The 229505-nt window shown below is 71.3% G+C and carries 193 protein-coding genes, 1 tRNA gene, 1 other RNA gene and 4 pseudogenes (1 of these 199 running past the window's edge); 94 read left to right on the top strand and 105 right to left on the bottom strand.

Features of this window, described 5'->3' with window-relative positions; translation table 11 throughout:
• Positions 1-47 precede the first annotated feature (47 nt).
• Together ACQPZZ_RS09235 and ACQPZZ_RS09230 are read right to left on the bottom strand one after the other, a co-directional pair.
• Positions 48-632, bottom strand: a complete 585-nt coding sequence (locus ACQPZZ_RS09235) for a hypothetical protein (RefSeq protein ID WP_432930739.1) — start codon at positions 630-632, stop codon at positions 48-50.
• 9 nt (positions 633-641) lie between these two features.
• Entirely contained in the window at positions 642-3137 is a 2496-nt protein-coding gene (locus ACQPZZ_RS09230; RefSeq protein WP_432930737.1) for an ATP-dependent Clp protease ATP-binding subunit, read from the bottom strand.
• Between the two features lie 108 nt (positions 3138-3245).
• Between ACQPZZ_RS09230 and ACQPZZ_RS09225 the strand changes: the two genes are divergently transcribed.
• Together ACQPZZ_RS09225 and pdhA are read left to right on the top strand one after the other, a co-directional pair.
• Positions 3246-3857, top strand: a complete 612-nt coding sequence (locus ACQPZZ_RS09225; RefSeq protein ID WP_432930735.1) for a TetR/AcrR family transcriptional regulator — start codon at positions 3246-3248, stop codon at positions 3855-3857.
• Positions 3858-4044: 187 nt separating this feature from the next.
• Positions 4045-5130, top strand: coding sequence for a pyruvate dehydrogenase (acetyl-transferring) E1 component subunit alpha (gene pdhA, locus ACQPZZ_RS09220; protein ID WP_363648113.1), 1086 nt, complete (start codon positions 4045-4047; stop codon positions 5128-5130).
• Positions 5131-5141: 11 nt separating this feature from the next.
• On the opposite strand, the gene ACQPZZ_RS09215 is transcribed toward pdhA, so the two are convergent.
• On the bottom strand, positions 5142-5906 hold the full coding sequence (locus ACQPZZ_RS09215; protein WP_432930734.1) for a YqjF family protein: 765 nt from the start codon (positions 5904-5906) through the stop codon (positions 5142-5144).
• Positions 5907-6101: 195 nt separating this feature from the next.
• Here ACQPZZ_RS09215 and ACQPZZ_RS09210 point away from each other — a divergent pair, with 195 nt between their 5' ends.
• The 4 genes from ACQPZZ_RS09210 (at position 6102) to ACQPZZ_RS09195 (ending at position 16422) form a co-directional block, all read left to right on the top strand.
• Positions 6102-7931 carry an HSP90 family protein gene (locus ACQPZZ_RS09210; protein WP_432930732.1) on the top strand — a complete coding sequence of 610 codons (1830 nt, stop codon included), beginning with the start codon at positions 6102-6104 and terminating at the stop codon, positions 7929-7931.
• Positions 7928-10639 (top strand): hypothetical protein, encoded by a 2712-nt coding sequence (locus ACQPZZ_RS09205; RefSeq protein WP_432930730.1) that lies wholly within the window; start codon positions 7928-7930, stop codon positions 10637-10639. Before ACQPZZ_RS09210 ends, ACQPZZ_RS09205 begins: the two co-directional genes overlap by 4 nt.
• 218 nt (positions 10640-10857) lie before the next feature.
• Positions 10858-15597, top strand: coding sequence for a ThuA domain-containing protein (locus ACQPZZ_RS09200; RefSeq protein WP_432930728.1), 4740 nt, complete (start codon positions 10858-10860; stop codon positions 15595-15597).
• A gap of 189 nt (positions 15598-15786) precedes the next feature.
• Positions 15787-16422: a hypothetical protein gene (locus ACQPZZ_RS09195; protein ID WP_432930727.1), complete on the top strand. Its 636-nt coding sequence runs from the start codon at positions 15787-15789 to the stop codon at positions 16420-16422.
• Positions 16423-16659: 237 nt separating this feature from the next.
• Here ACQPZZ_RS09195 and ACQPZZ_RS09190 read toward each other — a convergent pair whose 3' ends face one another.
• Positions 16660-17784 carry a Gfo/Idh/MocA family protein gene (locus tag ACQPZZ_RS09190; RefSeq protein WP_432930725.1) on the bottom strand — a complete coding sequence of 375 codons (1125 nt, stop codon included), beginning with the start codon at positions 17782-17784 and terminating at the stop codon, positions 16660-16662.
• 2 nt (positions 17785-17786) lie between these two features.
• Complete coding sequence (locus tag ACQPZZ_RS09185; protein ID WP_432930723.1) at positions 17787-18821, bottom strand: aldo/keto reductase; 1035 nt, start codon at positions 18819-18821, stop codon at positions 17787-17789.
• Positions 18822-18917: 96 nt separating this feature from the next.
• On the opposite strand from ACQPZZ_RS09185, the gene ACQPZZ_RS09180 reads away from it, so the two are divergent.
• The 3 genes from ACQPZZ_RS09180 to ACQPZZ_RS09170 all read left to right on the top strand — a co-directional run bounded on the left by ACQPZZ_RS09180 (position 18918) and on the right by ACQPZZ_RS09170 (position 24871).
• A complete protein-coding gene (locus ACQPZZ_RS09180; protein ID WP_432930722.1) occupies positions 18918-19373 on the top strand; it encodes a MarR family winged helix-turn-helix transcriptional regulator in 456 nt (151 codons plus the stop codon).
• 234 nt (positions 19374-19607) lie between these two features.
• Positions 19608-21377, top strand: a complete 1770-nt coding sequence (locus ACQPZZ_RS09175; protein WP_432930720.1) for a discoidin domain-containing protein — start codon at positions 19608-19610, stop codon at positions 21375-21377.
• Between the two features lie 17 nt (positions 21378-21394).
• Positions 21395-24871, top strand: a complete 3477-nt coding sequence (locus ACQPZZ_RS09170) for a discoidin domain-containing protein (protein WP_432930718.1) — start codon at positions 21395-21397, stop codon at positions 24869-24871.
• A gap of 161 nt (positions 24872-25032) precedes the next feature.
• Here the strand turns inward: ACQPZZ_RS09170 and ACQPZZ_RS09165 are convergent, their stop codons facing one another.
• The 6 genes from ACQPZZ_RS09165 to ACQPZZ_RS09140 all read right to left on the bottom strand — a co-directional run bounded on the left by ACQPZZ_RS09165 (position 25033) and on the right by ACQPZZ_RS09140 (position 29150).
• A complete protein-coding gene (locus tag ACQPZZ_RS09165) occupies positions 25033-25464 on the bottom strand; it encodes an SDR family oxidoreductase (RefSeq protein WP_432930716.1) in 432 nt (143 codons plus the stop codon).
• Positions 25452-25826 (bottom strand): VOC family protein, encoded by a 375-nt coding sequence (locus ACQPZZ_RS09160; RefSeq protein ID WP_432930714.1) that lies wholly within the window; start codon positions 25824-25826, stop codon positions 25452-25454. Before ACQPZZ_RS09160 ends, ACQPZZ_RS09165 begins: the two co-directional genes overlap by 13 nt.
• Positions 25827-26182: 356 nt before the next feature.
• Positions 26183-26419, bottom strand: a complete 237-nt coding sequence (locus ACQPZZ_RS09155) for a LysR substrate-binding domain-containing protein (RefSeq protein ID WP_432930712.1) — start codon at positions 26417-26419, stop codon at positions 26183-26185.
• 74 nt (positions 26420-26493) lie between these two features.
• A complete protein-coding gene (locus tag ACQPZZ_RS09150; RefSeq protein ID WP_432930710.1) occupies positions 26494-27456 on the bottom strand; it encodes an MBL fold metallo-hydrolase in 963 nt (320 codons plus the stop codon).
• Between the two features lie 138 nt (positions 27457-27594).
• The gene (locus ACQPZZ_RS09145; RefSeq protein WP_432930708.1) at positions 27595-28086 is read right to left on the bottom strand and encodes a hypothetical protein; all 492 of its coding nucleotides are present in this window, start codon (positions 28084-28086) and stop codon (positions 27595-27597) included.
• A 62-nt stretch (positions 28087-28148) separates the two neighbouring features.
• Positions 28149-29150 (bottom strand): zinc-dependent alcohol dehydrogenase family protein, encoded by a 1002-nt coding sequence (locus ACQPZZ_RS09140; protein ID WP_432930706.1) that lies wholly within the window; start codon positions 29148-29150, stop codon positions 28149-28151.
• Positions 29151-29240: 90 nt separating this feature from the next.
• On the opposite strand from ACQPZZ_RS09140, the gene ACQPZZ_RS09135 reads away from it, so the two are divergent.
• Positions 29241-29558 (top strand): ArsR/SmtB family transcription factor, encoded by a 318-nt coding sequence (locus ACQPZZ_RS09135; RefSeq protein WP_432930704.1) that lies wholly within the window; start codon positions 29241-29243, stop codon positions 29556-29558.
• Positions 29559-29598: 40 nt separating this feature from the next.
• On the opposite strand, the gene ACQPZZ_RS09130 is transcribed toward ACQPZZ_RS09135, so the two are convergent.
• Positions 29599-30504, bottom strand: a complete 906-nt coding sequence (locus ACQPZZ_RS09130; protein WP_432930702.1) for an MFS transporter — start codon at positions 30502-30504, stop codon at positions 29599-29601.
• A pseudogene (locus tag ACQPZZ_RS09125) lies at positions 30431-30784 on the bottom strand (MFS transporter); the annotation flags it as partial. The gene ACQPZZ_RS09130 and the pseudogene ACQPZZ_RS09125, both read right to left, overlap by 74 nt.
• Positions 30785-31715: 931 nt before the next feature.
• Between ACQPZZ_RS09125 and ACQPZZ_RS09120 the strand changes: the two are divergent.
• Genes ACQPZZ_RS09120 through ACQPZZ_RS09110 form a run of 3 tightly spaced genes read left to right on the top strand, consistent with a single transcriptional unit; the run spans position 31716 to position 35301 of the window.
• A complete protein-coding gene (locus ACQPZZ_RS09120; protein ID WP_432930700.1) occupies positions 31716-32318 on the top strand; it encodes a DUF4956 domain-containing protein in 603 nt (200 codons plus the stop codon).
• Positions 32315-33145: a polyphosphate polymerase domain-containing protein gene (locus ACQPZZ_RS09115; RefSeq protein ID WP_432930698.1), complete on the top strand. Its 831-nt coding sequence runs from the start codon at positions 32315-32317 to the stop codon at positions 33143-33145. Before ACQPZZ_RS09120 ends, ACQPZZ_RS09115 begins: the two co-directional genes overlap by 4 nt.
• Positions 33136-35301 carry a CotH kinase family protein gene (locus ACQPZZ_RS09110; protein WP_432930696.1) on the top strand — a complete coding sequence of 722 codons (2166 nt, stop codon included), beginning with the start codon at positions 33136-33138 and terminating at the stop codon, positions 35299-35301. Before ACQPZZ_RS09115 ends, ACQPZZ_RS09110 begins: the two co-directional genes overlap by 10 nt.
• Positions 35302-35420: 119 nt before the next feature.
• Here ACQPZZ_RS09110 and ACQPZZ_RS09105 read toward each other — a convergent pair whose 3' ends face one another.
• The 6 genes from ACQPZZ_RS09105 to ACQPZZ_RS09080 all read right to left on the bottom strand — a co-directional run bounded on the left by ACQPZZ_RS09105 (position 35421) and on the right by ACQPZZ_RS09080 (position 39365).
• Positions 35421-36737 carry a hypothetical protein gene (locus ACQPZZ_RS09105; RefSeq protein WP_432930694.1) on the bottom strand — a complete coding sequence of 439 codons (1317 nt, stop codon included), beginning with the start codon at positions 36735-36737 and terminating at the stop codon, positions 35421-35423.
• A 20-nt stretch (positions 36738-36757) separates the two neighbouring features.
• The gene (locus ACQPZZ_RS09100) at positions 36758-36952 is read right to left on the bottom strand and encodes a hypothetical protein (RefSeq protein WP_432930692.1); all 195 of its coding nucleotides are present in this window, start codon (positions 36950-36952) and stop codon (positions 36758-36760) included.
• A gap of 22 nt (positions 36953-36974) precedes the next feature.
• Entirely contained in the window at positions 36975-37421 is a 447-nt protein-coding gene (locus ACQPZZ_RS09095; protein WP_432930690.1) for a hypothetical protein, read from the bottom strand.
• A gap of 83 nt (positions 37422-37504) precedes the next feature.
• Positions 37505-37894 carry a PQQ-binding-like beta-propeller repeat protein gene (locus ACQPZZ_RS09090; protein WP_432930688.1) on the bottom strand — a complete coding sequence of 130 codons (390 nt, stop codon included), beginning with the start codon at positions 37892-37894 and terminating at the stop codon, positions 37505-37507.
• Entirely contained in the window at positions 37831-38652 is an 822-nt protein-coding gene (locus tag ACQPZZ_RS09085) for a hypothetical protein (RefSeq protein ID WP_432930686.1), read from the bottom strand. The genes ACQPZZ_RS09090 and ACQPZZ_RS09085 overlap by 64 nt, the downstream gene beginning before the upstream one ends.
• A 347-nt stretch (positions 38653-38999) precedes the next feature.
• Complete coding sequence (locus ACQPZZ_RS09080) at positions 39000-39365, bottom strand: hypothetical protein (RefSeq protein ID WP_432930684.1); 366 nt, start codon at positions 39363-39365, stop codon at positions 39000-39002.
• 207 nt (positions 39366-39572) lie between these two features.
• On the opposite strand from ACQPZZ_RS09080, the gene sigJ reads away from it, so the two are divergent.
• The 6 genes from sigJ (at position 39573) to ACQPZZ_RS09050 (ending at position 50710) form a co-directional block, all read left to right on the top strand.
• Positions 39573-40535, top strand: coding sequence for an RNA polymerase sigma factor SigJ (gene sigJ, locus ACQPZZ_RS09075; RefSeq protein ID WP_432930682.1), 963 nt, complete (start codon positions 39573-39575; stop codon positions 40533-40535).
• A gap of 201 nt (positions 40536-40736) precedes the next feature.
• Positions 40737-44237, top strand: a complete 3501-nt coding sequence (locus ACQPZZ_RS09070; RefSeq protein WP_432930680.1) for a WGR and DUF4132 domain-containing protein — start codon at positions 40737-40739, stop codon at positions 44235-44237.
• Complete coding sequence (locus ACQPZZ_RS09065) at positions 44234-45310, top strand: ATP-binding protein (RefSeq protein ID WP_432930678.1); 1077 nt, start codon at positions 44234-44236, stop codon at positions 45308-45310. Before ACQPZZ_RS09070 ends, ACQPZZ_RS09065 begins: the two co-directional genes overlap by 4 nt.
• Before the next feature lie 2 nt (positions 45311-45312).
• The gene (locus ACQPZZ_RS09060; RefSeq protein ID WP_432930676.1) at positions 45313-47556 is read left to right on the top strand and encodes a DUF5682 family protein; all 2244 of its coding nucleotides are present in this window, start codon (positions 45313-45315) and stop codon (positions 47554-47556) included.
• Positions 47553-48686, top strand: a complete 1134-nt coding sequence (locus tag ACQPZZ_RS09055) for a VWA domain-containing protein (protein ID WP_432930674.1) — start codon at positions 47553-47555, stop codon at positions 48684-48686. Before ACQPZZ_RS09060 ends, ACQPZZ_RS09055 begins: the two co-directional genes overlap by 4 nt.
• Positions 48683-50710, top strand: a complete 2028-nt coding sequence (locus ACQPZZ_RS09050; protein ID WP_432930672.1) for a hypothetical protein — start codon at positions 48683-48685, stop codon at positions 50708-50710. The genes ACQPZZ_RS09055 and ACQPZZ_RS09050 overlap by 4 nt, the downstream gene beginning before the upstream one ends.
• Before the next feature lie 38 nt (positions 50711-50748).
• Here ACQPZZ_RS09050 and ACQPZZ_RS09045 read toward each other — a convergent pair whose 3' ends face one another.
• The 3 genes from ACQPZZ_RS09045 to ACQPZZ_RS09035 all read right to left on the bottom strand — a co-directional run bounded on the left by ACQPZZ_RS09045 (position 50749) and on the right by ACQPZZ_RS09035 (position 54126).
• Positions 50749-51087 (bottom strand): Imm51 family immunity protein, encoded by a 339-nt coding sequence (locus tag ACQPZZ_RS09045; RefSeq protein ID WP_432930670.1) that lies wholly within the window; start codon positions 51085-51087, stop codon positions 50749-50751.
• Positions 51088-51398: 311 nt separating this feature from the next.
• Positions 51399-51812, bottom strand: coding sequence for an RNA-binding S4 domain-containing protein (locus ACQPZZ_RS09040; protein WP_432930668.1), 414 nt, complete (start codon positions 51810-51812; stop codon positions 51399-51401).
• 85 nt (positions 51813-51897) lie between these two features.
• Complete coding sequence (locus ACQPZZ_RS09035; RefSeq protein ID WP_432930666.1) at positions 51898-54126, bottom strand: hypothetical protein; 2229 nt, start codon at positions 54124-54126, stop codon at positions 51898-51900.
• A 637-nt stretch (positions 54127-54763) separates the two neighbouring features.
• Here ACQPZZ_RS09035 and ACQPZZ_RS09030 point away from each other — a divergent pair.
• The 4 genes from ACQPZZ_RS09030 (at position 54764) to ACQPZZ_RS09015 (ending at position 59248) form a co-directional block, all read left to right on the top strand.
• Positions 54764-56191, top strand: a complete 1428-nt coding sequence (locus ACQPZZ_RS09030; protein ID WP_432930664.1) for a hypothetical protein — start codon at positions 54764-54766, stop codon at positions 56189-56191.
• 284 nt (positions 56192-56475) lie between these two features.
• Complete coding sequence (locus ACQPZZ_RS09025) at positions 56476-57393, top strand: copper resistance protein CopC (protein WP_432930662.1); 918 nt, start codon at positions 56476-56478, stop codon at positions 57391-57393.
• 28 nt (positions 57394-57421) lie between these two features.
• The gene (locus ACQPZZ_RS09020) at positions 57422-57922 is read left to right on the top strand and encodes a hypothetical protein (protein ID WP_432930660.1); all 501 of its coding nucleotides are present in this window, start codon (positions 57422-57424) and stop codon (positions 57920-57922) included.
• 9 nt (positions 57923-57931) lie between these two features.
• Positions 57932-59248, top strand: coding sequence for a hypothetical protein (locus ACQPZZ_RS09015; protein WP_363646273.1), 1317 nt, complete (start codon positions 57932-57934; stop codon positions 59246-59248).
• Positions 59249-59345: 97 nt separating this feature from the next.
• On the opposite strand, the gene ACQPZZ_RS09010 is transcribed toward ACQPZZ_RS09015, so the two are convergent.
• The 3 genes from ACQPZZ_RS09010 to ACQPZZ_RS09000 all read right to left on the bottom strand — a co-directional run bounded on the left by ACQPZZ_RS09010 (position 59346) and on the right by ACQPZZ_RS09000 (position 61662).
• The gene (locus ACQPZZ_RS09010; protein ID WP_432930657.1) at positions 59346-60137 is read right to left on the bottom strand and encodes an ArsR/SmtB family transcription factor; all 792 of its coding nucleotides are present in this window, start codon (positions 60135-60137) and stop codon (positions 59346-59348) included.
• Positions 60138-60262: 125 nt separating this feature from the next.
• Positions 60263-60826, bottom strand: coding sequence for a dihydrofolate reductase family protein (locus ACQPZZ_RS09005; protein ID WP_432930655.1), 564 nt, complete (start codon positions 60824-60826; stop codon positions 60263-60265).
• A gap of 95 nt (positions 60827-60921) precedes the next feature.
• The gene (locus ACQPZZ_RS09000; protein ID WP_432930653.1) at positions 60922-61662 is read right to left on the bottom strand and encodes a VOC family protein; all 741 of its coding nucleotides are present in this window, start codon (positions 61660-61662) and stop codon (positions 60922-60924) included.
• Positions 61663-62595: 933 nt separating this feature from the next.
• Here ACQPZZ_RS09000 and ACQPZZ_RS08995 point away from each other — a divergent pair.
• Entirely contained in the window at positions 62596-65292 is a 2697-nt protein-coding gene (locus ACQPZZ_RS08995) for an RICIN domain-containing protein (RefSeq protein WP_432930652.1), read from the top strand.
• A 571-nt stretch (positions 65293-65863) separates the two neighbouring features.
• On the opposite strand, the gene ACQPZZ_RS08990 is transcribed toward ACQPZZ_RS08995, so the two are convergent.
• The 10 genes from ACQPZZ_RS08990 to ACQPZZ_RS08945 form a co-directional block, all read right to left on the bottom strand.
• The gene (locus ACQPZZ_RS08990) at positions 65864-66436 is read right to left on the bottom strand and encodes a hypothetical protein (protein WP_432930650.1); all 573 of its coding nucleotides are present in this window, start codon (positions 66434-66436) and stop codon (positions 65864-65866) included.
• Positions 66436-67110: a hypothetical protein gene (locus ACQPZZ_RS08985; RefSeq protein WP_432930648.1), complete on the bottom strand. Its 675-nt coding sequence runs from the start codon at positions 67108-67110 to the stop codon at positions 66436-66438. Before ACQPZZ_RS08985 ends, ACQPZZ_RS08990 begins: the two co-directional genes overlap by 1 nt.
• A 157-nt stretch (positions 67111-67267) precedes the next feature.
• The gene (locus ACQPZZ_RS08980; protein WP_432930646.1) at positions 67268-68047 is read right to left on the bottom strand and encodes a GntR family transcriptional regulator; all 780 of its coding nucleotides are present in this window, start codon (positions 68045-68047) and stop codon (positions 67268-67270) included.
• Between the two features lie 80 nt (positions 68048-68127).
• Complete coding sequence (deoC, locus tag ACQPZZ_RS08975; RefSeq protein ID WP_432930644.1) at positions 68128-68835, bottom strand: deoxyribose-phosphate aldolase; 708 nt, start codon at positions 68833-68835, stop codon at positions 68128-68130.
• 42 nt (positions 68836-68877) lie between these two features.
• The gene (gene rbsD, locus ACQPZZ_RS08970; protein WP_357051079.1) at positions 68878-69333 is read right to left on the bottom strand and encodes a D-ribose pyranase; all 456 of its coding nucleotides are present in this window, start codon (positions 69331-69333) and stop codon (positions 68878-68880) included.
• Positions 69330-70874, bottom strand: a complete 1545-nt coding sequence (locus ACQPZZ_RS08965) for a sugar ABC transporter ATP-binding protein (RefSeq protein ID WP_432930641.1) — start codon at positions 70872-70874, stop codon at positions 69330-69332. The genes rbsD and ACQPZZ_RS08965 overlap by 4 nt, the downstream gene beginning before the upstream one ends.
• 4 nt (positions 70875-70878) lie before the next feature.
• A complete protein-coding gene (locus ACQPZZ_RS08960) occupies positions 70879-71898 on the bottom strand; it encodes a substrate-binding domain-containing protein (RefSeq protein ID WP_363646264.1) in 1020 nt (339 codons plus the stop codon).
• Between the two features lie 59 nt (positions 71899-71957).
• Entirely contained in the window at positions 71958-72980 is a 1023-nt protein-coding gene (locus tag ACQPZZ_RS08955; RefSeq protein ID WP_357051070.1) for an ABC transporter permease, read from the bottom strand.
• A 14-nt stretch (positions 72981-72994) separates the two neighbouring features.
• Complete coding sequence (locus tag ACQPZZ_RS08950; RefSeq protein ID WP_363646263.1) at positions 72995-73906, bottom strand: ribokinase; 912 nt, start codon at positions 73904-73906, stop codon at positions 72995-72997.
• Positions 73907-74895: 989 nt separating this feature from the next.
• Positions 74896-74970: transfer RNA gene (locus ACQPZZ_RS08945), tRNA-Arg, on the bottom strand.
• A gap of 149 nt (positions 74971-75119) precedes the next feature.
• On the opposite strand from ACQPZZ_RS08945, the gene ACQPZZ_RS08940 reads away from it, so the two are divergent.
• Together ACQPZZ_RS08940 and ACQPZZ_RS08935 are read left to right on the top strand one after the other, a co-directional pair.
• Positions 75120-75488, top strand: coding sequence for a response regulator transcription factor (locus ACQPZZ_RS08940; RefSeq protein ID WP_432934316.1), 369 nt, complete (start codon positions 75120-75122; stop codon positions 75486-75488).
• Positions 75489-75561: 73 nt separating this feature from the next.
• On the top strand, positions 75562-76182 hold the full coding sequence (locus ACQPZZ_RS08935) for a LysE family translocator (protein ID WP_432930638.1): 621 nt from the start codon (positions 75562-75564) through the stop codon (positions 76180-76182).
• On the opposite strand, the gene ACQPZZ_RS08930 is transcribed toward ACQPZZ_RS08935, so the two are convergent.
• A complete protein-coding gene (locus tag ACQPZZ_RS08930; RefSeq protein ID WP_432930636.1) occupies positions 76183-76890 on the bottom strand; it encodes an alpha/beta fold hydrolase in 708 nt (235 codons plus the stop codon).
• Between the two features lie 81 nt (positions 76891-76971).
• On the opposite strand from ACQPZZ_RS08930, the gene ACQPZZ_RS08925 reads away from it, so the two are divergent.
• Together ACQPZZ_RS08925 and ACQPZZ_RS08920 are read left to right on the top strand one after the other, a co-directional pair.
• Positions 76972-77565: a TetR/AcrR family transcriptional regulator gene (locus ACQPZZ_RS08925; protein WP_432930634.1), complete on the top strand. Its 594-nt coding sequence runs from the start codon at positions 76972-76974 to the stop codon at positions 77563-77565.
• A gap of 312 nt (positions 77566-77877) precedes the next feature.
• Complete coding sequence (locus ACQPZZ_RS08920) at positions 77878-78456, top strand: DUF5666 domain-containing protein (RefSeq protein WP_432930632.1); 579 nt, start codon at positions 77878-77880, stop codon at positions 78454-78456.
• Between the two features lie 64 nt (positions 78457-78520).
• Here the strand turns inward: ACQPZZ_RS08920 and ACQPZZ_RS08915 are convergent, their stop codons facing one another.
• From ACQPZZ_RS08915 to ACQPZZ_RS08900, 4 genes are all read right to left on the bottom strand, one after another.
• Positions 78521-79909 (bottom strand): glycoside hydrolase family 16 protein, encoded by a 1389-nt coding sequence (locus ACQPZZ_RS08915; RefSeq protein WP_432930630.1) that lies wholly within the window; start codon positions 79907-79909, stop codon positions 78521-78523.
• Positions 79910-80231: 322 nt separating this feature from the next.
• Positions 80232-81608, bottom strand: coding sequence for a DHA2 family efflux MFS transporter permease subunit (locus ACQPZZ_RS08910; protein ID WP_432930628.1), 1377 nt, complete (start codon positions 81606-81608; stop codon positions 80232-80234).
• Entirely contained in the window at positions 81605-82135 is a 531-nt protein-coding gene (locus ACQPZZ_RS08905) for a PadR family transcriptional regulator (protein WP_432930626.1), read from the bottom strand. Before ACQPZZ_RS08905 ends, ACQPZZ_RS08910 begins: the two co-directional genes overlap by 4 nt.
• Before the next feature lie 51 nt (positions 82136-82186).
• A complete protein-coding gene (locus ACQPZZ_RS08900; protein WP_432930624.1) occupies positions 82187-82693 on the bottom strand; it encodes a DUF1772 domain-containing protein in 507 nt (168 codons plus the stop codon).
• A gap of 82 nt (positions 82694-82775) precedes the next feature.
• Here ACQPZZ_RS08900 and ACQPZZ_RS08895 point away from each other — a divergent pair, with 82 nt between their 5' ends.
• The 3 genes from ACQPZZ_RS08895 (at position 82776) to ACQPZZ_RS08885 (ending at position 86510) form a co-directional block, all read left to right on the top strand.
• On the top strand, positions 82776-83723 hold the full coding sequence (locus ACQPZZ_RS08895) for a cupin domain-containing protein (protein WP_432930622.1): 948 nt from the start codon (positions 82776-82778) through the stop codon (positions 83721-83723).
• Between the two features lie 340 nt (positions 83724-84063).
• Positions 84064-85455, top strand: coding sequence for a GH1 family beta-glucosidase (locus ACQPZZ_RS08890; protein ID WP_432930620.1), 1392 nt, complete (start codon positions 84064-84066; stop codon positions 85453-85455).
• A 59-nt stretch (positions 85456-85514) separates the two neighbouring features.
• Positions 85515-86510: a LacI family DNA-binding transcriptional regulator gene (locus ACQPZZ_RS08885; protein ID WP_363646234.1), complete on the top strand. Its 996-nt coding sequence runs from the start codon at positions 85515-85517 to the stop codon at positions 86508-86510.
• A 13-nt stretch (positions 86511-86523) separates the two neighbouring features.
• Here ACQPZZ_RS08885 and ACQPZZ_RS08880 read toward each other — a convergent pair whose 3' ends face one another.
• Positions 86524-86862, bottom strand: a complete 339-nt coding sequence (locus tag ACQPZZ_RS08880; protein ID WP_363646233.1) for a rhodanese-like domain-containing protein — start codon at positions 86860-86862, stop codon at positions 86524-86526.
• A 96-nt stretch (positions 86863-86958) separates the two neighbouring features.
• Between ACQPZZ_RS08880 and ACQPZZ_RS08875 the strand changes: the two genes are divergently transcribed.
• Positions 86959-87537: a TetR/AcrR family transcriptional regulator gene (locus tag ACQPZZ_RS08875; RefSeq protein ID WP_432930617.1), complete on the top strand. Its 579-nt coding sequence runs from the start codon at positions 86959-86961 to the stop codon at positions 87535-87537.
• Between the two features lie 19 nt (positions 87538-87556).
• Here the strand turns inward: ACQPZZ_RS08875 and ACQPZZ_RS08870 are convergent, their stop codons facing one another.
• The 3 genes from ACQPZZ_RS08870 to ACQPZZ_RS08860 are packed head-to-tail and all read right to left on the bottom strand — an operon-like array spanning position 87557 to position 92060.
• Positions 87557-88648 carry an alkene reductase gene (locus ACQPZZ_RS08870; protein ID WP_432930615.1) on the bottom strand — a complete coding sequence of 364 codons (1092 nt, stop codon included), beginning with the start codon at positions 88646-88648 and terminating at the stop codon, positions 87557-87559.
• Positions 88649-88666: 18 nt separating this feature from the next.
• Positions 88667-90796 carry a tetratricopeptide repeat protein gene (locus ACQPZZ_RS08865; protein WP_363646230.1) on the bottom strand — a complete coding sequence of 710 codons (2130 nt, stop codon included), beginning with the start codon at positions 90794-90796 and terminating at the stop codon, positions 88667-88669.
• Between the two features lie 10 nt (positions 90797-90806).
• Positions 90807-92060: a hypothetical protein gene (locus tag ACQPZZ_RS08860; RefSeq protein ID WP_432930613.1), complete on the bottom strand. Its 1254-nt coding sequence runs from the start codon at positions 92058-92060 to the stop codon at positions 90807-90809.
• Positions 92061-92745: 685 nt separating this feature from the next.
• Between ACQPZZ_RS08860 and ACQPZZ_RS08855 the strand changes: the two genes are divergently transcribed.
• Positions 92746-95067 carry a BTAD domain-containing putative transcriptional regulator gene (locus tag ACQPZZ_RS08855; RefSeq protein ID WP_432930611.1) on the top strand — a complete coding sequence of 774 codons (2322 nt, stop codon included), beginning with the start codon at positions 92746-92748 and terminating at the stop codon, positions 95065-95067.
• Between the two features lie 302 nt (positions 95068-95369).
• Here the strand turns inward: ACQPZZ_RS08855 and ACQPZZ_RS08850 are convergent, their stop codons facing one another.
• The 3 genes and pseudogenes from ACQPZZ_RS08850 to ACQPZZ_RS08840 form a co-directional block, all read right to left on the bottom strand.
• Positions 95370-96566 (bottom strand): hypothetical protein, encoded by a 1197-nt coding sequence (locus ACQPZZ_RS08850; RefSeq protein ID WP_432930609.1) that lies wholly within the window; start codon positions 96564-96566, stop codon positions 95370-95372.
• A 2-nt stretch (positions 96567-96568) separates the two neighbouring features.
• Positions 96569-96955, bottom strand: a complete 387-nt coding sequence (locus ACQPZZ_RS08845; RefSeq protein ID WP_363646226.1) for a Rid family detoxifying hydrolase — start codon at positions 96953-96955, stop codon at positions 96569-96571.
• A gap of 13 nt (positions 96956-96968) precedes the next feature.
• A pseudogene (locus tag ACQPZZ_RS08840) lies at positions 96969-98037 on the bottom strand (alanine racemase).
• A 545-nt stretch (positions 98038-98582) separates the two neighbouring features.
• On the opposite strand from ACQPZZ_RS08840, the gene ACQPZZ_RS08835 reads away from it, so the two are divergent.
• Positions 98583-99449: an alpha/beta fold hydrolase gene (locus ACQPZZ_RS08835; RefSeq protein ID WP_432930607.1), complete on the top strand. Its 867-nt coding sequence runs from the start codon at positions 98583-98585 to the stop codon at positions 99447-99449.
• 128 nt (positions 99450-99577) lie between these two features.
• On the opposite strand, the gene ACQPZZ_RS08830 is transcribed toward ACQPZZ_RS08835, so the two are convergent.
• The gene (locus ACQPZZ_RS08830) at positions 99578-101104 is read right to left on the bottom strand and encodes a nitrilase-related carbon-nitrogen hydrolase (RefSeq protein WP_432930605.1); all 1527 of its coding nucleotides are present in this window, start codon (positions 101102-101104) and stop codon (positions 99578-99580) included.
• Positions 101105-101333: 229 nt separating this feature from the next.
• Between ACQPZZ_RS08830 and ACQPZZ_RS08825 the strand changes: the two genes are divergently transcribed.
• Together ACQPZZ_RS08825 and ACQPZZ_RS08820 are read left to right on the top strand one after the other, a co-directional pair.
• Positions 101334-102467, top strand: coding sequence for a sensor histidine kinase (locus ACQPZZ_RS08825; protein ID WP_432930602.1), 1134 nt, complete (start codon positions 101334-101336; stop codon positions 102465-102467).
• 4 nt (positions 102468-102471) lie between these two features.
• Positions 102472-103152, top strand: coding sequence for a response regulator (locus tag ACQPZZ_RS08820; RefSeq protein WP_432930600.1), 681 nt, complete (start codon positions 102472-102474; stop codon positions 103150-103152).
• 69 nt (positions 103153-103221) lie between these two features.
• Here the strand turns inward: ACQPZZ_RS08820 and ACQPZZ_RS08815 are convergent, their stop codons facing one another.
• Positions 103222-103734 carry a hypothetical protein gene (locus ACQPZZ_RS08815; protein ID WP_432930598.1) on the bottom strand — a complete coding sequence of 171 codons (513 nt, stop codon included), beginning with the start codon at positions 103732-103734 and terminating at the stop codon, positions 103222-103224.
• 56 nt (positions 103735-103790) lie between these two features.
• Here ACQPZZ_RS08815 and ACQPZZ_RS08810 point away from each other — a divergent pair, with 56 nt between their 5' ends.
• Positions 103791-104018, top strand: coding sequence for a hypothetical protein (locus ACQPZZ_RS08810; RefSeq protein ID WP_432930596.1), 228 nt, complete (start codon positions 103791-103793; stop codon positions 104016-104018).
• A gap of 11 nt (positions 104019-104029) precedes the next feature.
• Here the strand turns inward: ACQPZZ_RS08810 and ACQPZZ_RS08805 are convergent.
• The 6 genes and pseudogenes from ACQPZZ_RS08805 to ACQPZZ_RS08780 form a co-directional block, all read right to left on the bottom strand.
• Positions 104030-104125, bottom strand: a pseudogene (locus tag ACQPZZ_RS08805) (sigma factor); the annotation flags it as partial.
• A 317-nt stretch (positions 104126-104442) separates the two neighbouring features.
• Entirely contained in the window at positions 104443-104583 is a 141-nt protein-coding gene (locus tag ACQPZZ_RS08800; protein WP_432930594.1) for a hypothetical protein, read from the bottom strand.
• Entirely contained in the window at positions 104576-105037 is a 462-nt protein-coding gene (locus ACQPZZ_RS08795; RefSeq protein ID WP_432930592.1) for a zinc-binding dehydrogenase, read from the bottom strand. The genes ACQPZZ_RS08800 and ACQPZZ_RS08795 overlap by 8 nt, the downstream gene beginning before the upstream one ends.
• 175 nt (positions 105038-105212) lie before the next feature.
• Entirely contained in the window at positions 105213-106769 is a 1557-nt protein-coding gene (locus ACQPZZ_RS08790) for an N-acyl-D-amino-acid deacylase family protein (protein ID WP_432930590.1), read from the bottom strand.
• A 12-nt stretch (positions 106770-106781) separates the two neighbouring features.
• The gene (locus tag ACQPZZ_RS08785) at positions 106782-110549 is read right to left on the bottom strand and encodes a DUF4153 domain-containing protein (RefSeq protein ID WP_432930588.1); all 3768 of its coding nucleotides are present in this window, start codon (positions 110547-110549) and stop codon (positions 106782-106784) included.
• Between the two features lie 28 nt (positions 110550-110577).
• Positions 110578-111267 carry a response regulator transcription factor gene (locus ACQPZZ_RS08780; RefSeq protein ID WP_363646217.1) on the bottom strand — a complete coding sequence of 230 codons (690 nt, stop codon included), beginning with the start codon at positions 111265-111267 and terminating at the stop codon, positions 110578-110580.
• Positions 111268-111363: 96 nt separating this feature from the next.
• Here ACQPZZ_RS08780 and ACQPZZ_RS08775 point away from each other — a divergent pair, with 96 nt between their 5' ends.
• The 3 genes from ACQPZZ_RS08775 to ACQPZZ_RS08765 all read left to right on the top strand — a co-directional run bounded on the left by ACQPZZ_RS08775 (position 111364) and on the right by ACQPZZ_RS08765 (position 113461).
• Positions 111364-112248 (top strand): arylamine N-acetyltransferase family protein, encoded by an 885-nt coding sequence (locus tag ACQPZZ_RS08775; protein WP_432930585.1) that lies wholly within the window; start codon positions 111364-111366, stop codon positions 112246-112248.
• 109 nt (positions 112249-112357) lie between these two features.
• Entirely contained in the window at positions 112358-112951 is a 594-nt protein-coding gene (locus tag ACQPZZ_RS08770) for a hemerythrin domain-containing protein (RefSeq protein ID WP_432930583.1), read from the top strand.
• 315 nt (positions 112952-113266) lie between these two features.
• Positions 113267-113461 (top strand): hypothetical protein, encoded by a 195-nt coding sequence (locus ACQPZZ_RS08765; RefSeq protein WP_363646214.1) that lies wholly within the window; start codon positions 113267-113269, stop codon positions 113459-113461.
• Between the two features lie 82 nt (positions 113462-113543).
• Here the strand turns inward: ACQPZZ_RS08765 and ACQPZZ_RS08760 are convergent, their stop codons facing one another.
• Both ACQPZZ_RS08760 and ACQPZZ_RS08755 read right to left on the bottom strand, forming a co-directional pair.
• Complete coding sequence (locus tag ACQPZZ_RS08760) at positions 113544-113864, bottom strand: DUF3817 domain-containing protein (RefSeq protein ID WP_363646213.1); 321 nt, start codon at positions 113862-113864, stop codon at positions 113544-113546.
• Positions 113865-113932: 68 nt separating this feature from the next.
• Positions 113933-114733, bottom strand: a complete 801-nt coding sequence (locus ACQPZZ_RS08755; RefSeq protein ID WP_432930581.1) for an SURF1 family protein — start codon at positions 114731-114733, stop codon at positions 113933-113935.
• 156 nt (positions 114734-114889) lie between these two features.
• On the opposite strand from ACQPZZ_RS08755, the gene ACQPZZ_RS08750 reads away from it, so the two are divergent.
• The 4 genes from ACQPZZ_RS08750 (at position 114890) to ACQPZZ_RS08735 (ending at position 118370) form a co-directional block, all read left to right on the top strand.
• Complete coding sequence (locus ACQPZZ_RS08750) at positions 114890-115063, top strand: hypothetical protein (RefSeq protein WP_432930579.1); 174 nt, start codon at positions 114890-114892, stop codon at positions 115061-115063.
• A 175-nt stretch (positions 115064-115238) separates the two neighbouring features.
• Positions 115239-115790, top strand: a complete 552-nt coding sequence (locus ACQPZZ_RS08745; RefSeq protein ID WP_363646210.1) for an RNA polymerase sigma factor — start codon at positions 115239-115241, stop codon at positions 115788-115790.
• Positions 115787-116695: a hypothetical protein gene (locus ACQPZZ_RS08740; RefSeq protein WP_432930577.1), complete on the top strand. Its 909-nt coding sequence runs from the start codon at positions 115787-115789 to the stop codon at positions 116693-116695. Before ACQPZZ_RS08745 ends, ACQPZZ_RS08740 begins: the two co-directional genes overlap by 4 nt.
• A 217-nt stretch (positions 116696-116912) precedes the next feature.
• Positions 116913-118370, top strand: coding sequence for a flavin-containing monooxygenase (locus ACQPZZ_RS08735; RefSeq protein WP_432930576.1), 1458 nt, complete (start codon positions 116913-116915; stop codon positions 118368-118370).
• A 1-nt stretch (position 118371) separates the two neighbouring features.
• Here the strand turns inward: ACQPZZ_RS08735 and ACQPZZ_RS08730 are convergent, their stop codons facing one another.
• Positions 118372-120303, bottom strand: coding sequence for a gamma-glutamyltransferase (locus ACQPZZ_RS08730; RefSeq protein ID WP_432930574.1), 1932 nt, complete (start codon positions 120301-120303; stop codon positions 118372-118374).
• Positions 120304-120536: 233 nt separating this feature from the next.
• Here ACQPZZ_RS08730 and ACQPZZ_RS08725 point away from each other — a divergent pair, with 233 nt between their 5' ends.
• From ACQPZZ_RS08725 to ACQPZZ_RS08710, 4 genes are read left to right on the top strand one after another with little or no spacing between them, the layout of a single operon-like run.
• Positions 120537-121652 (top strand): histidine kinase, encoded by a 1116-nt coding sequence (locus tag ACQPZZ_RS08725; protein WP_432930572.1) that lies wholly within the window; start codon positions 120537-120539, stop codon positions 121650-121652.
• Positions 121649-122311, top strand: coding sequence for a response regulator transcription factor (locus ACQPZZ_RS08720; RefSeq protein ID WP_432930570.1), 663 nt, complete (start codon positions 121649-121651; stop codon positions 122309-122311). Before ACQPZZ_RS08725 ends, ACQPZZ_RS08720 begins: the two co-directional genes overlap by 4 nt.
• Before the next feature lie 43 nt (positions 122312-122354).
• The gene (locus ACQPZZ_RS08715) at positions 122355-122489 is read left to right on the top strand and encodes a hypothetical protein (protein WP_432930569.1); all 135 of its coding nucleotides are present in this window, start codon (positions 122355-122357) and stop codon (positions 122487-122489) included.
• Positions 122489-124930 (top strand): DUF4132 domain-containing protein, encoded by a 2442-nt coding sequence (locus ACQPZZ_RS08710; protein WP_432930567.1) that lies wholly within the window; start codon positions 122489-122491, stop codon positions 124928-124930. The genes ACQPZZ_RS08715 and ACQPZZ_RS08710 overlap by 1 nt, the downstream gene beginning before the upstream one ends.
• Here ACQPZZ_RS08710 and ACQPZZ_RS08705 read toward each other — a convergent pair.
• The 4 genes from ACQPZZ_RS08705 to ACQPZZ_RS08690 form a co-directional block, all read right to left on the bottom strand.
• Positions 124927-125745 (bottom strand): MerR family transcriptional regulator, encoded by an 819-nt coding sequence (locus ACQPZZ_RS08705; RefSeq protein ID WP_432930565.1) that lies wholly within the window; start codon positions 125743-125745, stop codon positions 124927-124929. The genes ACQPZZ_RS08710 and ACQPZZ_RS08705 overlap by 4 nt on opposite strands.
• Positions 125746-125766: 21 nt before the next feature.
• On the bottom strand, positions 125767-127056 hold the full coding sequence (locus tag ACQPZZ_RS08700; protein ID WP_432930564.1) for an anhydro-N-acetylmuramic acid kinase: 1290 nt from the start codon (positions 127054-127056) through the stop codon (positions 125767-125769).
• Positions 127057-127137: 81 nt separating this feature from the next.
• Positions 127138-127359: a hypothetical protein gene (locus ACQPZZ_RS08695; protein ID WP_432930562.1), complete on the bottom strand. Its 222-nt coding sequence runs from the start codon at positions 127357-127359 to the stop codon at positions 127138-127140.
• Positions 127360-127622: 263 nt separating this feature from the next.
• Entirely contained in the window at positions 127623-129188 is a 1566-nt protein-coding gene (locus tag ACQPZZ_RS08690) for a glycoside hydrolase family 10 protein (protein WP_432930561.1), read from the bottom strand.
• A 243-nt stretch (positions 129189-129431) separates the two neighbouring features.
• Here ACQPZZ_RS08690 and ACQPZZ_RS08685 point away from each other — a divergent pair, with 243 nt between their 5' ends.
• Positions 129432-130331 (top strand): MurR/RpiR family transcriptional regulator, encoded by a 900-nt coding sequence (locus tag ACQPZZ_RS08685; RefSeq protein WP_432930559.1) that lies wholly within the window; start codon positions 129432-129434, stop codon positions 130329-130331.
• A 27-nt stretch (positions 130332-130358) separates the two neighbouring features.
• On the opposite strand, the gene murQ is transcribed toward ACQPZZ_RS08685, so the two are convergent.
• The 6 genes from murQ to ACQPZZ_RS08655 all read right to left on the bottom strand — a co-directional run bounded on the left by murQ (position 130359) and on the right by ACQPZZ_RS08655 (position 137278).
• Positions 130359-131303, bottom strand: coding sequence for an N-acetylmuramic acid 6-phosphate etherase (gene murQ, locus ACQPZZ_RS08680; protein WP_432930557.1), 945 nt, complete (start codon positions 131301-131303; stop codon positions 130359-130361).
• A 90-nt stretch (positions 131304-131393) separates the two neighbouring features.
• Positions 131394-132410, bottom strand: a complete 1017-nt coding sequence (locus ACQPZZ_RS08675; RefSeq protein WP_432930555.1) for an ABC transporter ATP-binding protein — start codon at positions 132408-132410, stop codon at positions 131394-131396.
• Entirely contained in the window at positions 132407-133447 is a 1041-nt protein-coding gene (locus ACQPZZ_RS08670; protein ID WP_432930553.1) for an ABC transporter ATP-binding protein, read from the bottom strand. The genes ACQPZZ_RS08675 and ACQPZZ_RS08670 overlap by 4 nt, the downstream gene beginning before the upstream one ends.
• 2 nt (positions 133448-133449) lie before the next feature.
• On the bottom strand, positions 133450-134358 hold the full coding sequence (locus tag ACQPZZ_RS08665) for an ABC transporter permease (RefSeq protein ID WP_432930551.1): 909 nt from the start codon (positions 134356-134358) through the stop codon (positions 133450-133452).
• A 94-nt stretch (positions 134359-134452) separates the two neighbouring features.
• Positions 134453-135460: an ABC transporter permease gene (locus ACQPZZ_RS08660; RefSeq protein WP_432930549.1), complete on the bottom strand. Its 1008-nt coding sequence runs from the start codon at positions 135458-135460 to the stop codon at positions 134453-134455.
• Between the two features lie 3 nt (positions 135461-135463).
• Entirely contained in the window at positions 135464-137278 is a 1815-nt protein-coding gene (locus ACQPZZ_RS08655) for an ABC transporter substrate-binding protein (RefSeq protein WP_432930547.1), read from the bottom strand.
• 256 nt (positions 137279-137534) lie between these two features.
• Here ACQPZZ_RS08655 and ACQPZZ_RS08650 point away from each other — a divergent pair, with 256 nt between their 5' ends.
• The 3 genes from ACQPZZ_RS08650 to ACQPZZ_RS08640 are packed head-to-tail and all read left to right on the top strand — an operon-like array spanning position 137535 to position 140385.
• Positions 137535-137735, top strand: a complete 201-nt coding sequence (locus ACQPZZ_RS08650; protein ID WP_432930545.1) for a hypothetical protein — start codon at positions 137535-137537, stop codon at positions 137733-137735.
• Between the two features lie 2 nt (positions 137736-137737).
• Positions 137738-138850 (top strand): urease accessory protein UreH domain-containing protein, encoded by a 1113-nt coding sequence (locus tag ACQPZZ_RS08645; RefSeq protein ID WP_432930543.1) that lies wholly within the window; start codon positions 137738-137740, stop codon positions 138848-138850.
• A gap of 59 nt (positions 138851-138909) precedes the next feature.
• Entirely contained in the window at positions 138910-140385 is a 1476-nt protein-coding gene (locus ACQPZZ_RS08640; RefSeq protein WP_432930541.1) for a tetratricopeptide repeat protein, read from the top strand.
• Between the two features lie 33 nt (positions 140386-140418).
• Here the strand turns inward: ACQPZZ_RS08640 and ald are convergent, their stop codons facing one another.
• Both ald and ACQPZZ_RS08630 read right to left on the bottom strand, forming a co-directional pair.
• On the bottom strand, positions 140419-141534 hold the full coding sequence (gene ald, locus ACQPZZ_RS08635) for an alanine dehydrogenase (RefSeq protein WP_363646188.1): 1116 nt from the start codon (positions 141532-141534) through the stop codon (positions 140419-140421).
• 67 nt (positions 141535-141601) lie between these two features.
• A complete protein-coding gene (locus ACQPZZ_RS08630; protein WP_432930539.1) occupies positions 141602-142984 on the bottom strand; it encodes an aspartate aminotransferase family protein in 1383 nt (460 codons plus the stop codon).
• 243 nt (positions 142985-143227) lie between these two features.
• On the opposite strand from ACQPZZ_RS08630, the gene ACQPZZ_RS08625 reads away from it, so the two are divergent.
• Positions 143228-144580, top strand: coding sequence for a M20/M25/M40 family metallo-hydrolase (locus ACQPZZ_RS08625; protein WP_432930538.1), 1353 nt, complete (start codon positions 143228-143230; stop codon positions 144578-144580).
• A gap of 113 nt (positions 144581-144693) precedes the next feature.
• On the opposite strand, the gene ACQPZZ_RS08620 is transcribed toward ACQPZZ_RS08625, so the two are convergent.
• Positions 144694-145971 (bottom strand): pectate lyase, encoded by a 1278-nt coding sequence (locus tag ACQPZZ_RS08620; RefSeq protein WP_432930536.1) that lies wholly within the window; start codon positions 145969-145971, stop codon positions 144694-144696.
• 398 nt (positions 145972-146369) lie between these two features.
• Here ACQPZZ_RS08620 and ACQPZZ_RS08615 point away from each other — a divergent pair, with 398 nt between their 5' ends.
• Genes ACQPZZ_RS08615 through ACQPZZ_RS08605 form a run of 3 tightly spaced genes read left to right on the top strand, consistent with a single transcriptional unit; the run spans position 146370 to position 150168 of the window.
• The gene (locus tag ACQPZZ_RS08615) at positions 146370-147140 is read left to right on the top strand and encodes an ABC transporter ATP-binding protein (RefSeq protein ID WP_432930535.1); all 771 of its coding nucleotides are present in this window, start codon (positions 146370-146372) and stop codon (positions 147138-147140) included.
• Positions 147137-149485: a YhgE/Pip family protein gene (locus ACQPZZ_RS08610; protein ID WP_432930533.1), complete on the top strand. Its 2349-nt coding sequence runs from the start codon at positions 147137-147139 to the stop codon at positions 149483-149485. Before ACQPZZ_RS08615 ends, ACQPZZ_RS08610 begins: the two co-directional genes overlap by 4 nt.
• On the top strand, positions 149482-150168 hold the full coding sequence (locus ACQPZZ_RS08605; RefSeq protein WP_432930531.1) for a TetR/AcrR family transcriptional regulator: 687 nt from the start codon (positions 149482-149484) through the stop codon (positions 150166-150168). Before ACQPZZ_RS08610 ends, ACQPZZ_RS08605 begins: the two co-directional genes overlap by 4 nt.
• Positions 150169-150179: 11 nt before the next feature.
• Here ACQPZZ_RS08605 and ACQPZZ_RS08600 read toward each other — a convergent pair whose 3' ends face one another.
• On the bottom strand, positions 150180-151025 hold the full coding sequence (locus ACQPZZ_RS08600; RefSeq protein WP_432930529.1) for a hypothetical protein: 846 nt from the start codon (positions 151023-151025) through the stop codon (positions 150180-150182).
• A gap of 217 nt (positions 151026-151242) precedes the next feature.
• Between ACQPZZ_RS08600 and ACQPZZ_RS08595 the strand changes: the two genes are divergently transcribed.
• Together ACQPZZ_RS08595 and ACQPZZ_RS08590 are read left to right on the top strand one after the other, a co-directional pair.
• Positions 151243-153081 carry an extracellular solute-binding protein gene (locus tag ACQPZZ_RS08595; protein WP_432930527.1) on the top strand — a complete coding sequence of 613 codons (1839 nt, stop codon included), beginning with the start codon at positions 151243-151245 and terminating at the stop codon, positions 153079-153081.
• Between the two features lie 31 nt (positions 153082-153112).
• Positions 153113-153865 (top strand): hypothetical protein, encoded by a 753-nt coding sequence (locus ACQPZZ_RS08590; protein ID WP_432930525.1) that lies wholly within the window; start codon positions 153113-153115, stop codon positions 153863-153865.
• 8 nt (positions 153866-153873) lie between these two features.
• On the opposite strand, the gene ACQPZZ_RS08585 is transcribed toward ACQPZZ_RS08590, so the two are convergent.
• From ACQPZZ_RS08585 to ACQPZZ_RS08570, 4 genes are read right to left on the bottom strand one after another with little or no spacing between them, the layout of a single operon-like run.
• Positions 153874-154251, bottom strand: a complete 378-nt coding sequence (locus ACQPZZ_RS08585; RefSeq protein WP_432930523.1) for a hypothetical protein — start codon at positions 154249-154251, stop codon at positions 153874-153876.
• Positions 154245-154739, bottom strand: coding sequence for an acyl-CoA thioesterase (locus ACQPZZ_RS08580; RefSeq protein ID WP_432930522.1), 495 nt, complete (start codon positions 154737-154739; stop codon positions 154245-154247). Before ACQPZZ_RS08580 ends, ACQPZZ_RS08585 begins: the two co-directional genes overlap by 7 nt.
• 1 nt (position 154740) lies before the next feature.
• Positions 154741-155373 carry a TetR/AcrR family transcriptional regulator gene (locus ACQPZZ_RS08575; protein ID WP_432930520.1) on the bottom strand — a complete coding sequence of 211 codons (633 nt, stop codon included), beginning with the start codon at positions 155371-155373 and terminating at the stop codon, positions 154741-154743.
• A 33-nt stretch (positions 155374-155406) separates the two neighbouring features.
• The gene (locus ACQPZZ_RS08570; protein ID WP_432930518.1) at positions 155407-156354 is read right to left on the bottom strand and encodes a threonine ammonia-lyase; all 948 of its coding nucleotides are present in this window, start codon (positions 156352-156354) and stop codon (positions 155407-155409) included.
• Between the two features lie 76 nt (positions 156355-156430).
• Here ACQPZZ_RS08570 and ACQPZZ_RS08565 point away from each other — a divergent pair, with 76 nt between their 5' ends.
• Positions 156431-157309 carry a LysR family transcriptional regulator gene (locus tag ACQPZZ_RS08565; RefSeq protein ID WP_432930516.1) on the top strand — a complete coding sequence of 293 codons (879 nt, stop codon included), beginning with the start codon at positions 156431-156433 and terminating at the stop codon, positions 157307-157309.
• Between the two features lie 41 nt (positions 157310-157350).
• Positions 157351-158637 carry a serine hydrolase domain-containing protein gene (locus tag ACQPZZ_RS08560; RefSeq protein ID WP_432930514.1) on the top strand — a complete coding sequence of 429 codons (1287 nt, stop codon included), beginning with the start codon at positions 157351-157353 and terminating at the stop codon, positions 158635-158637.
• A gap of 39 nt (positions 158638-158676) precedes the next feature.
• On the opposite strand, the gene ACQPZZ_RS08555 is transcribed toward ACQPZZ_RS08560, so the two are convergent.
• Both ACQPZZ_RS08555 and ACQPZZ_RS08550 read right to left on the bottom strand, forming a co-directional pair.
• Positions 158677-159501: a cellulose binding domain-containing protein gene (locus ACQPZZ_RS08555; protein WP_432930512.1), complete on the bottom strand. Its 825-nt coding sequence runs from the start codon at positions 159499-159501 to the stop codon at positions 158677-158679.
• A 998-nt stretch (positions 159502-160499) separates the two neighbouring features.
• The gene (locus tag ACQPZZ_RS08550; protein ID WP_363645906.1) at positions 160500-160775 is read right to left on the bottom strand and encodes a helix-turn-helix transcriptional regulator; all 276 of its coding nucleotides are present in this window, start codon (positions 160773-160775) and stop codon (positions 160500-160502) included.
• A 54-nt stretch (positions 160776-160829) separates the two neighbouring features.
• On the opposite strand from ACQPZZ_RS08550, the gene map reads away from it, so the two are divergent.
• From map to ACQPZZ_RS08530, 4 genes are all read left to right on the top strand, one after another.
• On the top strand, positions 160830-161597 hold the full coding sequence (map, locus tag ACQPZZ_RS08545) for a type I methionyl aminopeptidase (RefSeq protein ID WP_432930510.1): 768 nt from the start codon (positions 160830-160832) through the stop codon (positions 161595-161597).
• A gap of 95 nt (positions 161598-161692) precedes the next feature.
• Positions 161693-162328: a LysE family translocator gene (locus ACQPZZ_RS08540; RefSeq protein ID WP_363645909.1), complete on the top strand. Its 636-nt coding sequence runs from the start codon at positions 161693-161695 to the stop codon at positions 162326-162328.
• 198 nt (positions 162329-162526) lie between these two features.
• Entirely contained in the window at positions 162527-163210 is a 684-nt protein-coding gene (locus tag ACQPZZ_RS08535) for a VC0807 family protein (protein ID WP_432930509.1), read from the top strand.
• A complete protein-coding gene (locus tag ACQPZZ_RS08530) occupies positions 163207-164193 on the top strand; it encodes a hypothetical protein (protein ID WP_432930507.1) in 987 nt (328 codons plus the stop codon). The genes ACQPZZ_RS08535 and ACQPZZ_RS08530 overlap by 4 nt, the downstream gene beginning before the upstream one ends.
• Here ACQPZZ_RS08530 and ACQPZZ_RS08525 read toward each other — a convergent pair.
• The 5 genes from ACQPZZ_RS08525 to ACQPZZ_RS08505 are packed head-to-tail and all read right to left on the bottom strand — an operon-like array spanning position 164181 to position 170542.
• On the bottom strand, positions 164181-165773 hold the full coding sequence (locus tag ACQPZZ_RS08525; protein ID WP_432930506.1) for an acyl-CoA synthetase: 1593 nt from the start codon (positions 165771-165773) through the stop codon (positions 164181-164183). The genes ACQPZZ_RS08530 and ACQPZZ_RS08525 overlap by 13 nt on opposite strands.
• A gap of 18 nt (positions 165774-165791) precedes the next feature.
• On the bottom strand, positions 165792-166940 hold the full coding sequence (locus ACQPZZ_RS08520) for a thiolase domain-containing protein (RefSeq protein WP_432930504.1): 1149 nt from the start codon (positions 166938-166940) through the stop codon (positions 165792-165794).
• 8 nt (positions 166941-166948) lie between these two features.
• The gene (locus ACQPZZ_RS08515; protein ID WP_432930502.1) at positions 166949-168004 is read right to left on the bottom strand and encodes a lipid-transfer protein; all 1056 of its coding nucleotides are present in this window, start codon (positions 168002-168004) and stop codon (positions 166949-166951) included.
• Positions 168004-168930, bottom strand: a complete 927-nt coding sequence (locus tag ACQPZZ_RS08510; protein WP_432930500.1) for a Zn-ribbon domain-containing OB-fold protein — start codon at positions 168928-168930, stop codon at positions 168004-168006. The genes ACQPZZ_RS08515 and ACQPZZ_RS08510 overlap by 1 nt, the downstream gene beginning before the upstream one ends.
• Before the next feature lie 25 nt (positions 168931-168955).
• Positions 168956-170542 carry an acyl-CoA synthetase gene (locus ACQPZZ_RS08505; protein ID WP_432930498.1) on the bottom strand — a complete coding sequence of 529 codons (1587 nt, stop codon included), beginning with the start codon at positions 170540-170542 and terminating at the stop codon, positions 168956-168958.
• 215 nt (positions 170543-170757) lie between these two features.
• Between ACQPZZ_RS08505 and ACQPZZ_RS08500 the strand changes: the two genes are divergently transcribed.
• From ACQPZZ_RS08500 to ACQPZZ_RS08490, 3 genes are all read left to right on the top strand, one after another.
• Complete coding sequence (locus ACQPZZ_RS08500; RefSeq protein WP_432930496.1) at positions 170758-171573, top strand: crotonase/enoyl-CoA hydratase family protein; 816 nt, start codon at positions 170758-170760, stop codon at positions 171571-171573.
• Positions 171574-171656: 83 nt separating this feature from the next.
• Positions 171657-173081: a serine hydrolase domain-containing protein gene (locus ACQPZZ_RS08495; protein ID WP_432930494.1), complete on the top strand. Its 1425-nt coding sequence runs from the start codon at positions 171657-171659 to the stop codon at positions 173079-173081.
• Between the two features lie 24 nt (positions 173082-173105).
• Complete coding sequence (locus tag ACQPZZ_RS08490) at positions 173106-173825, top strand: MerR family transcriptional regulator (protein ID WP_432930492.1); 720 nt, start codon at positions 173106-173108, stop codon at positions 173823-173825.
• Positions 173826-173871: 46 nt separating this feature from the next.
• Here the strand turns inward: ACQPZZ_RS08490 and ACQPZZ_RS08485 are convergent, their stop codons facing one another.
• The 4 genes from ACQPZZ_RS08485 to ACQPZZ_RS08470 form a co-directional block, all read right to left on the bottom strand.
• Positions 173872-175065 carry a damage-control phosphatase ARMT1 family protein gene (locus ACQPZZ_RS08485; protein WP_432930490.1) on the bottom strand — a complete coding sequence of 398 codons (1194 nt, stop codon included), beginning with the start codon at positions 175063-175065 and terminating at the stop codon, positions 173872-173874.
• Positions 175066-175153: 88 nt separating this feature from the next.
• Complete coding sequence (locus tag ACQPZZ_RS08480; protein WP_432930488.1) at positions 175154-175609, bottom strand: VOC family protein; 456 nt, start codon at positions 175607-175609, stop codon at positions 175154-175156.
• 91 nt (positions 175610-175700) lie between these two features.
• Positions 175701-176585, bottom strand: coding sequence for a LysR family transcriptional regulator (locus ACQPZZ_RS08475; protein ID WP_432930486.1), 885 nt, complete (start codon positions 176583-176585; stop codon positions 175701-175703).
• Between the two features lie 69 nt (positions 176586-176654).
• Positions 176655-177770: an NAD(P)H-dependent flavin oxidoreductase gene (locus ACQPZZ_RS08470; RefSeq protein ID WP_432930484.1), complete on the bottom strand. Its 1116-nt coding sequence runs from the start codon at positions 177768-177770 to the stop codon at positions 176655-176657.
• A gap of 257 nt (positions 177771-178027) precedes the next feature.
• Here ACQPZZ_RS08470 and ACQPZZ_RS08465 point away from each other — a divergent pair, with 257 nt between their 5' ends.
• The gene (locus tag ACQPZZ_RS08465; protein ID WP_432930482.1) at positions 178028-178990 is read left to right on the top strand and encodes a LysR family transcriptional regulator; all 963 of its coding nucleotides are present in this window, start codon (positions 178028-178030) and stop codon (positions 178988-178990) included.
• 248 nt (positions 178991-179238) lie between these two features.
• The gene (locus ACQPZZ_RS08460) at positions 179239-180393 is read left to right on the top strand and encodes a S1 family peptidase (RefSeq protein WP_432930480.1); all 1155 of its coding nucleotides are present in this window, start codon (positions 179239-179241) and stop codon (positions 180391-180393) included.
• Between the two features lie 106 nt (positions 180394-180499).
• Here the strand turns inward: ACQPZZ_RS08460 and ACQPZZ_RS08455 are convergent, their stop codons facing one another.
• A complete protein-coding gene (locus ACQPZZ_RS08455) occupies positions 180500-182707 on the bottom strand; it encodes an acyl-CoA dehydrogenase (RefSeq protein ID WP_432930478.1) in 2208 nt (735 codons plus the stop codon).
• Between the two features lie 246 nt (positions 182708-182953).
• On the opposite strand from ACQPZZ_RS08455, the gene ACQPZZ_RS08450 reads away from it, so the two are divergent.
• Positions 182954-184045, top strand: coding sequence for a S1C family serine protease (locus ACQPZZ_RS08450; protein WP_432930476.1), 1092 nt, complete (start codon positions 182954-182956; stop codon positions 184043-184045).
• Between the two features lie 78 nt (positions 184046-184123).
• Entirely contained in the window at positions 184124-185164 is a 1041-nt protein-coding gene (locus tag ACQPZZ_RS08445; protein WP_363645927.1) for an adenosine deaminase, read from the top strand.
• Here ACQPZZ_RS08445 and ACQPZZ_RS08440 read toward each other — a convergent pair.
• Positions 185137-185691: a GntR family transcriptional regulator gene (locus ACQPZZ_RS08440; protein ID WP_432930474.1), complete on the bottom strand. Its 555-nt coding sequence runs from the start codon at positions 185689-185691 to the stop codon at positions 185137-185139. The two genes, ACQPZZ_RS08445 and ACQPZZ_RS08440, sit on opposite strands and share 28 nt — an antisense overlap.
• A 147-nt stretch (positions 185692-185838) precedes the next feature.
• On the opposite strand from ACQPZZ_RS08440, the gene ACQPZZ_RS08435 reads away from it, so the two are divergent.
• Both ACQPZZ_RS08435 and ACQPZZ_RS08430 read left to right on the top strand, forming a co-directional pair.
• A complete protein-coding gene (locus ACQPZZ_RS08435) occupies positions 185839-187149 on the top strand; it encodes a sensor histidine kinase (RefSeq protein ID WP_432930470.1) in 1311 nt (436 codons plus the stop codon).
• Positions 187146-187820, top strand: a complete 675-nt coding sequence (locus tag ACQPZZ_RS08430; protein WP_432930468.1) for a response regulator — start codon at positions 187146-187148, stop codon at positions 187818-187820. Before ACQPZZ_RS08435 ends, ACQPZZ_RS08430 begins: the two co-directional genes overlap by 4 nt.
• Positions 187821-187940: 120 nt before the next feature.
• On the opposite strand, the gene ssrA is transcribed toward ACQPZZ_RS08430, so the two are convergent.
• The 5 genes from ssrA to ftsE all read right to left on the bottom strand — a co-directional run bounded on the left by ssrA (position 187941) and on the right by ftsE (position 192690).
• Positions 187941-188326: a transfer-messenger RNA gene (gene ssrA / locus ACQPZZ_RS08425) on the bottom strand.
• A 315-nt stretch (positions 188327-188641) separates the two neighbouring features.
• Positions 188642-190543: a penicillin-binding transpeptidase domain-containing protein gene (locus ACQPZZ_RS08420; protein WP_432930466.1), complete on the bottom strand. Its 1902-nt coding sequence runs from the start codon at positions 190541-190543 to the stop codon at positions 188642-188644.
• A gap of 3 nt (positions 190544-190546) precedes the next feature.
• Positions 190547-191029 carry an SsrA-binding protein SmpB gene (smpB, locus tag ACQPZZ_RS08415; protein ID WP_363645932.1) on the bottom strand — a complete coding sequence of 161 codons (483 nt, stop codon included), beginning with the start codon at positions 191027-191029 and terminating at the stop codon, positions 190547-190549.
• Positions 191030-191086: 57 nt separating this feature from the next.
• Positions 191087-191986 carry a permease-like cell division protein FtsX gene (ftsX, locus tag ACQPZZ_RS08410; RefSeq protein ID WP_363645933.1) on the bottom strand — a complete coding sequence of 300 codons (900 nt, stop codon included), beginning with the start codon at positions 191984-191986 and terminating at the stop codon, positions 191087-191089.
• A 14-nt stretch (positions 191987-192000) separates the two neighbouring features.
• A complete protein-coding gene (gene ftsE, locus ACQPZZ_RS08405; protein ID WP_079315626.1) occupies positions 192001-192690 on the bottom strand; it encodes a cell division ATP-binding protein FtsE in 690 nt (229 codons plus the stop codon).
• Between the two features lie 179 nt (positions 192691-192869).
• Here ftsE and ACQPZZ_RS08400 point away from each other — a divergent pair, with 179 nt between their 5' ends.
• A complete protein-coding gene (locus ACQPZZ_RS08400; RefSeq protein WP_363645934.1) occupies positions 192870-193058 on the top strand; it encodes a hypothetical protein in 189 nt (62 codons plus the stop codon).
• Between the two features lie 42 nt (positions 193059-193100).
• Here the strand turns inward: ACQPZZ_RS08400 and prfB are convergent, their stop codons facing one another.
• Positions 193101-194219, bottom strand: a complete 1119-nt coding sequence (prfB, locus tag ACQPZZ_RS08395; RefSeq protein ID WP_363645935.1) for a peptide chain release factor 2 — start codon at positions 194217-194219, stop codon at positions 193101-193103.
• Positions 194220-194302: 83 nt separating this feature from the next.
• Between prfB and ACQPZZ_RS08390 the strand changes: the two genes are divergently transcribed.
• Entirely contained in the window at positions 194303-195373 is a 1071-nt protein-coding gene (locus ACQPZZ_RS08390; protein ID WP_432930463.1) for a hypothetical protein, read from the top strand.
• A gap of 13 nt (positions 195374-195386) precedes the next feature.
• Here ACQPZZ_RS08390 and ACQPZZ_RS08385 read toward each other — a convergent pair whose 3' ends face one another.
• Together ACQPZZ_RS08385 and ACQPZZ_RS08380 are read right to left on the bottom strand one after the other, a co-directional pair.
• The gene (locus ACQPZZ_RS08385) at positions 195387-200345 is read right to left on the bottom strand and encodes an NAD-glutamate dehydrogenase (RefSeq protein WP_432930461.1); all 4959 of its coding nucleotides are present in this window, start codon (positions 200343-200345) and stop codon (positions 195387-195389) included.
• 26 nt (positions 200346-200371) lie between these two features.
• On the bottom strand, positions 200372-201193 hold the full coding sequence (locus ACQPZZ_RS08380; RefSeq protein WP_363645938.1) for a tryptophan 2,3-dioxygenase: 822 nt from the start codon (positions 201191-201193) through the stop codon (positions 200372-200374).
• 253 nt (positions 201194-201446) lie between these two features.
• Here ACQPZZ_RS08380 and ACQPZZ_RS08375 point away from each other — a divergent pair, with 253 nt between their 5' ends.
• The gene (locus ACQPZZ_RS08375) at positions 201447-202124 is read left to right on the top strand and encodes a type II toxin-antitoxin system prevent-host-death family antitoxin (RefSeq protein WP_432930458.1); all 678 of its coding nucleotides are present in this window, start codon (positions 201447-201449) and stop codon (positions 202122-202124) included.
• 150 nt (positions 202125-202274) lie between these two features.
• Here ACQPZZ_RS08375 and ACQPZZ_RS08370 read toward each other — a convergent pair whose 3' ends face one another.
• A complete protein-coding gene (locus tag ACQPZZ_RS08370; protein WP_363645941.1) occupies positions 202275-202820 on the bottom strand; it encodes a hypothetical protein in 546 nt (181 codons plus the stop codon).
• A 59-nt stretch (positions 202821-202879) separates the two neighbouring features.
• Here ACQPZZ_RS08370 and ACQPZZ_RS08365 point away from each other — a divergent pair, with 59 nt between their 5' ends.
• The 3 genes and pseudogenes from ACQPZZ_RS08365 to ACQPZZ_RS08355 all read left to right on the top strand — a co-directional run bounded on the left by ACQPZZ_RS08365 (position 202880) and on the right by ACQPZZ_RS08355 (position 206619).
• Complete coding sequence (locus ACQPZZ_RS08365) at positions 202880-205186, top strand: bifunctional polysaccharide deacetylase/glycosyltransferase family 2 protein (RefSeq protein ID WP_432930456.1); 2307 nt, start codon at positions 202880-202882, stop codon at positions 205184-205186.
• A gap of 24 nt (positions 205187-205210) precedes the next feature.
• Positions 205211-205957 (top strand): annotated as a pseudogene (locus tag ACQPZZ_RS08360) (PQQ-dependent sugar dehydrogenase); the annotation flags it as partial.
• Positions 205954-206619, top strand: a complete 666-nt coding sequence (locus ACQPZZ_RS08355; RefSeq protein ID WP_432930454.1) for an HAD family hydrolase — start codon at positions 205954-205956, stop codon at positions 206617-206619. The pseudogene ACQPZZ_RS08360 and the gene ACQPZZ_RS08355, both read left to right, overlap by 4 nt.
• On the opposite strand, the gene ACQPZZ_RS08350 is transcribed toward ACQPZZ_RS08355, so the two are convergent.
• Entirely contained in the window at positions 206605-207666 is a 1062-nt protein-coding gene (locus tag ACQPZZ_RS08350) for a pentapeptide repeat-containing protein (RefSeq protein ID WP_432930452.1), read from the bottom strand. The genes ACQPZZ_RS08355 and ACQPZZ_RS08350 overlap by 15 nt on opposite strands.
• Before the next feature lie 203 nt (positions 207667-207869).
• Here ACQPZZ_RS08350 and ACQPZZ_RS08345 point away from each other — a divergent pair, with 203 nt between their 5' ends.
• On the top strand, positions 207870-209336 hold the full coding sequence (locus ACQPZZ_RS08345; protein ID WP_432930450.1) for an FAD-binding oxidoreductase: 1467 nt from the start codon (positions 207870-207872) through the stop codon (positions 209334-209336).
• 72 nt (positions 209337-209408) lie between these two features.
• Here ACQPZZ_RS08345 and ACQPZZ_RS08340 read toward each other — a convergent pair whose 3' ends face one another.
• On the bottom strand, positions 209409-209981 hold the full coding sequence (locus ACQPZZ_RS08340; RefSeq protein WP_432930448.1) for a TetR/AcrR family transcriptional regulator: 573 nt from the start codon (positions 209979-209981) through the stop codon (positions 209409-209411).
• Between the two features lie 45 nt (positions 209982-210026).
• Between ACQPZZ_RS08340 and ACQPZZ_RS08335 the strand changes: the two genes are divergently transcribed.
• A complete protein-coding gene (locus tag ACQPZZ_RS08335) occupies positions 210027-211193 on the top strand; it encodes a serine hydrolase domain-containing protein (RefSeq protein WP_432930446.1) in 1167 nt (388 codons plus the stop codon).
• Between the two features lie 136 nt (positions 211194-211329).
• Here ACQPZZ_RS08335 and ACQPZZ_RS08330 read toward each other — a convergent pair whose 3' ends face one another.
• Positions 211330-211770, bottom strand: a complete 441-nt coding sequence (locus tag ACQPZZ_RS08330; protein ID WP_432930444.1) for a type II toxin-antitoxin system VapC family toxin — start codon at positions 211768-211770, stop codon at positions 211330-211332.
• A complete protein-coding gene (locus tag ACQPZZ_RS08325) occupies positions 211767-212006 on the bottom strand; it encodes a CopG family transcriptional regulator (RefSeq protein ID WP_432930442.1) in 240 nt (79 codons plus the stop codon). Before ACQPZZ_RS08325 ends, ACQPZZ_RS08330 begins: the two co-directional genes overlap by 4 nt.
• A 123-nt stretch (positions 212007-212129) precedes the next feature.
• Here ACQPZZ_RS08325 and ACQPZZ_RS08320 point away from each other — a divergent pair, with 123 nt between their 5' ends.
• The 5 genes from ACQPZZ_RS08320 (at position 212130) to ACQPZZ_RS08300 (ending at position 218697) form a co-directional block, all read left to right on the top strand.
• Positions 212130-212777, top strand: coding sequence for a hypothetical protein (locus tag ACQPZZ_RS08320; protein WP_432930440.1), 648 nt, complete (start codon positions 212130-212132; stop codon positions 212775-212777).
• 9 nt (positions 212778-212786) lie between these two features.
• A complete protein-coding gene (locus ACQPZZ_RS08315) occupies positions 212787-213416 on the top strand; it encodes an ABC transporter ATP-binding protein (RefSeq protein WP_432930438.1) in 630 nt (209 codons plus the stop codon).
• A 29-nt stretch (positions 213417-213445) separates the two neighbouring features.
• Entirely contained in the window at positions 213446-214189 is a 744-nt protein-coding gene (locus ACQPZZ_RS08310; protein WP_432930436.1) for an ABC transporter permease, read from the top strand.
• Positions 214190-214209: 20 nt separating this feature from the next.
• Complete coding sequence (locus tag ACQPZZ_RS08305) at positions 214210-216216, top strand: polyprenyl synthetase family protein (protein ID WP_432930434.1); 2007 nt, start codon at positions 214210-214212, stop codon at positions 216214-216216.
• Positions 216217-216294: 78 nt separating this feature from the next.
• A complete protein-coding gene (locus tag ACQPZZ_RS08300) occupies positions 216295-218697 on the top strand; it encodes a LuxR C-terminal-related transcriptional regulator (protein WP_432930432.1) in 2403 nt (800 codons plus the stop codon).
• Here the strand turns inward: ACQPZZ_RS08300 and ACQPZZ_RS08295 are convergent.
• Positions 218682-219419 (bottom strand): TetR/AcrR family transcriptional regulator, encoded by a 738-nt coding sequence (locus ACQPZZ_RS08295; protein WP_432930430.1) that lies wholly within the window; start codon positions 219417-219419, stop codon positions 218682-218684. The genes ACQPZZ_RS08300 and ACQPZZ_RS08295 overlap by 16 nt on opposite strands.
• Before the next feature lie 96 nt (positions 219420-219515).
• Here ACQPZZ_RS08295 and ACQPZZ_RS08290 point away from each other — a divergent pair, with 96 nt between their 5' ends.
• From ACQPZZ_RS08290 to ACQPZZ_RS08270, 5 genes are all read left to right on the top strand, one after another.
• A complete protein-coding gene (locus ACQPZZ_RS08290; RefSeq protein WP_432930428.1) occupies positions 219516-220355 on the top strand; it encodes an NAD(P)H-binding protein in 840 nt (279 codons plus the stop codon).
• Positions 220356-220416: 61 nt separating this feature from the next.
• A complete protein-coding gene (locus tag ACQPZZ_RS08285; protein ID WP_432930426.1) occupies positions 220417-221124 on the top strand; it encodes a GNAT family N-acetyltransferase in 708 nt (235 codons plus the stop codon).
• 133 nt (positions 221125-221257) lie between these two features.
• Positions 221258-221821 (top strand): hypothetical protein, encoded by a 564-nt coding sequence (locus ACQPZZ_RS08280; protein ID WP_432930424.1) that lies wholly within the window; start codon positions 221258-221260, stop codon positions 221819-221821.
• 150 nt (positions 221822-221971) lie between these two features.
• Positions 221972-222403: a hypothetical protein gene (locus ACQPZZ_RS08275; protein ID WP_363645956.1), complete on the top strand. Its 432-nt coding sequence runs from the start codon at positions 221972-221974 to the stop codon at positions 222401-222403.
• A 143-nt stretch (positions 222404-222546) separates the two neighbouring features.
• Positions 222547-224028 (top strand): hypothetical protein, encoded by a 1482-nt coding sequence (locus tag ACQPZZ_RS08270; RefSeq protein ID WP_432930422.1) that lies wholly within the window; start codon positions 222547-222549, stop codon positions 224026-224028.
• A 22-nt stretch (positions 224029-224050) separates the two neighbouring features.
• Here the strand turns inward: ACQPZZ_RS08270 and ACQPZZ_RS08265 are convergent, their stop codons facing one another.
• A complete protein-coding gene (locus ACQPZZ_RS08265) occupies positions 224051-224731 on the bottom strand; it encodes a TetR/AcrR family transcriptional regulator (protein ID WP_432930420.1) in 681 nt (226 codons plus the stop codon).
• Positions 224732-224828: 97 nt separating this feature from the next.
• On the opposite strand from ACQPZZ_RS08265, the gene ACQPZZ_RS08260 reads away from it, so the two are divergent.
• Positions 224829-225791 (top strand): NAD(P)-dependent alcohol dehydrogenase, encoded by a 963-nt coding sequence (locus ACQPZZ_RS08260; protein ID WP_432930418.1) that lies wholly within the window; start codon positions 224829-224831, stop codon positions 225789-225791.
• A 151-nt stretch (positions 225792-225942) separates the two neighbouring features.
• Here the strand turns inward: ACQPZZ_RS08260 and ACQPZZ_RS08255 are convergent, their stop codons facing one another.
• Positions 225943-226800 (bottom strand): helix-turn-helix transcriptional regulator, encoded by an 858-nt coding sequence (locus tag ACQPZZ_RS08255; protein WP_432930416.1) that lies wholly within the window; start codon positions 226798-226800, stop codon positions 225943-225945.
• Between the two features lie 86 nt (positions 226801-226886).
• Between ACQPZZ_RS08255 and ACQPZZ_RS08250 the strand changes: the two genes are divergently transcribed.
• Both ACQPZZ_RS08250 and ACQPZZ_RS08245 read left to right on the top strand, forming a co-directional pair.
• A complete protein-coding gene (locus ACQPZZ_RS08250; protein ID WP_432930414.1) occupies positions 226887-227669 on the top strand; it encodes an SDR family NAD(P)-dependent oxidoreductase in 783 nt (260 codons plus the stop codon).
• A gap of 97 nt (positions 227670-227766) precedes the next feature.
• On the top strand, positions 227767-229505 hold the 5' portion of the coding sequence (locus tag ACQPZZ_RS08245) for a glycoside hydrolase family 6 protein (RefSeq protein WP_432930411.1). 625 nt of this gene lie beyond the right edge of the window; 1739 of the gene's 2364 nt are visible here — the first part of the coding sequence; its start codon is at positions 227767-227769; its stop codon lies off the right edge, out of view.

Here is a 229505-nt window from a genome sequence, read left to right as displayed (position 1 = left end):
CCACCGCACAGCCTGCGGGATCACGGCGGGGGCGGGGGTGGGACGGGTTAGCGAGGGGGCTGTTCCAGGTGAGCGATCACGGGGGCGAGCAGGTCGTTCAGCTCCCGGACGAGGACCGTGAGGGCGCGATGCGCCGTCTCGGCGAGATCGTGCGCAGGCCCGTCCGGCGTCGCGGGCAGGTCTTCGAGCGGAACGGGGGCGTCCACGAGCAGGGTGGGCCGCAGATGGGGGACCTTCGCGAGGTCCTGCTCGGCGGGCTCGACGAACTGGCCGAAGATCTCCGGCCAGCCCCGCCAGCCGCGGTCGCGCCACCAGTCACGCGACACCGTCAGCGCGGCCGGCTGCGGGGAGACGATCGTGACGCGTGCCGTCAGCGACCCGTCCCAGGTGTTGCGCTCGCAGGAGGCCGACAGGATCCGGCGGTGCCAGCGCACGAACCCCGGCGAGGTCAGGGGTGGGGTGGCGATCCGCCAGGCCGCGCACGCGAACGCGACCGGGGCGATGTCCCCCCACACCCCCTCGAACTCGCCGATGTTCTCCCACACGCGCTCGGAGTAGTGGCTGACACCGCCGTAGCGGACGCGCTCCCGGTCGGATCGCCCGTCGATCCAGAACGCCTGCTGGCCGGCCATGGGCCGCGATCAGCCGTTCGACGCGGCAGTGGTCGGCGCGCCGACGGCGGCGGGCGCGGTTTCGCCGGTGAAGGTGAACGTCGCGGCGTCGCCTTCGCCCTCGATATCGATCTTGACGACCTGGCCGGGCCGCAGCTCGCCGTACAGGATCTTCTCCGACAGCGTGTCCTCCAGCTCCCGCTGGATCGTGCGCCGCAGCGGCCGGGCGCCCATCACCGGGTCGTACCCGCGGTCGGCCAGCAGCTGCTTGGCGGCCGGGGTCAGCTCCAGGCCCATGTCGCGGTCCTTCAGGCGCTCGGCCACCTGGGCGAGCATCAGGTCCACGATCTGGATGATCTCCTTGGGCGTCAGCTGGTGGAAGACCACGATGTCGTCGACGCGGTTGAGGAACTCCGGCCGGAAGTGCTGCTTGAGCTCCTCCTGCACCTTCACCTTCATCCGGTCGTAGGTGCTCTCCTCGTCGTTGGCCTTCGCGAAGCCCAGCCCCACGGCCTTGGAGATGTCGCGGGTGCCGAGGTTGGTCGTCATGATGATGACGGTGTTCTTGAAGTCCACCACGCGACCCTGGGCGTCGGTCAGGCGACCGTCCTCCAGGATCTGCAGCAGCGAGTTGAAGATGTCTCCGTGAGCCTTCTCGATCTCGTCGAACAGGACCACGGAGAACGGCTTGCGCCGCACCTTCTCGGTCAGCTGGCCGCCCTCTTCGTACCCGACGTAACCGGGCGGGGAGCCGAACAGCCGCGAAACGGTGTGCTTCTCCATGAACTCCGACATGTCCAGCATGATCAGCGCGTCTTCGTCCCCGAACAGGAACTCCGCCAGCGCCTTGGACAGCTCGGTCTTACCGACACCCGACGGACCGGCGAAGATGAACGACCCACCCGGACGGCGCGGGTCCTTCAACCCGGCGCGCGTGCGCCGGATGGCCCGCGACAGGCCCTTGATCGCGTCGTCCTGACCGATGATCCGCTTGTGCAGCTCGTCTTCCATCCGGAGCAGCCGCTGCGACTCCTCCTCGGTCAGCTTGAACACCGGGATGCCGGTGGCGATGGCCAGGACCTCGGCGATGAGCTCCTCGGTCACCTCGGCCACGACGTCCATGTCGCCGGCCTTCCACTCCTTCTCCCGCCGCTCCCGCTTGAGCTGCAGCTGCTTTTCCTGATCACGCAGCGCCGCGGCCTTCTCGAAGTCCTGCGCGTCGATCGCGGACTCCTTCTCCCGGCGCACGTTCGCGATCTTCTCGTCGTACTCGCGCAGGTCCGGCGGCGCCGTCATCCGGCGGATCCGCATCCGCGACCCCGCCTCGTCGATCAGGTCGATCGCCTTGTCCGGCAGGAACCGGTCGCTGATGTAGCGGTCGGCGAGGGTGGCGGCGGCGACGAGGGCCCCGTCGGTGATCGACACCCGGTGATGCGCCTCGTACCGGTCCCGCAGACCCTTGAGGATCTCGATCGTGTGCGACAGCGACGGCTCGGCCACCTGGATCGGCTGGAACCGCCGCTCCAGCGCCGCGTCCTTCTCCACGTGCTTGCGGTACTCGTCCAGGGTCGTCGCACCGATCGTCTGCAGCTCACCCCTCGCCAAAGGGGGCTTCAGAATGCTCGCGGCGTCGATCGCGCCCTCCGCGGCGCCCGCGCCCACCAGCGTGTGCAGCTCGTCGATGAACAAGATGATGTCGCCGCGCGTACGGATCTCCTTGACGACCTTCTTCAGGCGCTCTTCGAAGTCGCCCCGGTATCGCGAACCGGCCACCAGCGCACCCAGGTCCAGGGTGTACAGCTGCTTGTCCTTCAGCGTCTCGGGCACCTCACCCTTGACGATCTTCTGCGACAGGCCCTCCACCACGGCGGTCTTGCCCACACCGGGCTCACCCACCAGCACCGGGTTGTTCTTCGTCCGGCGGGACAACACCTGCATGACCCGCTCGATCTCCTTGTCCCGGCCGATCACCGGGTCGAGCTTGCCCTCCCGCGCGGCCTGGGTCAGATTGCGCCCGAACTGGTCCAGCACAGCCGAGGTCGACGGCGCCGACTCCTGCGGCCCGCCCGCCGCCGCCGGCTCCTTGCCCTGATACCCGTGCAGCAACTGGATGACCTGCTGACGCACCCTGTTCAGATCAGCGCCCAGCTTCACCAGCACCTGCGCCGCGACACCCTCACCCTCCCGGATCAACCCCAGAAGAATGTGCTCGGTGCCGATGTAGTTGTGCCCGAGCTGCAACGCCTCGCGCAGCGACAGCTCAAGAACCTTCTTGGCCCGCGGCGTGAAGGGGATGTGTCCCGACGGCGCCGACTGCCCCTGGCCGATGATCTCCTCGACCTGCTGGCGCACCCCCTCGAGACTGATCCCAAGACTCTCCAGAGCCTTGGCCGCCACACCCTCGCCCTCATGAATCAGACCAAGAAGAATGTGCTCAGTACCGATGTAGTTGTGGTTGAGCATCCGAGCCTCTTCCTGGGCCAGGACGACAACCCGCCGCGCACGGTCGGTGAACCTCTCGAACATCTCGTCGCTCCTCGCTGCGGCGTGACCTACAATCGGAGTCTCCACTTCGGTTACAGGCTATGAAGCGGCGAATCCGAATGTCAATCGAGGCGTGGGGAGAGCCGAGGGATGCCGAACGACCAGCGCGCACCCGAGCCGGACGTTTCCGCGGCACCGGCCAGGACGCTGCGCGCCGACGCCCAGCGCAACCGTACGCGCATCCTGGAGGCGGCCGAGGCCGTTTTCGCCGCCAAGGGTCCCTCCGCCTCCACTGAGGAAATCGCCCAGAAAGCCGGAGTGGGGATCGGGACCGTCTTCCGGCACTTCCCCACCAAGGAGTCCCTGCTCAAGGCAATCATGCACGCGGTCGCCGTCAGGCTGGCCGAGGAGACCCGCGCGCTCGCGACCGAGGGCGACCCCGCCACCGCCCTGTTCACCTTCTTCACCCGCACGATCGAGCAGGCCGCGGAGAAGAAGACCGTCGTCGACCTGCTCGCCCAGGCGGACATCCCGGTCACCGTCGCCAAGCCGGTCCTCGCCCTGCGTGAGGCCGTCGAGGTGCTCGTCGGCAAGGCCCAGCAGGCCGGGGCCGTGCGCTCCGACGTCCGGGTGCCGGAGGTCATGGCCCTGTTGATCGGCCTGTGCCAGGCGTCGCTGAACACCCCGTGGGAGCCCGATCTGCGGGCCCGTACGCTCGCGATCGTCTTCGCGGGCCTGAGCCCCGCCGCCGCGACCGGCTGACCCCCGCCTCCGGCGGCCGGGAAAAGCGGCAGAGAGAAAGCGGCCGGGAAAAGCGCAGCTCATCGGCGTGGCGGGCACGTCGCGTGAAATCGCGCGCCGTACAGCCGCAATGATTGGTCGGGCACGGCGCAGACGACCATGCGGTGGAGGCGCCGGCACCGATCACCGTTGTCAGAGAGGAGACGACGTGCGGCGCCAGGACGAGGCCGAAGATCTGGTCCAGCTGCTCACGCCCGAAGGCGAGCGTGTCGCGCACCCCGAGTACGACCTGGATCTGTCGAAGAGCCAGTATCGAGGGCTGTATCGCGACATGACGCTGGTGCGCCGGATCGACAGGGAGGCCTTCGCCCTCCAGCGCCTCGGCGAGCTGGGGATGTGGATCCCCTGCCTGGGCCAGGAGGCCGCCCAGATCGGCTCGGGCCGGGCGCTGGCGCCGGACGACCACGTGTTCCCCTCCTATCGGGAGCACGGCGTCGCCTGGTGCCGGGGCATCGCTCCCCTCACGCTCATGGGCATGCTGCGGGGCACGACGAACGGCGGCTGGGACCCTCGGGAGACCCGCTTCCACCTCTACACGATCGTCCTCGGCGCGCAGACGCTGCACGCCGTGGGGTACGCCATGGGGGTCCGCAAGGACGGCGACGACTCGGCCGTCGTGGCCTACTTCGGCGACGGCGCGGCGAGCGAGGGGGACGTCAGCGAGGCGTTCAACTTCGCGGCCGTGTTCGACGCGCCCGTGGTGTTCTTCTGCCAGAACAACCAGTGGGCCATCTCCCACCCCGTCGGACGGCAGAGCCGGGCGCCGATCTACCAGCGCGCGCGGGGCTTCGGCTTCCCGGGCGTACGGGTGGACGGCAACGACGTGCTGGCCTGCCTCGCGGTGACGAGGGCCGCGCTGCGGCACGTCCGCGAGGGGGGCGGGCCGTTCCTCATCGAGGCGCACACCTACCGGATGGGCCCGCACACCACCTCCGACGACCCGGGACGCTACCGGCCCGCGGAGGAGGTGGACGCGTGGCGGAAGAAGGACCCGATCGCGCGTATGCGGGCGTATCTGCTGCGGGAGGGCATGGCCGACGAGGCGTTCTTCACCGAGGTCGACGAGGAGGGCGAACGCATGGCCCTCGAACTGCGCGACGGGGTCATCTCCATGCAGGATCCACCGGTGGACGCGATGTTCGAGCACGTCTACGCCGACCGGCACGCACTGGTCGAGGAGGAGCGCGCCTGGTACGCCGCCTACCTCGACCGCTTCGAGGAGCCCGGCGCCTGACCACCGGCGCCTCACGCGATCGGAACCGGGCGCGGCATGCCGATCCGTACGGGCACACCGGGAGACGCGTGCACGAGCGGATGATGGTCGGGCGGATGGTGGTCGGGCGGATGGTGGTCGGGCGGATGGTGGTCGGGCGCGGGGAGCCCGGCCGCGTCGAGCAGTCCCTGCTCCAGTCCCGTGAGCCGGGCGTGGTGCAGGGGCCAGCGCGGGTGTTCCACCTGCGCCGTCGCGAGGCGGCCCGCGATCACCGTGAACAACCGGTACCGCTCGACGAGGAAGTCGGCGAGCCCGTCCCGCTCGGCCTCCGTCAGCGGCGCGCCGAGGTCGACGTCCGCGTCGCAGCGCACCCCGGAGGGCCCCGGCCACCGGCGCACACAGCGGTAGCGGCGCCGCGCCCCCTCACCGGTGACGGACATGTCCGACCAGTAGTACGGCAGCCGATACGTGGCCCGGGCACCCAGCACCGCGGGCAGCCTTCCGGCGTCCAGCGACAGGAACCACAGGCCGCGCCTCCCCCGGGCGTCCCGGGCGTACGTGCGCACGTTGGTCTCGGGAAAGCGCGACAGCCATGGCAACGGCGGCACGCCGGGCGCCCGCACGTCCCGCATCAGGAACGGCGTGAGCCCGACGTACGCGGACCCCTCATAGGTGTCGACGGTGAGCCCGTCCGGCAGGAACGCCTGCACGACCGCGGGCGGATATCTCCAGTGGATGAACGTGATGTCGGACCAGCGGTGGTACATCACCGGAAGCCCGACCCGTCCTGACGGCATGGAAACCATGTCCCGGCCTCTACCCGGAACGCCGCATGCCGGTCGCGTGATCGCGCAGAAACGGCGTGGCGCGCCGCGGAGAACGGGGACTCGGCCGCCCCGGAGCCCCCCGCCCCGGAGCCCCCCGCCCCGGAGCCGCCCGCCGCTGCCGCGAGCACCCCTTCCGTGTCGGTCCGCGACGCTACGATTTTCCGCATGTCGGACGACTTAACGGGGAACGCCCGATCCTTCCAGGTGGACCTGCGCGGGCTGGTCGATCTCCTGTCCCATCATCTGTACTCCAGCCCACGGGTTTACCTGCGCGAGCTGCTGCAGAACGCCGTGGACGCGGTCACCGCACGGCTGGCGGTGGACCCGGCGGCGCCGACGGACATACGGATCACGGTCGAGGACAGCGGCCTGCGGATCGACGACCCGGGGATCGGCCTGACCGAGGCGGACGTGCACCGCTTCCTCGCCACCATCGGGCGGTCGTCGAAGCGCGACGACCTCGAAGGCGCCCGCCAGGAGTTCCTCGGCCAGTTCGGCATCGGCCTGCTGGCCTGCTTCACCGTGGCCGAGCGGATCCAGGTGCTCACCCGGTCGGCCCGCGACCCCGGCGCTCCGGGCGTGGAGTGGTCGGCGACCTCCGACGGCACCTACTCGGTGCGGTCGCTCTCGCCGGACGAGCGCGCGGAGCCGGGCACGACGGTGCGCCTGCTGCCCCGGCCGGGGGCGCAGCGGTGGTTCGCCCCCGAGCTCGTGGCCGACCTGGCCCGCGATTTCGGCGCGCTGCTGCCGTACGAGGTGACGGTGGTGGGGGGCGGGCGGACCGTCCGCACCACCGACAGCCCTCCGGTGTGGGACCGCGCGTACCGGTCGGCGGCCGAGCGCCGGGCCGCGCTGCTCGCGTACGGCGAGCGGGTGCTCGGTCTCGCGGCGCTCGACGTGGTCGAGCTCGACGTCGAGCTGGCCGGGGTGCGGGGCGCCGCCTACATCCTGCCGAACGCGGCCAACCCGGCCGCCGGGGGCCGCCACCGGGTCTATCTGAAGGGCATGCTGCTCGGCGACGCGGTCTCCGGAGTGCTGCCCGACTGGGCCTTCTTCGCGCGCTGCGTGATCGACACCGACACGCTGCGCCCCACCGCGTCACGGGAAGGGCTGTACGAGGACGAGACGCTGTCCGCGGTCCGCGAGGCCCTGGGCGCCCGGCTGCGTGACTGGCTGACCGGACTGGCCGCGCAGGAGCCGGGCCGCCTGGCCGCGTTCCTGTCCGTGCACGCCCTCGGAGTCAAGTCGCTGGCCAGGCACGACGCCGAACTCTTCCAGATCATGCTGCCCCACCTGCGGTTCGAGACCACCGACGGCGAGGTGACGCTCGCCGAGTTCGCCAGGAAGCACCCGGCGGTGCGGGTCACGTCCTCGGTGGAGGAGTTCCGGCAGGTCGCCGGCATCGCGTCGGCCCAGGGCCTCGGGGTGGTCAACGGCGGCTACACCTACGACGGCGAGCTGGTCGCCGCGCTTCCCGGTGTCCTGCCCGGGGTGACGGTCGAGGAGCTGGACGCGGACGCGGTCACCGCTGCCCTCGACCCGGTGGACCCCCGCGAGGAGCTGGCGATGGCCGCGTTCCTGGCCGCGGCCCGCGCGGCGCTGGACCCGCTGGAGTGCGACGTGATCCTGCGCGCCTTCTATCCGGCGTCGGTGTCCGCCCTCCACCTCGACTCGCGGGCCGCCCGGAGCGAGCGCACCCGCGCGGAGACCGCCGCCGAGTCCGACGAGCTGTGGGCCGAGATCCTCGGCGCGCTCAAGTCGTCCGCGCCGCGCGCGCAGCTCGTGCTCAACCACCGCAGCCCGGTGGTGCGCAGGCTGGCGACGATCCCCGACAGGACGCTGCTCGTCACCGCCGTCGAGGCGTTGTACGCCCAGGCGTTGCTGATGACGCACCGGCCGCTGCGGCCGATGGACGCCTCGCTGCTGAACCGGGCCTTCGACCAGTTGCTCGGCTGGGCCGCGGCGAGCGTGACCGGTGAAGGAGAGGGGCAGTGAGCGATACCGCGGCGATCCGCGCGGACCTGCAGGAGTGCCGGGCCCTGCCAGAGGGCCGGCACAAGGCCGAGCGCCTGGAGGTGCTCGCCGCGCAGGCGCGCACCGCCGGCGACCGCGGGCTGGAGGGCGAGGTCCTGCTCGCCCTCATCGAGGCGTACCTCTACGCCGCCGAGGGCGACCGGATGCCGGTCGCCGCGGGACGGCTCCTGCGGCTCCTCGACGACTTCCCCGCGGAGCTGGGGCGGCTGACCTACTCCATCTACTGGCAGCTCAAGTGGATGACGCACAGCCTCGTCAACAACCCCGCCGTGCCGCTGGAGACGAGTCACCGCTGGCTCGACGAGCTCCAGAGCCGTTACCGGGAGCGTGGCTACAGCCCGCGCCCGGTGCTCGCGCTGCGCTCACTGCTGGCGCAGGAGACCGGCGACGTCGAAGCGGCCGCCGCCGCGATGGAGGCGTCCATCGCCGCGCCGGACGACGAGATGGCCGACTGCGAGGCCTGCGAGCACAACGGGTGGGGCGCGTGGCGTGAGGCCGCGGGCGACGACGAGGGCGCGCTGGAGTTCTGGGCGCCGCTGCTCGGCGGCCGGCTGACCTGCGCCGAGGAGCCCCACCGCGTGCTCGGACAGGCCCTGCTGCCGCTGCTGCGGACGGGCCGCGCCGACGACGCCCGAGGCGCCCACCTGAAGGGTTACCAGCTGGCCCGGCGCACGCTCTCCCTGCGGGAGACCGTGGGGCAGCACATCGAGTTCTGCGCGCTGACCGGCAACGAGGCGCGCGGCCTGGAGATCCTCACCGAGCACGTCGCCTGGCTCCCGCCGCAGGGCGAGGAGGTCTCGCGGCGGCTCGGCTTCATCTGCGGCGCCGCCGTGCTGCTGCGCCGCCTGGCCGCGCTCGGCTACGACGACCTGCCGGTGGGCGACCGTACGGCGGGAGCCGTGCTCTGCGACCTGGAACGGGAAATCGGCGACATCTGCGCCCGTTACGACGCCCGCAACGGCACCCGGGTCGTGAGCGAGCAAGTGGCGGCCCGGCTGAGCCGGGAACCCCTGCTCGACCGGCTGCCGCTGGGCTCTCCCGTACGGCTGCCGCGGCCGGCGGCGGCGGGGGCCACCGGCCCGGTCCCGCCCCGCCCCGCGCAGGCGTCGCCCGCGCAGGCCTCCCTCGACGAACTCGTCGCCGAGGCGCGGCGGCTGTCCGCACTGCGTCACCCGCACGCGGACGAGGCGTGGGAACGGGTCGCCGCGACCGGGTCCGAGCTGCCCGAGCCGGTGGCCGCGCAGGTCGAGTTCAGGAGGGCGGGGACGGCGATGGAGCAGGACCCCGGCGCCGCGCACCCGCGGCTCCTCGCCGTCGCGGAACGCTTCGAGCGGCTCGGCGACCGGGCCCACGCGCTGGAGGCGCGCGCCGCGGCGGCCGTCGCCCTGGCCTACGCGGGTGACCGGGCCGGCGGCGAGTCCCTCGCGGAGACCGTCACCGCCGAGGCCGCCGCCGCGTACGCCCGGGGGGCGCTCGACGCCGGGGAGTACCTGGCGGCCCGCAGGGCCGGGGCGTACGTCGCGGTGAGCACGCTCGCCGGCCCGGACCAGCCGGCCGAGACCGACATCCAGGCGGCGCGCGCCCGGGTGGAGGCGGAGTTGTCCACGGCGGAGGAGCTGGGCGGCACCGGCCGGGCCGGCGCCTACCACGACATCCTGGCCCGGATCTGCTTCCTGCTCGGCGACCTCGACGCCGCCCGCACGCACCTGACCGCCGCTGTGGACCGCTACCGCGACGCGGGCATGCCCTGGCACGCCGCGCGGCCCGCGGGCATGCTCGGCCGGATCGCCCTCGATCACGGGGATCCGAAGGGCGCCGAGGACCACGTGTCGACGGCCCTGGAGTGGGGCGGGGACCTGCTGCCCGCCGACGAGGCGGCGGAGCTGAGCTCCCTGCTCGTCGAGGCGCTCGGCCGGCAGCCCGGCCGGCAACTCGACGTGGTGGCGGCTGCACTCGCCGCGGCCGACCGCTGGGACGGCATCTCCGAGGCGGACGCGCTGCACAACATCTTCGCCGCCGCCGGCGCCTACCACGCTCTCGATCGGCACGGCGAGGCCATCGCACTGTTCGAGGAGGCGATGCCGCGCGTCGAGGTCCCGTACGAGGCGCGGGCCGTCGCGCGGACGCGGGCGCAGTACGGCCGGTCGCTGACCGAGCTGGGCCGGCACCTGGAGGCCGCCGAGCAGCTCGTCATGGCCGCGGGGCTCGTGCAGGACGACCCCGAGGCGAAGGAGCTGAACGCGGAGCTGGCCTGGTCCGCCGCCGAGGCGCTGCAGTTCGCCGGGCGGATGGACGAGGCGCTGCTCGCCTACCAGCGGGCGGCGCGGCTGTGGGGCGACCTGGATCAGATCGTCCCCCGCGTGCGGTGCCTGCGCTCGGCCGCGTGGCTGATGGTCTGGACGGATTCGGGGGACGGCGACGGGGACGACGCGACGGCCGAGGCGCCCGCTGTCACCGCGATGCGGGCCGTGCTCGCCGAGCTGGAGTCCCTGACGCTCGGCCTCCGCGAGGCCGAGTCGCCGGAGTCCCAGCCGTCGAAGTCCGAGCCGTCGGACGAGGTCGTCTCCGAGCTCGCCGAGACACGCCGGCAACTCCAGGCCATGCTCGACGGCGACCTCTATCCCGACCTCGACTTCGAGGAGGACGCCGACAGGGAAGACCGGCCGTGAGCCCGGACGGGAGCGGGACTGAACGCATTCCGCCGCGACACGCGCGAACTTTCGTCGGAACCTATTAAAAGTTAGCCACATTCGCCCCAACTATCTTCACAAATCACAAAAGGACGCTTACCTTCGGGACAATCGCCGCGACCCCGGCCGGTTGTGAAGCGGAACCATGCCCATCATCGTGCCGGGCCGTACCGCACCGAGGGAAAGGAAGCACCGCCATGCCCCCCAGGCGGCCAGCCGATCGCACCAGAAAACGGATCGCGCAGACGTGTGCCTTACTCCTGGCCTTCACGGGCCTGACCGTGCTCACCCCGGCCGCGCCCGCGCAGGCGGCGCCCATCGACGCCGCCGACTATCAGCGCGTGGAGCTCGCCAGGGGTGTCGCCGAGATGGGCGAGCCGATGACGATGACCGTGCTGCCCGACCTGTCGGTGCTGCACACCGCTCGTGAGGGCGTCCTGCGGCGCACCGACGCCCGCGGCGACACCACCGTGGTCGGCACGCTGAACGTCTACAGCCACGACGAGGAGGGGCTCCAGGGAGTCGCCGCCGACCCGGGCTTCGCGACCAACCGGTTCATCTACCTCTACTACGCGCCCCGGCTCAACACCCCCGACGGCGACGCCCCGGCGACCGCGTCCGACTTCTCGGCCTGGAAGGGCGTGAACCGGCTGTCCAGGTTCACCGTCAAGCCCGACTGGACGCTGGACAAGGACAGCGAGGTCAAGATCCTCGACGTGCCGGCCGACCGCGGCATCTGCTGCCACGTGGGCGGCGACATGGACTTCGACGCCGACGGCAACCTTTATCTCTCGACCGGCGACGACAGCAATCCCTTCGACTCGTCCGGCTACTCCCCGATCGACCAGCGGCCCGACCGCAACCCGGCGTACGACGCCCAGCGCAGCGCGGGCAACACCAACGACCTGCGGGGCAAGATCCTGCGCATCAAGGTCAAGCCGGACGGGACCTACGACATCCCCGAGGGCAACCTGTTCGCACCGGGCACTCCGAACACCCGGCCCGAGATCTACGCGATGGGCTTCCGCAACCCGTTCCGGCTGAGCGTCGACAAGGCCACCGGCGTCGTCTACGTGGGTGACTACGGCCCCGACGCCGGCACCGCCGACCCCAACCGGGGGCCGAGCGGCCAGGTCGAGTTCAACCGGGTCACCCGTGCCGGCAACTACGGCTGGCCCTACTGCACGGGCACCAACACGCCGGCCGAGACCTACAACGCGTTCACCTTCCCCTCCGGCCCCTCCGGAGCGAAGTACGACTGCGCCGGCGGCCCGGTCAACGCCTCCCCCCGCAACACCGGGCAGCGCACGCTGCCGCCCGCTCAGCCCGCGTGGATCAGGTACGGCGGCGACGCCGGCTCGCCCCCCGAGTTCGGCGACGGCTCCGAGTCCCCCATGGGTGGGCCGATCTACCACTACGACGCCGACCTGAAGTCCGCGGTCAAGTTCCCGCAGGACCTCGACGGCCACCTGTTCGCCGGTGAGTTCGGACGCAGGTGGATCAAGGCGATCGACGTGCAGGCAGACGGGACGCGCGGTGACATCGCGAACTTCCCGTGGACCGGCACCCAGGTGATGGACCTGGCCTTCGGCCCGGACGGCGCGTTGTACGTGCTCGACTACGGCACCGGCTACTTCAACGGCGACGCCAACTCGGCGTTGTACCGCTTCGAGTACATCAAGGGGCGCGACCGCTCCCCGATCGCCGTGGCCAAGGCCGACAAGACCTCGGGCAAGACGCCTCTCACAGTCACGTTCTCCTCGGCCGGCTCCGCCGACCCCGAGGGCGCCACGCTCACCTACGCCTGGGACTTCGGCGACGGCACCACCTCCACCGAGGCGAACCCGGTCAAGACCTACGACAAGGACGGCGAGTACACCGCGACGCTCACGGTGCGCGACCCCGCCGGCAACAGCGGCAGCGCGAGCGTGCGCATCACGGCGGGCAACACCGCTCCGACCGTGGTCATCGAGACCCCCACGGCGGGCAGCCTGTTCCAGTGGGGCGAGACGGTCCCCTTCACGATCAAGGTGACCGACCCGGAGGACGGCGACGTCGACTGCGCGAAGGTCAAGATGACCTACGTGCTCGGCCACGACAGCCACGGCCACCAGATCACCTCGAAGAACGGCTGCTCCGGCGAGCTCACCGTCCCCGTCGACGGCGAGCACGACGACGCGGCGAACATCTTCGCCGTGTTCGACGCGGAATACACCGACAAGGGCGGACTGACCACCCACGCGCAGCACATCCTGCAGCCCCGGCACCGCCAGGCCGAGCACTACACGGCCTCCCAGGGCATCAACCCGATCGGGAAGAGCAACGCGCACGGCGGCAGGACGGTCGGCGACATCAACGCCGGCGACTGGATCTCCTTCAAGCCCTACGAGCTGACCAAGGCCAAGGGGATCACCGCCCGCGTCTCCTCCGGCGGGAAGGGCGGCACCATGGAGGTGCGCGCGGGGTCGCCGACCGGCACCCTGCTGGGCAAGGTGAGCGTGCCCGTCACCGGAGGCTGGGAGACGTTCACCGACGTGTCCGCGCCGCTGTCGAACGCCCCGGCGGGCACAACCGAGCTCTACCTGGTCTTCAAGGGCAACGACGGCGCGTTGTTCGACCTGGACGACTTCACGCTGACGGCCGAGCCGCCCACGGGCAGGAGCCCGGGACCGATCGTCGGCCCCGCCGGCCTGTGCCTCGACGTCTCGAACGCCGATCCCGCCAACGGCACCAAGGTGCAGCTCTGGGAGTGCAACGGGACCGGGGCGCAGGTCTGGACGGTCAGCGGCAACACCCTCCGCTCGCTCGGCAAGTGCCTCGACGTGTCCAACGGCGGCACCGCCGACGGCACGCGGGTGCAGATCTGGGACTGCGTCGCCGGCGTCGGCGCGCAGGTCTGGACCGTCGGGACGGACGGCACCATCAAGAACCCGCAGTCGGGCAAGTGCCTCGACGCCTCGGACACCGGGCAGATGGTCATCAAGACCTGTGACGGCGGCAACGCCCAGAAGTGGACGCTGCCGGCCGGCGAAAGCGCCGAGGGCGAGGTCCTGGTCTTCTCCCGTACGGCCGGCTTCCGGCACGACTCGATCCCGGCGGGCATCCAGGCCGTCAAGGACCTGGGCTTCAAGGTCACCGCGACCGAGGACCCCGCCGTCTTCACCGCCCAGAACCTCGCGAAGTACAAGGCCGTGGTGTTCCTCAGCACCACGGGCGACGTGCTGAACGACGCCCAGCAGGCGGCCTTCGAGTCGTACGTCAAGGCGGGCGGCGGCTACGTGGGCATCCACGCGGCGGCCGACACCGAGTATGACTGGCCGTTCTACGGCGGCCTGGTCGGGGCGTGGTTCGCCTCCCACCCCGCCGTCCAGCAGGCGACGGTGAAGGTGGAGGACCGGGCCCACCCGGCGACCGCCCACCTCGGCTCGACGTGGACGCGCACCGACGAGTGGTACGACTACCGGACCAACGCCCGCAGCACCGCGCACGTGCTGGCCACACTCGACGAGAAGTCGTACTCGGGCGGGAAGATGGGCGACGACCACCCGATCGCCTGGTGCAAGGAGTATCAGGGCGGCCGGTCGTTCTACACGGGCGGCGGGCACACGGCGTCCTCGTTCTCCGAGCCGGAGTTCCGGCAGCACCTGCTCGGCGGCATCAGGTACGCCATGGGCGACCTGAAGGCCGACTGCCGTCCCGAGACCGGCTACACGACGCTCTACAACGGCAGCACCACCGGCTGGGAGCAGGCCGGGCCCGGCGGGTTCACCAACGCCGACGGCACCCTGACCTCGCACGGCGGCCTGGGGCTGTTCTGGTACAAGGCGAAGGAGTTCCACTCCTACTCGCTCAAGCTCGACTGGAAGATGCGCGGCGACGACAACGCGGGCGTCTTCGTCGGCTTCCCCGCCTCCGACGACCCCTGGTCGGCGGTCGACAACGGCTACGAGATCCAGATCGACGCCACGGACTCCCCGGACAAGACGACCGGGTCGGTCTACGGCTTCCAGTCGGCGGACCTCAAGGCCCGGGACGCCGCGCTCAACCCGCCGGGTCAGTGGAACACCTATGAGATCCGCGTGGAGGGCGAGCGCCTGCAGATCCTCCTGAACGGCGTGAAGATCAACGACTTCGTCAACACCGACCCGAAGCGGTCCCTCCAGCAGGGCTACGTGGGCATCCAGAACCACGGCGACGGCGACGAGGTGGCGTTCCGGAACATCCGTATCAAGGAGCTCGACCCGGCGCAGGGCGACGTCACCGTCCAAGCCGAGAGCTGGACCGAGGCGAACGGCGTCGACACCTACCCCCACGCCCCCGCGCACGGCGGCACCGTGCTCGGCTACGTCAACCCCGGCGACTGGGCGGCGTACGACGGCGTGGACCTCACCGGCGTCACCCGCTTCACGGCCCGGGTGGCCTCCCCCGACCCCAGCGGCGGCTTCGAGATCAGGACCGGTTCCCCGACCGGCCCCCTGCTCGGCAGCGTCACCGTTCCCAACACCGGCGGGTGGGAGTCGTACGCGGACGTCTCGACGCCGCTCACGAACGTCCCCTCCGGGAGCGTGAAGCTCTATCTGGTGTTCACCGGGGCGAACTTCGACGTGGACGACTTCACGCTCATCCGCGGCCCGAAGGACTCGCCGGAGGTCAAGCTGACCGTCACCGCCGCCTCCCGGTGCATCGGCACCTCGGCGTATCTGGCGGTCACGGCCGTCAACAACGGTGACGTTCCGGCGACCGTGGAGCTGAACACCCCGTTCGGCAAGAAGACGGTGGCCGACGTGGCTCCGGGCAAGCAGGCCTACCAGTCCTTCAACACCCGGACCGCCCAGATCGACGCCGGCAAGGTCACCGTGAAGGGGACCGCGACGATCGGCGGCAAGCAGGTGACGTCGTCCTACGACGCCGCCTACACCGCGGCCTCCTGCCGCTGAGCTGCTTACACCGCGGCCTCCTGCCGCTGAGCTGCTTACACGGCGGTCGGCTGCCGCTGAGCTGCTCACACGGCGGTCAGCTGCCGCTGACCTACACCGCGGCGACCACGGTCTCCACGACGTGGACACCGCGCTAGCACAACCGGGGCCGGCCGATGAGCCGGCCGGCCCCCCATAAATGGAGCGAACATGAGAATCAACAGGACCACCCAGCTGCTCGCCGCGGCCGTGCTCGGCCTCGCGCTCGCCGGTGCCGGCGTGGCCGGTCCCGCGCTGGCCGACGACAACCCCGGCAGCGGCATCGACGTGTCGGTGAAGATCGAGCCCATCACCACGCCCGGTCAGCTGTCGATGACGGTGGCCGACAACAACGGGGTGTCCCTGACGGAGAACGGTTCCGACGCCGCCGCCCGTCAGTTCACCGGCACCCTGCCGACGGTGACGGTGTCCGACACCCGCAACCCCGAGGACATCCCCGCCGGTGAGTTCTGGGCGGTCGTGGGCCAGTCGAGCCAGTTCGTCGCCTCCGACGACCCGGCCAAGACCATCGGCCCGCAGTACCTGGGATGGAAGCCGCGTCTGCTGAGCGACTCCTCCACCGGGGCGGTGTCGGCCGGTGAGCCGGTCTCCAGTGTCATCTCCGACGGCACCGGAGCCCCCGAGGTGGGTCTGCAGGGCCAGGAGCTGCTGGTGTCGACCGCCAACTCCTCCGACGAGATCGGCACCTCGAAGGTCAACGCCGACCTCGCCCTGCGCACCCCGGTCGACGTCGCCGCCGGCGAGTACCACTCGACCCTGACCCTCTCGCTGTTCAACCAGACCTGATCTGCCCGGTGCGAGCGAGCAGACAGGAGACACCTTCGTCGGCCAGAGGGCAGATCGACGGCGCTGACGCGCCGATCTGATTCACCCGGGGTGCCCCGTGACGCGAGTCGCGGGGCACCCGCTTCCGTTTCTGGCTCGCCTCGTCTCCGCGAAGCCGGAATGCTCCCCGCGGAGGTGGCGGCGTACTTCACCGCCGCCGGCGCCTCCCGCGTGCGCCGCCGAGCCCCGTACGTCCGGTCAGGCCGTCGTGATCGCGGACTCGATGCCACGGTGCCGGGCGGCGCCGTGCGCGAAATCGGGTACGCCCGGCGTGCCGCCCTCGCGCAGGTCGTCCAGGAACCGCTGGTAGGCGTGGGCGACCGCGTAGGCCGGCGCGTCGGCGTGGGGGTCCAGCCGCGGGACGCGAACGTATGACTCCGGCACCGTCAGGGGAGCGAGTCCGGTGGATGTCCCGCGGCCGCCTTCGATGGTGATCGGGCTGAGCTGGAGGTGGCCGATCGGGGCGGTGATGACGAGGTCGCCCTCGGTGCCGTTGATCTCCCAGCGGAAGTTGATGCCCCGGGAAACGCCTCCGCGGTAGTGGAAGGTGACCACCGCGCCGCCCGGCAACCGTCCCGAGGCCACCACCTGGTCAGCGGCGGTCATGGGCACGGGCAGTCCGCTTTCGGTGTCCACGGCGGACGTACGCCGCGACGCCAGGTCGATCCGCAGGTCCTCGGGCTCTCCCAGGACGGACGCGTATCCGTCGAGGGTGTGGGCGAAGGGGATGGTCAGCAGTGTCGCGCCGTTGGCGGCGTCGAGCACGTAGTGATCGCCGGGGCCGACGGTGGCGCCCCAGGCGCCGCCGGAGCCGACGACCGTCGTGGACAGCACCTCCCCCACGTAGCCGTCGGCCACGAGATCCCGCACGTAGGCGAGGGCCGGGTGCGACCGCGCCTGGAGTCCGACGACGGTCGGCAGCGCGCGGCCGCGTGCCTGCCGCGCCATGTCCTCGGCCTCCGCGAGCCCGTTGCCCAGCGGCCACTCGCACAGCACGCTCTTGCCTGCGCTCAGCGCCGTTCGCACCAGTTCCCGGTGATGCGGCACCTTCACCGCCACGACCACGAGGTCCACCTCGTCGCAGGCGGCCAGTTCCGCCGCGGTCCCGAAGGTGCGCGACACACCGTGCTTGTGGCCGGAGCGCTCCGCCGACTGTTTCGAACTCGCGGCGAGGGCCCTCAGCTCGTAACCCGGGACGGCACGCAGGGCCGGCAGGTGGGCGCGCTCGGCCCAGCCTCCGTTCGCCCCGAGTCCGATGATCCCCACTCCGATCGGCTTCCCGGACCGGACCGGCTCGGCGAGCGGCGACTGAGAGGTGTTCATGATCAGCGACCTGTTCTTTCTGTAGACGGTGCAGGAACGCGTTCGCTGTCCAGCAGGGCCATGAGAGGGGCGGCGTAGCGGGTGCCGGCCACCGCGCCGGCCGGGACGGCCTCGTCGATCGCGCGGAGGTCCGTGCCGGTCAGGGCGACGCCGGCCGCGGCCAGGGCCTCCTCGACGCGGCGCGGCCGGCGGGTGCCCAGGACGGCCACGATGGTGCCGCGCTCGCGGCTCTGGGCGATGACCCAGGCGGTGGCGAGTTGCGCGACGCTGACGCCGTGCACGTCGGCGAGCGGCCGCAACCGGTCGACGAGCGTGAGGTTCGCGGCGAGATTGCCGGGGTGGAAGCGGGGCAGCCAGTGGGCGCGCGGGTCGCCCTCGGCCGGTTGCCGGTAGGCGCCGGTGAGCAGGCCGTGTGCGAGGACCCCGTAGGCGGTGACGCCGATCCCCAGCTCGCGGCAGGTGTCCAGGATGCCGTTGGTCTCGGGGCCACGGCTGAACAGGGAGTATTCGATCTGCACATCGCAGATCGGATGCACGGCGTGGGCCCGGCGGATGGTCTCCGGCCCCACCTCGGAGAGCCCGATGTGGCGGACGTACCCGGCCTGGACCAGCTCGGAGATCGCGCCGATCGTGTCCTCGATCGGGGTGTCGGGGGCGAGGCGAGCGGGGCGGTAGATGTCCACGTGGTCGCTGCCGAGGCGGCGCAGCGAGTAGGCGAGCGCGTTCTTCACGTAAGCGGGCCGGCCCTCGATGCCGACGAAGGCTCCGTCGGGACCGCGCAGACCGCCGAACTTGACGCTGAGGAGCGCCTTGTCGCGATCACCGGCGCGCAGGGCGCGGCGGATGAGGTCCTCGTTGTGGCCCATGCCGTAGAAGTCGGCGGTGTCGAGGAGGGTGATGCCGGCGTCGAGGGCCGTACGGATCGTGGCGATGGCGTCGGCCTCATCGGCGGGGGCGGTGTGGTCGGACATGCCGGCGCAGCCCAGCGCGACAGGGGCGATCCGGGGGCCACCGGTTCCAAGTTGTCGGGTCTGCATGGTGCCTCCTGTGAAGCGTGAAGGGTGGACGGGGACGCCGCGGGTGCGGCCGTTTGTTAGCGTTGATATCTCAACACTAGGAAGAGGCACGTTGATATGTCAACACAAGGCGAAGAGGCCGCCGCGTCTAACGAGGCCGCGACAGGCGCCGCACCGGAGCCCGTCGATTTCTGGGTCGCCTTCAAGCGCGCCCACGAGATCGTCCGAGCCCTCGTGATCGCGGACACCGCCGAGGCGGCGAACCTGTCCGAGCCGGACCTGACGATCCTCGTCAACCTCATCAAGGCGGGAGGCGCCCTGCGCCAGAGCGAGCTCGCCGCCTCACTCGGCTGGGATCGCACGCGCATCTCCCACCAGCTCACCCGCATGAGCGAGCGCGGACTCGTCGCCCGTGAGCGCACCCGCGGTGTCATCGTCACCCTCACCGACACCGGGCGCGCGGCCATCACCGCCGCACACCCCGGCCTGGACGCCGCGGTACGCCGTCACTTCACCGACAAGCTCTCCGCGCAGGAGATCGAGACGCTGACCTCCGTGTTCAGCCGGCTTTGACGTGCCCCCGCGGCCCGGAGCCCTGAGCCGGGCCGCCGTCCGCCGAACGCGGCAGCCCCCCGCCGCCGAGGATCGCGCCCGGCCCCCGGCGACTCCCGGTCGTCGGCGACAGTGGACGCCGCATGTCAAGATCTTTTGCTTGCATACTAAATTCAAGTATTGACCTAAGTATCGAAGGCGATCATTCTCTGGTCAGGGCTCGTCCCGTTCACCCCCCGAAGAGAGATCGCCATCATGAGACAGCGTTCGAGGATCCATCCCACGCGCCGCGCCCTGACGGCCGTGCTCAGCGCACTGGTCCTGGTCGTGGCCTGCGTCGTCGCGGCGGCGGCCGTGTCCGCACCGGCCGCGGCCGCGCCCGCCCTGCTGTCGCAGGGCAGGACCGCGACGGCCTCGTCCACCGAGAACGCCGGCACCCCCGCCTCCGCGGCCGTGGACGGCAACGGCGCGACCCGCTGGTCCAGCGCGTTCGGCGACCCGCAGTGGCTCCAGGTCGACCTGGGCGCAACGGCGACGCTGAGCCAGGTCACCCTCGTCTGGGAGGCCGCCTACGCCACGGCATTCAAGATCCAGGTGTCCGGCGACGCCTCCACCTGGACCGACGTCTACTCCACCACCACCGGCACCGGCGGCACGCAGACTCTCGACGTCACCGGCTCGGGCCGCTACGTCCGCGTGTACGGCACCGCCCGCGCCACCGCGTACGGCTACTCGCTGTGGGAGTTCCAGGTCTACGGCACGACGTCCTCCGCCACCTGCGGCACGACCGACGCCGCACTGGGCAGGCCCGCCACCGCCTCGTCCACCGAGAACGCCGGCACCCCCGCCTCCGCGGCCGTGGACGGCAACGGCGCGACCCGCTGGTCCAGCGCGTTCGGCGACCCGCAGTGGCTCCAGGTCGACCTCGGCTCCACCAGGTCGATCTGCAGGGTCGTCCTGACCTGGGAGGCCGCCTACGCCACGGCCTTCAAGGTCCAGACGTCCGGCAACGCCTCCACCTGGACCGACCTCTACTCCACCACCGGCACCGGCGGCACGCAAACCCTCGACGTCACCGGCTCGGGCCGCTACGTCCGCGTGTACGGCACCGCCCGCGCCACCGCGTACGGCTACTCGCTGTGGAGCCTCACCGTGAACACCACGGGCGGCTCGACGGATCCGACGACCGGCCCGACGACCCCGCCCGACGCCTTCTGGGGCGACATCTCGAACATCCCCGCGGCCAGGAACGTCGTCATGGTCAAGATCCTCAACCGGACCAACGGCCAGTATCCCGACTCGCAGGTCTACTGGAGCTACAACGGCCAGGTCCACTCGATCGCCGAGCAGCCCTACTTCGACATGCCGGCCAACACGGCGGGCCGCATGTACTTCTACCTCGGCTCCCCCACCAGCCAGTACTACGACTTCATCGAGTTCACCGTCGGCCCGTCGGTGTTCAACGGCAACACGACCCGGGTGGACGCGTTCGGCCTGAAGCTCGCGATGCGCCTGCACGCCCGCGACGGCTACGACGTCGCCGTCGGCGAGGACTACGCCACCTTCGCCGAGTCCCGCGCGGCGACGTTCCAGCGGTTCATCGACGAGGTGCCTGCCGAGTTCAAGCCGCTGGCCCAGGTGCAGGCGCCGTACCGCATCCCGGCCCCGGGCAGCGCGTCGATCTTCCAGCCCGGTGGGGCGTACGCGAACTACTTCACCGGCTACGCCGCCCAGCAGGGCGTGACGGCGACGACCTCGCAGGTCACGGGGTGCGCCGGGCCGCTCGCCGAGGCCCCGAAGATGTGCGCGGCGCTGAACCGGCACGTCGCCGGGATGTCCGACGCCCAGCAGTCGGACGCGGCGAACTATTACAAGGCCGCCCCGGCGAACTACTACGCGAAGTTCTGGCACGATCACGCCATCGGCAAGCTCGCCTACGGCTTCCCCTACGACGACTACGCGGGCCACTCGTCGTTCATCTCGCACGGCGACCCGCAGTGGCTGCTGGTCGCGGTCGGCTGGTAGCGCGGACAGGAGACGCCATGAGACACACCCTTCCGCTCCGGCACGGGCTCGCTCTCGTCCTGGCGGTGGCGCTGGCGCTGCTCGCGAGCGTCGTCGCCGGGCCCGCGCACGCCGCGCCCGTACTGCTGTCGCAGGGCAAGACCGCGACGGCCTCGTCCACCGAGAACGCCGCCGCCCCCGCATCGGCGGCGGTGGACGGCGACACCGGCACCCGGTGGTCCAGCGCGTTCAGCGACCCGCAGTGGCTCCAGGTCGACCTCGGGACCACGGCGACGCTGAGCCAGGTCACCCTCACCTGGGAGGCCGCCTACGCCACGGCGTTCAAGATCCAGGTATCCGACAACGCCACCACCTGGACCGACGTCTACTCCACCACCACCGGCACCGGCGGCGTACAGACCCTCAACGTCACCGGCTCGGGCCGCTACGTCCGCCTGTACGGCACCGCCCGCGCCACCGCGTACGGCTACTCCCTGTGGGAGTTCCAGGTCTACGGCACCACCGGCACGTCCTCGGGCTGCACCGGCCCCAACAGCGCACTGAACCGGCCCGCGACCGCCTCGTCCACCGAGAACGCCGGGACGCCCGCGTCCGCGGCGGTGGACGGCGACCCCGGCACCCGCTGGTCCAGCGCCGCCGCCGACCCGCAGTGGCTCCAGGTCGACCTCGGCTCGGCCAAGACGATCTGCAAGGTGGTCCTGACCTGGGAGGCGGCCTACGCCACAACCTTCAAGGTCCAGGCGTCCGACAACGCCACCACCTGGACCGACCTCTACTCCACCACCACCGGCACCGGCGGCACGCAGACCCTCGCCGTGACCGGCTCAGGACGGTACGTCCGCGTGTACGGCACCGCCCGCGCCACCGGCTACGGCTACTCGCTGTGGGAGTTCGCCGTCCACACGAGCGGCGGCGGCACCACCGACCCACCGCCGACCGGCACGCCGATCTCGGCGTACAAGCAGGTGACGGCCTCGTCGTGGGAGGGCGGCAACGCCCCGGCGGCGGCGCTCGACGGGCGGACGACGACCCGCTGGTCGAGCCAGTACTCCGACGACCAGTGGCTGCGGGTGGACCTCGGTGGCACCGGGCACATCACGGGCGTCACGCTCAACTGGGAGTCCGCGTACGCCACCGGCTACCGGATCGAGGTGTCCGCCAACGGCACGTCATGGACGCCGATCCACACCACGACCACCGGCAGGGGCGGCGTCGAGAACCTGAACGTCACCGGCGACGGCCGCTACGTCCGCTTCGTCGGCACCGCCCGGGCGACGGGCTACGGCTACTCCCTGTGGGAGTTCCAGGTCTTCGGCACCGTGGACACGGCGGCCACGACCGCGCCCCTGCTGTCTCCGCCTGCCAAGGCCCCGGCGGTCACCGGCCAGTTCGCGCTGTCCGCCCCCGCCGACAAGGCCATGGTGACCGACACCCGGCGGCCCGCGTTCTCCTGGGCGGCCGTCTCCGGCGCGGTCCGTTACGAGGTCTGGCTGAACGTCAGCCGCACAGACTACGACTTCACCGCATCGGGCAACCTGATCGACCTCTACACCAAGGTCGCCGAGGTGACCGGCACGAGCTACACGCCTGCCTGGGACATCCCCGACCGGTGGACGTACAAGTGGTTCGTCGTCGCGGTGAGCGGGTCGGGTGCCAGGACGACGTCGAACATCCGCACCTTCAGCCTCTACCTGCCCGACATCGAGCAGGTCGCCGACGGCGTCCCGATCGTCAACGGCGCCCGCGACCTCAACAAGAACGGGACGATCGAGCCGTACGAGAACTGGCGGCTGCCCGTCGAGACCCGCGTCAACGACCTTCTCGGCAGGATGACCCCCGAGGAGAAGGCGTACCAGATGTTCTACAACGCCCAGACCTACCCGCTCTCGGGCTGGCACTTCGGCCCGGCGTTGCCGAACGACCTGCACGCCGTCCTGCTGGGCGCGTCCGGAACCCGGCTCGGCATCCCGCCCGTCTCGGCGGGCGACACCATCGCCGGATACCAGACCACCTACCCGCTGCAGAGCGCGCTCGCGGCGGGCAGGGACTACGCGCTCGACTACAGGCTCGGCGACATGCAGCGCCGCGAGGAGTTGGAGGTCGGGGCGCGCGGCGTGCTCGGCCCGCTCGCCGAGGTCGGCACCAAGGTCCTCTATCCCCGCATCCAGGAGGGCAACGGCGAGAACGCCGACGTCGCGGCCGCCCAGGTCCGCGCGCTGGTGGCCGGGCTCCAGGGCGGCCCCGAGCTCAACCCCTCGTCCGTCCTGGCAACCGTCAAGCACTGGCCGGGCGAGGGCGCGGGCGGCGAGGCCGGGATCACCTACGACGCGGTGACGATCAAATACCACATGATCCCGTTCAGGGCCGCGATGGAGGCCGGCGCCGTCAACATCATGCCGGGCTACGCCGGAAGCTCCTATCTCGACCCGGGCGGCTCGGGCGCGGGCGACAGCAAGCCGATCCTCGACTACCTGCGGAACAACCTCGGCTACACCGGTCTCATCACCACCGACTGGCTGCCGTCCTCCGTATGGGTCAAGGCCGCGAACGCCGGCTCCGACGTGATGGGCGGGGCCGACCCCGGAGCCACCGGGTTCACGATGGCGACCTTCCTGGCAAATGTCCCGATCGCGCGGATCAACGACGCGGTGACCCGGATCCTGCGCCTGAAGTTCACGCTCGGCGTGTTCGAGCATCCGTACGGCGACCCGGTGAACGGCCCCTACCGCTTCCACCAGCCGTCGTACGTCACGCTCGCCAACCAGGCCGCCCGGGAGTCCGTGACGCTGCTGAAGAACAACGGCGTGCTGCCGCTGAAGCTCAAGGCGGGCGACAACGTCGTGGTCGCCGGTCCGCGGGCCACCGACGGGTCGGCCTGCTGCATCTGGACGAGCTTCTTCCACCAGGAGTACGGCTCGCAGACGTTGCTGGACGCGGTCAAGTCGCGGGCGGCCACCGCGGGCGTCAACGTCTACCAGGACACCGGGCCTTCGCCCAAGCTCGCGATCGTGGCGGTCGGCGAGCCGACCTACACGCACGCCACCGCCTGGGTGAAGGAGCAACCCCAGTTGCCCGCAGACCAGCTCGCCGTCATCCAGAACTTCAAGAACCAGGGCATCCCGGTGGTCGTCGTGCTGACCCTCCCCCGGCCCATCGTCATCAGCGAGTGGAACGGCCTGGCCGACGCCATCGTGGTGACGTACCGGGGCGGTGAGGAGGTCGGCCCGGCGACGGCGAGCCTCCTGTTCGGCGACTACACACCGCGCGGCCGCCTGCCGTGGCAGCTTCCGCGCGGCCTCGACCAGATCCTCAGGCCGGGCGGCGGCGACGTGCTCGCCGACGCCGTCGAGGACTGGAACCTCCCCTACGACCTGGGCGCGACCGCCGCCCAGCGGTCGGAGATCCGGGCCCGCATCGACGCGGGCCAGACCGTCCCCACCACCTACGGCAACCCCCTCTATCCGTACGGCGCCGGCCTGCAGGGCTGGTCGTAGGACCGGGGACGCGGAACCCCCGGTCACTTGGGGGTTCCGCGCCGGCGCCGGAACAACGCCTCAGTTCACCTGTCCGATGGGGCGCATCTGCAGGTGGTTGATGTCCACGCCGTTCGGTTGGTCGAGCGTGAACAGGATGCAGTCGGCGACCTGCTCCGCCGTCATGACCGGGGCGCCGGGGCGGCCGCCGCGGTTGTCCCCAGAAGGGGGTGTCCACCATGCCGGGCGCCCACGGCCTGCACGACCAGGGCCGGGCCGAGGACGTTGGTGAGGACCATCGAGCGCATGTTCTCGGGTGAGTGGTCGGCGAGCGTGCCCGGCAACGAGAAACCGGCGTTGACGACGACGTTGTCCAGCCGTCCGAAGGTCTCCATGGTGAGGTCCACTGCCTGACGGACGTGCCCGGCGTCGGCCGTGTCACCGGCCACGGTCAGAAGCCGGTCGGCGCCGGCGCCGGCCGACCGGGCGAAGCCGGCGAGCCGCTCGGCCCTGCGGGCGGTGGCGGTGACCCGGTGGCCCCGCTTGAGCAGGCGCCGGGCGGTCTCGGCGCCGATGCCGGTCGACCCTCCGGTGATCAGAGTCACGGGTTCCATGGGTGAGCCTCCTCGTTGATCGCGGGCATCGGTTCGCCGCCGGGATTCCAGGCGTCGATGAACGCGGGCTGTTGGGCGAGCGCGACCACCTCCACGCGGCCACCGATGCTCGTCACACGGTGATAGGCGAAGGGGCGGCCGAAAGGGCATCCGGAGAACTCCTCGGGGAAGCCGGCGGCGGCGAGGCGCTCGCCGGCGGCCCGGACGTCGGAGGTCCACCAGCCCAGGTGGTGGAAGGCGGGCTCCGCGGTGTCGCCCCACGGTCCGCCCGGAGCGGCCTCGATGAGCTCGATGAACGGCGGGCCGCCGGCGGTGAAGACGATGCGGTAGTCCCACTCGCCGACCGCACCGGCTCGCTCCATCGCAGGGCCGCGGCGGCGGTCAGGTCCCGCATGGCCGTCTCCAGGTCGGGGACGGTGAAGCACACGTGATAAAAGCCGGTCATGTGCCACCACTCTCCTGTTCTGCGCGTTCCGCCCCGGCGGCGGGAACCGGCGGCTGATCAGCGCGACCGGCGTCCTCGGGTGAGAGTGGGAACGGCCACGGGTGTCGCCTCTTCCAAAAGCAGCGGTGCTGCGCCCCTGGGCGCCACGGCGCCGGAGCCGTGCTGAAACCCTCACATGCCCGACTCGCGAGGTTCAAATAAGCAGCCATAAGGAGGGGCATCAGAGTTTTTGGGCCCCACCGCTTTTATGACGGGCCCAGCCATTCCCGGGGGCTACCAGGTCCTGGACCGCTCGACGAGCAACCGGTGCAGTGACGCCAGCCGGGGATCGGTCAATGTGCCGGAGCGGACGGCGAGATAGAAGGTGTTGATCGGCGGGATCTCGGGCTCGAGAAGGAGCACCAGGGCCCCTGCGGCGACCTCCTCGGCGCACAGGTAGGTCGGTACGACGGACATCCCCGCCCCCGCGACCACAGCCGAGATCACGGCACGCAGATCGGGGACCACCACCGACGGAGAGTGCGGCGCCGGGGCCTCGATAGACAGGCAACTACTTTGCGAGCCTAAGTTTCCGTGCGCCCGCTTCAAACCGACGTGGGCAGCGGCCCACCGTGCCAGGTCACGGCGTCGGCCAAGGCGGCGAGGAGATCCACCTCGCCGCCTGCGGCCTCGGCGTAGGCGCGGTGCAGATTGAGCACCAGGCGCTCGGCGTCCGCCCATCCGGCGAACTCGCCCAGGTCGGCCGCCTGAGCGGCGGCCAGCGGGGTGAGCCCGTGCTCACGTCCCGCCCGGGCGACGTCGAGGACGAAGCGGTAGTACCGCTCGTGCGCGGCCAGGACCTCCGGCAGCTCGGAGGCGGTGGCGAGCGCCCCGTGTCCCGGCACGACGTGCTCGGGTTCGAAGGCCGCCAGCCAGTCCAGCGACCGCAACGCGCCCTCGATCGATCCCATCAGCACCAGCGGCGTGAGCCCGTTGAACAGCAGGTCTCCGGCGAACAGCACCCGTTCGCCGGGAAGCCACGCCACCACGTCCCCGGACGTGTGGGCGGCGTGGCCGGGGTGCCGCAACTCGACGCGGCGCGCCCCGAGATGGACGGTCAGCTCGGAGGTGAACACCACCGACGGCGGGCGGCGCGTCACGTGCCCCCAGTCGGGCACCGGCGTCCACGCCGGCGGGCAGCCGTCGATGATCGGATCGGCCAGCAACGCCTCTCTCATCGCCGCGTGCCCGAATACGACCGTGTCACCCGGGAGCAGGCTGTTGCCGTAGCAGTGGTCCCCGTGCTGGTGGGTGTTCACCGCCATCCGGACCGGGGCGCCGCCGGTCGCCTCGGCCACCGCGTCGAGAAACCGCCGGGTGCGCGCCTCGGTCGCGCAGGTGTCCACGATCAGGACGCCGCCCTCACCTGCCACGGCTCCGGCGTTGTTCACCCACCAGGTGCCGTCCGGCTGCACCCAGGCGAAGATCCCCGGCCCCACCTCGTGCAACCCTGCATCTTGCACCCCTGCCCCGTCGGCCCGCTCCACCACGCTCACGATTCCTCTCACCGGCGTCCCATCCAGGGGACCCTATCGACAGCGCCACCGCGCCCGCCCGGGTCCCGGGCATGCGTCAGGTGGGATGGACCGTGCAGGGACAAGGGCGGCTTTTTCGCGACAGGCCGCGCCACGCCGGACCGGCCCGCGTCAGCTCCGGCCGTACAGCGCCGGCAGGCCGATCAGGTGCACACCAGGCGAGGCAGCGCCCTGCGCGAGCGCCGCGTCGTTGAAGCCGGTGCCGCTGAAACAGACGACGCGGGTATCCGTGGTGTCGTACCGGCCGGACTTGGCGATCAAGTCGCGGATGTGCCGGAGACGTTCGATGTGGGCGACTCCCATCGTGTCGTTCCACTTGGCTTCGCCGATGGCCAGCAGTGGCGGCTTGCCGCCGTCGGCGATGCCGATCACGGCCACGTCCACCTCGTGACCGGTTCTCGCCTTGGGATCGTGGACGACTCCGTGACCGGCCCGGGCGGGCAGGCCGCCGAACAGGTCCGGATCGGCGTGATGGAGCGACCAGTCGCGGCAGATCTGCTCGAAGTGCGGACCTAGGACGTTGCTGACGAAGCGGCGGCGGCTGGCCTTCCATACCCGCGCGCCACTGCCCGGTCGCTCGAGCTGGTCCCAGACCGGCCGCATGATCGCGTGATAGAAGCGGATCAACGGCTCAGATGGCCTGGCCGGTTGCGCCGCCTCGGCGCTCAGTGGTCCACGGTGAGCACGATCTTGCCGATCTGGGTGCCGGACTCCATGTGCCGGTGGGCCCGCGCGACCTCCTCCAGCGGGAACAGGCGGTCCACCACCGGGCGGAAGGCTCCCGTACGCAGACCCGAGGCCACATAGGCGACGGCACGGCGCAACCGCTGCGGGTCCTTGGTGATCTCCAGCACCGTGTACGTACGCATGTTCAGCGCGGGCATGCCCAGGTCGAACCCCGGATAGGGCGTCGGCTGCCCGCTCTGCGCACCCCACAGCAACAACGTCCCACCGGGGGCGACGGCCCTGGCCAGTTCCGTCACGCCCGGCCCGGCGACGGCGTCGAAGACGTACGCGGCGCCACTGCCGCCGGTCAGCTCCAGCACTCGCCCCGCGACGTCCTCCTCGCCGGAGACGACGACCTCGGCCGCGCCCTCCTCGATCAGCCGCCGGCTCTTGGCACGGGTGCGGGTGACGGCGATCGGCGTGGCCCCGATGCGGTTGGCCGTGTGGATCGCGGCCAGGCCGACGCTGCTGGACGCCGCGGTGATCACCGCCACGTCACCCGCCCGCATCCCGTTCACCTCCGCCATGGCGCCGTAGGCCGTGAGGTAGGGCATCCACACCGCCGCACCGGTGACCGCGTCCACCCCGTCGGGACGGGACAGGAGCGCGGACGCCGGCACGATCGCCCGCTCGGCGTAGACGCCGTAGTCGTTCTGGGAGAAGAAGCCCGGCAGGACGCTGACCGCCTGGCCCTCCGCGAAACCGGCCACCTCCGGGCCGAGCGCCTCCACCACGCCGGCCGCCTCGGTGCCGAGCGTGGCGGGCAGACGCTTCACCGGCTCGATGTACCGGTCGCGCCGGAACAGGATCTCGGCCCTGTTGACGCCGATCGCCTCCACCCGGATCCGCACCTCGCCCGGCCCCGGTTCCCCCGGCTCCAGGTCGTCCAGCCGCAGCACCTCGGGCCCGCCGGTCTCGTGGAACCGCGCAGTTCTCGCCATGTCACCCTCCGCTCGTCCCGATCGCGGGTTCACTGTGCGACAGAAGTACGATTACTGTCAAACTTAGATGGCTGTCGTACTATGGGAGCCATGGGACGTACGCCGCCGCATCCAGAGGTGTCGCAGTTCGACCTCCAGCAGGTGCTGGAGGCCCTCGTCGACCCCGTACGCCGGAGCATCGTCGCGCAGCTCGACGCCTCCGGCGCGGACATCCCCTGCGGGGGTTTCGACATCCCGGTCAGCAAGTCCACCGCCACCCACCACTTCACCGTGCTGCGTGAGGCGGGCCTGATCCGGCAGTACTACGTCGGGACGTCGCGGATGAACTCGCTGCGCCGCGCCGAGATGGACGAGGCGTTCCCCGGCCTGCTCGACGCCCTCACCCGTCAGCCGGCCAGGAACGTCTGACGCTCGCGGCCCCGCCGTCGTACGCCTCCGGACGGCGCCCTCACGTGGCACGCGTCACCCGGGCGGCGGGCTTGGGCGGGGTCCCCGCCACCACGGCCGGCTTGTTGATCCGCAGGGATACGGCGAGCGCGGCGAGGGCGAGCACGCCGACGACCAGCGCGGCGTAGCCGACGCCGTGCGCGTCTCCCAGGGTGAATCCGGCGGCCCCCGCGACGCCACCGGTGCCGATGCCGATGTAGATCGTGCTCTGATGGAGGCCCAGGACGACGGGGGCGGCCCGCGGCGCCGCGGCGACGACTCTGAGCTGCTGCGGGACGTTGACCGTCCAGTGGAACAGGCCCCAGACCGCCGCGAGCGCCAGCGCCACGAGGAAGGTCGCCGACAGCAGCGCGGCCGCCGCGGCGGCCAGGACGAGCAGGGGCGCCGCGTACCCAATGGTCCTCGCGGGGCCCAGACGGTCGGCGAGGCGGCCGGTGAGGAGGTTGCCCGCGACCGCGCCGACGCCGAAGCTCAGCAACACGAAGGACGTCCTCGCGGCGTCGCCGCCGGTGGCCTCCCGCGTGATCTGGTCCACGTAGTTGTAGACGGTCCAGCTGGTGCTCAGGCACAACCAGGTCGCCATCAGGGTGGTCAGAACCGGAAGCCGGGTGAGCGGAGCGAGCCGCGCCCGCAGGGATGTGACCGCCTGTCCCGGCAGTCGCGGCAGGGCGGAGGCGACGCCTGCCGCCGCGACCACAGCGAGTGCGACGACGACCCACAGAGTCGGCCGCCATCCCGTGTGCGCGCCAAGCCAGGCCCCCAGGGGGAGGCCGGCCACGATCGCCGTGGTCAGGCCGCCGACGACGGTCGCGGTGGCCCGCCCGCTCCGTTCGGGGGGGAGCCGTCGCGCGGGCCACGGCGAGGGCGTTCGCGGTGTACATGGACGCTCCCGCCCCGGCGACGGCACGTCCGAGCATCGCCACCCAGTAGCCGGGCGCCACCGCGGTCAGGACGTTTCCGATGGCGAACACGGACAGGGCGGCCAGCAGGATGCGGCGCGGCGGCCGGTGACCGTACAGCGCGGCCAGGAGCGGACCGCACACGGCGTAGGAGAGGGCGAACGCGGTGATCAGCCACCCTGCGGTGGTACGGCTCACCGCCAGGTCGTCCGCCATCGGATCGAGGATCGGGGCGATGACGAAGGTGTCGACGCCCATCGCGAAATTGCCGAGTGCCAGGATGAGCAATCACCGAGCATTACGCCCCGCTCAGCGAGGGCAAGGAGCAGCGCGTCTTCGACTGATGCGTTCGGGACGACGGCGCATTCGGGTGAATCGCGCAAAACCGGCACCGAGTTTCGCACGTCACGGCAAGCCACGGGCCGGAAACCGCGACAGGCGAATTCCCGATGTCACCGCTCCCCCGCGCCCTCGGTCCGCTCACGCGCGGCGAGTGCACGTCCGCTTCTCCGGCACCGGAAGTGCGATGCGAACCCCGTTGTCCATCGCGTACGAACGAGGCGTGGGCAGCCTCATCTTCCGGAACACCGAGGAAGACTCCGCCGAGGCGCCGCATCGCACGGATATCAGCCTAATTAGATCAACAATGATGTTGACACCGCACGCCCGCACTACCGGCGGAAAGCCTCCGTCCGGGCGGCGCTTCTCTTGTTCTCCCGGCTTCGTTCTCATCGGACGCAGGAGAGGAAGGCACGCACGGGCAGGTGGTTCTTCGCCGTCAGCACCGCCGCGACGGCTCCACACCATAGGCGTTCCGCCGACACCGGCGGTCGTCCCGGCCTTGACTGCTCCCGGCAACACTTCGCTCCTGAGGTCACGTCTCACTCTGCCGAACGGCCGGAACTGAAAGTTTCACATTGGCCCGCCATAAGCGCATCACGTCACCCGTCGCTCCTCCACGTCGCCGGGCGACGGCCCCCGGGACCTGAGAATTCCCCGCAGCAGGGAAAACCGATCCCCTGACGCAGGGAGACTCCCGCCCAGAACATATCTGGACAACAGATGTTCATTGACGAGTCACCTGTCGTGCACCTATCGTTCGGCATGGACTTCCGAAACTTTCTTTCCAATTTTGAAAGTTTCGGACGCCTTTCCCGGAAATCCCATGAAGGACCAGGCGGCGTCCTGCCCCCGCAGCGACTCAGGAGGAACGACGGTGATGTCACAGATCGTTCTGTTCGCGATCGACATCTGCGCAGTGGTGTTGCTCGTCTTCGGGCTCTACTTCCCCCGACACCGCCGGCGCGATCTGGTCGTCTCCTATCTCGGGGTCAACATCGGCGTCCTCGCGGTGGCGAGCGCGCTGAGCACCAGCAACGTCGGCGCCGGGCTCGGGCTGGGAATGGCGTTGTTCGGCGTGCTGTCCATCATCCGTCTGCGCTCGACGGAGCTCGACCAGCACGAGGTCGCGTACTACTTCTCCGCGCTCGCCCTGGGCATCCTCGGCGCGCTGAACACCAGCTCGGTGTGGCTCAGCGCCGGTCTGATGGCACTCATCGTCGCGGTGATGTTCCTCGGCGACCACCGGCGGCTGTTCCGGCGGTACCGGCACCAGATCCTGGTGCTCGAATCCGCCTTCACCGACCATGTCGCGCTCGTCGCGCACCTGGAACAGCTCCTCGACGCCCGGGTGCACGCCGTCACCGTCCAGCGGCTCGACCTGGTCAACGAGACCACGCTGGTCGACGTCCGGTACGCGCTGACCGACCGTGCCCTCACCACCGAACCCGGCACGCCCGCCCACGCCGGAGCGCACCGATGACCACGACGCCCCTCGGCCCCACCCTGGCGCGGCTGGCTCCGGTCGGGCTCGCCGAGCTCGTCGACCGGGCCGCCTTGCAGACCAGAGTGGACCGCAAGTATCTCGTCCCGGTTGAGGCGCTGCCCCAGCTGCTTGGTCGGCTCATGCCGTACGCGCGGGTGCTGGACATCGACGGCGAGCGCACTTTCCGCTACAGGTCGGTGTATTTCGACACCCCGCAGCTGGTCAGCTTCCACTGCGCGGCCTACCGCAGGCGCCGGCGTTTCAAGGTGCGCACCCGCACCTACCTCGACTCCGCCCAATGCTGGCTGGAGGTCAAGATCAACGGCGCGCGGGGAAGCATCACCAAACACCGGCTGCCCTACGACCCGCGAAACTGCGGCACCGTGGACCCGGGGCGCGGCTTCGTCGACGAGGCACTCACCCTCGAGTCGATCGGCCCCGCCGCCGGCAGCTCCCTCGACCCGATCCTGGTGACCGAATACCACCGCGCCACCCTGCTGCTGCCGGACACCGCGAGCCGGGTCACCGTCGACACCGCACTCGCCTGGCGGCACGGCGACTCCATGCTGTGGCTGCCGGGACTGGCCGTGGTCGAGACCAAGTCCGCCTCGGCCCCGACGCCGGTCGACCGCATCCTGTGGCGGGCCGGGGTGAGGCCCGGCCGCATCTCGAAGTACGCAACCGGTCTGGCCGCTCTCCGTCCCGACCTGCCCGACGCGCCATGGCGGCGGACACTGCGCCGCCATTTCCGCAGCACCCAGTCGCCTGCCGGCCCCGCACCGGCCGTCTCCCACCGCCCCGAACAGGAGGCATCGTGCGTCTGACCCTCCGCAGCACCGGCGCCGCCGCGACCCGCCGCATCACGGGGGCCGCGGTCGCCGCCGTGCTCCTCGCGGGACTGCTCAACGCGTACCCCTCATCGGCGGGCGCCGAATCGGCGTCGACGCCCCCGTCGGCCGGCCGCGCCGCGAGCACTGCGACCACTGCGAGCACCACGACCACTGCCAGCACCACGGCCGCCGCCGCGGACGACCTGACCGGCGACATCGTCTTCTCCGTGCCGAGCGGCACCTTCCAGGGACAGGTGTCGGTGTCGCTGAGCACCGCGATCAGCGGCGCGCAGATCCGTTACACCACCGACGGAACACCGCCCACCGCGCAGTCGTCGCTCTACGCGGGCCAGCCGCTGCAGCTCACCCGCACCACCCAGCTGCGGGCACAGGCGTTCGTCGGCGGCGCCGCGTCCGGGAAGCGCGGAACGGCCGTGTACGTCGCCCGCGACACCTCCACGGCCCACGACCTGCCGGTGGTCGTGATCGACTCGTACGGCAAGGGCAAGCCCGGCCGGGAGTACCTCGACTCCGCCACCATGATCTTCGAGCCGGGCGGCGGTGCGACGACCTCGCTGGCCGCGGCTCCGGCTGTCGCCACCCGTGCCGGCATCCACCTGCGCGGACAGTCGTCGGCCTCGTTCGACAAGGCGCCGTACCGCCTCGAGTTCTGGGACAACGACAACGACGACGCCGACTACCCGGTGCTGGGAATGCCCGCCGACTCCGACTGGGTGCTGCGCGGGCCGTTCCCCGACAAGTCGCTGATCCGCGAGGCCCTCGTCTACGACCTCGGCAAGGAGATGGGGCTGCAGGCTCCCCGGTATCGGTTCGTGGAGCTGTACCTCAACACCGACACCGGCCCGGTGAGGGCCGACGACTACATGGGCGTCTACCTGCTCGCAGAGACGATCAAGAACTCGAAGAACCGCCTCGACCTCAAGAAGCTGCACGAGGACGACACGACCCTGCCGAAGATCACAGGCGGGTACATCTTCAAGTTCGAGTGGATGGCCGCCGAGGAACCGACGCTGCCGTGCAGCGGGTCGGCGAGCACCTGCTGGACCTACCTCGAAGTGGTCGACCCCTCACCGCTGCAGACCCAGCAGAAGGACTGGTTGCGGGGTTACATCCAGGAATTCCACAACGTGCTGCACTCACAGAACTTCGCCGACCCGAACACCGGCTATCGGGCGTACATCGACGTGAACTCCTTCATCGACCAGCTCATCGTCTACGAGCTGAGCCGGAACATGGACGCCAACTACCGCAGCGCCTACTTCTACAAGGACAGGGACACCAAGATCTTCGCCGGTCCGCTGTGGGACTACGACCTCACGTTCGGCGTGGGTGGATTCTTCCAGAACGACCAGACCGCGGGCTGGCAGTATCAGCAGACCCGGCAGCCGGTCGCCAACGACTGGTTCACCCAGCTCATGCGCGACCCGGCCTTCGTCGACCAGGTCGAGGCGCGCTGGCAGGCGCTGCGTCGCGGCGCGTTGTCCGACACCGCCCTGCGGAGCAGGATCGACGCTCTGGCCGGGCCGCTGGCCAACGCGGCGCAGCGCAACTTCCAGCGCTGGCCGAACCTCACGACGCGGACGATCGGCTTCTTCAACACGCCGACCGCGTCCACCTGGCAGGGCCAGGTGGACTACCTGCGGGACTGGATGCTGCGCCGCGCGGCGTGGCTGGACTCGACGGCGGGATGGGGCGGCCCGGTCACGTCGCCGAGCCCCTCCCCCAGCGCTTCGCCCAGCCCTTCGCCCAGCGTCAGCCCGAGCCCGCGGGTCAGCCCCAGTCCGAGTCCGTCGCCGTCCCCGTCCCCGTCCCCGTCCCCGTCCGGCGGGGCGACCGGCGCGTGCTCGGCGACGTTCCGGGTGGTGAACTCCTGGAACGGCGGCTTCCAGGGTGAGGTCACGGTGCGTGCGGGCAGCGCGGCGATCAACGGCTGGACCGTGAACTGGACCTGGTCCGGGGGGCAGACCATCACCCAGCTGTGGGGAGGCGTGCGTTCGGGTTCCGGCTCGAACGTGACGGTGCGCAACGAATCGTGGAACGGCTCACTCGCGGCCGGCACGACCACGACCTTCGGATTCCTCGGCAACGGCTCGGCCGCCGCCCCGGCGGCCACCTGCACCAGCCCGTGATCTGAACGACGCCGGCGGGGTCCCGTCCGATCACCGGACGGGACCGTGTCCGGTCGCACTCCGCCGTCCGGGGCCGGGCGCCGTTCGGGGGCCGGGTCCGGGTGACACGCTGAACCGGCTCACCCGCTCTCCTGGACGCGTTGGGACACCAGCGCGGACATCACCGTGAGCGGCAGTGACGGGTTGGCGGCGGCCGCCTCCACCACCTGCCAGTTGTCGTCCGCGAGCAACTCGACGACGACCTCGGGCGGCAGGGCCGGGTGGCCCGCGGCGACGGGCCTGGCCTCCGGATCCTGGAGGCACGCCGACAGCGCCCGCGCCGTCGCGTTGGGGTGGCATGCGACCTCGCGGAACACCTTTCGCACCGGCGGCCGGTGCCGCACCAGGTCCTCCAGCAGCGCCGGTGACGCGTCCGGATTCATCGCCACCCTGGCGAGGACCCGTACGCCGTGCCGGTCGACCATGGCCCGCAGCCGGGCTTCGGACAGGCCCGGGTGTGGCGCGATGGACTTGAGCACCCTGGCGTCGGCATCGGCGGCAAGCGCGTCACGGATCTCCGGCGGCAGGTCGCGCCGTTCGGCCACCAGCATGCGCGCGGCCGGATTCCGCGAAGCGGCGAGTTCTTCGATCTCGGCGGGTGAGGCGGTGGCGATCCGCGGCAGCAGGGTGGGGCCGACTCTGATGGTTTCGGCCAGGGTGGTGAGCACGTCCAGCGGCACACGCGGGTTGTGGGCGAGCCTGCGCTGCACGTCATGACCGGGGTCGGCGGCCAGCATGCGGATCAGCCGGTCGCCGATCGCGGGATTCTCCGCGAGAGTGCCGCGGATGCCGGGCTCCGGGCTGCCCGCGAGGCGTTCGTACACTTCCGGGGGCAGGTCGGTGCGCTCGGCCAGCGCCCATCGCAGCAGCGGCGAGGAATCGTCGGCGAAGCCGACCACGGCCCCGGCGGGCGTCGCCGGGTTTCTCAGCGCCTGCTGCTGCGTGTCGTGCACAGTTGACTCGTGAGTGCCGTCACACGAGGCACGAGGGTGCAGCTCGCAGTCGGGTTTTGAGCAGTACGGATCGTGGACGAACGGCGTCTCCTTCCGGTCGCAGACCAGGCACCGCCGCGCCGGGGGCATCCCTTCACCCGTGAGCAGCGCGGCCAGCACCGCCGGCGGGGTCGCCTCGTTGGCGGCCACCGCGCGGCGGACCTCGGCATGCGGGTGCTCCGCGAGCCGCGCCGCCATGTCCGAGGTCGTCCACAGGGCGAGCTCCACGACGACCCTGATCTCGGTGTCGGCGGCGAGGGTCTCCGCCACGTCGGGCGGGAGGCCGGGACAGGCCGCCAGTCGCTCCCGGCGGTCGGCGTCCGGATCCGCCGCGAACAGGCGCGCCCACTCCGGACGACCGGCCCCCTCGGTGAGCAGCGCGAAGGCGGCGCGCGGCTGCGCCACCGGATCGATGTCGGCGGCCGTCAGCAGCCCCGCTCCGCAAGCAGCGCGGCGACGTCTTCGACCCGCGAGACCAGCGCCGCCGCCTGCCCGCGGGTCAGGTCCGCACGCCCGGCCAGGTCCGCAGCGATGTCATCGTCCGCAGCCGTGATCAAGCGGTCCACCAGATCGGCCGGCAGGGCAGGATTGGCGGCGAGGCCGCACAGGACGTGATCCACAGGGGCATACTGCCCGACCAGATCACCGGGGTGTGTCTTCAAGGGTTTCAGCTCCCGCGTCGTCAGCTCCCGCGTCGTCCGCGCCTGTCCGCGGGGACGCGGCATCGGTTCCCGCCGGGCTACGCGGGACAGTCCGCTTCACCCCCGGCCTGAAGGCCGGAGCACTGCGGACGAATCCGGTAGCGGCGCTGCTCGAACATCCCGTCCACGACGCCACCGTGTTCATGGCGAGCATGTCCACCTTGCCGGTCGTGAACTCGCTGCGCTTTCCGCCTCGGTCGTCGAGAACGAGGAAGGTGCTCTTGTCGCCGTCCTCCTGTCGAACGACCAGCGGGTCGGCCGACAGCATCAGGCTCATCAGGCTGAGATCATCCATCTTGTAGTGCCATGCGGCCTTGCCGCTCTTCGGGTCGAGCACCTGCACGAAGTTGCCCGAGCCCTCGAAGCTGCAGCCGAGGAGCAGGGCCACCGGGTGGCCGCCGTGTTCACGTCCTTGATGTGGCAGCCCTGGGGAAACCGGGCCGTCCACTGCTTCGCGCCGTCCGACAGGCGCTAGCCGGACAGGACGTCGTTCGCGTACACCACGGCGACGTCGCCCGCATCCATGATCCGGGGCACCGTGAGCGAGTTGGCCAGCCGGGACTTCTCCGCCGGAATCTTGATCTTCCAGGTGATCTTTCCTGTCGCCGCGTCGACGCCGGCCAGGTGGTCGCACAGCTGGTCGCTGCCGTACGCCACGGCGCCCTTGCCGTCCGCCAGGCCGGCGGTGGCGCCGCAGAGCTGGTCGCCGGGCGAGGGGGCGCCCCAGGCACGTTTGCCCGAGGTCAGGTCGTAGGCGAGCACTCCGTCACGCTGCACCCGGATCACCGTCTTGTCGGTCAGCCAGCCCGCGAACGCGAGTCCCTGGCTGAAGTCCATGCTGTCGGCGTTGGCGAGCGGCACGGACCACTCCTTCGAGCCTCCGCCGGGTCCGGCGCCAGATCCGGCGCCGGAACTCCCGCCCGCGACGAACCAGGCGGTACCCGCCCCCACCGCCAGCAGCACGACCAGCCCGAGCGCGACGAACAGCGCAGTCCTGCCCTTGCCGCCGGACGCCTGGGGCTGTGGTGGAAGCCCCTGCGCGGGCTGCCCCGGAGCGGCATAACGTCCGGCCAGATGTCCCACGGGCCGGGGTAGTACATCGTCTTCGTCACCTCGCCACCCGTCGGCGGCGGCGCGCCCTCCACCTTGGTCACGACGAGGGGCGCCTTCGGCGACGCCTTCTCGATGGTCCAGCGGTACCACTCGGACACCGGACGCAGGTCGATCCCGGCAAACCGGTGGACGAACGCCACATCCTGGGTGAACGTCACGCCCCGCCCGAAACTGTCCTCAGCCCGGCCCTGTCGGCGCAACACCTGGTAGGACTGCTCGGCCAGCGGCATTCGCAGGTTGGCGAAGACCCGCGCCTGATCCCGCGTCAGAGCGGCGTTCTTCTTGTCGAAGATCGAGGTGAACGCCTTCGCATCGCCGGAGGTCAGCGCCGCGGTGTGCGCCTGGACCAGCTTGGCGATCTCGTCGTCCTTCACGACGACCGTGTTCGGGTCGGTGGCGGCGGCGTCCCTCGTGGTGTCGCCGCCGGTGCCGCCGCCCCGCAGGACCAGGCCCACCCCGGCGCCCACCGCGACGACGAGGACAAGGGACAGGATGCCGAGCGTCACCCACAGCCCGGTCCTGCGTGGAGGTACGGGCGGGGGTGGCGGAGGCGTATCAGCGGCCAAGAAGCGGCCACGGATCTTCACCGGGGAACACCTACGCATACTTCCGGCATGTCGTTTGACCAGGGATTTCGAGACTTACAAGCGAACGTGCGGGCCCTTCGCGGCCAATCCGCGAGGCCTACGGCCATTCGCGCGGGCCGGTTAATCCCTGACACATCGAGAATGGAACGATCCACCTGTCGGAGACGCGGAAGGCAGAGGAGAAGCGGCGCGAGGAGAGGGGTCGCCGTGGGCATGCCGGGTTCCCCTCCCGATCTCGGCCAGGGCGTGCGGCGACGCGTCGGCCGTCAAGAGGTGGTGGCCAGGTGAGCGCGAAAACCGGGCCGCATCCAGACGAACTGGACGACGCTCAAGCCGAACATCAGGACGCCCAAGGGCACGTGCAGGGCCTTCACGTGCGCGATGCCGAGCGCCACCTGCGCCAGCGTGAGCCCCAGGAACCCGGCCGCGTACAGGACGGGCCGGGGCGAGCCGCCGCCCGGCCGCCATGCCAGGGCGGCGACGGCCAGGTGCACCAGCGCCACGACGAACACCGTGTACGCCCCGGCACTGTGCAGTGCCCCACGGCCGGGTGCGGACAGCACCAGGCCCGCGGTGACCGCCTGCACGAAGACGGCCACGGTTTGCAGGCTGACCGCGGCACGTACCAACATGAGGGTGCCTTGCTTCGTCGTCGTGCGCATTGGCATGGCGAGGTCTTCCCTTCGCGATTTCAGCGGTGTCCGAGGCGTGCGCCCCGGTCTCTCAGTAGTCCGACGACACACCCGCCGGAAATGTGAGGCGACGAACCAGCCTCACAGTTCGGCGCGCTGTCTCGTCGATCTGGTGAGGGCAGTTGCGACCGAGGGAGCCGGCGACACATGACCACCCCATCCGAACCGGGGACCACCCCCACCGAGCCGGGAGACGCCCGGGTCGATCCGAGTCTGAGCGTGATCATTAGCGAGCGTCGTCAGCTGATCAATCTCGGCTACCGGCTCCTCGGCTCTCTGGCCGACGCCGAGGATGTCGTCCAGGAGACCTACGCCCGCTGGTATGCCATGTCCCGGCAGCAGCAGGAGGCCATCCACCACCCCGGGGCCTGGCTGACGAAGGTGGCCGGCCGGATCTGCCTGGACCTGCTCGGCTCGGCGCGGGCCCGGCGCGAAAGCTATGTGGGCGAGTGGATCCCCGAGCCGCTGCCCGAACCCACGGAGTGGATCACCGGAAGGCCGGGCGGCGCCACTCCCGACCCCGCCGACCGGGTCACGCTCGACGAGTCGGTCACCATGGCCTTCCTCGTCGTGCTCGAATCGATGACCCCGGCCGAGCGGGTCGCGTTCGTGCTGCACGACGTCTTCCGTTACTCCTTCGCCGAAGTCGCCGAGATCGTCGGCCGCACCCCGGCGGCCTGCCGCCAGCTGGCCTCCTCGGCCCGCCGCCGCATCCGCGCCTCACAGGTTCCCTCGGCTCCGGCGGCCCGGCAGGCCGGTCTCGTCAGGGACTTCAAGCAGGCATGGGAGACCAAGGACATCGGCACCCTCATCGGTCTCCTCGCCCCCGACGCCACGTTGATCGCCGACGGCGGGGGGCTGGTCAGCGCCGCGTTCCGTCCCATCGAGGGCGGCGAGCAGATCGCCCGTTACATGATCGCAATCGCCGACAGGGCCACCCTGACGATCCTGGAGCGTACGGTCAACGGCCAGCCCGGTCTGGTGGCTCAGCACGACGGCGTCACCGTGACGGTCGCGGCGTTCGACGTTCCCAGCGATCGCATCACGCGCATCTGGGCGGTACGCAACCCCGACAAGCTCTGGCCGTGGACGGCGAATCCGCCCCGCTAGGTCGTGTCCCGCGTCGTGATCGATACGCGGAGTGCGCCCGTGCGGCGCACGCTCCTTGATACGTGCCCGCGGTGAATGCCGAATTGTCAGTCTTGCGCGCAATACTCGCCGCTGGCGATCACGAGGATGAGGTACCCGAGACGGCGCGGTCACTTCGTCGTGTCGCTTGACGACGAGCAGGCACATCGCGGAGGTACCGGCATGAGCGCAGATCGGATGCTGACCTATGTCGGCGGCGGGTCGGCGAAGTTCTGGGAAGTGCGTCAGGACGGCACCGAGCTGCACATCCGCTATGGGCGGATGGGCGCGACCGGCCAGACGCAGGTCAAGTCGTTCGACTCCGCGGCCGCCGCCGCGGCGGCGGCCGACAAACTGGTGGCGGAGAAGTTACGCAAGGGCTACACGGAAGACGAAGCGGTCGCCGCCCCGGAGGCCACCCCGGACAACATCGGCGACGTCGATGATGAGGACCGGTTAACCATGCCGGCCGCGTGGCTGCGTGCTCTGCATCCGCGACGGGGTGGCGTGCGGGTCTCGGTGAAGAAGCTCGACGCGGCCGCGCCCAAGGAACTCGCCGCGCGGCTGGACGAGCGCCGGCAGCCGATCCTGGACATGCTGGCGAACGGTTCCGACCCGGAGATCGCTTCAGCGGGTGCGGCGTACCTGGCCGGGGAGGCCTCCGCCACACCGCTGGGCGCAGCGGCGGTCGCCGCGGTGGTGGCCGCGTGCCAGTCATGGGGTGAGAAGACGCTGCCTCTGTTCAACGAAGCCTGGCTGGTCGAACGCGGATTGGAGTTCGCGGCGGTGGCCGTGACCGAACTGTCCTCGCTGCAGTTCGATTTCTTCAAGCGCACCCCGCGGGTTCGGCGACTGGCCGACGGTGAATCCCCCAACCACTGGTTCGGCTGGTACCGGATAGAGCCCGCCACGCGGGTCCGCGCCGTTCTCGCCACAGCATCGGACGCCGAGTATGCCGAGGTCGTCGCGGCGCTGGCGGTGATCCGTGAAGGCGGGCTCCACCATCGGGTGGCGGCTTCCTATATGGCTCCCACCGAGGTCGAGTGGGTAACGGCCGACTGCGCCGAAATGGACCACGTGAATCCGCGTCTCGCCCTCACCCTGATCGCCGCGATCAGCACGCCGGAGCACGCGGCGCTCGTCGCGAGCCACCTGCCGGGCTATTCCGTGGTGAACTCCCTCGCACTGCACGCCACGGTCGTCGACGGCATGGGTGACGCGGCCGTGCCGATGTTCGCAGGATGGTTCGACAAGCTCCACGACGCGGAAAGCCGGCGACGGCTGCTGGACATGCTCGCCGAACTGCCCGGCGACGCGGCGATGCGAGCGCTCCTCGACCGGATCGAGCACAAGTACGCCCAGCCGGCGTTCCTGCGCGCGGCGGCCCGCTTCCCGCGACGGGCGATGCGGATGCTGGCCACCTCGCCTGGCAAGGTCGCCGACCTGCTGCTGCGCGCCCACATGTCGGCTCATCCCGACCTGGTGGCCGAGGTGCTCGCGACCGTCGACGACGTCGCCGCGGAGCGGATCACCACGATCGCGAGCGCCGCGACCGTCGTCACCGCTCCGGCCGCGTCCCTGCCCGAGGTGCTGGTCAGCCCGCCCTGGACCCGTCCGCGTACGGCCCGCAAGCGGGTTGTCGTGAACGACCTGGTGTGCGCCGACGAGCCGGCTGTGGTGTGGGGACCGGGCGAGCGGGACACGTGGCGCTCCGCCCGGCCAGGGGACGGTTCATGGGATCGGCCCTGGCACCAGAGCTGGGACGCGATCGCCGCCCAGATCGCCGATGGCCGGGGCACCCAATTGCACGACGAGGTCGCCCTGTTCGTCGCCGGGCCCGAGGAACTGGCCGGGCCACTGATCGAGAAGTGGCGCCCGGGTGACCAGTGGGGAGCCTCCGAATGGATGCCGAGGGTGGTCGCCAGGTTCGAGCTGGCGGCGCTGCCCGCGTTGCTGGACAGCGCCCGGCGCAGCCCCGTCGCGGTCGCTCCGGCGTTGCTCCCGTTCAGCGGTCCGCAGATCGCCGTGCTGATGGCCGAGTGGCTGGCCCGGCTGAAGTCGGTGCGTGCCACGGCGCTGGCGTGGCTGGCCCGCCACCCCGAGGCGGCCGCGCGGGCGCTGATCCCGCCGGCCCTGGGCAAGCCGGGGGTGGCCCGGCTACAGGCCGAACAGGCGCTGGCGGTGCTGGCCGCGGGCGGTGCCCGTGACGCCGTGGCGAAGGCCGCGGCGGAATACGGCCCCGCCGCCGAGGCCGCGGTCGCCGACCTGCTCGCGGCCGACCCGCTCGACGCGCTGCCCGCAAAGATGCCCGTGCTGCCCGAGTGGACGGAGGTCGCGATCGTGACACCCGTCCACCTGCGCGGCGACGCGGGTGCGCTGCCGGCCGAGGCGGTCCGCCATGTGATGACGATGCTGGCGATCTCCCGCCCCGGTGAGCCGTACGCCGGTCTCGCCCTGGTCAAGGAGGCCTGCGATGGCCGCAGCCTCGCGGACTTCGCCTGGGCGCTGTTCCAGCGCTGGCAGGCGGCCGGCTATCCGTCGAAGGAGAGCTGGGTGATGGACGCGCTGGGACTGCTCGGCGACGACGAGACCGTCCGGCGGCTGACGCCGCTGATCAAAGTCTGGCCCGGCGAGGGCGGACACGCGCGTGCGGTCGCGGGTCTGGACCTGCTCGCCGCCATCGGCTCCGAGGTCGCGTTGATGCACCTGCACGGCATCGCCGAGAAGGTCAAGTTCACCGGGCTCAGGAACCGGGCCAGGCAGAAGCTGGACGAGGTCGCCGCCCAGCTCGGCCTGACGCCGCAGGAGCTGGCCGACCGGCTGGTGCCGGACTTCGGACTGTCCGCGGACGGCAGCCTGACCCTCGACTACGGCCGCAGGCGGTTCGTCGTCGGCTTCGACGAGCAGCTCAAGCCGTACGTGGCCGACGCCGCGGGGAAGCGACTGAAGAACCTGCCCAAGCCGGGGGCGAACGACGATCCGGAGCTCGCGCCCGCCGCCTACCAGCGGTTCGCGGGGCTGAAGAAGGACGTGCGCGCCGTAGCGGGGGACACCATCCACCGGCTGGAGCAGGCCATGGTGAACCGGCGCCGCTGGAGCGGTGCGGACTTCGCGCGGCTGCTCGTCGGCCACCCGTTGCTCTGGCACATCGTGCGGCGGCTGGTGTGGGGGTTCTACGACGCTTCGGGCCGGCTCACGGGCACCCTGCGGGTGGCCGAGGACCGCAGTTTCGCCGACGTCGAGGACGACACGCTGACGTTGCCCGACGACGCCGTCGTCGGGGTGGTGCACCCGCTGGAGCTGGGTGAGGATCTGGCCGTCTGGGCCGAGGTGTTCGCCGACTACGAGATCCTGCAGCCGTTCCCGCAGCTGGGCCGGGAGACGTACGGCCCGGACGAGACGCTGCTCGCCGAGATCGAATCCGCCAAGATCCCCACCGTCAAGGTGATCGGCCTGGAACGGCGGGGCTGGCGGCGAGGCGCGCCGCAGGACGCCGGCATCCAGGGCTGGATCGAGCGGGACCTGCCCGACGGCCGGACCATGACGATCGGTCTCGACCCAGGCATCGCGATCGGCTACCTGGACTTCGCCGACGAGCAGACCCTGGTGGGGGTCACCCTCGACGGCCTCGATCCGATCACCGCGTCCGAGATCCTGCGCGACCTCCGGGAGATCACCCGATGAACGACCACGCCCAGCGGCCCCCGGCCGAGATCCGCTACGCCGACGAGCTGGCCCGGCTGCGGGACGACGACACCGACCCCCGCCCGCCGGGCTGGGCGCTGAGCCTGCGGGCCGCCCGGCGCTTCGTCCTGGGGGACGAGAGGCTGGGCATCAGCCGCAAGTTCGTTGGCGACCCCTCACTGATCGACCGATCCCTGGTGACGCTCGCGACCAACCGCGGGCTGATGCTGGTGGGTGAACCGGGCACGGCCAAGTCGCTGCTGTCCGAACTGCTCGCCGCGGCGGTGAGCGGAACCTCGACGCTCACCATCCAGGGCGGCGCGGCCACCACCGAAGACCAGATCAAATACTCGTGGAACTACGCGCTGCTGGTCGCCGAGGGCCCGTCCACCCGGTCGCTGGTGGCCGCTCCGCTGCTGCGCGGCATGGCCGAGGGCAAGGTGGTGCGCTTCGAGGAGATCACGCGGTGCCCGCTGGAGGTGCAGGACTGCCTGCTGTCGCCGCTGTCGGACCGTGTGCTCGCCGTGCCGGAGCTGACCGGTCCGGAGGCGATGGTGTTCGCCCAGGAGGGGTTCACCGTCATCGCCACCGCCAACACCCGCGACCGCGGCGTCAACGAGATGAGCGCCGCGCTCAAGCGCCGGTTCAACTTCGAGACGGTCTTCCCCATCGCCGACTTCGACACCGAGCTGCTGCTCGTGGAGGCGGAGGCCACGGCTCTCCTGAAGCGGTCGGGCGTCGGCGCGCCGCCACGGCGCGACGTGCTGGAGGTCCTGGTCACCGCGTTCCGTGAGCTGCGGGAGGGGCAGACGGCGCGCGGTGACGCCACCGACCGGCTGTCGGGGGTGATGAGCACCGCCGAGGCCGTCTCGGTCGCGCATGCCGTCGGGCTGCGCGGGTGGTTCCTGCGCGGAGAGCCCGGCGACGCCGCCGACCTGGTCTCCTGCCTGGCCGGCACGGCGGCCAAGGACAACCCGGAGGACCTGGCGAAACTCCGCAGATATCTGGAGCAGAGGCGGTCCGGAGACCAGTGGAAGGCCGTGTACGAGGCCCGTCACCTGCTGCCGGGCTGACGATGGCGGTCACGTTCCTCGGCGTGCGGCACCACAGCCCCGCCTGCGCCCGGCTCGTCGCCGACACCATTCACTCCGTACGGCCCGCGTACGTGCTGGTCGAGGGCCCGGCGGACATGAACCACAGGATGGACGAGCTCCTGCTGGGGCATGGGCTGCCGATCGCGGTCTACACCGGCTACCGGGATGCGCATCGGCGGCACGGGTCGTGGACGCCGCTGTGCGACTACTCCCCGGAGTGGGTCGCGCTGACCGCGGGCCGTGCCGTCGGCGCCGAGCTGCGTTTCATCGACCTGCCCGCCTGGCATCCGGCGCTGGCCGAGATGCGCAACCGGTACGCCGACGCGGAGGCCCGTTACAGCGAGGTGACCGGGCTGCTGTGCCGCACCTTCTCCGTGGACAACGTGGACGCGTTGTGGGACCACCTGTTCGAGATCGAGCCGGCCGACGGGCTGGCCGAGCGGCTGGCCGCCTATTTCGACCTGGTGCGCGGTGACACGCGGACCGACTCGGACGACATGGCCCGCGAGGCGTACATGGCGCAGTGGGTCCGGGCCGCCGTCGCCGACGCGGGCGACAGGCCGGTGGTCGTGGTCACGGGAGGCTTCCACCGCCCCGCGTTGATGCGACTGGCCAAGCAGGGCGACCGGACCTGGCCGGAGGTGCCGCGGCCGCCCGCGGACGCGGTGGTCGGCAGTTACCTGGTGCCGTACTCGTTCCGGCGGCTGGACGCCTTCGACGGCTACCAGTCGGGCATGCCGTCGCCGGGCTACTACCAGCACCTGTGGGAGTCCGGTCCCGCCGAGGCCGCCCGCAGGCTCACCGAGGCGGTGACGGCCCGGCTGCGCGCCCGGCGCCGGCCGGTGTCCACCGCGGACCTGATCGCCGCCCGGGCCACCGCCGACGGGCTCGCGCTGATGCGCGGTCACCCGCACCCGGCCCGGGTCGACGTGCTGGACGGCCTCGCCGGCGCGCTGGTCGGCGAGGCGATCGAGGCCCCGCTGCCCTGGGCGGCCCGCGGCCCGCTGCAGGCCGGCAGTCATCCCGTGATCGTGGAAATGATCGCGGCCCTCAGCGGTGACCGGGTGGGCCGTCTGCATGACTCGACTCCGTTGCCACCGCTGGTCCACGCCGTTCTCGCGGTGCTGGGCGGTCCGGGTGAGGAACGGCTCGACCTCGGCGAGGAGCCCGGCCGCGAGCGCAGCCGCCTGCTGCACCGGCTGCGGGTGCTGCGGATCCCCGGCGTGGAGCGCATCTCGGGACCCCGCCTGGCCGACGGTGCGGAGCTGGTCGAACGATGGACGCTGACCGAGTCGGGCGACCGGCTGCCCGCACTGATCGAGGCCGGTGGCTATGGCGCCGACCCGCAGGAGGCTGCGGCCGCCGCCCTCGCCGAACGGATCCCTGGCGCGAACCTGGACCAGCTGGCTGGCCTGCTGTTCGACGCGGCGCTGTGCGGCATCGGCGAACTGGCCGGACAGGTGCTGGACGACCTGGCGCGGGCCGTCGGCGCCGCGGCCGATCTCGGATCGCTGGGCCGCACCCTCACCGTCGCCCTGGCGATGTGGCGCCACGACGACCTGTTCCGCACCAGCGGCAGCACCACCGTGGCCACGGTCGTCCGGGCCGCCACCCGCCGGGCGCTGTGGCTGGCCGAAGGCGTGCGCGGCGGCCCCGCACCGGCCGACCTCCAGCGCGTCAACGCCGTGGCCGCCGTCCGCGACGCACTCAGGCACGCCGGACCGTCGCTCGAACTGGACACGGACGCGGCGCTGGGCGTCGCGGACCGAATCGCCGCCTCCCGGGACGCGCCACCCGACCTGCGTGGCGCGTCGCTGGGGCTGGGCTGGTCACTGCGTGGTAAGGCTGCGGCGGACCCCGCCCGGGCGGTGCGCGGCGCGTTCGTCCCCGCGTCGGCCGGAGACTGGCTGGCGGGGTTGTTCGCGCTCGCCCGCGAGGAGGTGCTGCACACCGACGGCATGCTGGAGCTGCTCGACGACCTGGTCGCGGAGATGACCGATCACGACTTCCTGGTGGCCCTGCCCGCGCTGCGTCAGGCGTTCGGCTTCTTCCCGCCGCGCGAACGGCACCTCATCGCCACTCGCCTGGTCGAACGGCGGGCCGGCGGCGCGTCCGCCTGGGACCTGATGCGGCTGGACGCGGCCCCTGAACTGGTTGCCGCCGGCAGGGCACTGGACGAGCGGGTCGAGGCGGCACTGCGCCGGGAAGGACTGATCGCATCATGACCGACCCCACACTCGAACGGTGGCGCCTGCTGCTCGGCGAGGCCGGCAGCGCCTGCCTCGGCGGGCAGGGCCTCGACGCGCAGGCCGCCGCCCGGGACGCGGCCATGGACTGGCTCTACGGCCGCGACGAGGACCTGCGACGGCGTGGCGTGCGGCAAAGCGGCGGGCGGCACGGCGGGACGGGCGAATCGACGCTGACCACCGTCGACTGGCTCGACGACATCACGCGGCTGTTTCCCAAGGAGACCGTCGAACGACTGCACCGTGACGCGGTCGAGCGCTACGAGATCCATGACGTGGTGACCGACCCGGCCGTGCTGCAGCGCATCGAACCCAATCCCGCGCTGCTCAGGGCGGTGCTGCGGACCAAGCACCTGATGAACCCACAGGTGTTGCGGCTGGCCAGGCGGATCGTGGAGCAGGTCGTCCGGCAGCTGACCGACAGGCTCGCCACCGAGGTGCGCAGCGCGTTCTCCGGCACGAAGGTGCGACGGCCCGGCCGGATGCGGCTGGCCCGCAACTTCGACATGGTCAGGACCCTGCGCGCCAACCTCGGCCGCTACCAGCCGGAAACCGGCAAGGTGGTGATCGAGACCCCGTTCTTCTTCTCCCGCACCCGCCGCCACCTGGAGCAGTGGCAGGTGATCCTGCTCGTCGACCAGTCCGGGTCGATGGTCGACTCGGTGATCCACTCGGCGGTCACCGCGGCCTGCCTGTGGGGACTGCCCGGCGTACGCACCCACCTGGTCGCCTTCGACACCGAAGTGGTGGACCTGACGGCCGACGTCGACGATCCGGTGGAGTTGCTGATGAAGGTCCAGCTCGGCGGCGGCACCGACATCGCCCGCGCGGCTGCGTACGGCGCGGGCCTGGTGGATCAGCCGCGCCGCGCGATCGTCGTGCTGATCTCCGATTTCTACGAGGGCGGTGATCCGCGCCGGTTGGTGCGGGTCGTGCGCGAGCTGGTGGCGCAGGGCAGCACGGTGCTGGGCCTGGCCGCGCTCGACGAGCAGGCCAATCCCGCCTACGACCGGGAGCTGGCGCAGCGCCTGGCCGACGCCGGAGCCCATGTGGGCGCGATGACACCCGGCGAGCTGGCGTTCTTCGTCGCGGAGCACGTGGGCCGATGAGGACGGATCTGCTCGGGCTCACGGCGGACTCCCTCGCCGCGCTCACCAATCGCGGTCTGGTCAAACGGGCCGGCAAGGAAGCCGCGCCGGAGCTTCGGACCGACGCCGACGGCACCGTGCACGGCAGCTTCTCCGACGGCCCGGCCACGACCCTGCCTCCAGGCGGCCTCGACCTGGCCCGCTGCACCTGCGGTGCCGTCGGCGCCTGCCGGCACGTCATCGGGGTGATCCTCGCCTACCAGCGCCTGTCCGCCGAGGCCGCCTCGATGCCCCCAGGGGCTGACACGACGCCCGTAGAGGCCGGCCCAGCGCCCGCCAAAGCTCACACAGCGCCCGCCGAAGCTCACACAGCGCCCGCCGAGGCCGCCGCGGAGCCCCCGCCCTGGTCGCCCGGTCAGCTGACCGACGAGGAGCTCACCGCCAAGCTCGGTGCCCGGCTGATGGCCGCCGCTCGCCGTACGGCGAAAGCCGGGTTCACCGCGCGGGTCCGCCGGGCGACCTCCGCCGATCCGGTGCCACAGGTCGAGCTGGCCACCGCGACCGTGCGCTTCCTGGTCCCCGGCGATCTCGGGTTCGTCCACACCGACACCGTCGCCGGTAGCCGCGATGACGTCATCGCCCTGGCGGTGTGGGCGTTCCGGGTCGCCGACGAGCTGCACCCCGGCGTCCCCGAGGTGCGGGTCGACGTCGGCGGTGAAGCCGGAGCGGGCACCGGATCCGGGCTGGAGCGTGCCCTTGGCCTGGCCGGCACGGTCCTGCGCGAGGGCGCCGCGCATCTCGGCCCGGGCCTCGACGCCACCATCGCCGACGTGCGACGCCACCTGGACGCCGCCGGGCTGCGCTGGCCGCTGCTGGCCGTCGGCGACGTCGCCGCACAGCTGGTTTCCTATCGCGACCGTAGCGCCCACTATCGTCCCGAACTGCTCGCGAGTCACGTCGCCGAACTCCACGCCCGCCACCGGGCGGTGACGCGGCCGGACGCCACCCTGCGCAGCAGCGTGCTCGGTACCGCCGAGGCCGCCGAGACCCCGTTGCGCCGGGCCCGGCTGGAGAGCCTCGGCTGCCGGATCCGCGGTCTCGGCGACCAGCGGACCGCCGAGGTCTATCTGGCCCACGGCGACAGTGCCATGGTGCTGGTCCTCCGCCGTCAGTGGGACGGCGACGACGACGGGGCGACGCTGGCGCGGCGGCGGATCGCCACGTCCACGCTGGCCGCTCTGGCCACCGGAAACCTGGTCACGGAATCCGCCGTCCGTAGCGCCAGCCGTACGGTGCGGCTGGCCACCGGGCGGATCTCCACGACGACGGTCAGCCCGTCACGGGGCGACTGGGACGAGCTGCCGCCGTCTCTGGTGGTGACGGACCTCGCCGCGCTCGGCCGTGAGCTCGAGGCCCTCCCCCTCCGGCCCATCCGTCCGCGGGTGGAAGCGGAACTGGTCCGGGTCGTCGCCGTCGCCCGGGTGGAGACCATCCGGTATGCGCCCGGCGACCAGCGCCTCGACGCTGTCATCGTCGACCGGACGGGTAACACCGCCACCGTCAGGGCCACGCACACCGGAGCCGCCCCCGGACGCCTCGACTCGCTGGCCGCCGTGCTCGCCGGAGAGAGGGGCGAGCTGCGTTTCGTCAGCGGCGTGGCCGGGCGGACCGCCGGCGGTGTCGTCATCGAACCGGTCGGCCTGGTGGCCGGCGACCGGGTCGTCGTTCCCGACCTACAGCCCGCCGGCGGGAGCGGCACCCTCACGGTCGCCGAAGACGACCGGCACGACCCCCTCACCGGGGCCCTGATCGACACCCGAGGCCTGCTCGCCGAAGTGGCTCATCATGGCCTGTCTCACCTGCCGCCGACCTACGACGACCGGCTCGCCGCCGCGGCGCGGCGGCTGACCGTGCTCGGACTGCACCGCGTCGCACAGGCCGTCACGGCCTTCGCGGCGGCGCGGGCCCGCGACTTCGACGAGGCGGTCGAGCGGGCCTGGGTCGACGCGTACCTGCGCCTGGAGGTCGCTCTGGACCTGACCTGACCGATGTGGGGACTCGTCCCGCCCGTCAGCGGGGCGAGTCAGTCGTCGAACTCGAAACCGTCCGCCTTTGCGGCCGCGACGAGCCGCCGCATGCGGTTCGCGTCCGTCGCGACGGACGCCAACCGGGTGCCCAGCTCCTCCAGCACGGCGCGGTCGCTTCCGTACGCGCAGAACATGTCGGCTTCGGGATCGCAGGAGAACCGCCCTTTCAGGGCGGGGACCTCGGTGCCGACGAGCACCTGCGCGACGCCTTCCCAGAAATATCCGTTCGGCTCGTGACCGAGCTCCTCGATCACACTGTCCACCTGCGTGGTCCCGGCGTCCAGCAACAGCGAGTACGTGCCCGGGACCGACTCGATCAACTTCAATGGATGCATCGGCGCATGTTGCCACCTTCGATGCCAGACCGCAAAGCACGCTCGTCGACCACGCCTCATCTGCCGCCGGGCGCAGCCCGAGTAAAGCTCCGAGCCCGTTCAGGACGGCGAATTCGGGTTCGACTGCGCTCGCCGACAGCGTGAGCAGGCGAAGGCAGCGGTGGTCTTGCCAGAGGTCAGGATCAGTAGACCGAGCCGCTCCCTCGACTCCGGCGAACGTGAGCGGACGTTGGTGGCGGCGGTGCGGAAACGGCTAGTCGCTGTCTTGAAGAGTGTGAGAGCCCTCTGGCGTGGTACCCGGGCATGCCCGTTCACTCCGGGCGTGCCCGGCGGTCCCGCCCCTCCGTCACCGGACGCCCGAGCAGCTTGTCGATGCTGCGGCGCTCGCGCTTGGTGGGACGTCCCGCGCCCCGAGCCCGAACGGCCACCGTCACGGCCTCCTCGCGCGGAGGAGGCGGAGGGCTCTTGTCGACGTAGCACTCGGCGGCCACGGGGGCGCCGACGCGCTTGGTGATGACGCGGGAGACGACCACGATGCGTTCGCGCCCCTCGTGCCGCAGACGGACCTCGTCACCGACCCGGACGACGTGCGCGGGCTTGACCCGCACTCCGTTGACCCGGACGTGACCGCCCCGGCAGGCGTCGGACGCGATCGAACGGGTCCTGGTCAGCCGTACCGACCAGATCCAGACGTCCACCCGCGTGCTCACCTGCTCACCCGACATCCCGACACTGTACTGAGAGCGGCGCGATTGCCGGCATTCGAGCCCCGCCCGGCCAAGGGCGGTGGACATCATGGGGACGGAGCGGCTACGGATTCGGAGGCTCCATATAGATGAGCGCGTGGTAATCCACAACGGTCGCGCCCGTCATCGGATCGGTGTGTGACGCCTCCGCCAGGTTGAAGGGGGCGGTGAGGTCTTTGCCCCGCCAGCCGATGTGCGCGACGCCGACGTACGGCCCGGTGATCGACACCGTGTAGTGCTTGTTGTCCTGGCCGGTCAGCTCGATGGTGCAGTTCACGTCGTACGTGACGTACTCCTGGCCCGCCGGGGGCGGCGGCAGGGTGACCTTGACCGTGGGGCCCGCCGGCGTCGGAACCGTGGTGCCGGTGGATGTGTCGACCAGCTTCCAGCTCACCGAGTTGATCGTGATGCCGGCGGTCTTCTCCACCACCATCAGGGTGAGGGTCCCCTTGACCGGGTCGACCAGATGCCAGGTCAGCGGTGCGTCGAAGTAGCCGTCGGCACGCACCACCGTGGAGGGACCCGGCTGGCCGGTGGGGAAGGTCCACAGGAAGGGGGTGTTGGTATCGCCGACGTAGTTGCCGCTGATCAGGACCCGTCCGCGCACCGGAAGTCCGTCGGCGTTCTTGGCGATCACCTTCACCGATTGGGTGCCGCCGGTGGTGACCGGGTTCGGGTCGGTGTCCAGCGTCATCTTGCCGAACGCCACGGGGACGGCCGGGCCGCTCGCGGTCGCGGTGCACAGCTGCTGGACGGCGTGCACGTAGTCGGGCCGCCCCGACGCGGACGCCTTGAGCTGTCCGGCCGGGACCCTGACCGTCGTCGACGTGGCCTCACGGGCGCCCCGCCACACGCCGTTGACATACACCGACACCAGTGCGCCGGGCACGACACCCTCGACCGGAACCTCCGTCCGCCACGCCTCCAGAGGCTGGCGCACGGCCGGCGCCCCCAGCGGGGGCATCTTGACCACCTTCCAGTCCGCCCTCTTCACGATGTCACCGCCGCAGCCGCTCTCGACGGCGCTGACCACCTCGTCTGTGACCAGGGGCCGATAGCAGCGCACCACCGTGGTGTCGGAAATCGCCGCCACCGGTGCGCTTATCGGCGTTTTGCCGACGGTGAGCCACACCAGGGCGTTCGGGGTGGTGCCCCGCACCTCCACCAGAGTGCCGCACTCGTACAGCGGTCCGATCGAGATGTCGCGGCTGATGACGGAGTAGTCGACTCCGACGGGCTGCGACGTGGAGGGCTGGCCCAGGCAGTTGGAGACCTCCACGTACACCTGCATGTCGGGGTCGGCGAGTACGGCAGGCGCCGAGGACAGCAGGGGAAACCAGTCGTCGCCGTCCTGGGAGGCCGTCCAGAGGCCGAGGTCGACAACCTTGTTGTGCTTGTCGACGGCCCTCGCGAAAACCTGCGCTCCTCGACGAAGCTTGGAGACGGTGATGACCGCGGTCTTCTCGCACACGCGCGCGTGGACCGTCGGCCTCTCATAGGGGGCGGCCTTGTCCGCCGAGATGGTGGTGGTGCGGCTCTCCGCCCCGCAGCCCGTGTAGAACCGCTGGTACATCCCGACCTTACTACCCTGCTTCAGGGACCCCACGGCACAGCGGATCGTGTCTCCCACATAGGGATAGTCCAGAATCGTGCTGTCGATGGTCATCCGCAAGGAGGCCCCGGGGACCACCCCCGACACGTCGACCTCCGTATCGCACTGCAGAGGGTTCCGCTGGAACTGCGGAGCGGGCAGTGGCGGGGAGACCGGCGAGGCCACCACCGGCGGGCTGACCGTCACGGGACCGCTGATCACCGCCTTCGTCACGGGGTCCACGTAGTGCTGCCACACCGTGAGGACCTGCCCCGGTTTGAACGCGCCGCTGCGGCTCTTGTTCAGCAGCACCGAGACCTGCGACCAGTCGGGCCAGTCGCAGAGCGCCTCCCCGACGGTTACTCCCAGATACCGGACGGTCACGGTCGCCCCGGCCACGGCGCCGGCCACCACAAGCCAGTCGATGCACTCATGCACCAAACTCGCGCAATGCACCGCCCCCAGCGATGCCGGCGGGTCCTGCACGGGTTCCGCCCGGGACGGCTCTCCGGTGACGTCGGTCGCCGTCTGCGTCGCGGTGAGCTGCTGGCCCGCCTTCAGACCGAGCCCGGCCGCGGGGATCAGCGTGACGCCGTCGTCGCTCGCGGGCACCGACGTGAGAAAGTGGTCGTCGGCGAACAGGGTGACGACGCTGCCGGCATGGGCGTTGTCCACTCGCACGGTCGGGCTGATGGTCGTCACCGGACCGATGATCTTCGGTGCCGCGGGAGGCGTTTCGGTATCCGCCTGCGCGGTGTCCGCCACGGCGCCGAAGGCAGCGCCCGCGGTCGCCGCCACGGCGAGGTTTCTCCCCAGGCGCAGAACTCCACGCCGGGTGACTTCCATTCCGGATCCCTGTCCGCATCCGCAACGGCGCGCGGTCGGCTCTTCGGTCATCGGCTCTCCAGGACGCTCGCAGTCGCCCCGAAGGATGAGGGATCTCCAATATCGGAGGAAGACCCAATTCACCCTGTCCCTGATCCGCCACTCCGGCTGGAAACGGAGGCGGCCCGCCAGAAGCGGTGGCCGTTGCCGATATCGGCAGGGCCGGGAGAGCGCGAAGACACCGGCGTCACGCGAAGTCGCGTAGGTTGGTGCGGATGCCCGCGAGCCGAATCCCGGTAAATTTCACAATCCCGCAGGCCGAATTCCCATCCCAGTGGCGGCGGCGACCAGCCCCCGCATGCGGGCGGCCCTCCGCCGCGACGGCCGCCGTCCGGCCTGCCACCATGACGTCTTCGCGGCATAAGCACGAATAGCACAAAAGCGGCCGTCGATATGTCACCTTCTGCAAGCGCCCGGCAATCGAAAACCGATCCCGGGGGATTACAACGGTGGCATGATCCCCGTCCCCACCCCCGCGTTGCTCAAGCGGATCGCGGCAAATGAGAACAACGTCTACGCCTCCTACAGTCGGCTGATCGATGCCGCCCTCGCGAAGCAGGCCACGCGTGGCGACTCCTACCAGCGGCTCGTCGTCCAGTGGAGCAAGCTCAACCTCGCCCTTCCCGGAGAGTCCGAGGAAAGCACGGCTCGACGCAGGGCGGCCGAGCTGCTGCAGTTCGTCACCGATCTCAACCAGCTCCTCACTCCCGCGGCCGCCCCGGCGCAGCAGCCGGCGGAGGATCTTCCACCGGTGGCGGGGAGCCCGTGGATCGACCGGCTGCTGAAACTGATCGAGGAGGAGGTGGTCCGCCCGATCGAGACCGGTTCGCCACGAGCGATGGCGAGTGTGCGGACCTGCTTCGGCGACGAGGCCACGGCAGCTGTGCCCCGGTTCCGGGAGATCCTGCGGCAGCTGCGTGCCATCCATGCCCGCTCGGACGGCAGGAGCAAGGGGATGCTGTACGACCCGGCACTGCCGCGCTCGATGGGGGCGCTCGGACGAGGCAGCGGCGCGGCCGCTCGCATCGACCTGTCCTCCGAGTTTCGCCCACACCTCATGTCCGACGTGAGGGCCGCCTCCACGCTGGTGCACGAGGGTTCGCACACGCTCGTCGTGGAAGCGACCGTCGACTTCGCCTACCGCGACGCCCACGCCCACTACCTGCTGCCGCCGAAGCTGGCCCTCCTCAACGCGGGCAACTACGAGCAGGTGGCCATCGACCTGATCGGCGGCATGCCGGGCCAGCTCGACGCCGGTGAGGTCAAGGCGCTACGGGACGGCGCCGGCGACTCGCTGGCGCAGGTGCACGCGCTGATGTGCTCGCGGGTGGTCCGCGCCTGGGTCCGCGTCTACGACCTGATCGGCCTGGCCGCGGACGGGCGGATCACCGCCGAGGAACTACGCGGGCTGCCGCCGATGCCTTCGGATTCCGCACCACTGCTCACCGCAGTGCTGAAAGAGCTCTTCGCCCAGCTCGAAACCCTGATGAGCGTGGTGAACACCTATCTCGTCCTCAGGCTCGGACCTCAGCCGCGAGGCGGGCTCAACCGTGCTCCGGAGCAGCGCACCATGGACGATCCCGGCGCGCACGAGCGGCCGGCGACGCCCGACGACACCCGGCCACTGACCTTCGAGTCGACGCGCACCACGACCACGGTCACCGTCGCCTTCGGCTGGGCCTCGAAGGGCACCCCGGACGCCATCGCCAGAAACATCCTCTTCGAGCTGGCCGACCACATCTGGCAGGGCAGGCACGCCGTCTTCAGCGGCTTCGAGGTGGCCCACGTCGTCCAGTCGATCCAGCTCACCGACCGCCCGGCGCTCCGCACGATGCTCGAGAACTACTACGCGAGCCTGCGCAGAAAGACCAAAATCGACTAGAGCGTGCGCCACAATGGTCGCGAGGCACCGGCTGCGGGTGTCGACGCCGGTGGCCTCGTCGACGTACCACGCGGCCAAGAGCGATCCGGCCCCGGTCCGGCAGGGCCCGCCCTGGACCGGCAGGGGGCATCGCTGCCACACTGGGCACAGGCTCTACTTTTGGTGTCAACGGTGCAAGTTCTGTTCTTCTGTGGCAAAAGTCGTTAACCTCGACGGAATTGGTCCTACGGGTCCACGCCGCATCTCCCCTCAGGGGCCGTATCGCATGGAGAGCAGAAGTGACGATGGCGCGCTGGTTGGGCCGGTTGCTTCTGCCGGTCGTCGTCGGCGTGGTGGTGATGGCCGCCCTGGCGGCGCCCGCGTCCGCCCATGGCCAGCTCGCGATGTCGACACCGGCGAAGGACAGCACGGTGCGCGAGCCGTTGGAGTCCCTCTCCCTCTACTTCACTGAGGCGCCCGCCCCGAACGCGTACTTCGCGGTCACCGCTCCCAGCGGCGCCCGGGTCGACCAGACCTGGACGCACGGTCAGCCGAAACGCCTCGACAAGCCGGTCCAGGAGTACAACCTCGTCGACGGCTTCTGGGAACCGAGCGTGTACAACACCGGATTTCCGGCGCAGATCCCCGTCGCCTACTGGCCGGAACGGGGCGAGTACGTCGTCAAGTATCTGTCGATCGCCTCCGACGGGGAGCCTGTGCGGGGAGAACTGCGGTTCACCTACAAGGGCAGGACCTCGGGGCCGCCCAAGGGCTGGCAGGCCCCGGACAACAAGCCCGACCCCATCCTGCTCGCCTCGGCCGAGCCGGGGAGCGACACCCAGACCCCGGCGTCCGACACCGGCGGCAGCCCGGCGGCGATGGGCCCGGCGGTGCCCCCGGCCGGCGCCAGCCCGGGCACGGAGACCGGCGCCGGCCCGGGCACGGTCACGCAGACCGGCGCTAGTCAGGCCGCGGCGTCCGGAACCGGCAGCTCTGCCGCCCGGACAGCGCAGCCGGCCGACTCCGGCACCGGACTGTCGGTATGGCTGGTGCCCGCGATCATCGTCGTGGGAGCGGGCGCCCTGGTGGTGCGGGCGGCGCGGCGACCCGCGCCCGCCACCCCGGCGGCCGGGCGGTCTTCCGGCCGTCCACAGGCCAGGAAACCCGCACGCGCCCCGGCGTCACGTACTCCGCAGCGTCCCAAATCCACCAAGCGACGCTGACTCGTCCCATCCCTCAGGAGAACCCCCGATGACGATCGCCCCTGCACGCCTGCGCCCGCTGCTCGCCGCGCTCCCACTCGGCGTTGCCCTGCTGATGGCCGCGTCGGCCTGTGGCGGGTCGGATGCCGCCACCCCCGCTCAGTCGGCCGCCCCGGCATCCACCGAATCGGCCGCCCCGGCTCCCGCCGAGTCGGCTGCCCAGGCTCCTGCCGAGTCGGCCCCCCCGGCCGCCGGCGAGTCGGCCGCCGCCGCCCCCGCCGACCCAGCCGTGAAGGAGATCACCGTCACCATCGCCGGCCGGAAGGTCACGCCTCCGCCGGGACGGATCGAGGTGACCAAGGGCCAGACGGTGCGCATCACGGTCACCAGCGACACCGCCGACGAGGCGCACCTGCACGGGTACGACAAGGCCGCGAGCCTGCAGCCCGGCACCCCCGCGAGCATCGAGTTCGTCGCCGACGAGACCGGCCTGTTCGAGATGGAAACCCACGAGTCTGGACTGCAGTTGTTCCAGCTCCTCGTGCGTTAGGCCGGTGGGATGCTGCTGGCTCACGGCGTCGGCGGCCGCCAGGACCTGCCGATCCCGTTCTCGGCCGCACTGACCGGCGCGGCCCTCGCGCTGCTGGTGTCGTTCGTGGCGCTCGGCGCACTGTGGAAGGAACCGCGGCTGAACGCCGCCCTCACCGGTGCCCGCTCGTTGCCCGGCGCCATCCGGACGGCGGTGACCGCGCCGGCATGGAGGTGGGTCTGGCGAATCGCCGGGCTCGTCGTCGCCGCGTACTTCTGCATCGGGTTGATCTTCGGTCCCGATCGGGCCGACAATCCCACGGCCGGGGCGTTCTACGTACTGTTCTGGGTCGGCCTGGTGCCGCTGTCGCTGCTGTTCGGACCGGTGTGGCGCGGCCTGAACCCGCTGCGGACACTGCACCTGCTGGCCTGCAAGGGGCTCGGACGCGACCCTGAGCTCGGCCTGCGGCCGCTGCCGCCGGGCGTCGGATACTGGCCCGCCTGCGCCGGGCTGTTCGCCTTCGTCTGGCTGGAACTCGTCGCCCCCGAACGGGCCACCCTGCCGGTCATCGGAGCCTGGCTCGCGGCCTACGCCGTGCTCATGCTCGCCGGAGCCGTCGTCTTCGGCTCCCGTTGGTTCGACCACGCGGATGCGTTCGAGGTCTACAGCGATCTCGTGGGCAGGCTCGCCCCGGCGGCCAGACGCGGCGACGGCGCCGTGGTCTGGCGCAACTCCCTCGACGGCATGGCCGGGCTACGACCGGCGCCGGGTCTGACGACACTGGTGGTCACGCTCCTGGGTTCCACCATGTACGACAGCCTGTCCAACGCCCCGGTCTGGGTGCGCTTCGTGCAGGAGAGCTCGGTGCCGGCCCCGGTCACGGGCACCGCCGGGCTGGTCGCCGTCATCGCTCTGGTGCTCGCGGCGTACCGGGCCGCGACCGCGCTCGCCGGCCGATGGGGCGCGGCCCAGCCCGGCACGACGGCGGGTGAGATCGCCCACTCGATCGTGCCGATAGCCGTCGGATACGTGGTGGCCCACTACTACACCCTGTTCCTGCTGGAAGGGCAGCGGACCATCGCCCTGCTGTCCGACCCGCTGGACACCGGCGCCGACTGGCTCGGCACCGCCGGGTGGACCATCCAGGCGTTCGGCACCACCCCGGCGGGGATCGCCACCCTCCAGGTCACGGTCATCGTCATCGGTCACGTGCTGGGCACGGTACTGGCGCACGACCGCGCGCTGGCCCTGTTCCCCCGCCGGACCGCCGTCCTCGGGCAGATTCCCCTGCTCGTGCTGATGGTGGTCTACACCGTCGTGGGGCTGCTTCTCCTCTTCGCCGCCTAGGTCGCGACGGCAACGCAGCGGGGCGCCGCCCGGGCCACGCGCCCAGGCGGGCCGGCCCGACGGCACCTCGCGACGACGTCGAGCCCGATCGGGGAGGTCACGCGTCGTCCGGCAGCGGTTCGCCGGTCTCCAGCAGCGTCTTCAGGCTCGCCACCACGTTCGGCCACCCGTGGCTGACCATCTCGGCCAGGCTCGATCCGGGCTCGAAGCCGTCGTGCACGACGGTGAGCTTCACGACCTGTGCGGCCTCCTCGATCGTGAAGGTGACCTTCGAGCGGGCCTCGCCGGACAGCCGGGCGAGCGTTTCCTCGTTCCAGCCGAAGCGCTTGGCGAGGTCCGGGGTGATGGCGTGCCAGGTGTAGGAGAGCCGGCTGTAGGGTTCGGCCTCCAGCACGACCTGCTCCGGGTCGCTGATCAGCACGCCGTGGTTGTCCCAGGTCATCGGTGAGCCGACGGACCAGTCCGTGATGAACTCCGTGGCCCAGTAACGGCGGGTGAAGGCGGGGTCGGTCAGCGCCTGCCAGAGCTTCTGCGGGGTGGTGCGGATGTAGGTGGTGTAGACGAAGGTCGGCGCGTCCATCGGGGTCTCCTCCAGGGCGAGTTTCAGGTCCGCCAGGGCTTGCACCCTGGCCCGGTCGTAGCGGCTGATCCACCGGTGGGCGACCTCGTGCACGGGCGCGGCGTTGAGATAGTGCAGCTTCTCCCGTCCCCGCCGCACGGTGGCGACGAGCCCGGCCTCCTCCAACACCGCGAGGTGCTTGCTGACGGACTGCCTGGTCATGTCGAGTCCGGCGCACAGCTCGCGCAGCGTCTGCCCGTTGCGGGCGTTGAGCGAGTCGAGCAGCGCGCGCCGGCTCGGATCGGCCAGCGCCTTGAACACCTCGTCCATGCCCGCCCTCCTACCCGGGTCGCCGTTGTCAATATGCAGCCTTTCGGTTGCCTTTAACTTAGGCAGCCAAATGGTTGCCTGTCAAGGTGCACGTGGAGTTACACCTGTCGCTGCGGCGAAGTCGACTAGCGCGCCACGCGGTAGTGGAGGTAGACGACTCTCGAGCCGAAGGTGCGGGTCTCGACGAGTTCGAGATCCACCCGACGCTCACGTTGGGGAAAGAACGGGATGCCACCGCCGACCAGCACCGGGTGGACCCGGGCCCGATACTCGTCGATCAGACCCAACGCGGCCGCCTCGGCGGCGAGAGTCGCGCCGCCGATCGCGATCTCGCCCTCTTCCGGCTCGGCGCGCAACCGCTCGATCTCCTCCGCCAGGCCGCCGGAGGCCAGGCGGGCATTGCCCTGCACCGCCGACAGAGTGGTCGAGAACACGATCTTCGGGAGCGGCTTCCAGATCGCGGCCCATTCGAGGAGTGATTCGTCGAGCGACGGATCCTGATCTGCGGTCTCCCAGTACAGCATCGTCTCGTACAGCCGCCGCCCCATCAGGTGGACGCCGACCTTTCGTATCTCGTCCGTGACGAAGCGAAAGACCTCCTCGTCGGGCGCCGACCAGTCGAAGTCGCCGTCCGGCCCGACGATGTAGCCGTCAAGTGAGACGCCCATCGAATAGGTCACGCTGCGCATCGAAAGCCCTCCTCGTCAACGGGCTCGCCAGTACGACCGCGGGACGCCGGACGGCGAGGGCGGAGGCGCGGTATGGAGCCGACGTAGGCCCCGCGTCAGGCAGGAGCGAGGACGCAGAACTCGTTGCCCTCCGGGTCGGCGAGGACGACCCACGGGACGTCGCCCTGGCCGACGTCGGCGAGCGTCGCACCGAGGGCCTGCAGCCGGGCGACCTCCGCTGCTTGATCCTCGCCACCGTACGGCACCAGGTCGAGATGGACCCGGTTCCACACGGTCTTCACGCCGGGTGTCGCGCGGAGGAACCTCAGATATGGCCCGGCACCCTTGGCCGAGCGCAGCACCGCGTGGTCGTCGGTCACCTCGTGCAGGGTCCAGTCCATCGCCTCGCCCCAGAACCTGGCCATGGCGTGCGGGTCCGCGCAGTCGACCGCCACCGCGGCGATCGGCCCGGTATCGCGGTAGATCTCCCGAGGCTCCAGCACGCAGAACACGTTGCCCTCCGGGTCGGCCAGAACCGTCCACGGAACGTCGCCCTGGCCGACGTCGGCGGGCGTCGCGCCGAGCTCCTTCAGGCGCGCGACCAACTCCGCCTGATGGGCCACAGAGGTGGTCGCGAGATCGAGGTGCACGCGGCACTTCACCGTTTCGGGATCCGGGACGGTGACGAGACAGAGGCAGGCGTCGTCGGAGTCGGCCCAGACGAAGCCCATGGGCCCGACGCCCGTCACAGTGGGCCCCTCGCTGAAAACACTCCAACCGAGCGCCTCCACCCAGAACCGGCCGAGCGCCGAGTTGTCCCGAGCCTTGAAATTCAGCAGACCGAGTCGCAGCGCCATGCCGCTCACCCTATGCCGCAGCAGATCAACCGCAACGAACCCGCGCACCCTCGGCTCAGCCGGCGGTAACGGCAGGGGTCAAAACTGCGGCTGAAAGTTTCAGCAGCAGCGCATGTGACTCACCACTGCCGAGATGAAGCGGTTTCCTGCCTGAACCTGCCCGGAGAGCGGCCGATCCAGCAGGGACCTGATGCTCTGTGGACACCGTACGGAGGTTTCACAGGGCCGCCGGCAACCGGCGCCGAGACGGAGACACCGGCCCCTGACCTGGCAGGAGCGGGCCACGAGCGGCCAACTCGCAGCACGCATGACCGGCGGGGCCCCACCGCGGCCCGCGGGGTCCGCCGGTCGCGGGAGATCACGCGGCGTCCCGGTGCCGGGAGGTACGCCTTCCCGCACTCAATCGACTGTCGCGAGACAGCCCTGTCGGTGCGATCTCGTCGCTAGACATCATTCGGCATACGTCATACGTTTCTCCTCGCAATGGTAGCGCCACGTCTTCCACAGACTCTTAGGGCGTGTTATGAGGCGACCTCGCGCCCCGGCAGCGTGACCCTCGTCAGCGCGGGGCTGGAGTGGACGGCAAGACTCCTACGGCACCGGCAGGCTCGTCCTTCGCCTGCTGGAGGGCCCGTGAGCCCGCCTGCGACGAATGCCCAGTGCGCAAGACCGGCCGCCACCCCTCATCCCGCGGTAAGGACATTCGGCCTTCCCGGCGACGAGCCTGCCGAGGCCCACGCTCCACGGCGATTGCCGCGCACGGCGTGAGGGCGGCCGGCCCCTCGGCCCGCAAAGGTGCAGAGCCCTCCGATCGATGTCGGCAACCGCACGACAAGGCGCCACGCCCGCCCAATGGCACACCTCGATGAGTTCTGCTGAGGCGGGGTGATTTCGCGGCGGAAATCTGCTCGGAACCAGCGAAAGGAACAGAGCGTGAAGTCAGCCCTGTCCACCACTGCGAAGGTGCTAGCAGCGCTTGCGGTGTTCGTCGCCGCAGTGTTGCTGCCCGCCTTCGCAGGTGGCATTCCGGCCTCGGCAGCGACCCAGGCGACCTACTACGTCGCCCCCGACGGCAACGACGCCAACCCTGGAACGATCACGTCACCGTTCAGGACCCTGCAGCGCGCGAGGGACGTCGTTCGCACGGTGAACGCCAACATGACAGGTGACATCTACGTTTATCTCCGCGGGGGCACCTACACGGTCGGCAGCACAATCGACTTCACTCCGGCCGACTCCGGCACGAACGGCTACCGGGTCATATACGCCGCGTACCAGAACGAGACGCCAATCCTCAGCGGAGGCGTTCAGGTAACCGGATGGACGCAGCACAGCGGTAACATCTGGAAAGCCCCGCTGAATCGCAGCAACAAGCTCCGTGCGCTCTATGTGAACGACAAGCGAGCGTTCATGGCGTCGAAGACAATTGGCTCCCAGGGGTGCTACGGCACCTACACCATCACGGCAGGACAGGCGTCCTGGGCGTGGGAATCGGGTTCGCAGTGCGCGGGAGCGAAGTACAGCGCGGGCGATTTTCCCGCCATCGCCGCCAATCAGGACGACATCGAAATAGAGACGTCGACGACCTGGACCACGGCCATCGTGGGTGTCCGGCAGGTCACCACTGAGGGCTCGAATCGCATAGCTCTGTTCCAGCAGCCGGGAGCGGCCATCGCCCAGGGCGCCTTCAACGGCAACGCCCAGGTCGGCGGCACCCACAAGGTCATGAACGCCTACGAGTTCCTGGACACGCCGGGTGAGTTCTTCTTCGACAAGACGAGCCGGACGTTGTACTACTACAAGGCGAACTCGGAAGACATGACGACCGCGGCGGTCTGGGCGCCGAACAACGTGTCCACCCTTATCAAGGTCGCCGGCACCTCCACGAGCAGCCGCGCCCGGAACATCACGTTCTCCGGCCTGACGGTCCAGCACTCCGACTGGAACCTGTTCAACGTGGCCGGCTCGGTGCTCAAGCAGGCCCAGCAGGGCAATCTCGGCGCCATCGCGTACGCCAAGCAGAACTTCCACGCCTACTACTACCGCAACGTCGACCTGGCGCCCGGCATGATCCAGATCGAGAACGCCGACGGGCTCGTCCTGCAGAACAACCGGATCCAGCACACCGGCGTCGACGGAATCACCCTGGCCAACGACGTGGTGAACACGAAGCTGATCGGGAACTACACCAACGACATCGCCGGATCCGCGATCTCCGTGGGCCATCCCCAGCATGTCTACATCGGCGACTACACCTCGACGAACCGCGAGAAGTATCCCGTCCAGGTCGAAGGCGCGCCCAAGAACATCGAGATCAAGAACAACTACATCTACGACAGCGCCGTGTTGTTCAACGGGCACAGCCCGATCTCGGCGTACTTCGCCGACACCCTGTCCATCCAGCACAACCGCATCGAGAAGACCCCGTGGTCCGGCGTCACGCTCGGCTGGGGGTGGTGGAACTTCGACGGGTCGTCAGGCTCCATCGCGCCCAACCGGCCGACCACCACGGCGAAGAACAACACCATCAGCTACAACCACTTCATCGACACGGTGCAGCGGCTGAGCGACACGGCGCCCGTCTACACGCTGGGCAACCAGCCGGGGACCACGATCACCAACAACTACATGCAGGGCGTCCCGTCCGGTCACAAGTACGGACTCCACCCGGACGAGGGCTCGGGGAACATGACGTTCCGCGACAACGTCCTGAGCGTGGACAAGAATGTCACGTGGCTCATCAACTCCGACGACTTCGGGCGTAAGCACGACCTGAGCATCACGCAGACGTACGGCCCGATCAACAAGGTCTCCAACAAGAACCTGCCGAACAGCACGGTCCAGGACATCCTCGTGTACTCCGACTACGTCTGGCCGTCGCAGGCCTACGGCATCGCCGTGAACTCCGGACTCGAGGACGCGTACCGGAACATCATCCCCCAGAGCAATCTCTCTCTGCCGGATTACGTCCTGCCCGCCAGCACGTTCGTCGCCGCCGGTACGACGTCGATTCCCATCCGGAGCACCGGCGATGCGAGCAAGACCGTGTGGCTGGCTCCCTCGGGCACGACGTCCTTCATCGCCGGCGCCACGATGACCAGGGCGGACGGAACCGCGACCTCCATCGCCGTTCCGACGACGAACGGTGAGTATCGGCTCTACGTCGTCGACGCCCAGGGGAACCGATCGGCCGAGTCGAAGTCGCTCGTCAGGCAAGGCAACGGCGGCGGGACCGGCCAGCCGAGCGGCTCGATCGTCGGTGGCCAGTCCGGCCGATGCGTGGACGTCACCGGCGCCTCGGCGACCAACGGCGCCCAGGCGCAGCTGTGGGACTGCAACGGGCAGACCAACCAGCGGTGGACGTACACGTCCGGCAAGCAACTGCAGGTGTTCGGCAACAAGTGCCTGGACGCTTACAACCGGGGCACCTCGAACGGCACTCAGGTGATCATCTGGGACTGCAACGGACAGAACAACCAGCAGTGGAACCTGAACTCGAACGGCACCATCACCGGTGTGCAGTCCGGGTTGTGCCTGGACGCGAACGGCGCCGGCACCGCCAACGGTACGAAGCTCATTCTGTGGTCGTGCAACGGCGGCACCAACCAGCAGTGGAGCCTGCGCAGCTGATGTGAGGTCCCACCGGGCCGCGGACGGTCATACGCGCACCGTCCGCGGCCCATCCCCGCCGACGGTCGGGATAGCGCGCCAAGGCGTTGCGGCCCTCGCTCGCCACGCATCCGGCACCGTCGCAAGACGGCAAGCCGCAACAGTCGTACGACACGAAAAAGGCCAGATCACACGATGTGTGATCTGGCCTTGGTCTGGTGCCCCCTGCGTGGCACCAACCAGATCTGCGCCGGCTCCACCAGAGGTTGTATCCGGACGAAGACTGACCATCGAAGCCCGCGTCAGTTTCCGAAGCTGACCGCATCCGTCACCCGTGGTGCGCGACACGGCGACGACCGCGACCCCCAGGCGTTCCTACTCCGCTGGGACGGCAGGGCTTTTCGTCCACAGCCGACCTCTCCGGACACGAAAGCCTCTGTCGTAATGACAACCGACCGGGGCGGCTGTAGCCGGAGGATCATCCACATAGGCCGTGTGGCCGGCGTCTGCCGCCAAGATCGCCGCGTTCATCCTTCGCGCCAGACCCGGCGGCAGGAGCTTGTCCAGGTCCGCAGCAGGGCTGAAGGAGTTCTCACATTGTGAGACCGAGGGCGATGAGCGGGTTACGGAAGTCGTCGCGGGTCCAGCGGGTGCCTTCGGCGATGTTGGTGTGGTTGAGCAGGCGTAACGCGCCGATCGCGTGGCTGCGCATGACGGCGAGGATGGACGGGGCTGAGGCGGTGCGGACACGGCAGCGGTCCTCGCCGAGCGTCACATCCCGGACGTAATGATCTCTGTTTTCGATCGACCATTCGCCTCTGACCAGTTCGGCCAGGCGTCGTGGGCCGGTCAGTTCCGCGGTCAGGTTGGTGACGCCCAGCACCGCGACCGCCGACAGCGGCTTCCAGCCCAGGTCGTAGACGTGGCGTTCGAGCAGGAAGACCTGCTTGACGTGCGGGAAGCGGGTTCCGGCCGGGGCGGACATGACCTGGATGGTACGGATCTCGGTGCGGCCGTAACCGCGGTCGTAGGTAACCCAGTCGATCGGCACCGGCGGGCCCCGAGGTGGGCCAGGACCTCCTGGGGTGCGCGGGCGATCCAGTGCCTGATCGCCCGCGTAGGAGACCGCGCCGGACACGATCGCCGCCTGGACCAGCGCCAGCATCACCACCAGCGGATGCCGGCGCCCGCGCCGATCACGAGAGTCGGGGATCTGCGCCCAGACCTGGCGAAGATCGGCCATGTCCACGATCTCCTCACCGCAGGATGAGCGCCCACGGTGTGCCGGAGCGCGGTCGTGGCCGAAAGATCGCCTTCGTCGTGGGACGCTGGCGCCGCGTTCGGTCGGACGGGGATCGCCACGGGCCCGATGAGCGCGAGAACGCGACAGAGGTGAGAAGAGACGGCGAACGCCAGCGAACGCAGGGCTCGCCAGAGCGCGCGTTCGCCCACCGACAGCCAGAAGGCGACCAACGCGCCCGCCGCCGCGTGCGCGGCGAACATCGCCAGGACAGACATCCCGTCGTGTGCGGGGATCGCGCCGTGCGCGACGGCCATCGGGCCCGTGTGCCCCGGCATCATGGCGTGCGCGCCGACGCTGGATGTTCCGTCCGCCGGGGTCGTCCAGGTGAACCACACGTGCAGGTAGAGCTGGACCGTCTCCACAGCCGCCAGAAGCCAGCGGGCCGACCACTCACGACCAGCCAGGCGGTAGCCGATCAACGTCACCAGGCCCAGGGCCATGCCGACCGACCATGCCGGCACCAGCCGTGGGGCCATCAGATCATGACCTGCTTGGGACAGGCCAACGCACACCAGGGCGAAAACCCCGGTGCGCATCAGCCGAAACCATCCAGGCGGGTGCCGCACGACCTCCACCCCTGCTCTACGCCGCGTAGAGCAGCAGTCTAAAGCGGACCGGCGCACTGCCTTCCTTGCCGAGGCCTGACCGGCGTCTGCCGCCGCAGCGGTCCCATGTGGCGGACCCGTACGTAGGTCAGCGACGGGAGAGCAGCGAGGTGACCCGCATTCGTTCGCTATGGATCCACACGTCGGAGTACTCGATCGGCCGACCGTCGTCGAGGTAGGTGATCTGCTCCAGGTACAGCAGCGGGAATTGCTCCGGCACCTCGAGCGCCGCCGCGATTCGTCCAGCGGCGGCAGTCGCGCCGAAGGTACGTCGCCCAGTACTGATCTTCAGCCCGTACTCGTTCTCTAACAGGCCGAACAGGGAACGGTCGGCCAGGTCGACCCGGTCCAGGCCGGGAGCCAGATCGATACGTACGTAGTTGACCAGCCAGGCCACCGGGCCGGAGGAGGTGGCGCGGAGCCGCTCCAAGCGGAGCACTGACTGGCCGGGACGCAGGTCGAGCAGGGCAGCCACCGGCGAGGGTGCGGCCATGATCTCGTGGGTGACCACCTGGGTGGTCATGGAGACCCCCTGCCGGGCGAAGTCCTCGGACAGGGTGGTCAGCTTCTGCGCGATCGAGGGCTCGATGGTGGTGGAGGTGACGAAGGTGCCACGCCCCCGGACCTGCACCAGTAGGCCGTCCCGGATCAGGGTCGACAGCGCTCGACGCAGGGTACCCCGGGAGATGCCAAGCTCGGCCGCCAGTTCCGGCTCGCTGCGTAGCCGATAGTGCGGCGGCCACTCGGCGGACAGGATCCGCGCCCGGATCTGCTCCGACACCTGCGCGTGCAGGGGCATCGGCGCGTCACGGTCGAGGTGCTCGGACGCACCGGACGGGCCCAACTGGTCGGACATGTCACCTTCCATGGGGGACTCCGCCGCCCCTCGACCCACGGCTGCCGATCACAGCCGCTGCCTGTCGCTCGGGTCGAGGGGCGGACGGATGATCAATAGCTCGTAGTCTGTCCGTCTGTCGTGTCCGTGACAATAGCCACCCCGGCGCTGGTGCCAAGCAGCACCGCCCCGGCCCGCAGCAGGGACACGGCCTGATCGAAGGACTTGATCGAGCCGGAGGCCTTGACCTTCACGCCCTCCGGCGCCCGGGCCACCAGATAAGCGATACTCTCCGGGTTCGCCACCTCGATTGCACCGCTGCTGGCGTTCTTCAGGATCGCCGCACCGGCCTCGATCGACAGTTCGACGGCCGTCTCCCGCTCGGCTGGGGTGAGCAGCGGCAACTCGAGCATCACCTTGATCGGCACGCCGGACGCCCGGACCACCCCGGCGATGTCGTCGCGGAACGCGTCGTATCGGCCGCTCTTGAGCCAGCCGATCTGTACGCCGATGTCGATCTGCGTGGCACCGGCCTGGACCAGGCTCTCAGCTTCGGCGGCCTTGCCAGCGCTGGTGGTCACTCCGACGGTGGGGAAATCCAGCGCGGAGGCGACCTCGACGCCGGTGCCGCGCAGTACCTCGGCGACTTCTGGGACCCAGGAGCCCGGCACCATCGCGGCATTGAAGCCGTATCGGACGGCTTCCTCGGCGTGGGCTACGATCCGGTCCCGGGTCACTCCGGTCTCAATCAGGGTGTGTTGGATGTAGGGGGCCAGCGCCGCAGGAGTGGCCGCGGCGTCGGTCTGAGTGGCAGTGCTCACGTTCTATCTCCAATTGGGTACGTCGTGGGGGCGATGACGCCGCTACATCCGGTCCTGGTAGTAGTCGGGCACGATGACGCCGGGCTCGTCGAACCATCGAGGGACGTCCACGCCGCAGATCAGCCCCACGTTGCCCCACGGGTTGAACGCCCCGGTTCGCACGATCACCTTGGCCTGGTGGGCCAGCTCGCCGAGCATCTCGGCGTGCTGCCGGGTGGTCAGCGGTACGCCGGGGAAGCGCTGCCCCAGCCAATCCGCGAGGGGCTTGTTGTGAGTGGTGACGTCCTCGGCGACCACGAGGCCCTCGACGATGATCTCGTCGGCGACGAGGTCCAGCACGGTGGTGAGCCTGGGCAGATCCTCGGTGATGGCCAGGTCGATGCGGTGGGCGGTGCGCGGGATGGGGAAGCCTGCGTCGACCACGAGCAGCAGATCGGTGTGGCCGAGGGTGGCCAGCGCCCCGGACAATTCGGCGTTGAGCACGCCCCTGCGTTTCATGCCTTCTCCTTCATAGTGTGAGCGCCGGTGGCCAGGGCCATCACCCTCTCCTCGGTGGCCTCCGCCGCAGGGATGACGCCGACCAGGGCGCCGGCGGCCATGACGGCAATTCGGTCGCTGACGGTCAGCAGTTCGGGCAGGTCCGACGAAGAGACGACGAGCGCTACGCCCTTGTCGGCCAAATTGCGGAACAGTCGGTAGATCTCCGCCTTGGCGCCGACGTCGACGCCCCGGGTGGGCTCGTCCAGCAGCATCAGCCGGGGCTCGATGGACAGCCATCGGGCCAGCAGCGCTTTCTGCTGGTTGCCGCCGGAGAGCTGCGTGATGCCCTGGGCGGTCGTCGAGGTCTTCACCCGCAGTTCCTGAGCCCGGGCGTCCGCGTCTCGACGCAGGGCCCGCCGCTGCAGCAGGCCGAACCGCTGCCGACGATTCAGGGCCAGGATGTTGACGTTGTCGGCGACGCTCATCGTCGGCAGGATCCCCTGCTGCCGGCGCTCACCCGGCAGGTATGCCACCCGGGCGGCGATGGCGTCGCGCGGTGACTTCGCGGTGAACGCCTTCCCGTCCAGTGAGAGCTCACCGCCGGTCACCGGATCGGCGCCGAAGATGCCGCGCAACAGCTCGATCCGGCCGCTGTCGGGCAGCCCGGCCAGGCCGACCACTTCGCCCGGGGCGACTTCCAGGTCGACATCTGTGAAACCGGTGCCGGAGACGCCCCGGACTCGTAGGCGGGGGGCGGCCGTGGCGACGGGTGCGGGGGTGTCATGCCGGCTGAAGTCGGCGGCGAGTTCCCGGCCCACCATCGCGGCGACGACCTGGTCGGGGGTGACTTCCGCAGTGGGCCAGTGCCCGACGTGCCGACCGTCGCGCAGGACATGGACGTGCTGGGAGAGGGCGAACACCTCGGGCATCCGATGCGAGACGTAGAGCATGGTCACCCCGTCGGTCTGCAGCGACCGAATCACCTCAAACAGTCGCTCCGACTCCGATGGGGAAAGGATCGAGGTCGGCTCGTCGAGGATCACCACTCGCGCCTCGCGGGCCAGGGACCGGGCGATGATCACTAACTGTTGGGAGGCGGCGTCCAGGTGGCGGATGCTGCGTCGGGGGTCGACCCCCAGACCGAGCCGGTCCAGCAACTCCGCTGCCCGCGCGTTCATCCGACCGCGGTCGGGGAAGGGGCGGGATCCCGGTTCGACGCCGAGCATGATGTTTTCGGCGACGGTCCGGTCCTGGGCGAGAGCCAGCTCCTGGGGCACCAAGGCGACCCGATGCCGACTGAGCAGGGTGGCCGGATCGTACCGGCGGACCGGCTCACCGTTTACTCGCACAGTGCCGGAAGTGGGGGTGTCCAGCCCGGCCAGGATCTTCATGAGTGTCGACTTGCCGGCGCCGTTCTCACCCATCACGGCGGTGAGGCTGCCGGCAGGGACGCTCAGGTTCACGTCCTGCAGCGCGCGGACGGCTCCGAAGTGCTTCGACAGACCTGTCACCTCGACGGCGGCCGCCGTCGAGGCGGCATTCGTGGCCGGGCTGGTCATCGGCTCAGCCCTCCACTGGCGCGGAGGCCACGTTGTCAGGGGTGACCACAAGTGCGCCCGTGTCCACGTCCTTGATCTCGGTGCCGTTCTTGAGGAAGTCGGCGAGAAGCTTGACCGCCTGATAGCCCTGCTCGGCCGGGCCCTGGCTGATGGTGAGGTCGACCACGCCGCTCTTGAGGTACTCCACCGTCTGCGGCTGAACGTCAAAACCGACGGCGTGAATCTTGCCCGCCTTACCGGACTGCTGAAGCCACTTGGCCCCGGCGGTGAAGCTGCAGCAGTCGAGGGAGACGAGCGCGATCGCATCGCTCTGTGCCGCCATCGTGGACTCGATGGTGTTGTAGGCCGCGCTGGGCTCGTTACCGGTGTTGATCGGACCGACGACTTGCAGGCCGGAGTCCTTCAGCCCTTCCTGGAAGCCAGAAAAGCGGTCGTTGGACCAGCCGGCACCGGAGTCGACGGAGACCACGACGACCTTGCCGGTCTTACCCTTGAGCACGCCGAGCAACTCCTTCGCGAGGGACTTGCCGGAGGACACGAGGTCTTGGCCGACGAAGCCCATCTGCTTGGACTCGGGGTTGTTGGTGTTGAACGAGATGATCGGGATGCCGGCGTCGTACGCCTGGGCGATGACGGGCTTGAGGGCGTCGTTGCTGGCCGAGGAGACGGCCAGGCCATCGATCTGCTTCTGGTTGATCAGAGTCTGCAGCTCGGCGACCTGGTCGGCGGGGTTGCCGCCGGACGGCCCGATCATCTGCGCGTCGACGCCGAACTCCTTGGCGCCACGCTCCATGCCCTCTCGGATCGGGACGGCGAAGGCCAGCGATGGGTCGTGGTAGCTCAGCTTGATCTTGAGTGGCTTGCCCTGCTTGACGTCTTCCTTGATGTAGTCGGCGAGCTTGAAGCCGCCGTTCTCGGCGGAGGCGGTGCTGGCCGGGGTGACCGCGCCGCAGGCGGCGTTCGCCAGCAGCGCCAGGCTGAGGGTCACGGCGACCGCGACCCGACGCCCGAGGGAGAACTTCATTTCGGGTGGCTCCTTACGGTGTGGGGGGACGGGTAGTCCGGGGCGCGTGCAGGTGAAGGTCACCGACGTCCGGAACGTCTGCGAAGCCAGGTGTCGGCGGCTACGGCGAGGATGATCACAGTGCCGGTAGCCACCGTCTGCCAGAAGGAGGAGATGCCGCGCAGGTTGAGGATGTTCTGCAGGACGCCGATGAACGCGACGCCGATGACGGTGCCAAGCATGGTGCCGGAGCCGCCGAACAGGGCCGCGCCGCCGATGATCACTGCGGAGATCGCGGTGAGCTCCATGCCGGAACCGGTGACCCCCTGCACGTAGGAGAGGAAGGACAGACCGAGCACGCCGGCCAGACCGGCGAGGGTGCCGGAGAGCATGAAAGCGGTGACCTTCACTCGGCCGGTGTTGATGCCGCACAACCGCGCGGCCTCGGCGCTGCCGCCGACGGCATAGGTGTTGAAGCCATAGCGGGACTTTGAGAGGACGATCGTGCCGAGGACGGCGACGACGGCGAAGATGACGAGCTGCATCGGCAGGACGCCGAAGAGCTTGCCCTGACCGAGCAGGTTGAACTCGGCGATGTCAGGGTCGTTGGCGGACAGGGAGATCGGCGACCCGCCGCTGAGCAGCAGCGTGACGCCCCGATAGACACTCAGCGTGCCGAGAGTGACGATGAAGGACGGGATTCTGAATCCCACGGTCATCAGGCCATTGATCAGGCCTGCGACCGTGCCGGCGGCGATCCCGGCAAGAGCGGCCAGCGGCCAGGCGACATCCGAAGTCATAAGGAGACCGCAGACGACGGCTCCGAGGCCGTAAATGGAGCCGACGGACAGATCGATCTCAGCGTTGATGATGACGAAGGTGACGCCGATCGCCATGATGCCGATCTGCGCGATCTGCTGGCCGACGGTGAGGAAGTTGCTGGTCCCTACGAAGCCCGGAGCGAGCAGAGTGCCCAGCAGGAAGAGCACGACCAGGGCGAGGAAGGTGCTGGACTCCCGGGCGTGCAGGAACCGCTGGAGGGGCGAGGGGTTGCTGGGGGCCGCGACCCCGGACTTCACCGGAGGCGCCGCCTGAGTGGTCATCTGGGCCATCTCTCTCATCTCTTCAACAGGGTCGCGACATCGTCCAGGCGGGGCAGGGCGGGTATGACCTCGGCGATGCCGACGCTGTGGGCGCCGGCCGCGGCGGCGAACCGAACCGCCTCGGTGAGGTCGTCGCCCCGGACTAGGGCGACCGCGAGCGCCCCGGTGAAGGCGTCGCCTGCACCGGTGGTGTCGACCACGCGGGGCACGGTGACCGGCGCGACCCGGGTGCGCTGCCCACCTGAGTCCACCAGTGCGCCCTGGGCGCCGAGGGTGAGCACAACTGTTCCGGCGTAACGGGTCCGGAGCAGGTCGACGAGCTCATCGCCGCTGGCTGTGCTGTCCGGGTCTCGACCGGTGAGCACCCGAGCTTCGCTGGCATTGGGGGTCAGCACATCGATCCACGCCCACGCCTCGTCGGGCAGGGCCACGGCCGGGGCGGGATTGAGCAGGGTGCGGACCCCGTGCTCGTGCGCGGTCCGCAGGGCCGCGAGCGCGACCGGCAGGGGAATCTCGAGGCTGACCATGGCGAGGTCTGCCGCAGCGATTCGGTCGGCGAACCCTTCGACGTCTGCCAGAGTCAGCTCGTCCAGTGCTCCGGGTGCGATTGCGATCCGGTTCTCCCCCTCGTCGTCGACGAGGATGATGCCGACCATGGTGGCGGCGCCGGCGGTGCGGACCCGACTCGCGTCGACCCCTTCCTCGGCCCATAGCCGGCGGGCGGCAGCGCCGAACTGGTCCGGCCCGACCGCGGTCAGGAAGCTGACCTCCGCACCGAGGCGGGCCGCAGCCACTGCCTGGTTAGAGCCCTTGCCTCCGTGCCCGGAGGTGAACTGGCCGCCCGAGAGGGTCTCCCCCGCGACGGGCATCCGGGGCACCTGCATGGTGAGCCCGGCACCGTAGCTGCCGACCACTGCAATCTTCATCCTGGCCTCTTGTTCATGGACAACCATGTACAAACTTGGCGGTGACGCTACCGACGGCGTGTCGTAGGTGTCAATAGTCAGGAGAGTTCCCCTGACACATCCCCTTGCCCAGGAAGGCGATCCGATCCTTGGCCCACGACCAGCGAGCGCTGATGAGAACGGGCGGGACTCCATAAGACTGGAGGCCCGCCCGTTCCTGTGCTGTTGGGCTGGTCAGCGGCTTGATCCGCTGGTCAAGGTCTGGTGCCCCCCGCGAGGGTGCCAACAGAAGGGAAACAAGAGGCACCCCTTCTAACCAGGCAATTCGCACTCGACCACGATTGAGGCGGTCCACCCCCTCCCGAAGCGACGAGTCCGTACCGTCCGAGTCGCAGCGGAGAGGTGAAGACAATGCCCGATATCGCCCAACTGCTGGATCCGGCGAACGTCGACGGGGCAGTGTGCTTCTCGTTGCGCAGATCGCCGCGGTAGGTCCGCTCGCATGTGCAAGCCATCTGGCTGGGCGCTTGTTCTATGTAGCGGCCTAAATGCGCTCAAGAGTTCCGCGAACGTCTCGAACCGCAGCTCGCCATCCTGGAGGCGCAACCATCGCGGCAGGACCACGCGGAAGAGTTACTCGACCGGCTCCCCCTCCTGACCGCCAACCTCGCCGAAGCTCCTGAGGAACTCCAGCGCGAGCTGTTCGAGGTCTTTCACCTGGAGGTCCGCTACGACGCCCGCGCGAACACCGCCCTCATCAGGGTCACGCTGGACAGCGACACGATCAGTGACATCGTCAGCCTGAGCGAGAGGGTAGTAAGCAACCCGTCACCCTCAGGCAGGCCTCAAGCATCCATGATCGAAACCGACACCAGCTCGCGCGATCACGTTCATGCCTGCCCGCCTATGGCCTCGACCTCCGATGGCAGCCAGACAAACGATCCCATAGGACGCAAAAACGGGCACCCTTCGCCCCGAAATGGGGTGGATGCCCGTAGCGCAGATCTGCTTGGTGCCCCCTGCAGGATTCGAACCTGCGCACCCGGCTCCGGAGGCCGGTGCTCTATCCCCTGAGCTAAGGGGGCTCAACCGCTGATAAGGCTACCAGCACTTGAAGGCCGCTCGTGACATCATTTCGGCCGCCGGAGAGTGCGGGCATGTGGATCAGCGAAAACCGCGCGGCCACCCCGTCTCATTGGCTAGCTTTGCCGCCGTGGGCGAGCTTCTGGGACGCGTGCTGGTCGTGGATGACGACGAGGTCATCCGGCAGCTCATTGCGGTCAACCTGACCCTTGAGGGGTTCGAGGTCGAGACCGCGTACGACGGGCAGGACTGCTTGGACCGCGTCCATGACGTGGATCCCGATGTGATCACGCTCGACGTGATGATGCCGCGCCTGGACGGCTGGGAGACGGCGACCCGGCTGCGGGAGGACCCGAGCACCCGGCACATCAAGGTCATGCTCATCACCGCCCGAGCCCAGGAGGACGATCGCAGGCGGGGGTACGACCTCGGTGTCGACGCCTATCTCACCAAGCCGTTCGACCCGGCCGAGCTGATCCAGATCGTACGGGACCTCGCCAAGGGCCCCGAGCCGCTCTGAGCGCATTGGTCCACGGACGCGGGCACCGATTGGCCCGGGTACGCGCGCCGGGACGCTTCTAGCCTCGGCAAGCGTGATCGACGCATCGACGTTCCTGGTGTACGCGGCCGCCTCGGCGGCGGTGGTGGCCGTGCCGGGCCCCAACAATCTCTACATCGCCGCCCGGGGTGTGGCCCAGGGCCGCCGTGCAGGGGTCGCCTCGGCCCTCGGTGTGGAGACAGGCACGCTGCTCCACATCGCCGCGGCGGCGGCCGGCCTCTCCTATCTGCTCGCGCGGTCCGCGGAGCTGTTCACGGCGGTGAAGTGGGCCGGCGTCGCCTACCTCGCCTATCTCGGCGTCCGCGCCCTCACCGGCCGGGGCTCCGGCGGTGACGAGCCGAGGCCACAGCCGCTGCGCCGGGTCTACCTCGAAGGCGTCGTGGTCAACGTGCTGAACCCCAAGACCGTGCTGTTCTTCCTGGCGTTCCTGCCGCAGTTCGTGGATCCCTTCGGCGACGTACCCGGGCAGGTCCTCCTTCTCGGGCTGGTCCTCGCCGTCATCGGGCTGGCCTCGGATCTCGCGTACGCGCTCACCGCCGGGTCGCTCGGCCGCCGCCTGCGCGCGAGCACGCTCAGGTACGCGTCGGGGATCGTCTACCTGGCGCTCGCCCTCGTCGCCGCGCTGAGCGGAACCGGGCGTGCGGCGCGGGGCTGATCAGCCCGGGCAGGGTGCGACGGTCCGGGCGGCGTCGTCGATGAAGCGGGCGAGCCAGGCGGGGTCGGCGAGCACGGTCAGATGACCCCGGCCCGGCAGATGCGTGAGGCTGCCGTCGGCGCAGGCCCGCAGGAACGCCTGCTCGTCGGCGCGCAAGTGATCTCGGGTGCCGTTCACCAGCCAGACCCGCCCGGGGTAGGCCGCCAGCGAGGCCAGGGGGTCCTCCGCCGTGACCGCCGCGACGACGGACGCCACGACCTCGCTGCTCAGGCCACCCTCGATCATGGCTTGCCCGGCGGCGCCGGGCAGCATGCGGCGCAGCACGAAGCGGCTCACCCGGTCGGCCAGGGCGGGATCGCGGGCGGCCAGTCGCCCGGCGAGCCGGTAGGCGCGCGCCCAGGGCACATCCGGCCGCGCCGTGCAGCCCATCGCGACCAGGCCGGCGACGAGGTCCGGGTGCCGCGCGGCGGCGGCGATGCCCACGTAGCCGCCCAGGGACAGCCCCACGACCAGCGCCCGGCCGCCCAGGTCCTCGATCGCCTCCGCGACGACGTCGCAGGCCGCCTCCGTGTCGTACGGCAGGCCGCGGCGGCGTCCGTGACCGGGCAGGTCGGGCGCGGCGGACGGAGCACTCAGCAGCGCCCGGACGGGGGACCACATCGTGCCGCTCACGCGGGTGCCGTGGACGAAGACCACCGGCATGCTCATGATGCACCTCCTCGAACACAACGCGACGTTGCGTTGTGTTTCTCAGTAAAACACAACGGTGCGTTGCAGTAGGCTCCCGGCATGGCCCCACGCAAGAAGGACGACATCCTGAACGCCGCGCTTCGCCTGCTGGCGGAGAAGGGCTACGAGGGCCTGACCATCGAGGGTGTGGCCGAACGGTCGGGGGTCAACAAGACGACGATCTACCGGTGGTGGCCGTCGAAGGCCGCCCTGCTCGGCACGGCGCTGGTCGAGGCGCGGGCGCTCGACTTCGACGTGCCCGACACCGGCAGCCTGCGCGGCGACCTCCACGCACTGGTGGGCGGCCTGGCCCGGCTGCTCACCACTCCCCCGGCGGCGGACATCGCCGTCGCTGCGCTCGGCGCCGCCGCCAACAACCCCGAGCTCGCGGAGGCGGCCAGGGACTTCTTCGCCGACCGGTTCACCCGCGAGCGTCCGATCTTCGAGCGGGCCCGGGAACGCGGCGAGATCGCCGATTCCGGCGACCCGATGCTGATCATGGATTTGCTCGCCGGTGCGGTCTGGCTGCGGGTGGTATTCCGGCAATTGCCTCTCGACGATGGCTTTACCGAGCGCGCGGTGAACGCCGTACTCGATGGGGTAGGGCGGCCAGAGGATCCGGAGGCAGGCCGACCGGCACGCACCGGCGGCTGACCGGGCGGATCCGCCGGACGGCCCGGCCAGGAGCGCACCGGCCAGGAGCGCAGGGCAGTGGTCCTTGGGCGGGCCCGCCGCGACGGGTTCGCGGGCACGCGCGCTCCACGCGCGGCCGCGTGCACCCGGCGCGCACCTTCCCGCGGACGTCTCATGACCTGCCACGGTCGCGTCCGCGCACGTCATTCGCGCAAATCCCAGCCGCGCCGGCCACGTCAGGCCACACCGTGTCATATCGCAGCGTGCAAGAGCGCCGTGTCATGTCGCACCGTGTCATGTCGTGCCCCAGCGCCGAGTGGAGGGAGCACACCGATGACCATGTCCAGCAAGCCGCCGAAACCGCACGGCAAGCGGCCCCGGCTCCTCCTCGGAGTCGCCGCGGCGCTCGCCCTCGCGACCGGCGCCGGCCTCGCCGCGGCCGGCGCTCCCGGCCAGGACCAGCCGCGGTACGCCCAGGCGGGACGGCTCCAGCCCGGCCCCGCGCAGTTCGGCATGACCGAGCTCGCCCTGCTCCAGCTCGGACAGGCTCAGCGGCCCGGCACGTCCAGCGACTACCAGACCTTCACCAGCCAGACCGGGGCGGTGGACTCGGTGCAGAGCGGCACCCTCACGGTGGACGGCCGCAGCTACACGGTCGACGAGTCGACCAGGATCGTCGCGGACTACAAGGGCCTGCAGGGGGTCCAGCAGGGTGACCAGGTCTGGGTCGTGGGCACGACCGGGGACAACCCGAAGGCGATCATCGTCGCGGACGCCAGCCGGCCGGCGCTGCCGGGACACGGCGGAGGCGGCGCGCCCCCGGCGCAGACCCCGCAGACTCCGCAGACTCCGTCCGCGCCCGCCACGCCCAGCGAAGGGGTCTCACCCGCGACCGTGCCGCCCACCGGGTGACGGCGGCCGCGATGCATGGGCGGGGACCGCCGCGGTCCCCGCCCATGCGGTCACGCCCCTGCGATCACGAGGTGGCGAACGTGAACCAGTTGAGGTTGACGAAGTCGGCCGGCTGGCCGCTGCTGAAGGTGATGTAGACGGTGTGGGTGCCGGTCGTCGGCGTGATGTTGGCCGGCACCGTCGTCCAGTTCTGCCAGCCGCCGGTGTTGCCGACGGCGAAGTCGCCGATCGGAGTCGCCGTCGGGCTGTCGAGCCTGACCTGGACGAGGCCGCTCACGCCGGCCGCCGCGCCGGAGGCGACCCTGGCTTTGAACTGCCGCGCCGCCGTCGAGCCGAAGTTGACGCCGTCGTAGCGCAGCCAGTCGCCGTTGGCGATGAAGCCGACGTCCTGCCCGCCGCCGGCGTCCTGGGTCGTCTCCGTCTGCGTGCCGCTCTGCGCCTGGTAGTTCTCCGCCTGGATGGTGGAGCGGGCGTCCACGCCTCCCGGCTGTTGTGGGCTCGGCGACGGGCTGCTGGCCGCGCCGCTCTGCCATACGGCCACGTAGTCGACCACCATCGGGCGCCCGGATACCGTCGCCGAACCAGGCGTGGAGGTGCCGGCGACGCCGTTGGGGAAGCCGCCCCCGATGGCGACGTTGAGCAGGAGGAAGTATCCGGCGTGGGAGGTCATGTTCGACCACGTCGTGGCGTCGAGCTGACCCTGGCTGACGCTGTGGAACTGCTGGCCGTCCACGTACCACCGGAGCTGGTTGGGGCTCACGCTGCGGTCCCATTCGAACCGGTAGGTGTGGAAGGCCGACTGGCAGGTGGAGCCGGGGCAGGCCCGGCTGTTGCTCAGGCCGTTGGTCTCGTTGCACGGCCCGTTGGGGTTCACGCCGCAGTGCAGCGTCCCCCAGACCGTGTTGAGCCCGTTCACGTTCTCCATGAAGTCGAGCTCGCCGATCGAGGGCCAGTTCTGGTAGTTGCCCCGGTAGGGCGCGCCGAGCGCCCAGAAGGCCGGCCAGTAGCCGAGGGCGGCGCTGCCGGTGACGTTCGGCATCTGGATGCGGCCCTCGATGCGGAGGATGCGGCCGTCGGCCGGCTTGAAGTCGGCGCGGCGGGTCTCGATTCGCGCGGACGTCCAGTTCTGCCCGCTGCCGATCGGCGTGATGCGCAGGTTGCCGCTGCCGTCCAGGCTCAGGTTGGACGTGCTGGACGTGTAGTTCTGGATCTCGCCGGTGCCCCAGTTGCCCGGGCCTCCGGGGTAGGCGTGGCCGGTGTCGATGATCCAGTTGGTGGACGAGGGAAGCGTTCCGGCCGTGCCGTCGAAGTCGTCCGACCAGACGAGCGACCAGCCGGAGGGCGTCGAGGGGACCGACGCGTCGGCGGGCCGTACGGCGAGGGCCATGACCGCGGCGGCCGCGGCGAGCAGCGCCAGCATCGAGCGCCGCCATGGGGAGTGGAGCACACGCATGAGTACCTCTCTCCTCGGTCCGGTCGTCGCGGCGGGGGGATCGGGGGGTGCGGGCGGCTCCTCACGGCGCACAGAGGTGGACGTCTGGGAGGCCGGACGGCGGTGTCCGGAGAGGGCCGTGAGGGCCCGCGCACCGCGACCGCGGACCACTTGAGCGACACTGTCCCCTTTGAATCTCACTCGCGTCAAGAGGGTCTGTGAAATCCGAGAGAGCGTTCTCAGGGGAAGACAGCCGGTGGAATGCGCGGTACGAGAGCGCTCTCCAAGGCGTTCCCGGAGCTGGGAGGATACGGCGCCACGACCGGCCTGACTCGCGGCCCGGTCACGGTGCGGTCGTCCGGCGGAGCCCGGTCGCGGCCATGGCGCCGAGCAGCGCCACCGCGGACAGGAGCACGACGGTCTCCCGGAAGCCCGTGAGCGGGGAGCCCGTCGCCGCGCCGCGGGCGGTGAAGAACGTGACGAGCAGCGCGATCCCGAACGATCCGGCGAGCCGCTGCGCCACACTGAACAACGTGTTGCCGTCAGGGACGCGCTCCGGCGCCAGGCCGCCCAGCAGCGAGACCACCAGCGGCTGACTGGTGAACCCGATGGCCAGGCCGCGCCCGCACAGGACGAGCGTCGTTAGCCACACGGGCGTGTCCGGCGTGAACAGCGCCATGAGGCCCGTCATCACCGCCAGGAGCACCATCCCGAGCACGACCGCGGACCGCACCGAGTAGCGTTCGGCCACCTTGCCGCCCAGCCAGGTGGACAGCCCCATCGCCAGGCCCTGCGGCAGGAGCGCGAGCCCGGTGACGAGGCCGGTGTGGTGCTGGATCGTCTGGAGATAGAGCGGCGCGAGGAACAGCACGGCGAACAGCACGACGCTCGACACCGCGCACACGGCGAGCGTCAGCGCCCGCGCCGGGTCCCGCACCAGGTCGAGCGCGAGGGCGGCCTGCGGCCGGCGGCGGGCCCACAGCACATAGGCCGCCAGAAGCGCCAGACCGGCCGGCCACCACGGGGTGGCCCAACCGCCGGCCGCCGCCCGTTCGACTCCGTAGGTCGCCAGACCCAGCCCGGCCGCCAGCAGGATCAGCCCCGGCAGGTCCGGCCGTACGGCACGATCGCCCCTGACGCCCAGGCCGGCCCGATGCGCCGCGAACGCGCCGGGCAGGGCGAGCAGCCCGATCGGCAGGTTGATCAGGAAGATCGAGCGCCAGCCGTACGCGCCGATCAGCAGGCCGCCCAGGGAGACGCCGAGCGCGGGCGCCGCGAAGAACGCGAGGCCCGCGGAGAGCGGCACCCTGCCGCCCGAGCCCGCCGCGGCTCCGCCCTGCCCGATGAGCAGGCCGATCGCCAGCGGGACGAGCGGCGCGCCGCCGAGGCCCTGCAGCACTCTGCAGCAGATCAGCGCGCCGGCGTCCGGGCTCAGCGCGCACGCGGCGGACGCGAGCGTGAACAGGGCCAGGCCGGCGATGTACGTCGGCACCAGCCCGAACCTCCTGGCGAGGAAGGACGTGACGGACAGGCCGACCGCCAGCGCGAGCAGGTAGCCGCTCACGGCCCACTGCACGACGTCCAGCGGGCGGTCCAGTTCGCGTACGAGGCCGGGCACCGCGAGGTTGACCACCGACGAGTCGACCATCGACAGGATCGGGCCCGCGACGAGCCCGGCGGACATGAGCCGGGTGGGCGTGGCCGCCTCGGCGCCCGTCATGTCGGGTCCTGCGGCGCGGACTCTGCGAGCGCCGCCTGCAGTTCGTCCAGCCAGGCCAGTTCGAGCCGGTGGCCCTCGAGGTTGAAGCGCAGGACGCGCAGGCCCCACGGCTCGTGTCCCGCGGCCGCGGCCAGTTCCTCCTGCGCCGCCAGGGAGTGCTCGACGCACTCCCGCCGCGCCTCGATGATCCTGCGCCGGTCGGACGCGGGCAGCAGGTCGAACAGGCCCACCCTGACCTGGAACTCCTCGTCCTTCGCGAGGAGCATCGGGTCGGCCGTGCGCAGAAGCGCCAGCAGACGCGCACGGCCCTTGTCCGTGATCCGGTAGACGGTCCTCGGCGGACGCCCCGGGGCGACCTCCTCCGCCACCTTCTCGATCTCGCCGCGCTGCTCGAATCGGCGCAGCGCGGGATAGAGCGTGTTGTTGTTGAGCAGCCCTCCCGTGGCGCGCTCGATGTACTTCTTCACCTCGTAGCCGTGCTTCGGCGCGTTCAGCAGTCCTCGGAGGATCACTATGTCGGAGTACACGCGGTTAACCTAACCTAGGTTATGTTAACAGTACAGAGAGGAAGCGCAGGGTCAGGCGCCCCGGCCCCAGCGGTAGACGCCGTAACCCGTCAGCAGCAGGCTCACCGCGCCGGACACGGCCCGCCACGTGTTCCAGGTCGTCCAGCGGGCCGAGTAGTCCGACCAGATCCGGGCGGCGGCCTCGGCCGGGTCGCCGTGGGCCGCGGCGGCCGCCAGGGCGTCGTTCATCGGCACGTTCACCGCGGCCGTGATCAGGATCACGCCGACCGCGTACACCCCGGCCGCCGCGAAGAACGGCCAGGCCGCGCCGGAGCGAGGGGTGGTCAGCAGCAGGGCGCCCGCACCGGCGGCGGCGACCGGGGCGAGGACGAACGCCGCCAGGAACACCGGGTTCTGGATTTTGGCGTTGACCGCGTTCATCGCGTCGACGGCCGAGGGAGCCGACGCGGCGTTCAGTCCCGGCATGACGCCGGCCGAGAACCCGAAGAAGGTGCCCGCCATCCCGGCGGTCATGAGCATGGACAGGGCCGCCGCGACGACGGCCAGGAGATACGTCATGGCGATCAGTCAAGCGGCGGGCGGCTCGGGGCGACATCGTCGAGAAGCTCGACCTCATATCCGGCCGTCTACGATTCCGGGCATGGACGCGCTGGCCGATCTCCTCGACGGGCCCCGCGCCCGGGGAGCCTTCCTGCTGCGGGCGACGCTGAGCCCGCCCTGGTCCGTGCGTATCCAGGACGAGGCGCCGCTGTGCCTGGTCGCGATGGTGCGCGACCAGGCGTGGATCACCCCGGACGGGGACCGCGCCGTACGGGTGGGGCCCGGCGACGTGGCGATCGTGCGCGGGCCCGGGCACTACACGGTCGCCGACGACCCGGCGACCGCGCCGCAGGTGGTCATCCATCCCGGGCAGGTCTGCACCGCACCGGACGGGCGCGGCATGTCGGCGGAGATGGACCTGGGCACCCGCAACTGGGGCAACGACCCGGACGGTCCGGCCGTGATGCTCATCGGCACCTACCAGATGCGCAACGCTGTCACCCGGCGACTGCTGGCGGCGCTGCCCACGCTGCTGGTGCTGCCCGGCGACTCCTGGGACGGATCCCTGGTCGCGCTCCTCGGCCGGGAGATCTCCAAGGACGAGCCGGGCCAGGAGGTGGTGCTCGACCGCCTGCTGGACCTGCTGCTCATCGCCGTGCTGCGGACCTGGTTCTCCCGCCCGGAAGGGCAGGCCCCGGGCTGGTATCGGGCGAACGGCGACCCGGTGGTGGGGCCCGCGCTGCGACTGCTGCACGCCGACCCGGCCCGTCCCTGGACCGTCGCCGAGCTGGCGGGGAGGGTGGGGGTCTCCCGCGCCGCGCTGGCACAGCGGTTCGGGAAGCTCGTCGGCGAGCCGCCGATGGCCTACCTGACCGGACTGCGGCTGGCGCAGGCGGCCGACCTGCTGCGTGAGACCGACGCGACCCTCGAGTCGGTGGCCCGGCAGGTGGGGTACGGCACCGCGTTCGCGCTGAGCACGGCCTTCAAGCGGGAACACGGCGTGAGTCCGCAGCGGTACCGCGAGGGTCTGAGACGCCGCGCCGGGTAGACCCACGTGACGGAGTTCATGAGAGCGCTCTCTACGAAATGCCGGCTCGACGCGTCCGGACGCGATCTCGTTCGTGAGGGGACGGCGCCTCCACGTCGCATCGACGGCCACGGGAGTGATATCACCAGCGGATACCACTCTCCGAGATGAAAGGTATCGTTGCCGATCCAGCCCTTGACGCCCCTCCGGCCGACTCCCCCCTGGCCTGAGAGCGCTCTCTTCTTGCATGCTTGTGCGGAAGCCTCACGGGCACGGCGCTGGCGCCCCTGCCACTCGTGCTCATCTTCGTCCTGCCGGGCGAACGGATCATCGGAGGAACCATGCAAGGAGCTGTGAAGAGTTGACCGCGGAGACCATCACGACTCGGGAGGCCGGTTCGCCGGGCTTGGCCTTCCCTGACGGCTTCGTCTGGGGTGCCGCCACGGCGGCCTATCAGATCGAGGGCGCCGCCGCCGAGGACGGCCGCGGCCCCTCAATCTGGGACACGTTCTCCAAGGTCCCGGGCAACGTCGCCGACGGCCACACGGGCGACGTCGCCTGCGACCACTACCACCGGTACGCCGAGGACGTCCGGCTCATGACCGAGCTGGGCCTGGCAGCCTACCGGTTCTCCGTGGCCTGGCCGCGGATCCTGCCGGCCGGGGCGGGGCGGGTCAACGCCGCCGGTCTCGACTTCTACGACCGCCTGGTGGACGAGCTGCTCGCCCACGGCATCGCGCCGTACGCGACGCTGTACCACTGGGACCTGCCTCAGGCGCTGGAGGACGCCGGCGGCTGGGCCGTACGGGACACCGCGGCGCGCTTCGCCGACTACGCGGCCGTCGTGCACGAGCGGCTCGGCGACCGCGTCCGCACCTGGACGACGCTGAACGAGCCGTGGGTGGCGTCCTTCCTCGGCTACTGCTCCGGCGTCCACGCCCCGGGCAGGCGCGACCCGGCCGCCGCCTTCCGCGCGGCGCACCACCTGCTGCTCGGCCACGGGCTCGCGACGCAGGCCCTGCGGGCGGGCGGCGCCGCCGAGATCGCGCTCACCCTCAACCTCTCCCCCGTGATCCAGGTGGACGGCGGCGAGCGGGAGGCCACGCTCGTGGACGGGCTGATGAACCGGCAGTTCCTCGACCCCGCGCTGCGGGGCCGTTACCCGGAGGACGTGCTGGACGTCGCCGCCCGTCACGGCGGCCTCGGCCACATCCGGGACGGCGACCTGGCCGTCGTCCACCAGCCGATCGACCTGCTCGGCATCAACTACTACAACCCGTCCTTCGTGTCGGCCGCGCCCGCGGAACCGGCCAACCCCGCCTTCCCCGGCACCGAGGGCATCCGGTTCGAACCGCCGACCGGCCCGACGACCGCGATGGACTGGCCCATCGAACCGGGCGGCCTGGAGACCCTGCTCGTACGGCTGTCGCGCGACTACCCCGAGGTCGGGTTGCTCGTCACCGAGAACGGCGCGGCCTTCGACGACCGGCCCGACGGCGATCGGGTGCACGACGACGACCGGATCGGCTACCTCGACGGCCACCTGCGAGCGGCGCACGCCGCGATCACCGCCGGTGCGGACCTGAGGGGTTATCTCGTATGGTCGCTCCTGGACAACTTCGAGTGGGCCTACGGGTACCACAAGAGGTTCGGCATCGTGTACGTCGACTTCGAGACCCGGCGACGCGTTCCCAAGGACAGCGCACTGTGGTATCGAGACGTCATCGCACGTAATGGGCTGGGGAGTGCCTGACGAATGCCGCCCGTCGCGCAGCAGGGCTTGATTCGTCAGGCACGACGAAGGGGGAATGAATGAAACGACCCACTCTGGAGGCGGTGGCGGCGCGGGCAGGGGTCTCCCGCGCCACCGTCTCCCGGGTCGTCAACGGGCAGATGACGGTGACACCGCAGATCAGGGATGCCGTGATGCGCGCCGTGGACGAGCTGGGATACGTCCCCAACTCGGCGGCGCGCAGCCTCGTCACGCAGCGGACCGACTCGATCGCGCTGGTCGTGTCCGAGCCGCCGACCAGGGTCTTCTCCGAGGACCCGATGTTCTCCACCGTCATCCGCTCGGCCAGTCTGGAACTGGAGGCCGCCGACAAGCAGGTCGTGCTCATGCTCGGCGGCTCCCCCGAGAGCCACGCGAGGATCGAGCGTTACATCGCCAGCGGCCACGTCGACGGGGTCATGCTGATCTCGATGCACGGCGCCGACCCGCTGCCCGCCGCCATCGCGCGGATGGGCGTCCCCGCGGTCTCGTACGGCAGGCCGGCCGTGCCGGTGGCCCTGCCGTACGTGGACAACGACAACGTGGGCGGCGCGGTGAAGGCGGTGCGCCACCTGCTGGACAGCGGGCGGCGGCGCATCGCGACGATCGCCGGGCCGCAGGACATGATCGGCGGCCAGGACCGGCTCACGGGCTATCGCGACGCACTGCGCGAGTCCGACCGGCGGTCGATCGTGGCCGTCGGGGACTTCACCCGGGAGTCCGGCGCCGTCGCCATGCGCCACCTGCTGCAGGACGACCCGGACCTGGACGCCGTCTTCGTCGCCAACGACCTCATGGCCATCGGGGCGCTGCAGACCCTGCGCCAGGCGGGCCGCCGGGTGCCGGACGACGTGGCGGTCGTCGGGTTCGACGACATCGAGGCGGCCCGCTACACCGAGCCGCCGCTGACCACGATCAGGCACCCGATCACCGAGCAGGCCGCCGCGATGGTCCGGTTGCTGCTGGGCCTGTTCAAGGGCGGCCCGGCCGATCCGGTGATCCTCACGACCGAGCTCGTCGTCCGCGACTCCGCCTGAGCGATCGCGGCGGTCAGGACGCCGTGGTCAGCGACTCGACCGGCAGCCCGGCCTCGACCCAGTCCTGGATGCCCTCCCGGTACTTGCGCACGTCGGTGTATCCGAGCGCGGTCAGCCGGTTGGCCACGGCCTGGCTGTTGGCGCAGGCCGGGTTCGAGCAGTAGGTGACGATCGGGGCGGTCTTGTCCGGCAGCAGTTCCGCGGCCCGCTCGGCGACCTCGGACTCCGTCAGCGGGATCGCGCCCGGCAGGTGCTGCCGGGCGTAGTAGTCGCCGCCGAGCGCGTCGACGACGGTGACGGCGCCCGCGTCGATCGCGGCCTTGAGCTCGTCCCTGCTGATGAGAGCGGTCATTGCGTCCTCCAATTAACTGGACTACAGTCCGTTTTCGTGAACAACCCGGAAATTACCGGACCGCAGTCCGGTTCGTCAAGAGACCTCACGTCCCTGATGGCGAACCCGCCCCGCGAGCGCGCGGACGCGGCCCGCAACCGGCGACGGGTGCTGGAGGCGGCGGCGAAGCTGTTCCGCGAGCAGGGAGTCGAAGCGGTCTCGATGGACGCGGTGGCGGCGGAGGCCGGGGTGGGCAAGGGCACGCTGTTCCGCCGGTTCGGGGACAAGTCGGGACTCGTGGCGGCCCTGCTCGACGACAAGGAACGGGAACTGCAGGAGCGGATCCTGTCCGGGCCGCCGCCGCTGGGGCCCGGCGCCTCACCCGCCGATCGGGTACGGGCGTTCGTGGCGGCCTACGCCGACTACCTCTTCGATCACCTGGACCTGCTGCGCGTCTCCGAGACCGCGAGCCCCGGAGCCCGGTATCGAATCGGGTCCTACCGCTTCTGGCACCGCCATCTGGCGATCCTGCTGGCCGAGGCGCGCCCCGGCGCGGACGCCGACTACCTCGCCCACGCGCTGCTGGCCCCGCTCGCCGCCGAGCACGTCACCGCCGTGCTGCGGGAGTGCGACGCCGCACGGGTCGCGGCGGGTCTGGCAGTCCTCGCGGACGCCCTGATGCCGAACCGGCCGTAACCCCCGGGGCGCTGCGCGTCTACCCCCTCCGCGCGGCGGGCAGCCGCGCGGCGGAGGAGACGGAATAGTCGGTGTAGCCCTGCTCGCCGCCGCCGTAGTAGGTCGCGGGGTCCGGGCGGTTCAGCGCAGCGCCGGAGCGCATCCGCTCCACCAGGTCCGGGTTGGCGAGGAAGGCCCGGCCGAAGGCGACGAGATCGGCGCCGTGGCGCAGCCAGCGCTCCCCCTCGGCCCTGCCGCCGTCGGCGGGGAACGCGCCTCCCGTGCTCGGCGCCACCACCAGGACACCGGGCCAGGCCCGGCGGATCCCTCCGGCGAGCGGTGTACCCGCCGCGACACCGGCGAGGTGCAGGTAGCCGAGACCGGCCGGGGCGAGGGCCGCGGCCAGGGCGGGGTAGATCTCCCCGGCGCCGTCCTCCGTCATGTCGTTGCAGGGGTTGCCCGGCGTGAGGCGCAGCCCCACCCGGTCGCCGCCGGCCGCCTCCGCCACGGCCTCGCACAGCTCGACGGGGAAGCGGACGCGGTCGCGGCCGTACGGGTCGCCGCGGCGGTTGGTGGCCGAGCAGAGGAACTGGTGGATGAGGTAGCCGTTGCCGCCGTGCAGTTCGACCCCGTCGAACCCGGCGTCGACGGCCCGCCGGGCGGCACGGGCGAAGTCGGCGATGGTCTCCCGCACCTCGCCGGTGGTCAGCTCACGGGGCACGGGGAGGTCGCGACGGCCGTCGAGGGTGAAGATCTGTCCCGCGGCCCGCACCGGCGACGGCGCGACCGGCCGGAGCCCGTTGACGCTCGGATGGCCGATCCGGCCCACGTGCATCAACTGGGCGAAGATCCGCCCGCCCGCCGCGTGCACCGCGTCCGTGACCGCCCGCCACCCCTCGGCCTGCCGGTCGGTGTGCAGGCCGGGGGTGCCGGGGTATCCCTGGCCCGCCGGGCTCGGCTGGGCGCCCTCGGTGACGATCAGTCCCGCGGTCGCCCGCTGGGCGTAGTAGCGGGCCGTCTCCGGGCCCGGCACCCCCCGGCGGTCGGCACGACTGCGAGTCATCGGCGCCATCACCAGCCGGTTCGGCAGCAGTAGCCGCCCCAGCCGTACGGGCTCGAACAGATCGGGCATCGCGGCCTCCGCCTCCGCTCAGGCCGGCACGTCGGCGGACGCCTGGGCACGCAGCGCGGCCAGGCAGAGGTCCAGCCGCTCCCGGCTCTCCTCGTCGCCCGTCGCGGACACCACCAACTCGTAGTCCGCCGCGGCGTCGGCATAGCGGCCGGACTCCTGCCGGACGACCGCCCGGTTGAACCGGATGTCGGGCGTCCCGCTCAGGTCGACCGCCCGGTCCAGGTCGTGTGCGGCCGCGGTCAGGTCGCCGGCCGCGAACGCGATCTCTCCCCGCAGCGCCCACGCCTCGGCCAGCCGCTCGTCACGCTCGATCGCGGCCGACAGCGCCGCGCGGGCGCCGTCGCGGTCGTCCCGCTCGGCGAGCAGCCGGCCTTTCAGGCACAGCAGGTGCGCGTTCGCCGGGGCGAGCTCAAGCCCGGCCGTGACGTCCGCCCACGCGTCGTCGATCCGGCCCAGCTCGCACAGCAGCCCGGCCCGGTTGATGCGGGCGTCCAGGTGCGCCGGGTCCAGTTCGAGCGTGTAGCCGAAGTCGGACAGCGCCCCGTCCACGTCTCCGAGCTCGAGCCGGGTGTCGCCGAGGTTGTAGTACGCCTCGGGGAACGGCGGCGACAGGCGCAACGCCTCCTCGTAGGAGGTGATCGCCTCCTCGTCGCGGCCGAGCCTGCGCAGGATGTTGCCCACGTTGAAGTGGTGCTCGGGGAAATCGGGGTCAAGCTCGACGACGGTCATGTAGTCGCGGAGCGCCTCCTCCAGCCTGCCCATCTGGCCGAGCACCTGGGCACGGTTGTAGCGCAGCACCGCACGGTGCAGAGCGTGCTCTCCCGGGGCGAGCTCCCGGTCCAGCCTGGCCATGCCGTCCTCCAGCATGCGCAACGCCTCGTCGGCCCGTCTCTGACGCACCTCGACCAGGGCGAGGCCGTTGTGCCCGAAGACCGTGTGGAACGCGCGCTTCTTCGGGTCCTCCACCAGTGAGGCGATAGCGATCGACATGTTCATCCAGGCTCTCGCCCGCTGATAGTCCCGCCGCGGCTCGGGGTAGTGCCGGGCGTACAGCATCGCGGTGCTGTAGGCGAGTTCCATGTGGACCAAGGGGTCCGCGGTGACGGCACGGGCCTCGTCGTAGATGGCCAGGGCCTCGTCCGCCCGCCCGAGCGAGGCGAGCGTGGTGCTGGTCGCGTTCGTGAAGTGCCACCACAGCTCTTCCTGGACCGACCGGTCCACGATGGCCCTGCCGCGCAGTCCGAGATCCGCCGCCGCCTGGTAGAGGCCGATGCCCCGGCAGTGGTCCAGCGCCGTCCGCAGCGCGGTCAGGCCGGCGCCGGCCGGGTCGCTGCCGTGCTCGGCGTGGTAGGGGATCGCGCCCAGCGACAGGGAGAACTCGCCGCGGGCCGCCAGCGCCGCCGCCCGCTCGTCGTGCAGCCGCACCCGCTCCGCCTCGTCCAGCCGCTCGTACGCGCGGATCAGCCGGGGGTCGTCGCTGGTCCCGTCGCCGTCCACGTACGCCCGCACGTCCCGCGCCGGATCGGCCCCGGGATCTCCGTCCGGGCCCGGATCGGCGCTCGCCGGCGCGTCGGCGCGTACGGTGTGGCGTTCCAGCACGGCGGCCAGGGAGACGGCGATCTCACCCGGGGGGTCGGTGATCGGTTCGGTGCCGGTGCCGACCACGACCGTCAGCTCGCCGAGATCACCGCGGCGGAGCAGGACGGCGACGAACTCCTGGTCGGTCGGGTCCGCCTGGTGCACGTTCTCGAAGACGAGCGTGCGCGGCCCGCCGCCCGACTCCCGCAGGTGGTCGCGCAGCAGCTCGGCCAGCCCGTTAGCGATGTTCAGCGTGTGCAGCCGAGAGTAGAACCGGGTGCGCTCCCCCTTGCGAGCGGTCCACTCCAGAGACGTCCACATCGGGGGCACCAGGTGGGCGAGCTCGGGGGCGCTGGTCAGGATCTCGATGTTGTGGGCGGGCCCCGTCTCCGGCCGGCGCCGCAGCGCGTCCGGCACGAGCGACCGCATCAACGTGCCCGCGGCGGTGTACGGCCCGCGCAGCCGCCGGTGGGCGTCGAGCACGGCCAGGACCGGCGGGAGGTCGAGCCGGCTCAGGTACAGCTCGCGGTCGCGGCGCCGGGCGGCCCTGATCCAGTGGTGGGTGGCCATGGTGCTCCTTTCAGGCGATGACGTGGTCGAGCCGCCGTGCCCGGTCGCGCCGGCGGTCGCGGACGGTCACCCAGGCGAGGACGACGAGCTGCCCGAGGATGAACCCGCAGAAGACGAGCGAGTCCAGCAGTTCGGGCCAGGAGGCCCCGTGGCCGGTGAACCGGCCGAGCACTCCGGCGAACATGCGGTAGACGATCGGGGCGATCGCGACGAGGAACGTCGTGAGGCTCACCGCGTAGCCGCCGACGATCAACCAGGAATACCAGCGGGCGACGCGCCGGTCCACGGGATGCCAGTCCGACTCGTCGAGCAGCCGGCCGCGGCGCCCGAGCAGCCGGTTCACCCGGTTGCGCAGCATGCGCATGGCCGTCCCGTGCAGGTCGACGCAGCCGAGCGCGGTGGAGACGAGGACGTACAGGTCCGTGCGCAGATACAGGGAGAACTGCCACAGGATCCGGAGCAGGACGGCGTAGGCGAACGCCAGGCAGAAGCGGCCCCCGAAGGACAGGCCTCCCCCGGGTTCGCGGGTGAGGTCGGCGGCGATCGTGAGAACGGCCATCACGACCACGTCCGCCAGCATTCCGGCCACGATCGGCAGGTATCTCTTCCGCCGGGGGACGGCGACCAGGCCGTCCAGCGACGTCTCCAGCACCACGAAGTAGAGCCTGCGGGAGATCCTCAGCCGTGAACGCAGGCCCAGCCGCCGACCGGCGAGCGCGTGGAAGCCCTCGTGCAGCAGCAGCTGGGGGACCGCCGCGACGAACAGCGACGCCTGGATCAGGGTGTAGTAGTCGGTGAAGAAGACGTTGTGATAGCTGGGCGCCAGGTCGGGCCGCCGGGCCATCGCGACCAGCGCCCACGCGACGAGCAGGCCGTAGCAAATCCAGGCGGGGACGGAGAAGAGCGCGGCGCCCAGCCGCCGCCAGCGGACGGGGGCGTCCTCCGTGACCGGAGACGTGTCCGGTGCGCCTGGCTCGCGGACGAAGCCGAGCTCGTCGAGCGCGGCGATCAGGTCGTCGATGTCCAGGCTCTCCCGGTAGCGGGCCTCGTACCAGATCGCCGCCTCGCGCGGCGGCATCCCCTGCTCCAGCCTGCGCAGCACCTCGGCGCCATCGGGCGGGAAGATGCCGTAGGAGTCGGTGTCCGGCCTTCCCACCGTGATCTCGTCGCCTTCCGGCAGATAGACGAGCTGGTGCAACGGGAGCGGCCGATCCGGCGCGTACCGGATCGCGGGCCCGTCCTGCACGGCCTCTGCATCGGTCAACGGAGGTCCTCCTGCGGCCTCGGGGATGTACGCGGAACATGGGGGCGGGCACCCGGGGCCGGCACGGTGAGCGGCCAGGCCGGACGAGCGGTGGCCGGATGAACACGGGCCGGATGAACACGGGCCGGATCAGCGCGGGCCGCACGAGCGGGAGCTGGGTGAGCGCGGACTGGATGAGCGCGGACTGGATGAGCGGAGCGCCGGGTGCGGACGTGCCGTACCCGGCGCACCGCCCGGGACCGAGCGCTAGTTCGCGTTCTTGTAGATGGAGCAGGCCGCGGCGGTCAGGCGGACCGGACCGGCCTTGCGGATCTTGATCTTCTTCATCTCGCACCTCCTCACGCTGTTCGGTTACGCCCACCATGACCGCCGGGACTGGACCGGCGTCGGCGCGGCGCTGAACCCGGACCGGACCGGATGCGGGAGCGTCCAGCCGCCCGCCAGTGGAGTGTCAGCGGGCGCCGCGAGGCGACAGCGGGCGGCTTGAGGGCGACTTGAGGGCGCCGGTCGACGCGGGGGGGCGCTGGGGGCACCCAGACAGCGGGGAGACCGGGGGCACGGTCGCGGGGAGGGCGATGAAAGAAACTGGCCGTTATTGGACACGTCACGATCTCGATCGGAAATGCGTCAAATCATATGATTCTCCAGATTTCCGGAATGGGGCGCGAAACTCCTCGGGAGGGAAATGTCCGAGATACGGTTTCATCTGCTGGGCCCGTTACGGATATGGCACGGAGAGACCGAAATAACACTGAGTTCGGACAGGCAAAGGGCCGTGCTGGCGCTCCTGCTGCTCAAGGCCGGGACACCCGTCCGGCGTCAGGACATCATCGACGCCGTCTGGGGCGACGGCGCCCCCGACTCCGTCGTCAACCTGGTGCAGACCTACGTGGGACGGCTGCGCCGCCGTATCGATCCGGGCCACATCGCCCGCTCCCGCTCCTCCTGGCTCGCCGGGCTGGGCTCGGCCTATGCGATCCGGCTCGACCGATGCGACTCGGACCTCTTCCGCTTCCGCGCGCTGACGGCCGAGGCCAGGAGAGCCGGCACGCCCCGGGAGTCCCTGGGGCTGCTGCTGCGGGCGCTCCAGTTGTGGCAGGGGCCCTGCCTGTCCGATCTGGACCATCTGCTCAAGGGACATCCCTGGGTGCGCGCGATCGACCAGGAGCGCGTCAACGTCCTTCTGGAATGCGCGAAGACCGCCTTCGACCTCGGCCTGCCGGCCGAGGTCCTCCCCCAGCTGCGGGCCGTCGCCGCGACCGAGCCGCTGAACGAGGTCGTGCACTCCTGGCTCGTGCTCGCCCTCGCCGCGGCCGGCGCGCAGGCCGAGGCGCTGGCCGAGTACGACTCGATCCGCGCGAGGCTGGCCGACGAGCTCGGCATCGACCCCGGCCCGCAGCTGCGGGCGGCGCACCTGCGGGTGCTGCGGCAGGACGCGACCCCCTCCTCCCCCTTCGGGCAGCCGTCCCCCGGGGCGACGCCCCGCCCGTCTCTGCTGCCTCCCGGAGTCACCGGCCTGATCGGCCGCGAGAAGCAGGCGAGCCGGATCAGGAGCACGCTGACCTGCCACGGGTCAGGACCCGCCCCCGTCGCGGTCATCAGCGGGCAGGGCGGCGTCGGCAAGACGGCCCTGGCCGTGCACGTGGCACACCAGCTGAGCGACGCCTTCCCGGACGGCCAGCTCTACGCCGATCTGTGCGGCACCGACGAGCGGCCGGCCGACCCCACACGGGTGCTCGCGCGGTTCCTCCGCGCGCTCGGCGTCCACGGGACGGCTCTTCCCGAGGACCCGGAGGAGAGCGTCGATCTGTACCGCAGCCATCTGGCGGGCCGCCGCATTCTCGTCGTGCTCGACGACGTCGACAGCTACGCGCAGGTGAAACCACTGTTGCCCGGTTCGTCCACCTGCGCGGTCCTCGTGACCAGCCGCTCCCGGCTGTCCGGCTGGCCCGGCGCCGTGTCGTTCGACCTCGGCACGCTCCGGCCGGAAGAGTCGCGAGGCGTGCTGACGGCGATGCTCGGGCGCGAGCGCCTCGACGCGGAACCGCAGAACACCGCCGAGATCGTCCGGCTGTGCGGTGGGCTGCCGCTGGCGCTCAGCGCCGCCGGGACGCGCCTCGCCGCCCGCCCGCACTGGACCCTCGCCCGCATCGCCCGGCGCCTGGCCGAGGCCGGACTGGACGAACTCGCCCTGGGAGACCTGGACGTCAGGCGGAGCGTCGCGGCCGGCTATCGCCGGGTGAGCGAGGCGGCGCAGCGGGCCTTCCGCCTGCTCGGGCTCCTGGAGCTCCCCTCGTTCGCGGCCTGGATCACCGCGATGATGCTGGAAACGTCGCTGGAGTCGGCCGAAGAGATCGTCGACGCCCTGGCCGACGCCCGGCTGCTGGAGGTCGCCCCGCCGGACGGCACGGGACAGCCCCGCTACCGGTTCCACCCGCTGGTCCGGCTCTTCGCCCGGGAGCAGGCCGCCGCGCACGAGAGCGACGCCGCCGGGCGCGTCATGATCACTCGTACGCTCGCCGCTCTGCTCGCCCTGGCTCAGGAGGCCGACGAGCACCTTCCGTCGCGCCGGTACGCCCCGGTGCGCGGCAGGGCGCCGCACTGGCCGCCCCCGGCCGAAATCCGTACGGCGGTGCTCGCCGATCCACTCGGCTGGTTCGAGACCGAGCGGGAGAGCCTGATCTCCGCTGTGCGGCAGGCCGACGCCCTCGGCCTGGTCGAGCTGGCCTGGGAGCTGGCCGCCACGCTTCCGAACGTCTCGGCCGTACGATCACGCTGGGCCGACGTGGAGCGGACGCACCGGGTCGCGCTGGCGGCCTGCCGCCGGGCCGGCGACCCCCTCGGCGAGGCCGTGATGCTGCGCGGGCTGGCCGAGGCGCACCACGGCAACGGCCGCCGCGACGAGTGCCTCGGCGCGCTGACGACCGCCCGCGTGGCGTTCGCCGATCTCGGCGCCCCTGCCGCCGAAGCCGAAATCCGCACCCGGCAGATGGAGCTCGCGCGGTAATTCGCCGTGATCCGCCGAAACGCGATTCACCGTGAAGTGCTGCGGATGGAGAACATGGCGGCACTGAAACGCCCGGACCGCCTTTTTCCCGGGGTTCACACGGACGAAATATCGGCGTGCCTCCAATGTAACGGCGCGAGGTCCCTTTTCCGCGCCGCCCGTCGCCTCCGGCATCCGGGCCTCCGCAGAAGGCCGCCCACCGTGGCCCGCTCAACCCGGCCCGCTCGGCGGGCCGCCCACCGTGGCCCGCACGACATGGCCCGCACGGCGGGCCGTTCAAGGTGGCCCGCTCGGCGGGCCGTTCAGGCGAGCGCCTCGGTGATGCGGCCGAGCGCCTCGAAGGGCGCGAGCCCGTACGCGTAGAAGTCGGCCGCCCCGGCTCCCGCCGTACGGGCCGCGCGCACCTTCACGGCCAGCCGGTCGGCGGAGTCGGTGTCCGGGGCACCCGGACGCAGCACGACCCTCAGCTCGGGGTTCTTGCCCACGGAGCGGCGGTAGGCCGCGACGTCGTCGGCCACCCGCGCGGGGTCCCTGGCGTACCCGAGAACCGCGAACGACGGGACCAGGTCGCCGAGCGCCACCAGGTCGATCCCGAGCTGCCAGGAGTCGTGCGCGGCCAGGCCGGCCGAGGGCAACCCGTGGGCGTAACCCTTGGCCGCGCCCGTCGCGTCCATGAACGTCAGCCGCGCGCCCTCGGTCCTCACGGCCGCCGCCACCTCACCGACCAGCGACGTCACGCTCTCGGAACGGGCCCGCGCGTACGCCACCGCCTCCGGGCCGGCGTAGGCCGTCAGCGCCGCCCGCGTGACCTCGCCCTCCGCGGGGGGATCGCCGTCCAGCACACCCCCGACGATCCTGACGCACTCCTGCCTGGCCGCCTCGGCGTTCACCCCGAGGTCGGCGGCCCTGCGCATGCAGTGGGCGCAGAAGCACAGGCCGAACAGGAAGGCGTCCATCGGGCCGAGCGCCGTGGAGCACCGCTCGTACGTGAAGGCCCCGAAGTGCAGCGACTCGGCGACGACGGTGTCCACGCCCTGCCGGGCGACGGCCCGGGCCAGCGCCACCGCGTACGCCCGCACGTCGGGGTGCGAGGGGCACAGGTCGGCCGGGGAGCCGCGGTCGCCGAAGCAGTTCTCCACCGTCACGTCGGGGCAGGCCAGGCCGATCGTGGCGTTGTTCAGGAACACCGTCCAGCCGTGCAGCCGCATCCCCCGGTCCGCGCAGGCGCGGCGCAGCTCGTCGAGGGGCCGGTCCTGCGCCCCCGGCTGCACGGGCGGGGTGAGCCGCAGCCCGCCGAACAGGTCCTCCGGCGGGGGGAAGTGGACGCCGTCGCGGCGCAGCGTCAGCCGCGAAGCGCCGTGCGGGGTCACGTCCCTGGCCTGGTGGTAGGCCGCGGCCACCGCGACGCCTCGCACGCCGTACGCCGAGGCCCGGTCGAGCAGCCCCCGCACGCCCTCGGCGCGCAGGTCCTCGACGAAGACGTACAGGGCGCTGTCCATCGTCAGCGGCCCGCGTACGCCACGAAGTCGATCTCGACGAGGATGTCCATGAGGTCGGAACCCACGGTGGTGCGCACCGGGTAGGGCCGGGTGAAGTAGGACTGATAGACCTCGTTGAACGCCGCGAAGTCCTCCTTCAGGTTCTGCAGGTGCACCGTCGCCTTCACCACGTCGTCGAACGTCAGGCCGTGCGCCTCCAGCACCGCCCCGAGGTTGCGCATGGTCCGGTGCGTCTGGGCCGCCACGTCGTCGCCCACGACCTCGCCGGTCGCCGGGTCGAGCGGCCCCATGCCGGAGGTGTGGAGGAAGTCGCCCACCACGAGTCCCTGCGAGTACGCGCCGATAGGCGGGGCCCCGTCGGTCGTACGGATCTCCTGCTTGCCAGCCATTGTCACCGCTCCATCAGAAACACGTGTTGATCAAATCAATCACGACGTCGTCGTCGTCCACCACGGGGATGACGCGCCACTTGTCGAAGGCCGTACACGGGTGGGACAGCCCGAACGACACCAGGTCTCCCGGGCGCATCGCCGCCGCCGAGATAGGCGTGCTGGTCCTGCACCTTGACGACCGTCACCCCGGTCAGCGGCTCGGCCGGTCCGCGGCCGCCGCGCCGCACCGCTCTGGGGAACGGCAGGTGGATGTCGTACGGCACGTCCCGCTTGCCCATGCCGACCAGCACGAGGCCGGGCTCCGGCACGGACAGCACCTGGGCCCAGACCTCCAGTGCGGGCCGCAGCCCGCCCTCCAGCCGGTTGTACGGCGTGTGCTCGCGGTAGTAGCCGTCGTCGTGCGCGATGTACGCGCCGCTGCGCAGCACCACGGTCGCGCCCGGCTCGCCGGTCAGCGGCGCGAGCTCCTCGGCCACCAGGTCGAACCACGAGCTGCCACCGGCGGAGACCACCATGGGGCCGTCGACGTACGGCGCCAGCGTCCGCGCCGCGTGCGCCAGGTCGCGCAGGAACGCGCGGACTCCGGCGGCCTCGTGGTGGGTCCCCTCGTATCCGGCGACCCCGGCCAGCGCCGTCCCCCTGGCCTCCCGCACCGCCCGGGCCACCTCCAGCAGCTCGTCCTGGTCGCGGCAGCCGGTCCGGCCGCCCGGGTGGCCCAGCTCGACCAGCACGCGGAACGGCACGTCGCCGGCCATCTCGTCGAGCACGCGCACGCCCTCGACGGAGTCGGCGAAGCAGAGGAAGTCGAAGCGCCCGATCTCACCGGCCAGCCAGCGCAGCGCGCCGCGGTCGAGGAGCTCGTTGGCCAGCAGCACCCGGGGAACGCCGTGGGAGCGGTGGACGAGCACCTGGCTCGCCGTCGCGGCGGTGATCCCCCACGCCCCGGCGTCCAGCTGAGCCCGCACGAGCTGGGGGGACATCGTGGTCTTGGCGTGCGGCGCGAACGCCAGCCCGTGGCGGGCGGCGAAGCCCGCGAGCGTCGCGATGTTGTGGTCGAGGGCCGAGCGCCTGGCCACCATGACCGGCCAGGTGAACGGGCCGTCGAACAGGGAGTGGCGGGCCGCCGCGAACTCCCGTCCCCCGACCGGCTCGCCCGGCCACAGGAAGCCGCGCGTGCGCGCGTCGACGACGGTCTCCGGCAGCCCTCGCACCCGTGACGGTGAGCTCTCGCCGGAGTGCGCGGCGGCGGCCGCTTCCGGACGCGTGGCGTGCGCTTGGGGACGTGCCTCGGAGTGCTCCGTGTGGTGCTCTGTGCGGTGCTCCGGCTGGTGCGGCTCCGTGTGGTCCTCTGGGGGGCCGTCCGCGAAACTCACGCCGCCCCCTCGCTGTCCCGGTTCAGACCACCTCGTGGATCGTACTGGACCACGGGCGCGGTGACCGACCCGCGCCGTGCGGGGCCGGCGGCGCGGAGGCCGTCGCTCCCAGGGCCCCGATCGAACCCATTCGATGGCACGTTCGATATACGATGTGACGGCTTTCACACGGGGGGCGTGAAGCGCTCGCCTCCGCGTCGGCGGGCTCCACCTGTCCGATTCCAATCACCGTGCCGAAGAGGAACGACTTCATGACCGAGCTCATCAGCCACACCCTTGAGGTGCCCGGCTGCGTTCTGCACTACGACGTACGCGAGGCCGAGGGGACCACCGAGCCGATCCTGCTGTTGATCGGATCGCCGATGGACGCCAGCGGCTTCACCGCCCTGGCGCGGCACTTTGCGGACCGTACAGTGGTGACCTACGACCCGCGCGGGTCCGCGCGGAGCACGCGGACCGACGACGCGGCCGAGTCCACGCCCGACCTGCACGCCGACGACCTGCACCGGCTGATCGACGCGGTCGGAGGCGGGCCGGTGGACCTCTTCGCCAGCAGTGGCGGCGCGGTCAACGCGCTCGCGCTCGTGGCCCGGCACCCCGAGCAGGTGCGCACGCTCGTGGCGCACGAACCCCCCGCGGCCCAGGTGCTGCCGGACCGGGAGCAGGCGCTGGCCGCCATAGCCGACATCCGGCGGACCTACGACCGGGAGGGGCTGGGTCCGGCGATGGTGAAGTTCTTCGCGTTCGCCAACCATCAGGGCGAGGTGCCGGCGGACTTCGCCGATCGGCCCATGCAGAACCCGGCCGACTTCGGCCTGCCGGCGGAGGACGACGGCGTGCGCGGCGATGTCATGTTCGAGCAGAACCTCATGACCTGCACGCACTACGAGCCCGACTTCGAGGCGCTGCGCGCGGCCCCGACCCGCATCGTCCTCGGCGTCGGAGCCGAGTCGGAGGGGCAGATGGCCCGCCGCGCCGGCGAGGCGATCGCCGAGCGGCTCGGCATCAAGCCCGTGATCTTCCCGAGCAACCACGGCGGGTTCCTCGACGACGCGCTCGGCACGCCGGGTGACCCGGACAACTTCGCCGTCACGCTGCGCGAGACCCTGGCCGGGTAGATCGCGGCCGGTCGCGGCCCGGACAGCCGGTCAGGGCCACCTCGCAGCCGTACCGCGGTCCGGCTTGCGCGGCCGACACCGCGATGCCACGGAACCACGAGCAGGCCCGGGCCGGGCGGCGAACTCCATCAGGCGGTTGGGCGCGCCACTGCGTGATCCGGCGCGGTGGCATCCGCGGCCGGCGCACGCCGGGGGCCTGCCGCACCCCTGCGCCGGCCAGGTTGGACGCGGGCCAGGGACGCGAGTGCGAGCAACAGCAGAAACGCGCAGGCCCAGGCGAACCAGTCGCCGAACCGTGTGTAGGGCGTGTCGGCCGAGCGGGTGGGCAGCGCGGTGAGGACGGACGCGATCGGCGCGTCCGCGCTGTGCGCCTCGGCCCGGATCCGGCCGTAGGCGTCGCTCACGACCAGGTCGCCGTTCCGCCCCGCGCGCGCCACGGTGAGCCCGGTCTCGACGCCCCGGGTGACCGCCATCCTCCCGTGCAGCCAGCGGTCCCGATCGAAGTCCCAGGCGGGCACGAAGAGCGTCGTGGCGCCGCTTCCGCGGTAGTCGCGCACCAGGCCGGGCAGGTCCAGGTCGAAACAGATCGCGATCGCCCAGCGGGAGCCCGAACCGGGCACGAAGGCCTCACGGTCTCCGGGCCGGAAGTCGTCTTCGAGTCCGGGGATGAGGTGGCGCTTGAAATACTCGACCGGCCGGCTCCCGTCGGCGGGAAAGTCGACCGCAGCGTTGCGGAGGCTACCGGCCCGCTTGAGGACCAGCCCGGCGACGATGTCGACATGGTGCTCGGCGGCGAGCCGCGCCAGCGGCGCCGCCAGGACGGGCAGCGTCGCGTCGTCGGCGACGAAGACCTTCTCCGGCATGACCACGACCCGCGCGCCGTGTGCGGCGAGGTCCGGGATCCGCGCCGTGTACCGCCCGAGGAGGGCACGTCCCTCCGCGGATTCGACCGGGACCCAGCCGTCCCGGTCGATGGCGAGCAGCGCCACCTTCTCCGAGCCCGCACCGTACGGCGCGCTCAGCCTCCAGGCGCCGTACCCCACTGCCAGGGACAGGATGATCGCGGTGGTGACCGCCACCCGCAGCCGCCCGGCCGCCCGCGGTGCCGCCGGGAGCGGTGCGAGGAGCACGGCGGCGGCCGCGGGAACCACGAGGATCAGGAAGGTGACGCCCCACGGTCCGGTCACCGAGGCGGTCTGCAGGACCGGAAGGACGTCGGCCTGGGTGTAGGCCAGACTCCACCACGCCCCGTTCGGTGACAGCACCGAGACCGCGTACTCGACGGCGACCCAGGCCGCCGGCACGACGGCGACGGCCGTCAGCGGACGTCCCCTCAGCAACAGCGCCCGCGACGACAGGACGACCAGCCCGAACAGCAGCGCCGACCCGACGACCATCGACGCGACCATCGGCGGCGGGAGCTCCACCGTGTCGAGGAAGTAGCCCCACAGCGCCGTCTCACCGCCGAGCCACGCGGCCGACGCCGCGAGGAACGCGGCGCGGGCGCCGACATGGTGTGCGAGGACGAGCACCGGCAGCGGTGCGAGCCAGGTGAGCCAGGGCACCGGCGTGAGCCCGGTGCCGAAATGGAACAGCGTCGCCGACAGCGCCGTGGCGGCGAGCACCACGGCCAGACGCCGAATCGGTGAGTTCATAGGGCAGCCTCCTTCTTCAGCCGCCCCGACCCTCCGGCATCCGGCCTGGACGCACATCGCCGGCGGGAGCGATCCGGGTGCCGGCCGCAGGGACCGGGACCGCTCGGACAACCGGGGAAGCGGGTCTCACTCGAAGGAGTGAGACGGCCATCAGCCGAGCGGTGGAAGCGACGGCGGGGGCCGCGCGCATAGTCTTGCCGGGTTCCCTCTGACAACCCCGGAGCCGGTCATGCGGGCGAGCATCATCAGTCCATCGAGGGTCGACGCCGCGATCGCCGCCGTCGTCACCGTGATGACGGTGACGCCCGTCCTCGTCCCGTACCGGCAGCCGTGGTGGGCCGTGGCGCTCGCCGTCCTGATGTCGGTGCCCGTGCTGTGGCGGCGCCGGGCCATCCTCCCCGTCGGGGCGGTCGTGGGCTGCGCCACGACGGTCCTCGCGATCGCGGCCAAGTCGCTGCCGCACTCCGCGACTCTGGTGCTGCTGCTGCCTTACGGCGTGCTCGTGTGCACCTACACGTTCGCGGCGGCGGATCTCTCCCGGGCGTGGCGCGCCGGGGGCATCGCGGGTCTCACCGTCGGCGTGGCCGTGTCGCTCATCGTCCCGCACGAGGATCTGGAGACCTACCGTTATCTCGCCACCGCGATCGTCGCCGCGTACGCCCTCGGTGTGGGCGCACGGGCCCGGCGGGCAGTACGGGATGCCGAGCGGGAGCGCGAGGCTCGCATCCGCGAGGAACGCGCCGCCGCGGTCGCCCGCGAACGCACCCGGATCGCCCGCGACATGCACGACATCGTGACCCACTCGGTCGGTCTCATGGTGATCCAGGCGGAGACCGGCCCGCTGGTGGCGCGCGATCAGCCGGACAAGGCCGAGGCCGTCTTCGAGGCGATCGCGGCGGCCGGACGGGACGCGATCGGCCAGCTCCGCCTGATCCTCGGCGCGCTGCGCGGAAGCGAGGCACCCGGCGGTCCGGCTCCGGCCCGCGGGCCGCAGCCCGGGCTCGACGCCCTGCCCGGTCTGCTCGACAACGCCCGCCGCGCGGGCCTGGACGTCTCCGCCGACGTACGTGGCGAGCCACGGCGCCTTCCCTCCGACGTGGACATCGCCGCGTACCGGATCGTCCAGGAGGCGCTGACCAACACGATCCGGCATGCCGGAGCGAGCACCGTCCGCGTACGGCTCCGGTGGTCCGGTGACACCCTGGACGTCGAGGTCGCCGACGACGGCCGGGGCGCGCGGGAGCTACGGGAGGGACACGGAATGATAGGGATGCGGGAGCGGGTCACGGCGTGCGGCGGCCGGCTCGTCGTACGGCCGGGGAACCCGGGTCTCACCGTCACCGCGACCCTGCCGATCGGCTGACGGCATGCTGCGCGTACTCGTGGCCGACGACCAGGACCTGTTCCGCGGCGGCTTCGCGATGATCCTCAACGCCCATGACGACATCACCGTGGTCGGCGAGGCGGCCGACGGCGCCGAGGCCGTCACGAAGGCGGTCGAACTGGAGCCCGACGTGGTGCTCATGGACATCCGGATGCCCGTGGTGGACGGCGTCGAGGCCACCGCGCGGGTGTGCCGCAGGACCGCCGCGAAGGTGCTGGTCCTGACGATGTACGACGTCGACGAGTACGTCTACGACGCCCTGCGCGCAGGGGCCAGCGGCTTCCTGCTCAAGGACGTGCGGCGGGACGACCTCGTACGCGCCGTCCGCCTGGTGGCCGAGGGGGAGTCGCTGCTGGCCCCCGCGATCACCCGGCGCCTGATCGGCGAGTTCGTCGGGCGTGGACGTGCCCGGCCCCGGCTGCGGCAGCGGCTCGGTGAGCTGACCGACCGGGAGATGGACACGCTGCGGCTGCTGGCACGCGGCCGGTCCAACGCCGAGATCGCCGCGGATCTGGTGGTCACCGAGCACACGGTCAAAAGTCACGTGAGCAACCTGCTGACGAAGCTGGACCTGCGCGACCGCGCCCAGGCCGTCGTCTTCGCGTACGAGTCCGGCCTGGTCGTCGCCGGCGACGAGGACATGCCCCGCACCGATCGGCGATGACGACGCTGATGGCCGAAACGGCGGCGCACGGCCTGTACGTGGTCGGCTCCGGCCGTGCCCGCCGGCGAATCAGTGCGCGAGCACATCCGGGAAGCCGAACGTCGCGACCAGCGCGGAATCGTGGAACTTGATCACGCGGGAGACGCCGGCGGCGGTGGGGGCCAGCACCACGACGCCGGCGGCCCGGAGCGCGCCGTCCGCGTCCCGGTGGTACACGACGGCGGAGGGTTGGCCGTTGGCGGTGGTCACGATCATCCGCCAGTCGCCCGGTGTGCCCAGCACGTACGCGTCGAGCATGCGGATGCACATCGCCCGTCCCGACCGCCAGTCGCGGAACGGCGTCGCCTCCAGCGTGGCGTCCGTGCGTAGCACCTGTTCCAGCAGGGCGGCGTCGGAGCGCTCGAAGGCCGCGATGTAGCCGTCGAGCAGCGCGCGTGCCCGTTGGTCGGCCGGTTCGAGCAGTTCCTCGGGCTTCGGCTCCAGTTCGTCGAGCCGGGCGCGGGCGCGCTGCAGGCCGCTCTTCACCGCGGCAGTGGTGGTGTCGAGGATCCGCGCGGTCTCGTCCGTCGAGAAGGCCAGCACTTCGCGCAGGATGAGGATCGCCCGTTGGCGGGGCGGGCAGGTGCTGCAGGCTGGCGATGAGCGCCAGTCGCAGCGACTCGCGTTCGACGATCACCGCGGCGGGATCGCCGGCCGGCGGGGCGATCCACGCGTCCGGCAGCGGTTGCAGCCACGAGACCTCGCCCGGCGCGACGGGACTCGGCGGGCGATCGGGTCCGTCGTACGGGCCTGCCAGACCCGAGGGCAGCACCCGCATCTGGCGCGGCTCCAACGCCGTCAGGCAGGCGTTGGTGGCGATCTTGTAGAGCCAGGACCGAATCGACGCGCGGCCCTCGAATCCGGAGTAGGACCGCCACGCCCGCAGATACGTCTCCTGCACCAGGTCCTCGGCGTCGTGCGCCGAGCCGACCATGCGGTAGCAGTGCGCCAGCAGCTCCCGGCGGAACCGCTCGGTCTCGGCCGTGAACCGGTCGTGATCCGGCGCCGCTCGCGAATGCGCCGTCACGCCGAGAGCCCGGTGCTGCGACACGCCTGGGCGTGGTCCACGTGGCGAAGCCGCCGGCGGCGACCAGGTCCGGCCTCGGCCACCGTCGACGATTGGGGTGCCCTGTCGCGGAGGCGGTGTCCACGATCAGACCTCGTCGAGCGTTGCGGTCATCTGTTTCGACTCCTGTCATGGGAACCTCCGGTGCCGTGCGGCGTCACCGGCTCGGTGCCCGGGGGGTTTCCTCAGGGCAGCAGGGCCAGCTTGCCGATGGTGGCTCTGCATTCCAGTTCCGTCAGCGCTTCCGGCCCGTCGGCCAGGTCGTACACGTTCGGCTGGCCGGGGGCGAGCACACCGGCGGCGATCAGCGCCGACAGCTCACCCATGACCTCGCCGATGATCTGCGGCGCCCGCCGACTCCAGCACAAGGTCGGCGCCGGCGCCGCCGGTCAGCCTCAACACATCGGCGGCGAGGTCGCCGCCGAGGGAGTCCAGGATGTGGTCGGCTCCCAGCGCCAGCACTGTCTCATGCTTGGCCGGCGAGGCGGTGGCGATGACCGTCGCGCCGTAGTGTTTGGCCATTGTGACCGCGGCCTGGCCGGTCGCGCCCGCCGCGGCGTGGATCAGCACGGTCTGCCCCGCGGTGATGCCGCCCAGAGGCTTGAGAGCGGCCAGCGCGGTGGGCCAGTTCACGGCCAGGCCGAGCGCCTGCTGCTCCGTCCAGCCGGGGGGCACCGGCATCGCCGCGGCCGCGGGCAGCACCATGTACTCGGCGAAAGCGCCGTTTCCGACGCCGGTGACGCGGGTCCCCGGTCGCGGGCCGGTCACCGCCTCGCCCATCGCGACGACCTCACCCGCGGCCTCGAAACCGGCCAGGTACGGTGGCCGCGGGCCGCCGGGAAGGTGCCGTGGGCCTTCGAGATGTCGGCGAAGTTGACACCGGCGGCGGTGACCCGGATCAGGACCTCACCCCGGCCGGCCGCTTCCGAATGCCGTCCTTGCCGCCCTCGGGCCGTCAGACGGGGCGCAGCGCGCGGCCGGGGACGGCGCCGGTGAGTTCGCCGCCGCGCAGCACCGGGACGCCGCCGACGAGTACGTCGTCCACCCCCACGGCGAGCGATCGGGGCTTCTCGTAGGTCGCCGTGTCGGCCACCGTGGCCGGGTCGGCGACGGCCAGGTCCGCGACCTGGCCGCGCCGTACGAGGCCGCGGTCGGGCAGCCGGAAGCGGCGCGCCGGGTGCGAGGCCAGGTGCACCGCGGCCTGTTCCCAGGTGAGGTCGCCGAGTTCGCGTACGTGCCGGCCGAGGTAGCGGGCGAACGCGCCGAAGCCGCGCGGGTGCGGATGACCGCCCACGTAGATGCCGTCGGAGCCGCCGGTGTGGCCGGGGTCGCGCATGACCGCGCGCACCGACTCCTCCCCCTCCGGCCCCTCGTCGGGACGGGCCCGCACGCAGCCCGCCTGCAGCCGGGTCGTCATCAGCAGCACCCGGCAGAACTCCGCGGCCGTGACGCCGTACTCGGCCGCGGCGGCGGGCAGGGTCATGCCCTCGGCCCACTCGAACCCGGGGGCGTGTGAGAGCGTGATCCGCGGCCAGAGGTCGTCGCGTCCCTCCCACTCCCCGGCGAGGCGTTCGCGCTCCGACGACAGCATCTCCACGGCACGGCCGGGATCGGCGGCGGGCACCCAGGGCGGCAGGGCCACCATGGCCAGGATCGTGCTGGCCCGCAGGTAGGGATAGGTGTCGAAGGTCAGGTCGACGCCGCGTCGCCGGGCGTCCTCGACCAGCGGCAGCAGGGTGGACGCCGGGCCGTGAAGGTGCGAGACGTGCACCGCCGCCCCGGACCGCCGCGCGATCTCCACGACCTCCGCCATGCCCACCGGCGCGGACGCGCCGTACGCGCGCATATGGGTCACGTACGGCAGGCCGCCCGACGGCGCGCCCAATGGCTGGCACAACGCAGCCAGCTCGGCGGCGTCGGCGTACCGGCCGGGGGCGTACTCCAGGCCCGACGACAGGCCCGCCGCCCCTTCCGCCAGGCCCGTCTCGACCGCACGCAGCATGGCCCTCGTCTCGTCCTCGTCCGCGGCCCGCTCCGCGGCGCCCATCACGTCGAACCGGATCGTCGCGTGCGGAAGCAGGTAGACGGTGTTGAGCGCGGTCCTGCCGTCGTATCCGGCGAGCAGGTCGGCGACGCTCACCGGCCCGTCCACGTGCGGGTGCGGCCCGTTGACCGCGGCGAAGTAGTGGCTCGCGTACGCGAAGGCGGCCGGGGACGTGGTCGGCGCGAACGACAGCCCGTCCTGGCCGAGCACGAACGTGGTGACCCCCTGCCGCAGCGCGGCGTGCTGCACGAGAGGGTCGAACACGACGGCGTCGCCGTGGGCGTGGCAGTCGACCAGGCCCGGCAGCACGAACCTGCCCGCCGCGTCGATCCGCACCGCCGCCCCGGCCGCGTCGAGGCGGCCCACCGCCTCGATCCGGCCCCCGCGCACGCCGACGTCGGCGCGGAACGCGGGGGCTCCGGTCCCGTCCACGACGCGTCCGCCGCTGATCAGCACATCGAAGGTCACGTGCCGATTAGATCAGTCGGACGGGCCGGGCACACGGGACGAGCCGGGGCAGTCGACGTCCTGCCGTATGGGCCGCCGTTCCAGCACCTCGCGGGCGTGGGCGCGGGCGAGGTTCCAGCCGTTCCAGGGGTCCGGCGCGTGGAGGCGGTTGACCGCCACCACGTCACGCAGCACGCAACTGCGGTCCGGCTCGGGCAGGCCGTCCAGGACCGGCACGGCCTCCGCCCCCAGGTCGCCCAGGTAGCCGTGGTCGAGCCGCTCGACGCCCCGGATCGTGAGCTGGGTCTCGGCCACCCGCGCGTCGGGGTTCCACACCGCGAACGCCAGCAGCGACACCCCGGTGAGCAGCACGAGCGCGCGGAAGAACCAGGACGTGCCACCGCCGAACAGCCGCACCGCCCCCGCCGCCGGCACCAGCACGAACACCGCGCCCAGCCACCAGATCGTCGCCTCCACCGAGGCCCGCAGCCGCGACAGGCCGTACGCGTCGGTGTAGAGGCCGAGCCGGTGCAGTGCCGAGGCGAGGATGACCAGCGTGAACGCGCACAACAGGCCGAGCAGCACGGCGAGCAGCCAGCGGTCGGCCCTGGTCTTGCGGCGCAGCAGGGCGACCGCGGCCGCCACGACGCCGAGCACGAAGACGCTGACCGTGACGAGTTCGAAGAAGCCCGACCGCGCGTACTCGGCGTAGGTCAGCCCCGCCGTCGACAGCACCCTGCGGCTCCCGCCGAACAACACCGTGATCTGCACGGTCACGAACGCCGCGAACAGCAGGTTCAACCCGAGCAGCGGAATGACCCACACCTGGCGGCCGAGGGACATCCGCAGGTCGGGCGCGGCGGGCTCGGCGACCGGGCGCAGGCCCACCAGCACCGCCGCCCCCACCAGCACCGCGAACACGCAGAACACGAAGATCCGGAACGGCAGGCTCTGCGCCCACTCGGGCGTCCGCAGCAGGTCGTCCACGAACGCGGAGAACACCGCGTCCGCGGAGGAGAACAGCAGGCCGAAGACCCCGAGCAGGACGACCGTGACCGCGACGCCGACCAGCGTGGGCAGCATCCGGCGACGCCGCGCCAGGCCCCGCAGCGGCCCGACGAGGAACCACGGCATCGGCAGCACCGCGATCGCGACGGACACCACTCCTCTGAGCACGGCGAGCCAGCCTCGCCCGCCGCCGGACAGCGCCAGCGACCCCACTCCGAAGGCGGCCAGCAGCACAGGCGCGACAAGCCATTCGGCGTCCCGGAAGAGCGCCACGGAAACCAGCGCGTACGCCAGGAGCCCGAAGATCCCCGTCCACGGGGTGACCCGCCCCCGGCTGAGCGGCAGTACGGCGGGGAACGCCGCCGCCCCGGCCGCGACGGCCGTCAGCACGAGTCCCAGCCCGGGTGACGCGTACGGCAGAGCGACGGCGGCGACCAGACCGGCCGCCGCGGCGGCCGGCAGCAGCCACCGGGGCGCGTCCGGCAGTTCCGGCCGCGGGAAAAGCGACGGCGGCACGTAGTCGGGCGGCGGGTATCTCCCCGGCCCGTGCGGCGCGGTCTGCTCCTGCGGGACCGGCCACTGTCCCGCGTACGCCTGTCCACGCGGGCCCGCCGGATGCCCCACGGAGGGGCCGGCCGCCGCGGGACCCGACGTGACAGGGCCCGATGCGACAGGCTCCGAAGCCACAGACTCCGAAGCCACAGGCTCCGAAGCCACAGGCTCCAATGCCACGGGCTGCGATGCGGCGTGACCCGCCGCGGCGGAGATCGACGGGCCGGGGACCGGCGCATTGTGGACCGACGCGCTGTGGACCGACGCGCTGTGGACCGACGCGCTGTGGACCGACGCACTGGTAACCGACGCACTGGTAACCGACGCGCCGGGGACCTGCTCCGCGGGCTCCGGCGGTGGGAGCACGGTGACGGCCAGAGCGGACCGCTGGGCCGAGGACGAGCCGAGCGCCGCTCCCACGACGGCCCCTCCGGCCGTGAACAGCAGCATCGCGCCGACGCCCAGGATTCCCCCGAAATACAGGCCGAGGAAGAACGCGACGAACAGCCCGGCGAAGAACCCGGCGAACATACCGACGCCCGCGCCGAGAGCCGCCCGCGCCGACGGGGCGGCGCGGTTGTAGACACGCGGATGCTGCGAGAGCACCTGAGCCTGCGGACCCACGCCGCCGACCGGCGCAGCCCCCTGCGTCACGTCCACCCGGACGGGATCCACCTGCCGCGGGTGTTCACGTAGCTCGTCGTCACCGCGAACGGAGCCGCCGGCCTCCCGGTCGTGGAAGGGATCGTGCTCCCCAACCTCGTGGTGACCTGCCTCGGACTGACCTGCCTCGGACTGACCTGCCTCGGGCTGACCTGCCTCGTTGTGAACTCCCTCGTTGTGAACTCCCTCGTGAAGAACCTCGAAGTGCTCCACCTCGGGCTGACCCGCCTCCAAGTGACCTGCCTCGGACTGACCCACCTCGCGACCGGCCCCGCGACCGGCCCCGCGACCAGCTTCGTGACCTGCCCCGGGGTGAGCGGCCGTGTCTTCGTCGCCGGCCCCTCCGGCCGCGGTGGCGGAGTCCCCCGGCGAGCCGCTCCCGGCAGACGCGGGCGAGCCGATTTCGGCGGTGCGCGGTAAGCCGCCGCCTGCGTCGTCCCCGCCGTGCCGTGTGGCGAGATGGTTTCCGCCCGCCTCGACGTCCATGGTCCCCCTTCGTTCGTCGGCGTGGACGGATCCGTCCACGCTCTCCCCCGTCGCCGGCTCTCCCTGCGACGGGAGCACGACGACCATCCGGCACCCGGGGGCCCCGCCCCGGTCTTCCCTCGCGGCTCGTCGCACGGTCGGGATCGGGTCCGCCACCGAGATCGATCCGCCGTGCAGCTCGACGATCTCCTTGGCGATGGCGAGCCCGAGCCCGGCCCCGCCCGCGTCGGCGGCCCGTCCGGCGTCGAGCCGCGAGAAGCGCTCGAACACACGGGCCCGCTCCCCGGGCGGAATGCCGGGGCCGCCGTCGGTCACGCTGATCTCCAGGTTCGGTCCCGCGCGCCGCGCACCCACCCGGACCGTGCCGCCGGACGGGCTGTGCCGTACGGCGTTGTCGAGCAGGTTGGCCAGCACCTGGGCCAGCAGTGCGGCGTCGGCGGACAGCACCGTCCCCGGCGCGACGGCGCTCACCACCGTCACGTCGTCACGCGCGAGAGCCGCCTCCGAGACCGCCTGGCGGCACAGCGACGCCAGGTCCAGCTCCTCCGGATCGATGAGCCGCGCGCCCGAGTCGAGCCGCGACAGGTCGAGGAGCTGGGCCACCAGCCGGCCGAGCCGCTGCGTCTGCGCGAGGGCCGTGCCCAGCGTGTCGAGGTCGGGCGGCGTGACACCGTCCACGACGTTCTCCAGCACGGCCTGCAGGCCGGTGATCGGCGTGCGCAGCTCGTGGCTGACGTTGGCCACCAGTTCACGCCGTTGCCGGTCCACCTCGGCGAGGTCGGCCGCCATGGCGTTGAAGGCCCGGGCCAGCTCCCCCACCTCGTCGCGGGACGTCGCGGTCACGCGCAGGCCGTACCGGCCCTTGGCGATCGTCTGCGCGGCGGCGGCCATCTCGCGCAGCGGGCGGATCATGCCGCGGGCGAGGAGCTGCACCATGATCAGCGCGAGCACGACGGCGATCGCGATCCTGAGGTCCCGGGACAGACCGGAGTTGATGCCGACCTCGTTGACGACGAACGCCGCGACCACGGCGAGCACGATCACGATGCCGAGCTTGGCCTTGATCCGGCCGAGGAAGTCGAGCGGCCTCATCGCCTGGTCTTCTCCAATGCGGCGCGCGTCACGGGCGGACGAGCGCGTATCCGACGCCGTGCACGGTACGAACGACCTCCGGGCCGAGCTTGCGGCGCAGGGCGCGGACGTGGCTGTCCACCGTCCGGGTCGCCGCGGCCTCGGAGAAGCCCCAGATGTCCGACAGCAGCCGCTCACGCTCGAAGACGTGGCCGGGCCGCTCGGCCAGACGCCGCAGCAGGTCGAACTCGGTCCGGGTGAGCTGTGCCTCGGCCCCGCGGACGAACACGCGGCGTTCGGCGGTGTTGATCTCGACGTCGCCGACCCTGATCACCGTGTCCTCGTGGGCCAGCAGGCTGGCCCGCTCCACCCGCCGCAACAGCGCGTGGATTCTCGCGACGAGTTCCCGCATGCTGAACGGCTTGGTGATGTAGTCGTCCGCTCCCACGCCCAGGCCGACCAGCACGTCGGTCTCCTCACCGAGTGCGGTGAGCATGAGCACCGGCACCGGCCGGGCGGCCTGCATCCTGCGGCACACCTCGAGACCGTCCAGGCCCGGGAGCAGCCGGTCCAGGACGACGACGTCGGGCTCCGCCTTCGCGTAGGCCGCGAGCGCCTCCTCGCCGTCGCTCGCGACGCGCACGTCGAAGCCCTCCGCCACGAGCCGGAGCCGTACGGCGTTGGCGATGGTCCCGTCGTCCTCGACCACGAGGATGCGGCGCTGCTGGGGGGTAGCCATGCAGGGAAGCGTAGATCCCCCCTGTGCAGAGCGGCCGTCCGGAGATGTGCAGATCCCGTGCATCGAAATGTCGGCCGCCCGCGTTAGCGTGGCGGCGTGGAGCGGAGACTGCGTGTGGAGGACTATCTGCGACGGCTCGGCCTGCGGTCGAGCGGCCCGCCGAGCGTCGAGGAGCTGTTCCGGCTCCAGACGGCGCACGTCGAGCGGGTGCCGTACGAGAACCTGGAGATCTGGCTGGGCCGGCCGACCACCGTCGACCCGGCCGAGTCGTGGCGGCGGATCATGCGTGGGCGCGGGGGCTACTGCTTCCATCTGAACGGCGCGTTCTCGGTGCTCCTGCGGCTGCTGGGCTACGCGGTCTCCCGGCACGTCGGCGGTGTTCAGGGCTCCGCCGAGGCGCCCGCCGGGGCCGCGGGCAACCATCTGGCCCTGACGGTGAGCGGCCTGCCGACGGACGCCAATCCCGGCGGGCGGTGGCTGGTCGACGCGGGGCTGGGCGACGCGATCCGCGAGCCGCTCCCGCTGGTCGAGGGCGTCTACCGGCAGGGCCCGTTCACCTACGCCATGCGCCGGTCGGAGGCCGAGCCGGGCGGCTGGCGGTTCGATCACGATCATCGCGGCAGCTTCACCGGAATGGACTTCCGTCCGGATTCCGCGGAGATGAGCGCCTTCGAGGCCAAGCACGAACACCTGTCCACCTCTCCCGAATCGGGCTTCGTCCGGGTGGCGTCCGTGCAGCGGCGCGACGCGGCCGGGGTGGACCTGCTCAGAGGGCTCGTGCTCACGCGCGTCGGTCTCCCGCCCGCCGACGGCGGGCCGGGCACCTCGGTGACGCTGGAGCGCCGGGAGGACTACTTCGCCGCGCTCGCCGACGTGTACGGCATGACCCTGGACGACGCCTCCTCCGCGGAGAAGGACGCGTTGTGGTCCCGGCTGCTCGCCGCTCACGAGGAGTGGCTGGCCGCCCGGCAGCCCGCCTGAGCCCATGCGGGGACCCGCCCGTGTGGCGTCCGCGCGCGCCGAATCCGCAGGTCATGGGTTTCGCTCCCCGGGATCGGGTAGCCCCGATATGACCAGGAAGGAGGCGCTAATGGACCGCCAGTCAAGGCCGGAGACCATGCGGGAGAACGACGTGATCGATCTCCTGACGCAGCAGCACGTCCTCATCCGGGAGCTGTTCGACGAGGTCGACAGAAGCCGGGGGGAGGAGCGCAAGGAGTCCTTCAGCCGTCTCGTCCGCCTGCTCGCCGTCCACGAGACGGCGGAGGAGGAGATCGTCCACCCCTACGCCCGGCGCAAGCTGGTCGGCGGCGACACGATCGTGGACAACCGCCTGCAGGAGGAGGAAGAGGCGAAAGAACTGCTCAGTCGCCTCGACGACATGGACGTGACGACGGCGCAGTTCTCCCAGGAGCTGGAGAGGCTGCGGGCCGCAGTGTTCGCCCATGCCGCCGCCGAGGAGCGTTACGAGTTCTCCGAGCTGAGGGCCAGCACGTCCGAGGCCGAACGCAGGGCGATGGCCGTGGGTGTCAAGGCCGCCGAGGCGATGGCGCCGACGCATCCGCACCCCGGGGTCGAGTCGGCGACCGAGAACATCCTGATGGGGACGCCGATCGCGATGATGGATCGCGCCCGCGACGTGATCCGCAAGGTGATGGGCAAGTCGGAGTCCGGCGAAGGCTGATCTCCCGGCGGGCCGCCGCAGGGTCGCGGCGGAGCGGCGGGGCCGGGGTCCCGCGCCTTCGGCATCGGGAAAGGGCCCGTCGGAGACCGGGAATCGTGCGTGGCGCCGGCGGAGACGACCATCCGTCCCCCGGCGCCGCGCCGCCGAAAGGCTCACGCGCCGGTTCACGCGCCGGTTCACGCGCCGTTCGAGAGCCGCGAGAGGACGCCCGGCGTCTCCCGGTGGGCGTTCGTGGAACTCGATCCGGGCTTCGCACGTTCTCCCAGGCGACGCGGGACGACGTTCCGCGCGGGACCCGACACGAAAGGCCTGACGATGTCGCCACTGGGCAAGTACTACGTGGGCGCGGCGGTGGTGGCCGTGCTGGTCTTCATCCTCCCTTTGCCGACCCTCCTGGCCTGGCTGATCGCCATCGGCGTGCTGGGGGCGCCGATCGTCGCCTATTTCATGCTGGACGAGTCGCAGCGGGCGCGACTGCGGCGCATCCGCCGCCGCCAGATCGGCCGCTGAGGCCCCACAGGGACGACCAACGAGACGACCCAACCAAGGGACAGGCCGGGCCGCCATCACGGCGCCCGGCCTTCCGCTTCGCTCAGGAAGCGGCGGCGATCCTCCTGCGGACGCGGTCGGTGACGTTCCGCTCCAGGACGAAGGACAGGAACGGAATCGTGCCGGCGATGAGCACGAGCAGCAGGTAGCCGACCGACCAGCGCGCCTTGATCAGGCCCAGGTTGATCGCGGCCACCAGATAGACCATGTACAGGAAGCCGTGGATCGGCCCGACCACCGCGACCATCGTGCCGCTGTCGAAGCCGTACTTGACGACCATGGCGGCGCAGAGCACGAGCAGCATCACGCCGACTATGTAGGCCATGACGCGGTAGAAGTTGAGCGCGGATTCCACGTCGATCATTACCTCTGCTGGGGAAAGGGTCACCACACGATATCCGTGCGAGGCGGCGGTCCCGGCCTCAGGGCCGGTCAGGCCTCCACGGGCGCGGCCGGCGCGGCCGGCTCGGCCGCCTGCCGCTCCCGGTCCCGCTGCCCGCGCAGGGCGTCACGGACGAAGTGGAACCACATGTACACGGCGAACAGCGCGAAGATCCACCACTGGAGGGCGTAGGCCAGGTTGCGCCAGGTGAAGCCGCCGCCCTCGGTCGGCGGCGACACGGCCACCGGCGTGACGCCGGACGGCGGCTCCTGCGCGGTCGCGACGACGAACCCGTCCCGCACGTGCGCGTCCGGCCACACGTTGATCAGCTCCGCCGTCGACACCGTCGCCACCTGGCCGCGTGGCAGGTTCCCGCTGCGCATCACGTCGTCGGTCTGCTCGGCCGGCCGCAGCCGGCCGGTCACGGTCACGGCGCCCTCGGGCACGGCCGTGGCGGGATCCGCCGCCGTGGGAACCCAGCCGCGTACGACGGGGACGACCGTGCCGTCCGCGAGCCGCAACGGCGTGAGCAGCCAGAACCCGCTCCCCCGGGCCGCGCGGCCGCCGGGGGCCGCGACGTCGGCGACCCGGTCGGCCACCAGCAGCTGGTTCGCGGCGTCGTAGGTCCCCGTGGCGGTCACCCTGCGGCTGATCGCGCCACCGCTGACGTGCTGTCCCACCTGAGTCAGCTCGGTGACGGCCACGGGCGCGGGGTCGGGAGCCCGTCGTGGGGCGCCCGACGCCTCGAAGACGCCGAGTTGCCAGCGCCCGAGGAAGGTGAAGGACACGAGCACCCCGATGACCAGCAGGTGCAAGGCCACCAGCCGGGGAGCCAGGAGGGTGCGGAGCATGGATACAACGCTATCCGCCGCCCGCTGCGGTCCGGTATTCGCGGCCGTGGCGTCAGCGAGGGCGGGCGTTCTCCTGTTTTCCAAGCCACCACCAGGAGAGGGCAAAATCCGACAAATCACAGCCAGGGTGCACCATCTGTCGCTAGAGTCGTGCCCATGTCCGACCCTCAGATCGACCCGGCCGGAAACACGCAGGCTTTCCGGGCGTTCGCACAGCAGCAGGACACGACGGCCTCGCGTGAGCAGTCGTCCCGCCTGCCGATTTGGATCGCCGTCGGTGCGGCACTCGTCGTGATCCTCGCTGTGGTGGCCTACCTCCTGTTGCGCTGACATACCTGTGCCAGCCGCCGACGACCGCGCCCGTCGGCGGCTTTGTCATGCCCGCTGACGGCTCGCGGCGCTGACCGGTTCCGGCGCCGACCGGCTCCGGCACGGGGTGTAACACCCGCGGCGGTGCCGGACACCTTTCCGAGGTGTCCGGCACCTCTTCGGTTAGGAGACACCCGTGCAGGATCAACGCGTGCCCCCCGGCGCGCGAGATCGCTTCGAGGCGCTCTATCTCGCCTGTTATCCGCCTGTGTACCGCTACGCCCTGCGGCGTACCGAATCGGCCGACGACGTCGCCGACGTCATCGCGGAGACGTTCCTCATCGCCTGGCGGCGGCTCGACGACGTCCCCGACGGGGAAGGGGCCGTGCTGTGGCTGTACGCCACAGCACGGCGCGTCCTCGCCAACCACCGGCGGGGGCAGTCCCGTCGCACCGCACTCGCCGCGCGGCTGCGCGACGAACTGTCCGCCGCGCCGCCGGCGACGGCCCCCGACCCCCGGGTGGACGCCGTACGCGACGCCTTCACCGCCCTCGCGCCCGGCGACCGGGAGGTGCTCGCCCTCGCCTGCTGGGAGGGGCTGTCCGGGCCGCAGATCGCCACGGTGCTCGGATGCAGCGGCGCCGCCGCCCGGCTGCGCCTGCATCGGGCCCGCAAACGGCTGGCCCGGCTGCTGGGCACCGCAGGCGAATTCCGTACGACGACCGCGCTGAGGGAGGAGAGCCGATGAACAGGATCGACCGCATCGTGGCCGCCGTCGACCCGGCCGCCGCTGCCGCCGAGCCCGTGGTGAGCCGGGGAGTTCGCGAACTGCTCGGCGAGATCGTGGCCACCGCGCCGCAACGGCCACCGCTGTGGAAACGCGCTCTCCCGTCGAAGCGGCGGGGACGGGTGAGCGCTGTGGTCGCGGCGACGGCGGCTCTGGCCGCGGCGGCCGCGATCGGCGTCGGCCTGCCCGCGGGCGGCCCGCTCACCCGGTACGCCAACGCCGCCATGTCCGTCGAGAGGACCGGCGACGCCTTCAGCGTGACCGTCCTCGACCCCACCGCCGACCGGCGGCGGTTCGAGGACGCGTTCCGCGCGGTGGGGCTGGACGTCAGGGTGGTGATGATCCCCGTGCCACCCGACGAGGTGGGCGTGCTGTTCGGCCCGGTGGTGCCCGAGGGCTTCCGGTGGCACGGCACCACGGGGATACGGCGTACGACACCCTGCGCCTCCGCGTTCTGCGGCACGGTCTGGATGCCGGCGGACTTCCCCGGCCGGATGGTCTTCGGCGTGGGCCGCGCCGCCGGGCCGGGCGAGCCGTACGCCGAGGTCGACGCCTTCGATCCGGCGGGTGAGGAGGCCTTGAGCGACTATTCCTTCCGAGGCAGGACGGTCGCCGCTTCCCGCGCCGAACTGCGCAGGCGCGGCCTCGGGGTCGGATACCGCTTGGTGTGGACCTACCCGGATGGCGGCTTCGCCGACGAACCCGTACCCGCCGGCAGGGTGGGGAACGACTGGGTCGTCTCCGGTTCCCGCATGCACAGCTCCGACGTCGTGGATCTCTACGTCACCCCAGGTCCCGGCGCCGGTCCGGCCCCCGACCCCGCGAAGACCGACCGTTCCCGGCCCCACTGGTACGACATACAGTGACGGAGCGCCGCCGGGGCGGCGAGGGTGACGGAGCGCCGCCGGGGCGGCGAGGGTGACGGAGCGCCGCCGGGGCGGCGAGGGTGACGGAGTGCCGCGAACGCGCACGACGGCCGCCGGCGGCACTCCCCGGCGGCTCCGGCCGTACGGCAGCGGCCCTGGACCCGGCTCACTCGCGGGAATATATTGGACAGATCTTCCAATAGGGCGGGGAGGACGCATGCCCAGTCCAGGCATCACGATCATCGGTTCCGGGTTCGCCGGGCTCTGCATGGCCATCAAGCTGAAGGAGGCCGGCTACCACGACTTCGTGATTCTGGAGAAGGCCCGCGACATCGGCGGCACCTGGCGGGACAACACCTATCCCGGCTGCGCCTGCGACGTCCCCTCACCGCTGTACTCCTTCTCGTTCGAGCTGAACCCCGGCTGGTCGCGGCTGTTCTCCCCGCAGGAGGAGATCTGGGACTACCTGCGGGCCTGCGCCCGGAAGTACGGACTGGAGCCCCATCTGCGGTTCGGCACGGAGGTCCGCGGGCTCGACTACGACGACGAGCGGGCCCTGTGGCGGGTGTCGACCGCAGACGGGGAGACGTTCGAGACCCACGCCGTCGTGTCCGGCATCGGCGCCCTCCACGTGCCGTCGTTCCCCGAGATCCCCGGCCGTGAGCGCTTCACCGGCACGGCCTTCCACTCCGCCGAGTGGGACCACTCCGCCGACCTGAACGGCAAGCGCGTCGCGGTCGTCGGCACCGGCGCGTCGGCGGTCCAGTTCGTTCCGGTCGTCGCCGAGCAGGCGAGCCTGCTCACCGTCTTCCAGCGCACTCCGCCGTGGATCCAGCCGAGGCCGGACCTGCCGATCGAGGGACGGCTGAAGCGTGCCATGGAGACGCCCGGCGGGGCCCGACTGGTGCGCGACGCCGTCTACTGGCTGCTGGAGACCCGGGCCGTGGGCTTCACGCTCGACCCGCGGCTGATGGAGGTGCACCGGGCGATGGCCGAGCGGCACCTCGCCCGGCAGGTGCCCGACCCCGGGCTGCGCGCGAAGCTCACGCCCGGCTACACCATCGGCTGCAAGCGGATCCTGCTGTCCAACGACTACTATCCCGCGCTGACCAGGGACAACGTCGAGCTGGTCACCGACGGGATCACCGAGATCAGGCAGCGGTCGGTCGTGGACGCCACGGGGCGCGAGCACGAGGTCGACGCGATCGTGTACGGCACCGGGTTCCGGGTGGTCGACTCCCTCGACGAGCAGAACATCGTCGGCAGGAACGGTGTCAAGATCCAGGACGCGTGGCGCGAGGGCATCGAGGCCTACTACGGCATCACGACCGCGGGCTTCCCGAATCTGTTCTTCCTGCTCGGCCCCAACACCGGTCTCGCGCACACCTCGGTCGTCTTCATGATCGAGTCACAGGTCCGTTATGTCATGGACTGCCTGCGGCTGCTGTCCAGGACCAAGGCGAAGGCCCTGGACGTACGGCCGTCGGCGCAGCGGGCCTACAACGACCGCCTGCAGCGGCGGCTCGACCGGCTGGTGTGGAGCGAGGGCGGCTGCACGAGCTGGTATCTCGACGAGCACGGCAGGAACCGCACGCTCTGGCCCGGCTTCACCTTCGAATACTGGGCGCGCACCCGCAGGGTGAAGCCGGAGGCCTACGAACTCATCGGGTCCTGAATCAGCGACGCGGGCTGACCACGAGGGCGCTGCCTCCGCCGCGCCGGAAGGGCGGCTCGGCGACCGCCTGGACCCGGCCGTTCCCGAGGAACTCCAGGCCGGTCGCCGCGCCGATCTCCCCGACGGGCGGCGTGGTGGGCAGCGCGAAGCTGTGCCCCAGCGCGCCCAGCTCCGCGCAGTGCCGATCGATGAACGCCTGCTCGGCCTGGGTGACGGCGATGTTGCGCTGCGAGGCCCGCGGCGCGGCCACCGCCTCGGGCAGCGTCATGCCGAAGTCCAGCCGGTTGACCAGGATCTGCAGCACGGTCGTGATGATCGTCGCGCCGCCGGGCGAGCCGACGGCGAGCAGGGGCCGTCCGTCCTTGAGCACGATCGTCGGGGCCATGGACGACCGCGGGCGCTTGCCGGGGGCGGGCAGGTTCGGGTCGCCCGACGCCGGGCCGAACGTGAAGTCGGTCAGCTCGTTGTTGAGCAGGACGCCCCGGCCGGGAACCACGATCCCGCTGCCGCCGGTCTGCTCGATCGTGATGTTGTAGGCCGCCACGTCGCCCCAGCGGTCGGTCACCACCAGGTGAGTGGTCTCCGGGCCCTCGGGCTTGCCCGATTGCGTCTCGTCGGGCTTGCCCGCCTGCGTCTCCTCGGGCTTGCCCGCCTGCGTCTCCTCGGGCTCGCTCGCCTGTGTCTCCTCGGGCTCGCTCGCCTGTGTCTCCTCGGGGGCCGCCGTCAGGGCGGGAGAGGTGGTGGGGCACGGCGCGGGCGAGGGACCGGGCGTTCCCGGGGAGACGGAGGCACACGGCCCGTAGGAGCCGTCGGGCGACCCGGGCGCGGCGGGGTGGCCCATCGCCCGCGGGCCGATCAGGCAGGCGCGCTCCTTGGCGAACCCGTCGGAGAGCAGCTCGTTCAGCGGCACGTTCACGTACGCCGGGTCGCCGACGTAGGCGTTGCGGTCGGCGAAGGCGAGCCGGGACGCCTCCAGATACTCGTGCAGGCCGACCTTTGGCAGGACCTCCAGGATCTTCAGCGCCTCCCCCACGGTGGATCCGCCCGACGCCGGCGGCGCCATGCCGTACACGTCGAGGCCCTTGTACGTGACCTTGACGGGCGGCCGTTCGAGCGCCCGGTACGCCCTGAGGTCGGCCATCTCCATGAGCCCGGTCCGTACGTTGCGGGTGGCCCCCCGGCGCACCGGCGGCTTCTTCACCGTGGCGACGATCTCCCGGCCGAGCGCGCCGTCGTACAACCAGGCCGGGCCGCGGATGCCGAGCTCACGATAGGTGCGCGCGAGGTCGGGGTTGCGGAAGACCGACCCGACCGGCGGCGGCTGCCCGCCCGGCAGGTAGAGCGACGCGGTCGAGGTGAAGTCGCCGAACCTGCCGGCGTTCTGCTGCGTCTGGTCGTGGAACGTCCGGTCGACGACGAAACCCTTCTCGGCGATCTCGATCGCGGGACGCAGCGCCTGCCGCAGCGGCATCGTGCCGTATTCGCGCAGCGCCAAGTCCCACTGGGCGACGCTGCCGGGGACGCCGACCGACAGCCCGCTGGTGACTGCCTCCTCGAACGGGATGCCCTCGAACGCCGTCGAGGTCATCGCCCGGGGGGCGGTCTCCCGCCCGTCGATCGTGGTCACCTTCCGCCTGTGGGCGTCGTAGTAGACGATGAATCCGCCCCCGGCCAGGCCCGCCGAGTAAGGCTCGGTCACGCCGAGCGCGGCCGCTCCCGCCACCGCCGCGTCCATCGCGTTGCCGCCCTGGCGGAGCACCGTGAGCGCGGCCTTGCTGGCGTCCAGGTCCACGGTGGCCACGGCCCCGCCGTACCCCTCCGCGACCGGTTGCTTGACCTCCTTGTCCGGGTCGTGCACGGCCGCCTGAGCGGGCGGGACGAGCAGGCCCGCCAGCGTGACCAGTCCCAGCGACGTGACGACGACGCTTCTCATGCCCCGCACCTCCACGACACGGCCGATCACTCCAGCATGACTCACGACAGTCAATCTGGCCGTGGGATTGTCCGCTTTTGGACGCCGGCCGCCCCGCGAGCCGAAGCGGGAAACGGTACTCCTCCCGGCGTACCGGCGACTGCGGCTCCGGGCGGATGCGGTGACCAGCGGTGATGGCCTAGCGTGCGAGGGTGCGCTCCCGTTCCGCGATGTATCACCGCATTGATCCCGTCTTGCCGGTCATCATCGGGATCGTCCAGGTGTTCCTGACGATTGGCGCCCAATACTGGCAGCTGCGGAACCCCGACCTCGGGCGGGTGCCGCTGAACTGGTGGGGCTACGCACTGCTGCTGGTCGGGCCGCTCGCGATCGCACTGCGCCGCCGGGCGCCGGTCGCCGCGCTGGCCGTCACGCTCGTCTCGACCTCGGTCTACATGCTGCTCGGCTACGCGTACGGGCCGGTGTTCCTCAGCCCGATCATCGTGATCTGCACGGCGGTGCTGTCGGGACACCGCCGCGCGGCATGGCTGTCGTCGGGGGCGTTCTTCCTGTTCGTGGTCGCCTACGCCACCTGGTTCATCCCGCACCGGGCGAGCCTGTTCCACCACACCGCGGTCGCGGCCTATCTGCTGCTCACGCTCACCGTGGCGGAGTTCTACCGGATGCGCCGCGAGCGCCTCGCCGAACGCGAACGGGTGGAGCGCGAGGAGGCCAGGCGGCAGGCGAGCGAGGAACGGCTGACCATGGCCCAGGAGCTGCACGACGTGCTCGCCCACAACATCTCGCTGATCCACGTCCAGGCGTCCACCGCCCTGCACCTCCTCGACGACCGCCCCGAGCAGGCCCGCACCGCGCTGACCACGATCAAGCAGGCGTCCAAGGACGTGCTGACCGAGATGCGCGGGGTGCTCAGCCTGCTCAGGGACGGCGCGCCGCGCTCGCCCACGACCGGGATGGCTCACCTGGCCGACCTCGCGGAACGCAGCGGGCTGCCGGTCACGCTGAAGATGATCGGACGTGAACGCCCGCTGCCCGCCGGCGTCGACCGGGCCGGCTACCGGATCGTCCAGGAGGCGCTGACCAACGTCGCGCGCCACGCGCCCGGTTCGCGGGTGACCGTCCGCGTGGCGTACGCGCCGGAGGAGCTGACCGTGACGATCGAGGACGACGGCAGCGGCACCGCACGGGCCGAGGCGGGCCTCGGCGGCGGCAACGGCATCCCCGGCATGCGCGAGCGGGCCGCCGCGCTCGGCGGGTCGCTGTCGGCCGGTCCCCGGCCCGGCGGCGGCTTCCGCGTGGAGGCCCGCCTTCCCCTGCCCCCGTCCGAGGACCAGAAGGAGCCGATGTGATACGCGTCCTGCTCGCCGACGACCAGGCGCTGGTCAGGGCCGGGTTCCGTGCCCTGCTCGACGCGCAGGAGGGCATGACGGTCGTGGGCGAGGCCGGTGACGGCGAGCAGGCCGTCCTGCTCACCCGCGACCTGCGCCCCGACGTGGTGCTGATGGACATCCGCATGCCCGGCACGGACGGCCTGACGGCCACCCGCCGCATCGGCGACGACCTCGGCCTCACCGACGTGAAGATCATCATGCTCACCACGTTCGAGCTGGACGAGTACGTCTTCGAGGCGCTGCGCGGCGGCGCGAGCGGCTTCCTGGTGAAGGACACCGAGCCGGCCGAGCTGATCCAGGCCGTGCGGGTGGTGGCCTCCGGCGACGCCCTGCTGTCCCCCGGCGTGACGCGCAGGCTCATCGCGGAGTACGCCGCCCGGGCCAAGGAGCCGGGCATAACGACGAGCCTCGACGTGCTGACCGAGCGCGAGCGGGAGGTGCTCGCGCTGGTGGGCACCGGCATGACGAACGACGAGATCGCCGCCCGGCTGTACATGTCCCCGGCGACGGCCAAGACCCACGTGAGCCGCACGATGACCAAGCTCCACGCCCGCGACCGGGCCCAGCTCGTCGTGATCGCGTACGAGTCGGGCCTGGTCAAGCCCGGCTGGCTCTGAGACGACGCCGGATTGTCGGGCCTGCTCCCTACACTCCGCGACCATGGGGACAGTGAGCTTCGGTGGCGAGACGACGCCCGGCGGGCGGCGTGAGACCGGGCGTCCGGAGGCCGGCGCGGAACGGGCCATGCCGTGCGAGACCTTCCGGCGACGGACCCTCCGGGAGGTCGTCCAGTGATGAACGGGATCGCGAACCATGCCGAGCGGGTGCGCGAACTGGCGGACGCCGAAGACGCCGAGTCGACGGCGGCCGAACTGCTGCGCCTGACCGAGACACACGATCCGCAGAACGGAGACTGGAGCCCGATCACGCGCATCCTCGACTCGTCGCCCGAGAAGTTCCGAGTCCGGGTCGCACTCGCGGCGGTGCGGTCCGCCGACAACTGGATCCCCGACTCCATCGCGGAGATCGTCCTGTGCACCGTGCGGCTCGACCGCCACCTCGACGCGGTCGAGTCCCTGCTGACCCGGGCTGCGGGCTTCGGCGTTTATTACGCGTACACGCTTCTCACCCGCCTCGCCGACGCCTGGCTGGGCGCGGGCCGCACACTGCCCCCGGCGGTGATCGCGGTGATGCGGCGTACGGCCCACGGCATGTACGGGAGAGACCGCCTCCATGAGATCCTCGCCCTCCCGGGTCACCCGGCGCTCGACCCGGGCGAGGAATGGGCCGATCGGGTGCTCGCCGATCTTCCCGCCCTGGGCGGGGAATGGGACGCGCTGGTGGCACACGCGGTGACCGCGACCTCGGCCAAGCCGTCGAGCAGATGGGAGAAGCAGGCACGGGAGCTTCTCGACGCGGTGGGGCACGACCGGGCACGGGAGGCGATCAGCGGGTGGCTCGCCCTGGTGGGCTCGCCTCGCACGATGCCCGTGGTGTATCTGGACGACGCGGCGTTCGACCCGCACAACGCCCTCGGCGTCCGCGGCATGACCTGGATGCTGGCCTTCCTCCCATCACGGCCGGAGAGCGCGCGGCTGCTCGGGAACCTGGTCGAGACGGCCCTGCGCAAGGTCCCCGGCATCGGTCCACGCAACCCGATGGTGGCCAACGCCGCCGTCTACGCGCTGTCCCGGATGGAGGCCGAGGCGGCCCTGGCCCAGCTGGCCCGGCTGTCGGCCCGCGTCACCTACAAGGGCACGCTGAAGGTGCTCGGCACCGCTCTCGACGCGCGGGCCGCCGCGCTCGGGCTGTCCCGCGACGAGGTCGAGGAGCTGGCCGTCCCGACTTACGAGCTGACCGAGGTCGGCCGCGGTAGCCGGGTGATCGGCGACGCCACCGCGGAACTGCGCGTGACCGGCACCCGGACGTCCATCGTGTGGAAGAACGCCGCAGGCCGCGAGGTCAAGGCTCCTCCGGTGAGCGTGCGCCGCGACCACGCCGCGGCGCTCGCCGAGCTGAAGACGTCGGCGAAGGACATCGACAAGATGTTGCCGGCCCAGGCCGAACGGCTCGACCAGCTGTTCCTCGCGCAGCGCTCGTGGCCGTACGCGACCTGGCGGGAGCGTTATCTCGACCACCCGCTGGTCGGCACGCTCGGCAGGCGGCTGATCTGGCTGGTCGGCGACGTGCCCTGCGCGTACGCGGATGGCACGTTACGCCGCGTCGACGACGCACCGGTCACCCCCGCCGAGGACGCGGTCGTGCGCCTGTGGCATCCGATCGGCCGGGACGTGGACGAGGTGCTCGCGTGGCGTGACTGGCTGGAGCGGCGCGGGATCACCCAGCCGTTCAAGCAGGCCCACCGCGAGGTCTACCTGCTCACGGCCGCCGAGGAGAACACGCGCTTCTACTCCAACAGGTATGCGGCGCACATCCTGCGTCAGCACCAGTTCCACGCGCTGGCCGCGGCGCGCGGATGGCGTGACAAGCTGCGGCTGATGGTCGACGACAGCTACCCTCCGGCCACTCGGGAGCTGCCGCGGTGGGGCCTGCGCGCCGAGTTCTGGATCGAGGGCATCGGGGACGACTACGGCACCGACACCCTCGACTCCGGCGCCTACCTGCGCCTGTCGACCGACCAGGTCCGGTTCTATCCGACGGGGGCGCCGGAGAACCTCGCCCACGCCTACGGCGGCGGGTACGAGCAATGGCTGCGGACCGGCGCGGATCCGGCTCAGCCGCTTCCTCTGGATCAGGTGCCGCCGCTGGTGTTCAGCGAGATCATGCGAGACGTCGACCTGTTCGTCGGCGTCTCCAGCGTCGGCAACGACCCGACGTGGCAGGACGGCGGACCGGACGGCCGCTTCCGCGCATACTGGGCCTCCTACAGCTTCGGCGATCTGTCGAGCACCGCACAAACCCGCCACGACCTGCTGGCCCGGCTGGTGCCCCGGCTGGCGATCGCCGACCGTTGCAACCTGGAGGGACGCTTCCTGCACGTCCGGGGGGACATCAGGACCTACAAGATCCATCTCGGCTCGGGCAACATCCTGATGACCCCCGACGACCAATACCTCTGCATCGTCCCCGGGCAGGCCCCCGAGGCAGGGGCGGGCCAGGTGTTCCTTCCGTTCGAGGGCGACCGGACGCTGGCGGTCATCCTCAGCAAGGCGATGCTGCTGGCCAGGGACACGGAGATCACCGACCCGAGCATCACCCACCAGATCCGTCGCTAGCCGGCGAGCGGCTCCTGGAGTTCGGTGACCCACCGGGCGGGATCCTCCCCGGCCTCCAGGTAGAGCTCCCTGGCGTACCCGGCGGAGCGGTGACCGCCGTCGGCGATCCACCGTGCCAGCGTCTGCGCGGCCGGAAGGACGTCGTCCATCGGGCCGCGGTGCACGATGGTGGCCGCCCGCTCGATCGCGGGCAGGTCCACGACGGCGAAGTCGTGACCGTCCCCGGGCGCGACCGCGACCGGCATCGCGGCATGTGCGAGGATGCCGTCACCGCCGGGGGCGTCCTCGTAGTAGGCGATCCCCGGCCCGGCCGGGGTCACCCCGGCCTCGTCCAGCCTGCGGCACAGCTCCCCGAACAGCGGGCCGACGACCGGGCCGATGTCCTCCGGCTCGTAGCTGCGCGCCACGGCGCTCAGCTCGGCCACCCGGACGGCCGGGATGCGCTTGACCATCACGTCGTCGGTGTTCATGTGTCCCTCACTTTCGATCGTCCGGAGCCTCGCCTCGACCTGAGCCAGCCGGGCCGCCGCGACGGTCATCGCCGCCTCGAGCTCAGCCCGCCGCAACCGCAGCATCCCGCGCAGTTCCTCGGCGCTCACCCGCTCGTCCAGGACCTCCCGTACCTGTCGCAGGGTGAAGCCCAGGTCCTTGAGCGCGGTGATCCGGTTGAGCCGCGCGAGCTGGCCCGCCTCGTAGAAGCGGTAGCCGCTGGTGGGGTCGACGAAGGCCGGGCGGAGCAGCCCGATGGCGTCGTAGTGACGCAGCATGCGGACCGACACGCGGCCGTGCCTGGCGAAGTCTCCGATGGTGAACATGGTGCGACCGATTGCAGCGCCTCACACGGTGTCAGGGTCAACAGGTCCCATGCGAATACGGCGGGGCGGCACGGCGAGAGGTTCCGGCAGCCGCAGCGGGCCGCGGCCCGGGGTGATCGTGCCGAGCACCCGCGGCCCGGCCGCGCCGGTGCACTCGGGCACGGTGCCGGGCAGGCCGTGCGCGGTCAGCCAGCCGAGATAGGAGAACGCGACGGCCTCCTTGGCGTCCGACGGCACGCCGAGATCGTCGCTCGGCAGCAGCCGCACGCCTTCGGCCCGCGTACGCAGCGCGTTCATCAGTGCCGGGTTGCGGACGCCGCCGCCGGAGACCACCACCGCGCCGAGCCGGTGCCGCCGGATCTCCGCCGCGACCGTCTCGGCGGTGAGCGCCGCGAGCGTCGCCATCAGATCGGGCAGGTCCGGCGCGTACGGCCCGGCGACCCGCTCCAGGTAGCCCGCGTGGAACAGCTCCTTGCCCGTCGTCTTGGGCGGCGGCCGGTGATAGTAGGGCTCGGCGAGCAGCGCGGCCAGCAGCCCCTCGTGCACCCTCCCCGCCGCCGCCAGCCTGCCGTCCTCGTCGTACGGCATGCCGGTGGCGGCGCGTACGGCCGCGTCCATCAGCGCAGAGGCCGGGCCGGTGTCGTACGCGAGCGGGGGCTCGCACGCGGTGGGGGCCACGGTCAGGTTGGCGATGCCGCCGAGGTTCAGGGCGCCGGCCCGCCCCGCCGAGGCGGGCAACCCGGGCGGCCCCTGCGGGTCGGACGGCTCTATCGGCTCGGAGGGCTCGGACCGCTCGTGCGGCTCTATCGGCTCGGAGGGTTCGGAGGGCTCGGATGATTCCGGCCGCCTGTACAGCCCGGACAGCAGCGGCAGGTCGAAGGCGGACACGAGCGGCGCCCCCTGCCCGCCGGCGGACACGTCGCGCACCCGCAGGTCCGACACGACCGGCACGCCGATCCGTTCGGCGATCCAGGCGGGCTGGCCGACCTGGAGCGTCCCGCGCACGCGCCCGTCCTCCACCCAGTGGTACATCGTCTGCCCGTGCGAGCACACGAGGTCGGCGGCCGGGCAGGCCGCCGCCGCCTCGGCGAACGCCTGACCGACCAACGTGTCGAGGCGGCAGACCTCGGCCATGTTCGTACGGTTTGGCGGCAGCGCGGCGACGATCGCGGCCCGCAGGTCCTGCGGGTACGGCACGGTGCCGGTGTGCTCCACGATTCCCCTGAGCAGGTCGCCGTCCCGCGACCAGTCGACGAGCGCGCAGTCGATCCCGTCGTGGGAGGTCCCCGAGATCAGGCCGAGCACGCGCACGGCTCACCTCCCACTGTGCGGGCGCCTCTCGGCTCCGGCACCTCGACAAGGATCCTTCACGGCAGCCCGGATCCCAGAAGCTTACGTTTCCGAGAACGGCGGGAGGCCGACGAGCTTGGTGAGGAAACGGTCGATCTGCTCCTCGGCGGGCGGCCAGGGCAGGTCGGGCTCGTTGATCCGCTGCGACAGCATGCCGTTCACGGCGGTGCGCAGATCGCTGGCGACCGTCGCGGCGTCGTCGCGCGGCGCGACTCCGGCGTCCATGCAGCGCTGGATCGCCTCCGTGGTCCGGGCGACCAGCACCTCTTGAACGGCATGCCGAGCCGCCGGTGGACCGCGCTCTCGTGCAGCACCTTGTACAGGCCCGGATGCGCGTGCGCCCAGGCGGCCTGCGCGAGGATGCGCGCCCGCAGCCGCGCCGCGGGGTCCTCGCGCGCGTGGAAGGCGCTCAACGCCTGCCTCGCCGAGCTCACGCCCGCCCGCTGACGCCGCACATCACGACCCACACCGCACCGCCCGCGCCGCCCGACCGCACCGCCTGACCGGGCGGATCGAACGGGCGGCGCTCAGCGGGCTCTGCGCTCGGGGCTCGGCTCACTCTGCCGGGACGCCCGGTCGACCGCCGTGACGTGGTAGCGGTGGCCGGGCGCGCCGTCCGGGTCCACCCAGCGGACGCGCCTGTCCCCAGGGATCACCGCGACCAGGTGCTCCGCGTCGGCGAAGTCCTGCCGGCGGGCGGGCCGGTCGAACCGGAAGACGGCGAACTGGAACGGGGCGCGGGGCCCGGCGGCCTCGACGTGCAGCTCCACGCCCCCGCTCACGCGGCGGGCAGGGGCGAGCACGGGACGACGCGGCGGCGCCCCGCCCGCCAGCCTGGGCAGCAGCGGAGCGAGCGCTGGACGCGTGTAGTGCCCGCTCACGACCGCGCTGATCGAACCGAGCCGGTCGTCGCGGACGTCGGCCGCGTTGTACCAGATGTCTCCCCCGACCTCGGGATGGTCGCGGTTGAGCGTGAGGTGCCGGGACAGCTCGTCCGGCTGGAACCACTCGGCGGGCTGTCCCGCCGTCCCCGCCTTGTACGCCGCCTGGCCGATCCACAGCTGCACGCCGGTGCCCGCGGCCACGTCGGACCACCAGGGGACGAGCTTGGCGTAGTCGGCGTTCGACTGGCCGATGTACCAGTAGAGCTGCGGCGCGATGTAGTCGAGCCAGCCCTTCTTGACCCACTCGCGGGTGTCGGCGTGCAGGTTGTCGTACGACTGGCCACCGCTGGTGTCGGAGCCGAGCGGGTCGGTGGCCTTGTTGCGCCAGATGCCCGACGGGCCGATGCCCCAGATCACCTCCGGCTTGGCCCGCCGCACGCGCCCCTGCATCTCCCGCACCAGCAGGTCGACGTTGTTGCGCCGCCAGGCGGCCAGATCGGGGAAGTCCGCGCCGTACGCCGCGTAGGCCGCGCTGTCGTCGAAGGCCGTGGTGTTGACCGGGTAGAAGTAGTCGTCGAAGTGCACGCCGTCGATGTCGTAGCGGGTGACGGCGTCCATCATCGCGTCCTGCACGAACGCCCGGACCTCGGGGATGCCGGGGTTGTAGTAGAGCTTCCCGCCGTACGGGACGATCCAGCCGGGGTGTCTGCGGCCGGGATGGTCGGGGTGCAGCTTCGCGGGGTCCGCCTGCATGGACACGCGATACGGATTGAACCAGCCGTGGAACGCCAGGCCCCTCTTGTGGGCCGCATCGACGGCGAAGCCCAGCGGGTCGTAGCCCGGGTCCTGCCCCTGGACCCCGGTCAGATACTGCGACCACGGCTCGTACGGCGACGGCCAGAAGGCGTCCGCAGTGGGCCTGATCTGCACGAACACGGAGTTGAGCCGGCGAGCCACGGCGAGGTCGAGCCAGGCGGTGAACTCGGCCTGCTGCTGCTCGGGAGTCAGCCCGGTCCTGGACGGCCAGTTGATGTTGACGACCGAGGCGATCCACATGCCGCGCATCTGGCGCAGCGGCGGGACGTACCCGGTGGGAGCGGGCGATGCGGCGGAAGCGGGGGACGCGGCGAGGGCCGGCAGCGGGACGCTCGACGCCGCGGCGGCGAGGGCCAGACCACGTAGCACGGCACGCCGGGAGGGTGAGCTCAATCGGACCTCCGAAGGCCGGGGGGATGCGGCGGTCACGACACTGGCAGAAAATTACTTTCAGATCAATGCGGATAAAAGAAAGTGTCATAGACGTGTAATCTGCCCCAGGAGGTCCTCGCGGGAGGCGGCAGCCGACATCCGGAAGCGCCGCACATATCTCGACATGTGGAGTTCTGGTCTGGTTGCCCCGCACCCGCGGGCGCGTGGATCTAAGCTGATCGCGCACAGGAGAGGCTGCAGGTGATGAACGAGAACGAGGGGGCCGCACCGGTCAACCCGATCGCGACGGTGCGTGCGGTGCTGCCCTCGCTCACCCCCGCCGCCCAGACCATCGCGCGCCTCATCCTCGACGACCCCGCCATGGTGGCGCGCAGCACCATCACCGAGATCAGCGCGGTCTCGGGGATCAGCGAGGCGACGATCGTGCGGACCGCGCGGGCGCTGGGCTTCGCCGGCTACTCGCAACTGCGCTTCGCGCTGGCGGCGGCCGTGGCCAGGGACACTCCCGAACGGCTCGTGCCCGGCGACCTCGCCCCCGACGACCCCCTGACCGACGTGATCGCCAAGGTCACGCGGGCCGAGTCGCAGGCGCTCGCCGACACGGCGGCCCAGCTCAGCCCCGACGGGCTGGGCGCGGTGGTGGACGCCGTCGCCGGCGCCCGCCGCGTGGACGTGTACGGCGTGGGCGCCTCCGGCCTCGTCGCCGCCGACATGGCGCAGAAGCTGATGCGCATCGGTCTGCCCGGCCACTACTTCACCGACGCGCACCTCGCGCTCACCAGCGCCGCGCTGCTGCGCGAGGGGGACGTCGCCGTCGGAGTGAGCTGCACCGGCGAGACGCCCGACGTGCTCGGCCCGGCGCGGGTCGCCCGCAAGGCCGGCGCGACGGTCGTGGCGATCACCAACAATCCGCGCTCGTCGCTGGCCGGGCTCGCCGACCACGTCCTGATCTCCGCCGGGCGGGAGACGGCCTTCCGTCCGGGCGCCCTGGCCAGCCGGATCAGCCAGCTGCTCATCGTCGACTGCGTCTTCGTCGGCGTCGCGCAGCGCACGTTCGACACCTCCGACGCCGCCTTACGCGCGACCCGCGACGCACTCGACGACTACCTCGGCGACACGCATCGCCGCGCCCGCTCGGCCTGACCCACCCGCGGAAAGGGCCGGCACTCGTCAGGCGGCGCCGCCGGCGCGGCGGGCGGCCTCCAGCCGGTCGCCGTTGGCCGCGAGCAGTGCCCGGGCGTCGTCCGGGCCGAGGTCGCGCTCGATCATCAACACGGCCACCTTGACGTTCCAGTCCGCCGACTCCAGCGCGGCCCGGGCGGTGACGGGCCCCGCACCGGTGATGTCGCCGACCATCCGCGTCGCCCTGCGGGCGAGCTTGGCGTTCACCGCCGACACCTCGATCATCGCGTTCCCGTACGTCCGGCCCAGCCGGATCATCGCGATCGTCGAGATCATGTTGAGCACGAGCTTCTGGGCGGTCCCCGCCTTGAGCCGGGTCGAGCCGGCCACCACCTCGGGGCCGACGACCACCTCTATCGGATGCTCGGCCCGCTCCGACAACGGCGACCCCGGATTGCAGGACAGGCTGACGGTCAGCGCACCGCGCCGGGCGGCCTCACCCAGCGCCCCGAGCACGAACGGGGCCCGGCCGCTGGCGGAGACGCCCACGAGCGAGTCGAGCGGGCTCACCCCGCGCCCGGCGACGGCCGCCGCCCCGCCATCGTGGTCGTCCTCGGCTCCCTCGATCGACCGGGTCAGCGCGGCCTCGCCGCCCGCGATGACCCCTTGCACGAGCTCCGGGTCGGTGCCGAAGGTCGGCGGGCACTCCGACGCGTCGAGGACGCCGAGCCTGCCGGACGTCCCCGCGCCGACGTAGAACAGGCGTCCGCCCCGTGCCATGCGTGCGACGATCGCGTCGATGGCGGCCGAGACGGCCGGGATGGCCCTGGCCACCGCTCCCGGCACCGTGGCGTCGGCCGCGTTCATCAGGCGGGCGATCTCCTCGGTCGGGAGCCGGTCGATGTCCCGGTAGCGCGGATCGCTCTGCTCCGTATGGAGACCGCTGTGCTCCGTATAAAGCTCGGTGGACGGGCCCGTCAGTGGGTCAGTCATCTCGTCCCTGTCGTCGGTTTCCATCTCCGGCCTCCCCGATCGCCGTACGCCTCCGCGCGCGGTCTCCTCACCCGGTGGCTCACCGGCGGCTCACCTGCGGCTCATCGGCACGGCGACCACGCTGCGGCGCTCGGGATGGAAGCAGGCGTGCTCCTGCGGCATGTCGCCGTCGTGGCCGAGCGCGGGCCGCTCGCGTTCGCACCGCTCGGTCCGGAACGGGCAGCGCGGCGCGAACAGGCAGCCCCCCATGTGGTCGCCCGGGGGTTCCCCCGGCGCCTCCACCGGCACGACGCGCTGCTCGCCCGGCGATTCCAGGCCGTGCAGCACCGGGATCGCCGACAGCAGCGCCTGCGTGTAGGGGTGCACCGGAGCCGCGATGACGGTCTCGACCGGGCCGCGTTCCACCACCTGACCGCGGTAGATGACGTACAGCTCGCCGTCGGTGCCGATGTAGCGGGCGGTCGCCACGTCGTGGGTGATGAACAGCACGCTCACCCCGAGCCGCTCGCGCAGGTCCTTCAGCAGCGCGAGGATGCCCAGGCGCAGCGACACGTCGATCATCGAGACGGCCTCGTCGGCGACCAGGACCTCGGGGTCGACCGTGAGCGCGCGGGCGATCACCACACGCTGGCGCATGCCGCCCGACAGCTGGTGCGGGTAGCGCGGCAGCACGTAGCCCGGGTCGAGCCCGACCAGGCCGAGCAGTTCCCCGGCCCGCTCGTCCGCCCACGAGCGCGGGCGGCCGGTCTGCCCCGCCCGCAGCGCGAGCGGCGCGGCCAGCGCCTGGTGGATCGTGCGCGCCGGGTTCAGCGCGGAGTACGGATCCTGGTGGATGAGCTGGATCCGGCGGAAGTACGGCTGCCGCCTGCGGTGGCTAAGCGACGACATCGCCACGCCGTCGATGACGATCTCCCCGGAGTCGCAGGTCTCCAGTCCCGCGATGATCCGCCCGAGTGTGGTCTTGCCACAGCCCGACTCGCCGATGAAGGAGACGGCCCCGCCCTTCGGGATCGCGAAGTCCACGCCGCGCAGCGCCGGGACCTCCCTGGCACCGAGGACCCCGCCACGCTGCCGGAACGTCTTCGTGATGCCTACCCCGGCGATCATGCCTGGTCCTCCCCCGTCGCGGCGGCCACGGCCGGCCTGTCCCCGTCGTCGTTCCGTACGGCATGGCAGGCCGCCGACCGGGAGCCCCGGGTGACGACGGGCGGGGTGCCGGTCTCGCACACGTCCATGCGCAGCGGGCAGCGCTCGCGGAACACGCATCCGTCGGCCGGGACGCCGGCCAGCGTCGGCGGGCGTCCCGGCAGGGCCCGCGCCTCGGCGATGTCGCCGACGAGACGCGGGATGGCCCCGAGCAGTCCCCGTGTGTACGGGTGGCTCGCCTCGGCCAGCACCTCGCGGGTCGGTCCCTGCTCGACGATGCGCCCGCCGTACATCACGGCGAGCCGGTCGGCGATCTCGGCGACCACCCCGAGGTCGTGGGTGATGACGAGCGTGGTGAGCCCCCGCTCGGCGTGCACCTCCCTGACGATGCGCAGGATCGTCGCCTGCGTGATCATGTCGAGGGCGGTCGTGGGCTCGTCCAGCACGACGAGGCGGGCGTTCAGCACCAGGGCCAGCATGACGCCGACCCGCTGGCGCATGCCACCGGACAGTTCGTGCTGATAGGAGTCGAGCACCCGGGCGCCGTCCAGGCCCATCCGGCCGAGCAGGCCCCGGGCGTCCGCCAGCAGTCCGCGCGGGTCCTCGACGCCGTGGGAACGTCCGAGGTCGAGCACCTGCTTGCCGACCGTCTTGAGCGGGTTGAGGGAGTTCTGCGCCGCCTGGAAGACGTACCCGACGTGCCGTCCGCGCGCCTGGCGCAACCCCTCGCCGCCGAGTGCCACAACGTCGCCGAGGCCGTCGATCTCGACGCTGCCCGCCGCGATCCTGCCGGGCGGTTGCACGGCGTTGAGCAGCGACAGGGCGAGCGTGGACTTGCCCGAGCCCGACTCGCCGACGACACCGGTGATCGTGCCGGGCGCGAGGTCGAGGTCGACGCCGGACACCGCCGGCAGCTCGCCGGCCGGGGTGCGGTAGACCACGGTCAGCCCGCGGATCCGCACGCCGGGAGGACCGGGATGGCTCTGCTCGGGAGTCACGCTCACTCCTCCCGCAGCCGGGGGTTGAAGATCTCGTCCATGGCGTCCACGACCAGCACGATGCCGAGCGTGAGCAGCAGGATCGCCAGCAGCGGCGCCAGCAGATACGGCAGCGCGGCCGTCGTGGTCAGCGCGCCGCCGCCGAAGACGGCGAGGTTGAGCATCACGCCCCAGTTGTTCGCCTCGAACGGCAGCACGCCCAGGAAGAACAGGCCCACCTGCGCGTAGACCGCGCCGGTCACCGCGATGAGCGCGTTCATCGCGATGTACGGAGCCATACCGGGCAGCAGCTCCCTGCCGACGATGTGCGTCGTGGACAGGCCGAGCCCCCGGGCGGCCTCGATGAAGCCGCGCTCCCGCAGCGACAGCGTCTGCGCGCGCACGGCCCGGGCCACCCCGCCCCAGCCGAGCAGCCCGAGCACCAGGCCCATCTCGGCGGCGCCGGTGAACTTCCACACCGTCGACAGCACCAGCAGCAGCGGCAGCCCCGGGATCGTGAGCTTCATGTCGGTGAACCGCATGAGCACCGTGTCCCAGCGGCCCCGCCGGAACCCGGCGAACAGCCCCACGCCCGCGCCGACCACGACCGTGATCACCGCCGTCACGACCGCGGTCAGCAGGACGTACCGGGAGCCGGTGACGACGAGGGCGAGCACGTCGGTGCCCTCGAAGTCGGTGCCGAACGGATGCCGCAGGCTCGGCGCGGCGTAGAGCGCGCTCGTGTCGCGCGGCAGCGGGTCGGGATAGAGCATCGGCCCGAAGATCCCCATGAAGGCGAACACCGCGAGGATCACCGCCCCGGCCATCCGGCTCGGCTTGCGCCGCATGACCCGCCAGACGCCCCGCCAGAAGTTGCGCCGGATCGCCGCGGCGCCCCCTGCCCCCGCCTCCGGCAGGATCGTGCTCGTCATGCAACCCCCTCGCCTGACGGCTCAGGGTGGCGTCGTGCCGGAGGCGCGCAGGTGACCCTGCCGCGCAGCTCGCTGTGTTCACTGATTCGCTCGCTCATGCCGCCTCCCCTCCGCTGCGCACCCGGGGGTCGATGACCGTGTAGAGCAGGTCGGCGGCGATGTTCGCGACGACGACCGCCGTCGTGATGAGCAGGAACGCCCCGCCCATCAGCGAGTAGTCGCGGTTGTTGATGCTGTCGATGAGCATCAGCCCCAGGCCCGGATAGTTGAAGATGCGCTCGATGAAGATCGCGCCGCCGAACAGCAGGCCCAGCGAGAGCGCCAGGATCGTGAACAGCGGCAGGATGGCGTTGCGCGCCACGTAGCGGAAGATGATCGACCGCTTCATCCCGCGCAGCTCGGCGGCCAAAATGAAATCGTCGCCGAGCACGGTGACCACGCTCGACTTCATCGCGAGGATCCAGCCGCCGTAGCCGGCCAGCGCGTACGTGACGACCGGCAGGGTGGCGTGCTGGACCAGCGAGCCGATGTAGTCGGCGGTGAAGCCGGGGTCGATCACGATGTCGGCCGTACCCCCGGCGGGGAGGATCGGGATCAGCGTGGTGAAGATCGCCCCCAGCAGCAGCGCCAGCACGTACTGCGGGACGCCGTGCAGCAGCGATCCGGAGATCGCGAGGAGGTCGCCCAGCACACCGGTCCGCTTGATCGCCGCGTAGACGCCCATGACGACCCCGACGAGGAAGCTCAGCAGCGTTCCGGCGAGCACCGGGATCACGGTCCACTTGGCGGCCGAGAACAGCACGGTGGAGACGCCGGCGCCGGGCACGGACAGCGACTGCCCGAGGTCGAGGTGGGCCAGCCCGCCCATGTAATCGAGGTACTGCTCCCACAGGCTGCCCTTCGGCGTGAAGCCGTACAACACCTCGACCGCGCGCTGCGCGGCGTCGGGGGCCATGCCCTGCTCGACGAGCTTCTGGTAGCGGGCGGCGAGCGGGTCGCCGGGAACGCTCCTGATGATGAGGAAGCTGATCGTCGTGACGACCAGGATCATGACGAACCCGCGGGCCACATGGCCCGCGAGCCGCCGCAGGAGAACCGCCATCGGCTACTGCTTCTTCTTGATCAGGCCGAGCTGGATCCAGACGCCGGAGGGCTGGCGCAGCAGGTCGCTGTCGTCTTCGGGGAAGCCGGTGAAGCGGTTGGTGTTGACGAACTGCGTGTTCACGTAGTCCCAGAGCTGGATCACCGGGAGGTCCTGGTTGGCCGCCTTGGCGAGCTTGGCGATGACGGCCTTCTGCTCGTCGCCGCTGACGCTGTTCAGCTGGGAGGTCAGCTCACCGGGGTTGACCGCGCCGACACCCTCGACGTCGATCGTCTCGGGGCCGCCCATCCAGTTGCCGTCCTTGCCGGGAGCCGAGTGCTTGACCTTGCCGCCGAGGATGTTCCAGCCGTTGGAGGTGCCGTACAGGCGCTGGAAGATGTTGTACGGCGCGGGGCCGAGCGCGATGAGCCAGAAGCCCACGTCGTACTTGCCCTCGTTGAGCTCAGACAGGTAGAGCGGATAGTCGGCGGTGGTCACCACCTCGGCGTCCACGCCGGCCGTGGTGAGCTGGCTGGTGATGGCCTTGGCCGCGGAGACCCAGTCGGAGAACGGCGCCGGGATGTGGATGGTGACCTTCCACGGCTTGCCGTCGGCCATCGCCCACTTGCCGTCCTTCTTCTGGAGGCCGGCCTCCGTGAACTCCTTGTCGGCCTTGGCCGGGTCAAGCTTGTACGGCTCCAGCGCGTCGAGCCCGGCGCCGAGCCACTCCCTGGCTGCCTTCTGATGAATGCCCGAGGTGGTCACGGCCGCCGTGCCGCCCTCGGGAGAGGCGATCCGCGTGACCTCCTCACGGTTGATCAGATAGGCCAGCCCGCGCCGCACGTGCACGTTGTCGTACGGCTTCTTCGCCTGGGTGAACGCCAGCGAGACGGCCACCGGGGAGTAGCCCTTGACGACCTGGTTGCCCGGCGTCGCCTTGATGCGCTTCATCACGTCGGCGGGCACCGCGGTGAACGGCGCGTTGTCGAGCGTGCCGGAGGTCAGATAGTTCCAGATCTGCTCGTTTCCGGTGGTGTTGAGCAGCTTGAGCTGGTCGGGCGCGACGTTGGCGGCGTTGTAGAAGTTCGTGTTCTTCACCAGCAGCGCCTCGCCGGGGTTCATCCGTTTGAGGACGAACGGCCCGGCCGACACGTCCTGCGGCGGGGCAAACGCGAGCACCTTCTCCGACAGCGCCTTGACCTGCCCGCGCGCCGCCTCCGCCTCGGGGCCGTCTCCGCGGGCGGCCTCGAGCGTGTCCCAGAAGTCGGCGGGGACGACGCTCTGCCACACGTGCTTGGGCACCACGAAGGCGTCCATGACCCCGCGCACGAACGTGACGCTGGGGTTCTTCATGTCCTGGGTGATCTTGATGGTCGTGTCGTCGACCACTTCGACGTCCGAGGCGGCGCCGGCCGCGCCGGGGTCGACCGCGAAGGCGGTGCTGCCCTGCGTGTAGGCCAGCGCGATGGAGAACTTCACGTCCTCGGCGGTCACGGGCTGCCCGTCGGACCACTTGTTGCCCGGCTGCAGGTGAAGGGTGATGGAGGAGTTGTCCGGCGCGATGTCCCAGCTCGCCGCGATGCCCGGATAGAACTGGTTCGGGTCGGTGAGGGTGTTCTTCGCCCAGGCGATCCTCATCGCGTTGTAGCCCCAGAACGCGTTGCCCTTGGGGTTCCACGGGTTGATCGGCGCGTTGACGTCGAGCGACGGCTTGTTGATGTCGACCGTGGTGTAGACGCCGCCACCGCCGCCCGTGGAGTTCCCGTTCGTGCCGCCGCCGCTGCAGGCGGCGACGGCGGCGAGGCCGAGCAACGCCACGACCGCTGTCAGACGTTTCATTGACCGCTCCGGGGGGTTGTTCTGATGCGGATCTTGTCCGGACCATATGCGGCGGCCCAAGCGCAGGTCAATAATCTGCAAAACTCGTGAGGGTTCTGCAACTTTCCTTCATCGAGATCACGGCGAAACCGAGCGTCGCGATCGCCCGCCGGAAGTGGCGCTCTTCTCTCCACCCGGCCAGCGAACTGTTACTGGTCGCCCCCATGCGATCACATTACGTTGCGAGCAAAGGCCCCGCCCTACGAGGAGGACTGGCGTGAAGTCCATCGCCCGATTCTGTGGCAACTGCAGCTGCGGCTGCCCCGAGCTGTTCGTGGACGCCTCCGCCCCGGCAGAGCGTCAGGTCGTCATCACCGACGACTTCGGCCAGAAGGTGGAGATGAGCCTCGACCAGTTCGGCTCGCTGGTGGAGGCGGCGAAGACCGGCGCGCTCGACGGCCTCGCGCTCACCGGCTGACCGTGCACCCGGCCGCCCTGTTCGCCGGGGGGCTCGCCGCCGGCCTGGCCGCGGGCACGGCGTCGTGCGCCGCGGTCCAGGGCGGCCTCCTCATCGGCCTCGTCTCCCCCTCCGGACATACGCACGGCCCTTCCCGCGCCCTCCCCCCGGTGGCCGCGTTCCTGACCGGCAGGTTCGCCGCGCACACCGCCCTCGGGGCGCTGCTCGGGCTGGCGGGCGCGATCGTGCGGATCGGCCCGCGCACCCGGGCGGCGCTGCTCGTCGCCGCCGGTACCGCGGTGGTCGTGCTCGCCGTACGGATGCTCCGCCGGCGCCGCGACACGGGCTGCGCATCGGCAAGGGGCACGCCCGCCGCGGAGTGCGGCCACCCGCCGGGACACGCGTCCGCGGGCGGCGGGCACGGACACGATCACGTCCCGCGAGGCAGCGCACCCGGTCACGCGGTGACCGCCCCCGCCGGCCTCCCGGGCACAGCCGGGCGGGGCGGCGCGCGCTCCCCCACGCTCGCACGGGCGGCGGCACTGGGCATGGCCACGATCTTCGTACCCTGCGGCGTCACGGTCGGCATGGAGGTCGTGGCCGTCTCCGCGGGTTCGGCGCTCGGGGGCGCGGCCGCGCTCGCGGGGCTCGCCCTCGGCACGGCTCCCGCCCTGGCCGCCCTCGGCCTGCTGGTGCGCAGGCTTGCCTCTACCCGGTGGGCCGCCCTCGCGGGGGTCGCGGCCATGGCCGCCGGGCTCTTCACCGCCGGTTCCGGCCTGCGGCTCGGCGGCTGGCTGCCGGACTTCCCACCGGTGCAGTTCGGCTCCCCCGCCGCCGCGGCGGGACGCGCCCTCACCGGGACGGACGGCGTCCAGCGGCTCACGATCTGGGCGACCGCCGAGGGTTTCCGGCCCGGCGTCGCCGTCGCCTCCGCCGGCCGGCCCGTCGAGATCGCCTTCAGGACGAAGGACAACCGGGGCTGCACGCGTACGCTCGCGATCGACGACCGCGACCTCGTGCTTCCCGTGACGGGCGAACGCGTGGTACGGCTCGCGGCCCGTCCGGAGGGGCGGCTGCGCTACGCCTGCGGGATGGGAATGTACGTGGGCTTCATCAGGTTCGAGCGCGTCCCCTGACACCAACGTCTTCCCAATAACACTCCGTGACGACTCGGTTACGTGTCACCCTGTCTCCCATGACACTAGTGGGAGCGACGGAGGCGACAGCGTGGGCCGGGTTACCGGTCCCGCGTACCCCTGAACCCCTGGATCCGGCCGAGGCGAACCTGGTCGACAGGGCCCGATGCGGCGACCGCGACGCGGCGCACCGGCTGGGCCGGCTGTGCGCGGAGCGCGACGACCGACTGGGCGCCCGGCACTGGTGGGAACGGGCGGCGCGGGCGGGCAACGTCGACAGCGCCTACAACCTGGGGCTGTGGCACCGCACACACGGGACGACCGAGGAGGCCATCGGCTGGTTCGAACTGGCCGCAGGCACCGGCGACGCGGACGCGGCGACGAATCTGGCCTCCCTGCTGCTGGAGCGGCGTGGCGACACCGACGGAGCGCGCACGTGGTTCGAGCGGGCGGCCGAGGACGGCTCCCGTCACGCGGCCCGGCGGCTGGCCCTGCTGTGCGAGGACCAGGGCGACGGCATGGGCGCCCGGCGCTGGCACTTCAGGGCGGCCCTGGACGGCGACCTGCGCTCGGCCCACGACCTGGGTTTCCTCGGCTACGCCGCGGGCGACGAGGCCGAGGCGCTGCACTGGTGGGAGTACGCGGCGCGAGGCGGCCACGCGGAGGCCGCCTACGACATGGCCCTGCTCCTGCACGCGGCCCGCGACGAGAAGGGCGCGGCGGCGTTCTACCGCCTTGCCGCCCGCGCCGACCACCCCGGCGCGGCCTTCCGGCTCGGCGACCTGGCCCTGTGCCGGGGCGACCTGCCCACGGCGCGTGCCTGCTTCGAGCGGGCGGCGCGGACCGGGCGGCCGGACGCACGCAGGATGGCCGGCCTCGCCTGCACCCGGATGGACGACAAACCGGCGGCCGCCCACTGGTACGGGCAGGCCGCGGCCGACGACCCCGAGGCCGCCTTCCGCTTCGGGCTGCTGCTCGTCGCGGAGCACAACGACCTGAAGGGCGCGCGTCACTGGTTCAGACGGGCGGCCGAGCGCGGACACCATGGCGCCATGGTCGAACTGCGGATGCTGCTGCCCCTGCTCGGCGCTTCCCCGGAGGCCGAGGAATGCCTGCTCGACCCGCCCCCGCCGTACTGGAGCCGGCCCGCGGAACCCGCGCAGGCCGCACGCGCCGAACTCGCCGTGGCGGCGGCGCGCAGACGCGGCGACGCGGCGGCGGAGCCCGCGGACCTGGTCGAGATCCTCGGCACGTGGGATCTGGTCACCGGGGAGCTCGGCGGCCTGCCCTGTTTCGACCTCCCGATCGGGGCGTCATCCGCCGCACCCGATGCGGACGCGGCCGTCCCTGCGGACATCGTGGGATGGCTCGCACGGGCGAGCGGGCTGCACCGAGCCGCGATCGAGCATCTCGCCCTGGTGCGAGCCACGCTGCTGCGGCCGGGCACGGCCCCGTGGCCCACACCCGCCGAGGTCGAGCACGTGCTCGGCACCGCGAGGAATCTGCGCGGCCGTCTCGAGCTCGGTCGTGTCTGACGAACCCGGTTCGCCAGACACTCCCGCATGCGGTCAGGCGGCGAGGATCTCCGCGACCGGCGTGTACGACAGGTCGTGCGCCGCCGCGACCGGTTCGTTGGTGAGCACGCCGGCGTGGGTGTTGAGGCCCAGGCCGAGCGCCTCGTCGCCGCGCAGCGCGTCCTTCCAGCCCTTGTCGGCGAGCCTGACGGCATAGGGCAGGGTCGCGTTCGTCAGGGCGTAGGTGGAGGTGTTGGCCACCGAGCCCGGCATGTTCGCCACGCAGTAGAACACCGACTCGTGCACCCGGAACGTCGGGTCGTCGTGCGTGGTCGGGCGGGAGTCCTCGAAACAACCGCCCTGGTCGATGGCGATGTCGACGAGCACGGAGCCCGGCTTCATGCGGGAGACCAGCTCGTTGGAGACGAGCGTCGGGGCCTTCGCGCCCGGGATGAGGACGGCGCCGACGACCAGGTCGGCCTCGAGCACGGCCCGCTCGATCGCGTACTGCGTCGAGACCAGCGTCTTCAGCCGGCCCTGGTAGACGGCGTCGATGAAGCGCAGCCGGTCGATGTTGATGTCGAGGATCGTCACGTCCGCGCCCATGCCGACGGCGATCTGCGCCGCGTTGAGGCCGGAGACACCGCCGCCGATCACGACGACCTTCGCCGGGGCCACGCCGGGCACCCCGCCGGGGAGCACACCGCGGCCGCCGTTGAAGCGCATCAGGTTGTACGCGCCGACCTGGGGCGCGAGCCGGCCCGCGACCTCCGACATCGGGGCCAGCAGCGGCAGCCCGTTGCCGACCTGGACGGTCTCGTACGCGATGGCGGTGGTGCCGGCCGCGAGCAGCGCGTCCGTGCAGGGCCGGGAGGCGGCCAGGTGGAGGTAGGTGAACAGGATCTGGTCCGCGCGGAGCCGGTGATACTCCTCCTCGACCGGCTCCTTGACCTTGAGAATCATCTCGGACTCGGCCCACACCTCATCGGCGGCGTCGACGAGCTTGGCGCCGGCGGCGAGGTACTCCTCGTCGGTGATGGAGGAGCCGAGGCCGGCGCCGCGCTGGACGCTGACCTCGTGGCCGTGACGGACGAGCTCGTGGACGCCGGCCGGGGTGGCGGCGACGCGGTATTCGTGGTTCTTGACCTCGGCGGGCACACCGATCTTCATGAGTTGTGTCCTTTCAGGCGGTCACTCGTCACGGTCGCCCCCTACCCGGCCGCACGAGCTCCATGGTCTACAGGCGGGCCCACGCCTCGGTGAGCACCGAACGGAGGATCGACTCGATCTCGTCGAACTCCTTGGGGCCGCAGATCAGCGGCGGGGCGAGCTGCACGACCGGGTCCCCACGGTCGTCCGCCCGGCAGTACAGGCCGGCGTCGAAGAGCGCCTTCGAGAGGAAGCCGCGCAGCATGCGCTCCGACTCCTCCTCGTTGAACGTCCGCTTGGTGGACTTGTCCTTGACCAGCTCGATCCCGTAGAAGTAGCCCGAGCCGCGGACGTCGCCGACGATCGGCAGGTCCAGCAGCCGGTCGAGGGTCGCCTTGAACACCGGCTCGTTGGCCGTGACGTGCTCAAGCAGGCCCTCCCGCTCGAAGATGTCGAGGTTGGCCAGGGCGACGGCGGCCGACACCGGATGGCCGCCGAAGGTGTAGCCGTGCGCGAAGGTCTCGGTGCCGTGCTTGAACGGCTCGAACAGCCGCTCCGAGGCGATCATCGCGCCGATGGGCGAGTAACCGCTGGTCAGGCCCTTGGCGCAGGTGATGATGTCCGGCACGTAGTCGAACTTCTGGCCGCCGAACATCGTGCCCAGGCGGCCGAAGGCGCAGATGACCTCGTCCGACACGAGCAGCACGTCGTGGGCGTCGCAGATCTCGCGCAGACGCCGGAAGTATCCGGGGGGCGGCGGGAAGCAGCCGCCGGCGTTCTGCACCGGCTCGACGAAGACGGCGGCCACGGTGTCCGGGCCCTCCATCTCGATGGCCTTGCCGACCTGGTCGGCGGCCCAGCGGCCGAACGCCTCGGCGTCCTTCTCCAGGCCGGGGAAGCCGGAGATCTCGTCGGCGCGGTAGAGGTTCGTGTTGGGGGCCTTGATCGCGCCCGGCACCAGCGGCTCGAAGACCTGCTTGAGCGCCGGGATGCCGGTGATCGACAGCGCGCCCTGCGGGGTGCCGTGGTAGGCGATGGCCCGGCTGACGACCTTGGTCTTCAGCGGCTTGCCCTTGAGCTTGTAGTACTGCTTGGCCAGCTTCCAGGCCGACTCGACTGCCTCACCGCCGCCGGTGGTGAAGAAGACGCGGTTCAGGTCGCCGGGGGTGAGCTCCGCGAGCCGCGCGGCGAGCTCGGCGGCCTTCGGATGCGCGTACGACCACAGCGGGAAGAACGCGAGCTCCTGGGCCTGCTTGGCGGCGGCCTCGGCCAGTTCGGCGCGGCCGTGGCCCACCTGGACCACGAACAGTCCGGCCAGGCCGTCGAGGTACCGCTTGCCGTGGATGTCGTAGACGTAGGCGCCCTCGCCGCGCACGATCATGGGCACCTCCCCTCCCTCGTAGGAGGAGTGGCGCGTGAAGTGCATCCAGAGATTGTCGTGTGCGGCCTTGAGAACGTCGGGGCGCGTCATCGCAACCTTCCCTCAGGTGATCTGTCGCTGTGGACAGTGTGCACGCCACTTCCGCGTTTTGCCAAGTGATTGCGTAGCTCCAATGTGCAAGAAGTTCGGATTCCGCTACATCGACATGTAACGGCAACGAAATCCGTCACGGTAGATTGAGGCCGTCAAGACGTGGGAGATGGGCCCGCCACACCCTGTGGTCAAATGGGGTCGACCCAGCCGGGAAGATCCACGTACATCCGGGAGAACGCCGTGACACCAGAGGAGATCGAGCGCGCCGTCGAGGAGGGCATGCCGCAGACGGTCGAGGACCTCGGACGCCTGGTCGCCATCCCGTCCGTCGCGTTCCCCGGCCACTCCGAGGCCCCGGTCCTGGAGGCCGCGGCGCTCGTGGAGCGGCTGCTGCGCGCCGCCGGTCTCCCGCACGTCCGGCAGATCCCGATCGAGGGCAGCTTCCCCGCGGTGTTCGCCGAGGCGCCGGCTCCGGACGGGGCCCCGACCGTGCTGCTCTACGCGCACTACGACGTGCAGCCCGCGGGCGACCTCGCCCTGTGGCGCACCCCGCCGTTCGAGCCCACGGTCGTCGACGGGATCATGTACGGCCGGGGCGCGGCCGACGACAAGAGCGGTGTCATCACCCACGTGTCCGCGCTGCGCGCCTTCAACGGCCGGTTCCCGGTCGGGGTGAAGGTCATCGTGGAGGGCCAGGAGGAGTACGCCGGCGAGCGCCTGGAGGCGTTCGTCGAGGCCAACCCCGACCTGCTGCGCGCCGACGCCATGGTCATCGCCGACGTCGGCAACCCTCAGGTGGGCGACCCTTCTCTCACCACGTCGCTGCGCGGCATGGCGGCGTTCACCGTCGAGGTGCGCACCCTCGCCGAGGCCGTGCACAGCGGCGCGTTCGGCGGCGCCGCCCCCGACGCGCTGGCCGCGCTCATGCGCATGCTGACCGCTCTGCACGACGACCAGGGGAACGTCCGGGTGCCCGGCCTCGAATCGGGGGTCTTCCCCGGCACGGCTCCTACCGAGGAGGAGTTCCGTGCGCTCGCCGGGGTGCTCGACGGCGTGTCGCTGGTCGGCGGCGGCTCGCTCGCCGACCGGCTCTGGGCGTCGTACGCGATCACGGTGACCGGGCTCGACGTGCCGACCGTGACCGGGGCGATCAACGCGGTTCAGGCGGTGGCCCGGGCCCGCGTCACGGTCCGCATCCCCGCCGGCGGGAACGCGAGGCAGGCGTTGAACGACGTGACGGCCTTCCTGGAGAAGGTCGCACCGTGGGGGGTCAAGGTCTCCTTCGGCGACTTCGTCAGCGGCTCCGGCTTCCAGATCGAGCCGGGCGGGCCGGCCATGAACGCCGCGGAGCGGGCGCTGGAGCGCGCCTTCGGCCGGGCGCCGCGTCAGGTCGGCCAGGGCGGCTCGATCCCGCTGGTGGCGGCCCTCGCCCGGCAGTTCCCCAAGGCCGAGATCCTGCTGTACGGCGCCGAGGACGACGGTGCCTCGATCCACGCGCCCAACGAGCGGGTGGTGCTGGAGGAGCTGCGCCGCATCATCACGACCGAGGCGCTGTTCCTCGCCGACTACGGCGGCTGGCACGGCGCGGCCTGACACCGATCGTTCAGACGCGGAAGGCCCGGTGGCCGGGGGGACCACCGGGCCTTCCGTCTTTCCCGCACCGCCGTCACGCCTGGTCCCGGGGACCCCGGGACCGGTCGGCGCGCTTACTGGTAGTGGATGTCGGAGGAGCTGTAGATGCAGTTCGTCCCGTCGGCGCCGCTACCGATCTCGCTCGGCTCGCTGCCCTTCGGCACACCCTTGTACTTCAGGCACACGATCATCTTGTGGTTGGGGTCGTTCTTGATCGTGATGTTCGAGAAGCGCGCGGTGTCGCCCCAGTTGGTGTTGATGCCCGCGAGCGCCTTGCCGGGGTAGGTCGCCACGATGTTCGACATCTGGACGTGCCGCTGATAGGAGTTCGTGCAGTTGCCGCAGGCGCGGTAGAGCTTCCCGAAGTTGTCCACCTGGAAGTTCTTGATGATCATCGTGCCGGGGCCGTTGTGCTGGAACACCTTGTCGGAGGCGCTCTTCGCACCGCCGCCGTCGATGGTCATGACCTGCGACGACGAGCTGCCCAGCAGGGTCGCGGCGTCCTCGCCGACGTCCTCCCACCAGACGTTCTGCAGTGTGCAGCTGCCCAGGCAGTGGATGCCGTCCGCGGCGGGCGAGCCGATGATGACGTTTTTGAGCGTCGCGCCGTTGGCCAGCTCGAAGATCGGCTTCTGGCTCTCGCTCTGCCCGCCGTCACCCATGCTTCCGCTGGCGTAGTAGCGCTTCAGGCCGCCGTCCATGGTGCCGGAGACGCTGATCGTGCTGGTGACCGCCTGCGAGCCCTGCGGGCTGGGCCAGCCCGACGGCGGCGTCGGATTGGTGGTCGGGCTGCTCGTCGGCGTGGCGGTGGGAGTCGACGACGGCTGGGACCCGGCCGGCTGGAGGGTCCACTGCTTGGTGGCGGCCGAGTCGCAGGAGTTCTGCTGTGCCAGGGCGCCTGAAGACGTCGAGTTGTCCTTGGTGTTCAGGCACTTGTCGCTGTTGGCGTTGACCACCCGATAGTTGGAGCCCGAGGCGGTGAGTTCCCAGGTCTGCGACGAGGAGCCGGTGCACGACTCCTGCTGGACGGCCTTGCCCGCGGAGGTGGAGGCCCCGGCGACCCCGGCGCACTTGCCGCTGTTGCCGGCGGCCAGGCGGAAGCCGCTGCCCTGGGTGGACAGGTTCCAGGTCTGGTTGCTCGCGCCGTTGCAGCCGGAGACCGTGAGCTGCACGCCGTCGGAGCCGCTGCTGCCCGGAACCGTGAGGCACAGGCCGCTCGCGCCGTTCACGATCCGGTAGGCGCCCGCGCTCGGCGCCGCGTTGGAGACGCCGGTGAAGACGCCTCCGACCAGGGCGGCGACCCCGACGACGGTGCCGATCACCCCGACTCCGGTTCTGGTACTCCTTCTCAAAGCCGTGCTCCTCGCAGGTCGTGCAGGACCCCTGACCGAGGCGGTGGCGGCGCCACTCCTGGTCCCGCTGGGGGAATTCATGAATGTGAACAACATCCATGAACAGGAACGCGGCTTAAGTTACGGACCACGGGAACCCGGGTCAATGCCACGTGTCACACGATGACGATCCGCTTCAGGACACTCGACGATTTGGCCAGGTGGGGGCCGACACGCCACGGCCTTCTCCGTGAAATTTTCATGAAACACGAGCCGCCGGTCGCGCCCCGGCGCACGGCCTCCGCGCCACCGCTCACCCGCGGATGTAGGTGAGATCACACCATGACCGGGCACAGGACCACGCGCTTCCGGCGCTATGTTTTGTACCGACTGGTCAGTCCAAAGAAGGGAGAGTCGACGTGGATGCCGGGGGCTCGGGGAACGTCGCCACACCCTCTGCCGGAACACCCTCCGATCCGCCCGGCGCGGTCTTCGGCGGTGTCGAGGTGGCGGCGCGCGGGCTGGGCGTGCGGGGCGGTCACGGCTGGGTCTACCGGCACGTCTCGCTGCACGCGGCTCCCGGAACGCTCACCGTCGTCACGGGTGAGGCGGGCAGCGGCCGTACGAGCCTGTTGCTCACCCTCGCGGGACGAATGAAGCCCGCCGAGGGGACGCTCACCGTGGGCGGCCTCGCGGCACCCCGCAGAATCAGGCAGGTCTCGGCCCTGGGGCTCTTCCCGCAGGTGAACCCCCTCGACGACGCCCTGTCCGTACGGGAGCACCTGCAGGAGCGGTCGCGCACGCACGGGTTCCTGTGGCGCAGGCGGCACCCGGACGCGGGTCGGTCGGCGCTCGCACACGCCCGGCTCGATCCGGACGCGCTGCCGCACGGTGATCGGACGCCGGTCAGAGAGCTCACCCGTGATCAGGCGGTGCGGCTGGGCGTCGCGCTCGCCCTGCTCGACCAGCCCGGCCTGCTCCTCGTGGACGACGCCGACACCGGGATCCCCGCGGGCAGGCGCCACGAGCTGTGGGACACGCTCCGCGGCCTGGCCGACGGGGGGCTCACGGTCATCGCGGCGTGCACGGACGCCGAAGAGGCGAGCGGCGTCGCCACCGCACTGCTGCCGCTGCCCGTTCCCCCGCCCCCGGTCGCCGGGGACGACACCGAGAAAGCTGAACGGCGATGAGCGTTCCCCTTCCCGGCCGGCTCGAACTGCGCAGGTTCATGCGCTCGCGGCTCACCAGGGCCGCGCTGGTCGCCGTCGTCATGCTGCCGCTGCTGTACGCGGGGCTCTACCTGTGGTCGTTCTGGGATCCCCAGGCGAACCTGAACCGCGTGCCGGTGGCCCTCGTGGTGGAGGATCGTCCCGCCACGGCCGCCGGCGCCGCGCAGGGCCCGGCGAACACGGTGGACGCGGGCCGGGAGCTCGCCGCCGAGCTGGAAGAGCGCGAGGTGTTCGCCTGGCACCGAGTCGACGCGGCCGAGGCCGACAGAGGCGTCCGCGAGGGCCGTTACTACCTGTCGCTCACGATTCCCGGCGACTTCAGCGCCGACCTCGCCTCGCCCTCCGGTGACGGCACGCCGCGCCCGGCCCAGCTCGGCGTACGCGTGGACACCGGGCGCAGCTACATCATGCGGACGATCTCGGACGCGGTGTTCCGCGAGGTCAAGGAGGCGGCCGGGCGCAGCGCGGTCAAGGACTACCTGGACCAGATCTTCCTGTCCTTCGGCGAGCTGCACGACAAGACCGCCCAGGCGGCCGACGGAGCCGACCGGTTGCACGACGGAGCCGCCGCCGCGAGCGACGGAGCCGCCTCGCTGGCCGAGGGGCTCAGGTCCGCGCAGGACGCGACCGGCACGCTGTCATCCGGGGCGGACGCCCTTCACAGCGGGTCGGAGCGGCTGGCGAGCGGGCTGCACCAGGCCAGGACCGGCTCGGCCTCCCTGTCCGCCGGCCTGTCGAAGGCGGCCACCGGCGCGGCCGACCTCCGCAAGGGCCTGTCCGCTCTCGACAAGGGGGCGGCCAAACTGGCCGAGGGTAATCGCGAGGTCTACCGCCAGGTCCACGCCCTGTCTCCCACCGTCAACCGGGCGGCCGACACGTACGTCCCCGTGCTGAAGAAGAACGGCGACCGCATCCGGCAGGCCGCGCTCACCCTCGCGCAGGGCGCCGGCGGCTTCGCGGACGCGCTCGACGGCCTGCCGCAGGAGGTGCGGGGCTCGGCCGGCGGGGCCCGGCAGGACCTGCGTGCCGTCGAGCGCTGGCTGAACGCCCATCCGGACGCCGACCCCGAGCTACGCGCGCTGGTGGAGCGGGCCGCCGGGTCGGCCGGCGACCTCGCGTCGGCGGCCGGGCGGCTGGAGGACCGCCTCGGCGCCCAGACGGGCAGGCTCGACGACCTCGCCGGCACGGCACGGGCGGTGGCGGACGACGCCCGCGAGCTCGCCTCCGCCGCGCCCGGCCTCGGCGGCGCACTGGAGGACGCCCGCGACACGTTCAACCAGCTGGACAAGGGGCTCGGGCAACTGGCCGACGGAGCGTCCGACCTCCGTGACGGCGCGGGCAAGGCGCTGAACGGGGCCTCCTCGCTGTCGCACGGCCTCGGCACGCTGAACAACGGCGCCCGAAGCCTGTCCACCGGCCTCGCCAGGCTCGACAACGGAGCGAGCGGCCTCACCACCGGACTCGCCTCACTCGCCTCCGGTGCGGGCAAGCTCGACAACGGCATCGGCAAACTCCAGCGGGGGGCCGGCACGCTCGACTCCGGGCTGGTCAAGCTGACCGACGGCTCGGGCGAACTGGCCGGCAAGCTCGGCGACGGAGCCGCCCGGATCCCCGACTACGGCACCCGGGAGCGCGACAGCCGTACGGACATGATGAGCGACCCCGTCCGGCTCGCCACCGAGGTGGACAACGAGGTGGACAACTACGGGACCGGGTTCGCGCCGTTCTTCGTGCCGCTCGCGCTGTGGGTCGGCGCGATGGTGACGTACATGGTGCTGCGGCCGCTCAACCCGCGCCTGCTCGCCGGGTCGGCGCCGGCGTGGCGCACGGCCCTCGCGGGCTGGCTGCCGGGGCTCGCGATGGGGACGCTCCAGGTGGCGGTGCTGCTCGCCGTGCTGCGCTTCGGCCTTGGGCTGGAGGCGGCGAACTGGCCGGGCGTGGTGGCCTTCCTGGTGCTGGTCGCGGCGGCGTTCCTCGCCGTCGTGCAGGCGGTCAACGCGCTGCTCGGGCCGCCCGGACGGGTGGCGGTGCTGGCGCTGCTCATGCTGCAGCTCACCTCGTCGGCGGGCACCTATCCGATCGAGACCTCCCCCGGGTTCTTCCAGGCCATTTCGCCGTGGCTGCCGATGAGCTGGGTGGTGTCGGCGATGCGCCGTCTCATCAGCGGCGGCGACACCGCCGTGGTGTGGCAGGCTTGCGGCGTGCTGTCCGCGTTCGTCGCCCTCGGTCTCGCCCTCACCGTGCTCGCCGTCCACCGCGGCCGAACGTGGTCGATGCGCCGCCTCAAGCCGGAGCTCTCGCTGTGAGCCGCCCCGCGGACGGCCCGGGCGAGGACCGCGGCACGCCCGGCGGCGAGGCGGAAGAACCGCCCGCCGGCCGGTCCGGCGGTCCCGGCGCGGTGCGGGCGTCCGGCGGCAGGCGCGCCCAGACCCGGCAGAGGCTCTACCGGGCCGCGGCCGACCTCATCGCCGAGCAGGGATTCGCCGCCACGACCGTCGACGCGATCGCCGAACGCGCCGGAGTGGCCAAGGGCACCGTCTTCTACAACTTCGGCAGCAAGGAGGCGTTGTTCGCCGGCCTGCTCGACCACGGGATCGAGCGGCTCGCCGGCGCCCTCGCCGAGGCCGCACGCGGCCCCGCGACCTCTCCGGTCGCCGTGCTCGACGCGCTCATGCTCGCCCAGCTCCGCTTCTTCGACGAGTACGGGCCGTTCGCGCGGGTGCTGCTGGCCGAGATGTGGCGGGCGGCGTGGCAGGACGCCGTCCTGCGGCTGCGGACGAGCGTGCTCGCGGTGTACGAACGCGTCCTCGCGGACGCGGTGGCGGCAGGCGAGCTGCGCTCGGGGTTCGACACCGGCACCGCCGCCACGGCCGTCTTCGGCATGGTGCTCACCGTCGCCATCGAGCGCCGCGCGCTGCGCCCCGACCAGCCGGTCGAGGACGTGCACGCGACCCTGGCCGAGCTCGTCCACCGACGCATCTCGCCCTGAACGGGCCGACGTCAGAGGAAGATGTCGTCCACGGACGTCGCGGTGGCCGCCCGGCGGATCCACTTGCCGAGTATGTGCAGGTCAGAGCATCGGCTGATCCGCTCACGCGCTTCTGAAGGGATGTCCAAGCCCCGCGCGTCGAGCACGGCGAGGATCGCCTCGATCTCGCCCTCCGCGCGGCCCTCTTCCCGACCCTGTTCGCGGCCCTGCTCCAGACCCTTGTTCACCCATTCGGAGAAATAACGGTCACCGATGACCTTCTCGTAGTCGGCTGACGCCGTCATCAAGAGCTCCTTCAGTCGTTCGCCCGCTACAGTGGGTATCTGGCCGAACACGTAGTTCAAATATAGCTGGACGCCCTCCCGGCCCACCCCCTTCAGACCCTCCAGCATGGCTTCCAGACCCTTGTCGATGTCGGGGTGGTCGCCGTTCATGGCCACCGACAACACGGCCAGCTCCGGATGCCTGCGCGCCTCGTCCGGGTCGATGATCAGAGGCAGACGGTCGGAATGAATCGCCACCGGGGTGACGGTCCCGCTCGGCCCCATAGAAATGGGCTGCTCGCACCAGCGGCCCACCGCCCGGTTGAGGCAGATGACCAGCAGGGCAGTGTCACACTTCAGCCGGGCCCGCAGGGCGGCGGCGTACACAGGCCAGCTGAAGCGTTTTTGCGCGTCGCGGCGCAACTGCACCTCGACGATCACCGCCAGTCGGGCGATGCCCGAGCCGTCGCGCAGGACGACGACGGCGTCCGCGCGGTACTCCACGGGGATCAGTTGCGTGGCGTCCACCGCCTCTGCCGTGGCCATGGCGAACGGGGGCGGGTCGACGCCGCCGACCTCGCGCAACAGCTCCACGGCGGCGGTGGGCCGGTCGTGGAAGAAATCGACGGTCTGCTGATGAACGAGCTTAGGCACAAGACGGAACTTTACTGAGAGTGGTCACATCATTACCCAGGATCACCGAAAATCTTGTGGATGAGTGGGGAACGGGGCTGGGGCGTTAGCGAGACGAGATGATCGGCAACTAACGTGATCCGCCGTTCGTCGGGATAAATGCAGGTATCCCGTGGCAATGGAGGAGACCGTGTACCCCCCACCGCAGCAGAAACGCCGCCGCAGCGTGGCTCCGTTCGTCATCGCGGTCATCTTCGCGGGAGCGCTCATCGTCGGGCTGAAGCTGCTGTTCGGCGGGGCGTCGGGCAGCGGGGACGCCGGCCGCGACGAGGGCGGGAACGCGACCAGGCGCGCCTGCGACGACGACGGGATCACGCTGACCATCGCCGCCTCCAGCGAGAAGGCCGAGCTGCTGCGCACGATGGCCAACGACTACAACGGCCACAAGGTGGACGGGCAGTGCGTGGACGTGATCGTGAACTCCAAGGCGTCGGGCGGGGCGATGCAGGCTCTGGCACGCGGCTGGGACGAGCGGCAGGACGGCCCGAAGCCGGACGTCTGGACGCCGGCGAGCACCGGCTGGGTCACCCTCCTGCGACAGCGCGTCGAGGGCGGCGACAAGGCGTCGCCGGTGTCCGCGGACAACCCGACGATGGCCACGTCCCCGCTGGTCATCGCGATGCCGAAGCCGATGGCGCAGGCGCTCGGCTGGCCGACGAAGAAGATCGGCTGGTCGGACGTCCTGGACCTCGCCAACGACCCGAGGGGCTGGGCGAAGTACGACCACCCCGAGTGGGGAAAGTTCCGTCTCGGCAAGACGAACCCGAACTTCTCCACTTCCGGCCTGAACGCGACCATCGGGGCGTACTTCGCGGCCACCGGGCTGTCGGGCGACCTGACGGAGCGGGACGTCGCCGCGGCGAAGACGCGTGACTTCGTCAAGGGAGTCGAGCGGTCCATCGTCCACTACGGCGACACCACGTTGACCTTCCTGTCCAACCTCCAGCACGCCGACGACTCGGGGACGGCCATGTCGTACATCTCCGCCGTGACGGTGGAGGAGAAGTCGGTGTGGGACTACAACCAGGGCAACCCGACGGGCGATCCGAAGACGCTCGGCGACCACGCCAAGCCGAAGGTCCCGCTGGTGGCCGTCTACCCCAAGGAGGGCACGCTCTTCTCCGACCACCCGTACGCGGTGCTGTCCTGGGCGGACGCGGCGAAGAAGGCCGCGGCGGCGGACTTCCTGAAGTACCTTCAGGCGCCCGAGCGGCAGCGGGAGTTCGAGAAGTACGCCTTCCGGTCGCACGACGGCAAGCCGGGCGACCTCATCACGACCGCCAACGGCCTCGACCCCAAGCAACCCGCGACCACGCTCAGCACGCCGACTCCGCAGGTGCTCGACCGGATCCTCGGGAGCTGGGCCGAGCTGCGCAAGCCCGCCAACGTGCTGATGGTGATGGACGTCTCCGGCTCGATGGGCGCCGACGTCGCCGGCACCGGCAGGACCAAGCTCGACCTCGCCAAGCAGGCCGCGATCAACGCATTGCCGCAGTTCGGCCCGAACGACCGCGTCGGCCTGTGGATGTTCAGCCTCAAGCAGGACGGCGACAAGGACTACCGCGAGCTCGTCCCCCTGAGCAGGAACAACCCGTCGCGGCTCAAGAGCCGCATCAACGGCCTGATCCCCAACGGCGGCACGGGGTTGTACGACACGGCCCTCGCGTCGTTCCAGCACGTCATGCGGCACCAGAACGGCGACGCCATCAACGCGGTCGTGTTCCTGACCGACGGCAAGAACGAGGACAACAACTCCATCTCGCTGAAGAACCTGCTGCCCGACCTGCGTAAGGAGGCCGGGCAGGAGACCGTGCGGATGTTCACCATCGCGTACGGCGGTGACGCCGACCTGGACGTCCTGCGGAAGATTTCGCAGGCCACCGACGCGGCGGCCTACGATTCACGCAAGCCGGGGAGCATCGACGAGGTGTTCACCGCCGTCATCTCCAACTTCTGAACGACCTTCACCCTCCGACCTGGGAGCCCCCTTGTCCCGCTTCACCGAGGAACTGCGCGACCCCTGGGCGCTGCTCCTGGGCGCCACGGCGGCCGGCGCGGCCTGGGCCGTCGACCTCCATCCGGCGGGCGTGGCCGTCGCCGGGGTCGCGGTGTGGCTCATCAAGGCGTTCGCCTCCGCGTGGCAGTCCACGGAGGGCGAGAGCCGTAAGGAACCGCAGGCCCCGCCGGTCACGAAGGACAGCGCGGAGGAGGCGTGGCTGCGGCGGGCGGAGCGGGCCGCGGCGTCCTTCGCCGACCTGACCGCCTCCATGCGCGGGCAGCTCCTGCTCGACCGGATCGCGGCCATGCGCCCGCAGGTGGACGACACCGTCGAGACCCTGCGCCGGCTGGCGGGTCACGCCTCCGTCACCGGCTCGGCGCTGGCCCGCTTCGACCCACGGTTCCTGGAGCAGGAACGCGCACGGCTCACGCAGGCGCGGCGGACCGCCCGGCAGGAGGTCGCGGGCGAACTCGACCGGTCGATCACCGCCCTGGACGCGCAGCGGGAGGTGTACGACCGGTTGTCGGGCGCGCGGGAGCGGGTGCTGGCCCGGCTGCAGTCGGGTGCCCTCAGCCTGGAGGGCCTGGTCGCGCGGGCCGTCGAGATCTCCGCCATGACCGCGACCTCCGACGGTGCGGGCGGCGGCGCCCGGGCGCTCGACGACCTGACCTCGGAGCTCGAACTCACCCGTCAGAGCCTGCACGAGGTCGAGGAGGCCACCCGCCACGACCTCGGTCCCTGATCGCCCGCTCAGGCGAGGGATGCGGTCGCAGCGTGCCACAGACCGGCTCTGTCCAGTTCGCCGACCTGCCAGGTGCGGGAACGGAGCGTGCCCCGATGCCGGTAGTCGCGCATGATCTCGACATGCGCGCGCAACCGCACGAACTCCCGCAGATCGCTCTCACCGCGCCACACCGACAGCGAACCGACCCGGCGGCCGGGAATGTCCGCCCACAACCACATGCCGACCGCGCCGGGCAGCGACGGCCACAGGCGGCTCAGCGACAGGCCGCGCCGCGCGACGCCGGGCAGATCGAGCATCCGGTCCGTCCGGAAGTCCGTCAGCGCGGCCACCAGCGGTCCCGGCCGCTCCGCGTCGGGCCCGGCGATCCAGCGCGATCTCAGCACGGCGCCGCCTCCCGCAGCACCGCGGGCGCCGTACGCAGCAGAGGGGCGGCGGCCGCGCGGATCACGTCGCTGAACGGCGTCGGCCGGAAAGTGGCCGGATCCAGGTTGACGTTGACGCGGTAACCCTCGGCGTGCACGGTGGCTTGCTCCGTGGCCTGATCCGTGGCTTGGTCCGGGGCGCGGTCCGCGGACAGCACGCGGAAGCCGTACACCCCGCTGGTGCGTCCCATCCGCTCCAGCCAGAAGTGCACCAGCCGCTCGCCCGCCTCCGCGATGGGCGCGTGGTAGGTCACCTTGAACTCGCGTACGGCCATGAGCACGTCGGGGAACGCGGACCGGGCGGGGTCGGACGCCCAGCCGAGCCGGTGCCAGTACGCGCCGATGGCCCGCTCGACGAGCAGGGCGTAGCGCGAGTTGTGCAGCAGCCCCATCGCGTCGAGGTCGTCGAAATGCACCTGGACGGGCTCGTGGACGCCACCTGCGGTCATGTCAGTCCTCCGGGAGAAGCGCGGGGTCGGGGCAGAGCGCGCGCAGGCGCTGCAGCACGGCACGGCGGGCATGGACGAGAGCCTGCGCCCCGTCGTACAGCCGGGAGTGGATGATCACCATCTCGCCGAGCGCGTCGATCTCGTAGGCCAGCTGGGCCGGATCGACGCCGCCGGCCACTTCGCCCAGCGTCACGGCCTCCGCGACCAGCCGGCTGATGAGTCCCTGCCACTCGCGCATGGCCAGCGCGAGCCGGTCGCGCACCGCCCCCGGGCGATCGTCGAACTCGGCCTGCACGGCGAAGAAGAAACACCCGCCGGGCAGCACACCGGCGCCGTAGAAGGCCAGCCGTGCCTCGTGCAGCGCGAACAGGCGCCGTACGCCCGCGGGGACACGCAGCGCGGGCCCCACCACCTGCTCGGTCCACTGCCGGGCGGCCCACTCCACAGCGTCGAGCTGCAGTTGCTCCTTGTCCCGCCAGTGGGCGAAGAGTCCGGACTTGCTGACGCCGGTCGCCGTCGCCAGCCGTCCGAGGGAGAGCCCGTCCAGCCCTTCGACCGAGGCCAGCTCCACCGCCTGCCGCAGGATCGTCTCGCGGCTGCGCAACCCGCGCAGCCTCCGGCCGTCTTGTGTCACCCGGGCAAACTATCTGAACGACCGGTCGGTCGTCTAGTTGGCCGCGAGGAGCCGGGCGAGTTCGGCCGGGCCCGCGTTGCCGCCCGTGCAGACGACGGCGACCCTGCGCCCGGCGAACTCCTCGCGCCGCGCCAGCAGCCCGGCGAGGGCCGCCGCCCCCGCGCCCTCGGCGAGCGTGTGGGCCTCGGTGAGCAGCAGGCGCTGGGCCCGCAGGATCTCGTCGTCGTCCACCAGGACGAAGTCGGCCAGGCCGTCCCGCATCACGGCCTGCGGGGTCGCGAACGCCGACCCGGTGGCGAGTCCCTCCACGACGGTCTTGACCGGCCGGCTCACCGGTTCGCCCAACCGCCACGAGTCGTACGCGGCCGGGGCCTGGGCCGACTGGACGGCGATCACCCGGCAGCCCGGCGCGAGCGCGGCGGCGGCGAGGCACGCGGCGGCGGCCCCGCTGCCGCTGCCCACGGGCACGAACACCGCCTCCAGGTCCGGCCGGGCGGTGAACACCTCGACATAGAGCGTGCCCACCCCGGCCAGGATGTCCGGCTCGTCGGCCGGGCTGATGAGCCGGCGTCCCGTCCGCTCGGCCAGGTCGCGGGCGTGCTCGCCGGTCTCCACCATGGTCGCTCCCCGGACCTCGACGGCCGCCCCGAGCGCCTCGACCGCCGCGACCTTGGCGGGATTCGGATTCTCCGGCATCAGGACCGAGCACGGCACGCCGTACAGGCGGCAGGCGTACGCGACGGACTGGGCGTGGTTGCCGGTCGAGTACGTGACGACCCCACGACCACGGCCGGCCATTCGGGCCAGCAGCGTGATGCCGCCGCGGACCTTGAACGCCCCCGTGGGCTGGACGTTCTCGTGCTTCACGTGGATCTCCGCGCCGACCGCCGCGTTGAGCACGGGATAGGACCACATGGGCGTCTCGGGCAGGTGCGGGGCGACGAGCCGCCGGGCGTCCAGGATGTCGCGAATATCGGTCATGACCATAAGCCTGGCCTCCGGCCCCACAATAGGTCCAACTGAAGTTTCCGGGCGAAACCATAGACGGGATCGATGAATGCCCCTCGACGTCGTACGACTGCGTGTGCTCGTGGCCGTGGCGAGGACCGGCACGGTGACCGCCGCGGCGCGGGAACTGCACTATTCGCAGCCCTCGGTGAGCCACCATCTCGCCCGTCTGGAGGCGGAGACGGGCGCGAAGCTGGTGCAGCGGGTGGGCCGCGGCATCCGCCTCACCGAGGCGGGACGCCTGCTCGCCGAGCGCGGCGCGGAGATCCTCGGCCGCCTCGACGCGGCGTCCGCGGAGCTCGCCGCGCATGTCGGGCTGCGGACCGGACGCGTACGGCTGGCCGCGTTCCCCTCGGCTCTCGGCACGTTCGTCCCCGCCGCCGCCGCGCGGCTCGCCGACGACCACTCCGGGCTGGACCTGCGGCTCATGGAGGCCGAGCCGCCCGAGGCGCTGCGGCTGCTGCGCGCGGGCCGGGTGGACGTGGCCGTGGTCTTCCGGTACGGCGAGGCCGGTCCGGAGGACGACGGCGTCCGGCTGGTCCACCTGATCGACGACCCGAGCTTCCTCGTCGTCCCCGCCGCGCACGACGGTCCCGGGGACCTGGCGGCGTACGCGGACGGGCCGTGGATCGCGGGGTGCGAGCGGTGCCGTGCCCATCTGCTCGCGCTGTGCGCCGAGACGGGCTTCGAGCCGCGCGTCTCGTTCACCACCGACGACTACGTGGCCGTGCAGGCCATGGTCGCGGCCGGTTTGGGCGTGGCGATCCTCCCCCGGCTGGCGCTGTCGGCCCATCGCCATCCCGGCGTACGCGTGGCCGAACTGCCGGGCTCGGCCCGCCGGGTCTACGCCGCGACGTACGGCGAGCCGCCCGACCCGCCCGCCGTCGCCGCGCTGGTCACCGCCCTCCTACCCCCGGGAGATGCGTGATACGTCTGCGGAGGCGGCCAATGATCCACTAGAAATTGGACATGCGGAAAACGTCGCTGTTTACGTCCATATCTGGGGATCAGGGAGGTCTGAGCAGGAGGAGTTTCCTTCAGGTGAGCGCCCTGGCGACGCCGGCTCTCGCGATCGGCCTGCGGACACTCCCGCCGCCCGTTGTGGAGGCCACCGGGGTGGCGCCCGCCTCGCTCGCCGGGTTCGACACGCTGATGAAGACCTACATCAAGGACCGGGGGATCACCTGCGGGCAGCTCGCCGTCTCCAAGGGCGGCAAGCTGGTGCTCGCCAGGGGCTACCGCTACTCCGACGGCAGCCATGCCGTTCCCGCCGTGTCGCCCACATCGCTGTTTCGCATCGCGAGCCTGAGCAAGCACATCACCGCCATCGCGATCATGCGGCTCGTCCGGGAGGGCAAGCTCAGCCTGACCGCCTCGGCCGCGACGCTCCTGGGCCTGTCCACCGCGGCCGACTCCCGGCTGGCGAAGGTGACCGTGTGGCGACTGCTGCAGCACACCGGGGGCTGGGACCGGGACGTCTCCGGCGACTACCTGCACATGGACCGCACCATCGCCAAGGCGCTCGGCGTGCCGCTGCCGATCACCCCGGACCACATCGTCAAGTACGCGAGCGCCCGGCCGCTGGACTTCGCCCCCGGCACGAAGTTCGCCTACAGCAACTACGGCTATCTGCTGCTGGGCCGGATCATCGAGAAGGTCTCGGGGACGAGCTACGAGACCTACGTCAGGCAGAAGGTCCTGGCGCCCCTCGGCATCACCCGTCCGCGGCTGGGCCGTACGCTCCGGTCGCAGGCCGCCTCCGGCGAGGTCGTGTACGAGTCGCGGTACACAGGCCAGACCGTCCTCGACGAGTCCGGCCAGGTCCTGCCCGCGCCGTACGGCGGCGGGTTCGGCATGGCCTGCCAGGGCCCCAACGGCGGGTGGATCGCCTCGGCGGTCGACCTGGTGCGCCTGGCGAAGGCGCTCGACGCGCCGAACGCCGTGCTCGATTCGACCTCCATCGGCAGGATGCTCGCCAAGCCCGAGATCGGCGTGAACCAGTACGGCTCCTGGTACGGCGCCGGTCTGTGGGTGCGCCAGGTGACGGGACACGTCAACACCTGGCACGACGGCTCACAGCCCGGCACCTACACCTACATCGCCCGCCTGCAGAACGGCGTCACCTACGCCGCCCTGTTCAACCGGCGGGAGGAGAGCGGATCCCCCGACTTCGACGTGCTCGCCGACCTGTTCAACGCGCAGATCGGCAAGGTGACGAGCTGGCCCGCGACCGATCTCAGCTCGCGCTATTTCTGACGCCGCCTGCTTCCGGCGCCGCCTGCTTCCGACGCCGGCTCAGCTCGGGCTCGGGGCGGGCGACGGCGTGGCGGCGTCGTTGTCCGACTCCCTGACGGTCCACAGGGCGACACCGCTGCCCGGCAGCTGACTGATCCGGGACAGGAACGCGGCGGTGCCGTCCGTGGCGTCGTCGTCCTCCGCCGCGAAGACGGTGAGGGGCTGCCAGATGTCCCATCGGTCCGCGGGGAAGAGCAACCGCGGGCCGATCGACAGATCCGTGTCGCCGAGCAGCCGCTCGCTGTCCACGGTCACCCAGCCGTACGACGGCCTCTGGCTGAGCCGTACGTGGATGACCGCCGAGCCGCCTTCGGGCACGACGATGTCGGCGGGCGAGACGACGACGCTCGGCGTGGGGCTCGCGCTCGGAGACGGGACGGGGGTGGGAGCAGGGGAGGGCGGCACACGGACCGCACACGGCGCTCCGTTGACGGCGAAATCCGTCGGCGGCGGGTTGCTTCCGCGCCAGGTCCCGGCGAACCCGACGGCGGCCGACGCGCCGGGCGATATCGAACCGGCCGGGACCGAGGCGGCGACCAGGCGGCCGGACTGCGCCCACTGCGCCGACCAGCCGTACGCGAGCCGCTGCGAGCCGGGGAACGTGAACGTGAGCGTCCAGCCCGCGATGTGGTCGCCGGTGTTGGCGACGTTCACACCGGCGGTGAAGCCGCCCCCGTCCTCGCCCCACTGGGAGGTGGCGTAGGTGACCTCGCAGGACACCGCGGCGCCGGCCGTGCCGGGGACGAGCCCGGTCGCGACGGACACCGTGGCCACGACGGCCGCGAGGACGGCCGGGCGACGCAACGGGCCGCGGGCGAATCGCATCAAACACCTCCATGACGACTGCCGACCACACCGTGCCGCCGCCCTCCACTCGTCGGCGCTGCCCCCAGCGTCGGGTGTCCTCCGCCCGCTGTACAGGAACTCCGGCGGCCCGCCCTCGCCATGGGTGACCGGACGCGTGGCGACCGTCCCCGCCTACCTCGGCGAACGCCGACGACGGCGGCCGGGGCCGGGCGGCCGCCGCACGTGAAGACCGGTGAAAGATTCAGATGAGACGGCCTCCGCGCCGGGTTCCGGCCCTCATGTGATCATGTCTGGGGTGCAGGGGCACCTGCCGCCCTGGTCCTCGTAAGCGCGTCCGCGCTGACCGCCGACGCGGCCCGGCACGACGCCGGGTGGACCGCCGGCCTCGCTGTCGAGTCGTCGTCGCGGTGGACCCTGAGGTACGCCGCCACTGATCACGCCGACCTCCCGTTGTCGATGGTCTCCGCGACGGACGGCGGAGTGTCACTGTTCGTCAGGAGGAGACCGGGCCCCGGCTGGTCGATGCTGCGATGGGACGGGACCTCCTGGAGACGCGCCCACCTGCCCGCGCAGTTCGGCAAGGCCACTGGGCTCGAGATCGGCGGATCTCCGTCCGGAGAGACGATCTGGGCGGCCGTGAGCGTCCCCCGGAAGTACGACACCGTGGCGGAGCACCTGCGGCGCTTTCCGGCGGGCGCTGGGCCCGCCTGCTCTCCCGAGACGCGACGTGGAGCGAAGTGGTCGGCATCTCCGTCGACTCGCGGGGCGACGCCTGGTTCGTCACCGGCATGGACCCTGACGGGGACCGCTCCACCGTGCTGCGCTGGAGCGGCAACGCCTGGCGCCCATGGGCGCAGGTGAGCACGGGCCTGACGAGGACGGGCCTGACGAGGACGGGCCTGACGGCGGTACGCGCGGACCCCGAGGCCGGCGTGTGGATGGCCGCCCATCCCGCCTCCGGCGCGCCTTGTGTCCTCAACCTGCGCAACGGCGGATGGACCAGGTCCACCGGGGCGTCAACCGGCCTGGCGGAGCTCGGCGGCGTTCGGGCCTTCCGCACAGGCGGCGGCCAGTTCGTCCAGCGACAGGCCGAGCGCGGCGGCGAGCGCCGCGACGGTGAAGAAGGCCGGAGTCGGCGCTCGGCCGGTCTCGATCTTGCGCAGCGTCTCGGCCGAGAGACCGGCCGCCGCGGCGACCTCGACCATGCTGCGCTCGCCGCGCGCCTGCCGGAGCAGGACACCGAATCGCTCCCCCCGCTGCCGTTCCTCGGGGGTCAGGGGCACTCTCACCATGACCGTGATACTAATACCGGTATAGTTATTGGCGCCACTTGAAAGGGTCATGTCATGGTGGAGATCAAAACCGATGCCGCGCTGGACGCGATGCGGGAGGCGGGGCGTGTGGTGGCCCGCATCCTCGACGCCGTACGGCGGGCCGCGGCCATCGGGGTGCGGCTGACGGACCTGGACGAGACGGCGCGGGCGGTGCTGCGTGAAGCGGGGGCGCGCTCGCCGTTCCTCGGCTATCGGCCACACTTCGCGCCCACCCCCTTTCCCGCCGTGATCTGCGTGTCCGTGAACGACGCCATCGTGCACGGCATCCCCACCGACTACCGGCTGCGTGACGGTGACGTCGTCGGCGTCGACTGCGGCGCCGAGCTCGACGGCTGGACGGGCGACGCCGCCGTCACGTTCATCGTGGGCACGCCGCGCCCCGGTGACGCGGAGCTCGTCGACACCACGCGCCGGGCCCTGGACGCGGGGATCGCCGCCGCGACCGTGGGCAACCGCATCGGGGACATCTCCGCGGCGATCGGCGCGATCGCCCAGGAGGCCGGGTACGGCATGCCCAGGGACTTCGGCGGCCACGGCATCGGCCGCCACATGCACGAGGACCCCTCGGTGCCGAACCACGGCCGTCCGGGCCGGGGCTATCCCCTGCGGCACGGCCTCACGCTCGCCATCGAGCCGATGTTCATCGCCGGAGGCCGGGACGGCTACCGCACGGCGGCCGACGGCTGGACGTTGCACAGCGTGGACGGCAGCAGGGCCGCCCACATGGAGCACACCATCGCGATCACCGAGGACGGCCCCCGCGTGCTGACCGCGCTCTGAGGTCCGCGGAAACGATTCGGAGGTGATCCGGCGGAAGGGAACTCTCGCCGGAAATACGAGTGCTCGGGCGAGCCGGTTGTCCCTACCATCCGAGCATGCCGACTCTGCCTACGGTCGCCCTGTTCGCGGCCGCCACGCTGGCGTTGCTCCTGGTTCCGGGACCCGCCGTGCTCTACATCGTCACCCGCAGCGTGGCCCAGGGCCGTACGGCGGGGCTGGTGTCCGTCCTCGGCGTCCACGCCGGCTCGCTGGTGCACATCGCCGCCGCGGCGTTCGGGATCACCGCGCTGCTCGCCGCCTCGGCCACGGCGTTCGCCGTCGTCAAGTACCTGGGCGCGGCCTACCTTCTCTACCTGGGGATCCGCAAGCTGGTGCGGCGGCCCGAGGCGGAGGACGCCGAGGTCAGGCACGCCTCGAACTCCAGACTGTTCGGCGAGGGGTTCGTGGTCAACGTGCTGAACCCGAAGACGGCCATGTTCTTCCTCGCGTTCCTGCCGCAGTTCGTCGATCCGGCCCGTGGTCCCGTGGCCCCGCAGGTGCTCGTGCTCGGGGCCGTGTGGGTCACGCTCGGCATGGCCAGCGACGGCACGTACGCGCTGCTGGCCTCGGTCCTCGCCGGGCGGCTGCGCTCCTCGGCGCGGGCGCGGCGGCGGCTCGACCGGGGCAGCGGCGTCGTCTATCTCGGTCTCGGCGCCGTGGCGGCCCTGACCGGCGAAAGCGCCAAGGTCTGACGGGCGTGAACGCCATGCCCTGACGGGTGTGAACGCCATGGCCTGACGGGACGGCAGCGCCTCGGTTCTGCACGGGCGATGCGCCGCCGCGTCCAACCGGGACATTTGTACTGCCGCAATCGGGATCGCTAAATCTGTCCGGCTCCTCCGGCTTTGGAGACGCTTGATGCGCACACGGAGACGCGCTGGAGGAGCCCGATGACCGAGACCCTGACCGCCCCGGCGAGAGCCGAGCAGCCCCGGCGGGGCACCCTCCGCACGGTGCTCATGCCGCTGGCGCTCGACGTCGCCGCGCCGATGGCGTGCTACTACCTCCTGCACGGCGCGTTCGGCGCGAGCGAGGTCGCCGCGCTGGGCGTGAGCGGAGTGATCCCGGCCGTCCGGGTGATCGCCGGGATCGTCAGGGACCGCACGCTGAACGGGCTGGCCGGGCTGACGCTGGCGGTCAACGTGGCGGGCATCGCGCTGAGCTTCGTCACCGGCGACGCCCGCATGATGATCGCCAAGGACTCGGCCCTCAGCGGCGTGATCAGCCTGTTCATGATGCTCACGGCGTTCACCGCACGCCCGGTGATGACCCCGGGCATGCGCGCGTTCATCACCCGGGGGAACGCGGTGCGGGAGGCCGCCTGGGAACGGCTCGCGAGCTCCACCCGGTTCCGCCGCGCCGAGCGCCGCTTCACCGGCATCTGGGGCGCGGCGATGCTCGCCGACTGCGTGGCCCGGCTGATCGGCGCGTTCACGCTGCCGGTGTCCACCATGGTCTGGCTGTCCAACGTGCTGCTGATCGCCGCCCTCGTCGTGGGGCTTCTGGTCGCGGGCGCGTTCGGCTCCGGGCCGATCATGTGGATGATCAACAACGAGACGAGGGATGCGCGATGAGGGGCAGGGGCATCAACTACGACACCGGTTTCCTCCCGGGCGGGAACATCAGCCGGGAGACGTTCGACCCGGAGACGGTCCGCGCGGAGATGCGGGTCATCGCCGAGGAACTGCACTGCACGGCCGTCCGCATCACCGGCGGGCACCCCGAACGGCTCAGCGTCGCCGCGCGGCACGCCGCCGACGCCGGGCTGGAGGTGTGGTTCGCGCCCTTCCCCTGCGAGATGACCACACGGGAGCTCGCGCCGTACTTCCTCGAATGCGCCGAACGGGCCGAGGAGGTGCGGCGCGACGGCGCGGAGGTGGTGCTCGTGACCGGGTGTGAGCTGAGCTTCTTCTGCGCCGGTTTCCTGCCCGGGGAGACGTTCTTCCACCGCATGGCCGCACTCGGCACGGGGGACGCCGAGATATACGCCAAGTTCGCCGAGATCCCCGGGCGGTTGAACCCCTTCCTGGCGGAGACCGCCGAGGCCGTCCGCGCCGCCTTCGGCGGGCGGGTGACGTACGCCTCGGGCGAGTGGGAGGACGTCGGCTGGAGCCCGTTCGACATCGTCGCGGTGGACGCCTACCGCGACGAGCGCAACGCCGCGACCTACCGCGAGGAGCTGCGCTCCCGCTTCCGGTACGGCAAGCCGGTGGCGGTCACCGAGTTCGGCACGTGCGCCTACACAGGGGCAGGCGCACGCGGCGGCATGGCGTGGGCCATCGTGGACCACACCGCGAATCCGCCCCGGCTGGACGGCGACTACCGCCGCGACGAGGGCGAGCAGGTCCGCTACCTGCGCGAACTGCTCACCGTGTTCGAGGAGGAGTGCGTGGACAGCGCCTTCTGGTTCACCTTCGCCGGCTACAACACGACGTACGACCCGGACCCGCGCAGCGATCTCGACATGTCCTCCTACGGGGTGGTCCGGCTGCTGAAGGACGGCGGACGGGAGCCGAAGGAGGTCTTCCACGCCCTCGCCGCCGCCTACTCCGGCTGATCCGCCCCGGCGGCGACCCGGCCGGCCCACCGGTAGTCGGCCTTGCCCGCCGGGGAGCGGGCGATCTCCTCCACGAACGCGTAGGTCCGCGGCACCTTGTAGCCCGACAGCCGGATCCGGCAGTGGGCGTCGAGCTGCCGCGCCGTCGGCGCGGTGCCGGCGTACGGCTGGACGACGGCCGCGACCCGCGAGCCCCAGCGTTCGTCGGGGATGCCGGTCACCACCGCGTCGAACACGGCGGGATGCCCCTTGAGCACCGCCTCGACCTCCTCGGGGAAAACCTTCTCCCCTCCCGTGTTGATGCACTGGGACCCGCGGCCGAGGATGCGGATCGTGCCGTCCTCCTCGACCGTCGCGAGGTCGCCGGTGAGCAGCCACCTGACGCCGTGCGCGTCGGTCACGAAGGTGCGGGCGGTCTTGTCCGGGTCGTTGTGATAGCCGAAGGCGATCCGGCCGCTCCTGGCCATCGTGCCGATCCGTCCTGAGCCCGGCTCGACCGGGGTCAGCGTCTCGTCCAGCACGGCGACGGCCGCGTTGGCGCTGGGCCGGTACCGCAGGCCGGACTCGGGCGACGACCCGTCCACGCCCGACGCGGTGAATCCGGACTCGGTCGAGCCGAAGTTGTCGAGGATCATCCTCCCGGGCAGGAGCTCCTCCAGCCGCGCGCGCACGGCGCCGCTGAGGATCGCCCCGGTCGAGCCGACCACGAACAGCGACGCCAGGTCGTAGGACCCGGCGGCGATCTCGTCGGCGAGCGGGCGGGCCATCGCGTCGCCGGTGATGTTCAGGCTGACGACCTTCTCCCGTTCGATCGCGCGCAGCACCGCGGCCGCGTCGAACCTCCGGACGTAGACCATCGCGTTGCCCATCCACCAGGCGATGAAGGTGCCCATCTGGGCCGCGCCGTGCATGAGCGGGGCCGCCGTCATCATGACGATCGGCGACGCGCCGCGCGCCTGCTCGATCACCGCCTCGGGCGTCTTCAGCGGCTCGCCGTACGGGTTGCCGCCGCCGAAGGCGTAGAAGAGGTCCTCCGACCGCCACATCACGCCCTTGGGCATGCCGGTCGTGCCGCCGGTGTAGATGACGTACACGTCGTCGCCGGATCGCGGCCCGAATCCCCTGCCCTCGGGTTCCCCCGCCACCGCCTCCTCGTACGGCACCGCTCCCGGCACGGCCGACGCGCCGCCGACGGCGACGAGGTGGCGCAGCCCGGGGACCTCGCGCGCGGTGGCCGCGACCCGGTCGCCGAACTCCACGTCGAACAGCAGGGCCGCGATGCCGGAGTCCCGGTAGAGGTAGAGCAGCTCCGACTCGACGTACCGGTAGTTGACGTTGACCGGCACGGCCCGCAGCTTCAGCGTCGCCAGCAGGGCCGCGACGTACTCCACCCCGTTGTGGAGCTGCATGCCCACGTGTGTGCCGTGGCCCACGCCGTGCGCGGCCAGGTGGTGGGCGAGCCGGTTGGCGTGGGCGTCGAGCTCGGCATAGGTCAGCCGGTCGTCGCCGCAGACCACCGCCACACGGTCCCCGACGGCGTCGGCGATCCCCTCGAAAAGATCGGCGTGGTTGAACTCCATCCGGCGGACCTCCCGCGCTCAGGGTTTACTGCTGCCGACGATCCACATCGCGAAGAACTGCGCGCCTCCGCCGTACGCGTGGCCGAGCGCGAGGCGCGCCCCCTCGACCTGGTGCTCCCCCGCCATGCCCCGCACCTGCAGCGCGGCCTCGGCGAAGCGGATGAGACCCGAGGCGCCGATCGGGTTGGACGACAGCACGCCGCCGGAGGCGTTCCACGGGGTGTCGCCGTCGAGGGCCGTGCACCCGGCCTCGGTGAGCTTCCAGCCCTCCCCCTCGGCGGCGAAGCCGAGGTTCTCCAGCCACATCGGCTCATACCAGGAGAACGGCACGTACACCTCGGCGACGTCGATCTCCCGGCGCGGGTCGGTGACGCCGGCCTGGCGGTAGACGTCGGCGGCGCAGTCGCGGCCCGCCCGAGGGCTGACGACGTCGCGACCGGCAACCATGATGGGCTCCGAGCGCATCGCCGTGCCGTGGATCCAGGCGGGCGTGCCGGTCACCTTGTCCTCGGCGGCGAGCACGATCGCGCAGGCGCCGTCGGAGGACGGGCAGGTCTCCAGGTAGCGGATCGGCTCCCACAGCATCGGGGTCGACTCGACCATCTCCCGGTCGATCCCGGGGATGCGCAGGTGGGCGTACGGGTTCTTCAGCGCGTTGAGCCGGTCCTTGACCGCGACCAGCGTGCCGATGTGGTCCGGCGCGCCCGACCTGCGCATGTACTCCCTGATGTGCGGCGCGAAGTAGCCGCCCGCCCCCACGACCAGGGAGGCGTTGAAGGGCAGGTGCGTGGTCAGCGCCCAGGTGGCGTTCGACTCCGACTGCTTCTCGAAGGCGACGACCAGCACCCGCCCGTGCACCCCGGCCTGCACGAGCGAGGCGCCGACCAGCGCGGTCGACCCGCCGACCGAGCCCGCCGTGTGCACGCGCATCACCGGCTTGCCTGCTCCGCCGAGTGCGTCGGCGAGGTAGGCCTCCGGCATCATCACGCCCTCGAACAGGTCGGGGGCCTTGCCGATGACGACCGCGTCGATGTCGGCGAACGTCAGGCCGGCGTCCTCGAGCGCCCGCAGAGCGGCCTCGCGGACCAGGCCGGCCAGCGACACGTCCCGCCGCCTGGTCTGGTAGCGGGTCTGGCCCACGCCGACGACGGCACAGCGGTTTCCCACGGCGACTCCTACAGAGACTTGTCGAGGACGACGCCTTCGAGCACGGCGACGAGGTTCTGCTGCAGGCACGGGCCCGAGGTGGCGTGCGCGACCGCGCGGTCCGCCGACCCGTCGAGGATCCGCCGGGCCGCCTCACCGATCCGGATCAGGCCGGTGGCCATGACGGGGTTGGCCGCCAGCGGCCCGCCCGACGGGTTGACCGTCACGTCGCAGGACAGGCCGAGCGCCTCGCGCAGGATCGGCTCCTCGTGGCTGAACTGGGTGTGCAGTTCCGCCACGTCGACCTGGCCCTTGCCCACCCCGGCCGCCCGGCCCGCATCCGCGGTGGACACCGACCGGGACAGGTCGCGCATGCCCAGGTAGTGGGGCTCGGCGCGGTGCGCGATGCCGGTGATCCAGGCGGGCCGCCCGGCCAGCTCACGGGCGCGGTCCCCGGCGGCCAGCACCACGGCCGCCGCCCCGTCCGTGACCGGCGCCACGTCGTACGGCCGAAGCGGCTCGACCTCGAACTCGTTTCCCGCGTTCTTTCCAGTCGGCGGATCGGGCAGGTCGAGCGCGTAGGGGTTGGCCCGGCCGTCCGCCCGGCTGCGCCGTACGATCTCGTCCAGTGCCGCTCTGTCCGCGTTGACGGCTGCGGCCTGCAACGCGGCGTACGACACCTGGTCGAGCCCGAGCGGCGCCAGGTAGTACGGATCAAGCTGAAGCGCCATGATCGCCCGGATGTCCGACATCGACGACTTGCCGAAGCCGTAGACCAGGGCGGTGTCGATGTCGCCGTGCTGGAGCCGCACCCACGCCTCGTAGAGCGCGAAGGCGCCGTCCATCTCGACGTGGCTCTCGCTGATGGGCGGCCAGGCGCCGACCGCGTCGAGCGCCGAGACGAACGAGAAGGGCGCGCCCGCCAGATAGTCGCAGGAGCCGGAACACGTGAAGCCGAACCTCTTCAACCCGGTCGCCCTCTTGACCTCGTCGATGACCGGCAGCAGCAGCTCCGGCTCGGCCGCCCCGGTGTCGTGGCCGGTGTGGACGGTCTGGGCGAAGGCGACGACCGCGACCTCGCGCATCAGGCACCTCCGGTGGAGTCGTCGAGGTCGGCGTCCGGCTCCCCGGTCGGCTCGAACCACTTCACGTTGGTCATCGACAGCGTCCGCTCCTCGGGCGGCACCCACACGGCGCGCACCCGCATGCCCTGCCGCACCTCGCGCGCCGGCACCCCGCCGATCAGCGCGATCACCGGCGTGTCCGCGCCGTCCAGCAGCACGTACGCGGAGACGAACGGCACCTCGGGGGCCCGGGGATCGGGCAGGTTGTTGATCGCGAACGTGGTGACCGTGCCGGTGTCGGCGACCTCCACCTCCTCCTCGATCACCGAGCCGCACGCGGGGCACGACTCGCGGTAGGGCACGTAGACGGCGGCGCAGTCGGCGCACCGGCCGCCGACGAACCTCCCGTCGCGCACACCCTTCAGGAACCGGGTGAGCGCCCGTCCCGGCGTGACGCGATACTCGGCACGTACGGGCGCGACGAGCGAGGTGACCTCGGGCAGGAAGCACTCGATGTCGGTGATGTGCCCGGCGGTGGCGGCCCGCCAGCGCGGGCGCACCCGCAGCCCCGGTCGCAGCGCCTTCGGGCTGCCGGCGTCCACCGCGTGCACGAGGGCGGTGTCGGCGCCGTCGAGTTTGATCAGCGCCCAGGCGAACGGCCGGTCGAGCGGGTGGCCGGGGCGCGGGGAGCCGACCCAGGCCCACGCCTCGACGGTCCCGGCCGGGCCGACCTCCACGTACTCCTCGGTGACCGGCTCGCCCGTGTCCGGGTCGTATTCCAGCGGCGGCACCAGCACCCGCCCGCCGGCCGTACGGACCCCGACCAGCCGCCGGTCGCGCAGCTCGGTGAGGAACCGCCCGATGACCGGCCCGGTCGTCCGGGTGTAACCGCCGGGGAACTCCAGGACGTGCGTCGCGACCAGGTCCCCGGACCTGTCGGATGACACGGTCCCTTCAGATGGCACGGTCCCTTCAGATGGCACGGTCCCTGCCTTCCCAGTAGGGGGCGCGGAGCTTGCGCTTGAGCAGCTTGCCGTTCGGCTCGCGGGGCATCTCGCCGATGAAGTCGATCGAGCTCGGCCACTTCATCCGGGCCAGGCGGCCCTCCAGCGAGCCGAGGATCTCCGCGGCCAGTTCGGGGCCGGGCGCCGCACCCGGCGCGGGCTCGATGACGGCCTTGACGGCCTCGCCCCACTCGTCGTCCGGCACGCCGAACACGGCGGCGTCGGCCACCTTCGGGTGGACGAGCAACTCCTTCTCGATCTCGGCCGGGTAGATGTTGGCCCCACCCGAGATGATCACGTCGGCCTTGCGGTCGCAGAGGAACAGGAACTCGTCCTCGTCCAGGTAGCCGATGTCCCCGACCGTGAAGTAGGCGGTGTCTCCACCGATCCCCCTTCGGGCACCCACCCCCGCCTCCAGCCGGTTGGCCGCGGTCTTCTCCGGGTCGCCCTTGTATTCGAACGAGAGGCCCAGCTTCATGTAGACCGTGCCGGGCGTGCCCGCGGGCACCGGTGCGAGCTCGTCGTCCACGATGAGCAGCTCGCTGTTCGGCCAGGCCTTCCCGACCGTGCCCGGCCGTTTCTTCCAGTCCTCGGGGGTGGCGATCGTGCCGCCGCCCTCGGTGGCGGCGTAGTACTCGTAGATCACGTCGCCCCACCACTCCAGCATCTGCCACTTGACCGGCACCGGGCAGGGCGCGGCGGCGTGGATCATCCAGCGCAGCGACGACAGGTCGTAGGAGCGCCGCGTCTCTTCGGGCAGCGACAGCAGCCGTTTGAAGTGCGTGGGAACCATGTGGGAGTTCGTCACGCGGTGGCGCTCGCACAGGCGCAGGGTCTCCTCGGCATCCCACTTGTCCATGAAGACGAGCGTGTGCCCCATGTGCAGGGCCGTACCGGCGAACTGGGTGACCGCAGTGTGGTAACTCGGCGAGGTGACCAGGTGGACGTTCGGCCGGCCCGGCGTCACGCCGAACAGCCGCAGCAGCCCCGCCATCAGCTCGGCCGAGTCGTCGGGGTCGAGCCCGGTGAGCGCCCGGCGCACGCCCTTCGGCCTGCCGGTGGTGCCCGAGGTGTAGTGCATGGTGGCCCCGGCCGTACGGTCGGGGGGCGGGGTGTCCGGCCTGCCGTCGATCAGCTCGGCCACCGGCCGGAAACCCTCGGCCTCGCCGTACGCGAAGCACCGGTCAGGAGCGATTCCCGCCTCCCGCGCGCCCCTGACGGCCGCCGCGGCGTACCGCTCGTGGGCGAAGAACGCGGCGGCCTCGCTGTCGGCGACGATGTAACCGATCTCGGGCCCGGTGAGGTGCCAGTTGACCGGCGTGTAGTACCACCCTGCCTGCAAAGCGGCGAGATAGAGCACGAGACCGTCCGCGCCGTTGGGCAGCAGCCCGCAGACGCCGTCTCCGGGCCGCAGGCCCAGTGCGCGCAGGCCGTGCACCACGCGGTTGGCCCGGGCCAGCAACTCGCCCGCGGAGTGTTCCGTTCCGTCCGGATCGACCGCGGCGATCCATGCCGGGTCGGCCTGCGCGAGCCTCCAGAAACCGAGTGAGCCCATGTGCCAGCCCCTCCACCGCCGCATCGCGTGTCGTGGGCGTCCGCGGCGTGAGCGGCCCCGGCGTGAAGCACGCCGGTACGACGCTGACAAGACCTGGCAATGCGGAGCGGCTCAGACGAGAATCGGTTCTAGTTCTTGCGGGCAGAGTAACCCCGCGCGCCATGGCAAACAAGCGCTTGATCGATCCGGTGACGCCACCCCGCTGGAGGACACCTGTGGAGCTCCTGCCCATCAGCACCCCGCACTGCCGCATCGAGCGCGACGGTCACGTGGTGGTCGTCACGATGGACCGTCCCGAGGCCAGGAACGCGCTCTCGCAGGACATGCTGGTGGGGCTGACCGAGGCGTGGCAGTACATCTCGGACGAGCCGGAGGTGCGGGTCGGCATCCTCACGGGTGCGAACGGCACGTTCTGCTCCGGGGCCGACCTCAAGGCGATGGGCACGCCGTCCGAGGACGAGCGGGTGCGCCGCCGGGCCGCCGAGATCCCCGGCTACCACTGGAAGGGCCTGCTGCGCGATCCCGAGGCGCTGCCCGCCAAGCCCGTCGTGTGCGCGGTCGAGGGGTACGCCGTGGCGGGCGGCACCGAGCTGCTCGTCGGCACCGACCTGCGCGTCGTCGCCGAAAGCGCCACGCTCGGGCTGTTCGAGGCCAGGCGTGCGCTGTTCCCCATGGGCGGCAGCGCCGTACGGCTGCCGCGCCAGATCCCGTACGCGTTCGCGATGGACGTGCTGCTCACCGGCCGGGCGATCACGGCGGCCGAGGCGCTCGCGATGGGCATGGTCAACCGGGTCGTGCCGGACGGCCAGGCGCTCGCGGCGGCCCGCGAGATCGCCGGCCAGGTGGCCGCCTGCGGGCCGCTGGCCGTGCAGGCGATCCTTCGCACCTACCGCGAGACGCTGGGCATGCCGGAGGCCGAGGCGCTCAAGATCTCCGACACCATCGGCTGGCCGGTCATCGGCTCCGAGGACGCCAAGGAGGGCGCGCGTGCCTTCCGCGACAAGCGCCCGCCAATGTACCGGGGGCGTTGACGCGCCCAATCGGCGTCATCGGCGACGAACATCCGCGCCGCCCCTTGACCCTGCCCCAGGGTCAACGTTCGACGATGCTCCACATGAGCGACAAATCACTGCACACCGTCGAAGCCCAGATCCGTGAGCAGGCCGCGGCCTCCTGCGAGACCGGCGAGGTCCCCGGGTTCGTCGCCGGCGTCTCCCACGCCGGCGAGCAGGTCGTCGTCGCCCACGGCACCGCGAACACCGCCACCGGCGCACCGATGCTCGAAGACACCGGATTCCTCTTCGGTTCCGTCACCAAGGTCCTGACCACCACGCTGGTCCTGCAGCAGGTCGACCGGGGAGTGCTGGATCTCGGCACGCCGGTGGTGCGGTACCTCCCCGACTTCGCCCTGACCACACCGGGCGCGGCGGACAAGATCCTGGTCCGCCACCTCGTCTCGCACACCAACGGCATCGACGCGGACCTGTTCTTTCCCGACGCCAAGGGCCGCGACGCTCTGAAGACCTACGTCCAGGGCCTCGCGAGCGGCTGCGGCACCCTGTTCGAACCCGGCGAGCGGCTCAGCTACTCGAACGGCGGCATGATCGTCGCGGGCCGCCTGCTGGAAACGGTGACCGGTGTGCCCTTCCCCGACCTGCTCGAGCGCGACGTCTACGGACCCGTGGGCATGAAGGACTCCGGCACCTCGGCCGAGCAGGCCATCCTGCGCAGCACGGCCGTCGGCCACTTCCCCGACCCCCGAACCATGACGGCGAAGCCCACGGGCATGTTCATGCTGCCCGACACCTGGGGACCGGCCGGCGGCACACCGATCGGCACCATCGCCGACCTGCTCGCCTTCGGGCGCACCCATCTCGCGGGCGGCGTGTCCCCGTCCGGCGCACGTGTTCTGTCGGCCGAGTCGACCGCGCTGATGCAGCAGGTCTCGTACGACATGGCGACCCCGAACGTCCCGCCGATGGGCCTGGGCTGGGTGCGGTACCCGTTCGGCGACACGACCGTGCTCGCCATGTCGGGCGCGTCGCCCGGCGGCGTGTCCATCCTGTGCGTCGTGCCCGAACACGACCTGGTCTTCGCCGCCTTCGGCAACACTCCGGGGGCGATCGTGCTGCACGACCAGATCCTGCGGCGGCTGCTGAGCGAGCATCTCGGTGTCCGCGTCCCCACTTTGATCACCGAGATGGAGCAGGACGTCGACCTCACCCCCTACGCGGGCACCTACCGCTCCGACCAGCTCCGCATCGACATCCGCGTCGTGGACGGCCAGCTCGAGGAGCGGACGACGTACGAACCGGCGGACGAGTCACAGAAGCGGATCTTCACCGAGTTCGCCGGAGGCATGACCTCCGCCCCACCGCAGCGTTACGTCCCGATCCGGCCCGGCCTTTTCGCGCCCGCCGGATACCCGCTGGAGACGTTCGACGGATACCTGCGGCTGCTGCTCGTCTCCTATCACGACCTCCGCGACGGCCGGGCGCGGTTCCGCAACGGCGGCGGCCGCCTGACCCGGCGGGCGTGACAGCCCGGTGGGAGGATGTCCAGCGTGATCACGATTGGCCGGCTCGCGGAGTACGCCGGAGTGACCGTCAAAGCCATCCGCCACTACCACGGGCGCGGCCTGCTCCCCGAGCCCGGCCGCGACTCGTCCGGCTACCGGCGTTACACCGCCGAAGACGCCGTCGACCTCGTCAAGATCAGGACCCTGGCCCGGGCGGGCGTGCCGCTGTCCCGCGTCAAAGACCTTCTCGGCGCCGGCCCCGAAGAGCTGTCGGCGGCCATCGCCGAGATCGACCGCGACCTCCACGACCGCATCGCGCGGCTGCGGCGAACCCGCGAGCAACTCGCCCAGCTGCGCGGCGGCGACCGGCTTTTCGTCTCTCCGGAGGTCGCCGACCATCTCGACGACTTGCGGAGGCTCGGCGTCAGCGAGCGCCAGATCCACCTGGAACGCGACGGCTGGATCCTCATGCAAACCGCCTCACCCGAGGACGCCGCCCTGTGGATCGCCGAGAAACGCGAGCTCATGACCGACCCCGAGTTCCGCGCCCTCTATCTGGAACACGACGCCGCCTACGACTGGCCGCCCAGCGATCCCCGCATTCCCGATCTCGCGGACCGCACCCGGAACTGGTTCGCCACGCATCACAGCCGATCCGAGACCGGCCCCGTCCACAACCCGGCCGTCGCCCGATTGGCCGTGCGAACCCAGCCCGGAGCCTCCTCCCCGGCGTGGGACCGCCTGGCCCGGCTCATGGAAGGGTAGGCGCGCGTCCTGAGCCGGCGCCGGTGGAGCCGGTCTGTGGAATCGGTCAGGGGCGGGCCTGGACCATGGCGTGGGTGCCGGTGGTGCGCCATGGGCGGCCGCTCGCGTCCAGCTCCGCCAGCGTCCGCTCGGGAACGCCGACGAGCGCGTCCGACTTCAGCGTGCGCAGCGCGACGACCGGCCCGGGGAAGTAGCCGGTGACCGCGGCGAACGGCGTGGTCACCGGCCACATCCGGTCGCCGACGAGCCTGCGGTAGTTCAGGTCGCCCTTCATGATGGTCAGCGAGGCCGACGCGAACTCCTTGCGCAGGTCGTCCGGCATGTCGGAGTAGGGCAGGGGCGCGCAGGCGAACGGGTGCGCCCGCAGCGTGAGACGGCCCTCCTCCATCGCGCCCCAGAGGCGGGCGCCGGCCTCTCCGGCCCGGCCCGGGGCCGCGGCGAGCCGCCGCAGGCACGCGAGCACGTCGGCCGGGGTGGCGTCGGAGACGAAATACGGAACGGGCTTCACGTGGAGGACGATCTCGCCCGCGAGCCCGCACGTGAGGAGGTGGTCGGCCAGCACCAGATCGGGCAGCAGTTCGCGACCCGCGTTGTCGGCGACCAGGCAGATCCTGCCCGGCGCGGCGGCCTCGAGAAGCGACCACAGCAGCGGGCCGTCATCCACCACCAGGCCGTTCGCGCGCTCGTGGTCGCCCTCCAGCGTGATGCCGAAGGACAGGTCGGCGCGGTTGCCCCAGAGCGCGCCGAGCAGCAGCGCCCGTGCCCGCTCGTCCGCGGGCAGCGCCGCCGTCTCGTCGAGCGCCGCCATCTCCCCGTCCACGACCGGGCCGTCGAGCTCGGCCTGCTTCATGGGGCCGAACGGATCGACCCCTCGCCACGGGCCGTCGCCGAAGTATCCGGTGGCCTCCAGCAGCTTCCGGTAGAAGTAGCTCTCCCCCCACAGGAACGGCACGTCGACATAGCGGCGGCCGATCCTGCCACGGCCCCACTCGGCCCAGGCGGCGCCGTCGTGCGCCGACGGCTCCAGCGGCTCCATGACGTCGCGTACGACCTCGTCGAGCAGCCGGTCGAGCGCGCGCCGCCGGTCAGGGTCGTACGGCAGCGCCCGCGCGACCTGGCGGACGAGGACGGGATGCCGCTCCCTGAAGACGGTCAGGGCGTAGGAGCCGGGGACGTTCCCCATGATCGGCGGCGGGATGGGCGGCGCGTCCGCCACGGTCTCGTCGCGGGCACCACTCATCCCCGGTATCCTCCCTCGGCTCGCGGGCCAGCACCGCCAGTCAAAGTCAGGACGACTGACGGGATCCCGTCCGATCCTATGGCGGCGATCAGAGGTCCACCGCTGACGCGGCCTCCTTCAGCTCCTGCGCGTTCATGTCCGTGACGCGGCTGGCGAAGAACCAGGAGTGGCCGAACGGGTCCTCCACCTCGACCTGCAGATCACCGTGGAACTGCATCTCCAGCGGCCGGATGACGCGCGCTCCGGCCGCGATGGCCCGCTCGGCGAACGTCTCGACGTCCGGGACGAAGACCAGCAGGTTGACTGGTGTGCCGCCGATCGTCTTCGGGCTGCGGAAGCGGTATTCGGGGTATTCGTCGCGCAGCATGAAGACCGCCTCGCCGATCCGGAACTCGGCGTGTGCGATCTTGTCGCCCTGCCGTGGGATCTCGATGCTCACCTCCGCGCCGAAAGCCCTTCTGTAGAAGTCGATGGCCGCCTTGGCATCGTGCACGTTGAGGTAGGGGACGCCGCCCTTGTACTCCTGGGGGATGGGGTCGGTCATGATGTGCTCCTCTCGTCGTTGGCGTCTCCATCCTCGGCACCCCGCCCACCTGCGACAACGACGCGATCCGCAACGATCGTTAACCCTCGGGTTAGCGATCGGGCTCCGCGCGGAGGAGCGTGACGAACGAACGCACCCTGCTGGTCTGAGCGCCGACCGGCCAGACCGGCCCGTACTCGATGGGTGACAGGTCGGCGATGGGCACGTAGACGATGTCGGGCCGGGCGTGGTAGCGAGTGGCCTGGGCGCCCACCACGGCCATCCCGGCGCCGCCGCTGACCAGCGTCAGCAACTCCTGCCGCGAGGTCGTCGCCTGCGTCCGCTGGATGGGACGCCCGCTGGGCGCCCGCGCCGGGATCAGCGCGTCGAGCAGATACGCGGGTGCGCCGGTGGGCGCGAGAACGGTGTCCCTGGTGAGGTCCTCCACCGTGACGCTGTCCCGCCGCGCGAAGGGATGCCGGGAGGATACGGCCAGCATGGGCTCGTCGCGCAGCAGCACCGGCCCGCTCGACAGGTCGGCCTCCCGCACGGGCAGTTCGGTGATCTGCATGTCGAGTTCGCCGGCGCGCAACGCGCCGAAAGCATCCGACAGGTGCACCTCGCGGATGCGCACCTCGCATTCCGGATGACGGGCGCGGAACACCTCGGCGGCGGCCATGATGGCCTCCCCCACCAGCGGGCTGGAGAAGCCCACCCGCAAGACCCCGGAGAAGCCGCGCCCGGCGGCGACGGCTTTGGCGATGCCCTCTTGTATGCGTTGATAGCCGGCCTGCACGTCCTCGCGCAGGGCGCTGCCGACCGGGGTCAGCGCAACCTGGCGGCTGGTGCGCTGGAACAGCGCCACACCGAACCGGCGCTCCAGCTGCTTGATCGTCTGACTGACACGGGCGCCACTGACGCCCAGCCGCTCGGCCGTGCGGGCGAAATGCAGTTCCTCGGCCAGGGTCAGAAAGATCTCTATGTCACGCCGTTCCATGACGCGCAGGTTAGCGATCCTCGCGAAGCGGCGGGGGTGAGGGAGCGGGTGCTCGAGAGCCCCGGCGTCTCACCCGTCGCCGGTGATGCGGCCGAGGCGCTCCATGGCCTCGACGTACTCCTCCACCATCTCGAAGACGACCTGTCTGGCCGGCTTGACCTGGTTCATCGCGCCGATGATCTGCCCGGCCGGGAACGTGGCCAGCTCGGTCGCGTCCGACCTGCCGATCCGCCGCAACGCGTCGGAGATCAGCATGAACTGCAGCGGCATCGGCAGCGTGCCGGGCGACTCGGCCGACTCCCACGCGTCGGTCCACTCGTTCTTCAGCAGGCGGGCGGGCTTGCCGGTCCAGCTCCGCGACCTGACCGTGTCGCGGGAGGTGGCCGCGATGATGCGCTGCCGCACGGTCTCGGAGGTGTCGGCCTCCTCCACGGCCAGCCAGATCGAGCCGGTCCACACGCCCTCCGCGCCGAGCGCCATGCCCGCCGCCATCTGGCGGCCCGAGCCGATGCCGCCCGCGGCCAGGACCGGCACGTCCACCGCGTCGACCACTTGCGGGATGAGCACCATCGTGGAGATCTCGCCCGTGTGGCCGCCCGCCTCGGTGCCCTGCGCCACGACGACGTCCACGCCGACCTCGACCTGCTTGATCGCGTGCCGGGGCGTGGAGGCGAGCGCGGCCACCTTCACGCCCTTCGCGTGCGCCTGCTCCACGACGTCGGCGGGCGGCGGGCCGAGGGCGTTGGCGAGCAGCGCGATGGGATGCCGCAGCGCGACCTCGACCTGCGGCCGGGCCGTCGCGTCGGTCCAGCCGAGCAGCACCTTGCCCGAGTCGGAGCCGTCCAACGGCGGCACGCCGTGCCGGGCCAGCAGGTCCTCCACGAAGGCCCGGTGCCCCTGCGGAATCATCCCCTGCAGCCGCGCCACCAGGTCGGCCGGGGAGTCCACGTCGAGGTCCGCCCCCGCGTAGGAGGCGGGCATCACCACGTCCACGCCGTACGGACGGCCGTCCACGTGGTCGTCGATCCACTTGAGCTCGATCTCGAGCTCCTCCGGGGTGAAGTACAGGGCACCGAGCACCCCCATGCCGCCGGCGCGGCTGACCGCGGCGACGACGTCCCGGCAGTGGCTGAAGGCGAAGATGGGGAACTCGATACCGAACATGTCGGTGACACGTGTCCGCATGCCTCGAACGTACGACGGCCCCCCAGGAACTGCAACGCGTTCTAGCAACCCACGTCCCCCGTCTCCTACCGGCCGGTAACCCCATATATCTGCGCGACGGAGACCTTGTGAGAACACGTTGCAGTCAACGAGGCGTCCCCCGTGGGGTCACGCACGCGCACCAACAGCAACAGGAGTGACGGCGGCTCACGCGTTAAAGTCAAATTTCATGACAACGCGGGATTGCGGCCATAGCACCGGGGCCGTACCGTCCCTCTATGGATCTGGAGATCCGCCACCTGAGAATCGTGCACGCGGTCGCCGAAGCCGGGAGCGTCACGAAAGCGGCCACCCGGCTCGGCCTCGCCCAACCGTCGCTCACCGCTCAGCTCAAGCGCATCGAGCGCTCACTCGGGGGTCCACTGTTCGAACGCGACCGCAACGGCGCCCGTCCCACTCCTCTCGGCGAGATGGTGCTGGCCCGCGCCCGGGTGCTGCTGCCCGCCGTACGGGACCTCCAAGAGGACGCGGTGCGGTTCGCCAACACGCCGGCCAAGCTGCCCGGGTGCCGTATCGGCGCGACGAACGGGCCCATACTCGGCGGGCTCGTGGAGCGCCTGACCGCCGACCAGCCCGGCATCCCGGTCACCACCCGCACCTCCTGGTCGGCCGGCGAGCTTACCGCGCTCGCGGTGGCGGGCCGGCTCGACTTCGTGCTGCTCGGGACGTGCGGCGACAGCCCGCCTCCCCCGGCCGAGGCGATGAACTGGACCACGGTCGGCACCGACCCGGTCTTCGTGCTCCTGTCCGAGGACCACCCCCTCTCCGGGGAGAGGGAACTGGAGCTGTCCGCCCTCGCCGGCGAGCACTGGACGGTCGCCCCCGGGGACGGCTGTTTCGCCGACTGCTTCGCCGCCGCCTGCGCGCGGGCCGGGTTCGTCCCCGAATCCATCTACGAGACGGACGTGGCGACCTGCCTGCACCTGGTCGGGGTGGGCAAGGCCGTCGCCCTGTGCCAGGCCACCTTCCGGCTCACCGCCGGGCTGGTCATGATGCCACTGGCCGGTGCGCCGCTGCGCTGGCGGCACCTGCTCGGCTGGCACGCCGACTCGTTGGGCGCGCGGGCCGCCGCACCCGTCATCGCCGCCCACGCCCGGGCCGCGTACGCCGACGCGGTGCGCCGCAGCGCCCGCTACGCCGACTGGCTCGTCACCAACCCCGAATACGGAGCCATCCCCTAGGTCGCCCGCGAGGCTCCGGCCGGGACCGGAGCCACGGTCCCCTTGCGGCGATACCGGCGGTGGGACCGGCCACCCCCTTCACACGACGGGAGCCGGTTCTCCAGTGTGCGGGAACGGCCAATTACGGCCCAGCGAATCCCCAAACGCCGGCGGTTCCATAACTCGGTGATAGGGGCGAATTGATAGATCCACGTGACAGCGGAGGTCGGTTACGTTGACGGCACCCCCCAGAGACAAGGAGAGCCCCCATGCTCCACAGACGCACCGTACTCGCCGGATGCGCTCTGGCCGTCACGGCCCTCGCCACGGTCGCCACCCCCGCCATGGCCGAGCCGAACAACTCTCCCGCCTCCTCCGCCGTCAAGCCGCCGCCCGCGATGGTGGAGGCCATGCAGCGCGACCTCGGGCTCACCCCCGCCCAGGTCGACGCCCGGCTGGCCAACGAGGCGAAGGCCATGGCCACCGAGGCCAAGGTGCGCGCCACGCTCGGTGACGCCTACGCCGGATCCTGGGTCTCCGGCACCACCTCGGAGAGCTTCATCGTCGCCACCTCCGACGCCTCCAAGGCCGGCGCGATCCTGGCCTCCGGCGCGCAGCCGAAGATCGTCGGCCGCAACCTCGCCACGCTCGACTCCGCCGAGGCCGCACTGGACCGGGCCGCCGCCGGCGCGCCCGCCTCGACCTCCGTCTGGTACGTCGACGTGGTCAGCAACAGCGTCGTCGTACTGTCGTCGAACACCGCCGAGGCCGAGGCGTTCGTGGCCGCGAGCGGCGCCGACAAGTCGGCCGTACGCGTCGAGCGGTCGAACGAGCAGCCGCAGACCTTCTACAACGTGCGCGGCGGCGACGCCTACTACATCGGCAGCTCGGCCCGGTGCTCGATCGGCTTCTCCGTGCGCAGGGGAAGCACGCCCGGATTCGTCAGCGCCGGTCACTGCGCCACGGCCGGCAGCAGCCTGTCCGGCTACAACCGGGTCTCCATGGGCAGCTTCCAGGGCTACTCGTTCCCCGGCAACGACTACTCGTGGGCCGCGGTCAACAGCAACTGGACGGTCACGCCGTACGTCAACAACTACAGCGGCGGCAACGTCACCGTGAAGGGCTCGTCGGCGGCGCCCGTCGGCTCGTCGATCTGCCGGTCCGGCTCGACCACCGGCTGGCACTGCGGCACCGTCGGGCAGACCAACGCCAGCGTCCGCTACTCGCAGGGCACGGTCAGCGGCCTGACCCGGACCAACGTCTGCGCCGAGCCCGGTGACTCCGGCGGCTCGTTCATCTCGGGCAGCCAGGCCCAGGGCATGACCTCCGGCGGCTCGGGCAACTGCTCCTCCGGCGGCACCACCTACTTCCAGCCCGTCAACGAGGCTCTCTCGGCCTACGGACTGACCCTCGTCACCGGCTGACCGCCCTCTCCCCCACCGTGATCAACGCCCTCCGTGACCATGCAATCGCATGGTCACGGAGGGCGTTTCGCCAGGTGAATGCGGTAGGGGAGTCGGCGGCGTACGGCTACTTGCCGGGCTCGGGGTCGCGGGGCAGGCCGAGCATGCGCTCGGCGATGATGTTGAGCTGCACCTCCGTGGTGCCGCCGTAGATGGTCATCGCGCGGGTGGCGAGCACGGCGCGGTTCCAGTAGCCGGCGTCGCCGAGCTTCCAGTCGGCGGCGGTGACGGCGGCCGGGCCGAGCAACGAGACCGCCACCTCGGAGACGTGCTGCGCGTGCGCGGTGGACAGCAGCTTGCGCACCGACGCGTCGGCGCCCGGCTCGCTGCCGGCGAGCTGCTTGAGGGTCACCCGCAGCGACAGCGCGTTGATCGAGTGCGCCTCGCAGACGACGCGGGCGAGGTCCTGCCGCTCGGCGGCGGTGAGCTCACGGCCCAGCCGGCCCACCAGGCCGAGCAGGTCGGGCACCGAGGCCCCGGTGCCGCCCGAACCGGACGACAGCGAGACCCGCTCGTTCGACAGCGTGTTCCTGGCGACCCGCCAGCCCTCGTTCACCTCGCCGACGACCAGCTCGTCCGGCACGAAGACGTCGTCGAGGAACACCTCGTTGAACAGGTTCTCCCCGGTCATCTCGGTCAGCGGCCGCACGGTGACGCCGGGCCCCTTCATGTCCACCAGGAAGTACGTGATGCCGTCGTGCTTGGGCTTGGAGGTGTCGGACCGCGCGATGCAGATGGCCCATTCGGCGACGTGCGCCACCGAGGTCCAGATCTTCTGGCCGTTGAGCTTCCAGCCGCCCTCGACCTTCTCCGCCTTCATCTGCAGCGACGCGAGGTCGGAGCCGGCCTCCGGCTCGGAGAAGAGCTGGCACCAGATCAGCTCGCCGCTCAGCGTCGGCGGCAGGAACCGCTCCTGCTGCTCCGCCGTGCCGTACGTGACCAGCGACGGCACCACCCACGCACCGATGATCATCTGCGGCGGCTTGATCCTGGCCGCCCTGATCTCCTGGTGGATGAGCACCTGCTCCAGCGGCGAGGCCGCGCGGCCCCAGGGCCTGGGCAGGTGTGGCATGACGAATCCCGCCTTGGCCAGCGCCCTCTTCTGCTCCACACCCTCCAGGGCGGCGAGCTCGGCGAGCTCCGCCCGGATGGCCTCGCGCAGCGGCTCCGACTCCTCCGGCAGGTCGATCTCCATCTCGCGGCTCACGCCCCCCAGCGCGAGCGCGGCCACCCGGTCGGACCACTCGGAGGAGGAGCCGAGCAGCGCGCGGATGGTCAGCGCCCGGCGGTAGTACAGGTGCGCGTCGTGCTCGAAGGTGTAGCCGATGCCGCCGAACGTCTGGATCGCGTCCTTGGCGCACTGCACGGCGGCGTCGGGCGCCATGACGGCGGCGATGGCGGCGGCGTAGTCGCGCTCTGCCCCCTCCGCCCGGGTGGCGTCCCAGACCGTGGCGCGGGCCTGCTCCAACGCCACCAGCATCCGCGAGATCTTGTGCTTGATGCCCTGGAACTGGCCGATCGGGCGGCCGAACTGCACCCGGACCTTGGCGTAGTCGGCGGCGGCGGCCACGCACCAGGCGGCCACCCCGGCCGCGTCCGCGCCGAGGACGATCGCGGCCACGTTGCGCACCTCGGCGCCGGTCAGGCCGGTCAGCACCCGCTCGGCGGGCACCCGTACGCCGTCCAGCTCGACCTTGGCCACGCCGCGGGTGAGGTCGAGCGACTTGACCGCGGTGACCGTCGCCTCGGTGGCGTCGATCGCCACCCACTCCTCGCCGGCGTCCGTCGTCACCGGCAGGACGAGCACGTCCGCGACGGCCGCGCCGAGGACGTGTCCGGCCGTGCCGCCGATCGTCAGCGCGTCGCCGTCACGCGTACCGGTGATCTCCCCGTCGAGCGCCACCGCGCCGGTCAGCGAGCCGTCCGCGAGACCGGGCAGCAGGTCGGCCTGCGCCTTGCCCTCCGAGGCGAGGATCGCGGCGCTCGCGAGCACGGTCGGCACCATCGGCCCGGGCGCCACCCGCTCCGACAGCGCCTCGATCGCCACGGCCGCCTCCAGCAGTCCGTAGCCGGAGCCGCCGTACTCCTCGGGGATGTGCAGCCCGAGCAGTCCCTGACCGGCGAGAGCGGACCAGAAGGCCGGACGCTCCTCCATTCCCGGGTCGGCGAGAACACCCACCGCGCTCCGCACCAGGTCGGCGGGCACGGCCCGCTCGGCCCATCCGGTCACCGACTCGCGAAGCGCCTCGTGCTCCTCGCTCAGCCCGATCGCCATAAGATCCTCCAGCACTCGGTCGTGTCCGCGAATCCAGCCCCGCCCGCGCGCGGCCCGGGCTCGCGACGGGCGGCACTCGCGGACGCTCCCTGGATTCCTTTTATAGAACCATATTCTAGAGGAATATTCGCTGACTAGGCCGTGCCTTCACCCTCGGGTATCGACCGTCCCGGGCACCCGTCATGACCTGCGCCTGTCCCGGCGCGCCGCCTTGCGGCGCCTGTTCTCGCAGGTAGACAGGGGACTATGCAGCTCTCACGGAAGGTCCTCCGTACGGTCGCCGGTTCGGCGGCGGCCGTGCTGGTCGCGGGAGGATGCGCGCCGGGGACCACCCCGGGCGAGGCCTCCCCTCCTCCGGCGTCTCCCACGGTGGGGAGGACGGGTACGGCCCCGCCCTTGCCCGCCCGCCCGATCGAGCTCGAAACGACCTACGAGCAGGTCATCAAGAGGGTCCTTCCGTCCATCGTGCAGATCACCACCGGAGAGGCGCTGGGCTCCGGCATCGTCTACGACGCCGACGGCCACATCCTGACGAACGCCCATGTCGTGGGGGCCGCCACGGAGTTCCAGGTCACGCTGGCGACCGGCGGCAAGCCGAGGAGGGCCCACCTGGTGAGCTCCTACCCGGCCGGCGACCTGGCGATGATCCAGGTCGAGAACGCGACCGGGCTGACGCCCGCGACCTTCGGCCGTTCGGCGAATCTCAAGGTCGGGCAGATCGTGCTCGCGATGGGCAACCCGCTCGGCTTCTCCGGCAGCGTGACGCAGGGCATTGTGTCGGCCCTGGGCCGCACCGTGACGGGCGAGAAGCACGCGGGCGGCGGGGCCGCGACGATCACCAACGCCGTCCAGACCTCCGCGCCCATCAACCCCGGCAACAGCGGCGGGGCGCTGGTGGACCTGTCCGGCCAGGTCATCGGCATCCCGACGCTGGCCGCGGTCGATCCTCAGCAGGGCGCCGCACCCGGTCTCGGCTTCGCGATCCCGAGCGACACCGCGACCGACGTGGCCCGGCAGATCATCCAGTACGGCCGGGTCGTCAACAGCCACCGGGCGGCCCTCGGCGTGCGCGTCGGCACCGCGGTCGACGCGAGCGGCGAGCCGGTCGGTGTGGCCGTCGGCTCGGTGTCCCCCGGCGGCGGCGCGGACAGGGCCGGCATCCGCCCCGGCGACGTGATCGTGAAGGTGGAGGGCACGCCCACCCCCACCGCCAGCGCCCTGAGCCAGATCCTGGCCACGCTCAAGCCGGGCGACAGGGTGCGGGTGGAGCTGATGCGCCCGGACGGCACCAGGAAAACGATCAACGTGGTACTCAGCGAGCTGCCGGCCGGAGGATGACCCCGAACCTGACAAATCGGTGTGAAATACGGCGATATCGCTTGGGGTGGACTCCTACCCGGTTGTTACGGTCGTTCCGTGATCTCCCCGGAACTCACCCGGTTCATCGCCGGGCTGCCCAAGGCGGAACTGCACGTGCACCACATCGGTGCGGCGTCACCGCACATCGTCGCCGAACTCGCCGCGCGGTACGAGGGGACGACTGACGTGCCCGCCGACCCCGCGCTGGTCGAGGCGTTCTACGACTTCCGCGACTTCGCCCATTTCCTCCAGGTCTACCCGCAGATCGTGGACCTGGTGAAGACCCCCGAGGACCTGTGGACGCTGATCCACGGCGTGGGCGGCGACCTGGCCGCCCAGCAGGTGCGGTACGCCGAGCTCACGATCACACCGCAGCCCCACCTGGCCCGGGGCTTCGCCCCGCAGGAGTTCTGCGAGGTGATCGAGGACGCCCGCCGCAGGGTCGAGGCGGACTTCGGCACCATGTTGCGCTGGTGCTTCGACATCCCCGGCATCCCCGGCCCGCCCGCCGACGAGACGCTGTCCGTCGCGCTCGACCAGCGGCCGGACGGCCTGGTCAGCCTGGGTCTCGGCGGCGCGGAGGCCGGGGTGCCCCGGTCGTGGTTCGCGCCGCATTTCGCCGCGGCACGCGCCGCCGGGCTGCACTCGGTGCCGCACGCCGGCGAGGTCGTCGGCGCCGAGTACGTCTGGCAGGCCGTACGCGACCTGGGCGCCGAGCGGATCGCGCACGGCATCCACAGCGTGGAGGACCCGTCCCTGCTGGATCACCTGGCCGAGCACGGGATCACGCTGGAAATCTGCCCCACCTCCAACGTCTGCACCCGGGCCGTGCCCAGCCTGGCCGAGCACCCGCTGCCCGCGCTGGTCGCGGCCGGGGTGCCGATCACGGTGAACACCGACGACCCGCCCATGTTCGGCACCGACCTGAACCGGGAGTACGCCGTGGCGGCCGAGCTGCTCTCCCTCGACGAGAAGGGCGTCGCCGACCTGGCCCGCGCAGCGGTGGAGGCGTCCTTCCTCAACGCCGAGGGCAAGTCGGCCCTGCTCGCGGAGATCGACGCCTACGTCGCTCAGAACTCGTCGGCGCCACTCACCTGAACGACGTCGAAGACGTGCCGGGAGGCGGCGCAGACCGTCTCCAGCACGTGGATCGGCAGGTCGTCGGCCGAGTAGGCGGCCCGCACGATCTGGACCACCCACTCGCCGGGCTCCAGTTCCAGCGTGGCCGCCTCGTCGCCCCCGGGCGGCCGGGCCACCAGGTGCTCCTCCGCACGGCCGAACCGGTGACCGAGCTCCTCGATACGCGCCTGCAGGCTCGGAGCCAGGAAGCCCGGCTCGCACAGCGGCGTGCCCGCGAAGAGATCGAGCCGCAGGAAGCTCGTGGCGACCCGCACCGGCACGTCACCCGCGAGCAGTAGCTTGCGCCGCGCCAGCACCGGCGTGCCGGGCTCGACCCGGAGCCCGGCGGCCACGTCCTCCGACGACGGCTCCGGGCCGACGTACAGCATCCTGCGACCGGCCCGCACCCCCTGCCGCTCCGCCTCCGTCAGGAACAACGAGGCCGATCCCCGTACGGCCGGCTCCGACGGCAGCGACCGCCGCACCACGATTCTCGGCTCCCCCACGGCAGCCTCCTCCCACGTATCGCCCCGACAGTACTCGTCACGCCTGGAAGTCACTGCGGAGGTGAGCTCCACGGGGTGACGCCGGCCTCGTCGGCGACCGCCGCGAACGCGATCAGCGGAAAGCCCGGGATGTCTAGGATCGAGCCCGTGCACAAGGTCGGCGGGAGACGTTTAGCGGAGGCGCTGCGCGCCCTGCGGGCGGACCTGCTCACGCTCGCGCCCCAGCCGTTGCCGCCCCTGCGCGGGCCCCGGCCGCTCAGATGGCTGCCGCATGCGCTGATCGTGCTCCTCGCCGCCCTCCTCGCCGCGACCGCCGAGGACACTCCCGCGCTGCCGTTCGCGATCGCTCACGCGGCCGTGCTGGTCGTGGCGCTGCGCCTGCCGCTGCCCGCGTGGTGGCTGTCCACCGCGTTCCTCGCGTGCACGGCCACGACCGCCTACTCCCCCGCGCACTCGGGCGAGCCGTGGCCGTGGACAATGCACGCGGGCGTCCTGTTCCTCGTGGCGTTGCGCAACCGGCCCCGGGTGGCGGCCGAGACGCTGCTGCTCGGGGTGCCGACGGCCTGGGGTGTCTGGTCGGCCGGCGGTCACACCACGCTCTGGCTGGACATCACGATCCCCTCCTTCGTCATCGAGGTGCTGCCCCTCTTCGCGGCCGCCGTGCTCACCGGCACCGCCGCACGCGCCCGGCGGGTGGCCCGCGAGCGGCTGGCCGAGCAGGAGGCGGCGGTCGTCCGGGAGCGGGAACGGCGGACCCTGCTGGAGGAGCGCGCCCGGATCGCCAGGGAGCTGCACGACGTCGTGGCGCACCACATGTCCGTCATCTCCGTGCAGGCCGACGCCGCGCCGTACCGGGTGCCCGACCCGCCGCAGGAGCTGGTCGCCTCCTTCGCCGTCATCCGGCAGAACGCACTGGAGGCGCTCACCGAGTTGCGCCGCGTGCTCGGGGTGCTGCGCGCGGAGACCTCACCGGGCACCGAAGCACCGGGCACCGTCGCTCCGCAGCCCACACTGGCCGACCTCGACGGCCTCGTGGCGAACGTACGCGCCGCCGGCCTTGACGTGGAGACCGAGGTCACCGGGGAGCCCGGCCCGCTGTCGCCGGGCGTGGAGCTGTCGGCCTTCCGTATCGCGCAGGAGGCGCTGAGCAACGCCCTGCGGCACGCGCCCGGGTCGCGGGTCCGGGTCGAGATGGCGCACACCGCCACGGCGCTGCGCCTGACCGTGCGCAACGGGCCGGGGCGGCACGCGGCCGCGCCGTCGCCGGGCGCGGGCCACGGCCTGCTCGGGATGCGCGAGCGGGCGGCGATGCTCGGCGGCGACCTCGCCGCCGGTCCCACCCCCGCCGGCGGCTACGAGGTCACCGCCGTACTGCCGTTGTCCGTACTGCCGTTGTCCGCGCCCGCCACAGCTGTATCCGCCCACACACCCGCCGGCACCGGAGAGGAAGGCCAGTGACCATCCGCGTCGTGATCGCCGACGACCAGGCCATGATCCGTGAGGGGTTCTCCGTCCTGCTCGGCGCCCAGCCCGGCATCGAGGTCGTGGGCGTCGCGGCCGACGGGCTCGACGCCGTCGCCAAGGCGGCCGAACTGCGTCCGGACGTCGTGGTGATGGACATCCGCATGCCCGGCCTGGACGGCATCGAGGCTACCCGGCGGATCACCGCCGACCCCGCCCTCGACGTCAGGGTCCTCGTGCTGACCACGTTCGACCTCGACGAGTACGTGTACGACGCCCTGCGCGCCGGCGCCTGCGGATTCCTGCTCAAGGACGCCTCGGGAGTCCAGCTCGCCGAGGCGGTGCGCGTCGTCGCCGCCGGCGACGCCCTGCTGGCCCCGAACGTCACCCGGCGCCTGATCGAGGAGTTCACCCGGCTCGGCGGAGCGCCCCGGCCGCCCGCGCGGGCCCGGCTGGAGGGCCTCACCGAACGGGAGACCGAGGTGCTCACCCTCATCGCCCACGGCCTGTCGAACGCCGAGATCGCCGCCCGGCTCGTCGTCGCCGAGCAGACCGTGAAGACCCACGTTGGCCGGATCCTCACCAAACTCGGCCTGCGCGACCGCACGCAGGCGGCCGTGTTCGCCTACGAGACCGGCCTGGTCACGCCCGGCCACACCATCATCTGACCGGCACCGCGGCCGTCACGGCCATGACGCCCGCCCCTGGGTTGCGACCGGCCCGGTGGCCGTAAGCCGCCGTAACGCGAAAAAGCCCGCCGGCTCATGGCCGACGGGCTCCTTCGCAACCGGTGGAGGTGGCGGGAATCGAACCCGCGTCCTTCAACACCAAGACAGGGCTTCTCCGGGTGCAGCCTGTTGCGATTTTCTCGGCCCCGGCGATCTCACAGGCGAGTCGCCGACGGGCTCAGTCACTGTTTGATTTCCCGTACGGCCCCGTGACCGGGCCGGACGGTTGAGCCTTCTAGCGATGTCAGTTCCGGGCCGAAGGCACTCCCGGGCTGACAGAGGTTTCTCGCTGCTTAGGCGGCGAGAGCCAGGGAAGCCTGGCTCACCTCAGTGCTCTTGTTATTGGCACTTATTTGTTTGCGGTCACAGTGTTGACGGGGTTATGTCCGCAGTCCCCGACCCGCTTCCCCTGACTTGCAATGCCGAAGTCGAAACCGGTCACCCCCCTGTTCAGTTGTCAACCCAGTCCCGAAGGCCTGGCGTCACAAGCTTACTCATGACAACACCGGCGACGCGACTCGAATTCCTTCCCCCCGGTGCCCCGGGGCCGGGGAGACGCCGAAGCCCCCGGGAACGCGGCCTCTGGCGCGCGTCCCGGGGGCCGACCGGCAGGGTCGAGCCGGTCCAGACGAGCAGGGCTCCCCCCGAGATGGAGCCCTGTCCTCATCACGGCGACTGGGCCCGCAACCCCCCAAGCGGGGCCCAGTCACCTAGAAAGACGCCGGTCGCCGCCCCGATGGTTGCTCGCCTCCGAGTATTTTTCACGTCTGCGGCTGGGCGTCGCGGAAGAAGCTCCCGGCGATGGCCGAAGCGGCCGACACGTCGCCGCTCTGCGCCAGCACGGCGACAGCGACGTCCCCCTGCCAGCCCACGAACCACGAGAGCCTGGTGCGCTCCTTCTTCTCCGTCTGGGTGACCTCGGCGGCCACGCCGTACACGGGGTCGCCGGGGGCGGAGGCGGCGGAGGCCGCGCCGGAGGCCACACCGGCCCGCATGAGCGTACGCAGCTTCGCGGTGATCGCGGGATCGAGGGTCACGGGCTGCGGGGCGACCGGCATGGTGCCCTCCTCGGCCGCCGGATCGGGGGTGGCGGGCGAGGTCACCAGCACCGGCGGCCGCCACGTGCCCGACTTGACGGCCGCGGCGACGAGGGCCATCGCCAGCGGACTCACGCGGGCGCCCTGTCCGGCGAGAATCTTGGCGATCGCGGCGTCCCCGTCGGGGGCCGGAATCGACCCGCTGAAGGTCTTCAGCGGCAGCTTCCAGTCGCCGCCGATGCCGAACTGGGACGCGCTGGCGGACAGCCGCTGCCCACTGATCCGCCGGGCCAGCGACGCCAGGGCGGTCACGCAGCCCTGGGCGAAGTCGGTCTGGAAGGTGGGCGTCGTCACGCCGTTGACGCCGGGCTGCTGGAAGCGGGCGCCGCCCACGGTGCGATCGGCGCTGCACGGCACCTTCTGCTTGGGGTCCAGACCCGACTGGAGCAGTCCCTGCGCGGCGACGACCGAGAAGGCGGTGCCGGCCGCGAATCTGCCGGCCAGCGCGTCCTTCTCCTGGTGCAGCTGGTTGGCGGAGACGGCCAGCAGCTCACCGGTGGAGGCCTGCACCGCGACGAGCGCGGCCGGGCGGGGCCCCGCCACCGCGGTGTCCCCCGCTCTCTGCAACCGGCTGTCGATCGTGGTCTGGACCGACGAGTTCTCCCGTCCCGGCCACGCCTTGAGTTCCTTGACCAGCTGCCCGGTCGTGTTGTCGAGGATGACGACCCGGGTCTCGGTCGAGCCGGTGAGCTGGTCCTGGTAGGCCTTCTGCAGGCCGTCCCGGCCGAGCGTGTCGCCGGCCCGCTGCGGCCCGCCGAGCCGCTGCTCCGCCTCCGGGGTGATCGCCGTGACCACCCCGACGATCTGCGTGGGCGACTTGGGGGCGACCGGCGGGTTGTCAATCTGGAACTCCAGGCCCTGGATCGCCTCCAGCTTGGCCTTGATCTGGGCGAACTTCGTCCGCCCGAACGTCGCGAGGGGGACGAAGTCCTGCGGGGGCGACGACAGGATGCGGCTCAGCAGGCGGTCCTGGGCGAAGCCGGTGACCTTCGACAGCTGGTCGCAGAGCCCGCCCGGGTCCTTGACCTTCGCGGGGACGACCCCGGCGACGTGCAGGACGGTCTCGTCCTGCAGCGCGTTGCCGTTGCGGTCGAGGATGGGCTTGCGGCCCTTGGGGACGGTGGCGACCGCGAGCCGCTGCCCGGGGTGCAGATCGGGGTGGATGACGCTCGGCGACCACCGCACCTTCCACTGGCCGCCCACCAGGTGCAGGGGCAGGTTGCCGTCGTACCGCCAGAGGGGGTTGTTCTCACCGAGGTCCACCTCGGCGTGATAACTCGCCTGCGCGGCGTCGTCGTCCTGGCTGATCCCCCGCAGCGAGAAGCGGATCGAGGCGGCGTCCAGTTGCAGGCGGGCGTCCTCCAGCGCCTTGCGCACCGCCGCCTGGTCGCCGTCGGCGCGGCGTGCGGCGGCCGCGTAGTCCCCCGTCTGCCAGCCGACGAGGAAGTCGCGCACCGCCTCGTGCGGCGACGGCTCCTCGAAGCAGCCGGTCAGCAACGGCGCGGTCAGCCCCAGCGCGAGCACGGCACGTACGGCTCTCGCCCGGACGGACAGAGTACGGAACACGGCCTAACGGCCCCCCCGGCGGCGGACCGCGTTCGACATGGCCCGGGCCATCTCGCGGTTGGCCTGCTTCTCCATCAGCGTCTGCCGCTTGTCGTAGTCCTTCTTACCCCGGGCGATGCCGATTTCGATCTTCGCCCGGCCGTCCTTGAAATACATCGACAGCGGGATCAGCGTGAGGCCCTTCTCCTTGAGCGTCGCGTCGAGCTTGCCGATCTCCTTGCGGTTCAGCAACAGCTTGCGCGTGCGCCGGGCGGCGTGGTTGGTCCAGGTGCCCTGGCTGTACTCCGGGATGTACACGTTGATCAGCCAGACCTCGCCGCCCTCGATCGACGCGTAACCGTCGGTCAGGTTGGCCTTTCCCGCCCGCAGGGACTTGACCTCGGTGCCGGTCAGGACGAGCCCGGCCTCGTAGGTGTCCTCGATGAAGAAGTCGTGCCTGGCACGCTTGTTCTGGGCGATCAGCTTGCGCCCGGTCTCACGTGGCATAAGGGGAGCCTACCGTCGCCACGAAGGGCGGAAACGAGGTGCGCGGCCGGTGCGGGATCAGACCCGCAGGTAGCGGCGCAGGGTGACGAACGAGGCGAGCACACAGATCAGCACGCCGATGGCCATGGTGAGAGTGATCACGCCGGCGACCGTGTCCCAGCCGAGGGGTGCCGCCATGTAGGTCTGGATCGACTCGAAGATGGCGATCTTGACGATGATCAGGATCACGCCGGCCAGGACGCCGCCGATGAGGCCGGCGATCAGCCCCTCCATCACGAACGGAAGCTGGATGTAGATGTTGGACGCGCCGACCAGCCGCATGATGCCGGTCTCCCTGCGGCGGTTGTACGCCGACAGACGCACCGTGTTGCCGATCAGCAGGGTCGCCGCGATCAACATGAGGGCGGCGATGCCGAGCGCCATGTAGCGCAGCTTGTCCATGAAGCCGAAGACCGAGTCGAGCAGGTCGCGCTCGTTGATCACATTCGCGACACCCGGCTGGCCCTTCAGGCTGCTCGTGACGGCCGCCGCCTTGTCCGGATCCTTCAGCTTGATCCGGTACGACTCCGGCATGTCCTCGACCTTGGTCACCGCCAGCAGGGTCTGGTTGTTCTCCTGCTGCTGCCACTTCTTGTACGCCTCGGCCTGAGTCTCGAACTCCACCCGCTCGACCTCGGGGAGCCCCTTGATCGTCTGCTCCAGGTTGGCCTTCTCCTCCTGGGTGAGGCCCGCCTTGTTCTTACAGGCGGCGAAGGAGGAGTTCTTGACGCACAGGTAGACCGACACCTCGACCTTGTCGGTCCAGTAGCCCGTGAGCTTCGAGACCTGGGAGTTGATCATCATTCCGACGCCGAGCAGCGCCATGCCGACGGCAACGGTCACGACCACCGCGATGGTCATCGTGAGGTTGCGGCGAAGGCCGATCCAGACCTCGGAGAAGATGAAGTTGGCCCGCATGGTCCCTGTTACTCCTAATACGCCTGGCCGTACACGCCGCGCGACTGGTCGCGGACGATCTTGCCGTCCTCGAGCTCGACCACGCGCTTGCGCATGGAGTCGACGATCGCGGCGTCGTGCGTCGCCATGAGGACGGTCGTGCCGGTCCTGTTGATTCGGTCGAGCACCTTCATGATGCCGATGCTCGTGGCGGGGTCGATGTTCCCGGTGGGCTCGTCGGCGAGCAGGATCATCGGCCGGTTGACGAACGCGCGGGCCATGGCGACCCGCTGCTGCTCGCCACCGGACAGTTCTTCCGGCATCCGGTGCGCCTTGCCCTCCAGGCCGACGAGCTCGATGACCTCGGGCACGACCTTGCGGATGAAGCGACGCGGCTTGCCGATGACTTCCAGGGCGAACGCCACGTTCTCGTAGACGTTCTTGTTCGGCAGCAGCCGGAAGTCCTGGAACACGCAGCCGATGCGGCGGCGCAGGTGCGGCACCTTGAAGTTGGACAGCTTCGACAGGTCCTTGCCGGCCACGTGGATGGAGCCGCTGTTGGGTCGCTCCTCCTTCAGGACCAGGCGGAGGAAGGTGGACTTCCCCGAGCCTGACGGTCCGACCAGGAACACGAACTCGCCCTTGTCGACGTCCACGCTCACGTGGTCGAGGGCGGGCCGGTTTTGGTTCGCGTAGACCTTGGTGACATTATCGAAATGGATCACGGGCGCATCACGGCTAGCCAGTCTAGGGGGTGGGACGGCCGGTCCGGGGGTCGCCGGTCACTTTGCTCTGGATCGACGTTCCGTTTGGCCGTAGGCCAGTCTAGGGGTAACACTGGCATGGAACGTCCATAACGGAAACAAAACGATTAGCCCTTGGGCGATAGGGCGGTAAAGCTGCTATGAGCTGCGAACATCTGATCTGCGCCGCGTGCGCGGGGCCCGTGGTGGAGGGGCGCTGCCCGGTCTGCCGCGAGGGCCGCGCCAAGGTTCACCACCACGGGTTCATGGGGCTGTCGCCCCTGGTCATCGCGCTGGTCGTGCTACTGGTCGTGGCGCTGACCGCGCTCGCCCACGTCAGCGGTTACTGAGCACTTTCCTTCCCGCGGCGCTCTCCAGCCGGGGCCGCCCGCCTACTGGGCGTCGCCGGCCTCCTGGCGGCGCGTCCAGCGGATCTCGCCCTCGATGAACTCGTCGAGGTCGCCGTCCAGCACCGCGGAGGGGTTGCCCGCCTCCACGCCCGTACGCAGGTCCTTGACGATCTGGTAGGGGTGCAGCACGTAGTTGCGGATCTGCGTGCCCCATGACGTCGTCGTCTCGCCGCGCAGCTCGTTCATCGCCGCGGCCTCCTCCTGGCGCTTGCGCTCCAGCAGCTTGGCCTGAAGGACGGCCATCGCCGTCGCGCGGTTCTGCAGCTGCGACCGCTCGTTCTGGCAGGAGACCACGATCCCGGTCGGGAGGTGGGTGATCCGCACGGCCGAGTCGGTCGTGTTGACGCCCTGGCCGCCCGGGCCGGACGACCGGTAGACGTCGATCCGCAGGTCGTCCTCGTTGATGTCGATGTGGTCGGTCTGCTCGACCACGGGCACCACGTCCACGCCCGCGAACGAGGTCTGCCGGCGGCCCTGGTTGTCGAACGGGCTGATCCGCACCAGGCGGTGGGTGCCGTGCTCGCCCCTGAGCGTGCCGTACGCGTAGGGGGCCTTGACCGTGAAGGTGGCCGACTTGATGCCGGCCTCCTCGGCGTAGGAGGTCTCGTAGACCTCCGCCGGGTAGCCCTTGCGCTCGGCCCACCGCAGGTACATGCGCAGCAGCATCTGGGCCCAGTCGGCCGCGTCGACGCCGCCCGCCTGCGCGTTGATGGTCACCAGGGCCTCGCGGGCGTCGTACTCGCCCGACAGGAGCGTGCGGACCTCCAGCGCGCCGACCTCGGACCTCAGCGCGGCGAGCTCCCTGTCCGCCTCGGCCAGCGCGTCCTCGTCGCCCTCCTCGGACGCCAGCTCGAACAGGACCGGCAGGTCCTCAAGGCGGCGGCTCAGGCCGTCGACCCGGTTGACCTCGGCCTGCAGGTGGGAGAGCCGGCTGGTGACGCGCTGGGCCTGCTCGGGGTCGTTCCACAGGTCCGGCGCGGCAGTCTGCTCCTCCAACTCGGCGATCTGCTTGCGCAGGGCGTCGACGTCGAGCACGTCCTGAATGCCTTTCAGCGTGCCGCTAAGCTCGTTGATCTCTTCGGCTGGATCGATGACTGCCACGTCTGTAAAGGGTACGCGAATCGGAGACCCTGTCAGGCAGCACGCCTCGGTACGATGTGGATCGATTGCAAGGGGAGGCTGGGGTGAACGGGGTCGTTCGGAACGCGCTGGCCCTTGCCCTCCTCGCCGGTACGGCCGTCGCCTGCTCGGGCGGGGAGCCCGTCCAGCCGCCGGCCAGCCCGGCGGCGGCCACCTCCGCCCTGCCGAGTCCCGCCGAGAGCCCGTCGCCGTCGCCCAGCGCGCCGCCGGTGACGCTGGAGGAGGCCTCCCGGGCGCTCGACGCGTTCCTGGACACCGACGACGTGCTCAGGCAGGCGGGGGCCGGGCGGTGGGCGCTCCTGCTCACCCAGGACGGCCAGCGGCCCATCACGATCGCGGAGATCCACTCCCGCGACGGCAAGCCCGCCCGCTACACATGGGATCGCCGTACGGTGCTCGTGCCCCGGCAGAGCGGCCGCTCGGCCGTCTGGTTCGCCGCAACGGCGCGGCGGCGCGACGCGGCCGGCGAGGTCCGCACCGCCGTGTTCACGTTCGTACGGCAGGGCCGGGACGGGCCGTGGCGCAACAGCTTCGCGTCCCTGCTCTACCCCGGCGAGAAGCCGCCCTCGGTCGCCCTCGACGCGGAGGGGTACGCCACGGCGCTGGAGTCGCGCGACGCCTCGGTGGTCATCAGCCCCAACCTGATGGGCCCGCTGCACGCCACCGTCGCCGAGGAGGGCCCCAAGGGCTACGCCTCCGGGCTGATCGCCCCAGGCCCGCAGACGACGGGCTTCTACGACGAGATCAGCGAGACCAAGGAGACGGCGAAGGCCGCCGACTGCATGAACTACGAGTCGATCTTCGCCTCGGCCCCCAACTACCCGATCTTCGCGCTGCGCACGAGCGACGGCGGCGCGATGATGCTGTACACGCTGGTCCGCACGTCCTCGTGGACCCCCGGCCCGCAGGGCCTCAAGTGCGGCGAGGGGCGTCCGGTGACGGTCCCCGCGGCGGCGCGGTGGCTGCTGAGCCCCACCAAGGACCTGTTCATCCGGCAGAAGCGGCAGATCGTCGAGACCCAGCAGTACGTGAGCGCGGTGCCGCCCAAGGCGTCCACCGCGCCCGCGCACGTCGTCGGCTACGAAGGCATCGTCACCGGCGGTTCCAACCGCTGATCGGCGGGCGCCGTCACTCCTCCGCGTGGGGGAGGTTGCTGGTGGACACCAGCGTCCGCACGGCGCGCAGCGCGACCGACAGCGTCGCCAGGTCGAAGGTGTCGCTCTCCCAGATCTCCGACAGCGTCTGCCGCGACCGCGTCACGGCGGCCTGGTTGGCCTCCGTCCAGCTCGCCAGCCGCTCCTCCGGCGACAGACCCGGCCGGCTGTGGATCAGCACGTCCCTGGTCAGGGTCGCGTGGGCGGCGTACAGATCGTCCCGCAGCGCGGCCCTGGCCATCGAGTTCCACCGGCTGTCGCGCGGCAGCGCGATCACCCGCTCCCGCAGCCGGGCGAGCTGGAGCCGGTCGGCCAGGTCGAAGTAGACCTCGGCCACCTCGCTCACCGGCCGGCCCGTGTACGCCGCGATCTCCACGAGGTCGAACGTGGAGTAGGCCGGGACCATCGCCGCGACGCGCTCGGCCAGCTCACCGGGCACGCCCCTGGCCACGAAGGAGTCCCTGCGCTCCTCGTACGCCACGAGGTCGGGCCCGGTCAGCAACTTGGGCAGGTGGGGCAGCAGGCCTCCGGCGCCGTCGATGAAGTAGCGGGCCGTGGAGGCGAGGTCGAGCGGGGGGCGGCGGTTGCCGAGCAGCCAGCGCGTGCCGCGCTCGGACAGCTTGCGGCCCTCCAGCAGCATCGCGAGCTGGGTCGCGGTGTCGACCTCGTTGTCCAGCTCCTCGACCTGGCGCACGAACGACGTCAGGTCGAAGACCTCCCGCGTCACCAGGTAGGCCCGCACGATGTCGGGCGTCGAGGCGCCGGTCTCCTCGCCGAACCGGTAGACGAGGCTCGTGCCGCCGAAGTTCACCAGGTCGTTCACGATCCGGGTCGTGATGATCTCCCGGCGCAGCGGGTGGGAGTCCATGTACGCCCGGAAGCGGTCGCGCAGCGCCGAGGGGAAATACGACACCAGCCAGGACGCCAGCGACGGGTCGTCGGGGATGTCCGACTGCAGCAGCTCCGCGTCCACCACGAGCTTGGTGTAGGCGAGCAGCACCGCGAACTCGGGGTTGGTGAGCCCGAGCCCGGCCTGGCGCCGCTCCGCGAGGACCTTGTCCGACGGCAGGAACTCCAGCTCCCGGTCGACCAGCCCGGCGCGTTCCAGCTTCCGCAGGTAGCGGGAGTGGATGTGCAGCATCTCCGGCGCCTGGGCGCGGGCCGCCGCGAGCACGACGTTCTGGGCGTAGTTGTCCTCCAGCACCAGCCTGCCCACCTCGTCGGTCATGTCGAGGAAGAGCTGGTTGCGCTGCTTGTCGGTCATGTCGCCGTCGCGGACGACCTGATCAAGCAGGATCTTGATGTTCACCTCGTGGTCGGAGGTGTCCACCCCGGCCGAGTTGTCGATGAAGTCGGTGTTGATCAGCCCGCCGTTCAGCGCGAACTCGATCCTCGCCCGCTGGGTGAAGCCGAGGTTGCCGCCCTCGCCCACGACCTTGCAGCGCAGGTCGGCCGCGTTGATCCGCAGCGCGTCGTTGGCCTTGTCGCCCACGTCGGCGTGGGTCTCCGACGACGCCTTGACGTACGTGCCGATGCCGCCGTTCCACAGCAGGTCGACGGGGGCCCGCAGGATCGCGCTGATCAGGTCGTTGGGGGCGAGCGCGGTGACGCCGTGCGGCAGGCCGAGCGCGGCGCGCGTCTGCGGCGAGACGGGGATGGACTTGGCGGTGCGCGGCCACACGCCGCCGCCGGCCGAGATGAGCGACCGGTCGTAGTCGTCCCAGGAGCTTCTGGGCAGCTCGAACAGCCGCCGCCGCTCGGCGAAGCTCCGCGCGGCGTCCGGGTCGGGGTCGACGAACACGTGCCGGTGGTCGAAGGCCGCCACGAGCCGGATGTGCTCCGACAGGAGCATGCCGTTGCCGAACACGTCACCGGACATGTCGCCCACGCCGGCCACGGTGAAGTCGGTGGTCTGCACGTTCACGCCGAGCGTGCGGAAGTGGTACTTCACCGATTCCCAGGCGCCCCTGGCGGTGATGCCCATGGCCTTGTGGTCGTAGCCCACCGACCCGCCGGAGGCGAAGGCGTCGCCGAGCCAGTAGCCGTACTCCTTGGCCACCGCGTTGGCGATGTCGGAGAACGTCGCGGTGCCCTTGTCGGCGGCCACCACGAGGTAGGTGTCGTCGCCGTCGTGCCGCACGACGTCGGACGGCGGCACGACCTGCCCCGCGACCAGGTTGTCGGTCAGGTCGAGCAGGCCGGAGATGAACTGGCGGTAGCAGGTGACGCCCTCGGCCATCATCTCGTCGCGCCCGCCGGCGGGGGGCTGTTTGACGACGAAGCCGCCCTTCGAGCCGGTCGGCACGATGACCGTGTTCTTCACCATCTGCGCCTTGACCAGGCCGAGGATCTCCGTGCGGAAGTCCTCCATGCGGTCCGACCAGCGCAGGCCGCCTCGGGCGACCTTGCCGAAACGCAGGTGCACGCCCTCGACGCGGGGCGAGTACACGAAGATCTCGTACTTCGGCTTGGGCCGCGGCAGCACGCTGATCGCCTGCGGGTCGACCTTCAGGGAGATGTAGGGCTTGCGCCTGCCGGTGACGAACTGGCTGCCCGCGGCCCCGGCGTCGCGCCCGCCCTCCGTGTCCTTTCCTGAGCGGGCGGCCTGGAAGACGTTGGTGCGCAGCGTCGCCTGGATCATCTCCAGGTAGGCCCGCAGGATGCGGTCCTCGTCGAGCGAGGCGACCTCGTCCAGCGAGGCGAGGATCTCCTCGGTCAGCGCGTCGCAGACCTCCGCCCTGCCGTCGTCGGGCCGCCGCGGGTCGAGCCTGGCCTCGAACAGCCGCACCAGCAGCCGGGCCAGCCGCACGTTGCCCCGCAGCACCTTCTCGATGTACGACTGGCTGAACGTGGTGCCGGCCTGCCGCAGATACTTGGCGTACGCCCGGAGGATCTCGGCCTGCTCCCACGTGAGCCCGCCGGCCAGCACGAGCGCGTTGAAGCCGTCGTTTTCCACCTCGCCGCGCCACAGCACGCCGAACGCGTCCTGGAACAGTCGCTTGAACTCGTCGCGGTGCACCTCCTCCGACGGGGTGTACCGCAGGCCGAAGTCGTAGATCCAGGCGTCCCGGGTGTCGGGGTTGTGGTCGCGGTCGATCTCGTACGGCCGCTCGTCCACCACCTCGACGCCCATCCGCGTGAGCAGCGGGAGCACCCGCGACAGCGAGATCGGCGCGCCCAGCCGGTAGAGCTTGAACCGCCGCTCCCCCTCGGCCGCGCCGTACGGCTCGTAGAGGTTCATGCCGATGGCGTTCGGGTCCTCGCCGAGCGCCTCCAGCCGCTTGAGGTCGGCGACGGCCGTACGCGCGGGGAAGTCGGCCTTGTAGCCCTCCGGGAAGGCGACGCCGTAGCGGCGCAGCAGCCGGGGGCCGTCCTCCTCCGGGCACAGCTCGCCGATCGCGGCGGCGAGGTCGTCCTCCCACGTGCGGGTGGTGGCGGCCAGCCGCGCCTCCAGCTCCTCGACGTCGACCGGCGTCTCGCCGATCGGTGTGCCCCGCTCGCCGCGGATCACGACGTAGAGCCGGGCCAGCGCCGACTCGCCGATCATGGTGCTGTAGTCGAGCGAGGTGCCGCCGAGCGCCTTCATCAGGATCCGCTGCATGTGCAGGCGGACCTTGGTGGTGTAGCGGTCGCGCGGCAGGAAGATCAGGCAGGAGATGTAGCGGCCGTAGTCGTCGCGGCGCAGGAACAGCTTGACCTGCTTGCGCTCGCGCAGCCGCAGCACGCCGAGGGCGATCGGCAGCAGCTCGTCCACGGAGATCTGGAAGAGCTCGGTGCGCGGGTAGGTCTCCAGGATCTCCATCAGATCCTTGCCGTCGTGGCTGTCGGGCGACAGCCCGGCCCGCTCCAGCATCGCGGCCAGCTTGCGCCGCAGGACCGGGATGCGGGAGATCGACTCGTTGTACGCCACGTGGGTGAACAGCCCGAGGAACCGCCGCTCGCCGATGACCTCGCCCTCCGGCGAGAACACCTTGATCCCGACGTAGTCGAGGTAGTGGGGCTTGTAGACGGTGGCGCGGCTGTTGGCCTTGGTGACGATCAGCAGCTGTTTCTCCCGCGCCTTCGCGCGGACCTTCGGCGGCAGGGCCGCGAAACTGGCCGATCCGGCCTTGTCGGCCCGCAGGATGCCGAGCCCGGTGCCGGGCAGGCCGCGCAGCACGGCGCCGCCGTCGGTGTCCTCCAGCCGGTACTCCCGATAGCCGAGGAACGTGAAGTGGCCGTCGGCCAGCCAGCGCAGCAGCTCCATGCCGTCCTCGACCTGCGCGGGGTCGAGCGGCGGCGGGTTGACCGCCAGGTCCTCGGCGGTCTGCACGGCCAGCGCCCGCATCTTGGCGAAGTCCTCGACCGCGCAGCGCACGTCGAGCAGCACCCGCTGCAGGTCGTTTTCCAGCTCCTTGAGCACGGCGGGGTCGGCCTGCCGGTCGATCTCGATGTGCATCCACGACTCGCGGATGACCTGCCCGGTCACGTTCTCCTGGTCGGGGCCGAGCAGCTCGCCGGTCATGTCCCGGCACACCCGCATCTGCGGGTGGACGATCAGATGGGTGCCGATCTCGTGCCGGTCCAGCTCGGTCGTCACCGAGTCGACCAGGAACGGCATGTCGTCGGTGACGATCTGGACCACCGTGCGGCCCGGGTCCCAGCCGCACTCCTCAAGGGTGGGGGTGTAGGCGCGGACCAGCGCGCGTCCCTGCGGCCGGTGCTGGGCGAGGTGGCGGTGGGCCATCGCGGGACCGTACACGTCCACCGGGTCGCGGTGGGCCAGGTCCTCCGGCGGGACGTTGCGGTAGTACCGCCTCAGGAAGGCCAGGGGGTCCTCGCCCTCCACCTGCAGCGCTCCCGGCGCGTGCGCGCACCTCTCGGCGGCGGTGCGGAGAAGCTCATCCAAAGCCTCATCCGATTCCTGCCGATCTAGCGCCATTTCGAGCGGCATGTCGCTACTCACTCCCTTGTGAGGATTCAAAGCCAGGCCCGGAGTTCCCAGAGCAGGGGAAAGAAGTGCAAGCGCGTCCTTCCCCTCAAGTACGGTGCCCCGGACGAGCCTCCCGTACCGGATTTCGTGCCGATCTGGCGCTCCACCATCTGCACGTGTCTCATCCGCCAGAGGGCGGTCGTCTCGTCGTGCGTGAGGAGATCTTCGGCCAGGTCCCACAGATCGTCGTACGATCCCCGGTCCCGGGCCACGGCCAGCAGGGATTCCATGAGCTGCTCGTCGGAGACCGGCAGGCCGCGCCGGGAGAGAGCGGTGAGGTAAGCATCCCACAGCGTGGGTTCCTCCAGCCGCCGCCGCAGCCGGGCGAGTTCCGCGTCGCTCGCGTCCCGCAGCCGGGCGAGGTACGCCGGGTCCTTGACGCCCGAGAGGAACTCGAGCTCACGGAACTGCACCGACTGGAAGCCGCTCGCGGGGGCGAGGACCGACCGGAACTCCAGGAAGTCCTGCGGCGTCATGGTCTCCAGCACCTGGACCTGATCGACCAGGACCTTCTCCACAGCGTGGACCCGGCGGAACAGGTGCCTCGCGCGCCAGAGCGCGCCCTCGATCATCGCGTCCCTGATCCGCTCCAGCTCGTGCAGGAGGAGCTTGAACCACAGCTCGTAGACCTGGTGGACGGTGATGAACAGCAGCTCGTCGCTGGCTCCGGACCGCTGCTCCTGCTGGGCGAGCAGCTCCGGCAGGCGCAGATAGCCGCCGTAGGACAGGCGCCCGCCCTCCTCGCCGAAACTGCGGGGCGGGGGCAGGACGTCCCCGGACCCGGCCCGGCCGTACGGCGTCGCAGGCATGCGCCACTCCTCCACGATGGGCGCGTCCCTTCCGATCCCCATTGATCGAAAGCCCGGCACCACCGCACCCGATACCACCCCATAACGGCACAAACGTCAACTTCATTCGTGCCCGCACAACCAGGGTCGGTCGCAGCCCATTCAGCGGCCCATTCAAGTGCCCCATTTAACCAGCCCCACCCCCGCCAACCGCCCTCATTGGTGGCGACCGAATCGTGTAGCACACCGGGACACACCGAGCTACGCTGGTTCCATGAAGACCATCACGCAGCGAGAGTTCCGCAACAACTCCGCAGCCGTCATGGACGCGGTCGAGGCCGGCGAGACGTATCACATCACTCGTAACGGCGTCGAGGTGGCCGAGCTGCGGCCACTGCCACGGAGACGACGCCTGACAGCGGAGGAACTGGTCGGCCGCCACCGCAGGATGCCGCACGTCGACTACACCGAGATGCGGCAGGAATCGGAGGGGTTGTTCGGCACGGACGACCGCCTCGGAACGACGACCCCTGGGACCGCGGCCGTGTCTGACCACCGGCACGAGGCGGGACTGCTCGACACCTGCACATACATCGACCTGGACAGGCTCGACCCCGCGGACCTGCCCGCCGTGCCGGAGATCTCTGCGATCACCCTTGCGGAACTTCATCAGAGCGTGGCCATGGCGAAGGACGAGACCGCGAGAGCGGCACGAATGGAGAAGCTGGGCGCGGCCGTCGCGGACTTCGATCCCCTGCCGTTCGACCGCGACGCCGCCGCGCGTTACGGAACCCTCGTCGCTCTCACACTCGCGGCGAATCGTGATCCTCGACCGCGGAGGATGGATCTCATGATCGCCGCGGTGGCCTCGAGCAGAGGGATCCCCCTGTTCACAAGGAACGCGGCGGACTTCTTCGGCCTGGAACGCGCCCTGACCGTGGTATCCCTCTAAGCCTCACCGACTGCGGCCCAAGCGTTCCAGATGAAAGAGTCGGTGGCGCGCGGCGCGGCGGATGAGGAAAGTCCGGACTTCCGGATTACAAAACGGTTCGAACTTATCGAAGTTGCTTTCGATTCGCGTACGATCATGCGTCGTGGATGATCATCGCCCGGGGCGTACGGCCGTCTTCGTGGACCAGAGCGGGCGCCGGGCCAAGATCTTGACAGCCGCCGCGGTCGGCGGGGCCATCGTTGTCCTCGCGCTGACGCTCACGCTGGTGAGCGGGGCGCTGGCCGGGCCCGAGCTGCCCCCGATGGGGTGGCTCGACGCGCAGGGGCGGCAGAGCGTGGAACGCTCTCCTGCCGGCTCACCCGCTCCGTCCCGCGGGTCCGAGCGCCGGCGTGTTCTCCGGGCGAGCGGCACGCCGCGCGCGACGGCGACTCGGGTGACGCGGGCGACCTCCACTCGCGGTCTGCCGAACAGGGCGCCCTCCCCCTCTCCTTCCGTCAGGACGAGCGCGACGCCTTCGGCGGGCCCGGAGCCGGACGTGCGGATCTCCTCCTCCGGCCGGTCCACGTCCGCGCCGTCTCCGGCGGCGACAAGCCCGGAAAGCCCGAAGAGCCCTGCGAACCCGGGGAGCCCTGGCAGCCCGGCGACCACCGCGCCCGCCGGAGAGGCGACGCGGACCCCCGCGCCGGAGCCCAGCACCGTGCAGACGCTTCCGCAACAGCCCGGGCAGACGCCCGGGGCTCCTCAATGAGGCGTCGATGAGCCCCCGGCGCAGGGTCGTCGCGCACAGACCTGCCGAACGCAGAACCGCCGAGCGCAGAACCCTCGAGCGCAGAACCCTCGAGCGCAGAACCCCCGAGCGCAGAACCCCCGAGCGGAAGCCGGCCGAGCGCAGGGTCACCGAGCGCGGGCTCGCCGAGCCGCGCGGACACTGGTTCCTCGTCGCGATCGCCGCGCTGCTCATGACCGGAGCCCTGCTGCTCAACGCGTACGCGCACAACGTCGTCGGGGAGACCCAGCCACCCCCGGGGGACTTCGGCGACTCGGTGGAGCTGGAACGGATCCGCTCCGGCGGCCCTCTGGTCAACGTCTCGGGATCCCGGCCGCTCAGCGCGCGGCCGGGGCCCCGCAGGGTGGCGCTCACCTTCGACGACGGCCCCGATCCGCGCTGGACTCCCCGGCTGCTCGACCTGCTCCGCGAGCACCACGCGAAGGCGACCTTCTTCGTGCTGGGAGCCCACGTCGCCGAGCATCCCGGGCTCACTCGCCGCCTGGTCGCCGAAGGGCACGAGATCGGCAACCACACCTACACCCACGCCGACCTCGCCGCCGTACCGGCCTGGCGGGCTCGGCTGGAGATGTCCCTGACGCAGAAGACGCTGGCCGCGGCGGCCGGGATCCACACCCGCCTCGCCCGCATGCCGTACTCCTCAACTCCGGGAGCGGCGGGGTTCGGGCAGCTCGCCACGATGCGGCTGCTCGGCGACGAGGGATACCTCGTGACGTTCACCGACGTGGACACCCAGGACTGGAGCCGTCCGCCCGTGGACGAGATGGTCCTCGCGTCCCTCGCACGCACGGCCGGGGGCGAGGGCGCAGTGATCATGTTCCACGACGCGGGGGGCGACCGCACCCGGACGCTGGCCGCCGTCGACCGGCTGCTCACCCGGCTGGAGAAGAAGGGGTACGCCGCGACCACGCTCACCGACGCCGTCGGACTCCCCACCGCGCACACTCCCGCCGCCGGCGAGCGCGTCCTCGGCACGGTCCTGGGGTTCGCCCAGCGCGCCTCCTTCGCCTTCGTCCGGGTGCTCGGCTGGTTCCTCGCCGCGGCCGGTGTGCTCACCCTGCTCCGGCTGGTCCTCTTCGTCGCGCTGGCGTGGGCGCACGCCCGCAGGGCACGCCGGAGACCCGCGACCGCCGGCGTTCCCTGCTGGGCGGCCCCGCCACCGGTCTCGGTGATCGTTCCCGCCTACAACGAGGCGGCGGGCATCGAGGCGACGGTGCGGTCCCTGGTCGGGACCGACTACCCCGGCCCGGTCGAGGTGGTCGTCGTGGACGACGGCTCGACCGACGAGACGGGACCGATCGCCGCCTCGCTCGAGCTGCCCGGGGTCCGGGTGGTCCGGCAGCCGAACGCGGGTAAACCCACCGCGCTCACCACCGGGATCGCCCACGCCGCCCACGACGTCCTCGTCATGGTGGACGGCGACACCGTCTTCGAACCTTCGACCATCGGCCACCTCGTACGGCCGCTCGCCGACCGGACGGTCGGCGCGGTCAGCGGCAACACCAAGGTCGGTAACCGGCGCGGGCTGATCGGGCGCTGGCAACACATCGAGTACGTCGTCGGGTTCAACCTGGACCGCCGCGCGTTCGACCTGCTCGGATGCATGGCGACGGTGCCGGGGGCGATCGGCGCGTTCCGCCGCGAGGCGGTGGCCTCGGCCGGCGGCGTCAGCGCGGACACCCTCGCCGAGGACACCGATCTCACGATGGCGATCTGCCGCAGGGGCTGGCGGGTGGTCTACGAGGAGCGGGCCCGCGCGTGGACCGAGGCGCCCGCCTCGCTCGGACAGCTGTGGCGGCAGCGGTACCGGTGGTGTTACGGCACCCTGCAGGCGATCTGGAAGCATCGCGGGGCGGTCCTGGAGCGCCGCCCGTTCGGCCGGCGATGCCTCGGTTATCTCACGCTGTTCCAGGTGATCCTTCCGCTGCTGGCCCCCGTCGTCGACGTCATGGCCCTCTACGGGCTGCTCGTCGGCGACCCCCTTCCCGTGGTAGCGGTGTGGGCCGGCTTCGTCGCGGTGCAGGCGCTCACCGGGTGGTACGCGTTGCGCCTGGACGCCGAACGGGCCTCGGCGCTGTGGGTGCTGCCGCTGCAGCAGCTCGTCTACCGGCAGCTGATGTATCTGGTCGTCATCCAGTCCGTGGCCACCGCGGTCCTGGGGGCGCGGCTGCGCTGGCACAGCGTCCGCAGGGAGGGCACGTTCACGATGGGCGCGTCCCTTCCGATCCCCATTGATCGAAAGCACGGCACCACCGCACGCGATACCACCCCATAACGGCACAAACGTCAACTCGCGTTCGGCCCCGACGGCATGCTGTACATCGCCACCGGGGACGCCAGGGTCCAAGACAGCGCGCAGTACCCGGGTAGCCTCGGCGGCAAGATTCTGGGTGTCAGGCCCGACGGCTCGGTCCCCCCGGACAACCCGTTCCCCGGCCTGCCGACCTACAGCTACGGCCACCGCAACGTCCAGGGACTCGCCTGGGACGCGAGCGGCCGGCTGTACGCCACGGAGCTCGGCGAGGACGCCTGGGATGAGATCAACCTGATCGAGCCACACGGCAACTACGGCTGGCCGGCCTGCCAGGGCATGTGCGGCACCGGCACCTACCGCGACCCGCTCGTGACCTGGCGCCCGGCCGACGCGTCGCCCAGCGGCCTCGCGTACGCCAACGGGACGCTCTTCGCCGCGGCGCTGCGCGGGACGCGGCTGTGGGCGGTGCCGGCGCCCGGTGGAGCCGGCACCCCCGTGGCCGAGCTCCAGGGGACGTACGGACGGCTGCGCACCGTGGTCGTCGCCCCGGACGGCTGGCTCTGGGTGACGACGAGCAACCACGACGGCATGGGCCCGAACCCCGGCACCGGCGGTTATTACCTGCACGGCCGTCTGACCCCTCCCCCCACATTGCCCCGCCCTCGGCGGCGCCGCTCCGGAGGCCTGCTCGCCCTTGCCCTGCCCGCACTCCGCCGGACAGGGCATGATGGTGGCGGCGGTGAACACCGGAGCAACGTCCGCCGTACCCCGACGCACGATTGGTTCAGATGAGGGTCGACACCAACGACACGCCGCCAAAGCTCGTGATCTTCGACTTGGACGGCACGTTGTACCCGCGGGAGGCGTACGTCGGCCAGGTCCTGGACGTGATCGCCAGGATGTTCGTCGAGCTCCGGGGCCTCTCCCGCCAAGCGGCGCTCGCGCGGCTCGAAGAACTCCAGCAGGCCATGCTCGACAACTGGGACGGCACGTCCACGACCTCCTTCGTCCTCGCGCACGGTTTCGGCCTCGACCAGTGGCGTGACTACCGCCATCGCCACCTGACCATCGCCGACGGGCTGCGGCCCGATCCCGCGGTCGCGCGAGAACTCGCCAGGCTCCGGGAACACGTGCCGATCGCCCTGCTCACCAACAACACGCGGGCCGCCGCCCTCGCCATCCTCGGCAAGATCGGGCTCGCCACCGAATCGTTCGACGTGCTCCTGGCCGCAGAAGACGTCGGCCGGACACCGAAGCCGGACAGCGGCGCCTTCCTCGCCGTTCTCGGCGCCGCCCGCACCTCCGCGGGCGACGCGTGGGCGATCGGCGACCGCTACGACATCGACATCGGGCCCCTGCGCCGGCTGGGTGGCGCCGGCATCGTCGTCTCCGGCCCCGGAGAGCTCCCGCTGGCCGTCGACCGGATCCTCACTGACGTGTCAGCCGGACGGTGACCCGCCCGGAGGCCTGCGCACGAGCGTCCCGCGCCCGCTGTCCGTGTCCCGCAGTTCCCATCCGTGCGGGGCGTCGTGCAAGGCGTTGACGTCGGCGACCGTCGCCCGGTCGAACCACGCGGTGCTGTGGAACACCGCCGACCCGAACGACAGCTCGCCCATGAACACGGCCGCACCGAAACGCACCGGGCTCAGGAACACCGCCTCTGTGAACCCCGCCCTGCCGCAGAAGCGCGCCCGGTTGAAGCGCGTCTCCCCGACGAAGGTGGCCCCGTCGAACCGGGTGCCGTCGAGGAAACGGCAGTCCGCGGCGACGAACGTGACGAGACAGGCTCCCTCGAGATCGAGCGAGACCTGCCAGAAATCCGATCGGTCCGGCATGCCTTCCCGTTCGTCATGAGGTCGGTCGTCACGCAGGTGGGAGATGAGGATCTTCTGCGCCGCCAGGCGCGCGTGCAGTTCCTGGACGGAGTCGGCGACCTCGTCCGGGGCGGTGAGCGTGGTGGCGTCGCCGAACGGCCCGGCCATGGCGAACTCGGCGTGCACCACCCGTGCGGGTGGCCGGTACGGCATGCGCAGGTAGGCGCAGATGACGTTGGTGATGGTCTGCCGCAGATGGGCGTTGGCCTGGGCGAGTCGCTCCAGCGCGTACAGGCCGCCGAGGCGCACCAGCGCCTGTGACGACCCGACCTGCTCGACCGCCTTGACGTAGAGCTCGGTGATGCGACGCTCGTCGGCGTCGTGCCGGTTGTCCTCCGCGACCTGCCGCTGGTGCTCCCTGGCGAAGGTCGCGTCCTCCTCGGCATGCTGCTGCGCCCGCTCGAGCAGCCACTGCCGCCGCGCGCCGAGCAGCAGCACCAGCGTGCCGCCGCCACCCAGGCCGACGGTGAATCCGGTGCGGATGGCGTCGATGCGGCGCGCCGGATCCCTGCCGGCCTCGTGGAGCAGCCACAGCATCACCAGGCTCGTCAGAGCGACGACCAGCACGGCTCCGGCGGCGACCAGCCGCCAGCTCAGCGGTTTGATCGGCGGGCGGGAGGCGTCCATCACCGATAGTTCGACCTGGCGGCGGATCGTGTTACGGCTTCGACCGGCCGGCGGGCGTCGCCGCCCACGCCGCGGCTTGCGTCGTCGCACGGGACGGCTCCCGTGTCCGGAAGTGACGGCGCCGGAAGTGATGGCACTGTAACCAACCAGACCGGATCAATGTGCGTCTCAACGAGGTAGATCACCACCTCGGGAGTACGACCATGATCGACAGACGGAGTTTCCTTCGCGTTTCGGCGCTGGCCGGTGCCGCCGTCGTTTCCGGCCCGGTGTCCGCGGCTTTCGCGGCCGGTCCCCGTCCCGCCGACTGGTCCGCGCTCGGCCGGGGGCTGGACGGAAAGCTGATCCGGCCCGGCGACGCGTCGTACGACAACGCGCGCCGGGTCTTCAACTCGGCCTTCGACTCCGCGCGACCGGCCGGGGTGGCCTACTGCACGACGACCGCGGACGTGTCGGAGTGCCTGGCGTTCGCCCGCCGGTACGGCGTGCCGGTGACCTCCCGGTCGGGCGGCCACAGCTACGCGGGCTGGTCCACGGGCAGCGGTCTCGTCATCGACGTGTCGCCGATGAGCGGCGTGTCCTACTCGGGCGGCCACGCCACGGTCGGCGCCGGCGCCCGCCTCGTCGACGTGTACGCCAAGCTGGCCGCGCACGGCGTCAGCATCCCGGCGGGCTCCTGCCCGACGGTCGGCGTCGCCGGGCTCACGCTGGGCGGCGGCATCGGCGTGGTGTCGCGGCAGTACGGCCTGACCTGCGACGTGCTGGAGTCGCTGAAGGTCGTCACGGCGGACGGGAAGACGCTGACCTGCTCGCCGAGCTCGCACCCGGACCTCTACTGGGCCTCCCGCGGAGGCGGCGGCGGCAACTTCGGCGTGGCGACGTCGTTCACGTTCCGCACCCATCGGACGCGGTCGGTGACCCTGTTCTTCCTGCACTGGCCCTGGTCGAAGGCGGCGGCCGTGCTGAAGGCCTGGCAGGCGTGGGCGCCCTCCGCACCCGACGCGCTGTGGTCCAACTGCCACCTCAACCACGACCCGGGCTTGGACGTGATGGTCGGCGGACTGTACATCGGCGGCAAGACCGCGTGCGAGAACCTGCTGCAGAAGCTCGTCGACCGCGTCGGCTCCGGCCCTTCGACCCGCTATGTCGCGGTCTCCGCGTACGACCACGCGATGATGGTCGAGGCGGGCTGCGCGTCGATGTCGGTGGCGCAGTGCCACCGGCCCGGCACGCTCCCCGGCCAGAACGCGAGCGGAAAACTCGTCCGCGACTCGTTCTCGGCCAAGTCGCACTTCGCCTACACCCCGCTGTCGTCCGCCGGGATCAAGGCGCTGCTCGCCCAGGTCGCCGCCCCGGGCCGGCACTCGGTGCTGCTCGACGCGCTCGGCGGCGCCGTCGCCAGGGTCCGCCCCGACGCCACCGCCTTCCCGCACCGCAAGGCGTTGTTCAGCGTGCAGTACTACGCCCACTTCTCCGCTGCCGCCACCTGGGCCCGCGCCGCCCACGCCGCCATGCGGCCGCACTTCGGCGACCACGCGTACGTGAACTACGTCGACCCGGACCTCAAGAACTGGCGGCAGCAGTACTACGGCGCCAACGCCGCGCGCCTGGCCCAGGTCAAGGCGGCGTACGACCCCGGCAGGCTGTTCCGCCTTCCTCAGGGCGTCTGAGGTCGCGGGCGCTCACGGGGTCGGGGTCGCGGGTCCGCCGGGCTGACGGGATCACGAAGGAGGGCCGCGGGCCTACGGGGTGCGGAAGGGCTCGATGCCGGCCGTGACGAACGTGGCCAGGGCGCGGACGTCCTCGTCGAGCACGCCGGGCGGGTGGTGGGCGAACCGCTGCGACGCCTGCCCGGCCGCCATGCCGAGCACGGTGGTGGTGACGATGCGTTCGAGCCGTTCGACGTGCTCGCCGCCGACGCCCGCCTGCCGGAGCAGGTCGTGGATGTGCGCGCGGACCTCGCGTGCGGCCGCGGAGGCCGCCGGCCTGCTCAGCAGCAGGCTGAAGGCCGCCGGATGCCGCGACGCCACCGCCCGTGCACGGCCGGCGATGTGGACGAGCGCGTCCGGCCAGGCGTCACGCCCGGCCGCCGGCCCCGGCGCGGACACGCCCTCCATGATGTCGGCCATCAGCAGCTCGACGATGCCGTCCAGCAGATCGGCCTTGTTCGCGACGTGCCGGTAGAGCGCCATCGGCGTCACCGCCAGCCGCTTGGCGATCGCGTGCATGCTCACGGCCGGCACGCCGTCGGCGTCGGCGACGTCGAGCGCGGCGGCCAGGATCGCCGTGCGGTCGATCGTCTTCGGGCGTGGCACCGGGGCACCTCCGAGAAGTGAATGTATATGACATATACTTACGCTGTGCGACCGTACTTCCGCCGTGTGCCGCGGCACACCGGCTGGGTTCTCCCGCTGTCCGCCGTCGCGTTCGTCGTGGTCTTCCTGCTGATCATGGCCGATGGCGACGCCGCGTACGCCCTGCGGGTGCTGGTGCGTCAGGACTCGAGCATCACCGACGTCCAGTGGAAACGGCACAGCTCGGTGTCCGCGGCCACGACGCCCCGGCCGTGGCGGACGACCGGCGACTGCCCGATCCGCCGGTCGCTGCCCACCGAGAACGCGCAGAGCATCGTGGTCGTCCACGACGGCCGGCTGATGTGCGAGTGGTACGGCAACGGAGGGGCGCCCGACCGCCCGGCCGCCGCGTTCTCGGTGTCCAAGACGGTGATCTCGCTGCTCGTGTCACGGGCCGTCGCGGACGGCACGATCGGCGGTCTCGACATGCCCGTCACCCGGGCCGTTCCCGAACTGGGCGCCAGGGACCCCCGGTTCGCCGCCATCACGCTGGCCGACCTGATCGACATGCGCTCGGGCATCGCCTTCTCCGACGACATCTCGTTTCCCTGGCTCAACCGGGACTATCCGTCGGTCTACTACGCGACCGACCTGGCCAGGACCGTCGTCCGGCGGCCGGAGATCGCGAGCCCGCCGGGGCCGTTCACTTACAACGACTACGCGCCCAATCTCGTCGGCCTGGCGTACCGGCGCCTGACCGGCACCCTGCTCACGGGGCGACCACTGCAACGCCTGTGGAACGACCTGGGCGCGGAGCATCCCGCCGAATGGTGCCTCGACGACCACGGATTCCCCTACCACGAGAGCGGTCTCGTGGTGACGGCCCGCGACCTCGCCCGGGTCGGTCAGCTCGTGCTCGACGGGGGTCGGGTCGCCGGGCGCCGGGTCGCGCCCCCGGCGTTCCTGGACCGCAGCCTCGACCCGGCCAATCGTGCCCCCGTGACCACCTTCGCCGGCATCGGCGTCGGATACCGCAACGGATGGTGGATTCTCCCCCGCGGCGACGGCGGACGCGACCTCGCCGCGATGGGCGCACACGGTCAGATCATGGTGGTCTCCCCGTCCACCCGGACGGTGATCGTCCGCATGGGCGACGACTACCAGACCAACATCCAGATCGCCGCCACTCTCCAGAGACTGGCCGACCGGTCGGCGTCCGTCACCCCCGCATGAACGTGCTTCTCGGCGCCGCCTCGCCGTGCGAGGCGCTGTGGAGCCGGCCCGGAGAGCCGCCGCGCCGGAAGGCAGGCGACCCCGCGAACCCGTGACACCAGCCGGCTCACGTCTCCCACGGAGTTCCGAGGCCGCGTCACATGTCGTCCGGCAGCAGCCGGAAGGCCTTGTGCGGAGTCAGGGGGCGCACCGCCCGGAAGTCGCGGCGGTCCAGCGTGAGCACCGCGTCCGTCCGGAACTCCGCGGCCAGCACGACGTTGACCGCGTCCGCGAGGTCCAGGTCCAGGTCCATCGAGGCATAGCGGTTCCGCACCGCACATGCCGCCTCCAGGACTTCGGTCGAGACTTCCGGGACCCGAAAGCGCAGACGGCGGGCGTTGGAGAGGATGAAAGCGATGATCTGTACCCGAGCGGCAGAGCCGAAACGGACCTTGGCCAGGTGGTCGACTTCCGCCAACACCAACGGAGAGATGACTACGGTCCCGGCCTCGCGGAGAATGCTTTGACAATCGGCACTCTCGGCCGCGTTTCTGTCAGAAGCGGCGATGATCCCGGAGGTGTCCGCGATGACGATCACCCGCGGGCAACTCCCTTGGCCACCGCCGAAGTGATCTCATCGTTGGCGACCGGCTCGCCGCTTCCCTCGAAGGTCGGCCAGTCGAGCGGCTCGTCCCACACGCGGTTCGCCATCGCAGCCAAGTGGATTCCTTCGCGGATGATCTCCGCCTCGGGAATGCCCCGGCGCTTCGCGGCCTCCTTGATGAGAGCAAGGTCCTCAGGATCGGCGTATACGTTCGTTCTCTTCATGGACATGTACCAACGCTAACACACGTACCTACACCGCCGAGAGGCGTGCGGGCGATGTCGAATCACCCGGCCCGTCGTTACCGATTGTGATAGGTAGTTTGCCGAGAGCAATCACTCGGGGGGATGTCCATGAACGTTTCTCGATCTCGCGCGTACCTGGCCGCCGGTCTCGGCGCCGCCGCGGCGGGGGTGCTGGGCCTGGCCCTGACGATCGTCCCGTCGGTCGCCGAGGGCGCGTCGGGCGGCAGCGGCGCGAGCACCAGGCCGGTCGCCGAACCCTCGCCGAAGCAGGCGGGCGGCCACACCGTGCTGACGTGCGCGGTCGGCACCGACGGTCAGCCGATCACCGCCGACCCGGCGGTCGGCAAGGACACCCGCACGGTGACCGCCAAGGGAGCGCTGACGCTCACGGGCTGCGCCTCTCCCGACGGGAGCTTCCCCAACATCCGCTCCGGGACCGCCACCCTCCAGGGCAGCGCGCAGGCGTCCTGCACCGGCGTCCAGAACGTCACCGGCACGGGCACCATCACCTGGAAGGACGCCCAGGGCCAGACGCTGGGCACCTCCACGGTCCGCCCCGATCTCGACGCGATCAACGCGTACAACCCGGGCGACATGATGCTGGTCGGCGAGGTCACCGAAGGCAGGATGAAGGGCAAGCGGATCGCCGGGAAGGCCGCGCCGACCTCGGACGTCAGCCAGTGCTCCAGCAAGGGCGTGAGCAGCGTCCAGGGCAGCGGCACCGTCGCCTTCATCGCCGTCGACACACCGAAGTAGCGCGGTTCGATGCCGTCGGATGGGCCCGTGCTGCGGGTGCGGGACGTGCGGAAGGGCTACCGGGGCGGCCCGGTCCTGCGTGGAGTGGATCTCGATCTGCCGCCCGGCCGGGTGGTGGGGGTCGTCGGGGAGAACGGCGCGGGCAAGACCACGCTGCTGCGCGTCCTCGCCGGCGACCTGCGGCCGGACGGCGGATCGGTGCGCTCCACCGGGCGCATCGGTCACTGCCCGCAGGAGACGGTGCTGCACGACGCGTTCACGGTCGAGCAGCACCTGCGGTTCTTCCAGGTCGCGTACGGCCTGGAGAGCCCGCACAGGGCCGAGGAGCTCCTCGACGCCCTGCGGTTCTCCGGCTCCCGCCGGGCCCGTCCCGCCACGTTGAGCGGCGGCACTCGGCAGAAGCTGAACCTCGTCCTGGCCCTGATGCACGACCCGGACGTGCTCCTGCTCGACGAGCCCTATCAGGGCTTCGACTGGGAGACGTACGTCCGGTTCTGGGACCTGGCCGAGGAGCTGCGCGCACGTGGCCGCTCGGTGCTGGTGGTCTCCCACCTCGCGTACGACGTGGCCCGCCTCGACACGCTCCATCGGCTGGAGGGCGGCGTGCTGCGGATCGCGGACCGGACCGGCGCGTCATGAGACGCCATTGGAGCTGCTATGCCACCGCCGTGCGGATGACGCTCGTGGAGCATCTGCGCAACCGGCTGGCTCTCGTGATCGTCGTGGGCTTCATCCCGGTGTGGGCGATCGTTATCTACGCCCTGTCCCTGGAGGTCGCCCTCCCCTTCCATCTTCGCGCCGCCGGCCGGGTCGTCACCCTGCCGGCCAACGTCCTCAACCAGCTGGCCGGAGCGCTGCAGATCTCGGCGCTGATCACCGGGTTCATGATGTTCGTGACCACGATGAACGCGGCGTCCTTCGACCGCCGCCTGGTGCGGTCCGGCTTCCCGCGGCTGTGCCTGATCGCGGCGAAGCTGACCGCGCTGGTGGTGGTCGCGCTCTGCGTCGCGCTCTACGCGACCGGCCTGATCTGCCTGACCCACCCGACCGCGCAGCCCCTGCTGCTCGCCGCCGCGCTCTTCGGTGGGGCGCTCATCTACGGCGGGATCGGCGTCGCGCTCGCCGCGGTGCTGACCAGCGACCTGGCCGGTCTGGTCCTCGTCACCGTGATCTGCTCGGTGGACCTGGCCCTGCAGAGCCCGCTCGCCACTCCGGCCGCGTCCAGCGTCGTGGTGCGCTACCTGCCCGATTACGGACCGATGCAGTGGGCCGTCTCGTCCGTTGCTCTTCACACGACGCCATGGAACGCCGCGGGCCCGGCCGTGTGCTGGGCGCTGGTCACGGCGGCTCTCGGCATCCGCGCGTTCGCGCACCGCACACGCGTACACCGGCCGGCCACGGCGCGTCCATGAGTCCTCGTCTGGAGTCCCCCATGACATCGCAGTTCTTCCCCGCCTTGGAGACCGACCTGGGACGGGTGCGCGAGATCCTCGGCCTCGCAGGCGTACGGGGCCGGCCCGATCTCGCCACGCTCACCAGGCAGCCGGGCGGCCACGGCCGCCTGATCCGGCCCACTTTGACCCTGCTTTCGTATTATCTGCTCGCCGGTGCGGAGCGGGCCGCCGGCGTCCGTGCCGTACGCGCGGCGGCGGCCGTCGAGCTGCTGCACATGGCGTCGCTCTATCACGACGACGTCATCGACGACGCGCGGCAGCGCAGGGGCGGGCCGAGCGTCAACAGCGTGTGGGGCGCGCGCATGGCGGTCCTGGCCGGTGACCTCCTGGTCGTCAACAGCAGCCGGATGCTCGCCGAGCTGGGCGAACGCGAGGCGCTCGTGGCCGCCGAGGCCGGCGAACGCGCCTGCACGGGTGTCATCGCCGAGACCGCCGACCGCTTCCTGCTCTCCCGCACCGAAGAGGCCTACATGGAGGTGACCGGCGCCAAGACCGCAGAGCTGCTGTCCCTGGCCTGCCGGCTGGGCGCCATGCAGGCCGGGCGGGGACCGGAGGAGGAACATGCGCTGGCGCGGTTCGGCTGGCATCTCGGCATGGCCTACCAGATGCGCGACGACATCCTCGACCTGACCGCGACGTCCGGGCACCTCGGGAAACCGGCCAACTCCGACATCGTGGAGGGCGTCTACACCCTCCCCGTGATCAGGGCGCTGGCCCGCGAGCCCGAGCTCGCCCGGCTGCTGCGCCGCGGTCTGACGGCGGCCGACGCCGAGACCGCCCGGCGCCTGGTCCTGTCCAGCGGAGCCGTGGACGAGGCCCGCCGGGTCGCCGACGCCCACATGGAGGCGGCGGTCCGGCGACTCGACGGCCTCGGCGATCCGCCGTCACGTGAGGCGCTGGCCGGCTACGCGCGCTCGGTCATGAGCACGGGCGGACCGGCTGGCCCGGCCCTCGTCACCGTGCCCGCACAGTCACCCTCACCGGCACCGGCCGGTGTCCCCGGGCTGATGCGGCAGCGGGTGCAGGAGCGGCTGGACGCCTGGTCGGTGGAGACCGGGCTCGCCGCCACGCCGGAGGAGGCCCGTCATCCGCGATGGGGTGGCATGGCCGGGGCCGCGGCGCGAATGTGGCCGGACGCCGGCGCCGAGCAGGTCGAGACGCTGGCCCGGTGGATGCTGGTGTGCTACGTGCTCGACGACCTCCTGGAGGACCCGGAGCTCACCGATCCCGGAGAGGTCGTCCGGCTGCGGCAGCGGCTCACCCTGCTCGTCCGCGGACTCGGCCACACCCCACGGGCCGGTGGGGCGGTCGCCACCGCTCTGGCCCGGGCGTGGGCGGGGATCCGCCCGATGCAGCCGCCCTCGTGGCGGGCACGCGCCCTGGACCACCTCGCGGAATGGCTGGAGGCGTGCGAACGCGAGGCGTGCCATCGGCTCAGCGGGTTCGTCCCCAGCCTGCGCGACCAGCTCCCGCTGCGCCTGCGCAGCGCCGGGCCCGACCTCGCCCTGGACCTCTTCGAGGTGACGTACGGCGGGCGGATCGACCCGGGCGTGCGTGACCATCCGCTCTTCCGGCGGGCGCTCGACCTCGGGCTGGCCACCGCGCTCGCGGAGAACGACCTGCGGACCCTGGAACAGGACGAGGCCATCGGCGCCCCCTACAACCTGGTCAGGGTGCTCCGCCACGAGACCGGCTGCACCAGACAGGAGGCGATCGACGAGGTGACCCGGCAGGTCGAGGACGGCCATGCCCAGCTCGACGCCATGCTCGCCTCGGCTCCCGCGCTGCTGCGGGCCGCCGCGGGCGACACCGCCCCCGGGCCCGACTTCGGTCTCCTGCACCTCATCCAGGAGCGGCTGCCCAGTTGGCGCGGTCTGCACGGCACCGACCGCTACAGCCGTACGGCCACCGGAAGCGGACCCGACCTGGCCCGGCTGCGCCGGGAGATCCTGCTCGATCGCGTCGAGGCCGGCGCGGCACGCTGACGCCGCCCTGCCGAGCGCTCCCGTCGAGGCACGCAGGAGCGTTTGACCTGGTAGTTCGTCCCCATTTAGCGTGAAGTGGTGGCCACCAGCGCGCCGCTCACGCGTCGGGTCGGCAACCTTCCGGCCGAGCTGACGAGTTTCGTGGGCCGCAGGCGGGACCTCACCGAGATTCGCCGGTTGCAGAACGTCTCGCGCCTGGTGACCCTGACGGGAGCGGGGGGCGTCGGCAAGACCCGGCTCGCTCTGCGGGCCGCCGCCGAACAGCACCGGGCGTTCGATGCGGTCTGGCTGATCGACCTGGCCGCCCTCGACGACCCGGAGCTGGTCACCGAGACGGTGGCGGCGACCATGGGCGTGCGGGACCAGTCGGAGAAATCCTCTGTCACCTCGCTGATCCAGGCGCTGTCGGCACAGCGGACGCTGCTCGTGCTCGACAACTGCGAGCACCTGCGAGACGCCTGCGCGACGCTCGCCGACCGGCTCCTACGGGCCGTACCCGACTTACGGATCATCGCCACCAGCCGCCAGTCGCTCGGCATCATGGGCGAGCACCAGGTGAAGGTGGCGCCACTCCCGCTTCCCGAGCCGGACCGGCGGCTCCCGGGCGAAGCGCTGGAGCTGTACGACGGAGTCCTCCTGTTCCTGGAGCGGGCGGCGGCCGTCGTGCCCGGGTTCCACCTGACAGCGGACAACAAGGACGCCGTGGTCGAGCTGTGCCGTCGGCTGGATGGGATCCCGCTGGCGATCGAACTGGCCGCCGTACGGCTGAGGGCGCTGTCGGTCGACGCGCTGCTCGAACGACTCGACAACAGGTACGGCCTGCTGGCGAGCGGGAGCCCGACCCTCGCCCCGCGCCAGCGGACCCTGCACGCGCTGGTGGACTGGAGCTTTCAACTGCTCTCCCCGCCCGAGCGCACGCTGTGCAGCCGCGTATCGATCTTCCCCGGCCACTTCGATCTCGCAGCCGTGGAGGCGGTCTGCACCGGCGGCGGCATCGAACAGCACGACGTGCTCGATCTGATCGACGCGCTGCTGGACAAGTCGCTACTGCTGCGTGAGGAGCACGAGGGCCAGGTCCGCTACCGCATGCTGGAGACGCTGCGGGAGTTCGGCAGGCATCGGCTGGAGGGGCCCGGCGAGCGGCGGGCGCTGGCCCGGCGCCATCGCGACCACTACCTCCGCCTGGTCGAGCGGGCGGTGGCCGAATGGTTCGGCCCCGCCCAGTTGACGTGGTACACCCGGTTGCGGTTGGAGCTGGCACATCTGCGCGCGGCCATGGACTTCTGCCTCGACGAGCCCGGCGAGGCGGAGACCGGGCTGCGCATGGCCGCGCTCCTGTTCGATCCCCTCTGGATGCCCAACGCGTTCTACAGCGAGGGCCGTTACTGGCTCGACCGGTTGCTGAAGGCGGCTCCGGCGCTGACCGCCGTACGGGCCGAGGCCCTGTGCACCGCCGCGCACTTGGCGTTCATGCAGGCCGACCCGACGACGGGGGAGCTTCGCATCGGCGAGGGCCGGGCGCTGGCCGAGAAGCTGGGCGACACCAGGATCCTGGCCTGGGCGTCGCTGATCGCCGGCATAGCGAGGCACCAGAGCGGCGACCACGCGCGGGCGGCCGTCCTCCTGGAGGAGGCCGTCTCGGGGCTCGCCGCCGCCGGGGAGGGCATCGCCCTCGTCGTCGGCCTCTTCGCGCTCGGGGCCGCGGTCGGCTACCTGGGCGACTCGGAACGGGCGGCGCTGTTACTCGAGCGCAGTCTCGCGATCGCCGAGCGCCATGGTGAGCGCTGGATCCGGTCCTGGGTGCTGACCGTGTACGCCATCCAGGCCTGGCAGCGGGGGGACACCGCCCGGGCGAAGTCTTTGGCCCGGGAGAGCCTGCGGATCGGCCGCGGCTTCGACGACCGTCTCGCCATCGGGACCTCGATGGAGGCGCTCGGCTGGATCACGCAGAGCGAGGGCCGGCACACCGCCGCCGCCCGCATGTTGGGCGCCGCGGTGGGGGTGTGCCGGACGGCCGGAATCAGCCCCCTGTGGATGACGCAGCACGGCGAGTTCCACGAGCGGTGTGTGCACGCGCTCCGGGAGCCGATGGGCGAGCGGGCCCTCGACCGCGCGCTGCGCCAGGGCGCGCGGTTGACGCTCGACGACGCCATCGCCGAGGCGCTCGGCGAGCCGGCGGACGCGCACGGAATCGAGGACCGGGGCGAGGAACCGCAGGAGGCCGCCGTACCGGAGGCGTCACCGCTGACCAGGCGCGAGAGCGAGATCGCCGAGCTGATAGCCCAGGGAATGAGCAACCGGGACATCTCCTCGGCACTCGTCATCGCCCTCAGAACCACGGAGGGCCACGTCGAGCACATCCTGACCAAGCTCGGCTTCAACTCCCGCGCCCAGATCGCCGCCTGGGTGACCGCACGCAGGGCAGGCGGTCAGGACGGCCGGGATCGCGGCGGAGCCACGCCGCCTCACCGTTCACGCTGAGGAACGCGCCGGTTCGCGGCGAGGCGGTCGAGCCATTCGCCGAGCACGTGACGTTCGCCGTCGGTCAGGGCCGTGGCATCGGGCAGCGCGGCGCGCAGCGCCATCGCGGCCGCGGCGGGTCCGGGGGTCTCGACCGCGGGAGCGTCGGTGGTGATGGCGGCGATCGCCGCGTCGCGGGCCACCTCGGACAGTCGCGGGTCACGCTCCTCCTCGGGCATGGCGAGCAGGGCGAAGACCGTGCCGCAGCCCGCGGCGTGCACGACGTCCGCCGCGAGGCGCTCGCCGACCTTCAGCCTGCCCGCGGCGGCGATCGCGCGGATGCGCTCCCCCAGCATGCGGAAGGCGGCGACGGCGGCGGGCGACCTCCGTCCCGGCGTGGGGTCGCCGTACATCAGCGAGAACAGGGCGGGGTTCGCCAGCCCGAAGCCGACGTGCAGGTCCCATCCGGCCCGCAACCCTTCGACCGGGTCGGCGGCGGGCGGGCCGGCCTTCTTGTCCCGGAGGTATGAGCGGAACCCATGCTCGGCGACCGCCTCGAGCAGGCCCTCCTTGTCGCCGAACAACCTATAGATCGTCGGCGCCTGGGTTCCCGCGGCGGCGGCCACCGCCCTGGTCGAGAGGGCGTCGCGCCCGCCGCTCGCGAGCAGCCGCGCCGCCACCGACACGATGTGCGCCCGCGTCCTGTCGCGGCCACTCTCCGTCTCGCTCTCGGATTCGCTCATGATTCCAACGATAGCAGTGATTTGATATCAGCGCTTTTCCGGTGTTAGCGTGCTCTCGATATCACCGATAACACACCGACAACACGGGAGATCGCCATGATCATCGTCTCCGGGGCGACCGGTCAGCTCGGCCGCGGCGTCGTCGAGCACCTGCTCGCACGCATCCCCGCCGGCCGGATCGGCGTCAGCGTCCGCGACACTTCCAAGGCCGAGGACCTCGCCCAGCGCGGCGTACGCGTCCGGCGCGGCGACTTCGACGACCCCGCGAGCCTGGCGTACGCGTTCGAGGGCGCGTCGCGGGTGCTGATCGTCTCCGGTCCGGCGGACGCGCGCCCGCACCGTACGGCGATCGAGGCGGCCAGGGCGGCGGGCGCCGAGCGGATCGCCTACACCAGCCACATGGCCGCGAACCCGGCCTCGCCCTTCCTTCCGATGCCGGCCCACGCCGAGACCGAGCAGGACCTGCGCGCGTCCGGGGTCGCGTTCACCGCGCTGCGCAACGGCTTCTACGCGGCCACCGCGATCCACTTCGTGAGCCAGGCGCTCGAGACCGGCACGCTCGTCGCGCCGGAGGACGGCCCGGTCTCCTGGACCGCGCACGCCGACCTCTCCGAGGTGGCCGCCGTCGCACTGACAGAAGAGGGCCGGCTCGACGGGATCACACCGCCGCTGACCGGTCCCGAGGCGCTCGATCTCACCGACGTCGCCGCCATCGCCTCCGGCCTGACGGGACGCGAGATCACCCGCGTCACCGTGCCGGACGACGAGTGGGTCGCCGGCATGGTGTCGCGCGGCGTTCCCGAGCAGCAGGCCCGGTTCTTGCTGGGCATGTTCGAGGCCAGTCGCCGGGGGGAGTTCGCCGAGGTCGGCCCGGCGCTCGGGGAGCTGCTCGGCCGTAAGCCGACCGCGCTCCGCGACCTGCTCGCGAACCGATAAGGGGTTGTCCGCCGGGCCGTGGCCGCGCGACCCTTCGGCTGTGAACGAGGACCGGCGGAAATTGACCGACGCTCACGGCGTCGCGGTGATGAGCTACCTGAAAGGCGAGCGTGACGGCCTCCCCTGGGCCCACGCGATCGAGGACATCGGCCCGGACGCCGCCGAGGTGATCACGTCGCGGCTTCGGGGCTGGGCCGTCTCGGCGCCGGTCGAGCTCGGCCGCACGCTGCTGGAGCGAGGCGGCCGGCTGCTGCGGCACATGACCGTGATGCAGTGTGATCTGCCGATCGCCCGGCCCGTCGAGGCCGCCGCTCCGGACGGCTTCCGGGTGGTTCCCTGCGACCGGGCGCCCGCCGACATCTTCCCGGCGTGGTTCGCGGCCTACCCGCCCGGCCATCCCGACCACCGTCCCAGAGACGGCGAGAAGGCCCTGAACGAAGAACTCGTTCCGCTGCTCAACGGCGAGCTGATCGGTCCCCTGCTGGCGTGCAGCGTCCTCGCCGTACGGGACGGCTCTCCCGGCGAGGTGGTGGGCGGCGTCATCGTCAACGACTCGGACCGGGGGCCGTGGGTCGCTGATGTGTTCCGGCACCCGGAGCGGTCGCCGCGGGGTCTCGGCACGGTCATGCTGTCGGCGGCCCTGGCCCGCGCCGGGGCGGACGGTCTGCCCTGTCTCGATTTGGTGGTCACCGAGGGCAACCCCGCCCGCCGCGTGTACGAGAGGCTCGGGTTCCGCGTGATCGACACCACCATGACGGTTCAGATCTGACGCCTGCCGCTCCGAGGAAACTTTCATCGGCCGGGCTCGCCCACCTGCCGCTCCGCGCTTCCCACGCCTTCACGGATGGCCGCCGGGCACCAGCGAATCTACTTATGGGTGAAGCGGCGAACAGGAGGCGCGAATGGCGCAGCACGAGGAAACGTACGGCGGAAACCGGCGTGGACGGCTCGCCGGCCGATCGATGATCGTGGGAGCGCTCGTCGCGGCGGGGATCGGCCTCGGCCCGGCCGCGGCCCACGCCGACACCTGGCGGACGGCGACCGCCACGGCATGGGGTCAGACCCAGACCACCGCGTCGGCCGCGGCCCAGGCCGGCGCCCGTGGCGAGCTCACCAGACTGGCCGCTCAGCTGGGAGAGGTCTGCACGAACGTGACCTCGTCGGCCACCCTCCAGTACGCCGTTCCCAGCGGGGGCGGTTACGTGTACGGCGGGACGGCGACCGGCCTGTGCGCGCCGGCGTCCCCGTCTCCCTACACCGTGCCGCGCAGCGCGACGGGTCGCGGTCAGGGCAATACGTCCTCGGTGGCCACGCAGAACGGCGCGGCGGCGGCCCGCACCGCCATCCTCACGGCCGGCGCCGACTGCACCGGCTACCAGACGACCGGCGTGACCACCGTGTACGCGACTCCTGACAGCAGCTGGTACATCTACGACGTCACGGTGTCCGCTCTCTGCGTGCAATAGGCCCTGCCTGCCCAGCCGCCCGCGTCCGAAGCGTTATCCGGCGTAATTCCCTTCGGTCTCGTTTTCCGGGTCGATTTCCCTGTCGGGAAATTCGGCGACCTCACCAAGGCCACGGATAAAGTGTCAGGAAACCGTGTGAGGAGGCCGGAAGTGTTGGTCGACTGGCTGGCGGCGGTGGCCGCGGCGGGCGGCACCGCGGTGGTGCAGGCCGCGGGCACGGACGTGTGGGTGACTGTGCGGCAGCGGGTCGCGCGGGTGCTCGGCCACGACGATCCCGAGCGTGAGCAGGCGGAACTGACGCGGCTGGATCAGACCGCGACGGATCTCGCCTCGCTCGCGCCGGGGGAAGCGGCCTTGGTACGGGCACGGCAGGAGGCGTCCTGGACGACCCGATTCGAGATGCTGCTGGAGAGTCTCGACGAGGCCGGACGCGAACGGGTCGCCCGCGAACTGAACGACATCGCCGACCAGGCCCGGCAGGCGTCAGTGGGGGGAGTGTCCGGGAACGTCTTCCATGGACCGACCGCATTCCAGGTCGGGGACCACAACCATCAGGACAACCACTTCGGGCCGGGGGCATGACCCGCGACTCCGAATCAGGAAGAGACGGATTATCGGGAAACGTCTTCCACGGCCCGGCCCCTTTCCAACTCGGCGATCGCAACGTCCAGATCAACCACATCCACCAGCCGGCGCCGCAGCGCCGCCCGCTGGTCCTCGCGGGTGTGGCGGTTACGACCCGAGAGGAACTGGCCGCCGCCATCCGCGGCGACTGGGCCGCGGCGAGGCGTCAGTTCTTCGAGGGAGCGGCCACGCCCGGTGCGCCCTCCGACGGCTGGCGCGGCCTTCTGTCCTGGCTGCACGAGCTCGACGGTCTCACCGCCGATGACCTGACCGCTCAGATCGAACTCGTCGACCATCGGCTCCGGGACGACGGACTCCCGGTTGACCTGAAACTGCTTCACCTGCTGGGCTGGCTCGATCCGGAGGGAGAAGCCGTCTGGCGAGGGACGGTGGTGACCGCGGAGTCGCTTTCCGAGGCGCTCAGGATCGGTCGCCTGCGAGAAAGCGGCCCCGAACGGGAGCTCTACCGCGACCTCTGCGAAGGCGGCCTGCTGGACGCCCTCTCCGCGTTCACGGTGCTGAGCGCGCTGCGCGGAACGCAACGGGCCTGGGACGAGGTCTGGGATTCGTGGCGGCGGTTGGCCGCCGAGGTTCCCGGGCTACCGCCCGAAGCCCGGGAGTGGGCCGAGAGCGGGGCGCGCGGACTGCTGTTGGCGGCTCTTCTGCCCTATTCGGAGAGCAGGGCGTGGTTGCGCGCCGGCTGCGAGCGCGTGACGCCGCCCCCCGCCGGTGAGATCGAGTGGTACGACTGGTTGCGCGCGCGGGGCGGCGACTCGGACACCCCTGTCGGATGGCTCGTGCGCGCCGACTTCACCGCTTTCGCCGCGGCCCAGGCCGAACAACAGCGTCACCAGGCGGCAGTCGACCGGCAGCACCAGCGGGTGATGACCGCGCTGGACTCCGCCTCGGCTCTGCGAGATCGGCAGTGGGCCGACTATGAGAGCCGGCGACTGTCGCCCACCGCCCGGATGGAAGCGGTCGTCCGCGCGGCGCTGTGGCTCGGGGGCTGGGGCACGGCCACGATCCCGGTGGCCTGGATCATGTGGGGCTGGGCTCGGCCGGACATCGCCGCGACACTGTCCTGGTATCTCGTCGCGCTGACCCTGGCGGCGTACGCGGGCCTGCTCCCGCGAGTCCTACGGCTCGGCGCGGCGTACCGGCCTCCGCTGGGGCACGTGCGCGCGTGGGCCGAGCAGGCCCGGACCGACCGCGCGAGCGTCCGAAGGGGTCTGATCAGAGCCGGCGGCGTGGCCGGAGCCGTCCTGATCCTCGGGGTGCTCGTTCACGACGTCGGCGTCATCGTGACGACGGTCCTCCTCACGCCCTTGCTGGCCGCGGCGTTCCACTTCGCCCGCATCGGGGCCTTGCACGACTGGGCGGACGAGCATCGGGAACGCCTGCGGGACTACACGTCCAGGCGGCCCGGCTCCGGCGGCATCCCTCAGGACGTCGCGCGTGGTGTTCGCTCGCCGTCGGCCAGAGTCCGGGCCGACGCCTATCAGGCGTACATGCGGCAGTTCATGGGCCTCGACCACGGCGGGAAGGACGAGACCGACCGCGAGAACGGCCGCCGCGACCGCTGACGGGGCGGCGTCGGCTCCCGCGTCAGGCCCTGGAGGGGCGCTGTCTCTGGGAGCCGTCGGCCTCGAGCGGGAGATTGCGCAGCGACAGAGCACTCGGCGGAGGCAGGGCCCCGTGCGCCGCTTCGGCGCGGAACGACTGGAGCAGGTACGCCACCAGGCGCCGGGACGCGGCACTGTCATGCGGCAGCGCGGTCACCAGACCACAGTGGGACAACAGGGCCACGGCGAGGTCGGAAGGGTGGAAGTCGGCCCGTAGCGCACCCGCTGCCTGGGCTCTGCGGACCAGGGTCATGAGGTCCCGCTCAGCCCGCTCCCGGGCCTGGGTGTGTTCCGCCATGCTGCCCGGGAAGGCCGCGACGAACGCGGCCGGGAAGCCCTGTTCCTTCCGCTGAAGCTCGCAGACCGTCTCGAACAGCCGCTGGAAGCCCCGCCAGGGGTCGGGGTCGGCCAGCGCCTCGGTGAGCACCCGGGCGCAGGTCTCCATCTGCTGCGCGAACGCGGCCCGCACCAGGGCGTCGCGGGTCGGAAAACGCCGGTACAACGTCGCCACGCCGACCCCGGCCCGCCGGGCCACGGTCGCCATCGGCGCGTCGATCCCGTGCTCGGCGAAGACCGCACGGGCGGCGACGAGGATGCGGCCCCGGTTGCGCCGGGCGTCGGCCCGCAGCCCCGGGCCGGCGATTCGAGAGGAATCCTCCACCACTGTCTCTCACTTCCGATCCAAACGGACGGTGTCGTCCACTTATGAGCCTACGCTCGGGCCAGACCCCGCACGGTCACTGGTGGCGAAGGTGAGAACGATGGACGACCGCACGATGAGAGCAGTGCTTTTCGACCGCTTCGGCGGCCCCGAGGTGCTGTACGTGGGCCGGGTGCCACGCCCCGAACCGGCGCCCGGCGAGGTGCTCGTGCGGGTGCACGCGTTCAGCGTCAACGGCGGCGAAACGGTGGCCCGCTCCGGCAGGCTCCGCCTCTTCACCGGACGCAAGTTTCCGCAACGCGTCGGGGTGGACTTCACCGGCGAGGTCGCCGCGCTCGGCGCCGGCACGACGGACGTCGCGGTCGGCGACCGGGTGTGGGGCATCGTGGGCCGCACCGGATTCGGCAGCGCCGCCGAGTATGTGACAGTCCGGGCCGAGCGGCTCGGCCGGGTCCCGGACGGGCTTGATCTCGTGGAAGCCGCCGCGCTGCCGGTGGCGACCACGGCCATCACGGCGCTGCGCGACAAGGCCGGACTGCGCCCCGGCGAACGACTGCTCGTACGCGGCGCCGCGGGCGGCGTCGGCAACGCCGCCGTCCAGCTCGGACGGGCATACGGCGCCGAGGTCACGGCCCTGGCCCGCGCCGCCAACCTCGACTTCGTCCGTACGCTCGGCGCCCACCACGTCATCGACCACCGGACCGTCTCACCGGAAGAACTGGGCCCGTTCGACGTGGTCCTCGACACCGCGGGCACCGACCTGCGGGCCTTCCGGCGCCTGCTGGCGCCCGGCGGACGCATGGTCACCATCGCCTTCGACCTGACGCGGCTCGCCGCCTCACTCGGCTACATCGCCGCCAGCGCCGTACACGGACGCGGCCGGGTGCGCTTCTTCAGCGGCAACCCCAAGCGGGCACTCTTCGACGACCTCGCCCGCGAGGTGGCGGAGGGGAGACTGCGCCCCGCGGTGGACAGGTGCTTCCCGCTGGAGGAGACGGCGGCGGCGCACCGGGCGCTGGAGGCGGGCGGGGTGCGGGGCAAGTACGTCGTCAGGGTCGGCTGAAGGCGGTTCCCGGCCCGGTACGAGCCCGGTCACGAGCCCGTCCGGGTCCGCCACCCCGGGGAGTCCCCGGTGCCCGCGGGGCAGGCGAGCGCCCGTGCGAGCGCACCGAATCGGCCGATGGTCTCTGCCGCACATCGCGACGTGGAGCAGGTCAGGGCGCCGTGTTGAGGGTCTTACTCTCGGTGGCGAGCATGTTCAGCAGAGCCAGCGCGTCCGCGTCACGCGATCCCCGTGGCGTGGTGTAGAGCACGAGGTGCTGGTCGCGGTCCGTGAGTTTGAGGGAGTCGCAGTCGAGGGTGATCTCTCCGACGGCCGGATGACGGAAGGTTTTCGTCTGCGTCTGCGCCGCCTGCACGTCGTGCCGCTCCCAGAGCCGGGTGAACTCGGGGCTGCCGTCGCGCAGCTCCTCGACGAGACCCGTCACCGCGGGGTCCGACGGATAGCGGGCGAGGGTGGACCGGAGTTCCATGACGACATGGTGCCGAAACTCGGCGGCGTCGGAGATGCCGTACATCGTCTCGTGAGGCGGCGTCGGCCCGAGGAACGCCTTACGTGCGAGGTTGCGGTCTTCGGGGGCGAGCGCGGCGAAGTCTTCCATCAGGGCTGCCGCGAGATCGTTCCAGGCGAGCACCTCGAACGTTGCGGAGATCACGATACCGGCCGTCTGCGGGAGCCGCTCGAGGAGCGCGAGGATGCTCGGGCGCACGTCCCGCCGGTGCAGTCCGGTGTGGATCGGCGCGGTGCCCGCGAGGACGTGGAGGTGGTCGGACTCGGCGTCCGTGAGCCGCAGCGCGCCGGCGATCCCGGCGAGGACCTCGCCCGAGGGCCGCGGCGCCCTGCCCTGTTCGAGCCGGACGTAGTACTCGGTGGAGATGTGCGCGAGGACCGCCACCTCCTCGCGGCGGAGGCCTGGCGTCCTGCGTCGGGAGCCCGAGGGGAGACCGACGTCCTCCGGCCGGAGCCGCTCGCGACGGCTACGGAGAAATGCCCCAAGCTCGTGCTTGTCCATATCTCAAGTGTGCACGCTGCGCGGCCGCTCATCGTGGTACCGCCTGTGCCTGTATGCGTGCCCCCGGGACCGCGCACGCTGGCGGCATGACAAACGACATCGACACCGCGCCTGTCGGCCTGCTCACCGGCAAGGTCGTGTTCATCACCGGCGCGAGCCGCGGCATCGGCGAGGCCGCGGCCCGGCTCTTCGCCCGGGAGGGCGCCGCCGTCGTCCTCGCCGCCCGTGACACCGGCGCCCTCGACCGCGTCGTCACCGAGATCCGCGCCGGCGGAGGCGTCGCCGACGCCGTCACCGTGGACCTCGCCGACCGCGCGAGCATCCGCGCCGCCGTCGACCGTGTCGAGAAGCTGCACGGACGGCTCGACGGCGCGTTCAACAACGGCGCGGTCATCCAGCAGCCCGGCCCGCTCGACACCACGAGCGACGAGGACATCGACCAGCAGTTCACGGTGAACTTCCGCGGGCACTGGACCGCCATGACCGCCGAGGCCGCACTCATGCGGCGCAACGGCGGCGGGGCGATCGTCAACACCTCGAGCATCGGCAGCCGCCGCGCGAACCCCGTCCTTCCCGCGTACGGCGCGATGAAGCGCGCGCTCAACAGCATCACCGAGACCGCCGCGGTGACCTGGGCCCGTGAGGGCATCCGGGTCAACGGCATCACCCCCGGCGGCACCGCCACGGAGATGATGGAGAAGTGGGAGGCAGTGACTCCCGGCATCATCGAGGCCAACAACGCGGCGACGCCGCTCGGCCGGATGGCCGAGCCCCGCGAGGTCGCCGAGGTGGCCGCGTGGCTGCTCAGCGACCGAGCCTCCGTGGTGACCGGCGCGATCGTGCCGGTCGACGGCGGCGCCGGCGCCTGAAAGCGTCGACGGCGCCGCCGGCGGTGGCCCGGCCCGGCGGCGGTCAATAAGATCCCGTACTGACCTGACGATCGGGGCATGCCAGCGGGGGCGAGCGATGGCGGAATCCGGCACGAACGGCGGCGGGGCGGGGGGCTTACCCGGGCAGCACGAGTCCGGCCTGCGGACGGGTGACCCGGCCCAGGTCGGGCCTTACCGGCTGCTGCGCATGCTGGGCCAGGGCGGCATGGGCACCGTCTATCTGGGCGAGGCGCCGGACGGCACGCGCGTGGCGGTCAAGCTGCTCCATCACGCCATCGCCGCCGACCCCGAATTTCGCCGCCGGTTCCGGCGGGAGGTGGAGGCGGCCAAGCGGGTCGCCCGCTTCTGCACCGCCGCCGTGCTGGACGCGGAGGTGGACGGCGCGACCGTCTATCTGGTCACCGAGTACGTGCCCGGCCCGACGCTCCGGGAGGCCGTCGAGCGGGACGGGCCGCTGCGCGGTTCCAGCCTGGACGGGCTCGCGGTCAGCGTCGCGACCGCCCTGCGTGCCGTCCACGCGGCCGGCATCATCCACCGCGACCTGAAGCCCGGCAACGTCCTGCTCTCCCCCATCGGGCCCAAGGTCATCGACTTCGGCGTGGCCCACATCGCCGATGTGGGAAGCCATATGAGCAGCGCAGTCGTCGGTACCCCGTCGTTCATGTCGCCCGAGCAGTTCTCGGGCGGCCCGCTCACGCCCGCCTCGGACGTCTTCGCGTGGGCGGGCACGGTCGCGTACGCGGGAACGGGCCGCGCTCCGTTCGGCAACGGGCCGCTTCCTGTCGTGCTCAACCGGATCATCAACGGGGAGCCCGACCTGGCCGGTCTCGACGGGCCGCTGGGCGCGCTGGTGGGACGCGCCCTGACTAAGAATCCGGCCGGACGCCCGACCGTGCAGGACATCCTCGACGCGCTCACCGGCTCTCCCGCGATGTCCCCTTCGGCGGCGGGCGGGGCGCCCCCGTCGTCGCGGTCGTCGGTGGCGCCGGGGTTCTCGATGGCGCCCGGGTTCTCGATGGCGACCGGGTCCTCGATGGCGACCGGGCCGTCACCGGGATCCTCGGTGGTGCCTGGACCTTCGGTTGTGTCGCAGTCCCCGGTGGTGTCGCAGTCCCCGGTGGTGTCGCAGTCTCCGGTGCCGTCCGGGTCTTCGGTCACGACGGTGCCCGGGGGCAGGAGACGGCGCCGCGGCCTCGTGGCCGGGGCCGCGGCCGGGGTGGCCGGGCTGGCGGTGATCGCGACGGTGGCCGCCGTCTGGCTCTCCGACGGCGACACGCAGGCCCCCGCCTCCGCCGCCTCCGCCGCCGCCTCCTCCGCCGCCTCGACGCGTCCGGCCGCGGTGGACGCCGGGGGGCCTACGCCCACCGCCCCGGCCGCGTCGAAGGCCCCGGCGGGCAGCGGCGGCAACCCGCTTCGCGAGCCCGGCGTGCGGTTCGCGTACCGGCAGGAACCCGACGCCCAGCGCCAGGCGAGCGTGTTGAACACGCAGGGCAGGAAGGCCGACGCCGCGCTGATGCGCGCTCTGGCCGCGGTGCCGCATCCCGTGAACCTGAACATGCCGGCCACCGACGCCGAGCGCATGGTCGTGTCGACCGTACGGCAGGCCTCCGCCCGTCATGCCGTTCCCGTGTTCGTGGCCGATCACGTGCCGATGAAGGACTGTTCGCAGTGGGGTGAGCCGGACGAGCGGTCGTACCGCGCCTGGATCGATCGTGTGGCGAAGGGGATCGGCCCGGCGCGGGCGGTGGTCGTGCTGGAGCCGAACAGCCTGACCAGACTCCCGGGCGGGAACAGCTGTTCGCAGGGGAGCAAGGC

It is taken from the genome of Microbispora sp. CA-135349 (assembly GCF_050947365.1).
Taxonomy (GTDB): Bacteria; Actinomycetota; Actinomycetes; order Streptosporangiales; family Streptosporangiaceae; genus Microbispora.
The sequence above is the reverse complement of the archived record's forward strand: the minus strand, read 5'-3'. Positions and strand labels throughout refer to the sequence as shown.

Excerpts from the sequence above, each read along its gene's own strand:
- ACQPZZ_RS09235 (WP_432930739.1), bottom strand. The coding sequence starts at position 632 with ATGGCCGGCCAGCAGGCGTTCTGGATCGACGGGCGATCCGACCGGGAG.
- ACQPZZ_RS09230 (WP_432930737.1), bottom strand. The coding sequence starts at position 3,137 with ATGTTCGAGAGGTTCACCGACCGTGCGCGGCGGGTTGTCGTCCTGGCC.
- ACQPZZ_RS09225 (WP_432930735.1), top strand. The coding sequence starts at position 3,246 with ATGCCGAACGACCAGCGCGCACCCGAGCCGGACGTTTCCGCGGCACCG.
- ACQPZZ_RS09215 (WP_432930734.1), bottom strand. The coding sequence starts at position 5,906 with ATGCCGTCAGGACGGGTCGGGCTTCCGGTGATGTACCACCGCTGGTCC.
- ACQPZZ_RS09210 (WP_432930732.1), top strand. The coding sequence starts at position 6,102 with ATGTCGGACGACTTAACGGGGAACGCCCGATCCTTCCAGGTGGACCTG.
- ACQPZZ_RS09200 (WP_432930728.1), top strand. The coding sequence starts at position 10,858 with ATGCCCCCCAGGCGGCCAGCCGATCGCACCAGAAAACGGATCGCGCAG.
- ACQPZZ_RS09195 (WP_432930727.1), top strand. The coding sequence starts at position 15,787 with ATGAGAATCAACAGGACCACCCAGCTGCTCGCCGCGGCCGTGCTCGGC.
- ACQPZZ_RS09190 (WP_432930725.1), bottom strand. The coding sequence starts at position 17,784 with ATGAACACCTCTCAGTCGCCGCTCGCCGAGCCGGTCCGGTCCGGGAAG.
- ACQPZZ_RS09185 (WP_432930723.1), bottom strand. The coding sequence starts at position 18,821 with ATGCAGACCCGACAACTTGGAACCGGTGGCCCCCGGATCGCCCCTGTC.
- ACQPZZ_RS09180 (WP_432930722.1), top strand. The coding sequence starts at position 18,918 with ATGTCAACACAAGGCGAAGAGGCCGCCGCGTCTAACGAGGCCGCGACA.
- ACQPZZ_RS09175 (WP_432930720.1), top strand. The coding sequence starts at position 19,608 with ATGAGACAGCGTTCGAGGATCCATCCCACGCGCCGCGCCCTGACGGCC.
- ACQPZZ_RS09170 (WP_432930718.1), top strand. The coding sequence starts at position 21,395 with ATGAGACACACCCTTCCGCTCCGGCACGGGCTCGCTCTCGTCCTGGCG.
- ACQPZZ_RS09165 (WP_432930716.1), bottom strand. The coding sequence starts at position 25,464 with ATGGAACCCGTGACTCTGATCACCGGAGGGTCGACCGGCATCGGCGCC.
- ACQPZZ_RS09160 (WP_432930714.1), bottom strand. The coding sequence starts at position 25,826 with ATGGAGCGAGCCGGTGCGGTCGGCGAGTGGGACTACCGCATCGTCTTC.
- ACQPZZ_RS09145 (WP_432930708.1), bottom strand. The coding sequence starts at position 28,086 with ATGCGGCCGGTCTGGGACCAGCTCGAGCGACCGGGCAGTGGCGCGCGG.
- ACQPZZ_RS09140 (WP_432930706.1), bottom strand. The coding sequence starts at position 29,150 with ATGGCGAGAACTGCGCGGTTCCACGAGACCGGCGGGCCCGAGGTGCTG.
- ACQPZZ_RS09135 (WP_432930704.1), top strand. The coding sequence starts at position 29,241 with ATGGGACGTACGCCGCCGCATCCAGAGGTGTCGCAGTTCGACCTCCAG.
- ACQPZZ_RS09120 (WP_432930700.1), top strand. The coding sequence starts at position 31,716 with ATGTCACAGATCGTTCTGTTCGCGATCGACATCTGCGCAGTGGTGTTG.
- ACQPZZ_RS09115 (WP_432930698.1), top strand. The coding sequence starts at position 32,315 with ATGACCACGACGCCCCTCGGCCCCACCCTGGCGCGGCTGGCTCCGGTC.
- ACQPZZ_RS09080 (WP_432930684.1), bottom strand. The coding sequence starts at position 39,365 with ATGTTGGTACGTGCCGCGGTCAGCCTGCAAACCGTGGCCGTCTTCGTG.
- sigJ (WP_432930682.1), top strand. The coding sequence starts at position 39,573 with ATGACCACCCCATCCGAACCGGGGACCACCCCCACCGAGCCGGGAGAC.
- ACQPZZ_RS09070 (WP_432930680.1), top strand. The coding sequence starts at position 40,737 with ATGAGCGCAGATCGGATGCTGACCTATGTCGGCGGCGGGTCGGCGAAG.
- ACQPZZ_RS09065 (WP_432930678.1), top strand. The coding sequence starts at position 44,234 with ATGAACGACCACGCCCAGCGGCCCCCGGCCGAGATCCGCTACGCCGAC.
- ACQPZZ_RS09060 (WP_432930676.1), top strand. The coding sequence starts at position 45,313 with ATGGCGGTCACGTTCCTCGGCGTGCGGCACCACAGCCCCGCCTGCGCC.
- ACQPZZ_RS09055 (WP_432930674.1), top strand. The coding sequence starts at position 47,553 with ATGACCGACCCCACACTCGAACGGTGGCGCCTGCTGCTCGGCGAGGCC.
- ACQPZZ_RS09050 (WP_432930672.1), top strand. The coding sequence starts at position 48,683 with ATGAGGACGGATCTGCTCGGGCTCACGGCGGACTCCCTCGCCGCGCTC.
- ACQPZZ_RS09045 (WP_432930670.1), bottom strand. The coding sequence starts at position 51,087 with ATGCATCCATTGAAGTTGATCGAGTCGGTCCCGGGCACGTACTCGCTG.
- ACQPZZ_RS09040 (WP_432930668.1), bottom strand. The coding sequence starts at position 51,812 with ATGTCGGGTGAGCAGGTGAGCACGCGGGTGGACGTCTGGATCTGGTCG.
- ACQPZZ_RS09030 (WP_432930664.1), top strand. The coding sequence starts at position 54,764 with ATGATCCCCGTCCCCACCCCCGCGTTGCTCAAGCGGATCGCGGCAAAT.
- ACQPZZ_RS09025 (WP_432930662.1), top strand. The coding sequence starts at position 56,476 with ATGGCGCGCTGGTTGGGCCGGTTGCTTCTGCCGGTCGTCGTCGGCGTG.
- ACQPZZ_RS09020 (WP_432930660.1), top strand. The coding sequence starts at position 57,422 with ATGACGATCGCCCCTGCACGCCTGCGCCCGCTGCTCGCCGCGCTCCCA.
- ACQPZZ_RS09015 (WP_363646273.1), top strand. The coding sequence starts at position 57,932 with ATGCTGCTGGCTCACGGCGTCGGCGGCCGCCAGGACCTGCCGATCCCG.
- ACQPZZ_RS09010 (WP_432930657.1), bottom strand. The coding sequence starts at position 60,137 with ATGGACGAGGTGTTCAAGGCGCTGGCCGATCCGAGCCGGCGCGCGCTG.
- ACQPZZ_RS09005 (WP_432930655.1), bottom strand. The coding sequence starts at position 60,826 with ATGCGCAGCGTGACCTATTCGATGGGCGTCTCACTTGACGGCTACATC.
- ACQPZZ_RS09000 (WP_432930653.1), bottom strand. The coding sequence starts at position 61,662 with ATGGCGCTGCGACTCGGTCTGCTGAATTTCAAGGCTCGGGACAACTCG.
- ACQPZZ_RS08990 (WP_432930650.1), bottom strand. The coding sequence starts at position 66,436 with ATGCTGGCGCTGGTCCAGGCGGCGATCGTGTCCGGCGCGGTCTCCTAC.
- ACQPZZ_RS08985 (WP_432930648.1), bottom strand. The coding sequence starts at position 67,110 with ATGCGCACCGGGGTTTTCGCCCTGGTGTGCGTTGGCCTGTCCCAAGCA.
- ACQPZZ_RS08980 (WP_432930646.1), bottom strand. The coding sequence starts at position 68,047 with ATGGAAGGTGACATGTCCGACCAGTTGGGCCCGTCCGGTGCGTCCGAG.
- rbsD (WP_357051079.1), bottom strand. The coding sequence starts at position 69,333 with ATGAAACGCAGGGGCGTGCTCAACGCCGAATTGTCCGGGGCGCTGGCC.
- ACQPZZ_RS08965 (WP_432930641.1), bottom strand. The coding sequence starts at position 70,874 with ATGACCAGCCCGGCCACGAATGCCGCCTCGACGGCGGCCGCCGTCGAG.
- ACQPZZ_RS08960 (WP_363646264.1), bottom strand. The coding sequence starts at position 71,898 with ATGAAGTTCTCCCTCGGGCGTCGGGTCGCGGTCGCCGTGACCCTCAGC.
- ACQPZZ_RS08955 (WP_357051070.1), bottom strand. The coding sequence starts at position 72,980 with ATGACCACTCAGGCGGCGCCTCCGGTGAAGTCCGGGGTCGCGGCCCCC.
- ACQPZZ_RS08950 (WP_363646263.1), bottom strand. The coding sequence starts at position 73,906 with ATGAAGATTGCAGTGGTCGGCAGCTACGGTGCCGGGCTCACCATGCAG.
- ACQPZZ_RS08930 (WP_432930636.1), bottom strand. The coding sequence starts at position 76,890 with ATGAGCATGCCGGTGGTCTTCGTCCACGGCACCCGCGTGAGCGGCACG.
- ACQPZZ_RS08925 (WP_432930634.1), top strand. The coding sequence starts at position 76,972 with ATGGCCCCACGCAAGAAGGACGACATCCTGAACGCCGCGCTTCGCCTG.
- ACQPZZ_RS08920 (WP_432930632.1), top strand. The coding sequence starts at position 77,878 with ATGACCATGTCCAGCAAGCCGCCGAAACCGCACGGCAAGCGGCCCCGG.
- ACQPZZ_RS08915 (WP_432930630.1), bottom strand. The coding sequence starts at position 79,909 with ATGCGTGTGCTCCACTCCCCATGGCGGCGCTCGATGCTGGCGCTGCTC.
- ACQPZZ_RS08910 (WP_432930628.1), bottom strand. The coding sequence starts at position 81,608 with ATGACGGGCGCCGAGGCGGCCACGCCCACCCGGCTCATGTCCGCCGGG.
- ACQPZZ_RS08900 (WP_432930624.1), bottom strand. The coding sequence starts at position 82,693 with ATGACGTATCTCCTGGCCGTCGTCGCGGCGGCCCTGTCCATGCTCATG.
- ACQPZZ_RS08895 (WP_432930622.1), top strand. The coding sequence starts at position 82,776 with ATGGACGCGCTGGCCGATCTCCTCGACGGGCCCCGCGCCCGGGGAGCC.
- ACQPZZ_RS08885 (WP_363646234.1), top strand. The coding sequence starts at position 85,515 with ATGAAACGACCCACTCTGGAGGCGGTGGCGGCGCGGGCAGGGGTCTCC.
- ACQPZZ_RS08880 (WP_363646233.1), bottom strand. The coding sequence starts at position 86,862 with ATGACCGCTCTCATCAGCAGGGACGAGCTCAAGGCCGCGATCGACGCG.
- ACQPZZ_RS08875 (WP_432930617.1), top strand. The coding sequence starts at position 86,959 with ATGGCGAACCCGCCCCGCGAGCGCGCGGACGCGGCCCGCAACCGGCGA.
- ACQPZZ_RS08870 (WP_432930615.1), bottom strand. The coding sequence starts at position 88,648 with ATGCCCGATCTGTTCGAGCCCGTACGGCTGGGGCGGCTACTGCTGCCG.
- ACQPZZ_RS08865 (WP_363646230.1), bottom strand. The coding sequence starts at position 90,796 with ATGGCCACCCACCACTGGATCAGGGCCGCCCGGCGCCGCGACCGCGAG.
- ACQPZZ_RS08855 (WP_432930611.1), top strand. The coding sequence starts at position 92,746 with ATGTCCGAGATACGGTTTCATCTGCTGGGCCCGTTACGGATATGGCAC.
- ACQPZZ_RS08850 (WP_432930609.1), bottom strand. The coding sequence starts at position 96,566 with ATGGACAGCGCCCTGTACGTCTTCGTCGAGGACCTGCGCGCCGAGGGC.
- ACQPZZ_RS08845 (WP_363646226.1), bottom strand. The coding sequence starts at position 96,955 with ATGGCTGGCAAGCAGGAGATCCGTACGACCGACGGGGCCCCGCCTATC.
- ACQPZZ_RS08835 (WP_432930607.1), top strand. The coding sequence starts at position 98,583 with ATGACCGAGCTCATCAGCCACACCCTTGAGGTGCCCGGCTGCGTTCTG.
- ACQPZZ_RS08830 (WP_432930605.1), bottom strand. The coding sequence starts at position 101,104 with ATGAACTCACCGATTCGGCGTCTGGCCGTGGTGCTCGCCGCCACGGCG.
- ACQPZZ_RS08825 (WP_432930602.1), top strand. The coding sequence starts at position 101,334 with ATGCGGGCGAGCATCATCAGTCCATCGAGGGTCGACGCCGCGATCGCC.
- ACQPZZ_RS08820 (WP_432930600.1), top strand. The coding sequence starts at position 102,472 with ATGCTGCGCGTACTCGTGGCCGACGACCAGGACCTGTTCCGCGGCGGC.
- ACQPZZ_RS08810 (WP_432930596.1), top strand. The coding sequence starts at position 103,791 with ATGAGCGCCAGTCGCAGCGACTCGCGTTCGACGATCACCGCGGCGGGA.
- ACQPZZ_RS08800 (WP_432930594.1), bottom strand. The coding sequence starts at position 104,583 with ATGGGTGAGCTGTCGGCGCTGATCGCCGCCGGTGTGCTCGCCCCCGGC.
- ACQPZZ_RS08795 (WP_432930592.1), bottom strand. The coding sequence starts at position 105,037 with ATGGGCGAGGCGGTGACCGGCCCGCGACCGGGGACCCGCGTCACCGGC.
- ACQPZZ_RS08785 (WP_432930588.1), bottom strand. The coding sequence starts at position 110,549 with ATGAGGCCGCTCGACTTCCTCGGCCGGATCAAGGCCAAGCTCGGCATC.
- ACQPZZ_RS08780 (WP_363646217.1), bottom strand. The coding sequence starts at position 111,267 with ATGGCTACCCCCCAGCAGCGCCGCATCCTCGTGGTCGAGGACGACGGG.
- ACQPZZ_RS08770 (WP_432930583.1), top strand. The coding sequence starts at position 112,358 with ATGGACCGCCAGTCAAGGCCGGAGACCATGCGGGAGAACGACGTGATC.
- ACQPZZ_RS08765 (WP_363646214.1), top strand. The coding sequence starts at position 113,267 with ATGTCGCCACTGGGCAAGTACTACGTGGGCGCGGCGGTGGTGGCCGTG.
- ACQPZZ_RS08760 (WP_363646213.1), bottom strand. The coding sequence starts at position 113,864 with ATGATCGACGTGGAATCCGCGCTCAACTTCTACCGCGTCATGGCCTAC.
- ACQPZZ_RS08755 (WP_432930581.1), bottom strand. The coding sequence starts at position 114,733 with ATGCTCCGCACCCTCCTGGCTCCCCGGCTGGTGGCCTTGCACCTGCTG.
- ACQPZZ_RS08750 (WP_432930579.1), top strand. The coding sequence starts at position 114,890 with ATGTCCGACCCTCAGATCGACCCGGCCGGAAACACGCAGGCTTTCCGG.
- ACQPZZ_RS08740 (WP_432930577.1), top strand. The coding sequence starts at position 115,787 with ATGAACAGGATCGACCGCATCGTGGCCGCCGTCGACCCGGCCGCCGCT.
- ACQPZZ_RS08735 (WP_432930576.1), top strand. The coding sequence starts at position 116,913 with ATGCCCAGTCCAGGCATCACGATCATCGGTTCCGGGTTCGCCGGGCTC.
- ACQPZZ_RS08730 (WP_432930574.1), bottom strand. The coding sequence starts at position 120,303 with ATGAGAAGCGTCGTCGTCACGTCGCTGGGACTGGTCACGCTGGCGGGC.
- ACQPZZ_RS08715 (WP_432930569.1), top strand. The coding sequence starts at position 122,355 with ATGGGGACAGTGAGCTTCGGTGGCGAGACGACGCCCGGCGGGCGGCGT.
- ACQPZZ_RS08710 (WP_432930567.1), top strand. The coding sequence starts at position 122,489 with ATGAACGGGATCGCGAACCATGCCGAGCGGGTGCGCGAACTGGCGGAC.
- ACQPZZ_RS08705 (WP_432930565.1), bottom strand. The coding sequence starts at position 125,745 with ATGTTCACCATCGGAGACTTCGCCAGGCACGGCCGCGTGTCGGTCCGC.
- ACQPZZ_RS08685 (WP_432930559.1), top strand. The coding sequence starts at position 129,432 with ATGAACGAGAACGAGGGGGCCGCACCGGTCAACCCGATCGCGACGGTG.
- murQ (WP_432930557.1), bottom strand. The coding sequence starts at position 131,303 with ATGACTGACCCACTGACGGGCCCGTCCACCGAGCTTTATACGGAGCAC.
- ACQPZZ_RS08675 (WP_432930555.1), bottom strand. The coding sequence starts at position 132,410 with ATGATCGCCGGGGTAGGCATCACGAAGACGTTCCGGCAGCGTGGCGGG.
- ACQPZZ_RS08665 (WP_432930551.1), bottom strand. The coding sequence starts at position 134,358 with ATGACGAGCACGATCCTGCCGGAGGCGGGGGCAGGGGGCGCCGCGGCG.
- ACQPZZ_RS08660 (WP_432930549.1), bottom strand. The coding sequence starts at position 135,460 with ATGGCGGTTCTCCTGCGGCGGCTCGCGGGCCATGTGGCCCGCGGGTTC.
- ACQPZZ_RS08655 (WP_432930547.1), bottom strand. The coding sequence starts at position 137,278 with ATGAAACGTCTGACAGCGGTCGTGGCGTTGCTCGGCCTCGCCGCCGTC.
- ACQPZZ_RS08640 (WP_432930541.1), top strand. The coding sequence starts at position 138,910 with ATGACACTAGTGGGAGCGACGGAGGCGACAGCGTGGGCCGGGTTACCG.
- ald (WP_363646188.1), bottom strand. The coding sequence starts at position 141,534 with ATGAAGATCGGTGTGCCCGCCGAGGTCAAGAACCACGAATACCGCGTC.
- ACQPZZ_RS08630 (WP_432930539.1), bottom strand. The coding sequence starts at position 142,984 with ATGACGCGCCCCGACGTTCTCAAGGCCGCACACGACAATCTCTGGATG.
- ACQPZZ_RS08610 (WP_432930533.1), top strand. The coding sequence starts at position 147,137 with ATGAGCGTTCCCCTTCCCGGCCGGCTCGAACTGCGCAGGTTCATGCGC.
- ACQPZZ_RS08595 (WP_432930527.1), top strand. The coding sequence starts at position 151,243 with ATGGAGGAGACCGTGTACCCCCCACCGCAGCAGAAACGCCGCCGCAGC.
- ACQPZZ_RS08580 (WP_432930522.1), bottom strand. The coding sequence starts at position 154,739 with ATGACCGCAGGTGGCGTCCACGAGCCCGTCCAGGTGCATTTCGACGAC.
- ACQPZZ_RS08570 (WP_432930518.1), bottom strand. The coding sequence starts at position 156,354 with ATGACCGATATTCGCGACATCCTGGACGCCCGGCGGCTCGTCGCCCCG.
- ACQPZZ_RS08565 (WP_432930516.1), top strand. The coding sequence starts at position 156,431 with ATGCCCCTCGACGTCGTACGACTGCGTGTGCTCGTGGCCGTGGCGAGG.
- ACQPZZ_RS08560 (WP_432930514.1), top strand. The coding sequence starts at position 157,351 with ATGCGGAAAACGTCGCTGTTTACGTCCATATCTGGGGATCAGGGAGGT.
- ACQPZZ_RS08555 (WP_432930512.1), bottom strand. The coding sequence starts at position 159,501 with ATGCGATTCGCCCGCGGCCCGTTGCGTCGCCCGGCCGTCCTCGCGGCC.
- ACQPZZ_RS08550 (WP_363645906.1), bottom strand. The coding sequence starts at position 160,775 with ATGGTGAGAGTGCCCCTGACCCCCGAGGAACGGCAGCGGGGGGAGCGA.
- map (WP_432930510.1), top strand. The coding sequence starts at position 160,830 with ATGGTGGAGATCAAAACCGATGCCGCGCTGGACGCGATGCGGGAGGCG.
- ACQPZZ_RS08540 (WP_363645909.1), top strand. The coding sequence starts at position 161,693 with ATGCCGACTCTGCCTACGGTCGCCCTGTTCGCGGCCGCCACGCTGGCG.
- ACQPZZ_RS08535 (WP_432930509.1), top strand. The coding sequence starts at position 162,527 with ATGACCGAGACCCTGACCGCCCCGGCGAGAGCCGAGCAGCCCCGGCGG.
- ACQPZZ_RS08530 (WP_432930507.1), top strand. The coding sequence starts at position 163,207 with ATGAGGGGCAGGGGCATCAACTACGACACCGGTTTCCTCCCGGGCGGG.
- ACQPZZ_RS08525 (WP_432930506.1), bottom strand. The coding sequence starts at position 165,773 with ATGGAGTTCAACCACGCCGATCTTTTCGAGGGGATCGCCGACGCCGTC.
- ACQPZZ_RS08515 (WP_432930502.1), bottom strand. The coding sequence starts at position 168,004 with ATGCGCGAGGTCGCGGTCGTCGCCTTCGCCCAGACCGTCCACACCGGC.
- ACQPZZ_RS08505 (WP_432930498.1), bottom strand. The coding sequence starts at position 170,542 with ATGGGCTCACTCGGTTTCTGGAGGCTCGCGCAGGCCGACCCGGCATGG.
- ACQPZZ_RS08495 (WP_432930494.1), top strand. The coding sequence starts at position 171,657 with ATGAGCGACAAATCACTGCACACCGTCGAAGCCCAGATCCGTGAGCAG.
- ACQPZZ_RS08485 (WP_432930490.1), bottom strand. The coding sequence starts at position 175,065 with ATGAGTGGTGCCCGCGACGAGACCGTGGCGGACGCGCCGCCCATCCCG.
- ACQPZZ_RS08480 (WP_432930488.1), bottom strand. The coding sequence starts at position 175,609 with ATGACCGACCCCATCCCCCAGGAGTACAAGGGCGGCGTCCCCTACCTC.
- ACQPZZ_RS08475 (WP_432930486.1), bottom strand. The coding sequence starts at position 176,585 with ATGGAACGGCGTGACATAGAGATCTTTCTGACCCTGGCCGAGGAACTG.
- ACQPZZ_RS08470 (WP_432930484.1), bottom strand. The coding sequence starts at position 177,770 with ATGCGGACACGTGTCACCGACATGTTCGGTATCGAGTTCCCCATCTTC.
- ACQPZZ_RS08465 (WP_432930482.1), top strand. The coding sequence starts at position 178,028 with ATGGATCTGGAGATCCGCCACCTGAGAATCGTGCACGCGGTCGCCGAA.
- ACQPZZ_RS08460 (WP_432930480.1), top strand. The coding sequence starts at position 179,239 with ATGCTCCACAGACGCACCGTACTCGCCGGATGCGCTCTGGCCGTCACG.
- ACQPZZ_RS08455 (WP_432930478.1), bottom strand. The coding sequence starts at position 182,707 with ATGGCGATCGGGCTGAGCGAGGAGCACGAGGCGCTTCGCGAGTCGGTG.
- ACQPZZ_RS08450 (WP_432930476.1), top strand. The coding sequence starts at position 182,954 with ATGCAGCTCTCACGGAAGGTCCTCCGTACGGTCGCCGGTTCGGCGGCG.
- smpB (WP_363645932.1), bottom strand. The coding sequence starts at position 191,029 with ATGCCACGTGAGACCGGGCGCAAGCTGATCGCCCAGAACAAGCGTGCC.
- ftsX (WP_363645933.1), bottom strand. The coding sequence starts at position 191,986 with ATGCGGGCCAACTTCATCTTCTCCGAGGTCTGGATCGGCCTTCGCCGC.
- ACQPZZ_RS08400 (WP_363645934.1), top strand. The coding sequence starts at position 192,870 with ATGAGCTGCGAACATCTGATCTGCGCCGCGTGCGCGGGGCCCGTGGTG.
- ACQPZZ_RS08385 (WP_432930461.1), bottom strand. The coding sequence starts at position 200,345 with ATGCCGCTCGAAATGGCGCTAGATCGGCAGGAATCGGATGAGGCTTTG.
- ACQPZZ_RS08380 (WP_363645938.1), bottom strand. The coding sequence starts at position 201,193 with ATGCCTGCGACGCCGTACGGCCGGGCCGGGTCCGGGGACGTCCTGCCC.
- ACQPZZ_RS08375 (WP_432930458.1), top strand. The coding sequence starts at position 201,447 with ATGAAGACCATCACGCAGCGAGAGTTCCGCAACAACTCCGCAGCCGTC.
- ACQPZZ_RS08365 (WP_432930456.1), top strand. The coding sequence starts at position 202,880 with ATGAGCCCCCGGCGCAGGGTCGTCGCGCACAGACCTGCCGAACGCAGA.
- ACQPZZ_RS08355 (WP_432930454.1), top strand. The coding sequence starts at position 205,954 with ATGAGGGTCGACACCAACGACACGCCGCCAAAGCTCGTGATCTTCGAC.
- ACQPZZ_RS08350 (WP_432930452.1), bottom strand. The coding sequence starts at position 207,666 with ATGGACGCCTCCCGCCCGCCGATCAAACCGCTGAGCTGGCGGCTGGTC.
- ACQPZZ_RS08345 (WP_432930450.1), top strand. The coding sequence starts at position 207,870 with ATGATCGACAGACGGAGTTTCCTTCGCGTTTCGGCGCTGGCCGGTGCC.
- ACQPZZ_RS08325 (WP_432930442.1), bottom strand. The coding sequence starts at position 212,006 with ATGTCCATGAAGAGAACGAACGTATACGCCGATCCTGAGGACCTTGCT.
- ACQPZZ_RS08320 (WP_432930440.1), top strand. The coding sequence starts at position 212,130 with ATGAACGTTTCTCGATCTCGCGCGTACCTGGCCGCCGGTCTCGGCGCC.
- ACQPZZ_RS08315 (WP_432930438.1), top strand. The coding sequence starts at position 212,787 with ATGCCGTCGGATGGGCCCGTGCTGCGGGTGCGGGACGTGCGGAAGGGC.
- ACQPZZ_RS08305 (WP_432930434.1), top strand. The coding sequence starts at position 214,210 with ATGACATCGCAGTTCTTCCCCGCCTTGGAGACCGACCTGGGACGGGTG.
- ACQPZZ_RS08295 (WP_432930430.1), bottom strand. The coding sequence starts at position 219,419 with ATGAGCGAATCCGAGAGCGAGACGGAGAGTGGCCGCGACAGGACGCGG.
- ACQPZZ_RS08290 (WP_432930428.1), top strand. The coding sequence starts at position 219,516 with ATGATCATCGTCTCCGGGGCGACCGGTCAGCTCGGCCGCGGCGTCGTC.
- ACQPZZ_RS08280 (WP_432930424.1), top strand. The coding sequence starts at position 221,258 with ATGGCGCAGCACGAGGAAACGTACGGCGGAAACCGGCGTGGACGGCTC.
- ACQPZZ_RS08260 (WP_432930418.1), top strand. The coding sequence starts at position 224,829 with ATGGACGACCGCACGATGAGAGCAGTGCTTTTCGACCGCTTCGGCGGC.
- ACQPZZ_RS08255 (WP_432930416.1), bottom strand. The coding sequence starts at position 226,800 with ATGGACAAGCACGAGCTTGGGGCATTTCTCCGTAGCCGTCGCGAGCGG.
- ACQPZZ_RS08250 (WP_432930414.1), top strand. The coding sequence starts at position 226,887 with ATGACAAACGACATCGACACCGCGCCTGTCGGCCTGCTCACCGGCAAG.